The organism is Symploca atlantica LB2515 (assembly GCF_052546295.1).
Genome location: NZ_JBQWMT010000001.1, coordinates 4,125,554 through 4,356,239, shown reverse-complemented (window position 1 = coordinate 4,356,239; position 230,686 = coordinate 4,125,554). Strand labels below are relative to the sequence as shown.

The following is a 230,686-nucleotide window of genomic DNA, read 5'->3' as shown; positions in this document are numbered from 1 at the left end:
GTTGGGTGAAAAAGAAACCTGCCAGCACATTCTCTACATTCAAAGCTTTGGCATAGTCCCGCAGCGTAATGATCAACGGCAATCGGGGGCGTTGCGTACCCCGTTCTTTGGCTTCCTGATACCGCTTCAAGGCAACCCAGGCATAGTGAAAGGCAAACCACGTTTTACCCGTGCCGAATTCACCCAGCACAGAGATATGTTCCTTGGCTGAATCATCCAGCCAGCGATCGCAATACCCATCAATCCAATCATCTCGTTCATCATAGCGGCTGACCGTGATGCGTTGTTTCGTTACCGGATCGAGTTCCTCTTTGGTACAAGCCAGCGGTACATATTGGTTGGCAACCCCGCGCCTCTGGATTTCTGCCTCCAGCCACTCGATATAGCCGCTAAAATCAGCATCCAGATCCACCAGTTCATCAAAGGTGTAACAGTCTAGATGCCTGCTTTCAGGCTTTTCTACCTCATCCCGCGCTGCCCGACTAATCCGCCGTGCCGTTATCAGCCAGCCCTCATCGGCTTGTTGGACTTCAACGGCTTGCCGCAGCGCCATGACATCCCGCAAACCCGCTTCTCCTTCAATGCCGCGCACGAGAATGCGATCAAATCGATTGCGCCGTACTGGGATATTGATAATCCATTCAAAATAATCGTCTTCCCAGACTTCATACTTCTCAAAGCGATACCCTAATGTCTCAAACCAACCCCGCATTTGTTGAGCCAGAGCAAACACTCTACATTGCTTGGCAACACTAGCTTCAGAAGCTGGGAGTGTCAGTAAATCCTGCTCAACCAACCGTGCCATCTCGGTGCGTATGCCTTCCAGAGTGGGCAGGCGGTTCAGTCGCTCCTGCATCATACCAATCTGTCGATGCAGGGATTGGAGGCGCTGATTGGTCAGTACTTCCGCCGGGGTGCGCGTCCGCTTGGCAATCTCCATAAAGACGGCAGCAAACTCGTAAAACTCCCGACGCGCACTCATGCCCGACGCTTGCAGTTCATCTCCTAAAACATGTCCAGCTAGGAATTCTTCTCCTTCTTTGAGTAGGATGGCTGGATTGTTCCGATCCAGTGCTTTACGAAAAATCTGCTGAATCTCAGACTGGCGGAAAATTTCTAGAACGGGTTTGGGTTTGCCAATTCCGTACTCCACCAGGGCGTACTGATAGACTGCTGTAAAATCAGCAGGTGGATGATCTGGATCTAAGTTCAGCTTCTTGAGCAGTTTAATGACTATCTCATTGCGCTGAAGTTTGTCCTTAGCGATCGCAGTTCCAAACCCCAGAATGGCATCAACCAATCCACCCAGCTCAATCACAGTATGGCTCCTCTAGTCCGGCGTTCCCACCTTGCGCTTAATGCCATTATCCAGGCTCTTTCAATAGCCTGCAAATGCATAATTGCAGTGCGCTTCTGGTAATTTAGTAACCAAACGATAGCTTAAACAGCTTAAACAATTGTGGACTGGCCTTCGATTTCGGTAATTATCCCCACTTATGGACGGGAAGAAACATTGCGAGATACACTCGAAGATGTACTCAAGCAAGACTATCCTGCCTTTGAAATATTGGTGGTTGATCAAACTCCGCTCCACACAACTCAAATTCAAGCATATTTAGAGGGGCTAGTTCAAACTCATCGTATTAGCTGGTTTCGCCTTCAATGGGCTAGTTTACCGGGAGCGCGCAATTATGGGGTGCGGCGTGCTTCAGGGGAAATTATTCTGTTTATCGATGACGATGTTCAAATACCAGTTGGTTATCTAACAGCTCATGCTCGTAACTATCAAGAAAACGCTGCCATTGGAGCAGTTGCAGGACGAGTTTTTGATCGGATGAAACTGGCAGAAAAAAAGGTAATCGGAGATTCCTCTCCACTTCCCAGCTACACAGTAGAGTATTTGCCTCCGGAAGCCATGGATCCTGGTATTGCTTGGTACTATATTGACTTGGTACATACAGTAAAACCGCAGCGCGTCATCTCGGCTAGAGGCTGCAATATGTCATTTCGCCGCGAAATATTCAGCCAACATGGACTGCAATTTGATGAACGATTTCAAGGTAGTGCCGTACGAGAGGAATCAGATTTTTGCCTGCGATTACGCAGTACTGGTTACCAGATTTGGTATGACCCAGACGCCTATTTAGTGCATCTAGGCGAAGAAACTGGTGGCTGTCATGATATAAGTACGCGATCGCTTAAGTACCAACTAACCTTCTATCACAATCACTTCTGGATGGGCTTAAAAAACCTAACTCCTTTTGAGCAGCTACGCCTGTATCTTCGTCTATTTGATTGCCACGTTTTGGGTCATCCTCCTTGCAATAAAAGTGGCTCCCCAGTCAAAATTATCAGTCGTGCCTTTTTCTATAGCCTGGGCTTTTTTCAAGCACTTGTCACATGGCTTAAGTCCAATTGGGATGATGGTCAAATATACAGTCGGTTGGACAAATCAAGCCAGAGTTAAAGGTCTTAATTGGAATGTCGCTGACTTAAGAAGTAAACCCTTGAGTAGCTCTCACCTTGCGGCGGGGGCGTGGGGGATCGCAACGCCCCCACTGGGGGGTTTGGGGGGAAACCACCCAAGCAGGGTTTTTCTCAATGACAACTATTTTCACTTAAGTCAGTGCCATTCGTCTTAATTGCCAATCCACAACCCTGATCAGGATGAGAATTTTAGTTGCCAGCCATACTTATATTGTTGACCTCAACTGTGAGAAACTAAGAGCTTTAGCTCGCTTAGAATCCGATATAGAAGTGACTGTGGTTGTGCCACGTTACTGGCGTCCCGGTGGCGTCCAAAACAAGCTAATGGAAACTCAGCCGCATCAGGAAGGTTCCTTTCGGGTAGTGCCAATCTCCAACTTTAGTCAGAATAACCAAGGACTGCTCACCTTTGGTGCTGAGATTATTCCCCTGTTACGTCAATTGCGACCACAGATTATTCAAGTAGAACAAGGAGCTAAGGCATTAAGTTACGCCCAATTAATTACTCTCAATCGACTCTTGGGACTGAAGGCAAAAAATGTTTTTTTTACCTGGTGGAACTTACCTTACAACCTGAAATTCCCAGTATCTTGGCTAGAAGCTTATAACCTGCGCCACACTCACGGACTGATTGCTGGTAATCAAGATGGTGTGTCAGTACTGCGGCAGCATGGTTATCAAGGGTTAGTTAAAGTTATGCCCCAGTTAGGTGTAGATAAAAATCGCTTTTGTCCTCAACCACAGCCGGAATTAAAACGTCAGTTGGGAATTAAACCGGATGAGTTTGTTGTGGGATTTGTGGGACGATTTGTTGAAGAAAAAGGTTTACTAAATCTTGGTAAAGCTCTTGCCATTTTACAAGGGCGTCCTTGGAAGTGGCTGCTGCTAGGGCGTGGCCCCTTAGAGTCGGTATTGAGGGCAAAAGCTGTCGAGTGGGGCATCCAGGAGCAGATGATTTTTGTTGAAAGTGTACCCCACGAGGAGGTGCCGCGCTACATTAACTTGATGAATACTCTGGTGCTGCCTTCAGAAACAAACTATCAATTTAAGACCCTAACAGCTAGAGGTTGGAAAGAGCAGTTTGGTCATGTGTTGATTGAGGCAATGGCATCTCAAGTGCCAGTAATTGGTTCTGATTCTGGGGAAATTCCCCATGTGATTGCAGATGCTGGTTTGGTTTTTCCCGAAGGGGATGTAGCAGCTTTATGTAACTGCTTGGTGTCTTTGATGGAACAGCCTGAGTTAGCCAAGAAGCTGGCTGATTTGGGTTATCAAAGGGCAATGAGTCAATATACAAATCTGGCTTTAGCTAGGCAGCAATTGGATTTTTATCGGCAACTTTTGGGATGACAAGAATGCTCAAACCTTGTATGTGAAAGTTGACAAAAGTCTACAAAGTTTCTGGAATCAAGTTGAGGCGCACTGAAGGATGAAGGAAGTGCCACGCTAACCGTCAGACACATTTCCACCGCCTGAATATCACGCCTTAACAACTTTCATGAACCAACAACGCCACAGCCAAAGAGGTTATCACTGGGTAATCAACGCACTGTTAACCTGTCCCAATCAGAAAATAGAAATTTTGCGGGCTAACTGGGAGCTGATAGATGCAGGTTTTGTGCAGACGATAATGGAGGTAGCGATGCAGCGACAGCAGTGGGGTGACTGGAGTTCGGCTAATTGGTTACGAAATCTTGCCACTCAACTTGCTACAGGGATGGGTAGCTCTTTATCAAAAATACCCAAAGAATCTGAAGCTGATCGATTACTCTGGCAGGGGGAGCAACAATGTAAAGTCAGCCAGTTTAAGGCAGCATTTCAGTCTTACCAGCAGTCCCTAGTTCTCTACCGAGAAATAGGAAACCTACTAGGAGAAAGCGCAGCTCTAATAGGTTTAGGTATTGCTTACGACTTTTTTGGAGAATATCTGAAGGCGATTGATTGCTATGAGCAATCTTTAGACATTTTACGCAATATTGGCGGTAGTGTGGGGAAAGCGGGAGAAGGGACATGCTTGGGCAATCTTGGTAAGACTTACTCTTCCCTTGGAAAATACCACGAAGCCGTTGATTGCCAAAAAAAGTCATTAAAAATTGCACAAAAATTTAAAAATCACCATGCAGTAGCTACTGCTTTAGGAAATCTAGGTCATAACTTCTTCAGTTTAGGTCGATATGACAAGGCGATTGATTACCATCAGCAGCAACTTAAGCTAGTAAGAGAAATTATTCCTCGCCTCACTGAAGGAAAAGTCGATAATAATTTATTCTTAGGTTTACCTGAAGCAATCAATGACTTTAAGAAGGAAGAAATTAATGCTTTAGGAAGTCTGGGTCTTGTTTTTTACGCTATCGGACAAGAGAAGCAGGCGATGGATCATTATCAAGAATCTTTAGATATTGCACATAAGATTGAAGCCCGCTGTGAGGAAGCAAATAACTTAGCTAATATAGCTGCGGCTTATTGTAATTTTTCTGGTAAGTACGATGAGGCGATTAAGTACTTCAAGCAATCTCTGACTATTTACCAGGAACAGGAACTTGATAGCTTGTTTGGGAAAGCTTGTTCCCTGAGCGGTTTAGGTATGGTTTACAGAGCTAAAGGAAAATATAATCAGGCGCTAAAACATTATCAGCAAGCCCTGAGTATTGCAGAGCAGATTGGTACTCGTGCTTGGGAAGCTAACTATCTTGCCAATTTGGGCATGATTTGCAATTTACTAAGGCAGTACCCGCAGGCGATTGAATATGAACAGAAGGCTGTGACCATTGCTAAAGAGATTAGCGATCACCGAGAAGAGGGATTTACTCTGAATGAGTTAGGATTTGCTCTGCTTAACTATGGTTATGTAACACAAGCAGAAAATGCACTCCGTGATGCTATGGAGGTTAGAGAATCTCTTAGAGGCGGATTAAAAGATGCTCATAAAGTGTCACTGTTTGATACACAACTGGATACCTATAGCCTGTTGCAGCAAGCTCTTGCCCTACAACAGAAATTTGAAAATGCTCTGGAAATTGCTGAGCGTGGTCGTGCCCGTGCTTTTGCGGAGTTATTGTATGAGCGCGTATCTACTAATTTGGTAGGGGTAACTCATGACTTACCTGCCAAAGAGACTATTGATCCACCTAATCTTGAGGAAATTCAACAAATTGCCAAAGAGCAAAAAGCCACTATTGTTGAATATTCAATTATTAATTTAGACCACCTCTTTATTTGGGTCATCAAACCTACTGGTGAAATTACGTTTCACCCAGTCCACCTGCAACCCTTAAGGCAGGAACAAAACATCTCATTGTCAGACTTAGTTAGCCAATCTTGTGAATCCTTGGGTGTTAAAGAAGAGACACTACGCGGCGCTACACCCACAACCACCCAAGAGACTCTTCAACCCCTTAGATACATCAATGAACCCTTACGGCAACTGCATCAACTCCTAATAGAACCGATCGCAAACCTGCTCCCAACTGACCCCAACGCCCATGTTATCTTTATCCCCCAAGGAAGCCTATTCCTAGTTCCCTTCCCAGCACTGCAAGACGCTACGGGCAAATTCTTAATCGAACAACACACAATTCTGACTTCTCCCTCGATCCAAGTGCTGGAATTGACTCGAAAGCAACGACAACGGGTAGAAACGATTCATGAATTACCCCTACAAAGTCAGAATGCGTTAGTTGTAGGCAATCCAACAATGCCCACAATTCCCTTAATAGAACCGCCTCAACCATTAAACTCGCTACCTGGAGCCGAAGCAGAAGCTAATGCGATCGCATCTCTCCTCAACACCCAACCCATCATCGGCGAGAAAGCCACTAAAATCGATATCGTGCAACAGATGCCCAAAGCAAGACTGATTCATCTAGCAACACACGGGCTATTGGATGATATCAAGCAATTAGGTGTACCAGGTGCGATCGCATTAGCCCCCTCCGATAACGATAATGGCTTCCTCACGGCTGGCGAAATCCTAGAGATGAAACTCAATGCTGAACTGATCGTCCTGAGTGCCTGTAGTAGTGGTCAAGGCAAAATCACTGGCGATGGTGTAATCGGATTATCGCGTTCTTTATTTGCGGCTGGTGTTCCCAGTGTTATCGTCTCCCTTTGGTCTGTTGGGGATAAGTCAACCCAGTTTTTGATGACCGAGTTTTATCAAAATCTCCAGCATGGGATGACCAAAGCTCAATCCCTACGCCAAGCTATGCTTACAACAATGCAGCGATACCGCCGTCCCAAAAGTTGGGCTGCTTTTACTCTCATCGGGGAAGCCATCTGATATTTCTCACACGAGAAGCCACACCCTCTTTGCCAATTATCTCTAGAGTTTTACAATGACCTTCACCCCTGAAACTGCGCCGCCTGAAGTACTGATAGAAGCCTTTGTCGAGCTGTTATCAGATAAGTTTGTGTTTTCACCTGACTACGCCTTAGCCCTCAATGAACTGAGCGATAGCCTGTCAAATGACGCTAATGCGATCGCTCAACAGCTCAAAACTTGGTGTCAACAACGACCAGACATTATGGAGGCTTTAGAGGATGACCTAAACCAGAGAGGACAGTCTGGTTCTATTCCCTCTTCCGACAAACAGTATAAGGAATTGCTGCAAAACTCTATTCGGCAGAGTTTCCCCTCAGCTTCTTCACAGCAGTCTGGCTCCAATCCCTCAACAAAACAATCTGGCTCCAACCAATCAACCAATGACTGACTCTAAATCAGGGTGGTATTTGAAAGCCCCCTGCGTCACCCTCTATGCCTTTCATCTGCGTGACGAGATTTCCAAAGACCCCACACAAATTAATGCCAATCATCTGTGGGAAAAGTGTGTTGCATTAGGAGCAACAGATCAGCTCAACACTCCTGCACTTCGCTCCTTGCGGACACAACTACTCTGCTACGAGAAAGACGCCCCAGACGGCTACAATCCAGCGCTTGAAAAGGCAGACAATCTGCCCAATCTACCCTTGTTAAAGAAATCGCCTAGAACAGGTGAAGACCCCTTTTTGCGTTTCCCAGTAGTCACTGAACCTGGTACTCCTAACCTCAAAGGTGAAATTTATCCGCAAAGAATTCGCGATACCTATGCTGTAGATCTGACGCTACGTTACCTAGACACTGTAGAAATTGACTGCCTAAAGAACTTTAACCCAAAGAATTGCCTATTACCTAACAATATCCAAGCTTCCCTTGGTCAGACGCTGACCATTTTTGCCAACCCGACTTGTGGTATTGACGACTATGAAGCTATTGCTAATGAATGCGTTAAGGCTTTATTTCAAAATGCCAAGCCACCTTGCCTACAGTTAATCGCTTCCGGTCAACTCTTTGGCAGTCCCATGCTTGAATATGACACTAGTGAATATGACACTAGCAGCCTGAATCCACTTGAGCAATGTCATATCTTAGTGTGGCTACAGGGTCATCGAGTTTGGCCTAAGCGTCATCCCGATACTATGGCTCTCTCGGAGAAGGTCTATCACAACTTTTTGCAACTACTGTGTTGCCGCAGTAAAATCCTCTATGCCTATCATCAAGCTCGTCTGTGCAATCGTGAAGCGAGGAAGCTTTGTCGCGAGATAGAAAAGAGGGTCGAGGAATTTGGTCAGATGAAGGCCGAATCGGAAAATCCAGAGGAGCGAACAAAGCGTGTTGAGCAACTCAAGGCATGGCTGATCGAGATTCAGCAAACTGGATTCAAATACGCTCATCAATTGCGCGATATGGAAGACCACAAGACTGCGATCACTATCAACTCAGAAAACTATTGTTACTTGCTCAGCCAAATTCGCTACTACAGCCTACCAGAAGATGACTTAGATTTCCTAGAGAAATTTCTTAACCGCATCTGCAAGCACTTTCAAGAACAGATTCAAGTAGACTTGCGCTACCTCACCCCAACTCAAGCGCTATTCCAGCAGATGATTGACACGATTCGAGGTATTGTCGAGATTGAAGCTGAAGAACAAGCACAAATACGTGAGCAGCAGGACAAGGAACGCGATCGCAACCTACAAACTACAATTGCCGGAGTTGGTGCGGGTATCGGGTTTGCTGGACTTTTTGCTACATCATTTCCTTACCTCATCCCTCCAGATCCGAAAACTCCCAAAATTCCCATCCAACCACCTTTTACCTCTAGCTATCTCCATCCATTTATCCTCGTGTTGCTACTGAGTCTTTTTTGGGGTTTAGTCGGTGCAGGCATCGCAACGCTGGTCACAATGCGAATTTTGCCGCATAAAGATAAAAGAGCAAAACGTGAAGGCAGCACTCACAAGCAGCGTCTCAACTCTGGCATTACGGCGATTGTAGAACCACTGACAGGAGTACTGCAGAAAGCACAGTTTCCAACCAAACTACCAAGAAAATAGAATTGCTGAAAAGTTGAAGACAGCCGCGATCTGCGCTAAAAGTAGACTGCGCACTTCATCCCCACGCAAATACTTGACGATCACAAAATCTGAGCTGTGGTTAATTTTTCATTGAGAAGTGATCTATATTTTGTGATTGCCCTGTGACTAAACCCCTAAGAATTCTACAAATTATCCCCTCCATTTCCCTTGTTTATGGCGGCCCCAGCCAGATGGTTCAGGGTCTTTCCTCAGCTTTAGCCTCTCAAGGTATTGAAGTCACCATATTAACCACTGATAGTAATGGAGATGCTGGTCAACCACCGCTAGATGTTCCCCTCAATCAACCAGTAGAGCAAAATGGCTATCAGGTGCGATACTTTCACTGTTCTCCGTTTCGGCGTTATAAATTCTCTCTCGGTTTACTAGCCTGGTTATGGCAGTACGCCCCTGAATTTGATCTTGCCCATATTCATGCTTTGTTCTCCCCAGTGAGTACGGCGGCGGCGACTGTGGCACGATGGCGGGGGCTACCTTACTTGCTGCGTCCTCTAGGTACACTTGACCCAGCCGATTTGCTCAAGAAACGACAGCTCAAGCAAATTTATGGGAGACTGCTGGAGAGACCAAATTTGGCTGGGGCGGCGGGAATTCACTTCACCAGCGTTCAGGAGGCCAAGATTTCAGAACGTTTCGGAATTAAGACTAATGATCTGATCATCCCTCTCGGTGTGGAACAACCAGAAATAACCCCTCAAGGTTGGGCAAGGAAAGAGTTAGGTATTTCCCATGACCAGCCCCTGGTGTTATTTCTCTCCCGTATTGACCCGAAAAAGGGGCTCAATTTGCTGATTCCAGCCCTGGAAAGGCTATTAGCAGAAAAAATAACTTTTCACTTGGCGCTAGCGGGGGCTAATCCTCAAGATCCTGATTATCAAAAACAAATTGAGGAACAACTAAAAGTTTCGCCCCTCTCACCACGCACCACAATTACTGGCTTTGTTAACGGTGATTTGAAGGCGGCTTTGCTGCGAGATGCTGATTTGTTTGTTTTACCTTCCTACTACGAAAATTTTGGGATTTCAGTGGCAGAAGCAATGGTGGCTGGAACACCAGTAGTGATCTCTGACCAGGTACATATTTGGAAAGAAGTCAAGGCTGCTGAGGCGGGGTGGGTTAGTCCTTGTGAGGTGGATGCTTTGAGTGAAGTTTTGAAGGAAGCGCTTCAAGATGAGGGGGAACGTCTACGAAGGGGAGCAAATGCCGCCGCATATGCTTTGAGTAATTATAGTTGGAGTGCGATCGCGCAAAACATGATTCGGGTTTACCAACAACTTGCGCAGATTGAAGGTTGAATTTTAGAAGTTATTCAGGCAACCTTCAATCTGCAATATTTCAGATCCCAGCATGACCTAGCGCTAAGCCTGTGACCAGCATCCCCAGCACTAAAAAGGGTTGAGCACTGGCTTGATACTTGACGTCATTTTCCAGTGGGGCGCGCAGAAAGTACATGTCCTGGAAGGTAATTTGGGGAATGATCAACAAAATCAAGATTGTTGCGTAGAGGTTTTGGTGAATACTGATTAAATAACCAGCAATCCCTGCTTGAAATACATCAATCATCAATACGCAAATCCAGGCTGCTGCACCGACACCAAACATTACTGGTAGTGACTTTAAACCCAGTTGGCGATCGCCTTCGACACTTTTAAAGTCGTTGACTACGGCAATTCCCAACCCAGCCAAACTATAGAACAAGGTGAGAAGCGCAACTGTCCAATTCAGGTCGCCAAATAGAGCATGACCTGCCCACCAGGGAAGGGCAATATAGCTAGCACCTAGCGCATAGTTACCTAACCAGCCATTTTTTTTCAGTTTCAGGGGTGGTGCAGAATAGATATAAGAAAGGAAGGAACCGCCTAAGGCAAGACAGGTGATCATGGGAAATTCATGACCCGCCCAAACATCTAGAGTGTAGGCAACACCAATACCAGCAAAGAGCAACACCAGAATCTGAGTTACTACCTGGGGCACAGAAATAGCACCAGAAGGTATCGGTCGGTAAGGTTCGTTAATCGCGTCAATTTCGCGGTCGTAGAAGTCATTCAGGGTTTGAGTATAACCCGCCAGCAGTGGGCCCGAGAGCAACATACAGGTTGCTGCCTTGAGGATGTCCTCTAGCGTCCAGCTATAGCCGCCAGCAGACGCCGCGCCGCAAACAACACCCCAGATTAGCGGAATCCAGGTAATCGGTTTCATCAACTGGAGGCGAATTTTCCAAATTGAAGTTTCTCCAGGAGTAGCACCTTTCATGCCTAGCAGTTGCCTGGTTTTGCCACTGCGCTCCGTTAGGTTCTCATTAGTCATTGTTTAATGGGTTACAGGTCACAGGTACAGGTTACAGGGAAAGCCGATCATCTTCTGCCCGTTATCAAGCTAACGCTATAGCTTGGCTTCACATAAAACAACCTGCTTTCCCTGCCAACCTTCTATCTTCCAAACTTCAACTCTCTAACCTTCCAATCTAAAAAGATATTGTTAAATATCCATCTTGGAATTTAGCTCCTTTAACAGGTTGACCGCTCAACGAGGGGGGCAGCAGAACATTGCGCCGTTGATCGCCCGCTTCAATGGTGACTTCCGGACCGTACTGGGTTAGCTTCACCTGCTTTTTGTCAAAACTGGGTAAGAACAACCGCACCTGACGGTTTCCGGTGTCAATGCTAATGGGTCGAGGTGCTTGTACTGCCTGTTTGAAATCTGGCAGTGCGTCCATTAGGGGTTCCCAGTCACCAGGGGCTGATTGCTTGGGCAGCGCGCTGACTGCTAGAGGCACAAATTCAGCCGCTAAGGTGTCTATGACACTCGCCTGGTTGAGAATGACGCCGCCCACCGTGAGACCAATTTGCTGTGCACCGCCCCAGAGGTATTTAGCGGTAGCAATAGCTGCTGCATCCTCGTTGGTCACAAGATAAGATGCCACCCGGTTGGGGTCAGCGATCGCACTCTTGCCTTTGTCAAGTAATTGGTTTGCTTCGTTAGTGGGTTGTTGAGCCAAGTTATCACCAGTCCATGAAACATTGAGAATGGCACTGGTAACGGGTTGGATAAATGGTGATATTGCTTTGCCCAGGTCGGAATCAATAAATACCTGACGAAAACGGCGAAAATACCAGCTAAGGATTTCTGGCATTCCCAGCATCCTGAGGGTGGCTTGGTCGCCACTACCGTCATAGATAATGACGTCATACTTGCCGCTATTTTCGTACTCCCTAATCGCATTCAGCGCTAGGGCAGAGTCCATTCCCGGTAAAACGCCCAGTTCTTGACCGTAGACGTTTTTTAGGGTTGGAGATCTCAGGTATTGTGCTTCTAGCCTTTTAACGTCTTCCCAGCTACGTTCTAGGAGTAACGTAGTCTGTAATTGTACTGCTTGGAGGTTAGCGCCGATTTCTTGGGGATCTGGGCCGATGGATGCCCCCAATAGTATTTCCAAGGCTGGACCTGGGTCTTGTTCTACCAACAGCACTCTTTGACCAAAGCTTGATAGCTGTTTGGCCGCAGCGATCGCCACGGTAGTACGACCGGTGCCGCCTTTGCCCAAAAAAGTTAGGATTAGGGCCATTTTCTCGACTTTTGCCTCTCGCCTGTTGCTTATCGCCTCTATATCGCCTCTATTCTGAAGCTTTCAACTCATCTTCAAAAAACCAGGTGGCAGAGTTATCGTCAAACTGCACAATGACACCTACGCCGCTACCATCTGTCATTTTGAAGTCTTTAATCACACCAACTTTCCCCAGTTTACTCGCGATACCAGGGGATACCCGATCTCTGAGGCGGAAAACTTTTACTTTCTGACCGATCTCCATAAGAGCTTTTAATACTAGAATGAACCATTCCAAAGTTTAACGGAATCCGGCACCTAGAATCAGAAACTAGGATTTTGGGATTATTAGTGATCTGCTAGGCACTAAAAATAACTGTCATCAAGCTCTACCAAAATCTACAGACATCATGTATGATATGCCATTAAATCTGTTGACGCCTTTTGACCATTGCCATGACGTTATCAATTAAAGCTAGCTCAAAGTGGTCGCAAGCTAAGCGATACGGGGAGTTGCTAGAGGTCATGGTGGCTCGAAACTTGAAAGTGCGCTACCGAGGGTCATTTTTAGGGGTCTATTGGTCTTTATTGAATCCACTAATTACCACCGGTCTGTATACAGCAATCTTTGGCGCAGCTTTTGCAGCTTACTACGGTAACTCTGTAGTTAATTATGTTTTAGCATCCTTTACTGGGCTAGTTGTAGTCCATTTCTTTTCAGCTTCTACGTCCCAAGCCTTGAAAAGCATAGTGGATCACGGTTCACTGCTTAATAAAATTAGTTTGCCAGTAAGTATTTTCCCTGTGTCAATGGTTGCTGCCAATGTATTTCAGTTTGCCGTGGGTTCTTTTCCATTGCTAGTAATTGCCACTTTAGTTACTTCTAAGAGCTTACTCAACGTCGGGGCGTTACTATTGCCATTAATTTCCTTGATTCTGGTTTGTACAGGCATCGGCTTTATCGTCAGTGCCCTATATGTCTTTTTTAGAGATTTACCTTATTTTTATGAATTAGTTACATTTGTCTTTTGGATTAGCTGTCCGGTATTCTATCCGGCAGATATCGTGGCAGCAGAAATTAAGCCTTTTTTAGTTCTTAATCCCTTGTCATTGCCGATTGAAAGCCTTCGCCAGATTTCTTTATCCGGAATGACGCCGGATTTAAGTTTGATTGGCGGAGCTTTGTTGACTGGTATGCTGATTTTAACTATTGGGTGGACATGTTTCGGGTTTTGGAAACCTCACTTTATGGATTTACTTTAGTAAACCAAACGTGTCAGCTAGAGAATGATATTTGTCTTCATCAAAGTTAGCTCCAACGGGATTAGTGTTCAACTGTGACCAATGACCAATTGCCTACTCCGATAGAAGCGATTCGCCTAGAACAGGTTTCACTGTGGAGACGAACACAAGAAGAGTTTTCTTACAATCTCAAGACCACCTTACTGTCTTTACTGGAGGGAAAATACCGGAAACCCGTAAAGAAGTTAGTGTTAAACCAAATTGATTTAGTTGTAGAAGCTGGCGAGAAAGTAGGAATTATTGGAGCTAATGGTTCAGGAAAATCTACACTTTTAAAGGTTGTTTCTGGGATTTTGCAACCAACTAGAGGTTCGGTTAGAGTGCGGGGCAAGATTACGCCGATTATTGAGTTGGGAGCGGGGTTTGAACCAGAAATTTCAGTGATAGATAACCTAATACTCTACGGAGTTCTTTTAGGGTTTTCCAAATTACAAATGAAAGAAAGGGCACACTCAATCCTGATGTTTGCCGAACTTGAGGAATATGCGCTTGTGCCAGTCAAAGCTTTGTCTTCAGGTATGGTAGTGCGCTTGGGGTTTGCGATCGCTACTGAACTTCAAGCAGATATTCTGATTTTGGACGAGGTTTTGTCTGTCGGAGATGAGAGTTTTAAAAACAAGTGTAAGTCACGGATTGATAAATTTTGGCAGGCTAAGGGAACGGTTTTAATAGTTTCCCACGATTTAAAGTTTGTGCGGCAGTTTTGCCAGAAGGTTATCTGGATAGATCGGGGCAAAGTACAGTTGGTGGGTAATCCAGATGAAACTATAGATTGTTATTTGCGCTCCGTGGTTCAAGATTAGATTGACAAGTAGAGAAAAAAAAGCTGACAATCTTTGGGCGCGATATAGTGCGGACTAAATATATAGTAGGTTAAGGTTAAACCAACCTATTTATTCCAGGAGGAAACAGTCAGACCATAAAGTTAAGCTTTTGGTTAATTTGTTTCTGAGGTCAAGCCAGCTTCGCAGAAGTGTGGGAGTGTGTGAGTGAGTGGCATTGAGGTGAATGAGAGAATTGATTAGCAAGGCGAGCAAACGAAGATCCTGGCTACCTCTAGACGAACAGTGGTGGACTAAACTGGGTTTACTTCAAACCTTGGTACGCAGGGATCTGGAAGCACGATATAAAGGTTCGGTACTGGGTAATTTGTGGCCTTTGTTGAATCAGCTGTCGCAGTTGCTGATTTACACTTACGTCTTTTCCATTGTGCTGAATGTCAAGCTGAGCCTTAAGGGATTGCCGGCGGACGACAGCACGACTTTTGGACTATGGCTATTTGCTGGGTTGCTTCCCTGGATTGCCTTTACCAGTGGTTTAACACACTCAGCTAGTTCGGTGATCGGACAGCCAAATTTGGTCAAGAAAGTAGTTTTTCCCCTAGCTTTATTACCTCTAGTACCCGTTTTATCAGCCTTCATTGAAAGTATGTTGGGCTTGATGGCATTAATCGTTTTAGTTTCAGTGTTATTTCAGACTATTCATCTAACTTTGGCTCTTTTGCCACTAGTCTGGCTACCACAGTTGCTACTGACGGCTGGCTTGGGATATCTAGCATCGGGGTTGACGGTGTTTTTGCGGGATATCCCCCAGACTTTAGGGGTGGTTTTAAATCTTTGGTTTTATCTAACACCGGTTATTTACCCAGCGGATTTAATTCCCGAAGAGTTTCGCGGTTGGGTATTTTGGTTAAATCCGCCAGCAGCGATTGCAGAGGTTTATCGTGACTTAGTATTGGCGGGGAAAGTAAGCCACTGGGGAGAGTGGGGAGTAGCAATGCTAGTGTCTTTACTGGTATTTTGTGGTGGTTTGTCAGTTTATCAGCGTTTGCGTCCAGCATTTGCTGACGTACTGTAAGCTTTGATTGACTGCGGAATTTTTGGTGGTATTCCCAGCTAGTAGTGTGATGAGTGAGATAGCAATTTCGCTGAAAAACGTCTCTAAGTGCTTTAAGCGTTATGCTCACCCTGTAGATCGGCTCAAAGAGCTGTTACTGCCTGGGAAAAGTAGAGCAGAAGAGTTTTGGGCACTTCAGGATATTAATTTAGAAATTCCCAAAGGACAAACTCTGGGAATTATCGGGCGTAATGGTTCCGGTAAGAGTACCCTGCTGCAAATTATTGTTGGGACATTAACACCAACACAGGGAGAGGTTCAGGTAAATGGTCGAGTTTCAGCATTATTAGAACTTGGCAGTGGCTTTAATCCTGAGTTTACCGGGCGGCAGAATGTATTTTTCAATGGGCAGTTACTGGGGTTAAGTAATAGGGAAATTGAAGAAAAGTTTGACGATATTGCCAGCTTTGCTGATATCGGAGATTTCCTTGATCAGCCAGCAAAAACCTACTCTAGTGGCATGTTTGTCCGTTTAGCATTTGCTGTAGCAGTCAATGTTGAACCAGAGGTTCTGATTGTGGATGAGGCTCTGGCGGTGGGTGATTTTGTGTTTCAACATCGGTGTATGCGACGCATGCGCAATTTGATGGATTCAGGAGTAACGACGATATTTGTCTCCCACGATCCAGGATCTATTAAGACATTATGTAACCGTGCGGTAATGGTACACGATGGCAAGATTAGGGCTACCGGAGAGCCAAATCAGGTACTGATTACCTACATGAAAATGCTCACGGAACTGGAGTTGGGTATAGCAGAGGTTGAGACGGAGTTAGTGGTAAATCCTCCTATTAAAGAACAAGAAGAAGAGAAGATACCACAACCGCAAGCAGAGCAACCAGAAATTATCAAAGATCAACCCAGTCGTCGAGGTAGTAGCAAGGCATTAATTGAGAATGTAAAGCTACTCAGTCAATTGGGTGAAGATACTGGAGAAACTCCTATTCTGGGGTTTAACGAAGAAGTAACATTGGTAGTTGATTTACAAGTCTACGAACCGATGCAAGGATGTATCCTTGGTTTTTATGTTTGTGACAAGAATGGTAATGAAGTGATTGGTAGCAACACTATCGAAGAGAATTGTCCCATTGGAGCTTTAGAAGCAGGGGATAAATTACAAATTCAATTTGAATTTCGTTTGCCACTACGACCAGCTTCTTACAGTTTGACTGTAGCTGGTTCAGAAAATTACACGGCAATGACGTTTGATTGGATTGATAATGCTGTAGTTTTCCAAGTACTACCTCCCCATACAGGGAAGCGGGTTCATGCGTTGATAGATCAGCCGATGGTTGTTCAGGTATTTCAGCCGCCGTTGCCATTGATTAAGGCTAGTAGTACAAAAGAAAAAAGAAACAAACAATTAACTCATAAAACGATTGCTTATTTTTAAATCAAATTGCTTTGATTCCAGAATTGACTACAATCACGAAAAGAAGATTTGGTGAATTCCTAATGATGCAGAATACTAATAGTTTAGGTAGACAAATAGCTATCAACGAAGAAGTTGCGAGTTTAAGTGAAGTAATTGATGAATTTTCTCGAGTGTATTACCATACGCCAGTAATCAATGGCGAACCAGCATGGAAAAATACCTATTGGATGGGAATACCTGCATTAAAGTGTCCTTTAGATTTATGGCTTTATCAAGAAATTATTAACCTGCAAAAGCCTGATTTTATTGTTGAATGTGGAGTTGCTTTTGGTGGATCCACAGCTTTTCTGGCTAACATGTGTCAACTGGTAGGCAAAGGCGAGGTAATTGGTGTTGACATCGAGATAACAGAGCAAACTCTCCAAGCCCTGCAGCCCTATAAAAACATTAAATTAATTCAAGGCAATTCGGTTGATCCTGAGATATTTAAACAGGTTTTTGAGATTACTAATCAGGAAAACGTACTAGTTATTCTGGATTCAGATCACTCAGAAAAACATGTATATCAAGAATTGACCATTTACAGCAAGCTGATTCAATCTCAAGGATATTTAATTATTGAAGATACTAATATAAATGGTCATCCCGTTCTCTCCGATTTTGGTCCTGGCCCCATGGAAGCGGTAGAACAGTTTCTCAAAGATAATCCAGGATTCTACATAGAACAACAATGCCATAAATTTTTGACAACTTTTAATCCCAATGGTTATCTAAGACGCTCGTAAATGGAGATAATAAGAGTTGTATCTTGGTACTTTTATGATTATCACAACGCTTCTTAATTATTAAAATATGGATAGTAACTGGGAAAAAGATTATCCATCTCCTCAAGAGATAAGTGAAGAATCTCTGGATGAAAACAGCAGCCTCAAAAAGATGCTGCGCTTAGTAGGCTTAAACAAGCGAGTTATAGATTTTGGCTGCGCGACAGGTTACTTTGCTAAGTTACTTGTTAATAACGGATGTCAAGTAACAGGAGTAGAAGTAAATTCAGACGCAGGAAAGATTGCTGAAAAATATTGCGAGCAGGTAGTTATTGGTGATCTGGATTTCGTATCTCTTGGAGAAATTTTACCCCATCAAGCCTTTGACGTGGCGGTGTTTGGAGATGTACTGGAACACCTGCGCAATCCCTGGAAATTACTTGAAGAAGTCCAGAAGTTGCTCAAGCCAGAAGGATACGTGGTAGCTTCAATTCCTAATATAGCTCACGGTGCTATTCGCCTTGCTTTGCTGCAAGGTAGATTCGAGTACATGAAATTAGGAATTTTAGATGATACACATCTAAGATTTTTTACTCGCCAAAGCGTCGAAGAGTTATTTGAGCGTTCTGGGTATTTTGTAGATGTAATTGATCGGACAAAGCTGCCAGTTATTTCTGATTCTCCTTTAGTACCAGCTATTGATAAATATAAGGTAAATGACGAAATCCTTAAGCAGCTTCAACAGGAAGAAGAAGCAGAAACATTTCAATTTATTCTTAGGGCATATCCTTTATCTTTGACAGGTAAATATGCCGCTCTAAAAGAGAAGTATTGCCCGCTCATGAATGAATCGCAGCAATCCCAGGTACAACTACAACAAACCCAAGGGGAACTAGCCGACTCGCAAGCGCAACTGCAACAAACCCAAGGGGAACTAGTCAACTCGCAAGCGCAACTGCAACAAACCCAAGGGGAACTAGTCAACTCGCAAGCGCAACTGCAACAAACCCAAGGGGAACTAGCCGACTCGCAAGCGCAACTACAACAAACCCAAGGGGAACTAGCCGACTCGCAAGCGCAACTGCAACAAACCCAAGGGGAACTAGCCGACTCGCAAGCGCAACTGCAACAAACCCAAGGGGAACTAGCCGACTCGCAAGCGCAACTGCAACAAACCCAAGGGGAACTAGCCGACTCGCAAGCGCAACTGCAACAAACCCAAGGGGAACTAGTCAACTCGCAAGCGCAACTGCAACAAACCCAAGGGGAACTAGTCAACTCGCAAGCGCAACTGCAACAAACCCAAGGGGAACTAGTCAACTCGCAAGCGCAACTGCAACAAACCCAAGGGGAACTAGTCAACTCGCAAGCGCAACTGCAACAAACCCAAGGGGAACTTGCCAACTCGCAAGCACAACTACAACAAACCCAAGGGGAACTTGCTCACTCTCAGATGTGGATTACTGCCATAGAAAGCAGTAAGTTTTGGAAATTGCGAACAGCCTGGTTTCAACTAAGGCGGGTGTTTGGTTTACCAGAAGATGTCAGCTTACAACCTCGCCAGTTATTTTCAAGAGGAAAATATCTATTCGCCGTTTTAAGGGTTAGGGGGCTGCGGTATTCACTAGCTAAATTCCTTAATAAAACTTCCCAAAAACTTGATGCTCCTAAACTTCCCCTTGAAAGACTACCAGAAATTCCCCGAAGTGATGATGCAAACTATCAAAACTGGTTGGATAAAAACTATCCCAAAGAATCTGATCTGCAAAAGATGGCTCAAACGGCAGAGATATTTACTTACAAGCCTCTGATCAGCATTATCATGCCTGTATTCAATCCACCTGAGCATTTTCTTCGGGAAGCGATTGAGTCTGTTTTAAATCAGGTTTATCCCTATTGGGAGTTGTGCATCGCTGATGATGCCTCGACAAAGCCTTATGTGCGATCGGTATTAGAGGAGTATGCTTCAAGAGATGCTCGTATCAAAGTGGTTTTTAGAACCGAAAATGGTCATATTTCTTTGGCTTCTAACTCGGCTATAGAAGTAGCAACAGGCGAGTTTATTGCCTTACTAGATCATGATGATTTATTAACTCCAGATGCTTTGTATGAAGCAGCCTTGCTACTAAATCGGCATTCCAATGCCGACATGATTTATTCTGATGAAGACAAGGTTGATGAAAACAATAGACTTAGAGATCCATTCTTTAAACCAGATTGGTGTCCAGACTCATTCTTGTCTAGAATGTATACCTGTCATTTGGGAATTTATAGGCAATCGCTAGTTAATCAAATAGGCGGATTTAGAGTTGGTTACGAAGGAAGCCAGGATTATGATTTTGTTCTGAGATTAACTGAAAAAACTGAAAACATATTCCATATTCCTAAGGTTTTATATCACTGGCGCATCCATCCAGCCTCCACTGCTGCCAGCTTAAATAGCAAAAGCTACACAATCGATGCCGCCCAAAAAGCTATTGCAGAGGCACTTGAAAGAAGAGGAGAACCAGGTATAGTAGTTCCAGCTCCTGGAGTGACTGGTTATTACGTTGTTAGGTATCAGATTAGTACTAGCGATTTAGTCAGCATAATTATTCCTACTAAAAACTTAGGAAATGTCCTGGATAAATGTTTATTTTCTATTTTTGAAAAGACTAGCTACCCTAATTATGAAATTATTTTGATAGATAATGGCAGCACCGAGAAAGAAACTATTGAAATCATTAATAAATGGAAAACAAAAGAACCTAATAGATTTAAGTGCTACTCTCTAGATATTAATTTTAATTATTCAAAGCTTAATAATTTTGCCGTTAAACAAGCAAAGGGTAAATATCTTTTATTCTTAAACAATGATACAGAAGTAATAACACCTGATTGGATCGAAGCAATGGTCGAGCAGGCTCAGAGAAACTCTATTGGAGCTGTGGGAGTTTTACTGTTGTACCCTGATGATACAATTCAGCATGCTGGTGTGGTAGCAGGTGTTGGTGGTGTTGCAGGTCATAGCCATAAGTACTTTAAAGCAAACTCGCAAGGCTATTTTAGTCAAATTAACACTGTCAATAACTTCTCTGCCGTTACAGCAGCTTGTTTGATGTGCAGGCGCGATGTATTTGAAGAAGTTGGGGGTTTTGAGGAAGACTTAGCAGTTGCCTTTAACGATGTTGATTTTTGTTTCAAGTTGCTAGAAAAAGGTTATAGAAACATTTACTTGCCTCATGTCGTTCTGTATCATTATGAGTCTAAGAGCCGTGGCAGTGATGATACTGCTGGAAAGTTAGCTAGATTCATCAAAGAAATTGAATACATGCAAAATAAGTGGAAGAAAATTATTGCAAGTGACCCCTGTTATAATCATCATCTTACTCTTGAGCATGAGGACTATAGTATAAAAACAAAATAATCTTCAAAGCCGCTTTTTTTCAAATAACTAAAGTCTAGTAAGTGAAAAAAAACTTACTAGATTCCATCATGAGGAGATGTTACCTATAGCCAATCTTTAATTAGTTACCAGCAAGCTAGTCCATTTTCTTTCCATTTATTTATTCATAATTTACACATGCAAGATATAAGTGTGTTGCGTAGGCAAATTGCCAAGTATTATCTATCGGGTAAAGGTATCGAGATTGGTCCGCTACATTCACCTCTAGATGTGCCTAATAATGCAAAGGTTAGCTACGTAGATAGAATGTCAGTTGCTGATTTGAGGAAACAGTACCGGGAATTAGTCAACTACGAATTAGTGGAGATAGATATTATAGATGACGGAGAAACTCTTTCATCAATAGCCAATGAATCTATGGATTTTGTTATAGCAAATCACATGATTGAGCATTGCCAGGATCCTATTGGCACACTCAAAAGTTGGCTAAGAGTTTTAAAGAATGACGGCATTTTGTATATAGCTGTACCAGACAAGCGTTACACTTTTGACCAAGCTCGCCCTGTTACTTCTTTAGAACATCTGATTCGTGATCATACTGAAGGATCGGAATGGTCAATGTATTCTCATTTTGAAGAGTGGACTAGGTTAGTTAACAAAGTTCCTGAAGAACAGGTTGCTGCCTCTGTCCAACATCTCATTGATATTAATTACAGCATTCACTTTCATGTATGGACTCAGATAGAGTTCTTGGAATTCCTACTATGCTGCCGAAATAAATTGAACTTCACTTTCCAAATTGAACTGCTCCAAAAAAATTCTCTTGAATTTATTGTGATTTTAAGCAAATCATCTTGATCAATAAATTTGTCATCAAATTAAAATTGAAACTGCTACCATTAGAGGCGATGATTGGCAGCCATTATAGGCAGTTAACTTTATGAACGCAATATTAGAACAGTATATTAAATCGGCACCTAGTCCACAAAACGCAATTGACATATTTAAAGGAGAGTGGTCATCTAAGCTGCCTGAGTCTTTGTCAGAACTACAAGCTGGATATGCGCTACTATTTGAAGACCCACGTATTGATTGGTTAGCAACTCAGATAGGAGGTTTTGAAGGTAAAACTGTACTAGAACTCGGTTCTCTGGAAGGCGGTCATACTTACATGGTTGAGCGCTTAGGTGCCGAAACAGTTGTCTCTATAGAAGCTAATACCCGCGCTTATCTCAAGTGTTTAATAGTTAAAGAACTACTGGAACTCAAGAAAGTGCGTTTTCTGTGCGGGGACTTTGTAGAATATCTACGAACTAACCAGAGCAAGTTTGACGTTTGTATTGCTAGTGGTGTGCTTTATCACATGGTTAACCCCGCCGAGTTGATAGCACTAGCATCCCGAACCTCCCCTCAGCTTTTTATTTGGACTCACTACTATGATCATGAGATTATCTCTAGTAACCCAAGTCTAGCCCATAGATCATCGGAGGGTTTACTGACGGACTATAAAGGATTCAAGCATACACTCTATCGACAAGAATATGAGGCAGCGCTCAATTGGATGGGATTCTGCGGCGGTCACGAGGCTTACAGCAATTGGCTAAGTCGTGAAGATGTTCTGGTTTGCCTTAATTATTTTGGCTTTAGTAAGATAAACATCAATTTTGATCAACCTAATCATCCTAACGGACCGAGCTTCGCAGTAACGGCATTTCGGGACTGATAAGTCTCCTTGTAAGACTAGGTAATTGTGAAACTGTATATTAATACCAATAATCGATATGCTTGTTTGGAAAAAAAATAGCGCTCATGTTAAGAACTTAATGACAGCCACTGTGGCAGGTGCCTTAGTTGCCTGCAATCCTGGTGCCGAAAAAAGCCAGGTGATTACGACCCCCCCAACTTCGGTCAGTCCAACTCCTACTCAAACAACCGATGCACCAGCTACTAGCGTGCCGACTAAGGTTACCATTCCCGGAGTCCCAGATATTGGAGAAGTTAGATTCAAACCCCTAAATGAGATTACTGCTCCACATGGTTTTCTTGGTACTGTCAACGGCTCTGCGGAACTTAGCCATAATAATATATCTAAAACGCAGCCTGTAGAGCTAACGGGTTGGGCAATTTTACCTGACAAGGTCAAGCCAGGAGATATGGTTTTCATAACCTATGGAGAGAATAATTCTCTACTGGCGGCCACTCCTGTTAACGTTGAGCGACCAGATGTTGTCGAAGCTTTAGGTAATCCAGCGTACCTCAAATCTGGCTGGGTAACTAATTTTGACCCTTCTGCCTTGCCTACAGATAAGGTGGCTCTTAAAGCCTGGGTTTATGACGCGACTAGTCAGGAAGCTACTCTGTTGAGTAATACCCATGAAATCGCTTTTGTCAACTGAAGTAGAAAATGTCCAGCTTGGTAGGTAGTATCAATTGATACTACCTACCAATGATTAAACCGTCTGTGCAATAGAACCTATTTTGGGTGTCAGACAAAACCATTATTGTATCCTTTTGGCATGAAACCGGATTGAGCAAAAGTTGGTTTTTTCTGCGGGAAATCGATGAGACTCTTAAGATCTCAACTCGCCGTACATCGACAAGAGGTAATAGAAGCAATCTGATAAATTTTATGAAAAATTGGTTAATTTGGACTGCTGTTCTATTCACTCTTTTGAGTTGGTGGCTCCTTTTACCTACTGTAAATTCTCTCAATATACCAATTAGTAAAACTCATGGCATCATTTCCAAAGTAGTGATTCAAGGAAGAAGCCCTCTGACAGATGTGGCTATGTATCTTATGTTGCTACTTTCACCTAGCTTGGCAATTTTATTTTGGGATTTTTTAAATACTAAAAAAAGGTTTTTAAACAGTAAAAAAAGAAGGATTGCCTCCGTATCTGTCGTTTTAAAGCAATTGATTTTGAAGATTGTAGGCAGCAAAAAAATGCTACCTATTTCCTTATTACTAATTGTTACTTGCTGGATACTTAACGTAACACAGCCAATTCTATCTCCCCACCTGCCTCAAGATAGTTTTCACTACGGCGAAAAAGTTGGATTATCAGAAACTTTTCTGCAAAATCCTGAGGCATTTTTTGATAAGGCTTATGTATTGATTCATGGCTTTGGTCTTAATGTGATGCCTGGAGTCATCGGTTTTTGGGCCGGAGGTTACGAAAAAGACATTGCTTATTCGATTTTGGTGTTTTATATCCAGTCAATTACCCCTATATTTTTTTCATTTTTGATTTTATTAGAAATATCTGCTTACATATCGGCAGTTAGTAAATGGAAGATTTTTATCATTTTATGTCTGCTTTATTTTCCGTGTCACGGAGTAGTCTTCGGTCTTATAGATAGAGATGCTGTTTTTTTAATACAAGCCTTCTTAGCTATTCGCTGGGTTCGTTTACTGACGGAAATGGCAAAACAAAATGATGCCAATTCTGTAAATAAAGAGTTAGCAATATATCCAATATTACTGGGTTTCTTGATTCCTATCAGTATTTTGTATGTTTATGATAGAAGTTTATATTCTATAGCTATTTTTGTGAGTTTGATTTTCTTCATATATCTAACACAAAATATTAGATTTTTTTGGCGAAGTTCCTTTTTAGCTTTAATATCAATAGTTTTTACTAGTGGTTTTCTATCCCTAGTATTTGGCTGGAATTATATAACAGTATCTATTGGACAGATAAGGTATTGGTCAAAGGTTGCCGGGTTATTTACTTCACTACCTTATCCTCAAATCAATATTTCCCTAGTGGCACCAATTAATTGGTTACCTATTTTTCTCCAAACTTTAACCTTTACTATTTTGTGTATAGATTTCCGCATCAAACAATATAGCTATAGTCAAAAAATCAAAGCTTTTTTCCTAGAGCATAGTATTACCATTTTTATGCTTTTATGTGCAGTATTTTACATGCGTATTGCCTTGGGAAGAAGCGATATTGGACACTTGATATCCCCAGGTTTTTTTGCGGTTTTTGCCTTTGTTTCTCTTATAGGTCACTACCTAACCAAGAAAGATTTGGCTATAACCTCATGGAAGAATACTTTGATAATAACTTTACTTTTTGCCTGTCTTTTTAACCTAAGTTTCTTAACAACGGCTACTGATATCTTTATGCTTGCTCGATATCCTCAAGTAGTAAATTATCTAATTAAACAAAATAGTACAGCTTTAATAAATCCCAGTTATCAAGAAGCTGCTAATCAGCTTTTAAGCAATGAGATGAAAGAGCAATCGTGTTTTTACACGCTGACATCCGAAGGCATGTGGTACAGAATATTTTCGCTGAAACCTTGTTCTAAATACTGGTATCTGATATATTCGACCACTAAGGAAAGTCAACAAGAACTGATCGAGGAACTAAAAGAGTCAAAACCTAAAATAATACTCTATTCAAATCAATCGTTAGGTAACGGAATAGATGGAGTGAAAAAAGAAGTATCACACTTACTAGTTCATCAATATATTTGGCAAAACTATCTTCCTTATAAGTACCTTGGTGGTAATTGGTTCTGGATTCGCCGCGAGAAAGAAATGGAGATATCCGAGCTGTTAATGACACTTACTGGCAGTGTAGCTGTAACTGGTCACTTTGATGTTCTATCTACTCTAGATACTAACCAAGGTCTTGATATCGTAGCCTCTGGTTGGACTCTGCTTCCAGAGAATCAAAAACCTCACGAAAATGCTATCCTACTTACTTATAATTTAGTCTCATCGCCTGACAAATTGATACCCCTGGCTTTAGGGTCAGCTTCTGATTATCGATATGACGTAGCAACTGCCTTAAATAAGGTAGAGGCTTTGCAAACAGGATGGAATATTTCTTTCAATAAGCTAAATATTCCCGCTGACACTGTAAAAATTAGAGCCTGGGCTTACAATTCAATCGATCAAAAATTTCATGAAATTCCTTCGGCGATTCCCGATAAGTTTCTTGAAGGTGTAAAACCTACATTTTCTGAAAATTTTAGCTAACTAATTTGATATACTCAAGACAATTAATTGGATGAGCGATCTACGCCAGATTTGGAATTAACTGAATAAACAGTAAACAGTAAAAGCTAATGGAAGTTTCCCTAGTTTTCATAACTAAAAACGAAGAAGTAGGCCTGCTGGAACTTTTACCGCAAATTGATTTAAGTATATTTAATCAAATATATGCTATTGATGCTCACTCTCGAGATGGCACAAGTGCAATATTTGAACACCATGGTATTCCAGTGATTAAGCAATCCATTCCTGGCTTGGGAGGCGCAACATTAGAAGCGAGAGATCACTGTAAAACAGATGCTATGATCTTTTTTCATCCAGATGGGAATGAGAACCATAAAGATTTACCAAAATTTATTGAATATCTTAATCTTGGTTACGAATTGGTTATCGCCTCAAGGATGATTGCTGGTAGCTACAACGAAGACGATAATAAACTTCTGAAGTTGCGTAAATGGGCTAACTTGGGTTTTGCCTTAATTGCTAATACAGCTTTCGGTAGTCGCAAATGTCGTGTAACAGATGTTGTTCAGGGCTTTCGTGCTATTTCTTGTGATGCTTTTGACCGTCTTCGTCTCGATCAAACCAACTGCACTATCGACTACCAAATGGTAATTAGAGCTCTCAAAGCGAGACTAAGAATAGCAGAGTTTCCTACAATTGAAGGTCATCGAATTGCTGGAGCTACTAATTTTGCCTCTATTCCTACCGGTATCGCTGAAGTGAAGATGTTACTTCGCGAATTTAGGATAGGCAAATCCTTTCTAAGATAAGCTAACGCCTAAACGCTCCAAATCATGCAACCAAGCCTCAAACAAAGCCACGTCTTCTTGCTTGACAAAATTATGAACTAATAGGTATTTCATAATCCCGGCAAACTCACCAGATTTCTTGCTATATTCCTCAAGGAGTGTTATCAGTTCCTCAGTTCTGGTATATAGCTCTATTTCTTCACCAAAATCCTTCAATAGGTTATGGTAATTTCGTTCTTGGTAGACACTGGAATTACAGAACAATACACCCTGCCCTTTTTGATGGAGAAAATGCTGAGCAAGGTAGCCTCTCAAAATATCAGTTACCCGACTGAACACATAAGCTGGCAAGAACATATACTGAAATGCTTCATGATACCAAAGAGTATTTTGAGAGTTAAAAGGGCAGTAACTTCCAGGAGCTAAAAATAGGGGAGAACGTTCAGCAAATTTGACTTGTTTGCCAATAGTTAGCCGATAAATTGCATCTACATCTGGATCTAAGTCAGCAAGTCCCTGTTGGACAGGAGCAGATACATGTTTAGTGACTAGATTCATTTCCGCTGCTTGGTTGTTAATGGCTGTCAAAGGAAATCCTCTTGGCCATACATGGGCATTACAGAAGTAGGAATAAATATTGAAAAACCTTTGCTCGCGATTCACATAAGTTTCGGTTTTGAGAGCAGGCGGATAAAATTCAGGCCATGAGCTATAGGGAATGTTGTCGTCATCAGTTTCATAAAGCAAATCAGCACCATGCATGATTGCGTAGAGATAGCCTATATTTTTTCTCGCATAGTGATTCCAGGGCAAAAGTTTTACAGTTTCAAAGGGTAGAGACTTCTGTTCATCTACTGTCAAAAGTTTGACATTTTCTAACTGCCAGTCTTGAGGCGTCTTTAAGTCAGCAACTACAATTACTTGCCACCCTTCAATTGCACTGAACTTCTTAATAGCTTCAGTAGGATAATTAATAGAGGTGATTACAATGAACTTACCTGCCATATCTATTTGGTTACGTTATTAAGCAATGCGATAGCACGAACAGCACCTGTGTCTGCCCTGAGATGAATTATTCCCCAAGCCTGCTCAAGATACGGCAGAATCTACCCCCAAGTCAACAGCAACCGGATCAGTATTGCCCTCCCGAAGAGAGTCCGGCACTCAGAATTTCCTCCTCCTTTAAAGCATGTAGCCCTCTATAGCGCTGCGTTCATGCCAAAATCCTGTCTTTTGGGGAACTTCCCCCCTTCCCCTGGCGACAATCATGATAAAGAGTGTTACAAGACCTTAAACTTGAAATCAGGGAATTGAAACAGAAAAGGAAAGCTCTCATCCTCTATGACCTGATCCGAGTACAGGGTCATTTCACAACGCGCTAACGTGGTATACACTAATCAAGCCATTGTCAATAGCGTAATTGGACAACATGCCCAGCTGACTGTCGCCCCTATGCTGCCTCCAGCCCTAAGGCTTAGAATTGGGGATGATTGTCACATCGAACTGATGTGATTTACCTACTTACTGTCAATTACTATTCAACCTCTCTGATTGCTCAATTAATCCGCTCAATTCCAGCTAGTTTGGATATTCCTTATCAAATTCTGGTTGTCAATAACTCTCCGGATGACTGGGCACTTGCCAAACTTCATGCCAAATCCCTCCAAATTCTAGAAGCCAAGACTAACCTAGGCTTTGCCAAAGCCTGTAATCTAGGACTTGAGTGGATTTATAATCAAGACCCCAAGGCCATAGTCTGGATTATTAATCCCGATACTTACCTTCCAGAAAACACTCTGGAAAAGGTTCCAATTTTTTTTGAAACCTATCCAGAATTGTCTCTGCTTGGCACCTGCATCTACACACCCAACAGTGACATCTGGTTCGCTGGTGGTCAGTTTATTCCTCACCTTGGTGCTATCGTTTGCACTAACTCCATTTCTCCCCACCTAGAAAAAGCATATGCTACTTGCGACTGGGTGAGCGGATGCAGTCTTCTAATTAACCTACGTCACTTTGAAACTTGCCCCTATTTCGACCCTGACTACTTTCTCTATTACGAAGACTTCGATTTCTGTCGTCGCTATGCTAACGAGGGTCATCAAATTGCCATCACCAATCGACTAGCTATAGTTCACCAACCATCCTCAATTACAGACCGCAACATTACTAAAAAATTACAGCATTGCACCTATAGCTACTTACTTACTTTAGAAAGATATACCAACAAACATGTGTTCTTCCTACGATTCCTCCGCCTCACTCTCCACGCGATTACTTTACTGTTACTCAAACCCCAAGCTGCCTTTGGTAAGCTAATTGGCATATCAACCTACCTTTTCAGCAGAGTCAGGTGGTATAGCCGATAGTAAATACCTCGCGTATATTAAACATACTAAAGTTGTTAACTTTGCGAAAACCGAACAAAAATCTGGGTATTTAGTAAGATTGTCATGTCTTGACATCCTCCCTTAGTAAGAAACTGTAGAATTATAACCTTGCCATTGGCAGATTCTTCCTGAGTCCACTTACCTTAACCTGTTGCCAGATTAAGACAGAAGGGGTTCTCTACTCAGGGATTTTAATCACTTCTGTGGTTCATTACCTACCTTATGGTAGATTCAAAACCTAAATTGTTCTATTTTCTACGCTTATTGATTGAAGATTTGAGCCGAGATCTGCCTTGATTTTTGACGGAAACTTTCTGTTAACTGCAACCTCAAAAAAACTAACTGATAACTCAGCTTAAGACCATCCATGTTAAAAATTGTGGTTGATGCGACCCCCATATCAACCAAGCCAAGTGGTATCGGCTTTTATGTTACTAGTCTGATTGCTTCTCTGTACAATTTACAATCCCAAGAAAATTTTCAGTTAGGGATTGCTTATCAACCAGGCTTCAAAAACTGGTTACTCGGCAACTTAGACTTTCCTCACTCGATTAACCAATATTCCGATCTACATATGCTACCTATCCCTGTTAGGCTTTCTAATTGCCTAATGGAGAATTTGCCAAATTTATTCAACCTTTATCTAGAAAAATATTTAGAATTTCCTGACGTGATCCATGGAACAAACTACAGTGTTTATCCAGCCCAAAAAAGCCTGCGGGTTATGACAATCCATGACCTAACTTTTATTAAATATCCCCAATACACAGATTCAGTTGTTAAAGCTTACTCAAACCGTGTTAAAAAATGTTTGCAGTGGGCTAATCTGGTTGTAACCGTCTCAGAAAGCTCCAAAAAAGATATCATTAATTATCTACATGTAGAACCAGAGTTTGTTCACGTCACTCCTCTAGCAAGTCGCTACCATCACAGTGAATTGAAGTTGCAATTGTCTAAAAAAGAGCAAAAAAGCATTAACTATGATTTCTCTCAACCCTACATTCTGTTTGTGAGTACCATCGAACCCAGAAAAAACCTTAATAATTTGATTATCACCTTTAATTACTTAAAGGAAAAATATAAAATTGACCATAATCTCCTGTTAATTGGTCAAAAAGGTTGGCATCATCAACCCATATTTGCCGCAATTGAAGATTCGCCCTGGAAACACCAGATACATCACCTAGGTTATTTATCTGATAAACTTGTCAGGCTGTTCTACTCAAAAGCTGATGTATTTGTCTATCCTTCTCACTATGAAGGATTTGGCTTGCCAGTCTTAGAAGCAATGACACTAGGTACTCCCGTCGTCACTTCCAACACTTCCTCATTACCAGAAGTTGCAGGAGATGCAGCTATCTTCGTGGATCCCAAGGAACCGATTCAGATAGCAGAGGCAATTTTGAAAGTAATTAGTGACTCTCAAATGCGTCGCCAACTGATTCAAAAGGGTAAAGAAAGAGCTAAGTTATTTTCTTGGCAAAAAACTGCTCTAGAAACCATAAAAGCCTATAAGTCCCTTCTCTAATGAGCATTCTTGATCACCATTCATCTAACGAGCTGCTCGTTAACCTGTCTTTTTCTATCACCAAACCAACGGGGCTGATGAACTATGCTAGCAACTTATCGCCTCACCTACAGCCCTTAGACCCCACCTTACTAACGCCGCAGACTATTGCCCATACTAAATGCTATTTAGTTCCCTCTAACTTAAACCCAGACCACGGCACAAAAGGTAATCTCCGCCGCCTACTTTGGACTCAGTTGCAATTGCCGCGCCTCTACAAAAAATTGCGATCGCGCCTCATTTTTTCTCCTGTTCCCGAAGCCCCCATTTATCGGGGTTGTCGCTATATCGTGATGTGTCACGACCTCATCCCCTTGCGTTTTCCCATGCTACCGCCGAACCTGAGGCGCTACTGCCGCTACTACGTTCCCCAGGTTCTCGCCGGGGCCGAGCACATTATTTGTAACTCCACTGCTACAGCTAGAGACATCACCGACTTTTTCCAGATCCCCGCAGCCAAAATTACACCTATTCATCTTGCTTACGACGCTAAACATTTTCGCTTTCTAGACTTACCCAATCGGTTAACTACAGGCGATCGCCCCTACTTTCTCTACCTGGGACGCCACGATCCCTACAAGAACCTACACCGACTAGTAGATGCTTTTGCTTCCCTCCCTAACTGTCGTGACTACGAACTATGGCTAGCAGGGCCCTCAGACGGACGCTACACTCCACCCCTTCAGGAAAAAGTAGCTCAACTAGGTCTAACTCAACAGGTAAAATTCCTCGATTATGTCCCCTATGAGCAACTGCCGATCATTATCAATCAAGCGATCGCTCTTGTTTTTCCCAGCCTCTGGGAAGGCTTTGGATTTCCTATACTAGAAGCAATGGCTTGTGGCATTCCTGTTATTACTTCCAACCTCTCCTCTTTACCGGAAGTCACAGGTGAAGCGGCCCTTCTTATCAATCCCTACAACGGCAACGAAATCACCGCAGCCATGCAAGCTGTAGTCACTGACTCAGCCTTAGCAGCACGCCTGAGAACCCTTTCCCTCAAACAAGCTAGCCAATTTAGTTGGGTAAAAACCGGACAAGATACTGTCGAAGTTCTGAAACGATTTTTGTAGTTTGTTGTTAGTTATTTTTAGCAGCGATAACGCAACTTAGTAATCAACTAGTTTGTCAAGCAGACTTTCCGGAGATAGCCAGGAAAAATTAATATCTCGACGTTGAAGTAGAATTTAAGTTATAAAAGAAAGGAACGGAATTTTTTGAATAAAGTTGCTGAAAGCTGTCAATAGATAGCAAAAAAACAGTCATTATCAGCAACTTTGCCTAAAATAAGCTTTCCCGCTCGAATTCCCCTGCTCTACCGGGGCTATACCTCCCAACTCAATAGAACTAACAAAATTAGGCTGGATGATTATCAGAAACTGTCTTCGATAATCTCAGTAGATCTAGATCTAGCAATCCTAGAGGAATTGTGATTACTGCATATTTTATCTCTTGTCTATCTTAGGAAGAGCCTAATTTTTTCCTGTATGTTAATTGCTATTAATGCTGAGCTAAATACTAACAATTATCACCTAGATAATTAACTTGCTGCCTGCGATTACTCTTGACATATTGCTCGACAAAAGACCTAATTATTATTAAATATCTAGTCAACCATGAAAAAGCTTAGCCTGATAGTCTATCTATCCTTTTTTCTGCTGCTTTTGGGAGGATGTTCTCCTTCAAAATCTAAGTCAAAATACGTCCCACCGCCAGAATTCCAGCCTGGAACCTACGAAGAATTGGACTATCAGGTTTACACTCCCAAAAACCTTGAACCAGGAAAGAAATATCCTTTGGTCTTAAGTCTCCACGGCAGTTGTTCAGAGTGTACTGATAACGTCAGACATTTAGAAGATCCAATTACCACCGTTTGGCATAACTACGACAAAGATACCCAAACAGAGCCTACCTTCATTTTGGCTCCTGAAGCCGCAAGTACTGGTTGGTGGGATAAAAGAGATAGAATTTACGAAATAATCAACCAACTGATAGCTAATAATCCTATTGATAAAGAACGCATCTATATTGTCGGTTTTTCCATGGGCGCAGCCGGAACTTGGAACTACATAGAGAATCCGCCGAATCTTCCCCCTTACGATCAATACGACTTCAGTTTCGCTGCGGCTACAATCATTGCTGATGACGGTAGAAGAGCTAACCCGGAAAAGATTAAAAACCTTCCCATCTGGGCAGGTGTAGGTCTTGAGGATGACCTTGAGAGTACCAAAATGCGACCCCTGATATCCAAAATTAGAGCTGCCAACGGCGATAACCGAGGCCCCTTGACCTATGTAACGGGCGTTAACCCACGTTTTTCCGAGTTTCCCGGCGCGATTCACCCGGCGGCGATGCAAGCAATGGTCTCTCAACCCGACTATTTAAGCTGGATGTACTCGAAAGTTAATGACGGCAATAATTACCCAATAGTAAAATTTACCTCTCCTGATTACGGTACAGTTATTCCTGCTACTCAGTCTGAGGTAACAGTAACTGTTGATGCCCAAGATAGCGATGGAACAATTGAGAAAGTTGATTTCTATGTAGATAGCACTTTATATTCCACCGTTAAAACCGAACCCTATAAGGCAAATTTTGATTCACTTGCGGCAGGAGACCACAAAATCGAGGCTACCGCAACTGATAACGGAGGTAAAAAAAGTACTGCGACTCTCGATGTTAGCATCAAGACTAACCCTTAACTAACCTATAACTAACCTAGAGAGTACTTATACTAGAGTTGTCATCAAGAGTCTTATTCTCCAAGATGAGTAACTAAAAACCGTTATAATAAAGGGTTGGATTTTTTAGAACCCCGTCAATTCAGGGAATACGATTATGGTCTTGCCCATTGTTGCTATTATTGGACGCCCAAACGTGGGCAAATCGACCATTGTCAATCGTTTGTCAAGCGCAACTGATGCCATCGTCCACGATGAGCCAGGAGTGACACGCGATCGCACCTACCGTCAGGCCTTCTGGCAAGACCGCGACTACTTAGTTGTAGATACGGGCGGTCTGATCTTTAATGACGACACTGAGTTCTTGCCCCTAATTCGGGAACAGGTAATGGCAGCATTAGCAGAGGCTAGTGTAGCCGTATTAGTAGTAGATGGTCAAACTGGCCCAATGCCTGCTGATCAAGAGATTGCAGATTGGTTACGTCAACACCCTGTCCCAGTGCTCCTCGCCGTCAATAAATGTGAATCTCCACAGCAGGGGATCATCCAGGCATCACAGTTTTGGGAACTCGGCTTAGGAGAACCTTTCCCTGTTTCCGGTATCCATGGGAGTGGTACTGGGGAACTACTAGACCAGCTAATTACCTATTTACCCGGTGTTGATACGCTCACAGACGTCCCAGAGACAAGAGTCGCCATTGTCGGACGTCCTAACGTAGGCAAATCTAGCTTATTAAATGCCCTAACTGGCGAAAATCGCTCAATTGTTAGTTCTATTTCCGGCACCACCCGCGACGCTATTGACATGCTGGTGGAGCGACCGGGTGACCCAGAAAAAGGTATTGAGAGTAAAAACTATCGCCTAATCGATACCGCTGGTATTCGCAAAAAGAAAAGCGTAGAGTATGGTCCAGAATTCTTTGGCATTAACCGTGCCTTTAAAGCAATTCGCCGCTCAGATGTGGTTCTACTAGTGATTGATGCCCTGGATGGAGTCACAGAGCAAGACCAAAAACTAGCAGGACGGATTGCCGAGGAAGGTCGTGCTGCTGTGATTGTAGTCAACAAGTGGGATGCCATAGAAAAAGATTCTAATACTATCTACGAGTATCAAAAAACTATTCAAGACCGACTCTATTTCGTCGAATGGGCACAAATGATTTTTGTTAGTGCCCTAACTGGTCAAAGGGCAGAAAAGATTCTCGATTTGGTTGATGCTGCTGCCTTTGAACATCAGCGTCGAGTTACTACCTCTGTAATCAATGAGGTGCTACAAGAAGCTGTTAGCTGGCACTCTCCCCCGACTAATCGACAAGGACGTCAAGGCAAAATCTACTATGGCACTCAAGTGACTAGTCAGCCACCGACAATTGCCCTATTTGTCAACGAGCCCAAACGTTTTAACGACAATTACCGTCGCTACATCGAGCGTCAATTCCGCCAACAGTTGGGTTTTACAGGAACACCCGTGCGCCTGCTCTGGCGTGGCAAAAAATCTCGCGATCTCGACGATGCCCAGATCAATACCAATCGAGCCACTCGCGTTTAATTTTTTAATTTTCTGATGGATTTACTGCGATCGCTACCCATAGGGCTTTATCTAGAACAACCAGTAACTTGGCTACATCACTTAGACTCTAGAGTAAAGTTAGCTTGGCTGATGAGCTTTCTACTTGCTCCTTTGTTAGCCAATCCTTACTGGCGTCTGGCACTAGTTCTATTGCTGATTTTGATTACCCTTACTGCCGCTATACCCCTGCGTGTCTGGCGACAACAAATGGGTTGGTTGCTAATGCTCAGTTTTTTTGTCCTAATTGTGGCAACTTTTGCTCCTGATGGACTCAAAGTAGACCACCAGCCGCGACTCCCAGCTAATGGACTAACTTTTGCAGAACCATCACCAATTTCAGAAACTCCAGCGACAGAGTCACCTCGTCTTGGCGATCTTCCCCAGCCAACTAGCTATAAATACGTCTTATATAACTTAGATCAAGGGTTCCTAAGACTAACGGTTACTCGCCGCTCTTTGGATCTGGCTATTCGTCTGAGCACCTTGATTTTCACTCTGATTTATAGTACTAACTTGTACTTACTCACAACAGCACCAGAAGAAATTACAGCGGGTTTAGAAAGCTTGATGCGACCCTTGCGGCGTTTCAACTTACCTGTAACTGAAATCGTTCTTACCCTAACCCTTTCTTTGCGTTTTATTCCTCTAGTACTGGAGGAAGTACAGAATTTGATTCGTTCGATCAGTACCCGTGCCATTAACTGGAGAAAGCTCGGTATTCGCAATAGCCTTCAGGTTTGGTTAACAGTCGCCCAACGCCTGCTAGAAAATCTTTTATTACGAGCCGAGCAAATTGCCAAGGCAATGACTGTCAGAGGCTTTACTAGTCCCAATGAGCATCGAGTGCAGTGGCACCAGCTACGCCTGCGTTGGTGGGATTGGGCCGCAGTAGGGAGCTTAATCATCTTCTGGGGATTACGGCTGGGTTGGGGGGGTATGGTCTAGTTGTGCGTTGACCCTAAATACTGGTACTTTTTCCTTAGTTCTCTGTCCCGAATGAATGCCTCAGAGCCATAACTTACAGCCATGGCGTTGGCGATCGCTACCCCTGGAAAATCGCACAGGTTCCGAGGTTTTTGAGAGCCTCTTTCGTAATACCAATACCATTGCTACCCTACTAGAAAGCCCATACCCAACACCTCAAGACCAACCGCAATTGGCTCAATACTCCATCTGTGCTGGGATGCCCCGTATTTGGCGAGGACAGCCTCAGAGTTGGACGCCGCCAGTGGGAAAAATCTTGCCATTCCTACGTCACCTGCTCTCACGCAGTGTAAGCGTACAGGAGGAAAATTACCTTTTACCACCCCAGTTGCCCTTCACCGGCGGCTGGTTGGGTTGGCTAGGCTACGATCTTGCCTGGGAGATTGAGCAGTTGCCTCGCACCAAAGCTGACACCTTACCTTTTCCCGTTGCCTTCTGGTATGAACCCGCTGCTTTTGCTGTGTTGGATCACTCTCAACAAACACTTTGGTTAGCTGCTACAGAGGAAGCTGAACTTGACCAGCTACATCGACGCCTAGAGGAATCATCTCCCTCTGCTTACTCCCCAATTAAGTTGAAGCTTGAAAGTAGGGAAGAAAACACTTCTAACCTGAAACCTTTAACCTTTTCTTTACTGACTGCTCAAGCTGATTACGAAGCGGCAGTTGTGCGAGCCAAGAAATACATCCAGGCAGGTGATATCTTTCAAGCCAATCTTTCTCTGAGGTTTGAGGCGGCGACATCAGCTGATGCCTGGTCTATTTATCGCGCTTTGCAGTGTATCAATCCTTCTCCCTTTGCTAGCTATTGGCAGACGCCTTGGGGCTTTGTGATCAGCTGTTCTCCCGAAAGACTAGTAAACTTACAAGGGCGACAGGCACAAACGCGACCAATTGCCGGAACACGGACACGCGGGGCGAACCCTATTATTGACCAGCAGTTGGAGCAAGAATTAATTGCTGATGCTAAAGAGAGAGCTGAACATATTATGCTCGTAGATTTAGAGCGCAATGACCTAGGGCGAGTTTGTCAGTGGGGATCGGTAAAAGTTAACGAACTATTGGGGATTGAGCGCTATAGCCACGTGATGCATCTCGTGAGCAACGTTAGTGGCACCCTACGCCCTGAGTGCGGTGCCACCGAACTAATTCGGGCTCTGTTCCCTGGTGGCACAATCACTGGTTGTCCTAAAGTGCGCTGCCTGGAAATTATTGAAGAACTCGAAGCCGTGCGCCGCAACTTATTCTATGGCTCCTGTGGCTACCTTGACCAACGTGGCAACCTGGACTTAAATATACTGATTCGCACTCTCCTGTTTACCAGTAAAAGAAGAACATCGAAAAATAAAGAGCAACCAATCAACGCAACTAAAGACCCAGACCCCTCATTACTCAATATTGTTTGCGGTCAAGTTGGGGCTGGCATTGTTGCCGAGAGTGACCCACATCAAGAATGGCAGGAGTCTCTCTATAAAGCTCAGGCTCAGTTAGAAGCATTGAAGGTTTTCAATTTATGAATTTTCTTAATCAAAAATTACTCAGTTTCTTCTTCAGACCAATTTGTAGTCTTTCTATGCAGACTTGTACAGTTCCTAATTACCGAATCGATCTATCATCGATCATCTGCATAGCTTTAACTGGAGTCACCGCTTCCGTAAGCCAAGTAAGTTTTCCCAATCCCCCCACCAGGGTTGGGTATTTGTAGTAAGGATGTTGATGAACGGCGAAACTTACCTAAATCACCCAACATTTGGTCTGTTGTTTCGAGTTTGCATGCTTGAAGAGGGCCAAGAATTGTTCACCACCCTCTACGCTCAGCGCCTATTCTTTTTGGTGACAACGAATTCTCATGGTTTAAGCTTTGAACCAATTAGTCGTTCGGATGCCCGCCATTCGGTAGAAAGTCGCCTCCGTCAGCTCCGTCGCATTGGTTCATCCCAAGACTTTGAGCAACTTCAGCTTATCCATAAGCAAACTTTTCAATGAGTGGCCTGATTGCAGAACGTATTGCCAAAATTCGCCGGCAGCTACCCCCACAGGTTAGGCTGATGGCTGTCACCAAACAGGTGACAGTAGAAGCCATACGAGAGGCTTACGCAGCTGGCGTTCGTGATTTCGGTGAAAGCCGTATTCAAGAGGCCCAAGCCAAATTAGTCCATTTGCAGGATTTACCAGATATCAAATGGCATTTGATTGGGCATCTACAGGGCAACAAAGCCAAAAAAGGCTTAGAGTTATTTCAGTGGGTTCACTCTTGCGACAGTCTTAAGTTAGCTCTGCGGTTAGATCGCCTTGCTGCTGAAATGTCTTTGCAACCGCAAATCTGCCTCCAGGTCAAAATCATTCCAGATCCTGATAAATACGGTTGGACTGTACCAGAACTGCTGGCGGATTTAGCAAAACTTGATCAGTGTGACACAATAAAAATTCGAGGGTTGATGACTATTCTGCCGCTCGGATTATCCCAAGATGAAAGTCTGGCAGTCTTTGAGGGTACTCGCGAACTAGCTTTAGCAATCAAGCAGCAAAACTGGTCAAATATTAAGATGGAAGAGCTTTCAATGGGCATGTCAGCGGATTATCATCTTGCCGTGCAAGCCGGTGCCACTATGGTGAGGTTAGGGCATGTTATCTTTGGTGAACGAAGTACTTAGCTAAGGAAAACAGCAATTAGTATAGAGCCAACAGACTCTATCATGGGTATTGTCGCCAAAAAAATTGCTTGGCATTGTTCGCGGTGTTTTGGGTACGACTACCTACTTTCGAGAGGCTGATGTATACTTTTGACTTAATTTTGAGTTTGAGAGACGCCAGCGGTGAAAAATTTTAGTTCCACGCGCAGGAAGCCTTGCTCTATCAAACAAACGAGCGATAGTAATATTTCCCAGGCAAGAAGGCTCCTCGCCAAAGGAAGCCCCCACTCTATACCTAATAGGATTGGAGTTGAGGGACTACCACCTAGCCAAGCAGTAAGTAATTATTTTCCTGTTGTTTTTGGGCGAGAAAGTATCCGCTGAACAATGCTGCCTTAAAAACCGCTAACTATTGGTTTTTGGTCTCAAACTTAAGTTGTAACCGAGAGCGAGCTACTATGAACAACATTTTTACTAAGCTAAGAGACTTTGTTGGTCTCAATGAACCTGTGGAATACGAATACGATTACGACGAGATGGATGGAGACGCTTATCAAAATCTCTATCAACAAGAGCAGCCGGTACAAGCGCCCCCAGAGGAAGAACGCCCCATGAGACGGCGTGCTAGAGAACGGGCAGCTGTGGGAACAGAAACAGGAGTGGGACCAACTGCGATGAATAATGTAATTGGGATGCCTGGAACTGCCAATGGACTTTCAGAAGTAGCGGTGATTGAGCCGCGTTCTTTTGAAGAAATGCCCCAGGTGATTCAGGCTCTGCGAGAACGCAAGTCGGTTGTCTTGAACTTGACAATTATGGATCCAGATCAAGCACAGCGAGCTGTTGACTTCGTTGCCGGTGGCACTTACGCTATCGATGGTCATCAGGAAAGAATTGGTGAGAGTATTTTCTTGTTTACGCCAAGTTGTGTTCAAGTCAGCACCCAGTCCGGTGTGGTTAATGAAGCACCTTCTGGAGTAATGCGTGATGTCCGTCCAGCGGCTCCCGCCCCAGCTTGGGCATCTGAACAGGAGAGGATGGCTCAGTAAAACTTGAGATCGAGATTTTAGATGGGGTTTAGTATCCTCCATCGACATCTTTACGTCTAAATTTATCAATAGAAGAGGGGGCTGGGGTGTCTGTTAAGCTTGGCTTAATTGGCGGTGGAGTAATGGCAGAAGCGATTATATCTCGCCTAATTGCTCGGCAGCTTTATCTGCCGGATCAAGTGCTGGTGAGTGAGCCGCAAACACCCCGGCGTGAGTTCCTCGTAGAAAAATACGGTATTAAGGTGACATCAGATAACCGAACGGCAGCAGCGGCATCTGATGTCTTGTTATTGGCGATTAAGCCCCAAGTATTTGAGGCAGTAGTAACAGAGCTAGCAGCAGGTTCCGGGAACAACGGTCAAGCTAAAAAGCAGCTACCACTCGTGATTTCGATTTTGGCTGGTGTGTCCTTGAGTCAGTTGCAAGCAGCTTTTGCTGGTCAACCAGTGATTCGGGCTATGCCTAATACGCCAGCAACAGTGGGGGCCGGCATCACGGCAATCGCAGCGGGGATCGCTGTCGAGCCAAGTCACATAGAGCTGGCAAGAGCTATCTTTGGAGCCGTAGGCGAAGTAGTCGAGGTGCCGGAGTCTTTGATGGATGCCGTAACGGGTCTTTCTGGTTCAGGCCCTGCCTATGTGGCAGTCATGATTGAAGCCCTGGCGGATGGTGGCGTCGCTGCCGGACTACCAAGAGCGATTTCTTCTCAGTTGGCACTCTCTACAGTGCTAGGAACTGCTCAGCTATTGCAATCTTCTCAACTACACCCTGCCCAGCTCAAAGACCGCGTTACCAGTCCAGGTGGCACGACTATTGCAGGAATCACACACCTGGAGGGTGCCGGGTTCCGCTCAGCTATCATTGGGGCAGTACAAGCGGCTTACCGACGTTCCCAAGAGTTGGGGAAATGATCGGTAAATTTGTCTAGCTGGCAAGGGTAATCGGCAAATCTTGCAGGCAATTAATTGCTTTGAACCTCTTGAGGTAGCTGTTGACCTAGTTTAGGCTCAGTACCAGCAATTAGGCGCTGAATATTGCTACGGTGGCGTAAGATGACATACAACCCTGCTATACCCGCAAATAGCTGATAAGGCAGTGGTTGACCCAAAATAATCACCAGAAAACTTACTGCGATCGCCGCAGCGATTGAAGCCAGAGAGACGATACGGGAGAGCGACAGTACTAAGGCGAATACTCCTAAAGTTATTAAACCCATAGGCATTGACATAGCTAGTAATATTCCCAAACCAGTAGCAGCAGATTTACCACCAGAAAAGTTAATCCAGATTGATTTACTGTGACCTAGTACTGCCGCTAATCCTGATAAAGCTGCTAGCCAAGGTTGCCAGTCAGCAGGTATTACAGATGTCCCAGGTACGAAATAAAATCCGTAGACAAGAGTAATCGCCCCTACTCCCTTAAGAGCATCAATCAGTAAAACCGTCAGTGCTGGCCCTTTGCCTAATGTTCTCAAAACGTTAGTGGCACCAATTGAACCAGAGCCGTGTTGGCGAATATCGATTCCTGTGAGCAAGCGTCCCGCTAGATAACCCGTGGGAATCGACCCCAGTAAATAAGCTGTGATTAACAGTAACCCACTTAAAGTCAACTCAAGCACCATTTTTCTTCACTCCTATAGTCTTTAGCGATTAGCTTAAGTGGCTGGTGGGTTTTCTTGCTTGAGGGTTGACTTGCCAATTCCCACCAGTAATCTCTGGCTAATAACCAATATCTCCAATACCTATTTAATACTGGTAAGGAGACATCTGCTGCGGATCAGGAGCAAAAGCCAACCAGAGCGGAAATTGCAACACTGATAAATTAACCTGGTCTTCTGTCTCATCAATAATAATTAATGGCAGTTGCCTCTGAACAATCAAGCGATCAGCTTTTTGCACCAGAGCCGGCGCTTCCTCGAACAAGACAACACCCCTTTCCGGGCCAAAATCACTGCGAGATATGCCCAGACAGTCTTGTAATCCTCGACGCCACTCTCCTAGCCTTTCGGGTGTATTAGCCAAGACAAGAGTACGCAAGCGCTCATCGTAAAGAGTGCGGGCTACAGAAATTGCAGCCGAGGCAATTAAAATATTTTGTAGGCGGCTGCCCATGGTTCGTATCGCTCCGCGACCACCTTGAGAGAAAAACCAATTGGAGACTCGCTCGGCGTGGATTGGCTCAAAGGTACGACGCAGTTGCCAAGGCGGGCCATAATAATCAGGCAGGGTTCGATATTGATCAAGGATATTGCTAATTTGCCTTGCTTGTTCTTGAAATCCTTGTTCAGCAAACTGGGGTGTGGTTCTATTTTTTGGGCTTAGGGATTCTTCTATAAATTGCTGAGATGGTTCAAATTGCCGAGATGGTTCTGGTGAAGCTACTAGATCTAGCTGCTCTGCTGTGGTCACTAGATCTTCTAAACTACCCACCAAATAATCTTTAAAGCCCTGCACGCGAATCGCTAGCTCTTGGGAAACTCCGGCAAAAGTGGTTCGCATTTCTGCCCGAATACGTTCCCGGCGGCGTTCGAGTTGTTCAACAGAAATTTGTAGTGCTTGTTTACGTTGCTCTAACTCAGTCAATCCTTCTTGAACGAGGCGTCCCATTGTGGCTTGGGTTTGCGCCAATTGCTCATTGAGCAATTGGGAGTGAGTTTCTTGGAGAGCGTTAATTCTTCCTCTTAACTCTCTTTCTTGGCGTTCTAAATCTGCCACATTTTTCTCCAGCTCAGCAATGTTAGCTGGAGCATCTGTAGATTGTTTAGGTTGATAGATAGTACTTTTTTTCTCTGTATCGTCCAATTGTGAGTCTGAAACGCTTTTTTTGGCAGAGTTCGATTGCAGCTGTAGTGGTTTGCTATTAGCCACGGCCCAACCTTCATCTGGCTGAGCCACTGCTTGTTCTTTAGCAGGAAGTTCCTCTGAATCATCAGACATGTGAACCACTAAGTCTTGCTTCGGCTGTTGTTCGTCTGAGTCCTCAATAGCTGGCTCTTGTGCTGGGGTTTGGGGTTCGTCTGAATTCATCTAACAACTAACAATTAACAACTAACAATTTCTAGAAAGTACTTTACTTCTAACAACCGATTCAAATCCTGGTACAGCGTTGTTCCAGACAAGTTTTTAGCATCTTAGGATCAAACAGAATCGGCAAAAAGTGGATACTCTTGACTTCTTTGAAATAGAACAAAATGGGCACTGGCGTCCAAAAAATTCGCCAATTAAGCCAGTCTTGATAAGCAAAGCTACGGATAAGTTTCTCAGAGCGGTAAAGTTCTAACGCTGTTTCACTAAATTGCAAGCGAATCGTTGCAGCTTGGAACAAAAGGAAAAGTCCCAGAAAGGCGATCGCTAAACCCACCCATTTTTGCACAAGCAACATTAGCACCCCGGCAAAGAGCAACACCACAGGGATGGTGTAACTAGGTGAGAGTTCAATGGTTGGTCCCGATGTAGAAGAAGCAGCAGAAGTCACTCAGCTTAAATCCTGAAATCATAAATAGTCAACTTATGATTCCATTCTAAGGCGTCTCTACCTCACGACCATTTCTGCTCAACAGGAGAGATATTCTGGTTGCCCTCAACAAAATCCATCACCTCAGAGCGTCAAACTGCCAGTACCTCTAAACATCAGCCAAGACAAGAAAAAGTCGCTAATAAAGATTGCCAACAAAGCGGTGACAACAGCAGTAGTAGTAGATTGACCCACACCTTTTGCCCCCCCAGTTGTGGTTAGTCCCCAGCTACAACCAATCACAGCAATTAAGACTCCAAAAACCAGACCTTTAATCGCAGCGGCGCATAAGTCCCAAGCTCCTAAAAATCTCCGAGCAGAATTTAGAAAAACAGACTGGGGAATATTATAAAGACTCACCGCCAGCAGCATACCTCCAGACAAGCCGACAATAATCGCCAGAATTGTCAAAAGCGGCAGCATTAGAGAGCAAGCAATAATACGAGGAGTGACGAGGTAATCAATGGGGTCAGTTTTGAGCATATACAATGCGTCAATTTGCTCTGATACTCGCATTGTGCCAATTTCAGCAGCAAACGCTGAACCTACTCGTCCCGCTAAAACTACCGCAGTGAGAACGGGTGCGAGTTCACGGCTTAATGCTAGCGCCAGTACTCCTCCCACGGCATCAATAGCACCAAAGTTGAGGAACTCTCGTGCTGTTTGAATTGTAAACACCATACCGATAACAGCAGCAGTGAGCATAGCAATCATCAGTGATTCTGGCCCAACTGTTGCCATTTGCTCAAGGGTGTTGCGCCGATGGATTTTGCCTTTGATCAGATGAAACATCACTTGCCCAGCCAAGAAAATGGCTGCCAACAGGCGCTCAAGCCACAACCTGAGGCTGGAACCAGCAGTCAGATCATTCATACCCTATTCCTTAGTCCTAAAAAGGTTGAAAATTGCTTAGTTCCAGCTTTGACCTTCAATCTAACAACCTTCCACTCTTTGGCTGATTATCTTATTTGCTATCATTCGATTCCACTCGAAAGCGTTCAACAGAAGTCAGCAAATCTCGCGCCACGCCCACAAGGTTTTGTAGCGATCCGGAGACCCTCTGGGCTTCCTGGGAGGTTTCTTGGGCAGTCAACTCCACCGATTGCATTACTTGAGCGACGGCTTGAGAAGTTTGTGTTTGCTCAACCGTATCAGCGGCAATGGAACGCACTAGGGCGTCAATGCGATTGGAAACCTGAACGATGTCTTCCAGAGCTCCCTTTGCCTGTTCTGCCCGTTTTGTGCCTTCAATTACCTGCTGAGTGCCTTCCTCCATGGCTGTCATTACTGAACCGGTTTCGCTCTGGATTTGCAAGACGATTTGTTCAATTTCCTTGAGTGCTTTCGCTGAGCGGTCTGCTAGCTGTCGCACCTCATCGGCTACAATAGCAAAGCCTCTACCAGCTTCTCCGGCTCTTGCCGCCTCAATACTGGCATTGAGCGCCAATAAATTGGTTCGGGAAGCCACAGAAGAAATTACGGCAACAATCTTGGAAATCTCCTGGGATGATTCAGCGAGTCGCTTGACTTTGCGAGTGGTCTCTGCGACAGTTTCGCGAATTTGCAAAATCCCTGCTACGGTACGTTCTACAGCTTCACCGCCTTTGAGGGCAGTTGCCGATGCTGAGCGAGCTACAGACTCTGCTTCTCCCGCACTTTCAGCCACCCGTTGAATCAAGTCAGTCATCACTTGCACTGAGTTAAGGGTAACTGCCAATTCTTCTGCTTGCCGTAAGGCATCTGAAGACAAGCTACGGGCAAACAACTCACTATCGGTAGAACTCCTAGTGACTTGGCGTGCAGCCTGTTTGACCTGCTGCACGATTTCCCGCAGGTTTTGAATTGTTAGGTTAAAGGAATCGGCGACTGCTCCTAAAACATCAGCAGTGACTTCTGCTTGCACAGTTAGGTCACCCCGTGCTGCTCCTTCAACGTCATCTAGCAACCGAATCACCTGGCGTTGCAAATCTTCTTTAGCTTGCTCTTGCTCTTGTGCCTTGCGTTGCGCTTCACTGGTCGTGGTCAGGATGACGCGTGCCATCTGGTTGAAACTTGCTGCGAGTTCACCGAATTCACCCTGGGAATAAATTGTGGCGCTAGCATTAAGATTCCCCTGAGAGACTGCATCAAACTGAGTTTGGAGATCTTGAGTTGTTTGTTGGATTTGCTTAGTTGTGATTCTACTCAGGAACAGGGTAGTGCCAAAGCTAGAAAAACCGGCAGCTAAAGCCATAATCCAGCCAGTATTGCGCAGATTATTTATGACTGCGGGTCGATCCTCTTTTGCCGTACTTGCTGCTAAGAAACTGACAATCGCCACGGCTACAGCGGAAACGACCCCAGCAGCAATAGCAGTAATCCATTGTTTTTGCTTGAGAGAGGCATTTTTAAACGGAGCTAGTGTACCTTGCTCAACGCTGACTAGTGGTTCACTATCGGTTTCTTTCGGTTTGTTAAATACAGGGATTGGTTCTGAGGTGCCGCCGAGGCTAAACATCTCGTCATCACCAATCGCCATAGTGTCGCCATTATCCTCTCTTACTCCGCTAGCAGTCGCTCCAGTTACCGCTGCGCTATCAACATCGTATTCATCAAAATTATCGTTTGAGGTATCTTCTTGGCTGCTAAGAGAGAAATCAGGAATTGAATCTAAATCATCGTCAAATACCTCGACATTAAAATTATCGAGGAAACTACCTTCCCTGGTACTTCTATCCTCTTCAATTTCCGAAAAAGTATCTTCTTGTGATTGAGCGTCCTCTTCCAGTGAAAAGGAATCATCCCCAAAGGCTTGATCAAGTTTATCGAAGTCGATGTAATCTTGGGAACTGAATCCGTTGTCATCCTGGGTCAAGTCAAAGTTCTGCTCGTCCTGAAGTTGTTCAGTTGGGGTAAAGTCCTCATTTTCTTCAACTTCTCTGTCTCTAAGGTTACCGAAATCATTCCCATAGTTAGTTTCGGCATAATCTCTGGATGTATAAGCATCTTCCTCAGCAGAGTTAGACTCTAAGGGATTCTCAAACTCTCCTGAATCCATCAACAGTGTTGTTTCTTCAAAACCAGAGTAGCTTGGGTTGTTTTGCTCACTCCCGCTCTCATTGTTTTGGGGAAGATCCTCTACCTGCTCCTCCGGTGCCCAGTCTGTATCAAAAGGGAATTCCTCCTCAAACGGCTCTGAGAGGTCTTCACTAGTTTCTCTTTGCTCTGTTACACTCCCGGGAGGCATGAACAAAGCCTCACTAGTATCTTCTTGAGGAGTTTCAAAAACGAATTCCTCTGGCGAGTTTTCTAAATCAACATCATCAAAAGTGTTTGTCTCTAGCTCAGACTCACCAGCGTCTCTGGACAAAGTCTCTGACTCGTCATCGTCGCTTTCTAGATCAGCAAAAAAGGCAAAGGGATCTTGAGCTGCAGGGGAACTTGGCTGAACAAGACCATTAATCTGAGGCTCTTCGACTGTGTCACCCTGCTCAATCACTGAGTTTCCTGAGGGATGACTAGTGTCTGCGAAATCATCAACCTCAGTCTCATGAAGATTCAGACCGTTTAAGTCAAAATCATCTAGTTCATCGCTAGTATCCCATCCTTGCCAGTTTTCAAAATGATTGGGTGACTCATCTAAGTCAGTCGTACTAGCAAAAGTCTGATCAACAGAGGACTCCGCTGCTTCCTCTGCCAAGTTATCGTCTTCTGTTTCATCAAAATTTAGGCTTTTTAAATCAAAATCTTCTGACCCATCAGTAGCATCCCACTCTTGCCAATTTTCAAAATTATTGGGTGCTTCACTCAATTGTTCGGCTTGATCTAACCTTTGCTCGCTCTGAGAAAAATCTTCAGATGATACCTCTTCTTCGGGGGAATTTTCTCCCTCTGACCACTGATTCGCGTATTCTAAACCGTTATTAGCATAATCGACAAAATCGGGTTCAGCAGTTAGGTTAAGCACCAACTCGTACTCTTCCCGTGCCACTCTGTACTGCTGTAGACCATAGCAGTAGATGTGACCTCGCAGCAGATGCACACTGGGGTTATCCGGAAAATCCTTAGCCAACCGGTCTATAGTTCCGGCTGCCTCTTGGTAATTGCCTTGTAAATAGGCCCTTTCGGCTTTTCCATATTCCTGGGCGTAATCAGTACTTGATGCCATTTGCCTCCTCCTGCTGGCAGAAAGAAACAGGAAAAAGGAAAGTACTTTGCCTTTTACCTTTTGCCTTTTACTGCCTTTTTCCTTTTACTTGTACCTTATCTTCACGCTGCCCACCGTGCGGAGCGTAGAATTGCCACATGATCTAGTAGACGCAAAAATTGACCAGACTCTTCGTCTAACAACCACTCACCCTGTAAAAATGGTGCCATACTATCTGGAACATTGGTCGGCATTTGTAACTGCTCGGCGTCAAGCCAGTCCATGCCAACAATTCGGTCAATCGCCAACCCTAGCATTGTGTCTTGATCTTCGATAGCAATAATGTTAATTTCCTGTCGGTCTGTATTCAACATTGTTACATCACCAAGAAACTGACCGAGATCTGATACCCAAATAACACGCCCTCGGATATTGAGTGTACCCAACAACAACGGAGAAGCATTGGGAATGGCAGTGATCATATCTGGTGACTGAGAGATTACCTCTTTGATACCAGTAGCTGGTAGGGCAAATTCGTTACCCGAAGGTACATAAAACCGCAAGTGTAATTCGCCTTCAGGACTTTCGAGTTCCTGAAATTCCGGAGTCCCGTTTTGACCAATGCCAGTTAGAAAGTCCGAATTACCAACCATTCCCTTAAATACCTATACACTTAGGCTCTGAGCAGCTGTTTAACCGTCCCAATCAGTTCTGTTGGTTGAAAGGGCTTCGCAATATAAGCATCAGCACCCTGTTTCATACCCCAGTAGCGATCAAATTCTTCACCTTTTGAAGAACACATAACCACTGGTACATTCTGAGTTTTGGGATCGGCTTTAAGACGGCGGCAGACCTCGTAACCATTCATTCGAGGCATAACAATATCCAAGACCACGACATCAGGGCGAGAGCGAAGAATATGTTCTAAAGCTTCTACCCCATCGCTGGCAACAGTGACCGTCAACCCACTGCCTTTGAGGAGGTCTGAAATCATTTGCCGTTGTGCGAGGCTGTCTTCTACAACTAGAACTGTACTCATAACTCCCTAACTGACGACGCTGGGATCGGGATGGATCCAATTTATGATCCTGGGCTTCCTGCTGAAAACTAGTAATAATTCAAGTATCCCTCATCATCCCTTTAATCACTACATGACATCCTCGTATGTCATGTAAATATGATCGTTTAGCTGAAATAAGGTTTTCTTTGGGGGATCTATTCAGCATTCAGCTCACGCCGAGGCTGATTTAGTCAGATCAATATTCCCTACTTCCTGCTCTAATGCCTTAGACCGGAGATTTTCATTGTGATCACTCTCAAGATCGCCAAGACCCACGTAAAACTCCAGTAGCATCAGCAGCTCGTTAGCTCCAAATGGTTTGGTCAGATAGTCTGTCGAACCTACCATTCGAGCTCTAACCCTGTCAATAAAGCCATCTTTGCCTGTTAACATGATGATTGGAGTCTGTCGAAAAGCAGTAGACTGTCGTAGCATACCGCAAAGCTCGTAACCATCAAGTTTGGGCATCGCTAGGTCACACAAGATAAGATCAGGTTGCACTTGAAAGATCAGCGTCAGAGCTTTTAGAGGATCCTGTATCGCTCTAATTTGATAGCCCTTAGCTTGCAGCATAGACTCTATAGTTTTTCCCAAGGTCAGATCATCATCAATGCAAACTATTAAAGGAGTTTTTTTGACCTCCTTGACTTGCCCTGACTTTCGAGGAATTGGCGTTTTTGGTTTCGTGTTTACTAGCAATTGGATTGAACCCTGTTGCACATAGGGATAAATTGCCTTAGCTACCGTTAGGAGATCTCGATTCAGATATCGGGCAATCTGCCGCAAGGAAGTTTTACCATCAGCCCAGTAAGCCAAAGTCTTCAGTACATTTTGTGGAAGATTAGCACGTAACTGAAGCTCATCAGCAATGATTGGGCAGTGATTAGGAGATTGAATATGAGGATTGAACTGCTTCCACTCCTGCACCTGCTTCATGATTGTAGTTACCAATGGAGCAATCTCTAGAGTCGTTAGCTGCGGTGCTAACGCCGGACCAAGATCAAAAACAAAGTAACCATTGTGGAGGCTAAACAGATCAAATAACGTTTCGTACACCATACTTTTCAGGATGCTACGCCCTTGGGCTGGTGTTATGATATGCTTCTCAAGCAAGGCCCAAAGATAGCCGTATTCGGGTGCATTAGTAGAGGCAATTGAGGGAGATTCTAGTTCTTCTAGAGCAGCATTGGCTTTGTAGTGGTGTAAGTAATCGTGTAGACGGGACAAGCTACTATCGCCGTTGCCAGCATAGGCAATTTGCCCATTCAGAAAGAAAACGAACCAACAAGAGCCAGCGCTTCGCGGTTTAGCTTCCTGACAGGGAAGATAAAATGAGTTGAAGTAAGTATTACTAGACTTATTTCTCCACGATCTTTGGCGTACCATTCCTGAGGTTCCTCGGGATTCACCTCTGTTGCTAGCATCACTTCCAGTGTCGCTAGACTGAGAACTATAGGCTTCAACTAACAATTCTCCTGTTCGCTGACCTAGCTCAATTAGTTGCAGAATACTGCGGATATCAATTTCATTCAACGTTCCCTGCATGTAAAGAAAATTAGCTCCTAAAAAAAACTTTTGCTCAATCTGAAAAGTTTGGTATTCGTATTGATTTTCAGAATGTTTGTTTAATGGCATCCCTCGTAAAAACTTGGATAGTTTCCGGAAAGAAAACCTGGGCAGCTCAAATCAAGAGTAAAGATATTCTTCAAAGACTTTTATTAAGCCTCACAAGGAGAATGGCTTTCTCCTCTGCGATAAATTCAAACTTCTTCCCCAAGTTTGAGGACTAAGAGGTTAGCATTAAAGATGGTGGCTTTTGGCTCAATCAAGATAATGGTATGGCACCGCACAACCAATAGTGGCGGTTAGGGGAGGTTCCCTCCACCGTTGCTACTATCTCTAGCTAGGGTTAGTTGGCACAAGGAAGGTTAGTATCAATTAAGAAATTGTGATTTTAAGAGACTTACAATTAATTGTAATGATTGCTAAGTTGTCAAGACAGAGTAGCTTAGTTAAAAATAGAGTTACTCTCTAGGGATTTTAGCAATGTGGTCTTCCTCGAGCGGATTTATTGAAACAAACTAAACTATAGACTATAGCTAAGTTGGTTGAACCAAGGATAGGGCAAGAGACAAGTTAAAGAGGACCATCAGTGTGCTGTATCTAGCAGAAGTACAAAAACCAAAAGCTTCATTTCTGGGCGGCGGTAAGGCTGAGCTGAAGCTACTAGCTTGTCAGCGGAGCGACCAGAGTTGGACTGCTGAGCGTGGCGATGAACTGATTCCCGCCGAGGAAGCTAACAGTTTCAATGATGGTGCCTTAGTAATCGTCAACGTTGTCAACCGCTCGATTAAGGGAGAAGTGGAGCCAGCAGGAAGTCGCTTGCCCAAAATCTTGCAAAATTTCTCTAGACTGCTGGAAAAATCCAAAAACCAAGAAGAAGAAATCGAACAGTGGAAGCAATCTTTGACTTTCCAAAGTCAAGAGATGAACCGCCGTGAGATGGAAATGGAGCAAAGGCTTGAAGAAATCCGTGCTCAGGAAGAAGAACTCACTCAGCTAGAGCAGCAACGCCAAGAACTAGAAAAAGTTGGCGAAGAAACGGCTAATCTCAAACAAGAATTTGAGCGTAAATCTCAAGAGATTGAGGGAGCATGGGAACAACTTAGAGGTGAGCAGCGACGCTTCGAGGAACTCCAAGCGGAAGTTAACTATTCAACTGGTTTAGATCAAGAGCAAGCCACTGCAATCCAAGAATTGTTAGATAGCCTCTCAAGTGCAGTTGCACCCACAGAAGCAGTCAGGGAACAGATCACTTCAGGCTTTGAAATGGTCAATGCCCAGCAGTTAGTTCTAGAAGAACACTGGCAAAAACTCGAGCAACAGCAAACAGAAGCGACTCAGCTAGAGGCAGAAGTTGACCGACAAAGTCAAGAACTCCAAAACCGCAAGCAGGAGTGGCAACAATTGCAGACTGCTTTAGAACAAGCAAAAACTGACTGGAGGGTACAGCAGAATGTTCTAGAAACTAAGCAGTCCTCAGCTGAGATGTTAAGTTTACAACTACAGACTCAGGAGAGTCTCTATCAGGAGCTTGCCCGCCTAGCTACGACATCCGCTGATGTCAAGATTAGCCAGGAGGTCGACATCGATGCTTTGGAAAAGATGCCTCTAGGAGAGCTAGAGGAAACGATCAAGAATTTGCAGCAGGACTGGGAAAAGGACGTGCGTTTTGTCAATGACCAGGAAGAAGAGCTGACCTCGCAGAACCAGACTATAGAAGAAATACAAGACAAGATTAACTCTGCTAGCGAGTATGATCGCATCAGACTAGAAGCCGAACTAGCTGAAGAGCAAGATTGTTACCAAATGCTCGACAGAACCCTAGTAGGGCAACGCCGGAAGTTGCGCGAGCGAGAAGAGATTTTTAATCAGCATCAGCGCGTTTTGCGTCGCAGACAAGGAATAATCGAAAACAGCGGTTCAGATAGTCAAAAAATCGACTTGGGCCCAATCCTCAGCGATCTAGAAGCACAAAAACAGCAACAGCAAGAAGAACTCCAGAAACTGGAAAGCCAGATCGAACAGATGCAGCTAGGCATCAGTGAAGCCCAAGAAATGATGCAGCATCAAGCTAATGAACAAGAAACTAAGCTGGCCGAACTAAAGAACCTGGAGGAAAGCTGGCTGTCCAATAGGGTATCTGTAGCTCAACTTTGGAGTAAAGTTAATCTTTACCAAGAGATACTACAATCAACGCAAGATGGCATTCATGAAATGCGGCAGAAGCTGGAAACAATTGCCGACGCCTTGAATCAAATTCAGGAGGTAGGTGACTATCAACTGCAAATGCTTGCTCAGATGCGGCAAACAGTAAGCGGCTTAATGCAATCGCCAGAACTAGCGACATCTTGAGAGGCTTCAAGCTAAGGGCATCGAGCCTCTTAACTCAGCTATGACCTTTAAACTTTAAGCCGTAGAGTTATCCAGTTGCCCTCAACGACGGCTACCGCACCTCCAGGAAAGGAAGAAGTTTGGGAGCGGTTAGGAGCAGTGATTAAGGCAATCATCGCTTCAATTTGCTCAAAGCTAGGAGCTGATTGCTGTACAGTGACAAGGAACTGTCTGATAACCCGGCGTTGCAAAGCTAGGGATGCCTGCTGCAACACACAACGATTGAGTCGTAAGTAAGAACCGTTAATCGGCATTATATTTGTTTCTAGTTCGTCATCATTAACTTGCACAACAGCCTGCTGTTGGAGTTGGCGAGCCGCAGTTTCCAGATATTCTACATCTGCCCGCAGAAGCTCTGCTGTTTGGGAGAGAGCTGTCTCAACCTGGGGATTGAAATGGCTTTGTAAGTAGGGCAAGAGTTCTTGGCGGATGCGGTTCCGAGCATACTTGAGGTCTTGATTATAGGGATCCTGCCAAATCGACAACTGTTGCTGTTGGCAGAATTGAAGTGTCTCTGCACGAGAGATCTCCAACAGAGGACGAACTAACTTAATTGAGGACACCAAAAGGCGTTGCCAACTAAGAGCACCCAACCCATCAGCACCTGAACCCCGCATCAAATTAAAAAGAAGGGTTTCTGCGCGATCGCTTTTGGTGTGACCTGTAACAATGTTTTGGTAGCCCTGAACTCCTGCAACCTCGCTCAACACCTGATAGCGCCATTGCCGCGCTTTCGCTTCACTAGGGTTAACCTCAGTTGCTGTTAGCAAATAAAAGGGAATCTCCCAGCTTTGAGCAATTTGTTGCACATGTGCAGCCAGTCCCACATCCTTTGGCCAACGGTGATCACAATGAGCGATTGCTAATTGCCATCTCCACTTTGGCTGTAAGTCTAGCAGTAGCTTCGCTAAGCACAGAGAATCTTGACCACCAGATACCGCCACTAAAACACTTTCGTTTTGCTCCAATAGTCGCCTTTGCCGTAGTGTTTTATGGAGCCTTGCATGCAGAGATGTCCAACTAGAACGGTTAGACATTACTAAACTAAGCTAATTATTTTGCCGATTCACTTCATTCAAGTCTTGCCAGACATCATTAAGCAGCGGATCAGCATCTTCTGCTTCGTTATCAAAATTAGAAGAAATGTCATTAAAGTCGAAATCCTGGTCACTATCAGCAGAAATGTCGCCAAAATCCATTTCCTCGTCGCTCTCTTGAGGCATTTCACCAAAATCCCCCAATTCTTCATCCCCTGCGTCTGGTTCTCCGAAAAATTCTAGATCCTGCTCGATGCTTTCCTCTACTCCTTCTAAATCAAATTCTTCATCTAGATCTGTTGAAGTTTGATTAAGATCGAAGTCGTAATCAGCAGTCGTTACATCTTCTTGCTCCATCTCGACAGAGAATTCTGTCGCTGGTTCTGCTGAATATAGTTGCTCATCAAATGCTGTTGCACCTACAGCCCCTAAGTCTAATTCATCCTCCTCGTTCTCATCACCAAGGGAAACTTCCGAAAAATCGAGCTCGTCTGAACTCTCCGCTACTGGTGTTGCCTCAAAGTTCTCGGCAAAACCTTGCTCTAGAGACTCCTCTTGATCTTCAAACTCCTGCGGACAAAATTCCAAGTTAATTCTTACCTTGCCCTTTTGCCAGCCTTGGGAATTAAATCTTAATACCTCACAAGGGATACCATCTTTACTAAACCAGGCATTCTTGTCTTGATTCCATCCAGCTATCCCATATTCCAGCTGGGTTCTGATCGCTTCGGCAAATTCGCCAACCCGAAAAGTGCGATGTCCGATCAAAATTTCCGCAGATTCATTAACTGAGAGAACTTCGCCAATAGACAGCGGCTCGAACTGATTATCCACGCTGATTGTCCCCAATTAAGCTTATAGTTTTTACTTCGTTTGATTAACCAATGTGGGTTAATAGCTGGCATCTTTTAAGGTGTACTCCAGCCAAAAGCAGTTCCCTGAGAAAGTTTGAGTACTTAGAAAAACCAGCCGTAGGAGTGTAATCCTTTACCCAAGAGATTCACCCCAAGATAGCAAATCCAGACTACTACAAATCCTGTTGATGCCAGAATTGCTGGTCGGCGTCCTTGCCAACCACGAGTAATGCGAGCATGAAGATAGGCGGCAAAAACTAGCCAGGTAATTAATGCCCAGGTTTCTTTAGGATCCCAACTCCAATAGGAACCCCAGGCTTCGTTTGCCCAAACAGCACCAGCAATAATCCCAATCGTGAGTAGGGGGAAACCTAAACCAATCACGCGATAGCTAATATTATCGAGGGTATCAGCAAGGCTCAGGCGCTGGGGTGAGAGAGTGGGTGCTGTACCCAAAGATTCCACAGGCAATGTCTTGGGGGTTATTAAATCAAGAACCGCCGTATTACCGGAACTGTTGCTCTGGTTCAGACTAACCACTGTTGAAGGATTATCAACTGTTAGTTGTGGTTCAATCTCGGATTGCTGATCATTGCGTTTTAGCAAGTAACGAGAGTTTTCTGTCGAATTATTCCTGCTGCGATAACCACCAGTGCCGACAGAACTGCCCTTTAGTTCGATATGTTGACCACGAGTCACGACTAAAAAGGCGATCGCTAGTAGTGAGCCGACCATCAGTGCTGCATAACTAACCATCATGACACTGACATGCATCATCAACCAATTAGATTTCAAAGCTGGCACTAAAGGTTCACTCAACTGCATCTCTGATGGCAGTGTCAGGGCAGCAAAAGCACTAATCCCCATAGCTACAGGTGCTGTAACAACGCCCACTAAACGGCTGTGGCTCATGTTTTCCGCAATCAGATGAACGGTGGTAATGCCCCAGGTTAGAAAGAAGAGAGATTCATAGAGGTTACTGATGGGAAAGTAGCCTGCCTCTAGCCATCGGGCTCCTAGCAAAGCAGCGACGCACAGGTTAGCAATTGCCATACCTGCGGTTCCTAATGCTGGCAGATAGGGAGCAGTAGGAAAAGCCGCTCCTACCCAGTAAATTAACATTGTCAAAAAGAGAACCAGGAAAGAAATATTATCCAATCCGTTCTCAAGTACAACTAGATCCATTGCAGTGTTCCCTCTACAGAGTTTTGGAAGATTAAACGCAGCGCCAATATTATCCTATCGATTCGAGTGCTTCTCTTGCTTAACTCGAATTTCCTACAACAAAGTTAAGTCTTTTTTCTGATTAACTTACGGAATTAATTGCCCAAATCTTCAGCACTAGGCAATTACAGACGAAAAAAGCGATTATTGTTTTCTCAGTAACGGCTAATCATCCCTAAATCTTTGCCACACAACTAGGTTACTCAGGTGATGCTGGCGGCGGTGTCTGAGGTTTTTCGTCTTCAGCCGCAGGGCTGAGAGTAGGCTTGGGGCTAGGTTTATTGTCTTCAGCCGCAGGGCTTACAGTAGACTCAGGACTAGGAGAGGGATTAATTGGGTTAGTTGTCTTTAGCTGCACAAATAGCTCGAAGCGAGTACTACGTTCATCGTTAGTAGCACTCGTCAAGCCAATGGCGCGAATCGCTTTTGCCAACATCTGTTGTTGTGGGGGCAGTTGTGGCAGATTTAGATTGGAGTTGTTGATGGTACGCTCAACATCAAGAAAAAGCTGACCATTATTTGGATCAGGTTTAGTAGGTACGGCTTTTTGGAACAGGGGAGTTTGGGGTAAGATAGCTTGTGGCTGGGGAATGAGAACACTAGTGATCGGCGCACCTAGTGTCAAAAAAGCAACTTTATCTTCTAACCAGCCATGGCTAGCACTCAAGCCCCCTAGGGGAGATTCCCAACGAACAACAGATTGATCGTTAAGTTTGGTTTCTTCCACCAAAAATTGATAACGATTTGCCACTGCTTGATCAAGCTTTTGAAGAGATTTTTCTGCACGGGAGCGATTGCTTGCTTGAACCATCAATACTACACCAGCTCCCAAGGGAGACGAGGGTTGGTTTTCCGGAAGTGCGATCGCCTCTTCTTTAGATGCTGGAATCAAAGCAACAACAAACTCACCTCCCATCCAAGGCAGTAAATCTTCTTCCAAATCTAAACCTAAAGTTGTCTTCAAACCACCACTGAGAACTTCTGGTTGAATTGGTTTGAGTGGATTCGATTCTGCTCCTTGGGCATAATCTTGCCACAAACGCGATAAGTTATTCCCGGAGAGCATCAATAGAGTATTAGCTGGTAGGGTTCTAGGTAAATTGCTAGCCTTGTTGTCTAACCGATACTTTTTCGTGCTGTTGGGTTTGAGCCAGGAAATTGAATTAAACAGCATGCCTTCCGGTTCTAAGGTTATCTTTGTTAAGATTCCCTGGCTTGGTTGCTGGGCGGCAATTTCCTCGGCAGAAAACTCTCGCCTAGAATTAACTGCTGCTGCCTCTAAGATAGCTGGCATATTCAAATACACCTGAGCAAAGGGCTGGGCTACATCAATTTTACTTACTGCCTTGGTGTAACCGGGCGTTGCGGCAATGGAGGGACTACCTTGGTAGGTATCAATCACGTAATCAGTTATTTTGGCGTTTTTAGTAACTACTAAAAAATCCTTGACTACTGCTACTGAGTAATTCTGGGAGTTATTATTTTGAGTTTCCAGAATTCTAATTCCTTTATAGGCTCTCTCAACTAATGGCTTCTCAGGGCGAGACTTTGCTTTAGCTAATAGCTGCTTTGCCTCAACTGGGTTTTTCATGGGTAGTATCATGAGATCTGGAATCCAGGATCTCTTTGGTAGCAGGGATTCAGCGTCTTCTGGTGTCGTCAAAGCAGCAGAGGGTAAATAAGCAATCATCACGGCTTCGCCTAACCACGGTTTGATGTCTTCTTGGTAGTTGTAGCCGTTGGCTTTGAGGAGTTGTTCTTGCAGAGATTTTAGCTGTTTGTCCAAAGCAGCTTTAGTTTCTCGTGTACCATACTGACGCACCTGCTGCCATTGTGCTGCATCTGTAGATATTGACGCTGTTACTAGGGCGTTTTGAGGAACCAACTGGGTACTCACCACAGTATCCCCCTGGAAAAGATGCCTTTGTAATAGCAACCAGTAGACGGCTAATCCACCACTAACCAGCAAGACAACTGCTCCCAAGGTTAGCAGCCGGTAAGATTTTTTTTTCTCAAGCATGGATTTTGCAAGGGGTAGAGCGGCTGTTTTCAACATCTCGTAACGCTTGAGAGATGAGGCAAAGCTTCGCCAGATACTAGCTTACTATTGCGACATGGCAATTGCTTTGTCTGTAGGAGATATTTTATGGTAAAGCGTATCTCTTTGTTGAGCGGGACGCCCTAAAGAGTTGATAGCTTCGCGCAAGGTTGCCACTTCCATGGCAGTACCGCCTTGAGCACCAGCCATTGTGGTGATATGCTCCTCCATTAAGGTGCCACCGAGATCATTACAACCCCAGAGAAGAGCTTGTGTCGCTCCGTCAATGCCTAGTTTCACCCAACTAGGTTGGTGATGGGGAATCCAGTTACCTAGGAAAATGCGAGTTACTGCTGTTAGCAAGAGGGCATCTGCGAGCACGGGTTGATCATAGCCAACACGACTGCGTAGCGGCTTGGGTGCTTCTTGTCCGACAAAAGGCAGCAGAATAAATTCAGTGATCCAGCCGGAGTATCCTTGGTTACGGGCAGTTTGTTGCAGCGATCGCAATTTTGCCAAATGCCCTATCTGCTGTTTAGCTGTTTCAATATGACCAGAGAGCATTGTACTGGTAGTCGGCATCCCTAGTTGATGTGCCGTTCCCACAATCTCTAACCAGGTTGCGGTATTCGTCTTTTCTGGACAAAGGATACGCCGCACGTCGTCGTCCAAAATTTCTGCCGCTGTTCCTGGCATTGAACCAACGCCTGCATCTCTCAGCGCCGCGATTACGTAGGCGTAACTAAGTCCATCCTGTTTAGCAATAAACTCTATTTCTTGGGGAGAAAAAGCATGCAGATGTAATTGAGGAAATTCTTCTTTGATTATTTTTACTAACTTTAGATAATAGGCTAGGGAAGTACCGTTGATTTTGGCCTCAGGATTAAGTCCCCCCTGCATGCAAATTTCTGTTGCGTCTTTGCTCACAGCATCCGCTGCCTTTTCCTGGATTTGCCCCCATTCCAGCCAATAGGCACCATCTTTGCCAGCATCACGACGAAAGGCACAAAAGCTACAGTGCTGCTCGCAAATATTGGTGTAGTTGATATTGCGGTTAATTACATAGGTAACAAGATCACCAACTTGTTGGTAGCGCAGTTGGTTGGCAGTTTCTCGGATTGCGGCAATAGCAGCAGTATCTCTTTGCTCTAAGAGAACAACTCCCTCTTCTGGAGATAAGTCTGCGCCAGCCAGGGCACGGTTAAGAATAGCATCAACAATCTTAGTGGTCACTTCAGTCTCAAGAACGGGTTACTACTGACGGTTTCAGCTAATTAACTCTTATCTTGATGTTACAGTATGACCGCCAGCCCCGCGATCGCATATTGTCATGGAGCATCAATTTGGCAACAAGCTGCTCAACCTTGGCGCATATCGCTTGTGTCTGATTATTCTTTCTAGAAAAGCCGGATAATTCTTTTCACGCCAAAGATTTTTCCTTGCTGTCTAAAGTAGATAAAGCTCATTTTTTTTGCTAATAATTGCAGTAGCTATTATCTCTTGCGGCAGTTTTCCGGTTGATTGATGTCTCGGCTCAATCGCAAACTTGGCAAACTTATTTAACTTAGAGGGAGAAATCTATTTTGATTTGAGTGGTTATTGAGAACAATTACTATGTTCTAGATAAATAAAATGTTATGTAGTTTCTAGTTTTGCTTGCAACAACTCTAAGTAGGAAATCGGAATCGTAATTGGCCAAAGCAAAGCTGCAACGAGGGCAACGATAGTAGATAAGAGTTTTTGTTTTTTAGATAAATTACACTCCTTATGGGAAAAGTTTAATAAAACTGCAAAGAAATTAAGAGAGATTACTGCGTATACAGTGATTAAGCAATAGTTCATTGGCGAGCCGGATAATTTTTCAACTTTTCTTTGATTAGTTTCTCCTGTTTTCTCTGTTTTTCAATCAAGCCGAGGTAAAGAAAGCCAGATTAAATGTAAAAATGCTGTAAATGTTACAGACAAACTAGGATTTATAGAAACTAAAGTTACTAAAAACTAGAATCCTGTTAACGTTTTAGCCAATTACCTGCTATGCCTAAACCCTTAGTTAAAGTTACAGTTAAGCTGTTCGCTGCCTACCAAGAAGCCTATAGGGTGCCAGAGCTCACTCTAGAATTTCCTACAGGAACGTCAGTCTTAGAAGTACAAGAGCTTTTAATTAAGGAACACCCAGAACTTGAACCATGGCGCAACCTTACTCGCTTTGGTGTTAATCTCCAGTTTGCCCAGCCAGACACGATCCTTTGTCAAGGTGACGAAGTGGTGTTAATTCCGCCAGTCAGTGGTGGATAGTGTCTTCGCGACCACAGTTATCTCGCTATACCTGTTGAGTCCTCAAAACATACCCGACAAAAAAAGTCGGGTATGTTTGACCGATTTTTTGAGGTCGTGCTAACATCAGGCGAATGTTGAGAGATGAGATCCATGAGCCAGCCAACCGCACTCCAGACATCAGGGAAAACAGCTACTTTCGAGAAGCTTAAGTGTAGAGAATGTGGCACTGAATATGAACTTCAGGCAAAACACATTTGTGAAGACGTTTGCTTCGGACCTTTAGAAGTTAGCTACAACTACGACGCCTTGAGAAGTTCAGTCACCCGTGAAAGCATCGAGGCGGGCCCTAACTCGATTTGGCGTTATCGTCCTTTCCTACCTGTCTTAACAGATAATCCCATCGATGTGGGTACAGGTATGACACCCCTGGTGAAATCTAATCGGTTGGCACGACGCCTGGGTCTAAAAAATCTCTACATTAAGAATGATGCGGTTAACATGCCTACCCTAAGCTTCAAAGATAGGGTGGTTTCAGTTGCTCTTACCAGAGCAAAAGAGTTAGGCTTCTCTACCGTGTCTTGCGCTAGTACAGGGAACTTGGCAAACTCTACAGCGGCAATCGCTGCCTATGCTGGTTTAGATTGCTGTGTGTTTATTCCCGCTGACCTGGAAGCTGGTAAAGTTCTGGGTACTCTAATATATAATCCCACGCTAATGGCAGTTAAAGGCAATTATGATCAGGTGAATCGCCTTTGCTGTGAAGTTGCCAATTCCCACGGCTGGGGATTTGTCAATATTAACTTACGCCCCTACTACTCCGAAGGCTCGAAAACTCTTGGCTTTGAAGTGGCAGAACAACTTGGTTGGCAACTACCGGATCACATTGTCGCGCCACTAGCATCGGGTTCCCTGTTCACTAAAATCTATAAGGGCTTCCAAGAATTCGTCAAAGTTGGTCTCGTCGAAGATAAAAACGTCCGCTTCAGTGGTGCACAGGCTGAAGGTTGTTCACCCATTGCTCAAGCTTTCCGAGAAGGACGCGACTTCGTGACTCCAGTTAAACCCAACACTATTGCTAAGTCTATCGCTATTGGTAACCCAGCTGATGGGATTTATGCCCTGGAAGTGGCGAGAAAAACTAACGGCAACATTGAATCAGTAAATGATGCAGAAATTATTGAAGGCATCAAGCTGCTAGCAGAAACCGAAGGTATCTTTACAGAAACCGCTGGCGGTACTACTGTCGCTGTTCTTAAGAAATTAGTAGAAGCTGGAAAAATTGATCCAGAAGAAACTACTGTTGTTTATATTACTGGCAACGGTTTGAAGACCCAAGAAGCAGTCCAAGGCTACATCGGTGAACCACTGGTGATTGAGCCAAAGCTGGATAGTTTTGAGCAGGCATTGGAAAGAGCACGTACCCTTGACCGTCTCGAATGGCAACAAGTCCTGGTTTAATAAATGATGTTTAGTCGTCTCTTGGCAATTAAGTACTAGGCGCTAAACTCCAACCTTGAAGCTTCTAATGAGTAATTGATTATGGCAGTCAAAGTTTTAGTTCCTACTGCATTGCAAAAATTTACCGAGAATCAGGCAACAATCGAATGTAATGGCAGCAATGTTGCTGAACTGTTCGACTCCCTAGAAAGTAGCTGTCCTGGAATTAAGGTACGCCTCTGTGATGAAGAGGGCAAGCCACGTCGCTTTTTAAACTTCTACGTCAACAGTGAAGACATCCGCTTTCTAGAAGGTGTCAATACAATACTTAAAGATGGAGATGAAGTGAGCATCGTGCCAGCAGTCGCTGGTGGCTAGGCAGACGAAGCTCCAAAATTAGAGGACTCTCCAGCTATAGTGAGAAATCCCTTGGTATCAACCGTTACCTCAGGAAGACTAGTATAGCGCTCGGTTAAACTCTTCCCGGTAAGATAGACAAAGACAACATCAAAGCGCTTGTCCAGATATTACAGATAAGTACTGACCCTAAGCTATGGCAGAAGAAACAAGTTCCAATCAAAACCCCGAAGCCGCAGAAAAAAAACCTGCTAATAAAGCCGCAGCAGATAAACCCGCTGCCAAAGCAGCAAAAGCTAAAAAAGAAAAGCCACCAGCAGTGGAAGACAAACCCTTTAGTGAATTTGTCCAACAAGACTATCTGCCAGCTTTAAAAACTGCTTTTACTGAGCAAGGAATTGACGAGGTAGATTTATCCTTTGTTAAGGAGAAAATACCGATTGCTGGCCTGAGTCAAGGTAGCGATTGCTGGCAAGTAGTAGGTAGCTGGCAAAATGGCAGTCGCCAATTCAGCATTTATTTTCCGGATCAAGATATCGCTAAGCAGAAAGCCTTCTCCTGTGGCAAAAATGGTGCTAAACCCAGTACCTTAGAATCCTTCATGATTGATGAGCGTAAGGTGACGCTGGACTTACTGGTGTTTTACACTATTCAGCGGCTCAACGCCCAAAAATGGCTGGCGTGGAATTGAGAACTCAATACCCGTCAATAGCTACTCAAGGAATGAAACAAAACTTTATTGCACTTTGTAACTCTTAACCTCAAGGGTATCTTTGATTAACGTATACCTTGGTAAACTCAGAGTTAACTCCACTATGGGCGCGGGTTGAGCAACCTCAAAATCGCCACAATAACAAATTCAGATATAGTAAGCGAGACAAAGAGCGACAATGACATGGTAGATACCCTGAACAAACCTGGCTTTGAAGAGATACGACCAGGTGTAAAAGTCCCAGCCAAGGAAACCATTCTGACGCCCCGGTTCTATACCACTGATTTTGAAGAAATGGCGCAGATGGATATCTCGCCTAATCGGGAAGAGTTAGAAGCCATACTAGAAGAGTTTCGCACTGACTACAATCGCCATCACTTTGTCCGGGATGCCGAATTTGAACAGTCCTGGGATCATATTGATGGGGAAACACGCCAGTTATTTATTGAGTTTCTTGAGCGTTCCTGTACAGCAGAATTTTCTGGGTTCTTGCTCTACAAAGAATTGGGGCGCAAGTTAAAGAACAAAAACCCGCTGTTGGCAGAGTGCTTCACACTGATGTCCCGTGATGAAGCGCGGCATGCAGGGTTCCTGAATAAGGCGATGTCAGATTTTAATATGTCGCTGGACTTGGGATTCCTCACCAAGAACCATAAATACACCTTCTTTAAGCCAAAATTCATCTTCTACGCCACTTATTTATCGGAGAAGATCGGCTACTGGCGGTATATCACTATTTATCGACATTTAGAAGCTCATCCCGAAGACAGGATTTATCCAATTTTCCGGTTCTTTGAAAACTGGTGTCAGGATGAAAACCGTCATGGTGATTTCTTTGATGCGATGATGAAGGCACAGCCCCAGTTTTTAAATGACTGGAGAGCAAAGCTATGGTGTCGGTTCTTCTTACTGTCGGTATTCGCGACAATGTATCTCAATGACATCCAACGTGCTGATTTCTATGCAGCAATTGGTTTAAATGCTCGCGATTACGATAAATATGTGATTGAGAAGACTAATGAAACTTCAGCACGGGTGTTTCCCATAGTTCTGGATGTAGAAAATCCGGAGTTCTACGAACGCCTAGAAGTATGTATCGGGAATAATGAAAAATTAACCGCGATCGTCAACTCCAATCAACCAAAATTCCTGCAATTATTCCAGAAACTGCCCTATTACCTCTCAAATGGTTGGCAACTTCTGCGGTTGTACCTAATGAAACCGATTGAAGCCGCCTCACAGCAAGGTGTTGCTCACTAAAGTTTCTCTCCGCTAACTTTCAATTTTGGCGGTTCTGCAAAATGCAGAACCGCTTTTTTTCTGGAACTAAAATCTCTAGAGCGCACTAGGTTCTGTTAATTTTTACTTTGCGAATAAATGCAAGCTCTTAAGCTTTTAAAAAAGTTGGGACTAAATTACCTAAATATAGCAATTTTGGGGATAAGTACGAGCTTAGTGACTGCTAATGTGGCTTGGAGTAAAACATCATTAATTAACTTTACCGATATAACAGAAAAGCCACGACTCCAGGCTCAATCCACTCCGATAACATCGCCTGAAAATTCGGCGGAAATAACCGACAATCCAGCAGCTCAGGAGTTAGATTTAAGCCCAGAAATTATCGAAGGCAGCCCCATTTTACAGCGCTGGCAAGAAGAAGTACCAAATATTCTACAAGACATTGGCAATGATCCCAGTTTTCCTACTCGGTTGCGTGTTGGTTACTCGCAGTTTCCCTCAAATGATCAAGTAGGGGGATTTAATATAGGTGTGGAAGATGTATTTCTTGGTCACACTGGTTTGACTGTGAGTAGCGATTACCAAGCTTCTTTTAATCAGAAACGTGAGACTTTGGCAATAGACTTGCGTTACTATTTGCGTCCCTTGGGTAGCTATATTAATGTGGCACCAGTAGTTGGCTACCGACATCTAAAAACTAACGAATACTCAACCGACGGATTAAACCTTGGCGTGCGCTTATTGTTTGCTTTGTCCCGTACTGGTGCCGCAAGTGCTTCTTTAACTCAATCTTTTGTCTCTCCTGGTAGCAGCGAAGAAGTCGGTATCACGACGCTTTCTTTTGGCTACGCCATGACTCCCCATTTACGCCTATCTACGGATATTCAAAAACAGAATTCTCAGGAAGAAAAAGATAGTCAGGTGGGGATTATTTTAGAGTGGATGCCTTAAATTGAGCCTTTGAAATGTTTGTCCGCATTTTCCAGATGGCTGATTTTGTCCAAAGAAACTAAATCTTCCGCATTAAATAGAAAACGTAGCCAAAACTTTCACCATAGCGATCGCAAATGTCAATCTCCCGCTCAGTTTCCTCAATAACTTGAACCATAGCTGATGTCGAGCGACTTTGACGACGCAACATTGCCACTCGCTCTTTGAGAGGGTGCAGGTATTCATCCCACCAAGCGTTCTGTGGCAAGATGAAGTGATAGAAAAATTCGTAACCAGCTTCCGTCGCCCGTAGTATGTTCCCCTCTACTGTGGTCATAGTCGGGTAACTTTTTAACTGGAGTTTAGAACTAGTTAACTCACTACAGCTAGTCTAAACTCCAGGTGGACGGCCAGTATAACTATCTAAAAGTCTGTATTTTCCCAACTTTTAGACGGTTACCTCATCAGTAATACCCACATCGAAACCCCAAGAGAGATTTTCAAGAGGACAACCCAGCCGTTAAATCTTGGGAGGTAACAGACATACTCTGGTTACCGGCGAAGATGTTATCCAGCGATTCTCCTTCAAATTTGCCGTACATACTGGCTAGAGCGCCAGTAAGACCAGTGTTATAGTCGAGGGCTACTTCGTTAGAAATAAAGTCGCTGCGGTCATCGTTGTAGGCATGATCGTTTGCTGCGGAAGGACCTCCTACAAGAGCGCCGTAAAGAATGTGGAGGTTGTCATTGGGATCACTAATGTTATTGGTACCAGAAGCACCGCGATGGTGAGGATTCTGAGGGAAGTTATCGCCGAAGCCAACCATGTAGCTAAAGTTATTGGGATTATCGCCTAGGATATAGTCAACTTGCTCTTGAGCAAAGTCTGTGTAACGACCACCAGGATCATTAACTGTGTCACCGTAGATGCTTGCCAAAAAGGCTGTGTTAGCACTGTAGCGGAGAGAACCCCACTGGTCTAGCCATGCCAACCCACCAGCTGTTTTAGTAATACCGGAGCCACTCTCATCTGTCCAGTGGTCGAGCCAGTCTTCAACGTCGTTGCGGTACTTGTCTTTGCCAGTTTCCTGAGCGAGTAAAATAGCGCCACCATGAGATTTATCATCCCACGATTGAGTCCATCCCTGATTAATGCCCTGGTAATAACTTTCAGCTTTATTGAGGTACTTGTTATCGCCTGTCGCCTTGTGAAGCCAAGTAGCTGCCCAGACCAGTTCATCGTTGTAACCACTCCAAGAGTTGTAGTACTGGGCAGCATCAGGAATTGAGTCAGAGTACTTGCCACGATAGGTGTCAGCAAACTCGAAGAGATCTTCGGCGTTATCGAGTAAAAGATCGGCATAGGCAGTATCAGTGCTTCGGAAGGCAACAGAAGCAGCAGCTAGCGCAGCAGCAGACTCACCAGCTAAATCAGAACCTGGGTTTTGACGGTCAATTTTGAAGGCGGGCCGCGCCATCTTCATTTCTTCAGCAGATCCCCAGTAAGAATGGTCGATATTTCCTTGTCCAACCTGTCCCCAGAATTCTTTAGTGCCTTTACTGTCCGTAACGTGGGCTTTGAGGAGGTAATCAGTACCCCATTTAATGGCATCTAAAGCCTCATCAAGTTGACCGCTTTGCCGATAAGCGTCGCCATATTGAACTACACCCCAGCCAAGCATTGTCATTGCTGACGCCATGGGGAAGCCAAACTTAACGTGGTCACCTGCGTCGTAGTAGCCACCAGTGAGGTTAATACCCACATCGGCACCATCATTGAGGGCAGAATCACCACGCCATGCCACCCGATTGTCATCGGGTAATTTGCCGGAACGTTGGGCTTCATAAAATAAGAAGGACTTTTGCAGTGCTTCGCCGTAGTTGAAATCGGCATATTCTGGTTGTGAGTTACTCTTGTCGTTGTCGAGGATGGTTACAACGCCTTGATTGTCGCTGATAGTCGCGTTAGTCGGTTTAGACAGGTTAATTTTGAAACTTTCCTGACCCTCATCCAGGGTGTCACCAGCGATCGCAAGGGTAATAGTTTGAGATGTTTCACCCGGCTCGAAGGTGAGGGTGCCAGATTTAGCAGTATAGTCTGAGTCCGCTTGGGCACTGCCATCGGTGGTATTGTATTTAACCGTTATCGTCTGGTCGCTAGCTTCTGAGAGATTAACAGTAGCTACTTGGTTAGTGGTGTTACTATCTCCTTCGTTAAAGCTAATATCCTCAATAGATAATTGAGGTAGTATCGACGACGATTTGTCATCGTTAGTAATGGTGCCCACGCCTTGAAAATCAGCAATTGAGGCTTGGCTAGGGTTACTTAGCTCAAGGAAAAAGCTTTCGTCTGCCTCAGGAGTGGTATCGCCAATAACGCTGACGAAGACTGTCTTTTGAGTTTCACCAGGTGCAAAGCTAAGCTCACCAGTAGCAGATTTATAATCTTTGCCAGCAATCGCTGTATCGTCCACTGTGGCGTATTTGACCTTCACTGTCTCGTCACTGGCTGCGGAGAGTTTAACGTCGAAGCTAGCCAGAGTGTTGCCAGTGTCGCCTTCTGCCAAAGCTACGTCGTCGATTGAGAGCTTTGGTAGCAGTGTCGGCGTACCAAGAGGCTCTCCATTGAGAACATAGTTACTTGGCTGTCGGGAAGTTACGTTGCCGGCGGTAGAGGTGAAACCAAAGGAGGTTTTAGCACCAGTGGGAATGGTACTATTCCAGCTAGCATGTCGTATGGTATACTTGCTTCCAACCTTACTGACAATCTCAGCGTTCCAAATATTGGTGATTTCATGGGGGAACTCAAACTCCAGTACCCAATTCTTTAAGTTTCCTTCACCAGTGTTAGCAATGGAGATATCAGCGTTAAAACCGTCCCCCCAATCGTTGGAGACGGCAAAATCTAGAGAAAAATTATCCATCATCTAGCCCTTATCTGCGATTGCTTACGCGAAAAATCCAGTTAAGGTAGACGTTTCTTATCCCTGTTATAAATACAATCTATTTCCTTCTCGTTGTAAGTCGCCTGTACCCTAGGGTAGTCTAGGTATTAATTTTGCTAGCTCTTAGGGTAGAGTTTTTCTCCTCAATTATTAGGTGGAAAGGCAACGGTCTCTAGTCCGAAAGAGAGTAAGCCTGCGTTGAGTTTCCCTTAAAGATGCGATCCATTGTTCCCTCTACCCGCGCCTTTGCCTTCTGGTATAAGGTTGGTCAGTCAAAGTTAGATTATGTTAGAGCTTTTACTGCGATCGCTTACCCCTAGGCAACCGCAGCACTACCATTGAGATCGGATATCTCAAACTATTTCTGTAGATTTAAGCGCCATATTCATGAATATTTGTTGGGAGTTTTGTTCTGGCTCGTTAGATCCAGGACGCCGCTGAATATAGCTGCCATCGGCTTGAAGTTCCCAGGCTTGGCGATTATCTGCTAGCATAATGCCCAACATTTCTTTAAGGTTTGTGGCAAGGCTAGGATCTTTGATCGAAGTGACTGCCTCAACCCGCCGATCCAAATTACGACCCATCCAGTCTGCACTACCAATAAATATTTCCTCCTCTCCATTGTTGTGGAAGTGAAAAACCCGGGAGTGTTCCAGATAGCGACCGATGATACTGATCACGCGAATATTTTCACTCACACCTTGGACTCCTGGTCGTAAGCAGCAAATCCCACGCACAATCAGGTCAATTTGTACCCCAACTTGAGAAGCTTGGTATAGAGTCTTGATAATTTGTGGATCAACTAGTGCATTCATTTTGGCGATAATGCGACCGGCGTTACCGTTTTGACAGTGTTCCATCTCGCGCTGAATCAAAGCAACTATGCGATTGCGCAAATTGACCGGGGCTACCAAAAGATTTTTGTAAAATTGTTGCCGGGAGTAACCTGTTAGGTAGTTAAACAAACCAGTTAAATCAGCACCCACATCTTCTGCACAGCTCAAGATACCTAGGTCTGTATACAGTTTTGCTGTTTTGTGATTATAGTTTCCTGTGCCAATGTGGACATAGCGGCGCAGATAGTTATTCTCCTGACGCACGACCAAAGTTACCTTGGTATGCGTCTTCAGTCCAACCATGCCATAAACTACATGCACACCGGATTTTTCTAGCTTGCGCGCCCAGAGGATATTGTTCTCTTCGTCAAAGCGAGCTTTGAGTTCTACTAAGACTGTAACCTGCTTTTCTCTCTCTGCTGCTGCGATCAGAGCTTTGATAATCGGGGAATCGTCCGCAGTGCGGTAGAGCGTCATTTTAATTGCCAGTACATCCGGATCATGGGCAGCCTGAGTAATGAACTGTTGTACCGAGGCTGTGAAAGAATGGTAGGGGTGATGTAACATCAAATCTCCCTGGCGAATGACTGAGAAAAAATCTTCTTGATTTCTTTGGGAAGAATTTCTGTCGATCAACTTGCTTACTCTGAGCAAGCGTGGAGGGATAACAGGAATGCAAGGTGGATCTTTGAGTTCTGGTAGAGGTAATGTCATAAAAAACATTAAGTCCTTTAAGCTCAGTAGTCCTTCCACCTCATAAATATCACTACTTTCCAGTCCCATTTCTTGAATAAGAACTTTTCGCACCGCAGCAGGAGTAGAAGATTCAACTTCTATTCGGACTACAGAACCCCCTAGACGACGTTTGCGTAGTTCCTGTTCAATTGCCAGCATTAAGTCGTCAGCTTCGTCTTCCTGTACTTCGAGATCTGCGTCTCGCGTAATCCTGAATACGTGGTATTCCTGAATATCCATTCCTGGAAACAAAAACTCCAGATGATGGGCAATTACCTGTTCTATGGGTATCCCTGTCCAAATACTCAAGCCTCCGTTTTGATTGAGGTGTAATTCTCGGGGGAAACTGAGAAACCGAGTTAAATTATTGGGTACTTTTACACGAGCAAGCCGCTTTTCTCCCGTATCTGGATTTTTGACTATCACGGCCAGATTGAGCCTGAGGTTAGAGATATAAGGAAATGGATGACTTGGATCAATTGCTAAAGGTGTCAGGACTGGAAAAATTTTTTCCTGAAAATAGCTTCTTAGATAAGAGCGCTGTTCCTCGTTGAGATCCTTATAGTTAAGAATATGAATGCCTTTGGCTGTCAACTGGGGACGCAGTTTCTGCTCAAAATGATCGTGCTGCTGGACTACCATGGGCCGAAGGCGCTGGATGAGGGCATCTAACTGTTCTTGGGGACTACGTCCATCTGGCGTTAAATTACTGACTTGAGCTCCTATCTGTTCTTTGAGCGCTGCTACCCGAACCATGAAATATTCATCTAAGTTGGAACTAAAAATTGCGATGAATTTCAGACGCTCTAGAAGGGGAGTTCTCGTATCTACTCCCTCATGGAGTACCCGATTATTGAACTCTAACCAACTCAGCTCTCGGTTAAAATAATATTGCGGATCACTCAAGTTTGTTTCGGGAGCAGCTTTCTTTACTTTTGGCATGGTTTCAGTATTGATAGAGATTAAAATTCTTTCCAGAGATACTCGAAATTAGAAGATTTATTGAGAAAATTTCTAGCTATCAAAAGAGCTGTTGGCAACCGAATGTTTATCAAAAAATTAAGCAAGGGTTAACGTTTTTAATAAAAAAATCCTGAATGTCTGGATTTTTTCAGTAATGACTAATTTGAGCAATAGAAAAACTCATTTAAGATTTTAATGGATAATTGAGACAATTCTTTTTTGGCAGCAAAAAGAAGCAAATAGCTAGTTAAAATTGTTATGTGAATAACTATTACCAGAGCTGGGCAGCTGGCGGCGAAGTTTTATCTAAAAATCGCTTTTAATAAATAAATGCGTTTATAGTTGTATCATTAGTATGATAATATAATTGAACTTGTTTGCAGCTAATTAGCTCAGACTGAAGACAAGTTCAACAACAATCAAAGCTTACTCTCAACTAGTAATTTTCTATATGATTACTAGATTTAGCATCAATTTTCCTTGCTTTTTTTATTAGTTAAAAAGATCTAACTTGAAGTTGAAACTTACTAAATATAGAATATAATTTTGCTGATACTTTTAACTGTAAAATCTTCGTTCACAACAGTTGCTGGATACGGTGGAAGTCTTGTTTGATTTCTGCCCAAAGGGAACGGTTTTGGGGGTCGGTTTTCAGAGCTTTTTTCAGATAAATCTTGGCTTTGTCCAGTTGTCGCTCTTCCAGCAGCTGTTTTCCCCGTTGCTGATAAATAATTGCCTGCCACTGATGTACTTCTGGATCTTGGGGAATACGTTGTGCTAGGGCTTCTACTAGGACGATTGCTCTGGCAAACCGCCGTTCTTTTAATAGTTTCTGTAAATTTTGATAGGAACTCCATTTCAACTGTTGTTCAAGTTCTGAAAGGGGAGGATGAAATTGAACAGTGGGTCGTTTCCGAATGACTTTCTTGGTTGGTGGGGACTGTTGGGACACCGCCGTTTCGGCAGTTTCACTGACGACATTAGCCTTTCGGCATGAAGTGGAAATCTCATCAGTGCCAGTAGAACTGTTAATGGCACTGATGAGAAACTTGTAAGCTTCAGTTAGCTCAATAAATTTAGCCTGGGCAAATCTATCTCCTGAGTTAACATCAGGATGAAACTGCATTGCCAGACGTCGGTAAGACGCCTTGACTTCGGCCATAGAGGCTCCACACTTTAAACTTAACAAGCGATAACAATCCGCCGCATTCATTGGCAAAAAGAATCCCCTGGCGTTGTATTTGCCCTAAAGGTGCGCCTTGCAGTTTAAGCCTTTGGTGCACTAACTAGTGCGATGCCACGGGAAGTGTTAAAGATGGGTTTTTTCTAGGAAGACTTATCTTCGATAACTCGGTCAATTAGTCCATATTCCTGGGCTTCGTGAGCTGACATGAAAAAGTCACGATCCATGTCTTTTTCTATCTTCTCAATTGACTTACCTGTGTTGTTGGCGTAAATTGCATTGAGCTGATGACGGATACGTATAATTTCTCTAGCTTCAATCTCAATATCTGAAGCTTGGCCGCGTGTGCCACCAGAGGGTTGGTGAATCATAATTCGCGAGTGAGGCAAAGCTACTCGTTTCCCTTTTTTACCAGCGGCAAGCAGGAAAGAACCCATAGAGGCAGCTAGACCGACGCAGATGGTTACAACATCAGACTTGATATGCTGCATGGTGTCATAAATTGCCATGCCAGCGGTTACTGAACCACCTGGAGAGTTGATATAAAGATAAATATCTTTGCTGTTATCTTCCGAATCCAGATAAAGCATCACGGCAATTATCTGGTTCGCAATTTCATCATCAACTTCTTTGCCCAAGAAAATAATCCGTTCCCGATAGAGACGGTTATAGATGTCAATCCACTCAGTATACTGAGAACCTGGCATCTGGTAGGGAACTTTGGGGACGCCAATTGGCATAATTCGCTCCGAATTACATTAGAGATCGATGGTTAAAACGCTGGAAAATCAGCGTTTGATAGGAGAAAAATAGTTTTAAGATACACTGGCAGGAAGTGGTGCTGGTAGCTCTGAAGGCTCCAGTACGCGGTCGATCAAACCATACTCTTTGGCCTGTAGGGGCGTCAGATACAAAAACCGATCCATGTCCTTGGCAATCTTCTCTGGTTTTTGACCAGTGTTGCGGGCCAAGATATCGATCATGGTTGCTTTATTTGCCAACACTTCCTTGGCGCGAATTTGAATATCCGTCGCCTGACCACGAGCGTAACTCTTGGGTTGATGTAGGACAATTGAGGCATTAGGCAAGCTTGCCCTAGAACCTTTAGTTCCCACAGCAAGCAACATCGCTGACATGCCCATCGCTGTACCAAGGCAGATGGTTTGGATCGGCGGCTTGATATAGTTAATTGTGTCACAGATGGCAAAAGCTTCGGTTTCAAAGCCTACAGGTTCGCCACTGTAACTAGAGGTGCCAGTAGAATTGATGTAAATTCTAATGGGCTTTTCGGGGTCTGCGTACTGCAAAAAAAGCAGTTGAGCAATAATTAGTTCCGTTACCGCTGGCACCAAGGGCATACCCAAATAAATGATCCGCTCATTCAGCAGCAGTGAGGGTAAGTCTGGCGGCGGTGTCCGGTAGGAGGTATTCCCGTAGTAGGGAGATTGAACTGCCTGAAAGGGTAATTTCATGGTGTACAGGGCGGCAATAATGGCGCTATCTCTAATACATAGTAGCGTGCTTGTGAACTTGTCTGAGGCACTTCTTTGGCGTATTTCTACGACCTTGAGGACTACTTACCGTATTTAAGATAAATCTGTAATGCTAACGTAGATTTGTTGCCTAGAAAATCCCAGGGTCTTTTGGCCTGAGAGTCTCAAGAGATGAAAGTTGCTTTGCATCCTGCTTTGAATGATGCTCATGTTGATGCCAATCAACCTAGCAGTCAGCGTCAGCTATCGATGGCGATTTCAGCGGTCGCTACTGCGCAAGAGCGATCTGTGCCCCTCAATCTATGTCTAATTCTCGACCACAGTGGCTCCATGTATGGACGCCCTCTGGAAACAGTGAAGAAGGCCGCAGTACGTCTTGTGGAAAGGCTCAAAGAAGGCGATCGCATCTGTGTGGTTGCCTTTGATCACAGAGCCAAAGTTATTGTACCCAATCAAGCGATTGAAAATATAGATAATGTCAAAAAACAGATCCAAAGACTCTCGGCAGATGGTGGTACAGCCATTGACCAAGGTCTCAAGCTAGGAATTGAAGAAGTAGCCAAGGGTAAACAAGAAACCGTATCTCAAGTATTATTGCTTACAGATGGCGAGAATGAACACGGCGATAATCAGCGCTGTCTAAAATTAGCAAAATTGGCAACTGAGTATAATCTGACGCTCAATACCCTGGGATTTGGGGATAAATGGAACCAGGATATTTTAGAAAAAATTGCCGATATTGGCAGTGGTACTCTTTCCTATATTGAGCAACCAGAGCAAGCAGTGCAGGAATTTGGCCGTTTGTTTAACCGCATTCAATCTGTAGGATTGACCAATGCCTACGTGCAAATTTCTCTGATGCCTAAAGTGCGGTTAGCCGAACTAAAACCAATCGCCCAAGTTGCTCCCGATACAATTGAGTTACCCGTGCAACCACAAGGTGACAAATTTTTGGTGCGTCTGGGAGACTTGATGACAGATGCTCAACGAGTACTCCTTGCCAACCTTTACATTGGTCAACTGCCAGAGGGTCGTCAAGCGATCGCTAAACTACAAGTGAGTTACGATGACCCAGGTATGGGCAAAGAAGGGTTACTTTCAGAACCCATACTAGTGGAAGCAGATGTTCAGAGAGTGTATCAACCCTCTATTAACCCAGGCGTGCAAAAGTCGATCTTAGCCTTGGCAAAATACCGGCAGACTCAAATTGCTGAAGCCAAGTTGCAACAGGGCGATCGTGCTGGAGCTGCTACAATGCTGCAAACTGCTGCTAAAACCGCCATTCAAATGGGGGACACAGGAGGTGCTACAATCCTGCAAAATAGCGCTACTCGTTTGCAATCTGGAGAGCAACTTTCAGAAGCTGAGCGCAAAAAGACCCGCATTGTCTCTAAGACAATATTGCAGGATTGAGTAATAGCAATTGGAGGTCGGGAAACAAAAATTTGGACATTTCCCAAGCAGATTTTCTTATTTCCCAGACTCAGGTTACAGTACAAAAGAGAACCGGCGCCAACGACAGTTGGCACCGGTCTCATAATTGGCGAAAAATTGAACAACCCATAACCTTAGGCAACCACAGACGTTTGAGGTCGGGCGAAAATCATCCGTCCCGCAGAAGTTTGCAAAGCGGAGGTCACCACTACTCGTAGTTGATCTCCGATGTGCTTATTCCCTTCCTCAACAACTACCATTGTCCCATCATCGAGGTAGCCAACTCCTTGAGTAGGTTCTTTACCCTCTTTAAGAATTTTTAGGTCAATGCTGTCGCCAGCTAGATAGATAGGACGCACTGCCTGGGCTAAATCGTTGATATTGAGAACTGGCACCTTCTGCAAATTAGCAACCTTATTCAAGTTGTAATCATTGGTTAGTAGAGTGCCATTAATTTCTTGGGTGAAACGAACCAATTTGGCGTCTACTGTTTGAATTTCCTCATAATCTGCGGGATGAATTATCAAGCGTTCTGGATAGGCATCTTGCATCCGGTTCAAAATGTCGAGTCCACGACGGCCCCTGATGCGCTTTTGGTCATTGGCAGCATCAGCTAGCTGCTGTAACTCTTGCAAAACGAACTGCGACACGAGAATTTGACCCTCGATAAAACCAGTATCTAGCAGTTTTTCAATGCGACCATCAATTATGCAACTGGTATCTAAAACCTTACTAGCCGCTTGCTTGAGTGTACCTTCGGCCACCAAGATTGTTTCCAGGCTGTTGGGATTAATTAGCCGTAAGAAAGTACGACCGTGGGTATCCGCCAAACTTACGCCCAGAAAAGAGAACATAACACTGCCTAAAATGGCTGTTAAGGGCTTAATGAAGGCAAACTGAGAAGGAATCGGCAGCAAGAAAATTGGCGCTAGCATCAAGTTAGCTAACAGTAGACCAACCACCAAGCCAACTGCTCTGGTTAAGATTACCTCAATTGGTGTTTGACGAACTCGTGCTTCCACCCGACGGTAGGTGACCTGTACAGTCAACCCGATGGCAAAGCCAACAATGGCAGCAAAGCTAGCCGTAATCCAACGCACAGCTTCCAAGTTAGTGATCTGTTGTTGTACATCGGTAGGCAGTAGTTCAACACTGTCGTGTCCTATCCCTGCCGCTGCTAGGATGAATATAAGAATAATGACAAAATCGAGCATAGTTCCGACCTAGGTAGTTCGTGTGGTAATTCCCTAAGGAATTTAATAGACAAAAAAGCAATATTCAGCGATTAGATTCATTATATCTTTCATCTCATTTTGTTTTCTTAGACCCCTAAATTTAGACTATTAGAGTAATTGTTAGTTTTTCCGTCTAGCCAGGGATAATTTTAATTAATTAGCTGGCTTGGCAATCATGAAGGTATATCTTATATCCTTCTTTAGGGATAAATGGTAATCACTAACCAGCTGAAACTAGTATCTATGTAGCAGTAAAGGACGGAAAATACTCCATTTAATTGACACTTATTAATTAAGTATTAAGGATTAGCTGAAAATTTATGAGTCACAGGGCAAGAAGAAAGTGTTAAGTTGCTCACATCAATCTGAGAAAAGTGATGGCTCTGTAACCCCCAGTTCTGCATATGTTCATATTCCTTTCTGTAGACGGCGATGTTACTACTGTGACTTCCCTATTTCTGTAGTGGGAGATCGCGCAACTGGCAGCACTTCAGGCACAATTGAGCAATACGTCGAGATCTTATGTCTAGAAATAGACAATATACCAGCATTAGGAAGCCGATTAAAAACTGTTTTTTTTGGTGGTGGGACACCTTCACTGCTGGCGGTGGAACAGCTAGAGCGTATCCTAGACAAACTCAGCCAGCGCTTCGGTATTGCTGCCGATGCTGAAATTTCTCTAGAAATAGACCCTGGAACCTTTAATCGGCAACAGCTTCAGGGATACCAGAAAGCGGGAGTAAATCGAGTTAGCTTGGGAGTTCAAGCTTTCCAGAATGAATTGTTGAACATTTGTGGACGGTCACACAAGTATGAAGATATTTTGGCGGCTGTAGCAATGGTGCGCCAAGTAGAGATTCCCGATTTCAGCCTAGATTTGATTTCAGGACTGCCTACGCAAACATTGGAGCAATGGTATTCGTCCCTAGAGGCTGCCGTCAACCTGCAACCAACTCACCTTTCCTGTTATGACTTGGTAATCGAGCCAGTAACCGCTTTTGGCCGACAGTATGCTCCCGGTGTCAAACCCTTACCTACAGATGAGACTACTGCCACAATGTATCGTGTCGCACAGCAAGTCCTCACCAGTGCGGGTTATGAACATTACGAAATTTCTAACTATGCTTTACCCGGTCACCAGTGCCTTCATAATCGAGTTTATTGGGAAAATCTGCCCTACTACGGTTTTGGCATGGGAGCAGCGAGTTATGTTCAAGGATATCGATTCACGCGACCACGCACTAGGCGAGAGTATTTTGCCTGGGTGCAACAACTGATTGAGACTGGTAATGTCTTCGATTGTCTACCAATGAACAAAACTGAAGTTTTGTTAGAAACCTTGATGCTAGGATTACGCTTGGCAGAAGGTTTAAGCCTCTCCACTTTGCTCGAGGAATTCAAAGAGGTGGCTCTAGAACAGATTTGGACAAGTTTAGAGCCCCATTACCGCCAAGGCTGGGTGGAAGTGCTGGGAACTTCTGGGCAATTAGTGGATTTGCAAAATGCTCAAACACTACCTGAGACTGGAAGGTTAAGGCTGACTGACCCCGAAGGATTCTTGTTTTCCAATACAGTTTTGGCTGATTTATTTAGTCAGCTAAGTTAGAACCTAGTGGATTGTAATTCAAAAAGCTTTGATTAAGGATCCGGAAAAATATATCCTTGTTTGGTAAGAAGTCTTAGTAAGAAGTAGCGAGTTTATGCAAAGTTGTTAGCTTACTGAATTAGACTTTCTGCCTTCAATGACGTAGCGATAACAGAGCAACCATACTGCTACGTCATGGTCAAGAAACATCTAATTTAACGGACGGCTGACCATATAAATGCACAGAGATAAACTGTGTTATTCTTTGTGACTTTCTCAACTTATCGAAGCTCTACTTGTCCTAGTTTTATCGTGACAACTGTGGCGACGGAACTCTAAAATAGGTTATTTTGGCTATATGGACCTGCAAGCGGTCAGATTTAAGCGGGTTGCTTTCTGCCCTGGTCATCTGCGAGGGCTGACCTTTTGGGGCAATAAAGCCATTGTGGACTTGCTGAAGCCAAGAGCAAGTATCGAAATTTCACCTATGGCTTCTGAAATCTTCTACCTTGTTGAGAAGCCCTATCCAGTCATATTTAATTTGGCAGCATTTGTTCATCAACTTTTGCTCTAACTACTTTTCTTTGATTCTTTGTGGCTTAACCTCTTTTTCTAAGTGAAGCCGACTAGTTGTCGGTGAGCTTAGCAAGTTCAGTTGGTCACAGCTTGTCCCCTACTGGGGTTAGCCTTTGTAGAAACATCTATTCAGGAACTGAACTAAAAGAAGCCTTCTTGAGTTTCAGTGATTATTCGGCATCTATATCAAAACAGGCGCATTTACCTAGAACTGTCTGTAGTGATGAAGATCCAACATGAAAAATACTAATAGTACTCAAGTGTACGCTAATACTCTTAAGCCAGAGAACTCATTGGCTCAGGGTCATCAGCAGGTCAAGCAGCAGCGAGAAGGTGCAGGCATGCTGGTAGTGATTGACCCCAAAGTAGAAGCTTACCAAATGCTAGCGGCAGGGGTTAAACAAGGGGCAAATGTCCTCATCCTTGACCATAACCAGGATGGTGTAGAGCAAATTACCCAAGCTCTGACACTTTATCCTAACCCCGCTAGTTTACATATTATCTGCCACGGTGCTCCAGGAACACTTCATTTGGGAAAAACTCCCTTAAATCTGGCAAACTTGGAGCGCTATAGCCAGCAACTACAAGAGTGGGGAGTTGCTGAAATTTTCCTCTATGCCTGTAATTTGGCAGCAGTTGAAGCACTCGCCAGTTCTAACCCCTTCCTAGAACGTCTTCACCAGTTGACACGTGCCAATATTGCCGCCTCAGCCCACCGGGTTGGAAATGCACTCAAAGGCGGCCAGTGGCACTTGGAATACCAAGTTGGTAAAGTTTCCAGCGGAACGGCGTTTGTGCCAGAACTGATGCAGGCTTACCCTAGTGTGTTTCCCATCATCTTCGGTCCAAGCTCACTCACCACTAGCGAAGATGGAAATACCCAAAGCTTTGCAATAGTTCTATCTGAAGTACCCACTTCTACTGTCGTTGTTCTTATCAATAATGGTGATCCCTCAGAAGGCACAGTTAGCCAAAACTTCCTTTTATTTGACCCTTCTAACTGGAATGTGCCGCAGCTTGTTACCGTTACTGGAGTAGACGATACCATCGATGATGGTGATATTACTTATAACATCAACATACAATCTATCAGTGCTGATCTAAACTTCAACGGTTCAGAAGTTATTGAGGTAACTAACCTAGATAATGACCTACCGCCCAACCTCTCGATTGATGACGTCACAGTAGACGAAGCCGCAGGTACTGCCACTTTTACCGTTACTCTTGACCAAGCTAGTGGACAGGATGTCACCGTAGATTTTGCCACTAATCCTGGCACTGCCCTTGATGGTGAGGACTATACAGGAAGTAATGGCACTCTCAATATTGCCGCCGGCGAAACGACAGCTCAAATCACGGTGGATATCACTGATGATGCCATCGATGAACTGGATGAAACCTTCACAGTGCAGTTGAGTAATGCCGTCAATGCCACCATTGATGATGCTGAAGGCGTGGCTACGATTACCGATAATGACCTACCGCCCAACCTCTCGATTGATGACGTCACAGTAGACGAAGCCGCAGGTACTGCCACTTTTACCGTTACTCTTGACCAAGCTAGTGGACAGGATGTCACCGTAGATTTTGCCACTAATCCTGGCACTGCCCTTGATGGTGAGGACTATACAGGAAGTAATGGCACTCTCAATATTGCCGCCGGCGAAACGACAGCTCAAATCACGGTGGATATCACTGATGATGCCATCGATGAACTGGATGAAACCTTCACAGTGCAGTTGAGTAATGCCGTCAATGCCACCATTGATGATGCTGAAGGCGTGGCTACGATTACCGATAATGACCTACCGCCCAACCTCTCGATTGATGACGTCACAGTAGACGAAGCCGCAGGTACTGCCACTTTTACCGTTACTCTTGACCAAGCTAGTGGACAGGATGTCACCGTAGATTTTGCCACTAATCCTGGCACTGCCCTTGATGGTGAGGACTATACAGGAAGTAATGGCACTCTCAATATTGCCGCCGGCGAAACGACAGCTCAAATCACGGTGGATATCACTGATGATGCCATCGATGAACTGGATGAAACCTTCACAGTGCAGTTGAGTAATGCCGTCAATGCCACCATTGATGATGCTGAAGGCGTGGCTACGATTACCGATAATGACCTACCGCCCAACCTCTCGATTGATGACGTCACAGTAGACGAAGCCGCAGGTACTGCCACTTTTACCGTTACTCTTGACCAAGCTAGTGGACAGGATGTCACCGTAGATTTTGCCACTAATCCTGGCACTGCCCTTGATGGTGAGGACTATACAGGAAGTAATGGCACTCTCAATATTGCCGCCGGCGAAACGACAGCTCAAATCACGGTGGATATCACTGATGATGCCATCGATGAACTGGATGAAACCTTCACAGTGCAGTTGAGTAATGCCGTCAATGCCACCATTGATGATGCTGAAGGCGTGGCTACGATTACCGATAATGACCTACCGCCCAACCTCTCGATTGATGACGTCACAGTAGACGAAGCCGCAGGTACTGCCACTTTTACCGTTACTCTTGACCAAGCTAGTGGACAGGATGTCACCGTAGATTTTGCCACTAATCCTGGCACTGCCCTTGATGGTGAGGACTATACAGGAAGTAATGGCACTCTCAATATTGCCGCCGGCGAAACGACAGCTCAAATCACGGTGGATATCACTGATGATGCCATCGATGAACTGGATGAAACCTTCACAGTGCAGTTGAGTAATGCCGTCAATGCCACCATTGATGATGCTGAAGGCGTGGCTACGATTACCGATAATGACCTACCGCCCAACCTCTCGATTGATGACGTCACAGTAGACGAAGCCGCAGGTACTGCCACTTTTACCGTTACTCTTGACCAAGCTAGTGGACAGGATGTCACCGTAGATTTTGCCACTAATCCTGGCACTGCCCTTGATGGTGAGGACTATACAGGAAGTAATGGCACTCTCAATATTGCCGCCGGCGAAACGACAGCTCAAATCACGGTGGATATCACTGATGATGCCATCGATGAACTGGATGAAACCTTCACAGTGCAGTTGAGTAATGCCGTCAATGCCACCATTGATGATGCTGAAGGCGTGGCTACGATTACCGATAATGACCTACCGCCCAACCTCTCGATTGATGACGTCACAGTAGACGAAGCCGCAGGTACTGCCACTTTTACCGTTACTCTTGACCAAGCTAGTGGACAGGATGTCACCGTAGATTTTGCCACTAATCCTGGCACTGCCCTTGATGGTGAGGACTATACAGGAAGTAATGGCACTCTCAATATTGCCGCCGGCGAAACGACAGCTCAAATCACGGTGGATATCACTGATGATGCCATCGATGAACTGGATGAAACCTTCACAGTGCAGTTGAGTAATGCCGTCAATGCCACCATTGATGATGCTGAAGGCGTGGCTACGATTACCGATAATGACCTACCGCCCAACCTCTCGATTGATGACGTCACAGTAGACGAAGCCGCAGGTACTGCCACTTTTACCGTTACTCTTGACCAAGCTAGTGGACAGGATGTCACCGTAGATTTTGCCACTAATCCTGGCACTGCCCTTGATGGTGAGGACTATACAGGAAGTAATGGCACTCTCAATATTGCCGCCGGCGAAACGACAGCTCAAATCACGGTGGATATCACTGATGATGCCATCGATGAACTGGATGAAACCTTCACAGTGCAGTTGAGTAATGCCGTCAATGCCACCATTGATGATGCTGAAGGCGTGGCTACGATTACCGATAATGACCTACCGCCCAACCTCTCGATTGATGACGTCACAGTAGACGAAGCCGCAGGTACTGCCACTTTTACCGTTACTCTTGACCAAGCTAGTGGACAGGATGTCACCGTAGATTTTGCCACTAATCCTGGCACTGCCCTTGATGGTGAGGACTATACAGGAAGTAATGGCACTCTCAATATTGCCGCCGGCGAAACGACAGCTCAAATCACGGTGGATATCACTGATGATGCCATCGATGAACTGGATGAAACCTTCACAGTGCAGTTGAGTAATGCCGTCAATGCCACCATTGATGATGCTGAAGGCGTGGCTACGATTACCGATAATGACCTACCGCCCAACCTCTCGATTGATGACGTCACAGTAGACGAAGCCGCAGGTACTGCCACTTTTACCGTTACTCTTGACCAAGCTAGTGGACAGGATGTCACCGTAGATTTTGCCACTAATCCTGGCACTGCCCTTGATGGTGAGGACTATACAGGAAGTAATGGCACTCTCAATATTGCCGCCGGCGAAACGACAGCTCAAATCACGGTGGATATCACTGATGATGCCATCGATGAACTGGATGAAACCTTCACAGTGCAGTTGAGTAATGCCGTCAATGCCACCATTGATGATGCTGAAGGCGTGGCTACGATTACCGATAATGACCTACCGCCCAACCTCTCGATTGATGACGTCACAGTAGACGAAGCCGCAGGTACTGCCACTTTTACCGTTACTCTTGACCAAGCTAGTGGACAGGATGTCACCGTAGATTTTGCCACTAATCCTGGCACTGCCCTTGATGGTGAGGACTATACAGGAAGTAATGGCACTCTCAATATTGCCGCCGGCGAAACGACAGCTCAAATCACGGTGGATATCACTGATGATGCCATCGATGAACTGGATGAAACCTTCACAGTGCAGTTGAGTAATGCCGTCAATGCCACCATTGATGATGCTGAAGGCGTGGCTACGATTACCGATAATGACCTACCGCCCAACCTCTCGATTGATGACGTCACAGTAGACGAAGCCGCAGGTACTGCCACTTTTACCGTTACTCTTGACCAAGCTAGTGGACAGGATGTCACCGTAGATTTTGCCACTAATCCTGGCACTGCCCTTGATGGTGAGGACTATACAGGAAGTAATGGCACTCTCAATATTGCCGCCGGCGAAACGACAGCTCAAATCACGGTGGATATCACTGATGATGCCATCGATGAACTGGATGAAACCTTCACAGTGCAGTTGAGTAATGCCGTCAATGCCACCATTGATGATGCTGAAGGCGTGGCTACGATTACCGATAATGACCTACCGCCCAACCTCTCGATTGATGACGTCACAGTAGACGAAGCCGCAGGTACTGCCACTTTTACCGTTACTCTTGACCAAGCTAGTGGACAGGATGTCACCGTAGATTTTGCCACTAATCCTGGCACTGCCCTTGATGGTGAGGACTATACAGGAAGTAATGGCACTCTCAATATTGCCGCCGGCGAAACGACAGCTCAAATCACGGTGGATATCACTGATGATGCCATCGATGAACTGGATGAAACCTTCACAGTGCAGTTGAGTAATGCCGTCAATGCCACCATTGATGATGCTGAAGGCGTGGCTACGATTACCGATAATGATACTGCTGGCATCAGCGTAGTTCCGACAACCGAACTTGTAACTACGGAAGCTGGAGGCACAGCTTCTTTTGGTGTAGTGCTTAACAGCCAACCCACTTCTCCAGTCGCTTTGATCCTGAACAGCGATGATCCTACAGAGGGTAATATTTCTACCAATGCTCTCATTTTCGACAATAGTAACTGGAATTTGCCCCAGATTGTCACTGTTACGGGCGTAGATGACGACATTGCTGACGGTGATATTGCTTACAATATTGTCACTAGTGCGATCAGTGCTGATGCTAACTACAATCAGCTTAATGTAGATGACGTTGCTCTGACTAACATCGACGATGATCAAGCTCCTTTTACTTTAAATAAGACCCCAGACGATATTCTTTCCATCGAAGGCGGCTCTGGTCAAGCCCAACTCTCTTTTACGCTTGATTCCAGCAGTGGCATTTTTGTCAATGAGGTTGGGGTGTTTATTACCGATGACCAAGGAAGGGTCAACGGTATTTCTCCGGAATCACCAGAATATCTGGAAACTGTTCTTAACCAAAGTCAAGTCATTTTCTCCGGACTCTCTCCCTATGAGAAGACTGGTCCGAGTCAGTGGAGTCCTGTTGGTCCATGGACTAATGAGCCTCTTACTCGCCAGTTAGGCTTTGATACTGGCGTTAGCCTAGGATTTTATCTGGTGCAAAATAGCACCACTGATACTCTTGTAATTGGTAATCCACTGACAGGGAAAACCCCGGCGAATGTTTTCTTTACTAATGCTTCTGCTAATCCAGATGGTTTAGACCATTTACAGGCGTCCCAGAATGATGCTAGTAGTTTCACCCTCAACTGGGAAGACCGTCTTGATTTCGACTTCAATGATCTAGTGATGACCGTCAGCATCACTGAGACTCCTCCTCCAATAGGAACAGGACTTCAAGGAGAGATTCAGGGAGAACTCATCGATTTACGCAATGAACCAACCGGCTTGCTGTCAGCTGATTTTGTGGTTAACGGCACAGCTGAATTTGATAATAACTTTGGTTTTTATGCCGTTGATGACCTCAGTGGTAGCATTGGTGGTATTGCTATCAGTAACCCTCTTTATGCAGAAACAGCTATCAGTAATCGGGTTGACCGAACAGAAGGGCTGCCTGGTGGTAGCTTGTGGGCTCCTTACTTGATCGCAAACGGTACCGAGGAGGAATTCTTGGCGACGAATCCAAACAATCAGCAGGGTCAACTTCCCCAAGCCTATTTCTCTTACCTCGGGGCTAATCCCGATCGTGCTGACCACATTGTCCGGCTCGCTGACAATACCTTTGGTTTTGAGGATAGGTCTGACTTTGACTACAACGATTTGATCTTGCAAGTTAATTTCACCTAAGTAGCCATTAATCCCTAGCCGTTATATCCACAAGAGCTAGGAGACTTATCTAGTGTAGGAACAGGTTATTGCTCTGTTCCTACACTAGTTTGAATAGCTCTCGCTCTGTCTGTAAAGGATTAGCTAGGATTAACGTCACAGTTCCGGAGCAACTAGAAGCAGATTTGTATCACATATATACATTTCTCGCCACTATCCCACTTCCCCCATGATTAAGTATTATTGGATGAACCAGGCACCTGGGCATGGACTCGTTAAGTTGATGGAGCAAGATGAGATTGAGGCATTAGGCGCTTCTCTACGCAAGATTGATCAAAGGCTATTGACCCAAGACAAGGATGAAGGTACTACTAGAATCTGGTACCAGGGAGGAGAGCCTTACTTTGATGTGTTTGTCGAACTACATCATGGCAAAATTTGTTGGTTTCAGTTCACTTTGCGCGGTAAATCGATTTCTTGGAATCCACGGGCTTCTAGCTGGCAAACTGGCAGAACCAATGAATTGGGCACAGAGGATATTAATTTCTATCCTGCGAGTAAATTAATTGAAGGCGATAGACAAACCGATAATGCTTTTCTTGAATTAGCATACTCAATCCTCCAAACCAGATCTGGGGAAGAAATCTTTGACCAGGTTCTGGCGCTGTTTGATGCTCAAGATTAATTACAGAAGTTGGTGTCGTTTTTAGTAGAGCTTTCCCTGGGGAAATTTATTGCCTGAATTTTTCAACGTATCATTGACTCATAATAAGGAAGGTGCTCTATGGCTGGTATTAAAGTTGGTTCAGATTTGTGGATCAGCGAGTACATTACGCCCTGGGATATTTACGTTCACGGTGTAACCAAAGTTCTGGCTTACAAAAAAACTGCTTACCAGGAAATGTATATTGTCGAAACTGGTACTTATGGCAAAGGACTAGTTTTGGATGGAAAGTGGCAATCTTGTACTGGCGATGAGTTCATCTACCACGAAGCACTAGTACACCCAGCTATGATTTGTCATGGCTCCCCCCGGAATGTACTAGTTTTAGGAGGCGGTGAGGGTGCTACAGTTAGAGAAATTCTGCGCTGGAAAACGGTTGAGCAAGTGATGATGGTGGATATTGACGGTGAAGTTGTAGAGGCTTGCCGCGAACACCTGCCAGAGATGCACCAAAATGCTTTTGATGACCCACGCACTAATTTAGTAATTGGTGATGCTCTAAAAGTCTTAGATACAACTGAAAAAAAATGGGATATTGTCATCTCAGACCTATCTGATCCGATTGAAGAGGGGCCATCTTTTCAACTATTTACCAAAGAATATTTTGAGAAAGTTCAAAGGGTTTTGGCACCGGGAGGATACTTTGTCTTGCAAGCAGGGCCAGTTGCGCCAGCTGAATTAAAACTTCATGCTCGTTTGGTACGCACCGTGGGCGCAGTTTTTCCCAACGTTCATTCCTACGCTGCTCACACCCCTACTTACGCTTCACCCTGGGGATTCGCTATTGGCTCAGCAGAGGCGATCGCTACCAGACCAGATCCAGAAACTACTGACCAGATACTGCAAGAAAAAACAACTGGTGGCTTGCGATTATTAGACGGTATCGCTCTATTGGGAATGCTTCAAACTCCTGCTTATATTCGTCGAGCAATCGCCGCAGAAACCCAGGTTTATTCACTCCAAGAACCACCTAAGTTTTTTGGCAAAGGCACCCTCGGACAAGAAGCTTAAAGTTCAGGTTTTTTGCCAGTAGCCTCCGTGGGATTTTTCCCTAGTCAATGAATTTTATAACAGATTAATTATTGACACTCCCACGGCTACAAAAGCACAAGATTCTTGCTTCATCCAGCAAGGCGTAAACCTTTGCTGCCCTATTCACTTTTCTGACGCTTTCCATAACTTATGCTTGAGCAAGTTGTTAGTTTCGGTGTGCTGGAAAAGATGTGAATTTTTGTTGTTTTAAGTAAAAATTTATTTGCGAAATGTAAAAAATAATATCACTTTAGACCATCTCCTAGCGTAAAATTGCCAGTGTAAAGTTAAATTTGGCGTTAAGACCAATTTGACTAACTTCGCTACTACCCCTACTCTGAAATAATGCTGCACCAAATTGGTGTGTGTCAGCGTTTCCGGTGTATGAACTTAGCCTATCGCTATTCAGCTAGCGTTTGCAGAAGCAACTTGACTGGCAGGGGAGCAGTATAGCCTACAGACAGGGACACAGGAGGAAACTTTCGACAAAGAGTAACCTTACCTGTTGCGGTAGTGCTTGAGGCGAAACTACCACCAGGCTAAGCAAACGCTAACATAGGGAGATTGCTCATGCAGACCATGGGGTTACCCCTTCAGTCATTAGTTCTAGATTTAGAAGCAGCTATCGACCCTTACCATTTGAGTGTATCGCCAGATACCCCACTGGTTGATGTTTTAGCCTTGATGAGTAGATTTCGCAGTTGTAGGCTGCCTATTGATGATCTAGAAACACAAAGCAATCCAGTAAGCGTTGCTAGAGAAGAGATAGAGTGGGCATCCTCAGAAGCGGAGAGGATTGGCGGTTTTACCGATGTTACTGCTGAGTGTGTCCTAGTAATGGAACAATCACGGCTAGTTGGCGTGTTCACAGAACGAGACATCGTCAGATTAACAGCCGAGGGTATTCCTTTGGGAAAGTTAAAAATTGGCGAAATTGTGCGGCAACCAGCCATTACTCTCAAGCAATCTCAGGCTCATGATATTTTCACCGCTCTAGGACTGTTACGTCAACATGGAATTCACTACCTACCAATAGTAGACGAACAAGAACAACCGATCGGGTTGGTTACTCACGAAAGTATTCGCAGAGTGCTGCAGCCAGTGAATCTCTTGACATTGCTGCGGCATGTGAAAGATATTATGACTACCGAGGTAATTCACGCCCCAGTGACTTCTTCGGTGCTACAGCTAGCAGAATTAATGACTCAACATCAAGTGAGCTGTGTAGTCATTACTGAAGCCTCAACACTAGAAGCTTCTAAAGAGTCAAATAATCGATCCACCGGAAACGGCTTTGTTGAAGAAAATTCTCAAAATTTACCTGTAGTCCCAGTCGGGATTGTCACAGAGCGAGACATCGTGCAATTTCAAGCAATGGAGCTGGATTTGTCGCGAATGCTAGCAAAAGATGTGATGAGTACACCATTATTCTCTCTGCATCCCTCAGATTCTTTGTGGCATGCTCATCAAGAGATGCAGCGCTATCATGTCAGACGCCTCATTGTTATTGGTAGCCACGGTGAATTGATAGGCATTGTTTCCCAAACTAGCCTGCTGCAAGTACTAAATCCGGCAGATATGTATGGTGTCATTGAAATATTGCAGCAGGTAGTAGAAAAGCAAACGTCTCGATTAAAAAAAACCAATGAGCGGCTGCGTCACGAAATTGCTGAACGCCAGCGAGCAGAGTTAGCACTGTTGAAGGCACACGAACAACTGAAAGTTAGAGTAGAGGAAAGAACAGCTCAACTGACAAAAGCCAATGCGCAGCTCAAACAGGATATTCTAAAACGGAAAACAGTGGAAGCCGCACTGCGGCAAAGTGAAGTCAAGTTGAGAAGGCGAGCTACTCAACTGAAATTGGCTCTCAAAGAATTACGCTCTTACCAAGCTAAGTTAATCCAGACCGAAAAAATGTCTTCTTTGGGTCAATTGGTGGCTGGTATTGCTCACGAAATCAATAATCCTATTAATTTCGTTTACGGTAATCTGACCTATGCCAGTCAGTACATGCAGGACATCATGGAGCTGCTGCATATTTACGAAGAGAACTCCTCTTCCCACTCTCAACTAGAAATACAAGAAAAAGCCAAAGAGATTGACCTAGATTTTATCAAAAAAGACCTGGCAAAACTCTTCAGTTCTATGAAGTTGGGTACAGACCGCATCCGTGATCTAGTGGTGTCATTACGGAACTTCTCGCGCCTCGACGAAGCCGAAATGAAATGTGTAAATCTTCACGAGGGACTGGATAATACTCTGCTAATTTTGCATAATCAGCTAAAGGCTACAGCTGGTCGCTCGGAAATAGTAGTCAAAAAAGAGTACGGTAATTTGCCAGTAGTGGAGTGCTACGCAGGGCAACTCAACCAGGTGTTTATGAATCTTCTGAGTAATGCGATCGACGCCTTAGAAGAGTCAAGGAGGCAGTCTTCGTCACTAAGCGCTGAAAATTCACAGCTCCCAGGAGAACCACCTACAATTATCATCAGCACTGGACTCAAGGAAATAAGGCGTCAAGGAAATACGGGAACGCCCTTACCCTTGAGTTCTCAGGCTATTATTCGTATTACAGACAATGGTACTGGCATAACTAAAGCCGTACTACAGCGACTCTTTGATCCCTTCTTTACTACAAAACCTGTGGGAAAAGGTACTGGTTTAGGTTTGTCAATCAGCTATCAGATCGTGGTAGAAAAGCATGGTGGAAACATTCATTGTCTTTCCACGTCAGGACAAGGAACTGAATTTGTAGTTGAGATTCCGATTAGCCAACAAAATCAATCGACTGGATTAGCCACAGCCTGAAATCTTAGACCGGACGATGGCATGTTAACCAGATGACAAGTTCTTCTCATCGCTCGTACACTTTTAAGAGTAGGTAACAATTGCAACTCAAGGAAGCACACTAGTGCTAGCAGCTGATCTCATACCGAGAAAGAGTCTATATTTCTCACCTGAACTATTTACTCTGTCGAAGTGATGGGCATTTGCTTGCCACAATTAGTTGATCTAGTTGATCGCAATCTTACTCAACAAAGGGTGCACGGTTAATCCCAAGCATTTTTCAGTAGAGTGGAAATAGTAACCTGCAAAAACTATTTTTGAGTTTACAAGGCCATGAGTTTATCCCTGAAACAGTTGACTGTTTATCTAACTTTACTGGGCCTGGGCGGTGGTGCAGGGGTGCTAGGTAGTCGCTATCTCATGGCAGAGAAGCAGGTGGCAAGACCTACTGAGGCAATTTCGGCTGTACTACAACCCTTTTCAGCTCAGCGGTCAAAGCGTCCTCCAGAAGAAAACCTTAACTTCATTGCTGAGGCTGTAGAGCAAGTGGGACCAGCCGTAGTGAGAATTGATGCGGCGAGGCAGGTATCACAAGAGGAAATTCCAGAACCTTTCAAAAACCCCTTCTTCCGGCGCTTCTTTGGAGACGAAATACCAATACCAAAACAAAGGGTTGAGCGAGGCACCGGCTCAGGATTTATTCTTAGCTCAGATGGACAGGTGATTACCAATGCCCATGTAGTAGATGGTAGTGACCAAGTTAAAGTTACGCTCAAAGATGGTCGGACATTTGATGGTCGAGTCATCGGTAAAGATCCTGTTACCGATGTGGCTGTAATTAAGATTGAAGCTCAGGGCTTACCCACTGTACGCCTAGGAAAAGCTCAAAATTTGATACCAGGGGAGTGGGCGATTGCCATTGGTAATCCCCTCGGTTTGGATAATACAGTGACTGTTGGTATTATCAGTGCATTAGATCGATCTAGTTCTCAGGTAGGCGTCCCAGAAAAGCGAGTAAGTTTTATCCAGACTGATGCTGCTATCAATCCGGGCAATTCTGGAGGACCGCTGTTAAACGCCAAGGGCGAAGTCATTGGAATTAATACGGCTATTCGCGCTAATGCTCAGGGGTTAGGCTTCGCGATACCCATTGAAACCGCAGAACGAATTGCTAATGAACTCTTCAGTAAAGGTAAAGTTGAACACCCTTACCTGGGAATTCAGATGGTGACACTGACACCAGAAAAGAAACAACAAATTAATGAGGAAAAATTTACTGACTTTAAAGTCAAGGAAGACAAGGGTGTCTTAGTGGTGGCGGTTCTGAAGAACTCTCCGGCACAGCAGGCAGGTTTCCAACCCGGAGACATTATCACCAAAGTTAGTAATAAACAAGTTAAGGATGCTGCTGAAGTACAAGCACGCGTTGAAGCCAGTCGGGTTGGTGCCGATTTAAAAGTCGAAGTAACCCGTCAGGGCAAAACAGAAACACTGGTGGTGCAACCACAGGCTTTCCCAACGGAGAAGTTGCCATAGTTAGTAATCAAAAGACTAAACCCCACCCTTAAAGCGGCGGGGTAGGGTCATTAATTCATCTGAGTGGTAAGTAGGAGCTAAGGAAGTTCACCAATAATTTTCTTCCAGCTCCTAACTTAGTTTCTATTTGGGTTCTGAGAACTCAGCGTCGATTACGTCATCAGCACCGGAACTGCTACTAGCTGAATCAGAATCTGCTGCGCCAGCACCAGGTTCACCACCGGGAGCGCCAGCCTCTGGGGCGCCGCCGCTTTGTTGGTAAAGGTTAGCACTCACACTGTAAAGAGCCTGTTGTAACTCAGGAGTCAAGGTTTTAATCCGCTCATCATCTTCTTGAGCCACAGCATCCCGCAAGTCCTTGATTAGACCTTCAATCTTGGTCTTATCATCCCCTGGAACTTTATCTCCCAGTTCAGTGATTTGCTTCTCTGCTTGGTAAGATAACGAGTCTGCCTGATTTTTGCGGTCGATTTTCTCACGACGCTCTTTATCAGTACTAGCATTGGCTTCAGCTTCCTTAACCATGCGATCCACTTCAGTATCAGGTAAGGTTGAAGCGCCAGTAATACTAATAGACTGCTCTTTACCAGTGCCTTTGTCCTTAGCTGTGACGCTGAGGATGCCATTGGCATCGATATCGAAAGTAACTTCAATTTGAGGAACGCCACGAGGAGCTGGTGGAATACCATCCAAACGGAAAGTACCGAGACTCTTGTTGTCAGTAGACATCTCACGCTCACCTTGCAGAACGTGGATTTCTACATTAGTCTGACCATCAACTGCCGTTGAGAAGGTTTCCGACTTTTTAGTAGGAACAGTAGTGTTGCGGGTAATGATCTTGGTCATCACACCACCGAGAGTTTCCACACCTAGAGATAGTGGGGTGACATCAAGCAGCAGAATATCCTTCACTTCACCAGCAAGGACACCAGCTTGAATAGCAGCACCAACAGCTACTACCTCATCTGGGTTAACTCCTTGGTTAGGATCCTTACCCAACACCCGCTTGACGATCTCTTGTACTGCGGGAATCCGGGTGGAACCACCAACTAAAACAACTTCGTCAATGCTGCTCTTATCAAGTTTGGCGTCGCGCAATGAATTCTCAACAGGTATGCGGCAACGATCAATCAAGTCGGAGCAGATTTCTTCAAACTTAGCCCGTGTTAACGTCGTATCCAGGTGCTTGGGACCTTCCTGGGTAGCAGTGATAAAGGGTAGGTTGATCTCAGCTTGAGTGACGCTAGAGAGCTCAATCTTGGCTTTTTCAGCGGCCTCTGTCAGGCGTTGCAGAGCTTGCTTATCTTTGCGTAGCTCAATACCTTCTGTTTTTTGAAATTCTGCGGCTAAGTAATCAACAATTTTCTTATCGAAGTCGTCACCACCGAGGTGAGTATCACCAGAGGTTGCTAAAACTTCAAAAACACCGTCGCCAACTTCCAGAATGGATACGTCGAAAGTACCACCACCCAAGTCAAACACCAGAATGGTTTCGTTGCTCTTCTTGTCTAGACCGTAAGCCAGAGAAGCAGCGGTTGGTTCGTTGATGATCCGCAATACTTCAATACCGGCAATTTTACCAGCATCTTTGGTAGCTTGACGTTGGGAGTCATTGAAGTAAGCAGGAACAGTAATAACTGCTTGAGTAACGGTTTCGCCGAGGTACTTGCTAGCGTCATCGACTAACTTACGCAGTACCTGAGCAGAGATTTCTTCAGGCGCGAATTGCTTACTTTGAGCAGGGCTGTCTAGCCTAACATTATCGCCAACTTTAAGGACTTTGTAAGAAACTTCTGTAGCTTCATTGGTAATTTCGCTATATCTGCGCCCAAGAAAGCGTTTGACTGAGTAGAAGGTGTTTTCGGGATTCATCACCGCCTGACGCTTGGCGATTTGACCAACTAAACGGTCGCCATTTTTTGCATAGGCTACAACTGAAGGTGTTGTCCTAAAACCTTCTGCGTTAGCAATAACGGTAGGCTTACCGCCTTCCATTACTGCTACACATGAGTTAGTTGTGCCTAAGTCAATTCCAACAACTTTTGCCATAAGTATTCCAGGTTCGCTTAACTACAAATATTGACTGGATATGGGAGACTCAAATTTGAGCAAAGGGTTTAACCAGCAGCTTGTTAACAGCTTCTCTTGCCATTGAACTTCCTACCAATCTCTATACTGATTGTGGTTTGCCTGTCTCATGAAGGGGGGGTTCCCGAACCTGAGATGGGACGGTTATAGGTCAAATCGCTCTTGCTACTCTTTCTCCCATGAAGTGCAGCTGGCAGATCACTACTGCTGATTTGATTGCTTTCATTGTGTCTAATGTAGAAAAATACCGGGCTTTTGGGATGGGGGTGAACCGTAAATAATTAGTTGTGTTTGCCGCCTTTAAGCCTTAAAAGCAGTAATTAGCCCACCTTTTTGGGGCGAAAATGCCTCAGTGCGAAGTAAAGTGCCTTGATTTTGCCGTCAATCGCTTACTTGGGTTCTAAGGTTTCTGGCAGATCCCCAACTGATGAATTCCATTTATTGAGCAATTAGGATTTCAACAAAGAAGTCCGAGAGCTGGGTTGTCTTTGTGGGAAACCCCTAATTTAGTAATTTAAGCGATCGCAAATTTCCAGAATAATATATCTTCCGGGATGAAAGATTTTCAGGGTGAAGGTTAAACTATGTCAACCTGTTACCCCGCTCCCAGCGCTCCCAGCCATGGCCGTCATTACCATCCGCGAACAGCAGCAAAGAGATAGCGTATTTAACGCTACCCTGAGTTTTGATGGACGGGTTAATTATCCCATCACGATTACTGACCCGTTTACGCCCAAGGAAGAAGAGAAGTTAGAGTGGTATTTTGAAGAGTGGTTGGTGTTTCCTCAACTAGGGACAGTGCAGGCAGCGCGAGCAGCGGCATCTGTCAAGGATTATGGGGAAAAGTTATTTGAGCAGGTTTTTAAGAGTAATTTTGATGCCTATAGCGAGTATCGGCAACTACGGGGGAATTTAGCTCAACTACAGATTGAGATAGAGAGTCAAACGCCGGAGTTTCAGGCATTGCATTGGGAGGCGTTGCGTGATCCAGATTTGCCGCGTCCTTTGGCGGTGGATTGTGTTGTGCTGCGGAAGCGGGTGCAACCTGTTCCGGTGCAGGCGAATGTGCAGCGGTTTCCGGTAATTAATTTGTTAGTGGTAACAGCACGACCAAATGAGGAGGCAGATGTTGGTTATCGCACTATTTCTCGTCCCTTGATTGAAGCCATTGAAACGGCAAGGTTACGGGTGAATGTGGAGTTACTGCGTCCGGGTACTTATCAGGCGTTATCCCAGCATTTGGATGAAAAGGGGGCAGGTTACTATCACATTATCCATTTTGATGCTCATGGGGCATTGATGGAGTATGAAGAGATACAGAAAGGGGTGGAAGGGAAGCGGTATCTGTTTCAGGCACGTTATGGGCGGGAGGATATTCAGCCGTATCAGGGGGTGAAGGCGTTTCTGTTTTTGGAGGGAGAAAGGAAGAGGAAAGCTGACCCTGTAGAAGCTTCGGAGTTGGCGGGGTTGTTGACGGGGAAGGGGATTCCGGTTTGTGTGTTGAATGCTTGTCAGTCGGGGAAGCAGGTGAAGGGGGACACGGAGACGCGGGGACAATTATCCTTGGATGACTCTCGCGAAACCAGTCTTGGTAGTCGGCTGATGGGGGCTGGGATGCAGATGGTGGTGGCGATGGGGTATTCTGTCACGGTTACTGCTGCATCGTTATTAATGGAGACGGTATATAAACAGTTATTTGCCGAGAAGGGAATTAGTGAGGCGCTGCGGTTGGGACGGAAGGAACTGTATAACCGCAAGGGACGTAGGGCTTATTATAACCAAACTATTGATTTAGAAGATTGGCTGTTGCCTGTGGTGTATTGCAATCAGCAGGTGAAGCTGAATTTGCGGGAGTTTACACCCCAGGAGGAGGAGGCTTATTTTGCATCTCGACAGCAGCAGTATCGCTTTACTCCACCGACTTACGGGTTTGTGGGGCGAGATTTGGAGATTCTCAAGATTGAGAAGGCGCTGCTGCGGCACAATGTCCTGTTGTTGCAGGGGATGGGGGGAACGGGGAAAACTACTCTGCTTAATTATCTCCGGGAGTGGTGGCAGACGACTAAGTTTGCCCAGGAAATATTTTATTTTGGTTATGACCAGAAGGCGTGGACGTTAAAGCAAATTTTACACGGGATTGGTAAGCAGGTTTATGACCGTTTTGAGTTGAGTCGCTTTCAGGCGATGAGTCAGGCGGCGCAGGTGCAGAAGTTGGTGGAGAAGCTGAAGGCGGAACCCCATATCCTGATTTTGGATAATTTGGAGTCGGTGACGGGGAAGCGTTTGGCGATTAAGAATACTCTATCTAAGAATAAGCGGCAAGAAATTCAGGAGTTTTTAACTCAATTAGTCGGTGGTAAAACGCGGGTGGTGTTGGGTTCCCGCAGTGGGGAAGATTGGTTGCAAGGGACATTTCGGGAGAATGTTTATCCTTTGCAAGGGTTGGATAAAGAGGCGCGTTCGGTATTAGCTGAGAAAATATTAGAACGGTATCTGGCAGCTTCGGAGATTCCCAAGATACGGCAGGATGAGAATTTTGGGCGGTTGATGAAGTTGTTGGCGGGGTATCCCCTGGCAATGGAGGTGGTGTTGGCGAATCTCAAGCAGCAATCACCGGGGGAGATTTTGCAGGGGTTGGAGAAGGCGGATATTGCTTTAGATTCGGGGAGTGGGGATAAGACGGAGAGTATTGTCCAGTGTGTGGAGTATTCTCACCGGAATTTGTCGGTGGAGGCGCAGCAGTTGTTGTTGTGTTTGGCACCGTTTAGTGGGTTTATTAATCGGATTGGTATTCCGAATTATATTAAGGAGTTGCGGAAGTTAGAGCCGTTTCGGGATTATCGGTTTGATAAGTTTGATGGGGCGATTCAGGAGGCGATTAATTGGGGGTTGTTGTCGCCTCTTAACCTCTCCACCGACTCACCTCCCCAGCAAGATTCACCTCTGTTAACGATTCAGCCTGTTTTTCCTTACTTTTTGCAGACGAAGCTGAATGAGTTGGATGATGCCACTCGTGAAGCGTTGCGGGAGGGGTTTAAGAATCACTATTTAGGTTTAGCGGCTGCTTATCGGCAGTGGATGGAATCGAAAGAGGCTCAAGAACGGCAATTGGGTGTTTTCTTCTGCCGACTGGAGTATGAAAATCTCTACAATGGTCTGCAAATTTGTTTGGAGAAGCGGGAGAGTGTAGCTATCTTCTTTTGCTTGTTTCAATACTTCTTGCTAATTGAAGATATCCAGAGCAACCTAAAACTTTCAGAATTTGTCTGCCAAGCGCAAAAGGCTTATCCCTCTGAACTTCGCATAGGTGAAATCAGCAGGGAAATTGCCATGGCACTCGGTAGGCTGGCTTCCTGTTATCTAGAAATCAAAGATTACCAGCAAGCGAGAGCATCTTATAAGAAAGTTATCGAACTCACTCAACAACTTAGGGGTGTAGACGAGAAGCAGAAGCAGTCATTATTCGCCAGCGCTCACCACAACTTGGGAATCGTTGCCCAACGGTTGAGAGATTATCAACAGGCAAAGGCTTACTATACTCAGGCTCTCGATATCTATATCGAATCTGGCACACGATACGAGCAAGCAAAAACCTACCACCAGTTGGGAAGAGTTACCGAAGAGTTGAGAGATTATCAACAGGCACAGACTTACTATCAACAGGCTCTGAATATCAAAATCGAATTTGGCGATCGCTACAGCCAAGCGACTACCTACCACCAGTTGGGAATGGTTGCCCAAGAATTACGAGAGTGGGAACAGGCAAAAGCTTACTATACTCAAGCTCTCGATATCAAAATCGAATTTAGCGATCGCTACCATCAAGCTAGCACCTACGGAAAATTAGGATTGCTGGCAGAAGCGCAGGAAAACTATGCAGAGGCAAGGGCAAATTTGCAGACAGCTTTGGAGATATGGGTTGAGTATCAGGATGAATATGGGGCTAGCGTTGCACAGGAAGCCTTAGAACGACTGCCCGATGATTCTGTTAATCAGGATTAATGGTTGATGTAGGGTATTGTCGGCTGCAAATCATAGTCAGATTGAGTAAAGCAAAGTTAGTGTAGCGACTGTCTTGATTGTCAAGTGTGATCGCTACCCAAAACTCAGATACTCCTCGAAAGAGCGATTAGCGCGATCGCGCCACTGCCAAAAGCGATCGCACTATTGGCACTGTTGAATTTACGCAAAATCACAATATTCTGCGAAACTAGAGCAAAACGGACTTGATATAACGGCGAACAAATCACCCGTTCAATCGCGGGGTATGCGTCGGGGGGATTGGTCAGTCGTAGATGGTTCCGTGTATTCGCAAAAAATATTAAGTCCTATTTTAAGAATGTATAACACAATAACAGTAGCGATCGCTGGGTCGAGGGGAAATCCCGCCATCCCTACCAAATAAACAATCAACCCCGTCAGTAGAGGAGTACTACCAGGATTCTTGCTATATTCCTGAATTTTGGTGCGGAAGCTATCATCTCCACACGCTTCTTGGCGTAGATTTTTCAGCGTTACTTGCCACAGAGATTTACCTTCCGCCATCTGTGGTAGCGTGCCGTACTTTTCAGTACATAGCTGGTTAAATGAGGCTTCAAACCAGCCTTCTTGTGCTGCTAGAGTAGCTAAGGCTTGCTGTGCTGGTTCATACTCCTGCAAAATCTCTCGCAGGCCATAGATTTCTGGACTAGTTAATTGAGTAGTCATACTAAACCTCTCTAGTGAGTATGCCACCTCAAAATACCTTAATTTAGCACTGCCATCTCCCTAGACTTGATCACCTCAGCTGCTTTCTTCATTGCCTTAGTTGCTTTCTTCATTGCCTTAGCTGCTAATGTATAGCCGCCATCAGCACCATCAACAAAATGAACGTGACAACCATGAGTATCTTGGACGTAACAAGTAATTAAAGCGCGATCGGAAGTATGTAATCCATAGACTAGCAAACCCTGCTGATGCTTTCTTTCCAAGAAACTTACCAATCTCTCTCTTTGCTCAGAATTGCTGGTGAGGATCATGTTCAGTGTGTCACTGAATTTCCGATAATCAGTGGCACTCATTACTTCTCGTCTATCTTCAACACATTTTAAGACCATCCATTTAATATTGAACTTGTCCCAAACGAGGGCAATTAAATTTTTCAGTTTTAGCTGGTGCAGTAATAGTTTTCGCCGTAACCAGCTTCTGGCATGATGCTGAAGCTTTAGCGCTGAAGTCAAGTCTTTATCATGAAATGTCAACTTTAAATTTTCCCAAAAAACTGGATGGAATCTATCTTCTTTGCCATAGATTTTTTGGATTTGGTCTAACACTTGTTGATAAATTTGAGAAGATTTTTCTCCATCTTCTGCGGCTGCTTTCACAATCAAGCTGTCGATTTCTCCGTGTTGGCTGCGAATATCCTGCCAGGGACAACACACCCCAGAGAAATTTGCAGCTTTGGGAGAAACGCCTAAATCACTTATGACATAGTGCTTTGCAGTGTCAGGGTTTTTAATTAAAGAAGTTGCGTAACTAACACCACCGCCGGAAAAGACCGCTTGCTGATAATTACCCAGTGCCTTAAACTTAGCTACTTTGACTTCATAACCAGCGGAAGTCACTTCTCTCACAGGCACTACTCCTACCCTTAAATCCAAACCAAAATTTTGCTTTGCCAAATTTCTGGTGGCTAGTAACGCTTGAGAAGTTGTTGGTAAGAGTGAGGGAGGGATGAGAATTGAAGCGCCATCACCACCGAAGATAAAAGGAATTTTAACACTACCAGCAGCGTTAACTACGGCACCAATTGAACAAGCACCGAGTAAATTAACCTCTTTATATCGTCCTGCTTCGATCGCTTTTGTGGAGTCAACCACATCAGTTACAAGAATATACCAGTCCTGGGGTGCGGGGACAAAATATTGATAGTTAGTCACCTCAAAGAAGTTTTCTAACACTGGCAATTCTAAGTAGAAATTTTCGGTGGACATGTTCCTCTAAATCCTTAAAAATTTGAGTTTCCTGTGTCATCGCTAGAAGCACCCTGAATGTCTGACTTGTTGTAGGCGTTTGTGCCGTTAACCTTGTCGGTAAGCTTTGCTCAAAAATTGACTCTGCTGAGAAGGGATAAAAGAAACTCTTCTACCCTGATGATGGCTAAACTTCTTTAACAAATCTTTACAATTTACATGTTACATGATGTACAAGATGTTTTGAAAATGAATCTAACTAAAGTCATAAAAAGTGATTTTAGACACATTTTTTGATTTATTGAAACAATGCGATAAGGCTCATAAAAGAGACAATTTAGTCAAATTAACCAGAAAAACTCAGCTTTAGACAAATAATCGATGTTTACTACAAGTCATTGTCGGTAATGCTTAGCTCAGATTTACCGTAGCGAGGAGAGGGTGTATTTAGCGATTAGCAGATATGTCAGTCAGGTTTTACTACCAGCAGAGAATTTTTAGGCTGAATATGGTCTTCTTTGTCGCAGGTTTTACTACTAGCAGAGAATTTTTACGGCGAATATGGTGCTCTTTCCGGAAAGTTTTCGATTTAGTTTAAAATTTCTTTTTCATGAGGCAGTAAGACAATAGAAAATGGAACATTGAAGTTTATACATCAATATCTGGTTTATAGCCTAAATTAAGCATTCCTTCGCTTTGCTCAAGGCATGCCCTCTCCTTTCAGAGATGCTACGCGAATCAAAAAAGTGAAGAGACAAGTTTCCACTAACCATTTACCCGCACAGCGACAATTATCAAGATGCAGATTACTAAGTGTCTCCATACAGCAGTCCTTGTTTCTGAGTTAGAAACAGCAGAGCATTTCTATGGCAAGATCTTGGGATTACCAAAAGTAGAGCGATCGCTAAATTTTCCTGGTGTCTGGTATCAGCTGGGCGAATTTCAGATACACCTAATAGTTAACCCCAATGCCACAAGAGAACTCGTAAACTCACAGAAATGGGGTCGTAATCCTCATATTGCTTTTGGTGTAAGCAACCTGGATGAGGCAAAGAAGCGTCTGCAAGCTTATGGGCAAAGCTTCCAATTGAGTGCATCGGGTCGGGCTGCTTTGTTCACCCAAGACCCAGATGCTAACGTGGTTGAAATCAGCCAAATTTAATTACTTCAGTAGTTTCAATGGAACATGAAATATCTAACATCGACGATTAGGAACAGAAATTGAGCGCCACTCACTTAAGTAGCAGTCATCAGAACGACTGAAAATAATTTCTACCTTGTCCCCCCTTGTCTCTTTGTCCCTACGTCTCCGTGCTACCTGTCCCCTGTCCTTAAATGCAAATTATTGCCTACCTTTACAGTGACCCTCTGCTCGAATCCCCACCAGAGCAAGCAGTTTGGGGTGCAGAGGTGGATCGGGTCTACCAAGACTTAGGAGGGCGTCAGCAGTGGCAGCAGCTTCTGGTTGACTGCCAAGTTCAACCAGTTGATTACTTCTTAATTCGGCGTTTGGAGGAACTAGGGGACTCGCTAGAGGAAGTAAGCGATCGCCTTACTCAAATAGAAGAAATGGGTATCCTGATCATTGCCACAGAGCAATCCTATAGTTCTTCTCACGCGACTGATACTGAAGGGACGGCAATTCGGGCAAATTTATTCAAATTGCTAGCAGAAATTAATAATAGCCAGTGTAGCCGCCGCATTCGTCAAGGACATGCCCGTAATCGCCTCAAAGCAATACCTCCCCCAGGTAAAGCCCCTTATGGCTATCGGCGCGGCAAGGACCGTTATATTATTGATCGCTCGACAGCACCAGTAGTTAAGGATTTTTTTGAACGATTTTTAATTTACGGTTCCCTGCGCGGTGCAGTTCGGTATCTAGAGAAAAAGTACAGCAAAAAAATTTCGGTTTCTACAGGGCGTCGTTGGCTTACTAACCCCGTCTATCGAGGCAACCTCGGCTACCAAAATGGTGAGGTGATCTCAGATACCCATAGCCCCATTATTAATAGGGAAGAAGCGGCACAAATCGACCGACTGCTGCGTCGTAACCGACGACTACCCCCCCGTACTGCCAGTGCATCTCGTTCTCTAGCTGGTCTAGTGGTTTGTGCAGAGTGTCAATCTCACACGAGTGTTACTAGTGTCACCAGACATCGCCAAGATAAGGAATATCTCTACCTACGTCCGATTAACTGCCCTCGGCGTCCCAAGTGCCGCGCCCTCTCCTACGAAACAGTATTAGAGCGAATAATTCAAAGTATTTGTCAGCAATTACCCCGTGCTGTTGCTGGGCTAAATTCCCCTAATCTCGATAGCGTTAAACAATCCCTCAGCAATCAGATTACCCACAAGCAAGATATCTTAACTGAGGTTAAATCTCTAACCTGTCGCGGCGTGCTGGATACAGAAACCGCTGACTTAAGGGCTTACAAACTCCGTGCAGAAATTTCCCAACTGCAAGGGCAGTTGGCTACCCTACCACCAGTTAATTTACAAGCGCTCGCCCAGACTGTATCCATTTCTCAATTTTGGCGTGATTTATCGGAATCAGAGCGTCGGTTCTACTTTCGAGAGTTCCTTCGACAAGTTGAAATAACTCGCCAGGAAGAAGATTGGCAGCTACAGTTGGTGTTTATTTTTTAAAAGACTTAATTTTTCAGTAGTAAGTAGTAAAGTTCCCCCGTTCCCCCAATCACTCCCGCGCGATCTCCTGCTTTGGGCCCAGTTCCCATAAAGATATCAACGCGACCCGGCCCTCGGATCGCACTACCAGTATCTTGGTCAAGTACGTAGCGACTCACTATCTGAGACTCTAGCTGACCAGTGGCATTCGCATAAGGGATTCTGGTCTTAATCAGTGCTAAGGCTCCAGGAGGCATCAGAGACTTATCAGTGGCAATCGAGCGCTCAGCCGTAACTGGCACATTGAGGCTACCAGTCGCTGGTGCTCCATTGGTTTCTTTGAAGAAAACAAAGCTTTGATTGCGAGGCAAATACTGATCAAGCTGGGTAGGCCAAGCACGAAAATAATCAATGAGAACTGGTAGAGTTAGCCCTTCTTGCGGCAATTTACCATCCTTGATCAGTTCTCGCCCTACGCTGGTGTAAGGATAATTAGTTTTGCCTGCGTAGCCAATACTCACCAAGCTACCATCGGGCATCTGTAGTCGGGCGGAACCTTGGATATGAACCAAAAAAGCCTCAAAGCGATCGCGCAACCAGAATAGTTCTCGCCCTTGCAAGGGACTGTTTTTCCCTAGACCATCTTTCCCTTCCAACTCAGCGCGGCTAGGCTGAGGATTCTGCCACTGCTGAAAGTCAGTAGGCATGCGGTAGAGAGGATAGCGGTACTGGTCGCTTGGCGTCCGACTGGCGGCATAAATTGGCTCGAAGTACCCCGTGAACAAAACTGTTCCCTGATTATCTCTGCCGACGGACTTATAAAAAATAAACTCGCGATTAACAGCCGCTTGTAATTCAGCAGGCGAACTGGAATTAATCAGTAGTTGACGGAAACGGGTAAGGGAGCGAAGGACACGATCACGGTTGATCCCCGATACTGGATAGTTTTGGTAAGCGGCGGTGGCTTTGGGTGTCTGAAGATAACGCAAGCTGTGATCTATAGAAGCTAAGAGTGCCTGTCGGTCTCCTACCTGACCCCATAACTGTTGATCAAGCCCCAATAAATTTGGAGTTACCTGACCAGTATCCCTATTGACTGGTCGTAGGGGTACTTCGGCGAGAACCGAACCACTAATTGTCAAAAGAGCGATCCCTAAACTTAGGGAAAGCCAAGTTATTGTCTTTCTCATCTGTCTTCGGCATTCCTGGATTGAACACAGTGCTACAGTAGTTGATTGCTCTGGGGGCGTACAAATCTCTCCAAATAATCTTGGCAGTAATGAGCAAACACTTGTGTAAATCTCTTGTTTATCTGTGGTTTTATGCTTCGTAGCACTGTAGCACTATTGAGATCTTTGCTAAAAGCGCTCGACGCTCCCACCAAAAATAGGTTCCACCCGAATCGCCGTAACGCTAGAGGGACGCACTACCATGTACTCACCCTGGATGTTTTTTATCGGCACGCTGATGAAGTCTTGAGAGGTAGCTTTTGGCATTAGTTCACCGCTGTACCACTTTTGGAATTCTTGAATTGTCGCAAAACGTACTTCTTCTCTATGACCGCTTGACAAAAAGAGGTGTACAGCGTATTCATCTGGGGTTCTTGGCATGGAAAATTATCCTCTATTTCTCCAGACCATTATCAGCGACTACAAGGTGGAAAATCACCTCCCCTGCCAGCAAATCCTGGCATTTAATCAATTCAAGAGAATAATTTGAACCGTTCTAGCGAAGTTTCTATTAGGGAAGGCAGAATTTGCTGTAGTCCTTCTGCTTGATCAAACAAAACCTCCTGGTAGGAGGGTAAGTCAAAGGGGAACTGTCCTGAGATGTCTTTTCTTGCCATTTTGGCTAGCAGAATTTGTTCTGTGGGCTTGACACTCAAGGCATAGCCAATTTCTATGCAGACATTGGGACTGGGGATCAGTAGGGGAGTCTCTTCTTTTGGCATCAGAGTCACTGGTGTGCCATCGGCAATAAACAGCAAACTTTTACGAATTTTTCGCATTTGATTACTGCTTAGGCGCATCGGATCGCCAGCTTTTCGCAGAGATTCTTCTAAGACTAGAGGTAGACGAGATCGCTGGTTGAAAGCTTCTATGGTGCGAGATAGGATATCGCGCAAAGCTTCACTAGAGGTCTCGTATTCGGTTTGGTGGCTCAAAAAAATTGTGGGATCGAGTTTTGCCATTACTTCTTGTTTGGCAAAGTAAATCTCGTGAGAGATCAAATCAATGTTGGCAATCGCGTAGCCGCCACTGCCTTCAATGTAAAATTCTACTGTTTCCCCTTCTAGATAGCGCCGGAACCAGGCTGAGTTTTTGACATCTTGGCTTTCGTCCAAAAAGTCTGCTCTCAAACCGGACTTGAGCAAGCTGTTTTTGCTCAAACGTAGGTCATGAGGTCTTTTCTCCAGCTCTTTAATCGGTTCATATTGCTGGAGATACCACGCTTTTAGGGCAATTATTGCCATGATGTCTTACAGACGCACAGTTTCCCGATGCCTGAAGCTAAATTTCTCGTTTGGAAATTCTAGCAATAAGCGGTGATATCTTCACCACATTCATCTGCTAAAAAACAAAGAGCTCGAAAGCGTAGCGCCACTACTTCCTCATAGAGAGGGTTGAGCTTGCACAGTGGTGGAATGTAGAACAGGGTACGACCCAATAATTTGATCTCACGCTCGAAGGGACACTGGGCGGGGATCAATTTACAAATGATGCGTGCCCGCTTGGGATCATCAACTTCAACTCGGTTAAGCCGCTGCTTTGTTATTTGAAGAAGGTTAAATTTCCTTGGGGTTTTGAAAAGTTTAGTTGAGTTTCTTTTCACCCAACTTGAAAGAACTAACTTATGTATGATAGGCTCTGATACATTCATAATCCCTCACCTGTTTTCGTTTTCGTAGAAAAAGAAATAGATAGCCTGTAACTTACCTACAATTGCTCGCCCGCCTGCTCCGGATTGGTTGAGGCTGGTTTTCCTGAAAGTTGCCATTTTCTGCTGGCAGCTCCACTTCTGCTTGGATAAGCTACTTTTGGTACTTCTTACAGGTTTCTCCTTCTCTAGGTTCTGTCCCCTTAGCAATTTTGTTTGTTAGGGGCTTATTCGCTGCCCTCAAGAGCAGCTGATCTTAAAAGAGGATTAATGAGGTATAAAAGCCAGCATCAACGATGCTTAGTCAGTCAAAAAAACGAATCTATTTATGGTAAAAGTGCGAACCTAGTTTTATTGATTGGCTAGCAACTTATAGCGTTGCTGCCGGAAACAACTCAGCTTAGATCTGAGAAGCTCTACTAGAATTTAACCGATTTGTCACTGGGTTTTACTAGCAACACTTATCAGGATAACTGATCAACGTTATTAGGATAACTGATTAAGTGACGAACGACACAAAAAAAAAGACTGCTTCTAACAACGGAAGGTTTCCCGATGTTATCAGTCAGTCTTGACCTAGCTTTCTAAAAATCTCAAGCCCCTAGCAGAGGATACTTAAACTTCAGGAAGCTACCTTCGCCGCAGTTGAGCGCCGGCGTCTGCCTGTTGTTTTAGTGGGTTGTTCTTCAGGGCGTTGCAGCAAGAAGACTACCAGGGGACGACTTTGAAGTTCCCGTCTGGCTAAACGATCAAGATCTCGTTCTATTTCCCCTTGCAAGCCTACCCAATCAACATCAATTTGCTCATCACCCCCAGACGACTTAGCAAATTCTGTCCAGCGTTCGCTTAATGTCCTTTCAATCCTTTTGTTCACTAACTGTTGCAGCAGTGATTTTTCGACTGTTGAGGCGACACCCCGCAGGTGGATTTCTGGTTTAGCAAGCAGTTTGCCATCCCAGCCAAGAGCAGCTGCTACGGTCATTACGCCATCACCTGCCAGTTGTTGTCTTTCCCGGAGTACTTTGTGATGAACAACACCAGTACGGTCAACTAGCTCAATACCAGATGTTACTTGGGAACTAATCCTGATCTTATCTTCGGTTAATTCCACCACATCCCCGTTATCGGTAATCACCATATTTTCAGCCGGGATACCCATCGCTTGAGCCATCTTTGCGTGTTGAACCAGCATGCGATGCTCTCCGTGGACTGGCATGAAAAATTTCGGTTTGGTCAAAGCCAGCATTAGTTTTTGGTCTTCCTGTGCACCGTGCCCGGAAACGTGGATTCCTTTATCACGTCCATAGACAACGTTGGCACCCTGCTTCATCAATCGGTCAATTGTATTGACGACAGCAATAGTATTTCCTGGAATAGGATTAGCCGAGAATACGACTGTATCGCCTTCTCGGATCTTAATTTGACGGTGTTCACCGTTGGAAATGCGGGTGATTGCTGCTAGTGGTTCACCTTGAGAACCCGTTGTCAGGATTAGTACCTTCTCTGGCGGTAGACTGTTGGCAGTATGCAACGGTTCAAACATGCTATCCGGGCATTTAATGTAACCGAGATTGCGTGCATGGGCAATGACATTCAGCATTGAGCGACCAACTACAGACACAACCCGGTTATTTTTTTGCGCTATGTCCAGGATCATATTCAGTCGATGAACTGATGAGGCGAAAGTGGTGACCAACACTCTTCCTGGGGATGTCGAGATAACACGATCAAGATTGGGATAAACAGAGCGTTCTGACGGTGTGTGTCCGGGAACTTCGGCGTTGGTAGAATCACTTAGTAGACAAAGCACGCCTTTTTCTCCGTGTTCCGCCAACCTTTGGAAATCAAAGAATTCGCCATCAACTGGTGTGTGGTCAACTTTAAAGTCGCCTGTGTGGATAATTACACCAATTGGTGTGTGGATCGCAACAGTAAAGCTATCAGCAATCGAGTGAGTATTACGAATAAATTCAGCAACAAAATAAGAACCAATTCGCACCATTTCACGGGGGCCAACGGTTTTCAAGCAAGTGCGGTCAGTAACACCAGCTTCTTCTAGTTTGCCTTGCAATAGTGCCATGGCCAGACGAGGACCATAAATTACGGGAATGTCAAACTGTTTCAGGTGATAAGGAATACCGCCGATATGATCTTCGTGACCGTGGGTAACGATCATACCCTTGATTTTGTGTCGATTTTCTCGTAGGTAGGTCATATCGGGCAAGACAATATTGACCCCATGCATTTCATCGGTGGGAAAAGCAATTCCTGCATCTAGGAGAATGATTTCATCGTTGAACTCAAAGACACAGGTGTTTTTACCAATTTCGTGAAGTCCACCGAGGGGAAGGATTTTTACAGAAGGTGCTGATTTTTTCTTGATCATTTGATGTATTTCTCTTTGAGATTTTGTTGGTTAGGTCTTACAAACTTCGGTCAGTTATAGGAGGTAAGTAGAATGCACTAAATATCCTTACAAAAAGCCTTAAGCTGTGACTAAGTTAATCAAAAAACTTCCCACAATTGCTCCTCTTAAACCGGTAATTATTCCGGTATCAGCAGCGGGGAGGAATTTAAGATAAAAAATTGTGCTTCTTTATTTGGTCTATTTTCTAACTGTTAGCACATTAGATAACTAATAGGCTCAAATATGTGTAATTTGTTAGTCCTCAGAAGTGATTCATAAGATACGAAATTCTGTACTAATATCTAGGTCTAATTGGAATTAGAGAAACTTTCCTTTAAAGAAAGTTCAACTAAAACATCCTCTAACTCTTTTTTTAACTCGCTTGGCAGATCGCATAATGGCGAGCGAGGGGAGCCAACATCCCAACCTTGCAGTTTCAGTGCTGCTTTGATAGGGATGGGATTAGTGGTAGAAAACAGAACTTTAAATAGAGGGAAAAGCCTGAGGTGAACTTCTGTGGCTACTTTGGCTTGACCGGCTTCAAAGGCACGAATCATCTGTTGCAGCTCTTTGCCGACTAGGTGGCTGGCAACACTGACTACACCAGCGCCTCCAACTGCCAACATGGCTATAGTAAAAGAGTCATCTCCAGAGTATAAGACAAACTCAGGTGGCGTTAGTAGCCGAGTTTGGCTTACCTGGTCTAAGTTTCCACTCGCTTCTTTGATTGCCACAATGTTGGGAATTTCTGCTAAGCGAGCCGTCGTGCTTGGCAGTAAATTTTGACCAGTACGACTAGGTACATTGTAGAGCATCAAGGGAAAATCAGGACTCGATTGTGCGATCGCTTGGAAATGTAGATATAGTCCCGATTGGGGTGGCTTATTGTAATAAGGAACGACTTGTAATGATCCATCTAAACCCAGTTTAGCAGCTTTTTGAGTAGCAATGATTGCTTCCTCTGTGGAATTAGAACCAGTACCAGCGATCACCTTGGCTTTGCCTGCTACTGCTTTTTGCACTACCTGATATAACTGATACTCTTCATCCCAACTCAGAGTAGGAGATTCCCCCGTAGTTCCACAAACCACAAGGGTATCAGTGCCGTTTTCAGCCAAATGGGCTGCTAGCTGCTCTGCTAGATCGTAATTCACGCTGCCATCTTCTCTAAACGGCGTGATCATTGCCGTTAGCACACGTCCAAAATTGACCACCCTTTTTTACTTCCTCCTTGGCATTTTTTGTATCTTGCCGGTTATTTTAATAAGAAACCATTGCTTTTGCTGGTTGCAACCAGTTTTTAGCTACCAACAACTCCGCAATTTGTACAGCGTTCAAGGCTGCTCCCTTGCGAATCTGGTCTCCACTCAACCACAGTTCTAAACCGCAGGGGTGAGAAAGATCTTGACGAATTCTTCCTACCAATACTTCATCACTACCAGAAGCATCTATGGGCATAGGAAAATAATTAGCTTTCCAGTCTTCGACAATGCGCACTCCTGGGGTATTGGCTAAAGCTTCTTTTGCCTGCTGTACTGGCATCGGTTTCGCAAACTCTAGATTAATTGCCTCTGAGTGGGCCCGCAGTACAGGAACCCTGACACAGGTGGCGGATACTCGCAATTGAGGAGTGTTAAAAATCTTACGAGTTTCGTTGACCATCTTCATTTCTTCCTCGCAGTATCCTTGGTCATTCAAGGGAGAGTTATGGGGGAAAAGGTTAAAAGCTAAAGGATAAGGAAAGCTTTCTGTTGGTGGCTCTTCACCCTGTAGAATAGCCCTTGCTTGCGCCTTAACTTCCTCCATTGCTCTCATCCCAGCACCGCTAGCTGACTGATATGTAGCTACCACAATTCTTTGCACAGGCTGCAATTGATGCAGCGGCCATACTGCCATTGCCATCAGAATTGTCGTGCAGTTAGGATTGGCAATGATACCTTGATGAGTTGCTGCTGCTCCTGGATTGACTTCAGGAATCACCAGAGGTACTTGGGGATTCAGGCGAAAGGCACTGGAGTTGTCAATCACCACGGCCCCCTTTGCCACTGCTTTGGCTGCCCATTCCTTTGATATCGTTCCTCCGGCAGATGCCAAGACTAAATCCACGCCATCAAAAGAATTTTCTCCCACGACTTCTACTGGCTTCTTTTCACCTCGGAATGAAACTATGCGCCCCGCAGAACGGGACGAGGCTAGAAACTTGATATCAGCTATAGGAAAGTTACGAGTTTGCAGTAATTCGAGCAACTCTGTGCCTACTGCACCCGTTGCGCCTAAAATAGCAACGCTAACCTGAGAAGACAAAGGCATTTCCTCCACTTACTCAAAAAAATAGAGTTTCTTAATAATGACTTGTTGGAACCTTTAAGATAAGAGCGGTTAAATATTCTTAAGTTTGATTTTTTACTAACTTTGGTTTCTGTAGCGCACCTGCTCAAGTATGCATTCCCATTAAGTTAATAATTATTACCTATCTTAAAACTGTCATTTAGTTTTTGCACTGCCGTGCGCTGTGTAATCAGGACGCTCCGCTTAAACTACAAGCTTAAACTATATTAGAGAGTCAATCTCAAACTCAGCGCGTTGACCAAGCTCCGCGCCCCCTGTACTATCATTTAGATACGTAAACCAGAGGAACAGGCTAGCCAATGTTTTCCCAGGCATTAGGGAAAAGGTGCTAGATGTTTACTAGTTGCAAGTCTAGCTTACCACGTTTATAAAACATAGGCTGTAGGTAATCTATGAGTTTTCGGCTCCGTTTCTCGCTAGAGCGGTTGTTGACTAAAAACGGACAATTTTCGTGACGGAAGCGGTAAACCCCACCCCGCTTCCTCTAGGCTCACCAAGGAGACAGGGTATTAAGCAGGTAAAACAAGCATGAAAGTCACTCAGGAACAGCTCCCCTCTAGCCAGATCGGCCTGGAAATTGAAATTACTGCCGAAACGACCAAAAAGGCCTACGAAAAGGTCGTGCAAAACCTTTCTCGCTCTGCCAATATTCCTGGGTTCCGCAAAGGAAAAGTGCCGCGTCAGATTTTGCTACAGCGTATTGGCACCCAAAAAATTAAAGAAGCTGCTATCGAAGATTTGGTTCAAGATGGTCTCAAACAAGCGATCGAGCAAGAAAAAATTGAAACCCTAGGAAACTACAAACTACTCTCTTCATTCGAGGAGTTGCTGACTCAGTTTCAGCCAGGAGAACCGCTGATTTTCTCTGCCTCGGTTGATGCTCCACCAGTAGTAAATTTAGGGGATTACAGTGGCTTAAGTATTAAAGCTGAAGAAACTCAGCCTGAACCTGAAGCTGTAGATGATTTCTTAGAACAGCGTCGTCTTCAGCAAGCAACTCTCATTCCTGTGGAATCACGCCCTGCACAAATGGGAGATGTGGCAGTGGTAGATTATTCAGGTCAGTTTGCCGAAACTGTTGAGGGAGAAGAGGCAAAGCCAATCCCTAATGGTGAGGCAAATGACTTTCAAATTGAACTAGGAGAAGGAAGATTTATTAAAGAGATCATTGAAGGAATTGTGGGCATGAGTCCAGAGGAAACCAAAGAAGTGCCTGTAGAGTTTCCTGAAGACTACGCCAGAGAAGATTTGGCAGGTAAGACAGCAGTTTTCACCGTTACTCTTAAAGAAATCAAAGAAAAAGAGCTACCAGAATTAGATAATGATTTCGCTCAAGAAATCAGTGACATGGAAACTCTTGAAGAACTGCGCGAATCTTTAGCCAAGCAATTTAGCGAGAAAGCTGAGCAGGAAACAAACGCAAGTAAAGAGCAAGCACTACTAGAGGCACTCCTCGAAAAAGTGGAAATTGATCTTCCCGAAACCATGATTGAACGGGAAGTCGAGCAAATTTTGACCCAGACAGCTATTCAGCTAGGAAACTCAGGGATAGATGTGCGGCAGCTATTTAACGCCGAAACAGTACCGCAGTTGCGAGAGCGATCACGCCCCGATGCCATTGCCCGCCTCAAGCAATCTTTGGCTCTTGAAGAAATTGTCAAGCGTGAATCTCTCACTGTTGAACCAGAAGCTATTGAAAATAAAGTTAAAGAGTTGATGGAGCAGTTTGCTGGGCAAGATGTGGATCTTCAAAGAGTTCAGGATTTCGTCGAGTCTGATTTGCTGAAAGAGAAAGCTCTAAAATGGCTTGAAGAACATGCCACAGTTGAATTAGTTCCCAAAGGCTCCCTGGAAAAAGAAGCAACAGAAGCTGAAGAAATTCAGGCAGAAGCAATCACCACCCAGGATACAGATCAAGACGAAGCTGACCAAACAATAGATGTTACAGCTGAAACCTCCACCGAGCAATGAGCTGATACCTCCATGCCCTACTAACGCCACGGATGGCATACCTAGCCCTGCCATCCATCGGCTAGATCTTAGCTAAATAAACCCAGATCGGGCGCGATTCACATTGAAGAGCATGCTGTCTCGCGCCTTTTTCTTAATAACAGCGCAAACTAGTTCTTCTGCAAGTTAAGGCATAATAATCATTAACATAATCGCTAAATTTATTTGAATATCGCTGTATTAAGCGGCAAAATCTGAAAAAAATGTAAAAGTGCTAACGGTTTAAGTTGATTGAGAACTAAGTTACCTTAGTAATTGAGGTTACTTAGTTCGCTACTTGATAGTCCTGACTAGTCCTTTGTTCAACATACTTATCAGTTTAAGTAACTACCTGTAAGCTAATAACCAAGAAAAACACTACTTGTTTTCTATATTCGCTAGACTAAAAGCGTGCTAAATATAACTTTGAGGATGTCTCAGCCACAGAGAGATTTAGCTTAACAAAGCTCTCTGTGATGATCTAGACAGTACCACTGCTAAATAAACTACGATGCCTTCAGTTTCCTTATGCTGCAATCCCAGTTCCCTGATTATCAATTAACCAGCTTGAATACCCGGTCGATTTACTCTGGCAATCCCAGCAATATCGTCCCCATGGTGGTAGAGCAGTCCGGTGTAGGAGAACGGGCGTTTGACATCTACTCGCGGCTGTTGCGGGAGCGCATTGTTTTTTTGGGTACACAAGTAGATGACGCCGTAGCAGACTCTATTGTTGCTCAAATGCTTTACTTAGAAGCTGAAGATCCAGAAAAAGATATTCAGTTATATATCAACTCTCCAGGGGGTTCGGTAACAGCAGGCATGGCAATTTACGACACCATGCAGCAGATTAGCCCAGATGTTGTTACGATATGCTTTGGTTTAGCGGCTAGCATGGGAGCATTTCTACTAACAAGTGGAGCTACTGGCAAGCGGATGGCACTACCTAATTCTCGGATTATGATTCACCAGCCTCTTGGCGGTGCTCAGGGACAAGCGGTAGACATTGAGATTCAAGCCAAAGAAATTCTATATCACAAGCAGCAACTCAATGAGCTGATGGCCTATCATACAGGTCGGTCATTGGAGAAAATTACAGAGGATACTGAGCGCGACTTCTTCATGTCGGCGGCTCAAGCCAAAGACTATGGTCTAATTGACCAAGTGATCTGTCGGCAAAACCTTCCCAGCTCAGAAGCTGCTGCTACTCCTAATTAATATAAGAGGCTTCTTATGTCTAAATACGACTCACATCTAAAATGTTCGTTTTGCGGCAAGTCTCAAGAACAGGTACGCAAGTTAATTGCCGGGCCGGGAGTCTACATCTGCGACGAGTGCGTTGACTTGTGTAACGAAATTTTAGATGAAGAGTTACTTGATTCGGGCTCTCCGGCTCCCCAGCCAGTACCTCGTTCGGAACCCCCCCAGAAGCGTCGCACTCGCGCTGAAGGAATATGTTTGAATCAGATGCCTAAACCGAGAGAACTCAAAAAGCATCTTGACGAGCATGTAATTGGTCAGGACGAGGCAAAAAAAGTTCTCTCAGTAGCAGTTTACAACCACTACAAGCGCCTAAGTTTTTTACAGTCTAAGAATCAGAACAAGCCAGCCGCAGAAGAATTAGTAGAGTTACAAAAGTCCAACATCCTGCTAATTGGTCCGACAGGTTGTGGTAAAACGCTTTTGGCTCAGACCTTGGCTCAGGTATTAGAAGTGCCCTTTGCCGTGGCAGACGCTACAACGCTGACAGAAGCTGGCTATGTAGGGGAAGATGTCGAGAATATCTTATTGAGATTACTACAAGTAGCTGATTTTGATGTGGAGGAAGCCCAGCAAGGCATCATCTATATCGATGAGATTGACAAAGTAGCGCGCAAGAGCGAAAACCCCTCAATTACCAGGGATGTTTCCGGCGAAGGTGTTCAGCAAGCCTTGCTCAAGATGTTGGAAGGAACAGTTGCCAATGTGCCACCTCAAGGCGGACGCAAGCATCCTTACCAAGACTGTATTCAAATTGACACCAGCAACATATTGTTTATTTGCGGCGGTGCCTTTGTTGGTCTCGATAAGGTAGTAGAGCAGCGCATTGGTAAGCGGTCAATAGGCTTTATTCAACCGGGAGAAGGTCAAACTAAAGAAAAGCGAGCAGCAGACTTACTGCGATACTTAGAGCCGGATGATTTGGTAAAATTCGGCATGATTCCAGAGTTCATTGGTCGTGTGCCAATGGTAGCAGTAGTAGAACCACTGGATGAGAAAACACTAGTCGCCATTTTAACGGAACCCCGCAATGCACTGGTGAAGCAGTATCAGAAGCTGCTAAAAATGGACAACGTGCAGCTTGAGTTTAAAGTAGAAGCAATTCGAGCAATCGCCCAAGAAGCCTATCGCCGTAAAACTGGTGCTAGGGCGTTAAGAGGCATTGTCGAAGAATTAATGTTAGACATCATGTATGAGTTGCCCTCCCGTAAGGACGTCACTCGCTGCACAGTTACGCGAGAGATGGTAGAGAAGCGCTCAACAGCAGAACTGCTGATGCATCCTTCCTCTCTACCGAAGCCAGAATCAGCTTAGTTGCTAATGTCACTAAGTTGAAGGTTGGAAGTTTGAATAGGGAAATTGATGGTTTTCTAGAGTTAAAAGTTATCGGGTTTAAAGTTGAAGGTTAGTTAGAGGAAACTTACAGCGAGTAACTCCAATTAACCTGCAACTTGTAATCTTTGATAGGCAAAGGACGAAAAATGCCTTACATTCAAGTTCGGGGTGTTGACCACTACTACGAATGGATTAAAAGACCAAAAACAGCCGAGAATCGACCTGTAATGGTTTTCATCCATGGTTGGGGTGGCTCTGCACGCTATTGGGAAAGCACAGCACAGGCTCTCTCAGAAGCGTTTGACTGTTTGCTGTACGATTTACGAGGGTTTGGTCGCTCACGGTTACCGCCAGAACCGATAGAGCCAATTACCTATGAAATGGAAGACTATGCTGAAGACTTGGCAGTATTGCTAGACGCCCTAAAACTAAATCGCGTCTGTATCAATGCCCATTCTTTAGGAGCATCAGCTGCGGCGATGTTTCTCAATCGTTATGCAGAGCGAGTTGAACGAGCAATTTTGACCTGTAGCGGTGCTTTTGAATACGAGGAGAAATCCTTTGCCGCTTTCCATAAAATCGGTGGCTATGTTGTTAAGTTACGTCCTAGCTGGTTAGGGGCGATTCCCTTTGCTGATAAGTTATTCATGAAGCGATTCTTGTACCGTCCCCTGCCTGCTACTGTTAGTCGTGCTTTTTTAGAGGACTACTTATTAGCAGATTACGAAGCAGCTTTGGGTACGATGTTAACGGCTGTTAGTAAATATGCAGCCGAGGTGATGCCTCAGGAGTTCGCTCAGCTTAGCGTACCTACCCTTTTAGTGTCCGGGGAATATGATAGGATTATTCCTGCGCAAATGGGGCGCACAGCAGCGCAACTTAGCGAAAAAATTGAGTATTTTGAAGTACCTAGTGCAGCTCACTTCCCGATGCTAGAAGCACCAGCAATTTATCTAGAAAGGGTGCGGGAGTTTTTGGGCGTTAATTACCCTATTCAAGCGTAAAAAACTAAAATTCAGAACGAAAATAATAATGAAGAAACCCCCAGATGGTAACATCCAGGGGGTTGATCAGGGTGCATCTACTACTTTCTTATTCCAGTGCCTAACACGAACCCTCCGGGTAGGTTTTGCAAAAACTTGATAGTTGTTGCAGTTTTCTACTTGTGAAGTCGCTCTCTAGAGTGGAAAATGTGGGAACCAGTGAGTAGGGACATTGCTTTTGAGGCGACTACTTTCGCCTTCTTGAGGAGGTGCTTTTATGCTTTTAAATTACTTCATAGGCTAACAGCCTCTTCCCTGCTGCCTCCTGCCTTATCTCAACGATAAATATTAAGCCAACCTACTTACCCTAAACCCAATTCGCGTTTGAGCAAATTAATCGACTTGTCGCCAATATAATTCCCACTGAGTACTATCTTGGGAGGACGAATTAAATCTTCTCTGGCAGCTTGAATTGCCTCTTGCACAATTGGATAACTTGTTTGATCACCGCAAATAACTGTTTGGGCAGAGCGAACTAGAGCATTCAGCTTATAAGTGTCTATAACCTGGGCTGTCATCAGTAGTAGCTCATCACCCCGCAAACTGTGGATAATAATTTCTACTATCTGTAAAATACCAGAACTAAGACTCACCACTCCTAGACAGCTATTTTTGGGGAGACTTTTAACCAACTGAATTTCTTTAGCGTAGTCGTAGATATCTAGGGGAATGACACGAACAGATTTAGGTGCCGCAATTTCCTCAGCTTTTCTAATAAAATAGCGGCTAGTCACTACTGTGGCAGAATTGGTTTGAGCCAGGGCTTCTGAGAGTTCCTCCATCGGCACTAACTGCACAGGGATTTTTAGGGAATGCTCTAGTTCGTGCACCATTAACTTACCAGCCCCCAAATCACGATTCTCAACTGTGACTAATACCCGCGCACTACAGCGCAAACGCCAGTCAATTTCTGCCAAGAAAAGTTCTCTAGCCTCGCTGAGGGAGCAACCTTGCCCTAGTAGTTCGTCGAGACTCTGTTGCACAACTTTGTAAGCTTCGGGGTATTCATCAAGGATCGGAGATTGACGTTTCGTGCCGCCTTCATGACCCTGTGCCTTGACATAAATCCCTGACCCTGCCAAAGATTCTACCAACCCCGTTTCTTCAAGCTGCCGATAAACCTTGCTAATCGTATTGCGGTGCAAACCAGTCTCCATTGCTAACTGGCGAGTACTGGGCAGTTTTTCTCCAGGGGGGTATTGCCGGGAAGCGATCGCAAACTGAATTTGGTCAAATAACTGCTTGGATGCAGGGATTTCACTGTCTTGCTGAATATGATACTTTACCATCACAGAGTCTCCACAGCACTCCGGTAAGCTAATAAAAGGGGAATTTCCACCATAGGTACATTAATAATCAATATTTTCTCTCATTATTAAATTTATCTTGACTAGACATTGATTTCCTAGGTAAATCGCTAACTAAAACATCGACATCTTACCAACAGGCATCATAACCGATGTTAATCATGAGAGTGTAATGATTTATCCACGCTGCCCTTTCGCCGAAATTCTCTCGACGGAGAACATCTCATTTACGTAGAACTACCCTGAACCACTAGAGTTAAGTTGAGGATTCCGGATTCTACCCCAGACTTTTGGCAAAATAAGATGAGTTACCTGAACCACTCAGAGCCACGTAGTAAAAGTTAGACAAGACAGCACGCTTTTGACGACCACTTATGTAAATTTTTGCCCTATATTACTATTATATTTCGCTTCTGAGTAGACTTAAGTTAAAAACTCGTTTACTGTTTACTAGTTAGAGTTATTTGGAGAAACTGCAGAAAAAATCGACGCGATTCTATCAGATATTTTATTCTAAAAATAGGCAGTTAGCAAGCTATTGACTAGGTAATTGAAAACAAAGTAATGCGTCAATTAATTGAATATAATTGCATAATTTTTTCGCGATTAGCCCTACCTGTTGTTGCATTTGTAGTAGTCATTTTCTGAGTTTATGGTCTAAACCAAGAACCAAAAAATAATCAACAATAAGCAAAAATAGTTAGATAGAACTCTGGATCTGCGAAAATAATTGAGGTATTTTAGAGTTAAAAGTCGAAGTATTATTTGCCGCCTAATTCTGGAGTAAATTATCGCAATTATAAAATTAAGTTAACTTCAAAAGAGTGCAACAAAATCTTCAAAATTAATCATGGCAAATAGAAAGATTTCTACCAATTTCGTCAAAGTAACTAATAATTCTGTGGAAATTCCAGCTTATCTGGCAATGCCATTAGGTGAGGGGCCTTTTCCAGGAGTAGTTGTATTGCAAGAAATTTTTGGAGTGAACTCTCATATCCGGGATGTCACAGAAAGGTTTGCCAAAGAAGGCTATATAGCAATCGCACCGGCACTATATCAACGCCAAGCCCCTGGCTTTGAAACGGGTTACACTGCTGAGGACATTAAAATAGGCAGGCAGTATAAAGAGCAAACCAAAGCTTCCGAACTACTCAGTGATATCCAAGCAGCAATCAATTACCTGAAAAGTGAAACGCCGTTACAAGATGACACTGTGGGTTGTATTGGTTTCTGTTTTGGCGGTCATGTTGCCTATTTAGCCGCTACCCTACCAGAGATTAAAGCCACAGCTTCCTTTTATGGCGCTGGTATTACCACGATGACTCCGGGGGGTGGTGAGCCAACTGTGAGTAGAACATCAGAGATTAGTGGTACGATTTATGGCTTCTTCGGCAAGGAAGACGTCAGCATTCCCCAAGCACAGGTAGACGAGATTGAAGCTACCCTCGAAAAACACCAAATCAAGCACCACATCTTTAGTTACGATGGAGCTGAGCACGGTTTCTTTTGTGACCAACGCGCTAGCTACAATCAGACTGCGGCAACTGATGCCTGGGAGAAAGTAAAGCAGCTATTTCACAAAGAACTCTCCCCTGTGTCTTAAAGCTTCGTCCCGCACCTCTTTTTGTGAGCGGGTAGTTAGCTCTTTTTTCAAGTGATTAATTGTCATGAATTCAGAATCAACTAGTTCTCAAACAAGCAAAGTGTCCTTTTCTATGGACGATTTTGCTAAAGCCCTGGAACAACACGACTACGAGTTTCAAAAGGGGCAAGTAGTACGCGGCAAGGTTTATAGGTACGAAAGCGATGGCGCGTATATTGACATTGGCGGCAAGTCTCTAGCTTATGTTCCGTTTCAGGAAGTTTCCTTGCAAACGACAGGGGATTTAGCTGAACTACTGCCTCTGCAAGGGGAAATGGATTTTCTCATTGTTCGGGAGCAAGACGCTGAGGGTCAGATAACGCTTTCGCGGCGTCAACTGGAAATTAAGCGCGTTTGGGATGAGTTGGTAGAAATACAAGATGATAATAAATCATTGCAAGTGCGCGTTTCCGGCGTGAATAAGGGCGGTGTTACCGTAGATTGGCAGGGTTTACGGGGGTTCGTGCCGCGATCGCATTTAAGTCAGCGAAATGACTTAGAATCTTTGGTCGGTCACAGCTTGACGGTAACTATTCTAGAAGCTGACCGCGATCGCGACAAGTTAGTGCTTTCCCAGCGGCAAGCCAGCCGTGCTGAGAGTTTCAGCCAACTAGAGCTAGGTCAACTAGTAGAAGGCAGCGTTGTTTCTATTAAGCCCTTTGGTGTCTTTATTGATTTTGGTGGTAGCACCGGCTTACTGCATATTAAGCAAGTGAGCCAAAACTTCATTCAGGATCTCTCAAAAATGTTCGAGATGGGTCAGCCGATTAAGGCAATGATTGTTAACTTAGATGAAGGGCAGGGGCGAATTTCTCTCTCTACCAGGGTTTTAGAAAATTATCCAGGAGAAATGGTGGAGAAGATGGCTGAGGTAATGGCTAGTGCCGAAGCGCGTTCAGAACGTGCTCGAACTAAAGTATTGCAACAGTAGTAACTGCACCACTGCCACATTTACTGGTAAGAAAATCTGATATCGAGCATCGCACAGGAGAAATTATATCTGATGACTCAAGAAGATGGATCACTGCGAACTCTTACTGTAGATATTGGTGGCAGTGGTGTTAAGGTAATGGTCTTGGATGAAACTGGCAATCCCTTAACAGAACGCTGCCGCGTCAAAACACCCCAACCTCCCACCCCGGAACTCGTGACTGACGCGATTGTTCAGTTAGCAGCACTGCAAGGTGATTTTGAGCGTGTATCGGTGGGATTTCCCGGTGTAGTACACGCTGGTGTGACTCATACAGCAGTAAATTTAGATCCCGGTTGGCACGGGTTTGATTTAGCCACCGTACTTTCTGAACGTGTCGGAAAGCCAGTACGTGTGGCAAATGATGCCGATGTGCAGGGATTGGGAACAATTTCTGGTCAGGGGGTGGAAATGGTAATTACCCTGGGTACAGGCTTTGGCACTTCTTTGTTTGTCGATGGAAAAATGGTGCCAAATTTAGAAATAGCCCACCATAATTTTCGCAAAGGTGAGACCTACGAAGAACAGTTAGGGCGTGCAGCACTGAAAAAAGAGGGCAAAAAAACCTGGAACCGTCGTTTAGAAAAAGCGATCGCTTCTCTTGAGCATGCCTTTAATTACGATTGTCTTTATATCAGCGGTGGTGAGGTTTCAAATATCAGCTTTGAGTTACCAACCAATGTCAAAATTGTGAATAACGTCAATGGCTTGTTGGGTGGTATTGCTTTGTGGCGAGATTAGTAAATGGAAAATGGTTAATTGAGCTGTAAAGTTCAAATTTCTATTTTCTATCGACTTTGAGCAAACCAGCGGCGGATTAACTCTACCTGGAAGCGGTAGCCGTCGCCTACTCGCTCGATTAATTGGCGTCTAGAAAGTAAATTAAGAACAGTATTTAAGTTATCAGGAAATAGGGGTAATAGAGCTTTCCTTTTGACCATCACTTCTTCCCCCTGTGCTGCCAAGAAACGCAGTATTTCTAACCCAGCATAATTGACTTGATTGAGCTCGATATCGACAAAAAAAAAGCTACCACTACTTTTTTTTTGTTAATTGAAACTAAAAATACTATTGTTAATGCCTTAGAAGATTTGCCTCAACTACTGACCTACGACTATAAAAAGTTAGAATCATAATCAGGCATTTGGGGACTTAGCACCAACGGGATGAATTATCAGTTTGCCTATATTCAATCAGGTAGTCAGCCCACTTATCAATTATTTCCGGAACTAAGCTTAATTCGACCTGAGCAGTCCATCGAATTGTTGCAAGTTTTAAAAGCAATTTGCAAATTACACTACTCTTAGGTGGGAAAAAATATTAACTTTGAGAAGTTTTTTTTTGCAAAAAAAAGCAAAGTATTCCTATACAAATATCCAGAATATAGCTGTAAATTATAGTGCGAATACTTTGCCCCGAAAAAGATCACCTAAAATTAATCTTCTCTCTCGCCAATATCGCGCTTCAAGGGTCGCTTATGGGTGAAACTAAAAGTATCTCCACTCTCAATCACCCGTCGCATTTCTTCATACATAGGATAGTCACCAACCCCACTGATACTTGCCCAACCTCGTGACCTAGTTAAAGCAACAAATAGCTGGTTACGTAGACTCACCTCACTCTCATTTCTGGCAACATTATCAAAGCCAACTACGTAAACCATATCTGCTTCATTTCCCTTGGCACGAGGCACGCGAGATATGGTTATTCCATCTTCCATCCAAAAACGATCATGATCAATATGTGGCCACTGGGGTTTGAGTTCATTCAATTCTAAAGCAGTAGGAATATAAATATCAATTCCTTGCTCTATTAAGAAACTAGCTACCTGATTTTCTAACTCCATTGCCTCGTAAGTTGAGCCTAAAATAATCACCAAAATTTCACGACTAGGCTTGAGCTCATCATGATAAAGGTTATGCATAACCTTCTCGGATAAAGCCGTCATTTCTTCTTGACGGGAGCCATAAGTTTCAAACTCTAATACTGGTTCTCCCCATAACTCAGGTACAGGATTTGGAGAGTTTTCTGAAGGTCGATGGAGAGTGATTTGTTGACCAGGAATAAACTTACCTGTGACTTCATAACCAATTCTTTCCCAATCTGGCTTTCTGGTAATTCCTGTCAGCATACCCTCTGGACGTAGCAGTCCCATTCCAATCGCATGAGCCGCTGTGAGAATTGGGCCAGGGGTGCGATAGCAGCGCAGCATCACTTCTGATTTTTTAATCCCACCATTGTATTGCGAACCCTGGGATAATAATCCATTGAGATTTTCGCCAAATAACTCTTTTGCTGTCGGAATTTTCAGTGTATCAAGACTTTGGGCTTCATCATAAGCCCAAATTAAGCGTCTTTGCTCTGGTTGTTCTGGTTCAACTGGTCGTAAGGCTTGATACGCCATCCAATAAATTGCTTGTTTGTCTTGATACTTTAGGTCATCTTCAGATACTAAATCTTGTCCTTCGTCAATTAAAATTGCATCAAAGGTTGGTTCAATTTTGATTTCTTCAGACAGTCGTTTACAAATTTCAGCTAATGCTCTGTTCGGCTGTTTTTGAGTTGTGTCTCTCGCTGACTTTGCTTTAGTGCCATTCAACTTACAAATTGTGCCATATAAACCGGCCTGCTCCTGAGATCCCCAAGCATGAAGCACTCGTAGCTTGCGATTATGCTGGTGGTCATACTGGATATCGCCATTACTGAAACGACGTAACCAACGATCCACTAGTCCAATAATCATGTCATATAGTGCACGACTGAAGAACACCAAAGCAATATCCCAATCTGGGTGTTTCAAGTGCATATGGGCGGCTTTCTGGCACAGCAACACAGTTTTTCCTGACCCCGCAATGCCTCGCAGTCGTTGAAAACCAGGGGGAATTTCCTTGCCAATGTGTTCCTGCTGCAAATCCAATTCATAGAGATGCTCAGAGCAAGTTGCCACAATCTCAGCACGCATCTTACCATTAGTAGAAACTAGGGTACGGGGAGAGCGGCGCAGAACAGGGGTGCCACTAATTACCGCCTTAAGTAACTTCCACTGTTCATCATTTAGATCTTCCCCAGGAACGACAGGCGCGGCTTGTTGAATACACTCAAAAAAACCAACCTTACCCAACTGGTCTTGAAAGATAATTGGCGGACAACTAGGTAATTGATCAAAACCCTTCTGTTGCCATTGTTCTTGAGTAATCAGGGGTAAAGCAACCATTGCTCTGCCAGTGACTTGACGCCAAATTAGTTTTTCACGATCGCAGTATGCTATCAGTACCCGCAGTTGACGTTCAGCCTGTTCATAAGGATTACCTTCATTAGCGTAAAAGTTTTGGAACTGCCACAAATGACCATCAACCGCCACAATTTGGTCAAAAGTAACAGACTTTACCTCGATTACAATTAAACTGAGTTCTCTATCTACAATAAGAATGTCAGGCTCCTTACGAATCTCTCCCACCTTAGAGAAAATAGGGTAGCGCCAATAGGCAATACAGTTGTGATCTGAAAAGGCGTTCTTGGTGGCATCCCACACCTTTTGCTCACCTGATGCTCCACTTTCTCCAATTGCCTCAGTAGTGATAAACTTGCGACCCTGATCTATTTCGATAGCTAACATGTAGATTTACTCTCTCTAGTACAAGCAACCGCTTAAAGCAGCACTAGATATAGAGTTCCCCAATCGTCAGCTCAAATCACAGAATGCGGAATTTTTTTGTTAGGTTATATCTAAAACTAACTCAAAATCTGATCAATCATCCGGTTAGCTTGCGAACTATAACCACCACCAAACAAATTAAAGTGGTTCAAAATGTGATATAGATTGTAAAGAGTTTTGCGCCGCTGGTAACCTTCATCCAAAGGCCACGCTTCGTTATAGCCGCGATAGAAAGCAGCAGGAAATCCACCGAATAATTCCGTCATTGCCAGATCAACTTCGCGATCGCCAACATAAGTTGCAGGATCTAAAATGACAGGTTCTCCTGATGTCGTAACTGCCGCATTTCCTCCCCATAAATCACCGTGTACCAGAGAAGGTTGAGGTTGATGATCCAGCAGTTTTGGTGCTAGGGTCAGTAATTTATCTTGCTGAGAAAAATGCCCTCCATGACGCCGCGCTAGTTGGAACTGATAGCCTAAACGGTGTTCAGTAAAAAATTCTGCCCAATTACTATTCCAGGTGTTAATTTGTGGTGTCGAACCAATTGTGTTGTTTTGGTTCCAACCAAACTTTCCCTCAGCTTCTTGGGGAAGTTTTGCCCGATGCATTGCTGCTAGCTGACGCCCCATTTCCTCAGAAACTTGAGTATTTTTGCTACCACCCAATTCCAGCCATTCTAAGACAATGTAAGCAGAATCAGCAGCCGTACCCAGGCAAATCGGTTTTGGCACCAGAATTGTTTTAGTTGCAAACATTTGCTTTAAGCCAAGTGCTTCAGCCTCAAACATCTGCACTTGAGATGCTTGGCTGAGTTTGACAAAGTAAGTACAAGTATCGCCAATTAAGGCATAGCTTTGATTAATACAGCCACCACCTACAGACCGGCGATGATTAATCTCAAATGCTTGACCAGTTACTTGGCTAATCTGGTTAGTAATTTCTGTCCACATTTTTGATTTTAGATTATTAGATAGTCGGTAGTTTCCAGCAGGTTGCAATTAGTATTCACCCTACCAGAGTAGGGCAGAGTCCTGAGTCTCTCTACCCCCCCCTATCTTCCTCTCTCTAAACCTAAGCTGGTTTGACGGTAACAATGCCATAAGCATCCGGAGATAAATACTCTACAGCCGCTTTCTGGAGTTGATCGGCATTGATAGACTGAATACGAGCCGGGTAGCCTAGTGCTGGAGCTAAATCACCTAATTGTGAATAATAATAGCCGTATAAACTCGTGCGATCGCTGGGTTTCTCATTGCCAAAAATAAACCGATTTGCAACTTGTGTACGAATACGAGCAATATCAGTTTCTGCGATTATTTCTGTTTGCAACTTGCTGATATGTTGTCTAATTGCCTCTTCTACCTCTGCCAAGTTCTCTGCTGGCAATTGCGCAGAAATATAAAACAAACCCTGAAGTTTCTGTGTCATATTACTAACCCCAATATGACTAACAAGTTGTCTCTCTTCTCGCAAATCTCGTACCAGCCGAGACATACGACCATGACCTAAAATACCTGCCAGAACATCTAGTGTGTAGGTTTTTTCTAACTGTGTCATCCCTGGCACGCGCCAAATCATGACCAGCCGTGACTGCTGTAAGGTTTCATCCACGTATTCCTGGCGAACAACTCCGGGAAAAGCCGGTTCAGGCTCAGATGTAGGCAAAGGTGAGGGTTGAGAGTTTAGGGATTGATGGCGTTCCTCAGTTAACCGAGTAAAACCGTCGGCCACAATTTCAATCAATTCTTCAACCGGCAAATTTCCTACGGCGACTGCTGTCATTGAGTTAGGTTGATAGCAGTTGGCGTGAAAATCACGCATTTGCTGGGGTCGGAGTTGTTCAATCACCGAGGCTGGCCCGAGTACCTGTCGTCGGTAAGGCAGCTTCTCAAAAGCTGTCTCAATCGCCCTTCTAAAGGTGCGGCGGTTGGGGTTATCGTCTGAGCGGCGAATTTCTTCTAGAACTACCAAACGTTCATGCTCAAAGTCATCATCAGGAATACTGGGGTTAAGCACTACATCTAGTTGCAATGGTGCAAGTTGAGCAAAATCTTGGGGAGCCGTCGTGATGTAGTAGTGGGTGTAATCTTGGCTAGTGGCGGCATTAGTCACCGCACCCCGCTCTTCAATTAGCTGCTCAAACTCGCCTCTTTTTATCCGTGGCGTTCCCTTAAAGACCATATGCTCTAGAAAGTGAGCCATACCGTTGATCTCATCGGGTTCAACAGCAGAACCGACGTTAGTCCAAACATTAAGGCTGACAGCTTCGACAGGCATCTGCTCTGCCACGATGGTTAGACCATTAGGAAGCTTCTTAATGGTCGGGGAGTTGAGAGTCAAATTTTTGAGCAGAGTTGAAGTCATTATTGATTTGCTTTGATGCTATTACTCTCTATCTTACTGGGAGAAGGTTTATGATAAGTAATGTTAAGATAACAGCACTTCATCAATGTTGAGTGGTAGAAGCGGTAGCGACAAGTTTCGGATAGTTGTGATTGGGGCGGGAATTGGTGGTTTAACTGCTGGCGCGCTATTGGCTTGTCGCGGTTATCGCGTCTTGGTGCTTGACCAAGCCCTAGTACCTGGAGGATGTGCTTCTACCTTTAAGCGTCGTGGATTTACCTTCGATGTTGGTGCTACCCAGGTAGCTGGTTTAGAACCGGGTGGCATTCACCGGCGGATTTTTGACGAGTTAGAGATTGACTTACCAGCAGCAACGCCCTGTGACCCGGCTTGTGCCGTATTTCTTCCTGGCGAGACAGAACCAATTAATATCTGGCGTGACCCAGAAAAATGGAAAAAAGAACGACAAAGGCAGTTCCCAGGTAGTGAACCTTTCTGGCAATTGATGACCACCTTGTTCAATGCTAGTTGGAAATTTCAAGCTCGTGACCCAGTATTACCACCTCGTAGTTTATGGGATATGTGGCAACTAACCTCGGCGGTTCGTCCCGATACCTTGATTACCCTGCCCTTTACCTTCACGACAGTAGGGGATGCTTTACGCAGATATGGACTTTATGAGAATCAGCGGCTGAGAACTTTTTTGGATTTACAACTCAAGCTTTATTCCCAGGTAGATGCTGATCAGACAGCATTGCTGTACGCAGCCACAGCACTAGGTGTTTCCCAGGAACCGCAAGGGTTATTTCATCTCCAGGGTAGTATGCAAGCACTAAGCGATCGCTTGGTGGCAGCCCTGGAAAAATATGGTGGTAAGCTACTAATGCGCCACACAGTCGAACAAATAGAAGTCTCAGACGGTAAAGCCAGCAGTATTAGGATTCGCAACCAGAAAACGGGCGCAGTTTGGACAGAATCGGCTGATCAAGTAGTTGCCAATGTCACCGTACAAAACCTCGTGAAGCTCTTAGGAGAGGCAGCAACCGCAGGTTATCAGCGTCGGGTGTCCAAATTACCACCAGCATCAGGTGCCTTTGTTATCTATCTGGGTGTTGACCAAAGTGCTATTCCCCAGGCTTGTCCACCCCATCTCCAGTTTCTCTATGATTACTCTGGTCCCATCGGAGAGAATAACTCTTTATTTGTCTCAGTTAGTAAGCCAGGAGATGGACGCGCACCAGAGGGTAAAGCCACAATCACCGCTTCTTCCTTTACCGACGCCGCAAAGTGGTGGCAGGGTTCTGGAGAAGATTACGATACATTAAAGCAGCAGTATAGCCAAGAAGCGATCGCTCGTCTCGCTGACTATTTTTACTTAAAACCGGAGACGATTATCCACCAAGAAGCAGCTACTCCCCGCACCTTCGCCCACTACACAGGACGTGAGCAGGGTATTGTGGGTGGAATTGGTCAAAGAGTGGCAACATTTGGGCCGTTCGGGTTTGCCACTCGCACACCTGTTAAATCCCTTTGGCTGGTGGGAGATTCCACTCATCCGGGGGAAGGTACTGCTGGAGTTAGTTACTCTGCCCTTACAGCAGTGCGACAGATTGAGGCATCGGTGAAATAAGTAATAAGCATGCCCTTGAGCGGAGCGAAGGGTAATAAGTAATAAGCATGCCCTTGAGCGGAGCGAAGGGTAATAAGTAATAAGCAATAAGTAATAAGTAATAATACTCGGCATTTTTCTGAATCATCCGGCGAGTAGAGACATGACACGTCGTGTCTCTAGACATTGACCCAAAACCGATTAACTATTACTGTTCTCCGCCACCTAACTCATTTTGCCAAGAAAATTTAAATTATTGTATAAATTGCCCTCCAAAACCCCCTAACCCATTCCTCCGTTATCTAACAATAGGTAATAGCGGTGACGTTTGTGTTATTGTCATGGGAGCGGAGACTAAGCAATGTATGTGTATCGCACCTCTCAGTTCAGCGATAAAGCAGAGCGGTATGGTGTCCAACCTCGAATTGATGACCTGTGTGCTGAACTGGAGACTCAGAGAGTTGATCAGGTGCAGGCACATTTTGAAAGAGTCTATCCTTACTTAAAGCGCCGTATCCTTAACCGGCGAATCATTGCCCACATTCTCAGGATTGATGATCAGCCAGTGCTGTGTCTTCTCGATATCTTTAAGCGGGGAGATAAAGACTACGAACAGTTTCTTGAAGCCCCCCTTGAGTATGGCAGAACGCATTTCGAGCCTCAAATAGATGAGCAACAAGTTCGAGGCTGGCTTAGTCAGAAAACAATCGAGCAACCTACCACTAAAAAACTTCCGGAACTACCAACTAATCTGCTTCCTTGGTTGGAACCCCCTGGTTGGACAATGGAAATGGCTACGGAAGACTGGGTGATCTATGAAAGCGAAGAATGGGTTAGGCGATTCCGCGAACCTGCTATTCAAGAAGCCTGGGACACTTATTACCAAATTATTCTAGGTATTAGAACTAAAACTAGTCCAGGGTCGGATTTTCCTGATTGGTCAAATGTCAGGCTATGCGAGGCAAACAATCGTTATATACTCTATAGCGAACCGAACACCGCCGATGACACAGTTGGGGGAGTTTTGTTTTTACTGGCTCCTTTTGAACACGAACCATCGGAAGAAGAGATTAGCCAGGTAGGCTACCGAACAGGCTTGTTTGATGACTCCGAGACGACCGACATCTTAGCACGGCAATTAAGTTTGTCTGAGTTAACACCTTTCGCTCGACGTTCTTATCCGGCTTATCTGTTGGCCGATGAGGAAAGTTGGTTAGCGATTGAGCGAGGTGAAGAAGTAAATCTGGCTCTTTCGACGGAAGAAGAGCAAATTCTTCAATCAGTTTCCGCTTCAGCACCGAGTCATGGCTCTTTACCATTATTTATTAATGGGCGAGCGGGTAGCGGCAAGTCCACCATGCTACTTTATTTGTTTGCCGACTACTGCCACAGAAAATACTACAACAAGCAGGGAGAAAGCCGACAAAAGTCTCTTCCCGGTGAACCTTTATTTCTGACCTATAATGAGCGCTTGCTAGAAGTTGCCAGAGATGGTGTTAATCGGCTGCTATCATCTCATCACCGTTTTGTCGCTCAAAGGAACCAAAGGGAGGATGTGTACACTATTAATCACAACTTCCAACCTTTTAGCAAGTTTCTCTTGGGCTTATTGCCAGCCAGAGAACGTGATCGCTTCGTCCAGTCGAAATACATTTCTTTCCATCGCTTCAAACAACTTTATCAAGGACATAATTTTTCTGATTCCTTGGCAAAAGTTGTACTAAGACTGCCGCAAAAAAGGCGCTATTCACCAGAAACTTGTTGGCATGTAATCCGCACTTTTATTAAAGGGTATGGACTAGAAGATTACATGACTCCCGAAGACTATCAGGAGGAAGTGCCGCGCAAAGAACGCACAATTGACCTTGAGAAGTTCCAAGGTATTTATGAAACTATTTGGGAACGCTGGTATAAGCGTCTCACTCAAGAACAAGGTTATTGGGATGACCAGGATCTAATAGCTAGAGTTCTCAAATTTAAATACTATAGTCCTTCGTTTTCTGCCATTTTCTGCGATGAAGCCCAAGACTTTACCCGGTTGGAGCTTCAGTTAATTATGCGGCTGTCTATTTTTTCTCAATATCATCTAGGATATCAGCCAATTTATAACCTGCCCTTTGCCTTTGCTGGAGACCCATTACAAACCTTGAACCCAACAGGATTCCGTTGGTCTAACCTACAAGCTGCATTTGATGCAGAAGTGGTTAAGGCACTAGATCCCACAGAGCAACTTCAGCTAGAGATTAACTTTCAAGAACTAGCATTTAACTATCGCTCTAGTCCCCAAATTGTTCAAGTCAATAATTTAATTCAGTTATGGCGTCATGTGCTATTTAATATTCATGAACTAAAACCACAAACACCATGGCAACGAGGTAATTTTCCTGAACCTCAAAAGTTTATTATTAACCAGAACATTACCAGAGAAGATCTAAAAAATTATCTAAGGCAAACAATCATTATTGTGCCTTGTGAAGAGGGTGAAGAAGCAGCCTATACAAAAAATGATCAGGTACTTTCAGAGATTTTTTCCCAGAATTCTGATTCAGAAAAAAATCATCAAGATACGTTTGTACCCAAGAATATTTTGAGTGCCATTGCTGCCAAAGGATTAGAATTCAAAAAAGTTATTCTCTATAAGTTTGGTGAAGAATGCCACCAAAGCGTCTGGAATCTTAAAAACCAACCTACAGACCAAAGAGTCAAGATCGAATACTTTTTTAATAAGCTTTACGTTGCTGCTAGTAGAGCCACAGAACGTTTATTTGTTGTGGACTCGGAAACAGGAGATAGGCAACTGTGGCAACATGCCAGTGATGAAGCACTCTTATATGCTATGCGGCAGCATGCTACCAATCGAGAACTTTGGGAGGAGAATGTTCGCACTATCAGTCTGGGAATAGCCAAAAATGCTCAGGATATGTGCGACGATGAACCGCAACTAATTGCCACCGAGTTAGAAAAGAAGGGATTAAGTTCAGAAAATCCTGGTTTACTTAGACGTGCCAGACAGTTTTACCTTGATATTGGTGAAATCAATCAAGCTGGCTTTTGTGAAGCTTGGATACTCAAAATTGAAGGGTTTTTCAGGGAAGCTGGAAACCGCTTTCTGGATTTAGGTAAATTGGATGAGGCCTGGCAGTGTTTCTGGCAGGGAATATGCTGGCCAGAGTTAGTTGATTGGTACAAAGAAAACTCAGAAACACAGTTAGTTAATCAAGCAAATAAGACTATAGGGTATCAACTGGCAATTTTTATGGTTGCTGAATCAAGTAATCTGGAAGCTATCAGTAATTTCACTTCTTTTATTCTTGATAATTTGCCAACAAGTCAGTCTAAAACTCAACTTGCTCAAAAGGCTTGCCTTGATTCAATACAGTTTTATGCAGCAGCGGCTCCCCAAGAGCAATGGACAACAGCTATCAAAGAATATGGGAAACGCCTTGAGGGACTGCTAGAAATTAGAGAGGTCAAACGAGAAGAATGGCAAAGGTTTGGACAGGCACTTAATGCTTTAAGTTTAGCTGGTTACCAAGGCTTTAATCATCTGATAGCTAAGTGCTTCTACCGAGCTGAAAACTATGAGCAGGCGGTACGTATTTGGGAAGATTGCGGTAACACTAAGAGTAAAGAGTATTACCGAGCAAAAGCCTTAATATTAGGTCTCTCGCAGGCTTTAAAGTATTGGTGGCACCAAGGGGAAACTCAGACTATTCTCGCCGAGTGGGAGCAAGCAGGAAAACCACGGGATCGCAACTGGCTTGAGTACGTCGCGCCTGCCTTGGAAAAGCAACATCAGTACCAGCAGGCTTTTGTTGTCTATATTTGGTTAGATCAACTGAATAAGGTTAAAGAATGTTTTGAGAATGCCTGTCAGGGAACACCAAACATCAAGATATTGACTGTTTTTTTGCAATATCTTTATCGACACAAGTACTTTGGTGAGGCTATAGAAGTAATTGGCAAGTATTTTACTAAAACCATCGGATCCGAACATCAAAAATTAGATTTGAAGTTTTACATTATTAATCAATTATCTGGTTCAGAATTAACACCAGATACTCTCACAAAAGAGGAGCGCTTAGACCATGAAAGATTCCTTAAAGAACAAGTTTTTTCAAACTCTAACTGGCGTCAGTATCTATCAGTGCAGCAAGTAGGAATTACCTGGGAAAAACTTGGTTCATTGACAGAAGCTCTAGAATTTTACGAGGGATTTGTTGCTTCTGATGAGCAGGAGTTGTGTCAATGGTCACGAGAGCGTTGGCTTGCTGTTAAGAAGAAACAGGCGAATTCTGCTAGAAAGCAAGGTCAAGTCAGCCAAGCGTCAAAATTTTACTCAGAATTACTGGCGAAAGCTCACATCTGGTCAATTAATCAGCAATATGTGACCCTTGACCCCCCGCCAGTTTCTCACGAGCGCCCAATACATCAAAACCGAAAAGATTCCGTCAAGGTTTCTGCCGGTATTACTTCAGCAGTTGATCAACAATCATCGAGGCTTAATAAACCTATAATTAGAGGATTGCCACAAGGAACCAAGATCGAACAGCTAGAGTATGGTGTGATTCGATTCGGGGTTCGTCACTTAGCTATTAAGGTCATGATACAGGCTCAGCAGATTCTGATTACTGATGTTCTCAGTAATCGAGAAGTTCGTTTAGACTGGTCAAAATTTCAAGTCAATTTGGGAAATGCCACAGTAGAAGCCGTTGGTAGTAAACAGTTATCTTTCACTGTGACCACAAGTGGCTACAGTGGCAAGTTAATTATCGGTGATAAAAAGCACCAACTAGAAATATATATTCAGGGCTTGTCCGGCAAAATCCAACTGGAAGTTTAACCGTCTTTCTGGCTAATCTTTCTTAAATAATACGACTAGGGAATTGGCTTTTTGGAAGATGGTCCTAAAATCAGAGGTGTTGGCTGTAATAGTGCCTGCCACGAGCGGATTTGTCCTTGAGCTTCTTCATAAGGCGCAGTGCCCGAGGGAATCATCTTAGCAATCGCAATCGCACCAGCAACATCAAAAGACGACCTCTCTTGTGCCATCGCCAAAATTTGATAGCCCCAGCGATTGACTAACGTCGGTACTTCTGAGCGTGCTGTCGCTGAGGTTGGTACTTGCCTTGCTGCCACAATTGCATCTCGCAGCGCTTCTGGCGTTCCGGGATTAGCTGTTCGGTAGGCTACCTGCAAACGCTGTTGACCAGCGATTTCCGTCTCCCAGTTTCTAACATTTTGTTGCGCTTCGCTATAAAGCGCCCTTCCTGATTGAATTTTTTTGGCGGCAGCAATCGCCCCTGATAAATCACCTCTGTTAGCTAGAGTACGTGCTTGGTCAAGATAAGGCTGGTCTTGCTGCCGCTCCATAGAGCTTCTCCACCGCCTGATGTTTTCTTGTGATTCCTGGTAAAGAACGCGCCCTTGAGTAATATTATTAGCTTCTTGAATAGCTGCTCGCAAAGCTTCAGCATTACCAGCACTGGCAAGTTGTACGGCACGGTCAAGATAAGGCTGGTCTTCTAGCTCTTGAATAGATCTCTCCCAGTCATTAATTTTCTGTTGTGCTTCTTGGGAAAGTGCTCTACCAGGAGGAATACGGCTAGCTTCGTCAACGGCTTCTTGCAAAGAAGCTACACCGCCGAAACTAGCCAGTTGTGTCGCACGTTCGAGGTAAGGACGGTCTTCTATAGTCTCAGCTTGCTTACTCCAGCGTTGGATTTCTTGGCGAGCTTCCTGATAGCGAGGATTACCCTGGGGAATCTGCCGTGCTTCGGTAACTGCCATCCTCAAATCGCTGGTCAGACCTGAATCAGCAAAGGTTCGCGCCCGTTCTAGCTTGGCAACATCTTCAACCTCTCGCTGCCAACGGCTGATTAATTGCTGCCCTTCCTTATACAGAGGACGGTTTGGTTCTAGTCTTTCTAGGGAAGCGAGGGCTGCTTCTATATCCCAACTTGTTCCTGATTCAGCGCGAGATAAAGCACGTCCAATTTCGAGCAAATCGGCTTGTACTGCCGCCAGTTTAAGATTGGTGGGCAATTTATTGGCAATTTCCAGGACGCCAGTACCGTCAAATTTCTCAATCCGGTTCTTCGCCAATTCCACTAGCTTGTTGCCAGACTCGGCAATTAAATTTTGAGCTTCTTTATAGGCATAACTTTCTGGCTTGATTTGCTCTGCCTGCTTAATTGCTTCTAAGATTTTTTCGACATTGCCACTTTTGCTAAGCTTATAGGCTTGGTCTAGCTGCTCACTATCTTTACGGGCAATCCCAATCAAATCAGAGAGTTGCTCATACTTTGTGGTTGCCCAGTACTTATTGTCGATATTGGTCAGTGCTACTGCTTCTCGAAAAGCTTGGTTCCAGTTAGACTGTCTCAGTTCTTGCTCAGTTTTCTGGTAAATTGCTTCTGCCTGTGACCAGATGAACTGCCAACGCTCAACTTGCTTATCTACAAGATTGTAGGCAGGGACTCCGTCTGGAATCTTCCTGGCAATCTTGACCGCGTCCTTGAGTTTGCCTTCTTGGAACTGCTGTTCACCGATTTTTAAGATATCGAGAGACCACTCTTCGATATGACGGTTAATTTCTGGACGCAAGGGGTGGTCATCTGGCAAGCTGTCAACTAGATCTAGCGCTTCTAGTAAGTCTTCTGATGTCTGCTTGGAAGCTGCCAATTGCCCGCAGTAGAGACGCAGGGAAGCGGAAGCCGTTGGCCAAAATATTTTGGGGCAGTTGGGGACTGCTGGCAACTTTAATAACAAGCCCGCTGCCACAATTCCCAAGCCACTGGAAGCCAATAAGACTATGGCTCCCCAGAATTGCCAACTACTGGGATTAAAGAGTCGCTTTAGTTCCCGATTAGGTTGCTGGGGCGGAGTGGAGGTAACTGTTGGTGTAGCCAAATTTCGAGTATCCAAATTTGCAGTTTTTAGGGATGGGCCTTGTGAGCGTGAAGCATGGGAAGATTGAGGAGGATTTGGCACTCCTGACGCCCAACTATCTGAGGGATGTTGAGGAATGCGCTCACTTTTTTCGTTTTGCCAATCATTAAGCCGACCTAGCCTTGAAGACTTCGAGTCAGGCCAACGCTCAGGAATATCTCTATGTCTGGTCATAACTCAACTCACACCACCACACGCTACACCTAGTTCAGCATGCTTTATAGCATTGTCAGTAGTTGAGATCCTACCCTCCCTAGACAGAAAAAGCTACATACTATCTTAATGAGTCTCAGTATACCTATACGAATTGCCAAAGCTTAGCTGGTGGCAACCGCCCTTATTAGTGAGGTAAATCCACTAGCGAGGGCGGTTGTCTCGCTTTAAAGCGTCTTCGTCTTTGCCGAGCTACGCTCACTATGCTAGCCTGAGGCTTCTGTGTTGCATAGCTTCTCACACAAGGGAACAGGAGTAAACTTTGCCTTGTTAAACTGATGGGGCTTTCAATTGGGACTTTTACAAAAATTTAAGTCTTCTAGTTCCGATTATGCTTGCAGCTCCTCAATTAGTTGAGCAAGTTGATTACTACTGGCATTATAAACTTCCCCGCAGAAGTGGCAGGTTGCTTCTGCTCCATCATCTTTTTCAATCATGTCCTGTATTTCTGCTTGACCCAGTAACTTCAATGCACCCAGAACGCGATCCAAAGAACAGCCGCAGTGGAAGTGTACCATCTGGACTTCTGGAAGAATAACTAAGCCCATATCTCCCAGCAACTGTTCAAAAATGTCTGGTAATGTTTTGCCCGCCTGCAACAGAGGTGTAAACCCTGACAGCTTATCAACCCTGGCTTCTAGGATTTCTACTAAAGTTGGCTCAGATGCTGCTTTGGGCATAACTTGTATCAAGATGCCTCCAGATGCCTGAACCCCCTTTTCTCCAACAAATACACCGACAACCAAAGCCGAGGGTGTTTGTTCAGAAGTTACCAGGTAGTTAGTGATGTCATCACCAATTTCGCCGGAAACGAGCTCAACGGTACTTGAGTAGGGATAGCCATATCCTACGTCTCGGATTACGTAGAGATAACCTTCTTGACCAACTGCACCACCAACATCTAGTTTGCCCAAACTATTGGGGGGCAGTTCAATAGCTGGGTTGTCTACATAACCCCTGACAGTGCCATCTAATCTGGCATCGACTAGAATTCCACCGAGGGGACCGTTGCCATTGACACGAATGTTGACCCTTGAGCCTTCCCGCTTCATACTAGAAGCCAGCAATAGACCAGAGGACATGGTGCGACCTAGGGCAGCAGTTGCCACATAAGAGAGAGCATGACGCTGCCGAGCTTCTTCTGTAAGGCGCGTAGTAATGACACCGACGGCTCTAATGCCCCCATCTGCCGCTGTAGCTCGAATTAATTGATCAGCCATGAAGTAACCTTACACTTCTTAACATACTCTCTGTTTATTCTAAATCTGGCAGCTAATGTTATTGTTAAGCTGCTTGATGACAGTGAGTAGAAAGCGGTCAATCAATTACCAAGTAGGAGTTTGTGTCTTAAGAATGATGCGAGGTGCTCAGTAGTCGGCAGTATTAAGTAGAAGCGTAATTTTCTCTTACACAAAGGTTAACCGCCTAATGAGCTGCCAAAGCAGTCTCGTCAATATATTAAAATAAATCTTGAATATTATCCGATAATATGCTAGGAACCTTTCAGCAAAGTCAACTTCGTATTGAAATAGAAGCTACCCAGATTGCCATACGTGACAGTTTGTTGCAATCTGGAAAGCTGCGTCATTGGTTGTGGCCCCAACGCCTCCCAGCAGGATTACCAGAACAACTTCATCAAGGACTGACCTTTGTTTCTTGGACTGGACCGGTAGCAATTCAACATCAGGTAGAAGTGGCTCAGCCCAACTGTTTGCGAATGCTACTAAGTCAAGGTATTGATGGCTATCACGAATGGTACTGGGGAGAAGGCTGGGTACAGTCTCGCTTAGAAGGGGTATCTCTACTGCCCTTAAATTTAGGTCAAACCTTGAGTTTGCTGCGGCTGCGTCAATTTATCTGCTCAGATTCTCTGAAGGTAAAGGTTGTTAGCTAAATTGTCCTGAAGTCCCCCCAACTTGCTTGTCTTAAGTTGGGGCTTCCCAATAACTCATATTGCATAAATTTTTTTATAAACAGGAAACAATCAGAAATAGCCAGGTAAATAAATTTGAAGCTTTCTCATCTAAATCTTGCTGTAAATTAGCCGTAATTTTTTTTGGGTTTTATCCTTAACTTCATAGAGCTTTAGTGCAATAATTACTTGTCTTACCTGCCTAGATAAACAAAGGCAAAGTTGTTAAACTTCAGTATTTACCAACAAAATTGTTTTCTAAAGCCTAAAATAAACAATACTTTTGTTGTAAAAAGCCTGATTTTTCTTGAAGTGACTTAGATACAATAAGCAATATTCTTTTGTTAAAAATTTAAATATTCTCATTTAAATAACCTTGGTGATGAGTGACATCAAAGCCTACAATAAACTTGAGAGTTATTCAGGGCGCTTTTTTTGTGGAAACTCTTAAGGAGCTACAATGATGTCTACAAATACGTACAAGAAAGTTGCTATTACTGCTGTAGCGAGAATTCAGGATAATCCTAATCGCCAAACTAACTTTATTTCTGCTGCATCTGATATATTTTTCAATTCCTTGTTAGTCTTATCTTTTATAAAGTCAGGAATATTTTTCTGTTGCCAAAGGGAGTAAGGGAACTTGCCCTAAGTAGACCGAAGTCTCATCTACTATTTCTGAACTCTCAGCTTCTCAAAACTTGTACTTTATCAGATTGAATGTTATGTAGAGGTGTCTATTGAGCCTGTATCTCTACTAATCTGATTACATATTCCCTATTCTATTATTGGTCAATCTTCTATTTTGGGTAACTTGGTTCCTCTCTCTTTTTAAGAGATGGGGGTTTTCATTAATGCTCTTTTTCCCAAGTAGACATTTTCCTTGTGATTATGGTAATCGCCTATTTGGGGTACTATTTTCTCAAATTATTGCTCAATATTTTTCTAAATTATCTCAGCTTATAAACAACTTTTTTATTGTATTAATCACAGCTATAATTAGCGGAATTTGTGGAAACAACTTGATGAAAATTTAACATTTTCCTGGTAGATTTTATTGGTCTTAAGAGTTATAGTTATTCTTGTAAATCAATCAAAGATTGTTCAAAGAATGATTTGTAAGGAGAAAAAAAATGTACCAACTTATTCTCAGGAAATTTGCTGTTGTTCTTGTTTTAACTAGTGTTATTTTTAATTTCATTATTCCAGTAAATTCTAGTACCGCTGCTACTGATCCAGATAATTATAACGTTGCTGCACTGGAGCAAAAGTCTAACTTTGGGCCCAGGATGATCTGTAATGTCTATCCCAGAGTGTGCAAAGGAAAACGTTAGATAACAGTAGCCAAAGTCCTCACGCACTACCTAGGTAAGAAGCCTCTAGATAGGCAGTTTACCTGAACAAAATTTTTAGCCGCATTGAAAAGTTGTAAATCATCATCTTTAGCTTTGATTCCTAGCACCTATTGACCCCTCTTAAAGGAGGGAAGTTAAGCCAAAACTTTTGTAGTCGAAGGGGTTAGAGTTGCTAAAGAACACCACAAACTTCTGCAATATGCAGGAAAAAACTATCGAGAATGTATTTCATATCTTAATTCTCGATGCCTAGTAGATTAAGACCGAGTGCTGAGAGTACTCGGTCTTATTGTAAGTTATAGATTGACTCTACATTAATCAAGCGGTCGCTACTAGGGAACCTCACTGACTAGATAAAAGCACTTCTTAATTAAAAAAATATCTTGCCCTAGAAGCTAAACTTAGTTCGCACCGTGCCAATTAAAAGATCGTTATTATTGCTGTTATGGTCGGGTGCCGTTAACCAAATCACCCCAGGCGTAATTGCGATATTATCTGTTAGTTGGTATTGGTAAAATGCCTCTATATGCAATGATGTGCTTGCATCTTCAATACCCAGGCTTTGGAGACGATTGTTGCTTCCCGTTATCTTCGGTTCCATACCCACAATAATGCCTGCCAAGTTACCAGTTTTGCCCAAATCAGGAAATGCTAGGGTTATAGCCCAGTTCCAGATACTAGCATCTCCCTGATTAATAACACGCGCATCTGTATAACCCGCCCAGCCGCCCAGAACAAAGCCGGGGTTAACTTGGTAGAAAGCCTGGATAGCAAAGGAATTACTCAGAGATGGTAATTCTCCTAAATTGGCACTGTTACTTCCAGTTTGTAAGTAGCTGTTATAAGCGTGAACATAAGTCAAACCAACCCCTACTTGCTCACTGGGTTGGAAAACTACCTGAGCTAGTGCACCATAGGAACCATCAAATAGACCAGCACCCGGTGTAGGATTACCCGCATCACCAGCTAAGTAACCAAGACTTACTGCCCATTGGTCACTCAAAGTTTGCCGGATACCAATACCAGCACCCTCGACTAGGTAGTAAATGGGAGCACGAGTGGCAAAACGAGAGAGGGCACCACTGGCACCGTCACCATCTAGGTAGGGGTTGAGGGTATCGGCAAAGTTATCAGCACTGCCAGCATTAGCCGCAACGACAATTTTGGTGCGACTACCCATAGGGAAACTGTACAGCAGAGCATCAATTTCAAGATCGTTTTCAGTGTCACCAGTGAAAGCTAGTTCACCTTCAGGGGTGAGAGTGCGGCTTTCCAGAGAGTCCAATCCCTCTGCTTGCAGTCGAGTCACCAGGGAATCTCGACCAGTAAAGCTAGTTTTTAAATTAAGGCGTGTCCGATGACCAAAGTTGATCGCACGATCAATGTTCTCCCCTGTCGCGTCTTCGCCGGTAGCAATACCAGCAAGCCCAAAAATTATTTCTCCATCTAGTTTAGTCGTGGTGGAAAATTGAGTAAGTTCCAATTCCGCAGTACGAGCCGTCAAAGCGTCAAGATCACCCCGTGCTAAAGCTAGTTCCAGAAGAAATTCATCTTTTAATTTTTGTAAGACAGCTAAGTCTTCTTGGCTGACGAGATCTGAATTTCTGCGTATGAGCGACTCAATCACAGTAAAAGCACGTTCTAGACCAGCAGCAAACTCGTATCTGGTAAGGGGGCGATTGCCCCGAAAAGTACTATCTTGATAACCTAAAAGGACACCATATCTTTCTATAAGCGATCGCAGTGCTTCGTAAGCCCAGTCGCTAGGTTGAACATCCCTTAACTGTGAAACATTGTTTACCTGAGCAAAGGCATCACTATATTGATTAATTTGCCCTAAAAGAGTCGATGTTGACTTAGCAGAAGCTTCGGTTAAAACCTGAATATTCTCTAGATCTGGAGACGGTAGTTGGTAGTCTGGCTTTTGCTGCTCAATCCCTTGTTCTGTCAAGGTTTGCTTACCTTGTTCTGGCACAATCATCCCAGTTCCTTGCTCTTCGATTGCCCAGGCGCTACTAGACAACAGCAGAAACACTACCAGATTAGCGGGGCTAATCAGCAGAGAATTCCGCCAAATTTGGCATATTTCCACTTTTATTCCTCACACCATTCACTCTCTTTTCATATTGTTAATCTTTGCACTACTAAGATGCCAAGAGTATCAAGAAAATTTAGTTTGATTGACATTGCACAATTAGGAAACAGGGGGGGCAAGAGGGACAAGAATCGCCAAAAACTTCCTGTTATCCTGTAACTAGGCAATGTCGGTACGCTGGGGGCATGTATCTTCGATGCCTGCCTTTGTCTGATAGTAAAAAGCCTATCGACAATATCCTGGTGGAATCAAGATGCCGATAGACTCCTAGTTCAGATTAATCTAAGACTAGTGGACTTCTTCAAGAACTGGATAGTCTGTATAACCCTTCTCATTACCGCCATAGAAAGTAGAGCGGTCATAATCGTTTAACTCAGCATCTAGGGCGAAGCGCTTGGGTAAATCTGGATTTGCCAAAAACAGCCTGCCATAAGCTACTAAATCTGCATCACCATCTGCTAATACTGCCTCTCCTGTCTCACGGGTGTAGCCGCCAGCAGTAATTAAGGTGCTTTTAAAGATCGGACGAAAGAAATGTACTCCTAAACCACTGCCATCGTCTTCAACTGTTTTGTTGCCTTGAATCCTCGGCTCAACGATGTGCAGATAGGCGAGATTAAATGGATTGAGAGCCCCGGCTACGTAGCCGAACAATGCTTCCGGATTGGAGTCATGCATGCTCATGAACGTGCTGGCAGGTGAGAGGCGTACTCCCACTCGATCTCCACCCCAAACACTGACAACGGCTTCAACGACTTTCAGTAGGAGGCGGGCACGGTTTTCAATGGAACCTCCATACTCATCGGTACGCTGGTTTGAGCCATCTTGAAGGAATTCATCCAGCAAATAACCGTTCGCGCTGTGAATTTCCACGCCATCAAATCCCGCAGCTAAAGCATTTTTTGCCCCTTGACGATATTGTTCAATAATTCCAGGAATTTCTTGAGTTTCCAAGGCACGGGGTATGACAAAAGGCTGCTCACCTTCGTAGGTAGAGGCCATTCCTTGAGGTGCGATTGCACTAGGGGCAACGGGAAGTGCTCCTTGCGGTTGCAGCGATGGATGAGAAACTCGCCCAACATGCCAAAGTTGTAGAAAGATACGTCCTCCACTCTGATGTACAGCTTCTGTGATTAACTGCCATCCGGCTATTTGTTCTGGCGAGTGAATACCGGGAGTACTTGGATAGCCAACACCTTGGGGTGAGACTTGAGTTGCTTCGGTAATAATCAGGCCTGCTGAAGCTCGTTGTTGATAGTAAGTTGCATTCATTGGACCGGGAACGTTGCCAGAACCAGCACGATTACGAGTTAATGGTGCCATCACCAGCCGATTAGGAAGGGTATAGGGACCAAGCTGAATTGGAGATAGTAAATTGAGATTACTCGGCATTGATTTGTGCTCCTTAATTTGTACTTCAGAGAAACTTTGTAGTGAATTTATCCACAAAAAAATAGCCAGAAAGGTATTTGAAGTAGACCAGTCTACTACTTCAGGAAAAACGTGTCTTTCCGGTTTTTCAGACTGACAAATTAACCTTTGAGTACATATCCAAAGGTAATATTCATAAAGGCTGTGAGCGGGGCAATACTTTTGGTAATTTTCATTTGTAGAATGGCTCCTTCCCACGCATTCAAGCAGTATTCTGCTAATTCCGGGACATCGAAACTTGACGAAATCTCACCAGCTTCCTGAGCCTGTTTTAAACACTCTGCAAAGCGTTGACGCCATCGTGCAAAAATCTTTTGGAGTCTCGAACGAAATATTTCGTTTTGATCAGCTAGTTCTTGACCTAAATTACCTAGAAGGCAACCCTCCCGGCATTGCAAAGAGCCAAACTCTTCGCATTTAGCCTCAAAATAGTGCCTCAGGCGAGTTAAGGGGGTTAAGGCTTCGTTCCCCAGGTATTGCTCTAAGAACTGGTCATGAGCTATTGCCTCGTTTTCAATAATCTGAAGTCCGAAGTCTTCTTTGCTGTTGAAGTAGTGGTAGAACGAACCTTTAGGTACTCCAGTTGATTGCAGGATCTCTTTGATTCCGGTGTGGTTATAACCTTTCTCCCGGATAATACAAGTGCCTGCTTTCAAAAGTGCCGTTTTTGTATCGCTCCTATTCATAGCTTTTATATTAGACCAGTCGTCTAGAAAAAGTCAACCCACAACTGCCATCATTGAGCTTCGTAAGTATTTCCTCTGCTTGGCGTGTTATTCATAACTAACTCTTCTCAATCAAAAAGTGTGTTGCTACTAATAAATGTAAAGCTATTAGCCTCAAATGCCTTCTGTCTTTCGGAGGTAAAAGAATTACCAAAAACGATTCAAAACTCTACCCTCAGAAGGGAGATAAGTAGTGTTTTCTACTGAATGCTTAGTTAAATCTGCGAATTTTAGCTTAGCAAACTATTAATTTGACTTTGCAGTTTTTCTCGCAGACTTTGGGCTTCTCGGTAAGCCATTGTTCTTAGCTCACTTGAGCCAATTTTAGCCTCTCCTTCTTGCTCTATTTCTGTCCCAAGCTCGTAAACAGGATCAATATAATAGTGGAGTCGAGTTCTCATCGCCCAAACACCCATTGAAGGGAACAAAGCAAAAACAACCATCCCTAAGGATAGTGGGAAGAAAGGCATGCTGATTAGTCTGGCCAGTTGCGGTAAATTTTTAGCCCAAGGATGCAAAAACTCATTGCCAAGGCAAATTACTGGCAGAATGGGAATATGGTAGCGATCGCTTAAGCGAATAAAACTCGGATGAAAGGCTTGCAGATGATAGCGCTGTGACCAACCTTTGCAGGGGCCACGTAAACCTTCAGGCGCGTACAGCAGCACAGTTTTGTGGGCAACTGCTGCTTCAAAATCATCAGCTTCGGCCCGCACACCGCCCAAAGCTTGTGACCATCCAGAGGGTAGCCACCACCTCATCCAGGGATGCTCAAATAAAGAAACCCCAGCTAATGGTTGCACCACCCATTCTTTTGTCTTACCTAAAAGATAAGCCAACCCCAAAAAGTCCCAAGGAAAAGACATTCCCGCGTGGTTCATCGCCACAATTAATGGTTCATGGGCTGGCAAATTTTCAATTTGGTGTAACTCAGCCCGAAAGTAATGTTCCACAATTGGCGCAAGTACCTCATCTCTAAAAGCTTGTTGATAATCTAGCTCAAACTCAGCTTCTTGTTTACCTGGAAAACGACAGCCGAGACGTAACCAGCGCAATAACAATGCTAGGTAAAATCCCCCTGGAATTAGAAACAATCCATACTCAAACCAATTCCAGCCATCTGCATCTAAATGATACTTTTGCCAGTGGCGATTGAATAAAATTAACCACCCAGGAGGATACCAGAGGCAAAACCAATCAAACCAGGTAAATTGATAGGAGCCAATAGAGGATTGCTGCATTCAGTAAGATGATTACTGCTATATTGATCAATCTTAAGGTGAAATCCTTTTAGCTATAAGTGATTGATTGATTTTTTATACCAATCATTCCCAAGATTCCCTCGCAAGATAGGGGTACTGTGCCTTGCTCAGATCTACCTTGGGTGACAAAGATAGCTATTCGTGATGCTAGATAGGCATAAGTTATGCAGACCAAGTTAGATTCTACTTCCCCGACACCAGAAATAAAAGACATTGCTGCCAATTTTCGTTTAGTAGGCTTGCTAGGCTTCTGGGTACAGCTAGGACTTGGCGTTGTTTCTTTCCTTTGTTTACTGTTTGCATGGTCTGGTCGTAACTTCAGCGAAGAAACCCATCAAGGTATGGGGGTTAGTATCTTTTTTGCCGTCTGCGGAGTGATTGCCCTGGGAATTAGTATTTATTTTGCTTGGCGTTACACTCGTATTGCTAAAAGTTTAGGAAATTCTAATCCTGGTCTGCGTCCCTCGAAATCTGACACAATTGCACTGTTGCGGCTGGGATTAATTACAACTTTCGCGGGAATTTTCTTAAATCTCTTGGGGGCGGGAGCAAGCCTCGGAGTACAAGTGGCAAAAGCAGTCTCCCAACCACCGGGAGTAGCAATTACTGACCCAGATATGATTATTCGAGCGCTGGATGTTTTTGTTTCGGTAGCCAATGTTGATGGCATTGCTGCTCACTTTGTCGGTGCTATTTGCTCACTATGGCTGCTAGAACGGGTTAATCAGCACTAAGTAAATAGCACAAAAAGATTAACAATCCAGATCCTTGACTTCTTTTTTAGAACTTGGATGGTTATGCATGAATTTGATTTAGAAGTCGGGTATCTACCGAAAGTCTAGGTTACTCATATTTACACCACTTCCGAGAGGCGCAGACCGCCGATATTTTGGCATTCAAAGGTAGCATAGTTATTCGGGTGACGCTTGACTAGCTCAATGATTTGCCCTGCCGAGTTCTGGAGAAACCATTGACATAAGGAATCACCAGAGAAAGGAAACTTGGACATCGGCTCAAAGCCTTTTTTTCTCCAAAACCAAGCTGTAGTTTGCACATCCTCAACACGAATCGCCACATGATGTACAGCAGCCTTGCCTCTTTCCTCAATGAAGCGGCTTTTTTGGTCGCCAGTTGAATGAGGTGCGTCTATAACCACTAGTCCGCCTGACGGCATCAAAATGGTCATTAAATGCATCCATAAATCGGCGTTAATTTGGTAAGTATCGGCACAAAATTCTTGAGGAAAAAGTCCTAGTCCCTCAATGATTTGACCACCAAATTTGCCTAGAGTTTTAGCGTACTTCTTGAGCAATCGGGGGCTAGGAAGCGTCATCACGAAGTGATCTAGTCGTACTTGTTCACCATAAAGATTCGTCCTAAAAGACCAATTAGCCAGAAATTCAGGCTGATTAAATTCTGCCTTGAATTCTAGTAAGCCGTTTTTTTCCGAGAAAGGAGACTCTAAGTTTAAGTGCCAATCTTGATCGGACTTTCCTATTGCTAGCTGCGATATTTTCATATTGATCTCTCAAAAATCTAATCTGTCTTCTTCCCAAAGAGCGATAACCCTAGTACTTTTCTGCTACTGGAAGCTTGGTTTAGCGCTAATAACCTATCTGAAAAGCGTTAATGAAGTTTAAACCACCGATGTAGACAAGGTGGGGTCTGCTGCAACCTAAACAAATGAGTACCGAATGTATAGTCTGTAATCAGAGTACTTTTTGGATCGGTTTCCAGTAAGCTTTCTCTATTAAAGCAAATTTTGTGAACTTTTGTAAAGTAGTGCTGAGTTAACGGGACTTAAACGAAAATAAAGAGTTAATAAAGGTATAATTTAGGCATGGCAGCCATTTGACATTAGAGTGTAAGACAGGAAAGAGACAACCCCCGCCGCCATGCCTCCTTGCTTCGATAGATGGTGCAAACGCTTTGATGATGTCTGGAGACATCAAGCGCAAAAAAGGGAGTTTAGGAACTATATTGGGGGATTATTAGGGGAAAGTGAAGGAAAAAACCTGTCTCAAATGGCGGATAACGCGGTGGGAGTGACTTACCACCGATTACATCATTTTTTAACGGAAGCCCCCTGGAATGCTCAACAGGTAAATGAGCGGCGTCTACTGGTGATGAATCAGTGTAGCCCAACCCGAATAAGTAGAGGATTCACGTTAATTGTAGATGACTCAGGACATAGGAAAAGTGGCAATTTCACGGCGGGAGTAGGACGACAGTACATTGGAGAAATCGGGAAGACAGACAACGGAATAGTAGTGGTAACAACTCATCTATATGATGGGAAAAAAAGCCTACCGTTAGATATAGAGTTATCTCAACACGCTAGTTCTTTAGCTGAAGGAAAAAAAGATATTGAATTCCAGAAAAAGCCGGAGTTAGGCTTAGCATTAATTGACCGCAGCATGAACAGAGGATATCGACCGGGTATCGTATTAATTGATGCTGGGTATGGAAATAACACAACGTTTTTGCTGGAACTGGAAAAAAGGAAACTCAAGTATATAGGAGGATTAGCCAAAAACCGTAAGGTGATAATTGAAATAGGGATAAGTCAACGAGAAGAGATTCGCCTAGATAAGTTAGCCGAATCCTTGTCGCCAAAAGATTTTACCCCTGTTCAAATCAATCTAGATAAACTGAAAACCGTTTGGGTGGCTCCTGTAGAAGTTGAACTCTCACAGCTTGAAGGAAAGAGAACAATTGCTATCGTCATGAATGCCTCAACCTTCGACCAAGCTAGTGATGTTGACTATTTTATTACCAATGTTGAATCAACAAAAGCCACAGCCGATTGGATAGTAACTACCTACTCTCAAAGAAATTGGGTAGAAGTTTTCTATCGGGAAGCCAAAGGCTGGTTGGGTTTATCTGAATATCAAGTCAGAGATTATAGAAGCCTGATAAGACATTTCATGCTTGTGTTTTGTGCCTATACATTTATTTTATGGCACACTTTAACCGGAGGATTAAGACGGCGTTGGGCATCGAAACCTTTAAACACCTTTACTGAAGCATTAGAGGCGTTTCGGACAGCGATGTCTTTCCGTTTTATGGAGTGGTTGAACCACAATCGGGACGTATTCTTTGCTCACAAAGCTGCTTTGGGCTTTGTTTGGGCTTGAAATCTGTCTAAGTCCCATTAATCAACAAGGCTTATTCAAGCAAATCGGGTTGTTGACGGACAATCATCTCGTAGAGTGGCTGAAAGCTAAACCATCCGGCATCTTGGGACCCTACCTGAGTTTGTGCTAGACGAGCATTTTCTGGTTCGATCAACACGGGCGTACCAGCAGCCTCTGCCATTAGCTGTACCTGACAAGAACGATCCATGGTAATAAACCACCAAGCAGCTTCATCGACGGAGTGACCAACTGTCAGCAGTCCGTGGTTGCATAGGATCAGAGCTTTTTTATCACCCAGGGTTTTAGCAATGCGATCGCCTTCTTCAAGTGTGAGAACTAAACCCGTGTAATTGTCGAACAGACCATGGTCTTCGTAAAAGCTACAGGCGTCTTGGGTTAAGGGATCGAGGAGACGGCTAAGACTCGACCAGCTTTTGCCATAGATGGAGTGGGCATGGGCAGCGGTCACAATATCGGGGCGAGCGGCATGGATTGTAGAATGGATAGCAAATGCAGCTTGATTGACGGGCTGGTTGCCCTCGACTACCTCACCTTGTTCGTTGACTAGAATCAGGTCACTGACCCGGATCAGACTGAAATGCATCCCGAAAGGATTAACCCAAAAATGATCCAAACGTTCGGGATCACGGGCAGTAATGTGACCGGCAATACCCTCATCAAACCCGAAGTGAGCAAAGAGGCGGAATGCAGCCGCTAAGCGTTGTTGGCGATGGAGGCGTTCTTCTGCGATTGACGCAAATATTGGTGGTTGGGGAATGTTAAGTCTCAATGTGTATCTTTCCCAGAATAGCTTGTTGACATTTTCTTTCTGCTACTTCGTAAAAGAGCAGTTATTTTGACTACTATTGAAAGTATTTTTTGGCAAAATATTGCTATCGCAACGGATTTTTAATGTATACTGACTAAATTATTTTGCTAATTCAAGGCATACTTTTTCCGGCTATGGTTGGCACCTACTTGGGAAATAATTTAAGAAAATAAGTACTAATTAAGGAGCAAAAGCCCTTGATCATAGCTTAATTTTTCTACATTTAGTACCTGACAATTAATCTTCATTTTGACTCAGAGACTACCATCGCTTAATCATAGCTTTTTCATTTTTATTGGTAATCATAACAGCAAATAGAGTGGAGGTTCAGCGTGGGCTTTCCTTGACTCTTGACTGGTGTGGCATTTACTAGAGGAACAACAACTGTGACCCAAGAAGAGCGAGAAGAACGACCCATCGGTGTGGATTTATTTGCCGGTGCAGGAGGCATGACTTTAGGTTTTGAACAAGCTGGATTTGATGTGCTGGCCTCTGTCGAAATGGATCCAATTCATTGTGCCACCCACGAATTTAACTTTCCCTTCTGGTCTATTCTTTGTAAGGATGTTAGCCAGACAACAGGGGAGGAAATCAGAAACCTGTCTTTAATTGGAAATCGTGATATTGACGTGGTATTTGGCGGCCCTCCCTGCCAAGGGTTTTCAGTAATTGGCAAGCGCAACTTAGATGACCCTCGTAACTCTCTGATTTTTCAATTTATGCGTTTGGTTTTAGAGCTAAAACCAAAGTTTTTTGTGATGGAGAATGTCAAAGGACTGACGACAGGAAAACATCAACAATTCCTGCAACAAATTATTAGTGAATTTAAGCTTAAAGACTACGAAGTAGAAGAGAACTACCAAGTACTTAATGCTGCTAATTATGGGGTGCCGCAAAGTCGTAAAAGATTATTTATTCTGGGCTGTCGGAAGGATTTTTCCTTACCTAAATATCCTCAGCCGATTACAAAATCAGCTAAGTCAAATCTGTTAAAGAAACCTGAAGTGTCTCCTCTGGCTATCGGTCCCACAGTTTGGGATGCCATTAAAGACATACCTGAAGTAGAAAAGTATTCACACTTGTGGTTAAAAGACTCAGTTGTAGCGCCTTACGGCAAACCGAGTGATTATGCTAGGCAACTGCGTGCTCTTTGTTCTCTAGAGGATGACTACTCTTATCAGCGCGAGTACGATCCCAGGATCATCACTTCCAGCCTACGAACCAAGCATTCCCCAGAATCTGTGAAGAAGTTTGCCGCCACCTTACCGGGTAAGATAGAGCCAACAAGCCGCTTTCTCAAGCTTCACCCTGAAGGTGTCTGCAACACTCTTAGGGCAGGAACTTCTAGTTCTAGAGGCGCTTTCACTTCCCCCAGACCAATTCACCCATTTACCCCAAGATGTATTACTGTACGTGAAGCCGCACGACTGCACTCCTACCCAGATTGGTTCCGATTTCATGTAACTAAGTGGCATGGATTTCGTCAAGTTGGTAATTCAGTGCCGCCACTGCTTGCCAAGGCAGTTGCAGCAGCAATTAGGGACTCTTTAGGTGTAGTTCCGTCTCAGCCTCAAGTGAGACAACAGCTAGGAGGGGAAAAGTTACTTGAGATCAAAATGTCAGAGGCCCGGCGATATTACAACGTTGATCAGTCTCAACAACTAGAGTAAACTCCCAGCTAATCTTAGTTGTGCAATTTACCTTGAATGTCGTTGAACCTAATCAAGATATCAGGGACTAGTTTGTCTTCTGGATTACCTTGGGTAATCTTGCGGATGGTTCGATTAGTCAGCAGGTAGTAACTGCCGATTTTTTCGTGAAAGTCTCTGACGTCTAACTTTTCTAGTACTTCACCTGTCTGAGGATCGCGGAAGCTTGTCTGGAAATGAGTTACTACATAACCTTCTGGATTTTTGGCAATGCCTAAAGTGTCCACCGTGACAGCGACATCTCCCAACAGGCGATTGACTTGAGTAATCACTTGATCTTTTACCTTGTATTGAGATTTACTCTTATCTGCTACCTCTCGAATCTTCAATGCCCCAGACTCATCAGTGCCTTCCAATTCAAAGCTGTTAGGGTCATGCCTTTGCTCAAAGGGGATCCGGCGACGATGGATCACTTCCATCTTGAGTTGATTGGCTATTAACTGCCGTACATCTTCCCTATCGATATTAAGGACTTCAACACTGAGGTCTGGTTCAACACGGATTATCCCTTGGTCAAGTTCCCCCTGCTCATTAATCGACACCTCAGCCGAATAGCCGGGAAACTTTTCATCCCAGGTATAGCGATTTTCGTAGGCTTCCTTAAAGGCAGCGCTAGCAGAGACGGCAGCAATTTGGCTGGAACTAGTTTGGGGAATCAACTGTGCTTGAGCAGTATTAGGCAATCCCAGTGTCAAGCTAGTAATTATCAAGAGGAAACTGATACCACAAAGCAAAATTCGGCGTTTTATTGGTTGTCTGATCACGGAAGCTAGACAATTACTACGATTACTACTGTAGTCAAATCTTGATGCGATACGGAGCGCTTGCAGCACCGAGCGCAATATGTTAGTAAAAGAAAGCTTTATCACCTTACATTATCGCTTGAAACCGCGCTCTAGCTACTGGCAACTGCTGCCTTACCTCCGCCCTCACTGGAAAACCATTACTCAGGCATTGGCTTGCACTTCAGGAGTCACGGTGTTCTGGCCACTTCAGGCAGCACTGGCTGGTCAGATTGCCAAGTTTATTGGACAGGGCAATATGACAGCACTGGCTCAGTTGTCGGGAGGCCTTGCCCTAGTTTTTCTCGTCCAGAAAATCTTGATGTATGGTCAGGATTCCTTGATGGCAAAAGCTGCTCTCGCTATTGCCTTCGACTTGCGAAAGCAGGTATATACCCATATCCAACACCTCAATCTAACCTATTTTGAGACTGCTAAGACAGGGGACTTAACCTACCGTCTCACCGAAGATATTGACCGGGTTGGGGAAGTAGTCAATAAAGTCTTCCACGATTTTGTCCCCTGTGTCTTGCAGTTAATTGTCGTGTTGGGTTACATGATTTACCTCAATTGGCAGCTAACCTTAGCAACACTAATCACGGCACCACTGATGGGCATTTTGATTGGCTGGTTTGGCGAGGAAATGCTCAAGTTCTCGCGCCGCAGTCAAAATCGCGTATCCGATTTATCGGCTTTACTTACCGAAGTATTCAGTGGGATTCGCCTGGTACAAGCTTTCGCCGCCCAAGAATACGAAATTGAACGCTTTGCCGTCGTCGCAGAACATAACCGTCGTGCTAAGTATGCGGCTGAACACCTCAAGGCAATTCAGTTTCCCGTAGTCGGATTTATGTATGCGATGAGCGTGTTACTGTTGCTGTTCTTAGGCGGTTGGCAAATTTCTACAGGCAACCTGACGGGAGCAGAATTTGTCAGCTATCTCGCTGGTGTGGGACTGATGATTGACCCAATCGCTCACATTACCACCAACTACAATGATTTTAAACAGGGCGAGGCATCGGTAGACCGGATTTTTGAGCTGTTTGCTATCGCACCAACTGTTGTGGAAAAACCGGGTGCGATTAACCTGAACCCGGTTACTGGCAAAGTGGAATATCACCAGGTTAGTTTTGCCTATCACTCTGGAATGCCTGTACTCAAAAAATTGAGTTTGTTAGCTATGCCAGGAGAAGTGATTGCCCTAGTTGGGACATCTGGTGCGGGAAAAACAACTCTAGTCAATTTACTTCCCCGCTTCTATGACTCTCAAGAAGGGGAAATTCTCATTGACGGCGTTAATATTCGAGAAGTTACCTTGAATAGTCTGCGGCGTCAAATTGGCATTGTTCCTCAGGAAATGACTTTATTTTCTGGCACAATTGCTCAAAATATCGCCTTTGGTAGACATGAATTTGACCTGAAAGAAGTCCAGACAGCAGCAGAGATTGCTAATGCTCACGAGTTCATTGAGAAGCTATCCCAGGGCTATCATACTTGGGTAGGAGAACGAGGCGTTAATTTATCGGGAGGGCAAAGACAAAGAATTGCGATTGCTCGTGCTGTCTTCCTCAACCCCAGTATCTTAATTCTTGACGAAGCCACCTCTGCCTTAGATTCAGAATCGGAAGCCTTGGTGCAAGAAGCCTTAGAACGAGTGATGAAAGAGCGTACTGTGTTTATTATTGCCCACCGACTGACAACCGTGCGCCGTGCTCATCGCATTCTTGTTTTAGAACAAGGGCAAATAGTTGAATCAGGAATTCACGAGGAACTCTTAAGGCAAGGTGGCCGTTATTCCCAATTCTGTGCTCAGCAATTTAATTGAATTCGTGATTTAGTCATCCCGAAAAGCTGGATCATTTTCCAGTCGAGATCTAGATCTTACTCTTGGGCGAGATTGCGGTTTACTAGCTTGAGATGGTTGGGTATCTCTAAAGCCCAATAGAAAAGCAGAACTAGCAAAATATCTAGTCCACGAACGCATTTTAAAATTTTGCTGCCACTGAGAACGAGAAACAGTTGAACGCAGCAAAGGGACTACCTGGCCCTGATGTTCGCCTAAGATAATTAGATTAACCTCTGTTGCTTTTGGGTTTGCTGTAAATTCTTGATCTATCGAGTTTTTAGCAAAATTTTCGGCGTACTGTACTAGATTCTCAAACGATTGAATGCCATTAGAGTTGATCAGAAAATTTCGTTCAATTCTTTCAGCTAAGGCTGCGCTGGGCAATATTATTAAGTTCAATAATACCAAAATAGCGCACACAATGGGGCGATAACAACTCATTTCCTTGGCAGTTTTCTGTTTAGCTTTATGAAGCTAACAGTCACAGGTTAAATTAGTAGTAAGAAAAAGTTAATTGCCAGCTAGTTCGTAGAAAATTGTCTGGATTATATAACAATATTTTTGACTTTTGAGCAAAAATATAAGACTAATTAATAGTTATCGCAAGACAAAAATTATTGCCTTAACTCAGCCAATAAAATAACTTAAGCTGAGTATTTATGAGTCTATTTTCTTAATCAATAGTCTTGCTCTAGCAATCCTCAATAGGATGTGAACACCTTCCCCCTGTCTGCCTTGGAATGAAAATCAAATAGGATGACTATATTCGGTTCAATTATTTAGCGGCGGGTATACCGATGCTTGACCCCAAGGGGAAAATACTCAGGATCACCGACTGAAGCTAATTCCACTTGCGGCCGTTGGTATTCGGTAGGAACGTAGTTGGCAAATTCGCTGTTGAGTCGCAGTAGTTGGGCAAGAATAGAAGATGCGATCGCATCTTTCTTTTCCTCACTGCTTTCAACTCCAGGCGCTAATTCCACGACAACGGCTAAACAGCGATTTTTGTCGGCATCTTCCTTAACTTGAAGCACAAACTTACCAGTAACCCAATCTTTAATTATCGGCTGCTCTAACCCGACGGTCACATTTTCAGGATAAATATTGGCACCAAAGTAGGAGACGGTAAAATGAGAGCGTCCAAAGACATAGACAAACGGCAAAGCGTGAATACCTCTATGACCTTGTTGTTGTAGCTGTGCCCTTGGGTAAAACCCTTCTTCTGTCAGGAATTCGAGCATTGCTTCGTAAGAAATTAGTCCCCCATGATCCGAGATATGATACCGCACCAACGGGATAGCATTATCCCCAGAAAACAGCAATGTACCGTCCTCAACCTCGAAGAAGCGGCTTAGGGGGTCATATTGAACTAAAGTGGGTAAACGCGATTCACCAAACAGACGGCGAGCAGTATCTGGGTGTTGTGCCAAATAACGACGAATGCAGATACTCAGAGGAGTTTCATTGCCCAACACACCAGCATCAGCAGTGCCATACAGTGAGGCGGAGTCATAGCAGGGATGGTTCGAGCCGACGCGACTACCAACCAGAGTACGCCACTCTTCACTAAAAACCTCTCCGGCCATTACCAGCTTAATCTGATACTGCGGCCAATTGACACCTTCAGCAATACCACTATCAATAACATCCTTAAGAAACGGTGGATAGCCCAGCAATACCACCTGCTGAAAGCTTGGCCCCAGTTCTTTGACTACTCGTAAGATTTCCTCTTTTTTATTACCAGGGGTGATCACGGTAACCGGATAACCTTTACTAGCTAGATAACGGCAGCAGTTAGCGGTGTAAATGCCACCAACCCAAGTTCCCAGGCTAAAGCAGACTACGGCGAGTGTGGACTTACTATCGGCAGAGAAACTATCGTGGAATATCTGCTCGAAGCGGGTAGCAATCTGAAGTTCATCTACCAAAAAGCGTGGCCAGAATGTGGGTTTGCCAGTGGAACCAGAGGAAACGGCAATCATGTCGCATTTTTCCAGGTTTCCGTTGCGACACAACTCAGAGAGTGAATGAAGTAGCAGATAGTTACTTTTGGTAATCAGGGGAAGTTTCTGGAAATCTGGGAAAGTTTTAATCGAAGCTGGAGCAATGCCGTGTTCTTGCAAAAAAGCTTGGTAGGCTGGAACTGTAGTAGCAACTGAGTCAAACAGCTCTAAGGCAGCAGTTTCTGGGGGAACTTGCTGATGCCTTTGCAGTCGAGTTTCAAAGGGCGTAGTCAAGAAGTCTTGGAATGCTCTTGCGGCACGTTGGCGCTGTTCTTCTTGCATTACTGTGTAGTCGTTTGCCTATTTACTGAGTAAGCTAGATTTTGACCATCAACAGTATATTCTTTTTGAGAAAAACAGTGAATCTTTCAGAGTTCTGAAATCCCAAAATTCTTGGTAGCAAAAAGGGTGGTTGAAGCTGGCTCTATCCTCTATTTTTCCGGGAATGCGAGTAACCTGGATGGATAGATCTATATGCAGGTAGTAGATTCCCCGGATTGAAGCCTCTCTCGTCTGCGCAAAGAACCAGAAAAGCCTCGACAGTTGCTTCTACTTCCTCTATCTGGAGCAACTGGATATCTTGGTGAGACCAACTCCGATTGTGTAGCTCTTTAGTGTGTGCTGACCTAGAAGCCCTGCCCTTTGTGGGTTCAAGACAAATAACTAACCAACAACAACCAAAAACCAGAAATAAATTTTGATATGAGCCAAGGAATCCAGCCGGGGCTAACTTTAGGTGGTCGCTATCGCGTTGTTCGTCAATTGGGACATGGTGGCTTTGGACGTGCTTATGTAGCTCAAGACCTTAACCGTTTTAATGAACTTTGCGTTTTAAAGGAATTTGCCCCTCAAGTTCAGGGTACCTACGCCTTGCAAAAAACGGAAGAGCTATTTGAGCGGGAAGCTGGGGTTCTCTATCAGCTACAACACCCTCAAATACCTAGGTTCCGAGAAATTTTCCGGGTAATGCGCCAAGAAAAAGGATTCCTCTTTTTGGTGCAAGACTTTGTGGAGGGACAAACCTACTACGCCATACTTGAGCAAAGAAAGCGTCAGGGGTTAGGGTTTAGCGAAGCAGAAGTAACTCAACTGATGCTCCACCTTCTGCCGGTTTTGCAGTATATCCACTCCCTGGGTGTAATTCATCGTGACATTGCTCCCGATAATCTAATGTTGCGTAGTACCGACGGTTTGCCAGTGCTGATTGATTTCGGTGGCGTTAAGCAAGTAGCGGCAACCGTAGCATCCCAGTTCCTGGGAGCAGCCAATTCTGGGGGAATCTCTAGCAGTGCAACTTGTTTAGGTAAGGTAGGCTATGCCCCTCAAGAACAAATGCTCAGGGGAATCGTCTCTCCCAATAGCGATTTATATGCGTTAGCGGTCACGGCTTTGGTCTTGATTACCGGTAGGGAACCACAGCAGCTGATGGATCCGCAAACTCTAAGGTGGAACTGGCGGCAACAGAGCAACCTCAGCATTAATTTGAGGAGCGTACTAGATAAAATGCTCCAGCCAATACCAGGTGAGCGCTATCAAAGCGCTAGTGAAGTATTGCAGTCCCTTCTTGGCTCTCCTGCACCGACTGCCTACCAGACTACACCACAGCCTTTACCTGAGATTGAGGCTACTCTACCCATAGTTCCTTCACCTGTTAACCAGCCTTCTCCCCCAACTGCCGAGGTGCCATTATCTTCTTCCGGAGGTAATCGTTCGCCCGGTTTGTTAGGAAAACTCCTGCTCTTGGTAATCTCCATCGCCGCTGTCGGTAGTCTCAGCTTCTGGGTTACCAGTATGTGGATTCATGCCCGTATGGAATCCGGAGACAAGGATAAGTCACTCAACGTTGATAATCCTCTTGTTCCAGCTCCAGATGAGGTTGAAACACCTCCCCCACCGCAGTTTTCTCCAGAGGAACAACAGCGGAAACAAACACTGCGGCAGCAACGTACTAGTTTAGGTGTTGCCTACCGTTTCTATGTTGATTTAGTGGATGAGGAGTTTTGGAGTAAGTACCCTAATCAAAGAGGGCGGCCCTTGAGTGTTGAGCCAGGGGATGCGCAGTTGAGAGAAGAATGGGATGCCATTGCTGCTGAACAGTTAGAAAAATTGGAAGAGTCTGATCTAAGTTCAGCGTCACGGCAGCTATTGGGAAGCTACAAATCAGTTGACCTCAATCGCTGGAAAAATGAAGCTAACAAATTACATGTCAGTAGCCGTGCTCTTTACGACCTGGCAGATGCCAAATTTTTGGAGCGTTTCCCAGAGGAGCAGGGTAAAAAGTTTATTGACAAGCCGATTGGTCAGGTTTGGCAAGCCTTTGTTGCAGATATGCTCATGGCGTTGCAATCTAGAGAGACTCTAGAACAAATTGTCTTTGAACAAGGAGCCGTTAGCCAAGAAGTAAGCGGGACTCTGCAACCAGGAGAGGGAAAAGTCTTCATTGCCCAACTTTCTGCGGGTCAGCTGATGAATGTCAAGCTGCAAACTGCTCGGAGAGCTTTGTTTTCCATCTATGGACCGACTCGGGGAACAACTTTACTAGAAGACTCTCGCGATCGCACTTGGTCAGGAGAGCTACCAGAATCCGGTTTCTATGAGCTTGTGTTAGTTTCCAAGGTATCTGAGCCAATTAATTATCAACTTGACCTCACAGTGGAAAATCAGGAGTCGTCTGAATCACCGGCTGATGAATCGACTGAGCCCGGAGATCTCCAGTAGTATTCAATCAATCTGCTTGAATACCCCAGCTTAGATAATTATTATAATTTTATAGACAATATTTTTATTAATTGAGAATTGCTCATTTTGGGGTTTGATTTGAGGGAAGCTTGATTATCGAAAAATTGTATGAAATTTAATCTAGTTACGAGCATAATTAAGACTATTACTAGTCAGGTAAATAGTTCAAGTCAGCTTGTTAATTGCCTGGGCAAAGTTTTTATTATTGCCCACCAAGAATCAACAGAATTACTAGAAGAGTACTTAACTCAAGAAGGTTTTGCCTGGGAAGTACTCAGACAGGAAGAACGAGCAGAATTTAAGAATCTATCTAGCAGTTATCTCTGTCTACTGAATCATCAAAAAGCCTGGGAAAAAGCCTCATCTGAGAGTAAACCAACGCTGATTGTGGAAGCAGATTTCGTGCCTGTACAGGGATTAGGAAAGCTACCCTTGCCTTTTGATGCTACTGGGAGCGATGTTGGCATTTCTTGGTTATACACCTGCGCTGCTCAACTTTACACTGTTTCAAAAGATGGCTATGCTCAAGGATTTTCCACGGCTATGGTTGCTTATATTCTGACTAATCAAAGTGCCAATTCTTTATTAGAGTATGCTAAATTAATCCAAGAGAAATGGGAGCCGACTGATTACTTAGCTTGGGACTCAGATATCGATGCTTTCTTACTAGCTAAAAAACTCAAGAACTACATCCCCTTTCGCAACTATGGCGAACATGGTGGACAACCGAATCCTGAGCATCAGCAAAACGGACTGAGTAAAACTCACAGGGCTGATGTACTCTATGGCAGGCTTGCCTTCTTACCTCTCTATGCTTCAGTAGTAAAACATAGCCAACTTAAACTATTCTGCGTAAGACTTCAGGCCCGCCTTAAAGGAATTGCTCGTTTGCTAACTGGACGCTTTCTTCGTCTACCTGTTCTCAAAGGTTCCAGTTTTCCTGTAAGGCTGCTCATTTTTGCCGTTACTAGACACTTTTTTGCGATACTTTGAAAATTACTAATCTCAGCATAGACCTCTTGCCAAGTAAGTTTTAGTTAAGTAACTAAGCTTTACTAAAAGGCAAGAGGCCTATATTTCACTTAGAAAGAATTTTAGTTAGCAATAGTTATTGATCAAGAACTATCGACTCTCTTCTATCCTAGCTAAAATCTCGTAACATCTTTTTAATTTCTAAAGTGTGCAGTTCCTCCTGACCAATTTTGGTGCGGGCAAACTCTTCTAGATAAATGCTGGCATTTTCCACTACAGAGAGTAAGTCTTTATACATTTCCAAAGCTTTTCTCTCATGGTGGAGGCTTTCTGTGAGAAGATCCTTGACAAAATGCTGGTGGGTTTCTTCAATAGGACTAACAGATTGGCTAGGATGAGCTTCTAAACCGACAATAATTTCTCCTGCCTCCTGAGCGTGGAGCAGAGACTCGTTAGCCTGCGCTTTGAAAAAATCCACAATGGGAATTCGGTAGGGACCAGTTACCATCAAAGCGTAGTGGGTGTAACGCACAACACCAGCTAGCTCATATTGCACTATGGCGTTGAGGATGTCGGTGGTTTTTTTCAGGTCAAGATCTTTGAGCATTTTAAACTTATCTCTAGGTAGATGTAGGCAGCAATTAATAGGTTAAACCTGAAAAGACTTTAACAATTAATCTACCGACTAAGCGTTGCCAAGGAACATTTTTCGATAATTCCTGACATTTGGACAAGTTTCCCTAACAAGCTTATAGCAGAAAGAAAGAATCATTGCTGAGTTCAAAGCCTTGTTACACTCAAAACAATTGAGAACTCAACTCTCTCTCTACTGGCGCATCTTCTAGCCTACAGTAGGGACGACTGTAACTTAGAGGTGATTCTAAAGAATGTTCAGCGAGGAAGTCAGGAGCATTCATTGCTGCCTCCGTTGTGCCGTCGTAAACAACCTGACCTTGACTCAAAACCACCGTGCGATCGCAAAGTTCTAAAGCTAAGTCTAGGTCATGAGTGGCAATGAGTTGCGTAAGTTTTAAGCTTTGCAGTAGCTCGATTAACTGACGACGGGAATGGGGGTCTAACTGAGCCGAAGGTTCATCGAAGACTAACACCTGCGGGTTCATTGCTAAAACACCTGCAATCGCAATCCGTTTCTTTTCTCCCCCTGATAAGTTCTCGGTATTCCTTTGCCCGTAGTAATCTGGATCCATGTTTACTGCTGCCATCGCTCCACAGACTCGTTCCCTCAGAGCCTCACCTTGCAAACCCAGATTAATTGGACCAAAGGCAACATCATCCCAAACCGTGGGCATAAAGAGCTGGTTATCAGGATTCTGAAATACTAAACCCACAAAATTGCGAATCTCTCGTAAATTTTTCGAGGTTACAGACCATTCTCCAATCCTCACGGTTCCCTCTTGGGGCATGATGATCCCATTGAGGTGTAACTGTAAGGTAGATTTTCCTGAACCATTAGCTCCGATCAATGCTACCCGCTCATTGGCTTCTATAGAGAGGTTAATCTCCCTTAACGCCTGAATACCATCGGGATAGCTATAGCTAAGGTTTTCAATTTTGATGGGATTATGGTGCATGGAGATTTTGGATTGTAAATTTTGGATGTTGAATGAGGCATATCTGCATATCTAAAGAACAAACCTCAACCTTCCTAGCTACTATTGGCGTAAATAAATTACCTGCCCTAGCAGCACCCAAATTGTAGTTAAACTCAAGGCTAAAATGTCTCTGCGTCCGCCTTGAGGTACTTTCTCTGCCAAGGGTACTCCTTGGTAACCCCTGGCCTGCATTGCTTGATATACTCGCTCTCCTCGCTCATAAGTGCGAATAAATAGCGATCCCATCATGTTGCCAATTACCTGGCGTTGCCAGTGATTGCTACCACTAAAGTTGCGAGAGGCTGCTGCTTTGCGCATCGCCTGAAACTCGCCAATTAAGACACCAATATAGCGATACATGGAGGCGAGAATTGCCACCAACAACGGTGGAACCCGCAACCCAACTAAGGCATTCAGTAGTGCTGGAAATGACGTGGTGAGAGTTAGCACATTGAGCATCAGCAGGGAGAGCAAAGCCTTGAAAGTAACGCTACCTAAAACAGTTAATCCCACTGTCGTAATCTGTAGCAAACCCCAAGACCAGATTACCCTGCCGCCTTCCCGAAACAAAGTCCCCAGGAGAACCACACTGATAAAAGCGAATTCCACTGCGATGCGCTTGAGCAACACTGGTAGAGTTACTCGGCTTAGCAGAACAACGCCAAACACACCCACGCCATAGATTGCCCAAGTCCACCAACGTCCATTCGGTGTCAAAGCGATCGCAAACACGAACAGCAGTATACACAACAGCCGAGTACGGGGTGCTAAGGCTTGCCAAGGAGTTACTTTTTTGCTGTCAATGTCTAGACGAAACGCCCCGATATGCAGTAGCATCCACTCAATTTCCTTTTCTATTGCAGTGGCTCGTCTGTCTGTTCTGAGGAGACAGAGGCATCCTGATTTGGCGCGGAAGCATGAGAACCTTTAATAACGAGTTTGCCAATTGCCAATGCTAAACCAAAAGTTGCTAATGTTCCTACTAAACCAGCCAAAGGAGTCGCGACAGCTTCTGGTACACCTTTAAGGGCATACTCATCAAAAACTTGAGCAAAAGGCAATTTGTCTGCTGGTGCGTCTTCAACTGCCCTGTCTTCAAACTGCAAATCTTGTGAGACGCGGTCTAAACCATCAGGATCTGAACTAGCGAAGGGAGAGAGGAAAATGGCAATCAGTAGTGCTGTCCCTAAACCAGCAATCACAAAGGCAGAGTTGCGAGATCGCGAAAGGTTATTATTACTCATAAACGTTTCCATCTCCATCTATTTAGACACACCCTTTAACGCCCTGCAAACTGACGAGAGCCAGATGAATTCCTTTTGCGGGGGGGATCGTAAAGTAAATCAGGTCGATTCCGCCAGACAAAACTCACGGCTGCCAAAGTAATCAGTGCTTCTCCAATACCAATCAGCAAATGCCAAAACGCCATTGCGGATAAGGCTACTGCAAAAGGTACAGTTCCTGATAATGCCAGTTGTGCTGCGCATACAATTGAGGCGACAAAGACACTTGTCCAAGCAGCGACTACTGTACCAATTGCCATTCCTCGCCAACTATCACGACTGATAACATAGCGAATTGTGCGGTAGAGGTAATAACCGCCAAAGGTGCCAATCAGCCCCATATTAGTGATATTGGCTCCTAGCACTGTCAAGCCACCATCTTGGAAGACGGCTGCTTGAACGATGAATACAACTACCATCACTAGTGAACCTGCCCATGGTCCCAATAAAATACCAGCTAATGTTCCCCCCAGAAGGTGACCGGAAGTGCCGCCGGGAATGGGGAAATTGATCATTTGTGCAGCAAAAATAAATGCGGCACAAACCCCCATTAGGGGTACGGCTCGTTCTTGGTATTCGTCTTGCACTCGACTTAAGCAAAGTGCAATGAGACCAATGGCGATTATCCAACAGACTAGACTAATCGGTAGATTTAAGAAGCCATCCGGGATATGCAAAGCCAAATGTGGCTGTACCATCCCTTGCTGCAAACTGTAGGACAGGATATTCGACAGCTCAACTGTAACCATTCTCAAAAGTTTTCTTTGCCAACCCAATTATTTGTAAGCATAAACCATCTCATAGAAGCTGTCTTAACCAAAAAATGCAATGCGAGGGGGGGGCATAACGCAGGCTTTCTCTAGGGGATGACTTCTTGTAAACGACTGGTCGAGTATAGAATTCATGAACCGGAGCGATACAAGAACGGCATTTACAAACTCCCACACCTACTTTGATGTGTGGGTAGTTTATGATAGCTATAACCTTGGCACCGATGAGTATGGAGGTTCCGTTGAAACCCTTGCCCGTCTCCTGCTGGAAAAAGTATTAGAGATTGCCGTTTCTGCACTATCTGACCTTCCCTCTAAGCTTTAAAGTTTTTCAGCCCAAAGTAAAATTAAAAGAAAGAGATAAATGTCTAACCAGAATAGAATTAGCCTCAAAAATTATTTAAGAATTAATTGATTGTAGTTTCTGTGTGGAATTAGTATTAGCTGATAGTGTGCAATACACTGCCGCTTTGCTTTTTGCCGGAATTAATTTGCTGCCGGAAAGCGGCAATTTGTAGGTCGAAAGCAGCTCATTTATTAGAATATTAGACAAATATAAATTACCATAATTTATAGCAATCAGAAGTAATCATGGAGTGTAGATAGCAGCCTAGCAGAGGGTTAGAGTGAAGAAGTGGCATCAATTTGAAATGAGTTTACCAGTAGCTGAACCTCGTAAAACCCTAGATGTTATTTCTCAATGGGGAGGCTCTTGCCATTCTTGTCCACCGCCACCGATGTGTTTTTCTGAGCCAGCTATCTTATCTAATTTAAGCCCCAAGCTCAAGAATTTTTCGGTTATTTAGTTAATACTTATTGAAGATATTAGATCAATAGCTCTCCTGACCAATCTATTACTCCTAAACGCTACAGTAATTTTTGTGGTTGTAGGTAAATCTGTCCGGAATCAAACAGATAATCTTTGAATGTTATCTTCTATAACGAGCTAATTTGACTAGATTCCTGTTAAATAGCTGGCTTTTTGTAACAACTTACTTACATAATACAGCTAAGTTTGGTATAGTAGCTAGCCCTTAACAAGCAGGAGAATCTATCAAGCTTAGCTGCTTAAAATGAGCGGCGCGAACATCATCAATTTATATACAACACAAGGCAAGGTAAACTTTTCATGGCAAATATTTTTTCTCGCCGTATCTTAGCTCGTAAAATACGTGAAGAGGCAGCAGAAATTGCTTTTTTGCGTCCTCATCCAGAACATTTGAATAATGGTGCAGAAGTTGCTTATCCCAACTTTATTGCGAACCATACTAAAGGATTACCCCATAATGACTTGGGTGAAGTTGAGCCAGCAGCATATAAAGCTCTGCTCAAAGCTTTGTGCAGTGGTAAATCAGAAGACTTTGAGAACATTCCACGGGGTTGTGATAATACTCCAGCACCACAATTACCTCAAGAATGCCGACCCAATCAATCAGAAATTGGTTGTCGCCGATTTGTCAATCCGCAAGCTGGTCTAACCTTTGAACTAGAAGGCCCAGATGCTCAGTCACTAGCGATTCCTCCTGCGCCGCGTATTGATGGCCCAGAAAACTCCTGTGAAGCCATAGAAATCTACTGGATGGCACTGTTGCGGGATATTAATTTCACAGACTTTTCTAGAGATGGCTTGGTTGCTAGAGCCACCGAAGAATTATCAAATTGCTCTGCTTTTTTTGGTCCCAAAGAAAGGGGGAAAGTAACAGCTAATACTCTGTTTCGAGGCAATGCATCAGGGAATTTAGTTGGCCCTTATATCTCCCAGTTTCTGTTAAGAGAAATTAAATACGGTGTACAAACTATTTCTCAACGGCAGAGAACGACAGTCTCTAATAAAGACTTTTTGACCAATTACCAATGCTGGCTAGCTGTGCAAAACGGCTTTGATTTAAGTGGTCAGGATCAGTTTGATTCGGTTCCTCGTTATATCCGTAATCTGCGAGATTTAGCTACTTATGTTCATTTTGATGCTCTCTATCAAGCTTACTTGAACGCTTGCTTTATCTTGCTGGACATGAAGGCTGCCTTTGATGTGGGTAATCCTTATCTATTTTCCCGCAATCAGGATGGATTTGGCACGTTTGGTGGGCCACACATTCTTAGCCTTGTGACAGAGGTAGCCACCAGAGCACTCAAGGCAGTCTGGTATCAAAAATGGTTTGTGCATCGGCGACTGCGGCCCGAAGCCTTCGGCGGACTGGTTCATAACCATTTAACTGATCAGGCAAAATACCCCATCGATCCGGAGATTCTCAATTCCGAGGCTGTCAGGCTAGTCTTTAACAAATATGGTACTTACCTACTGCCCCAGGCATTTCCTGAAGGTTCGCCGATGCACCCCGCCTACGGTGCAGGACACGCTACAGTTGCTGGCGCTTGTGTAACTGTCCTCAAGGCCTTTTTTGATGAGTCGTTTGTGATTACTAACCCAGTGGTGTCTAATGCTGATGGCACTCAACTTTCGCCTTATATTCCTTCTAGTGGACCGAATACAGAAATCTTAACGGTAGGTGGTGAACTCAATAAGCTGGCAGCTAATATTGCGATTGGGCGTAATGGGGCTGGTGTTCACTGGCGTACTGATTATTCAGAGGCAGTAAAATTAGGGGAAGCGATCGCGATTGGTATTTTGCAAGAACACAAGCTTACCTACAACGAAGACCACTGCTTCACTCTCACTAAGTTTGACGGCACTGGTATCAAAATTTAGTTCTGCTGATTCTTAACGGTTTCAAGGGTGTCGGGATTGAGTATCCTGACACCCTGCTTATCGGCTGTTTACGCTTAGTTAGAGTACATCCAGCTTCCACATTAGATGTGTCTTACCAAAGGTAAATCGCGATAAACCCAGTAAACTCAGCTTCTTATAGGGAAATTGCCTCGGAAACTCCCTGACTAATACCAACTAGTTCACTGGAAGCAAAACCAGTTTCTCCGGAAATTGAAGATTGAAGTAAATCTTGTATCTTCACTGGTGTGTCTGTACCAAACTGCATCAACTCTATATTGACTGCAAAATTAGAGCCGTCTGGGCCGTCAATACTTACTCCACCGTCTTCAGAGGTGAAGGTGTAATCTGCTTGATTACCTGAAAATACCAAAGTATCCATCCCAGCGCCACCATTAATTACATGGTCACCGACCTGACCTACCAGTATGTCATCGTTGGCGCTACCAAGTAGTAGATCATCTTGATGGCTATTAGTTTGGTGACTATCTGTTAGTTGGTCGTTGAAGGTTTTTTTGACACCCTTTACTGAGCCGATGCTGGTGTAATTTAGCTTTTTAAGTACAGCATCATCAAGAGGTCCCCCCTCTATTTGACCGTTATAAACACCAAGACGAGGTGCTTTTCCCAGGACAGAACCCAACGTTGCTTCTTTCCAGCTATCATCAATAGTCACGGCATAGTCAATCTCCTTAACTTCGCCAGTGGCTCGGTCAGAAATCAGATCTTCAATGATGATAAATCTCGTTCCGTCTTTGTCGGTGTAGTAACCCTTCGAGAGAAGATTATTCAGACCTTTGTGAAACTCAAATCTAGCAGTATCAAGACCACTAGGGTATGGTATTCTGCCGATGCTGTCGGTTTTAGTACCGCTGATTACCGCTTTGCGATCGCTTTGAGCTGGGTCAAGGATGAAGTCAGCTTTAGAGTCGAGTTCTAGTTTCAGAGTTCCTGGTTTCAAATCGGCGCTAGTCAGAATTTTATCTGTCTTGGCATCAAAATTGTTGATGTCTTTTTTATTGTTAGCTAGCTTCGTATCAATTAGTACGTAGCTCCAGTCGTTAAGTTTGCCGAGGGTGTTAGTCTTGCGGAAGTTGATACCAGTCTTAAAGCCTTCAATGTGAGCATTATTGATCACCATGTCCTCGGCATTTTGCGCTAAGTGAGCGCCGATATCAGGGCTAGATTCCGAGCCAATCAAGGTGATGTCTTTAAAGGTGTATTTACTGGTGTACTGAACTTCAAAGCCGTCGCTGACTTCCCAGGCTTTTAGTCCATCAATCACGCTGCGTACGTCGTGTCCCTGTTTCTGATTAGCCTTGATAACTTCAAGTCCCTTACCAGAGGCTAAAACTTCGTTATCGTGAAAGTCTTGAATTTCAGGCTTACCGGCATCAACGGTGGAATTGTAGTGGGCGATTTCGGGGTGAGCAAGGTTTTTACTCGGAATATCCTTTTGATCTACGCCACGCAGCAGATAAGTAATGCCTGCGTTGCGCTGACCCGCAGCGATGTTGTTTTCGTTAGCTACTAGTCGTCCCTGAAACCAGAATCCACTGCCGTTGTGGGCAATGTCATGATTGTTGACTCTGGAACCATCCTTAGAAATTGACAGGATTCCTTCAGACTTAATGGCAATATTGTTTTCCCAGGCACCAATTTCGTTGCCAGTTTCAGAGACAAAGGCGGATCCAAAGACATCATAAGCCGCATTATCGTTGAGGATGGCATTGCTGTCATGCTGAACAAATCCCCAACCGGGCGAGCCCCAAACCGCATTGCCGATAGCAATAGCTGGTTGACCACTAATATCATCTGCACCAGTGCGGTGGAAGTGTACAGCATAGCGACCTCGGACGTTGGTGCTTTTGCCAGAAATCGGATCGCCGTTTCCATCAAGGATGCGCTTGCCATTGCCATCGAGTCGAAAATCGTCCAAGGGTTTCGACTTGTCGGTGCGACCCAACTCAAAGAACTCGGCATAGCGGACGTCAACGTCGTCAGAGTGCATGAACATCACGTGACCACGCTGATTAGCCGGTAGCGATTCAAAGTTCTCTGTCTCAAAAACTACGTTGCGGCTGTAGTTGGCGACGTAGGCTTTCAAATCGTCTTTTGGTGTGTCGTGATTGTACTTAAGCGATCGATCTACCGTGATCTTATTGCCATTAATCTTGACAATTTCTAGTTCTTCATCTTGCGTACCTTGCCAAACTAGACGCTGACCATTCCATTTGTCTGCAACGTAATGCGTACCCGTGAGGACTAGTGAATCGCCGACTTTCCAGTTAGTTGGCTTCTCGGCGAGAATTAGTTCTTTATCGCCAGCCATCGGGTCTTTGGCTAGCTTGAGATGCGATGCCTTTTCTTGACCGTGGATTTCAATAGCACCATGGGAGATGATGCCACGGCTTAATTGTTCTGGGTCCCATTTAAGGTCAATTGGACCGTTATCGGCAATGATAATACGGGTGGTTTTGTCTCCTTGAATCGGGTTTGCCTCAGTACCAATGGTTAATGTTCCACTTGGCGCGACGACGAACGTATCTACGACCATCATCGTATTTTTGTCATCGGCAAACTCTAGCTGACCGTCTACCCGTAGAGTTTCCAAGCGCGCCTTACTTTCCCTGTCGTAAGTCACTTCGTGATTTTCTCCAATCACGACCTTTGCGCCATCACCAGGAACTTTACCATTTTGCCAAATCTTGGGATCAAACCAAGAGCCATCTTTGACCGCTACATGAGTAGCCTTGGCATCGGGAACCAAATCCAGTAATGCTAGATGTTCCTTCTGCTTTTTGGGGTCGCCTGGGTGAGGATGGTGTGTTGATGTGGGGGTATTAATTTGCGTATCCATGGTTAAACTCCTACTGGTATTTGCCTGCAACAAAAATTCAGTCGTCTTGTAAAAGACTGAGTAGAAGACCCTTTAACACCAACTGTTTTACAACGCAGCTTTTGCTATTAAACAATTAGTTTTTGTCTTAAAATAAGCAACAAAAACAATGCAACTTACTGCGTTTTTTTAGTAAAAAATTCAAAACCTTCACTAGGATAGCCTTGGCAAATGCATTGATTTCTAAGTTAATTGATGATTGATTTGGGCATTGCCACCCTAGTTGCAAGAAGACTTGTTTTCCCTTTGCTAGTCTTCTTATTACCACTTATAAAGTATTTTTCTAGATTTGTCATCAAACTTGGGTGTACTTTGTAAATACTCATTTATGAATCGAATAAAATTAAATTTACAATCTTAAATAAAAAAGCAAATTAAATCTTCTTTGTTGATTTTGTTGCTTAATCTCTAGTTGATTTTAGTAATTCGCTAAATGGATTATGAGAAATTTTTGATAAGCTCTTCATCATTTAAATTTTACTGTCAAAAATTCTAAAATCATTATGGGGTCAACATCGTGGTCGTTAACTCTATCCAGTTTTCATGGATGACAGCTTAATCTATAACTGCTTTCGTGTGAGAAAAAATCATATTTCGATAGTTGTTTAGTAAACAAAGAATTAGCACTTAGAAAACAAAAAAAGGTGAACGTATTACACGACTTCACCTAGATTAGATAATTATTTACTTTTAGCGGCACTTGGGAACCAATGGTTCCCAAATTGAAGTTATCAATGCCCTAGTTACGATGCCATATAGTGACACCACCTGACTTATCAATCAGAGTAATACCTTGCGCCTGGAGTTGGTCACGAATGCGATCGCTTTCTGCATAGTTTTTCGCTTTCCTCGCCTGGACACGCTGTTCAATCAGCGCCTCAATTTCAGCATCACTTAAACCAGTCGCAGATTTCTCAGTTGCTTCTTCGAGTTGTGCTTGCAAACCTAACACCTGAGTCAATTCAAGCAGAGTGTGCCATTGTTTCTCTAACTCTTGAGAAGGTATCTTCGTTGTCCCCTCATGCACCAAAAGATTCCCCTCTCGGCGTAACTCCTTAGCAATTTCAAACAAGACGGCTAAACCACCTGCAAAATTAAAGTCTTCGTCCACCGCATCCTGAAAACGCTGCACTAGGGGAGTAGAGAGTTGGGAAGAATTCTGCCAACCCAATTGCTCACCATATTGATAACCAAACAGCAACCCTTCCCTTAGGGTGTGCCAACCATTAGTAGCGGCTGCGATGGCATCATCAGTAAAATCAAGGGGCTTGCGGTATTGAGCTTGGAGTACAAAGAGACGCACAGCCATAGGGTCAACTGGCTGATCCAGAAGTTCACGAATCGTGATAAAGTTGCCCAAAGACTTAGACATCTTCTCACCACCAACTTTCACCATGCCAGTATGCAGCCAGTAAAGAGCTAGCGGCTGACCAGTTACGGCTTCTGATTGAGCAATTTCATTCTCATGGTGAGGAAAAATTAAATCAGATCCACCTGTATGGATATCAATTGTTTCCCCTAGCTTTTCCCGGATCATTGCCGAGCACTCAATATGCCAGCCAGGCCGCCCCGGCCCCCAAGGCGATTCCCAAGAAGGTTCCCCTGGCTTAGAGGCTTTCCACAGAGCAAAATCAAACGGGTCTTTCTTTTTCGACTCTTCTGAGGCGTCTAAGTCCACTCGTCCACTAGCTCCCGCTTGCAAATCTTCTAACTTACGTTTTGAGAGCTTGCCGTACTCTGTAAAGTGGCGTACTGGATAGTAGACATCACCGCCGGCTGGGTAGGCGTAGTCTTTCTGTTCTAAATCGTAAATCAGCCGCTTAATGCCATCAAGGGCGTGAGTAGCACGGGGATAGGAGTCAGCTTGCTTAACTCCCAAACGTTCCATATCCTCAAAATATGCCTGAATAAAACGCTCGGAGACACTTTCCATCGATGTCCCCTCTTGCCGTGCTCGGTTGAGAATCTTATCGTCAATATCGGTAAAATTCTGCACGTAGCTTACTTCATAACCACGCCATTGCAGATACCGACGGGCAGTATCCCAGATAATGCAAGTTCTGGCATGACCCAAATGGCAATAGTCATATGGCGTAATGCCGCAGCAATACATCCGCACCTCGCCAGTCTTTACTGGCTTAAAAGGTTCTTTGCGACCGGTGAGGGTGTTGTAAAGTGTTAGGGTCATAAAACAGAATGGGGAATAATAGCTCCCTTAATTGTGCAATGTCAAGGGTGACCGCAAAAGGGAAAGTAGGGAGTTCGCTCTTTTGAGTCGTTAGGGAGATCAAATTTTTAGTTTAATTTAACAAATCACACTCTCTGCGCTGCCCTTTATCATTAGTATTATTAGCTACCTTCTAATGCTGGTGTCACCAGCACAATAACCCTATTCTCCTATATTCTGAGGTTCTCCATAACTACTTATGCAATCAGTATCTACTCAGTCTTCAGCCGCCAACAGCATAGATGCTCCCAAGCTTGGCTTGCCAGTTACGATCATTACAGGTTTCTTGGGCAGTGGAAAAACCACTCTCCTCAATCATATTTTGAGTAACCAAGAAGGACTCAAGACCGCAGTTCTCGTCAATGAATTTGGTGAAATCGGGATTGATAACGAGTTGATTGTGACCACCGAAGATGACATGGTGGCACTGAGTAATGGCTGCGTCTGTTGCACAATTAATGATGATTTGATTAAGGCTGTTTACAAGGTCTTAGAACGCGAGGACAAGGTGGATTACCTGGTGGTAGAAACCACAGGTCTTGCTGATCCACTACCAGTAGCCCTGTCTTTCCTTAGCACCGAACTGCGGGACATGACTCGTCTCGATTCTATTATCACTATGGTAGATTCAGAAAATTTCAGCCTGGATCTCTTCAACAGTGAGGCAGCTTATAGCCAAATTGCATATGGCGATATTATTCTGCTCAACAAGGTAGACCTGGTTGATGAAGCCGATGTAGACGCCCTCGAAATTAAGATTCGAGACATTAAAAAAGACGCAAGAATTTTGAGAACCACTAAATCCCAGGTGTCTTTGCCTTTGGTTCTCAGTGTTGGTTTATTTGAGTCTGACCAATATTTTGAGACAGTTGATTCTGAGCATGAGCATGGCCACGATGAACATCACCATCATGACCACGACCATGACCACGATCACGAACATCACCATCATGACCACGACCATGACCATGCTCATCATTCCCATCATCTAGAAAATGACGGATTTACCTCGCTTTCTTTCCAAGCTGAAAAGCCTTTGAACATTAGAAAGTTTCAGTACTTCCTAGATAATCAACTGCCTGCAAGTGTGTTTCGTGCCAAAGGAATTCTCTGGTTTAGCGAGAGTCCTGATCGCCATATTTTCCACCTCAGCGGCAAACGTTTCTCTATTGAAGATGATGATTGGAAAGGTGAACCCAAAACTCAACTCGTGCTAATTGGTCAGAATTTAGATCATGATCAATTACAGAAGCAACTGGAAAATTGCATTTGTCTACCTTCTACTGCTCGTGGTAAGGGATTTGGAAAATAAAAATTGGCAATGGAAAATTGTTAATTGTTCCTAGCAATTTTCCATTTTCCATTAGCAATTTAACAACTATGCGCGTTGTCATCCAGCGAGTTAAATTCTCTCAAGTTGTGGTTAATAGTCAGGTCGTCGGTAAAATTGGTCAAGGATTGAATTTACTGGTAGGTATTGCCGATACCGATACTGAAGCCGAACTTGATTGGATGGCACGTAAGTGCCTAGAATTGCGGCTATTTCCCAACCCTGAGAGTAGCACTGATCGTTGGCAGAAATCAGTGCAGGAGATTGGGGGTGAATTACTGGTAGTCAGTCAGTTTACCCTCTACGGTGATTGTCGCAAAGGACGCCGCCCCTCTTTCACTCGCTCAGCAGCTCCAGAACCAGCACAACAGCTATATCAACAGTTTGTTAAGAAGTTGCATCAAAGTGGTTTGAGGGTGGAAACTGGTGAGTTCGGTGCGATGATGGAAGTCTCAATTGAAAATGACGGGCCAGTAACCTTATTACTGGAGAGGGATCATGATTAGTTGGCTGGGAAATTGACTTTAAAAGATTCTACTTACTGTTTAGTTGAGCTTTGAGCTAATTGTTTACCTTGGTTTTCAGCTCATGTTTCTTAGCTAAATGCCAATTTTCTAGCTGCTCTATAGATATTGATTTAGTGGCAACATTCAACTCAAGACCACGCGGTAATAACCTTGGATCAGTCGTGAAAACGCCACAGTCTAAAAGTTCTTCGGGTATTTCCCAAAATTGACTTAACTTTTGTTTCAAAGAAATAACTTGCTCGAAGACTTTATTTCTTTGACTATTCCTTGTATTTCTTGCTGTCTTCCCTCCTATTCTCGTATTAATAAACTTGGTTTCAATCAAAAACAGCGTATCTTTCTCTGTAGTGTAAATAAAATCACACTTGCCGAAATGGGTATTGCCTAAGCCATCGGGAGATTGCTCAAAAAGCACAACGTCAATGCAGGAAGGGAAAAATTTATCGCTATTAAAAAACAAAAATGCTTGCAATAAAAGTTCTCTTTCACTACTTATTTGGCAAATAGCCTGCTCAAAAAAATCTCTAAAGTTTGTACAGCTTTGGCGCGTTTTGTCACAGAATTCAATAAATTGAGTGATACCTCTATCAGTCATAAATTTCATCCCCACCCTACCGGAATCTCAAACTGTTTTTGATAGGAATAATTGAGCTTGATTTTTAGATTTTATTCACACTTTCCTCTAGCAAATTCAAGATTTGGGTTAGCCATTCTCTGACATCTTCTTCGTTTTCAAAATGACGATTTGCGTAGTCTGCAACTTTTTGCCATGGAAAGGAAGAAGAGTGCAATGCAGTTCGTCCTTCAGTAAGGATAGTGCGATGCCAATTAACCAACTCTGGAGTCGGGCAATTGTGTACTACCTGTTGATCACTTTTACCTTCTAAATCTGCATCAGCAAATTCAGCCGCCAAAAAGCTATAAAGATTTTCGTAAGCAGAGTTTAAGGGCATTGTGCTCAATTTTTAGATTAATTTGGATAAGAAGTTAGCAGCAGACATTTTCCTCCTCCGGTTGCCGTTAAGACAGCGCGTAACTGTTGAGCATTTTTAACATTATTTAAACTAGGGGGACGCCGAGCCACTCGGCCAATAACCTGATGCGCGTTATAGTCAACCACTTGCTTTTGTCCAACGGCGGCACTACTGGCCCATTGATTCAGCTTAGGGGCATTAGCTGTAAGAGCGGCTTCGAGATGAGTACTCGCTGTTGTTAAATTAGGATAGGTGCTGGCAGCCCCAATTTTTGGCTCCTTTTTTAATCGCTCAACTAGCTCTTGGTCGCTCTTACCCACATGGCGCTCAATTGTATGACCCCCCGCCTGTTCTTGTTGTTGCAACCAGTCATTGGAAAAACTAGCGGGAATACAGGGAGTAGATGCTGACTGACTTACTCCAACTCCAACACAGGAAGTAGCCGAGAACATCAACGGCAAGCTTGCCAATAGTTTAGCTATCATCCCTAAGCTTGGCTTCATTGGCAGTTTTTCCTCGACTTTAAAGGCTAAGTCAACACTAAAACGACAAACCTAGCCTTTTTCCTTGTCCTGGTCAAACTTGCCTTCAAGGGGTTCGCAAAAATTATTGACGCCCTCGTTAACTACATACATTAGTACTGGTGTCGCCAAAATTTCTGGCAAAAGAGGTGTCTGAGCTAAATATTTAATTACGCTGGCGTAGGAGTCGTTAAGTAAGTCTTCCCGAAATTCAGGCTGACAAATAACCGCCCGACATTTCCTGGCCAAAGAATCTAGCCACTCAGCATTGTTAAGCTGTGGTTGCTGCCCAGCGCGGATTGCCATCGCAATCGCTGCGTCTTCTAAATCGCCCTCACAATCTTCAATAACGTCGAGAGCTTGCATTGCTTCAGGATAATCGGATAAATCAGAGCGAAACTTAGCAATTTGCTGAGAACTGATTATAGTCATAGAGTATTTCTTGCCCTTGGCTCAGCAGCGGAGACAAATAAGCTGCTACCACTATTTTGCCAGAGGGCAATGACCGGTGTCTTGACCGGTAGTACAATAATTAGGCAACTAATTCCGAGCGTTGCTGATTGACTATTACTGCCGGAGTTTCAACCGGAACTTTTTGGGGCTGCGGATGTACCGCTTTTTCTAGTACTTGAATCTCAATATTAAGGGCAATTAGATAAGAACCCGTATCTTCTCCCACTACCTGGGTGATTAAACTTTCCAGGTTTGGGTGTTCGGCTGTAATGGGATCTCGCAAGATGCACCGATCCCACTGGTGTTTAGCCGTGGGATTAAGAGTGAGGATGTAGTGCTTCTTCATAGGGAAAAACCTTGAATTTTCGAGAGTGCTACGTTGTTTCCGGACGGACAAGCAGTTTATGGGTAACCACAGTGAGTATTTCTGCCCGAACCCAAAAAGTATTGGTCAGGCAGTATTTTATGACTTGTCCATGGAATTGAGATTATTTTTACGGGGTTGAGACTTTCGCTGGCTGGAAAAGCCTACCCTCCTATTATAGTACATAAGTACTATTGAAGCTTATTCCCGATGACCATTGGCTAAGGACTTGATTACTGGAGGCTGATTAAACCAAATCTCCTGCCGAGATAAAGAAATCGCAATTTCTGCTTCGTCGAATGCTACTTTGATACGTCGGCGAAACTCTCGTGAGACATCCCATTGCTTCAATGGCTGGGTTTTAATCCACACTCGAATAATAAAGCCGTTCTGCCCAAAACCATCAACACCCAACAGCAGCGGTGGCTCTAGGATTTGGTTGCGCCAGAGCTGATCTTTGCTCATCTGCTGGGCAACTTGGTCAACCAAGTACAATGCCTTGTCTACATCAGTCTGATAAGCAACGGGAATACTTAAGTCTGCCCTTGACCAGTGATTGGAGAGATTACCAACTATCCTAACCTCGCTGTTAGGGATCGTGATCAGCCGTCCCTCTTCATTACGCAACTGAGTAATCCGCAGATTCATATTTTCGACAAAACCACCCACATCTCCGACAACAATGACATCGCCGACACCGTACTGGTCTTCCCAAATAATAAAAAAGCCGTTAATGAAATCTTTAATCAAGTTTTGAGAAGCCAGGGAGAGGGCAACACCAATAATTCCCGCACCGGCGAGCAAAGGACCGACATCAACACCAATAACAGTCAGGGCGACGACGAAGCCAATACCAATCCAGGCAATGGTAACAACACTTTTGGTTACACTAGTAATAGTTGTAACCCGCAGTTGCAAACGACGATCAGCCTGTGGAGTTTGTAAGTAATTACTAGCAAGAGCTGAGTTAAATCGATCTATGAGAGCATAGCTCAGACGAACAGCTAAGTAGGTACCCAAGCTGACGATGACCACTCGCAAAGGAATCCGTATACTAGTAACAATTAAAACCTGTGCAATTCGAGTGTAGGGAAATAAACTCAAGATAAATAAGCTTCCCCCTGTCAAAATTCCCACTTGAGCCAGTTGCAGAAGTCGGTGCTGGACTTCCGTGAGATTCCACTGTTGACCTTCGGTAAGGCGGGTTGATATCGGTCGAGAGTCGGGAGAATCTGTTGCAGGGGCTAGCTGCTCTTTGGAAATCTTTAATCGGCGTTCCCAACGGCAGATTGCTAAGCTGGCTAAGAGCATAGCCACAGCAGTTCCTGCTGCTATCCCCCCTTGACGTACCAAAAACTTATCTTGCCGCTCCCATTTCGCTTTTTCCAGCGCTCTTTGTAATCGCCGTCGGAGCGTCAGAGCTGCATTTTGGGGGTTTTCTTCACCGATTCTACTAGCATCTTGCTCTGTAACGGTCAGGAGGCGTTGTCCGTTGACATAAATCACTGGTAAGCGATTTTCTTCTTGAATTTCCACTTTTACTTCTGACGTTTCTGCCTGGAAGTATTGGTGGCTAATGCTGGCCAAATTCTCCTGAATTTCTCGCCGACGTGCTGGTAAGGCAGGTTTTTGAGCTGTAACTTCAAAAATGCAGCGACCATCCAACCGGACGCAGCTAGAAGCCACGGTGCTTTCTGAGAGCTGATTTAGCAAGCTGCTTGTTTGCTGTTTCAACTCTGGCAGGAAAGGTAACTGAGCCTGAACGGGATAGGTAAACCAGCCCATTACTACCACAGATCCTACTTGCAGCGACGCGATCGCTTTTAGTCTAATTGGCCAAGTTTTGGATCGCATTGGCTTTCTCTCCTGGTACGTACTGTTCAATATAGATCAACAGCTTTCAAAGCCATTTAAGCACTTCTACTTATGTTAATGATCCCCCCAAAGGCTAACAACAACTTTGATACTAGCTGTGGTTTGAAGAATTGTCAGCGGACAGGAGGTAGGAGAGAAAGTAAGAAGTAATAAATAAGAAGTGTTTTTGCCGATAACTACAACTCCTGGTTCCTCTAAAAGCGTGGGATTGCTTAGCTGGTGGACAACTCTGACTTGAGGTGAATGTCGATAAAGAGGCTACCGTCTCGGCGTTTGACTAGTGTGGCACTAGTTGGCTTTTGACCCTTAAGTTTTCCTATTTGGTAATTGCTCAAGTGAATCGAAAATCTTTCTCTGCCACCAACTAAGGTGAGGCTGATGGTTCGGTCTTTTTCTCGGAAAGAGAAAATCCGGGCATCGTAGTCTACGCTAGTAGGCTGGAATTCTTTAACTGTTCTATTGTCTCTCTTTGCCGTCTTACGGTCGGCAGCAACTCGGTTAATCGCCCTGATAGCTAAATTGGCTGATAGATTGAACTGCTGGCGAATATCCTGATAAATCAAGGTCTGAATGCGAACATTGTTAGTTATCTTGGAGTCAATTGTTTCATTGATATAGTTGCAAGCATCAGAGAACGCCTGGAATGTAGCCTCTAGTTTTAAGGCTTGCTCTCTAGTTGGTTGAAGCTTACAACTTATATTCAGTGATTTCTGCATACAAAAATTATATCACTACAATGATACAAAATTTGTATAAAGTTTCTCTAAAGATTTCGCTAAGCTCAATTAAAATCCTGATACTAAAACTGTTGAGTGTCGCTAAAGTTCAGAGCCTGCCTAGAGTGAATTTAATTTAACTGAACTATAGCGACCTTCTAAGTAGCAAGGCTAAAGTGGTTAAGGCTAATCTGGTGAACATCTCACCTTTGACATATATAGAGAAACAAAATTAATGATTGCGACCCCTGCCGAGATTAAACACGAAGTCAAAGATATCTCTCTTGCGCCCCAAGGAAAACAAAGGATTGAATGGGCAGGACGGGAAATGCCTGTTTTAGGGCAGATTCGAGACCGATTTGCCCAAGAAAAGCCGTTGGCGGGAATCCGGTTAATTGCTTGCTGTCACGTTACCACCGAAACCGCTCATTTAGCGATCGCCCTCAAGGCTGGTGGTGCAGACGCTATTTTGATTGCCAGTAATCCTCTGTCCACTCAAGATGACGTTGCTGCCAGTTTGGTGGCAGATTATGGCATTCCCGTATTTGCCATCAAAGGGGAAGATAATGACACTTACCACCGCCACGTTGAAATTGCTCTTGACCACAAACCCAACATCATTATTGATGATGGCAGTGATGTAACAGCAACTCTAGTACAACACCGCCAAAACCAACTCAGCGACATCATTGGTACTACCGAAGAGACAACCACCGGAATTGTTCGTTTACGGGCAATGTTCAATGATGGAGTCTTAAGCTTCCCAGCAATTAACGTCAACGACGCTGATACCAAGCACTTCTTTGACAACCGCTACGGCACTGGTCAATCCACTCTCGACGGCGTTATCCGCGCTACTAACGTGCTGCTAGCCGGTAAAAACGTGGTTGTAGCTGGTTACGGCTGGTGTGGCAAGGGCGTAGCGATGCGGGCGCGAGGCCTGGGAGCTAATGTCATTGTTACTGAAATTGACCCCACCAAAGCGATTGAAGCGGTTATGGATGGCTTCCGGGTGATGCCCATGAATGAAGCAGCACCTCAGGGTGACTTGTTTGTCACTGTTACCGGTAACAAGCACGTCATTCGTCAAGAGCATTTCCAAGCCATGAAAGATGGCGCGATGGTTTGCAACTCTGGTCACTTTGATATTGAAATTGACCTTAAGACGTTGGGAACAATGGCCAAGGAAGTCCGGCAGGTGCGCAACTTCACCCAAGAGTACCGTCTCTCTAATGGTAAATCTGTGGTGGTACTGGGCGAAGGGCGTCTGATTAACTTGGCAGCGGCAGAAGGACACCCCAGCGCTGTGATGGATATGAGCTTTGCTAACCAGGCTTTGGCTTGCGAATACCTAGTGAAGAACAAGGGCAAACTAGAACCAGGTTTGCACTCAATTCCTGTTGACGTGGACAAAGAAATTGCGCGACTGAAATTGCAGGCAATGGGTATCTTCATTGATAGCCTGACGCCAGAGCAAATTGAGTACACGAACTCTTGGACTGCGGGAACCTAAAAACTCTAAGGGTGGGCAGGTATGCCCACCCTTTTGGCAATTTAAGGAGAATACTAACTTATTCTCAAAGACCAATAGCGGTTTTTCAATGCATAAGGAAGACTGGGAACTCTAGGTCAGACTCCGGAAATTGCCAACTTTATAGTGAAGATTGAAATAGCCTAATTCTAACTGCCAATCAAACCTGCTAGAGTTGAGCAAATTTACTATTCACTAGGAACTTAGTTCAGCTAAATTTATGCTAAAACGGGCCTATCATTGGGTAACGGCTTGGAGTGAAACTCCCTATGGAAGTTGGGCACTCTTTTTTTTAGCCTTTGCTGAGTCCTCTTGCTTTCCCATTCCGCCAGATGTATTGTTGCTAGCTTTATGTGTCGGTCAACCGGCTGCGGCGTTTAGCTTTGCCACGATTTGCACTATCGGCTCAGTCTTCGGCGGAATAGCTGGCTATAGTATCGGTTTCTTTGCTTTCGAGGCGATTGGCAAACCACTACTGCATACTTATGATCCTCATCAAGAGGTGTTTAAGCAAATTCAGAATTTGTACGACACTTGGGGATTTTGGGGTGTACTAGTCGCCGCGATTACACCCATTCCTTACAAAGTATTTACCATCGCTTCAGGGGTGTTTAAGTTTAATTTTGTCCAATTCATGCTCGCATCTATTATTGGACGGAGTTTCCGATTTTTCCTAGTGAGTGGATTAATCTTTTGGGGTGGAGAGCCTCTCAAGTTGTGGATTGAAAAATATTTTGATTGGTTAGCTTGGGGATTTTTGGCAGCAATAATTCTCGGCTTGATAATTTTAAGGTTATTTTAACTAAGATGGCTAAACTCTCTCTAGAACTACAGCGCTATTTTTTTGAAGAAGAAAGACAGTCTCACGTCAAGTTGGCAGATATCCTCGCACTAGCGGGGGAGCGACTGTTTGGTTTTTTGTTCGTAGTTCTCTCCCTCCCTTCAGCTTTGCCAGTTCCCGCCCCTGGTTATTCTATTCCCTTTGCGATTGTAATTTTTTTGTTGGCTGTACAGCTAATCTGTGGAGCTAAACGCCCTTGGCTGCCTCAGGGCATGATGAATGGGAAAATGAAACTGGAAACTGTGCAGGGTTTTATCAAGGCAGGAATTCCCTGGTTGCAAAAAATAGAAGCGATCGCTCGTCCTCGGTTAAGCTACATCTGTACTAGTCTACCGGGTCGCGTTATCCTGGGCTGTGTCATCGCGCTGATGTCAATTTCGATGATGATTCCGATTCCGGGGACAAACACCATACCAGCAATGGGCATTTTCATCACCAGCTTTGGTTTATTAGAGGATGATGGCGCGATTAGCCTTGGAGGTTTGTTTGTTTCTGTCGTTGGTGCGTCGGTTTCGATCGGGATTGTTTTCTTTGGTGTCAGTATTTTGAGCCAACTTAAAGATTGGATACTAAGCTTATTGGGCTGATATTGACAATCTCGCTGCACAGGCAAATGGTTAATGGAAAATCGAAAATAGATGCTATTAGCGGAATACTGGTGTAGAACCTCAATGGTTCGACTCCGCTAAGTATTGACGCTGAGTGAGTCGAAGTGTCAATTTTCGATTTTCCATTTGCTAGACTCCATCAACAGGAGTATTTTCTCAGACACTCAGGCTGGTTAACTGCTTAGCTTTGATTTCACCATTGCTTGAATCTTTTGGCCCTCGGCTCTACCCTTAAGCTGTTGTATTGCTGACCCCATCACCTTACCCATATCCTTTATAGATGTAGCCTCAGTTTGGGCAATAACCTCGTCAATGATAGCGCTTATCTCCTCTTCCGACAGTTGCTGAGGCAAGTACTCCTCAATAATGGCTAACTCTTGGGCTTCTTGTTCGGCTAAGTCATTGCGTCCTGCTTGACTATACTGTTCGATAGCCTCTCGACGTTGCTTAGCCTGCTGTGCCAACAATTCGATTTCTTCAGTGTCCGTAAGACTATCTCGCCCCTGAGGACGCAGACTTACTTCTTTTTCCAACAAGACCTTTTTGATGCTGCGAACCGTTTCTAGGCGAATTTTATCTTTAGCCTTCATGGCAGTTTTGATGTCTTCTGAGATGCGATCCTTCAGACTCATCGATTTTAAAACTCCTTATACTCTGTATCGGCGTTTCTGCCTCTACATATTTATTTGTCTATTTAAATTCTAGAGGTTGATTTTTGCTAGAGACTCCCATGAGCAATCAGCTAATTTAGCTAATTAACACTCGATGGTGGGTGACTCAGGAGTGAGAGCAACCGATTATGCAATTTAAATACACATCATCTTAAATTCGCAATTTGCAGTGTAGTGCGACTATCTGAGTCAGTACTAATACCTAATTTAAGTACCTGATAGCCTATATAGCGCTTCTCGAATGGTAAAGGTTTGTCTAAATTTCCAATTTTCTTCTCTTTCGCTTATTTCCTCTTCCCTAAAACCAGGAAGTTTGTAGCTTACCCCATCAAAAATGGCTACAACTATTTTTGTACTAAATGATTCATAAAAAAATAACTGTTAGTAATAACGATTAATGTCGATATTCTAGTTATTTTATTTGCAGCAGACCCAGCAAAGAAACTATTTGTTTTTCACAATTCGTTTGGGTTTTTATAAATAAGAATAGTTATTATTAAAGTTTTGCTTTCACAGGTAATAAGTAATAAGACTTAGGTGCAGCAATTAATCAAGAATTTTGTCACTTATTAGCACAACTTTATCTTATTTAAGCTAAAAATTTTGTAAAAAAACTCTTGTCACTATCAAAGCCCACCTGTTTTCTCTCTGTACGATGAAGCGTTTTTTTTACTGAAGCTCACTTTTGAGAAATTTAATTTTTTCTCTTAAACCCTTTCAGTACAAGGGTTACAAAGAATAATATCAAGAAAAAAGAGTAACAAAGAAGAAAGTTTTGTTTGTAGCGACAAAGAATTAAAGAGTAGTTTTACGGAATTTTACTAATAGTTAAGTTAATTACTTAATATGTATAAAAATCAACAAAACAGCACTCAAAACAAAGTCTTTTAAACTAAAAATTAAGAAAAAAAATTCTGCTAGATAGGCTACAAAAACGAAAGAAAGAAAACATATATGATTTGATTGTCTGAATAAGACGATAGATAAAACTAATCGGGTACTAACTAAAACAAAACCAACGATGGCAGACAAAATAGCAAGAAGCCACCATTGGAACCTCGGTGCACAAAGTAGAGGCCAACAAGCCAAAGGACTATTCGGTGGACGGAAATACCTACATCTTCATCATGAAAATATAGGTGTGTCGATTATGCATGGTCATACTCCTAGCCTCTATGTTTCCGATTCAAACAAAAATTGGGGCTACCACCTTGGTAAGCATGGAAATAGAGAAGGTGAGCCTTGAGCCATCTTCTGTGCAGTAAACCATTAGGTCTTTTGTGCTTAATTAGCCAGAAATAATTTGTTACACGTTAATAAGTTTACAAACGCTTGTCTTACCAACAGTATTTCCTCATGAAATGCTTGTGTAAGCAGATTAATGAACTCTAAACCCATCTAAACCCATAAGAAAAAGTAAAGAAGTGGGTGAAGACAGTTTTGGAAGTCATGTTATTCCTTACTTCTGCGGAAGTAAAGTTATTAGCCATGACTGTTATTAACTTTTTTTGCAAAATTCTGAATCAAGGCTCATAACCTCGCTAGATGGTCTGTAGTTTCTTGTTTAATCACTTGTTAATTGCAGATTTGTTGAGGAACCGATATGCATTTAATTTTGAAAAAATAAAGACAAAATTAAATGCATAAATTGACACAAAAACTTCAAAAACAAAACTCTAGCATTATTAATTAATGCTCCGAGTTACAAACATCATCAGTTAACTCTCAATTACCTAAAGGAAAGAAAATGAAATCGCAACACAAACAACTAACAGAAGAATTAATCTCTATTAATAACAGTGGTTTGTGGCAAGAAGTTACCGAACAAGATGCAGAAAAACTAGTCGGTGGTGGTATAGCTGTTCCTGGTCTTCGAGGTTTCCAACAATCGAATAATCGATATAGTACTAATTATCAGAGTATGGAAGGCTTTGGGCGTTACCAAGGATATCAAGCTAGTAAGATGGGTTCCTACGGTTCAACTGGGGACTTCCGTAAGTCAATGTAAACCACAGAGAAAGTAGGCTAACGTTAAGAGTCATTTTCTCTTTATAAAGTTGATGCAATTCATCTCACTTTTTCTACACATGAGATGAATTGCCTCTACTTTCAACACTCAATTTCCTACAGCAATTAGTAGGAATAGTTTGTGCAATTTGATAACAAAAATATTCAATAATTATGGAGAGATTAATGTTCGGCGACAACCAAGCATTGTGGGAAGAAATTGCAGAAAATCAGGCAGAGAAAATCAGCGGTGGTCGCGTGATCAGGATTGATAACACTGATAGGCATAAAACCGACTTTAAAAATCCTTACCAAACAGTCAAACAAGGAAATTTGTCTTCCACAGTATATATTCCACACCACAGGAATGCTGGTATGCAGGTCATACAACGTTAAATTTCAAATCGTTCGCAACCTTACCAGAGAAAAACTACCAATCATGGAAAACTATCCAATGCTGATCTAAGAGTCATTACACCTATAAAATTCTGGCAATTCATCTCACTTTTTCTACACATGAGATGAATTGCCTGGACTCTCAGTACTTAATTTGTTATGGCAAGCAATTAAATTTTACTGATTAAATAGCCTGGATTATTTAGTTTTAAAGTTTCGCACTTTTATTGATATGAAAATAACAACTATAAGCAATTTTTGGCAAGAAATCTCAGCAGAACAAGCTGAGACTATTGTCGGCGGTGCAGGAATGAAATACGATGTAAGTAGATCTCACCAATCCCATAGAGGAGCTGGTAGCCGACGCCGTAAATATAGACAGGGAAATGAAAGATGGCATAGGGAGTATAGTTCAAATTACGTGGAACAAGGAATGGGACATAATCCTTTAGATCCTGATGATCCACTGACATTTGGTCAATACGATCAAGGTGCTGAAGATCCCCGTTCTGTTCTGTTTTATTAGAACAATTAAACTTTTATCCTGATAATCTAGAAAGTCTTTGCCCTAATTATGATGATTAGTTTAGACATTATCAACAGGATTTAAAAGCCTCAGTGGCTGTTATTTAAGGTAAGCTTGTATCGACTACCTTTCACAACAGGCACAGGTATTGTGGTATGTGAAAGGTAATTGATGAGCCACAAATTTATTACTACCGAACTTATTGACAAAGCTAGAGAAGTAGCTGAAAAAACAGCTTGGGATGCTGTGAGCAATGCCTTTGCAGATAGAGACTATATTAAATACTGCCGCTATCCGATTTTTTGCTAAGGTCGGCAAATTTCGCAAGCAAACTGATATGCTAATCATTGACTGCTAACTTGCTCTAATTGTCATTGAAATTAAATCAGTAAGTATTGATCAGATTCTGACAACCAGTGGTCATCCCCGGAAATTGCCAAACTGCTACGCCGCTAGCAGTAATTCCTATGAGCAAGCAGATGATTAACTATTTGCTTGGAACGATTCCTCGGTCACTGGGTTTTGATTTCCTCCAGTTGCATGACCAAAGTATATAACCGAGTAGTTGACCAAATAATAGTACATTTGGGCTATCGAACCCAGCAAGCCATGGGTCTAAATTATTGGTGTAATGCAAATACCAGAGCTTTGCTGCGCCTCGCGATAGACTATTGACAAGCGGTTTGATGGAAAAATATGTCTAAGCAGCGCGTCAATAATTTTTTATCCAACCTGGCGCTGATTGTCGCCACAGGCTTGTTGCTGGTGCTGCTATGGCAACTGCGGAGTTTGCTACTCATACTGATGATTGCAGTAGTGCTGGCGGCCACTTTAGCGCCAACTATCGATGCTGCTGAAAAGCTAGGAGTACCACGCTGGCTAGCAGTTGTTCTAGTATATTTGGGCTTACTTGCTGGTTTAATTGGGGTAGGTGTCTTAATTGGTCCAACGGTGGCTGAGCAAATTCAGCGCCTGTTTCGCAGGTTACCAGCTTACTTAGAGGTTTTAGAATCGGTGGTGGATGATTGGGCAATGCGCCTAGGCATCACTGAACCATTTATTAGTCAGCTATTTGATACTCAGACTCTGACAAATTGGGCAATTCGTTCTAGCCAGCAGCTAGTAGTACGCTCTTATGGAGTAACACGGGGTATCCTCGGCGTTGCTATTAGCCTAGTTTTGGTGATTTTCTTTTCCGGCTACATGCTTTCTGGTTCCCGGAGACTAATTAAGGGATTTGTGAGTTTATTTCCTAAACCCTGGGATGAACGTTTGGCGGCGCAAGTGAAGCCGATGAGTAAGCGAATGGGAGGTTACATTCAGGGACGAGTGGTGGTTTCTGGAATTTTAGCCATGGCAATTACCGTTGGTTTAGGATTTCTAGGACTTTCAGAGTTTGCTCTTGGCTTAGGAGTGATTGCTGGTGCAACTAACTTGATTCCCTTTTTAGGGCCAGTTTTGGGGGCAATTCCGGCTTTAATAGTGGCAATTGCTCAAGGAGGATGGAGTTTCTTGTGGGTTTTACTGTTATTCGTAGTTATCCAGAATGTAGAAACCTACGTTCTTGATCCCTTACTAGTTGGTCCCCAGGTGAGAGTTCATCCTTTTTATCAGTTATCAGCAGTGATTGGCGGTACTCAAGTTTTGGGAATTATTGGTGCTTTAATTGTGCCTCCCTGGGTCGCTGGTGCTGCTGTTTTGCTAGAAAATCTTTACTTAAAACCAAAAGCGCTAGCAGAACAACAAACAACTGCGATCGCTTCTGTCTCAACAGAGGAAGAAAAAGCAGCCAATACCCTTTCAATTAAGCGCTAGTCTTGTCAGAATAGTCGTTGTTAGTAACTCTAGGCAATAGCTGAGAGTCTGGGTAATTAGTGTGAGGATTACTAGTACTCCATCTGGTACTTAATATTTATCTATGAATCCCTTTTTTTCTCGCTTCAAATCTTTCCTGATTAAAATTGCCCAGATTGTTTTTGTGGTGTTTGCCGTCGGTAGTCTTGTATCAACTTCACTCAATATAACGACACCCCCAAAACTCACCGCACCCGTGATCCTCGATGGACGTCCACTATTTGAAGTGAGTCAGTCTCGATACAGTGCTCAAAAACGAGCAAATGATGCCAATCGTGTCCTCAAAGAAGAAATTCTAACCAGTGAGCCACCTATAAGAGTAGAGATTGATCAGGGCAAAGATCTGCCGGTAATTTTGGTCGATGGTAAATATTTGCTTTCTGTTACTTCCTCTGATGCTCCAGCCGGTTTAACCGTTGAAGAGCAAGCCCAAAATTGGGCAGAACAGTTACGACAAGCTATCGCCCAGGCGCAGCGCGAGCGTACTGGAGCATATCTGAGCCGAGCAGCACTAATTACTATTGGCTACCTCTTGCTGGCATTTAGCGCTAGCTATGGACTAGAGTGGCTGTGGTATCGCTGGCTCGAACCGCTCTTATATCTGCGCTTGGTGTCTTCTCAGAATTTTCAAAATACCCACCAAAGGCGCAGTGCTGAAGTTGGAACAAAGATTCTTTTGACATTAGCTCGTGGGGTAATCTGGCTGCTGTCGCTGATTTTTATCTCTCGCCTGTTTCCCCAAACGCGGGAATTGAGCCGCAAGGTGAGTGAACTCTTACAAAGCAGTGCCAATCTTTTAAAAATTAGTTTAACTTCTGGGCTGGTTCCTTTAGGCGGCAAATCTTATTCTGTTCTAGATTTATTAATTTTAATTGGTCTATTTGTCAGTCTGGTATTTATAGCTAGAACCCTGAGGAGATTATTGCGATCACGGGTTTTGAGTTTAACAGGTTTGAATCGCTCTGCCCAAGAAACAATTTCCCAGATTGCTAACTATACCTTTATTTTCATCGGCACAATTGTTGTTTTACAGTTATGGGGACTAGACATCAGTTCTCTTGCTGTTTTTGCCAGTGTTTTGGGTGTTGGGATTGGCTTAGGTTTGCAGGGAATTGCTAAAGAATTTGTCAGTGGTTTGGTGCTGATTTTTGAGCGTCCAATTCAGATTGGGGATTTTGTTAATGTAGGGGATTTAATGGGAACGGTGGAGCGTATCGGGGTTCGGAGTACAGAAATTCGTACTCTTGATGATATCTCAATTATTATTCCCAATTCTCGCTTTCTGGAAGCAGAAGTTATTAATTGGACTCATCAAAGTCCAGTGTCGAGAATACAAGTACCTGTAGGTGTGGCTTATGGGTCAAATTTGAATGCGGTAAGAGCAGCTTTAATTGATGCGGCTAAAGAACATTCGGAAGTGCTTGCTCAACCTGCGCCCCAAGTGTTTTTTAAGGGTTTTGGTGATAGTTCCCTGGATTTTGATTTATTAGTTTGGATTGCTCAACCTTATAAGCAGTTCCGTATTAAGAGTGACCTCTATTTTCGCATTGAGACGATGTTACGCGATCGCGAAATAGAAATTCCTTTTCCTCAGCGAGATTTACATGTTCGTTCTGGCAATTTGCCTGTGGAAATTTCCCCTGAGCTTGTGGAGTCAATTTCTGTGTTATCTCAGAGTCTGGCTAAGTGGCTGGAAATACAGTCAAATATTAGCAGTCGAGATAGCGCGGCTAATGGTAAGCCAGATCAGGAGCAGTCGAGTAAGTATTGATAGTGTGACATACTCCCCTCCCAAATCAAAGATTATGGAAGGGGCTTCTAAAAGAGAGAGAGTTGAACCCAGTCTCCATCTAGAGGTTCGCGCTTCTCAGGCTGGGTATTCCCTAAGCCTCCGCACGCAGCGCCAGTTGCTCAACTTGGGGAGACCCCAAGACCGCACTGGCTTGGCAAGATGAGTCCCACCTCGCTTAATGCCCGGGTCAAGATGTTGCGACTCGCATTTTCGTCACGGTATAAGACACAGTTGCACTTCGGGCATTGGTGAGTGCGAACAGATAAAGTCTTAGGGACATTCGTGCCACAGCCAGAGCATTTTTGAGAAGTACCATGAGGATTTACTTTAACAACTCGGACACCGCATTTTACTGCCACTGCCTCCAAGATGTTGATAAATTGTCCCCAGGCTGCATCCAAAATTGATTTAGCAAGTTTAGTTCTGGCTAAGCCTCGAATATTTAAATCTTCGACGGCAATTAAGTCATACTTCCTAACCAGTTGGTGAGCAATTCGATAGTGAAAATCCTGTCGTTGTCTCCTGATATGTTGATGAATTCTAGCAATGAAGTTTTGCTGTGATTCATGACGATTACTGCCTTTTTGCTTACGACTGAGCTTTTTTTGTTGTCTAGCTAAATGTTTTTGAGCTTTGCGGTAATACTGGGGGATAGCGACAGTTTCACCATCGGAAGTCGTTAAAAACTTGTTAAGCCCAACATCGACACCAGTAGCAGTTTTAACTGTATCTAAAGGTTTAGTGGTTGGCACTGTCTCGTCTTCTATGCTGATTGAGCAGTACCAACCGTCAGCCTTCTTGACTATTGTGCAAGTCTTAAGACTAAACCCTTCCGGTATTTGACGATGTACGACAACAGGAATCTCGCCAATCCTGGAGAGCTTCAGTAGATATCTCCGGAATATAAACAGAGCGTGGGATAATAGCGACAAATGCAAAAAGTCAATCGCTCGTACGGAGTGTTATGGGTGCAATTTTAGAAGCCATCGAAAATAACCCCAAGGAGATTAAGCGCTTGCTTGGCATCGACCAAGAGCAATTTCGACAACTGATAGCTAAAACCGAGTTGCTGCATAAACAGAAGCAGGAGGAAATTGAGATAAAGAAGCTTCGAGTCAATAAAAAAGGGGGCGGAAAAAAACCTAAGTTATCTCAAAAAGAGCAAATTCTCTTGACTTTAATATACTTACGACATTCCCCAACATTTCAGTTGCTAGGTATCCAGTTTGGAGTCAGCGAAACTACGGCGAATGATATCTTCCACTATTGGCTACCAATCATCAGTGAAGCTCTCCCACCAACATTGATAGAACAAGTAAAAAAGTGCGAGGGAGATTATGAATGGTTACAGGAACTTTTAAGTGAACTCCAGCTAATAGTAGATACTTCAGAACAAGTTAGAGAGAGACCTGGAGGCTACCTAGAGCCAAAACAGTTCTACTCAGGGAAGAAGAAAACTCATACCATGAAAAATCAATTTATTGTCTTGCCAGATGGAAAGGATATCGTAGATATTCTCCCCGGAGTACCAGGACCTAAAAGCGACATAAATTTGTTGAGAGAACGCTTTCGACAATTTGCCCCTAAGCAAAAATTTGGTGGAGACAAAGCCTATCAAGGAGAGGCACAGGTGACAACTCCATGCAAAAAACCTAAAGGTGGACAGTTAACTGATGAACAAAAACAACAGAATAGAGAGTTTTCTCAACAGCGAATTTTTGTAGAACACGTTATTCGTCTTATCAAAATATTTAACGTAGCCCGCGAGAGATTCCGTTTGAATTGTCTTAATTACAAGCCAGTAATCCTGGCTATTTGCGGATTAGTCAGACTCCGAATTAAGGCTTTAATTCTATCCTGTTAAAGTTCAGGTAGTAAAGGTGTTAAATGAGTTAATGGGGTGGCTATTTACAGAACAGAATTTAACAGCAACTACCTAAAAGCCTGATTTTGACGTTAAAACTGACTGGGTTGGCAGGTCTCGTTTAATCCTGGAAAAGCCAGTACCAGACGGGCATTGGGAGTTTTCGGAGATGTCTAGTACTCCATTGTTAAGGTTGGCTCCAGCTTTCGGGCAATTAATTCGAGGAAAGGTAAAAGACCTTAGCTGATCAGCCTTCTTAAACTTAGGTCGTCCGCCACGTTTCCCTGCCTTGTCTGGTTTTAGCCACCGTCCCCAAGCTGCGTCTAAACGCTTCAGGTTCTGTTGCTGAACATCATGATAAATACTCCGGTACTCAGGAAAAAGTTCTTTGGTTTGCTTGAGCAGACCTGCCTGGAAGTTGTAGTTAGGAAATCTTTCGGGTATTTGCCCTATTGGTTCACTAACGAGAGAACACCTATTTACCTGGGAACGAGTGCGTCGCAGATAATCATACCTTTGTCCTAGCGACCAATTCCAGTGCCGACGCAGCCTTTCCAACCAAAAGAGCATGGTCGCTTCTTGGCCTGGTGTTGGCTTGATTCGGTACTGGTAAATAATTATCATTAACCAAACATATCATGCTTACCCCTATGTGCAAAACCCTAAGCGGCGGAACTGTTTATGACCTTACAATACACTTAGTCCTAGTAACCAAGTACCGCTACAAAGCAATAAACCGTCCCATGCTGGAACGGCTTAAGGTTATTTTTCAAGATACTTGTTTGAAGTGGGAGTGTGAACTTGTTGAATTTAGCGGGGAATCCGACCATGTACACTTAGTGGTTGGCTATCACCCTAAAATATCCCTTGATAAGTTTGTGGGCAATCTCAAGACTGTTTCTAGTCGCTTAATTAGGAAAGAGTTCACTGATCACGTTGAGAGACAAGGCTGCAAGACTGTCTCTGACCAATGCCTTTCAATTACTCTTAATCCCTATCAGGGATTGAAATAAGAAGCGGAAGACTTTAAGCGTTTTTTGGTTCGCTTTCAATTACTCTTAATCCCTATCAGGGATTGAAATCTCATTTGTCCATAAGGTCGAGTAGAAGCTGATAGCTTTCAATTACTCTTAATCCCTATCAGGGATTGAAATCAGATGATTGAGCACCCACCCTGACCAAAAATTCTTTCAATTACTCTTAATCCCTATCAGGGATTGAAATAATGACTCAGGCTCATATCAGGAATTTATCTTCCTTTCAATTACTCTTAATCCCTATCAGGGATTGAAATAATGTGACCAAAGAGGATAGGATAGCTGGAAACACTTTCAATTACTCTTAATCCCTATCAGGGATTGAAATTAAGAGATATACTAACACTTGCCCCACTGCATGTTTCCAGACTTTCAATTACTCTTAATCCCTATCAGGGATTGAAATCTCGGCTGCTGTGCCAGCAAGGAAAAAATTGGGCCTTTCAATTACTCTTAATCCCTCTCAGGGATTGAAATCTTTAAGGCGCTGGGAAGTGGAGCGAGTAAGACTTTCAATTACTCTTAATCCCTATCAGGGATTGAAATTTCAGCCAAACGCCTTAATACTCCACCTGGAGGGTTTCCTACTTTCAATTACTCTTAATCCCTATCAGGGATTGAAATTCATGGTGCTGCCAGCCGCTCTTTAGCGGTTTCTCTTTCAATTACTCTTAATCCCTATCAGGGATTGAAATGGTGCGCCTTTTGCGCTTGACCCGGTGGGCGTACAGCTCTATACTTTCAATTACTCTTAATCCCTATCAGGGATTGAAATTCTACGGGATTATCCTCGTAATCGCACGAAATAAACTTTCAATTACTCTTAATCCCTATCAGGGATTGAAATATCAATGCTTACCTTTTTATCGAGTAGCGCGGCTAGGTACTTTCAATTACTCTTAATCCCTATCAGGGATTGAAATACATCCTAGCATTACTCAGCCGAAATGGCCTCAAGCTTTCAATTACTCTTAATCCCTATCAGGGATTGAAATATGAGGGATCTCAATAAAGACGGGCTAAGGACGCGCTTTCAATTACTCTTAATCCCTATCAGGGATTGAAATCCAAGTAGCCAAGGACAAGCCTTCTCAAATTGTGCTACTTTCAATTACTCTTAATCCCTATCAGGGATTGAAATTTTTTTGCTTTCCTTCAATTATCAAAGCGATCGCCTCTTTCAATTACTCTTAATCCCTATCAGGGATTGAAATATTATCAGACTTACTAAGATTAGAGGGATTTAATACCTTTCAATTACTCTTAATCCCTATCAGGGATTGAAATTTTTTATTAAATATCTTGACATCTAATAAAAACCCTTTCAATTACTCTTAATCCCTATCAGGGATTGAAATTTAAAGGCAGCAGTGCTGACTTTAGCAATAGAGGTCTTTCAATTACTCTTAATCCCTATCAGGGATTGAAATATCTTCTTTGTCAAAAGCGTCTACTTGAACTGACTTTCAATTACTCTTAATCCCTATCAGGGATTGAAATATTTAAGAAGGATTTTTGCTGCCTACCCCTCAACTTTCAATTACTCTTAATCCCTATCAGGGATTGAAATGAGCCAGAACCCACTAACCCAACCCCAAACCCAGCTTTCAATTACTCTTAATCCCTATCAGGGATTGAAATTTACTTTGAGAGAGGTAACACTGCATGGTGGATTGGTGGGAACTTTCAATTACTCTTAATCCCTATCAGGGATTGAAATGTGAGCAATGAACCAGTGCCCACAAAGATCCTTTCTCGACTTTCAATTACTCTTAATCCCTATTGGGACTTAGACAGATTTCAAGCCCAAACAAAGCCCAAAGCAGCTTTGTGAGCAAAGAATACGTCCCGATTGTGGTTCAACCACTCCATAAAACGGAAAGACATCGCTGTCCGAAACGCCTCTAATGCTTCAGTAAAGGTGTTTAAAGGTTTCGATGCCCAACGCCGTCTTAATCCTCCGGTTAAAGTGTGCCATAAAATAAATGTATAGGCACAAAACACAAGCATGAAATGTCTTATCAGGCTTCTATAATCTCTGACTTGATATTCAGATAAACCCAACCAGCCTTTGGCTTCCCGATAGAAAACTTCTACCCAATTTCTTTGAGAGTAGGTAGTTACTATCCAATCGGCTGTGGCTTTTGTTGATTCAACATTGGTAATAAAATAGTCAACATCACTAGCTTGGTCGAAGGTTGAGGCATTCATGACGATAGCAATTGTTCTCTTTCCTTCAAGCTGTGAGAGTTCAACTTCTACAGGAGCCACCCAAACGGTTTTCAGTTTATCTAGATTGATTTGAACAGGGGTAAAATCTTTTGGCGACAAGGATTCGGCTAACTTATCTAGGCGAATCTCTTCTCGTTGACTTATCCCTATTTCAATTATCACCTTACGGTTTTTGGCTAATCCTCCTATATACTTGAGTTTCCTTTTTTCCAGTTCCAGCAAAAACGTTGTGTTATTTCCATACCCAGCATCAATTAATACGATACCCGGTCGATATCCTCTGTTCATGCTGCGGTCAATTAATGCTAAGCCTAACTCCGGCTTTTTCTGGAATTCAATATCTTTTTTTCCTTCAGCTAAAGAACTAGCGTGTTGAGATAACTCTATATCTAACGGTAGGCTTTTTTTCCCATCATATAGATGAGTTGTTACCACTACTATTCCGTTGTCTGTCTTCCCGATTTCTCCAATGTACTGTCGTCCTACTCCCGCCGTGAAATTGCCACTTTTCCTATGTCCTGAGTCATCTACAATTAACGTGAATCCTCTACTTATTCGGGTTGGGCTACACTGATTCATCACCAGTAGACGCCGCTCATTTACCTGTTGAGCATTCCAGGGGGCTTCCGTTAAAAAATGATGTAATCGGTGGTAAGTCACTCCCACCGCGTTATCCGCCATTTGAGACAGGTTTTTTCCTTCACTTTCCCCTAATAATCCCCCAATATAGTTCCTAAACTCCCTTTTTTGCGCTTGATGTCTCCAGACATCATCAAAGCGTTTGCACCATCTATCGAAGCAAGGAGGCATGGCGGCGGGGGTTGTCTCTTTCATGTCTTACACTCTAATGTCAAATGGCTGCCATGCCTAAATTATACCTTTATTAACTCTTTATTTTCGTTTAAGTCCCGCTATCAGGGATTGAAATCCGGCGGCAAACCCCAACCACTAATGGGGCGGGCTTTCAATTACTCTTAATCCCTATCAGGGATTGAAATTAGAGCCTATGTTCCAACTAGTCTCCATAACCTTCTTTCAATTACTCTTAATCCCTATCAGGGATTGAAATGCTTACTTTGATTTGGCTAAATACCTATCATTCATCTTTCAATTACTCTTAATCCCTATCAGGGATTGAAATAGGCGAATTCAGTAGAAACCAGGAAGCGCGGTTTCTTTCAATTACTCTTAATCCCTATCAGGGATTGAAATACTCTGCTGGTTGACCTGAGAAAACCAGGTTAGGGCAGCAATACTTTCAATTACTCTTAATCCCTATCAGGGATTGAAATTTCTTAGGAATGAGCTTTTCCCTAAGCCTTGATCCTTTCAATTACTCTTAATCCCTATCAGGGATTGAAATATTTTGTGATTGCCTATGAAGTGATCGAGGTTCCCTTTCAATTACTCTTAATCCCTCTCAGGGATTGAAATACCAAAGGCAGTCGAAACTGCTTTTTTTGCGAAAACTTTCAATTACTCTTAATCCCTATCAGGGATTGAAATCAGTCGACCCAGTAACTAGAATTAATCATTTCCTTTCTCCTTTCAATTACTCTTAATCCCTATCAGGGATTGAAATTGTGCGGAGCCGCTCTGCATAAGCGGCTCGCACTGTTTCTTCTTTCAATTACTCTTAATCCCTATCAGGGATTGAAATCTATTGCTTTTTGCTTCACTGAAAGAATTGATAGCAAAACAAAACCTTTCAATTACTCTTAATCCCTATCAGGGATTGAAATTTCGATCGCGAAGTATTTAGGCTGTATTTGCTCGACTTTCAATTACTCTTAATCCCTATCAGGGATTGAAATCGTGCCACCAGGCCCGATTAATTCCAGATAGCATCTTTCAATTACTCTTAATCCCTATCAGGGATTGAAATATCCCACTTCTCATCAGAGAGGCTGGGGATGGGAATCTTTCAATTACTCTTAATCCCTATCAGGGATTGAAATATTATACTGATAGCTTCTCTCTAGTGGATAAAAGAAGACTTTCAATTACTCTTAATCCCTATCAGGGATTGAAACAATTCCAGTCCCAAATGGAAGCTCGGTTTTCTCCTTTCAATTACTCTTAATCCCTATCAGGGATTGAAACTTCCACTCTTCACCTCAAAATAAAGACTGCTGCCTTTCAATTACTCTTAATCCCTATCAGGGATTGAAACATTTGAAATAGCTTGGCGGTACTAAGTAAGCTACCCTTTCAATTACTCTTAATCCCTATCAGGGATTGAAACGGCAAATCCCTCCGACCAAGCTTATCTGCATTGACTTTCAATTACTCTTAATCCCTATCAGGGATTGAAACCTTTCACCTTGAGGTCTACTGTGTTGATATCTCCCTTTCAATTACTCTTAATCCCTATCAGGGATTGAAACTCAAAGATGCCAGTGGCTCAACGGATAACCTAGTCTTTCAATTACTCTTAATCCCTATCAGGGATTGAAACCATTGAGATTTTTTTTAGTTTCGGGTAACTGCCGCTTTCAATTACTCTTAATCCCTATCAGGGATTGAAACTGCCGGTAAGAATAGCTAAAGGACCAATTTTGATAGCTGCTGCCCTCCTTTCAATTACTCTTAATCCCTATCAGGGATTGAAACAAGTTATTCAGCGCAAACATCATAGATACAGATGCTTTCAATTACTCTTAATCCCTATCAGGGATTGAAACTTATTAATTCAAATTTAATCTCCTCGCAGCAACTTTCAATTACTCTTAATCCCTATCAGGGATTGAAACTAACCTCAGAAATTGGGCGATAAGCGGCTACTGGCTTTCAATTACTCTTAATCCCTATCAGGGATTGAAACGGTAGTTAACTCAGTGGCTTCCTCTGGTAGTGCTGGTCTTTCAATTACTCTTAACGGGACTTAAACGAAAATAAAGAGTTAATAAAGGTATAATTTAGGCATGGCAGCCATTTGACATTAGAGTGTAAGACAGGAAAGAGACAACCCCCGCCGCCATGCCTCCTTGCTTCGATAGATGGTGCAAACGCTTTGATGATGTCTGGAGACATCAAGCGCAAAAAAGGGAGTTTAGGAACTATATTGGGGGATTATTAGGGGAAAGTGAAGGAAAAAACCTGTCTCAAATGGCGGATAACGCGGTGGGAGTGACTTACCACCGATTACATCATTTTTTAACGGAAGCCCCCTGGAATGCTCAACAGGTAAATGAGCGGCGTCTACTGGTGATGAATCAGTGTAGCCCAACCCGAATAAGTAGAGGATTCACGTTAATTGTAGATGACTCAGGACATAGGAAAAGTGGCAATTTCACGGCGGGAGTAGGACGACAGTACATTGGAGAAATCGGGAAGACAGACAACGGAATAGTAGTGGTAACAACTCATCTATATGATGGGAAAAAAAGCCTACCGTTAGATATAGAGTTATCTCAACACGCTAGTTCTTTAGCTGAAGGAAAAAAAGATATTGAATTCCAGAAAAAGCCGGAGTTAGGCTTAGCATTAATTGACCGCAGCATGAACAGAGGATATCGACCGGGTATCGTATTAATTGATGCTGGGTATGGAAATAACACAACGTTTTTGCTGGAACTGGAAAAAAGGAAACTCAAGTATATAGGAGGATTAGCCAAAAACCGTAAGGTGATAATTGAAATAGGGATAAGTCAACGAGAAGAGATTCGCCTAGATAAGTTAGCCGAATCCTTGTCGCCAAAAGATTTTACCCCTGTTCAAATCAATCTAGATAAACTGAAAACCGTTTGGGTGGCTCCTGTAGAAGTTGAACTCTCACAGCTTGAAGGAAAGAGAACAATTGCTATCGTCATGAATGCCTCAACCTTCGACCAAGCTAGTGATGTTGACTATTTTATTACCAATGTTGAATCAACAAAAGCCACAGCCGATTGGATAGTAACTACCTACTCTCAAAGAAATTGGGTAGAAGTTTTCTATCGGGAAGCCAAAGGCTGGTTGGGTTTATCTGAATATCAAGTCAGAGATTATAGAAGCCTGATAAGACATTTCATGCTTGTGTTTTGTGCCTATACATTTATTTTATGGCACACTTTAACCGGAGGATTAAGACGGCGTTGGGCATCGAAACCTTTAAACACCTTTACTGAAGCATTAGAGGCGTTTCGGACAGCGATGTCTTTCCGTTTTATGGAGTGGTTGAACCACAATCGGGACGTATTCTTTGCTCACAAAGCTGCTTTGGGCTTTGTTTGGGCTTGAAATCTGTCTAAGTCCCATTAATCCCTATCAGGGATTGAAACTGACTCAATGACCACATTTGAGCTTCAGCAAGCTCTTTCAATTACTCTTAATCCCTATCAGGGATTGAAACGGCTGATATGGGCGGCGGCTAGTAATTCTTTTTCCTTTCAATTACTCTTAATCCCTATCAGGGATTGAAACGACATAGTACAGGCACATTCAGCCCTATAAACTTTCAATTACTCTTAATCCCTATCAGGGATTGAAACTTTATATCCTTCTCTCTGTACTAGAAGTAAAAGAGCTTTCAATTACTCTTAATCCCTATCAGGGATTGAAACGGCAAGAACTCCGCCGGGTGCTTGGTGATCAATAAACTTTCAATTACTCTTAATCCCTATCAGGGATTGAAACAGCAAGCTGCTTACGAGGGGATAACAGTAGCGGCTTTCAATTACTCTTAATCCCTATCAGGGATTGAAACGTGATTTAGCCCACTCATCGAGAAAGCCGGGAACCTCTCTTTCAATTACTCTTAATCCCTATCAGGGATTGAAACAAGTACACCCTTTATAGAGCTGTGCTCAGGGAAATTACGGTCTTTCAATTACTCTTAATCCCTATCAGGGATTGAAACCATACGATGAAACATCCAGAGTTGTGGCGCAAGACTTTCAATTACTCTTAATCCCTATCAGGGATTGAAACCTGCGAGATTCTGTGTTCGCTTATCGCTTTCTCCTTTCAATTACTCTTAATCCCTATCAGGGATTGAAACTAGCGATGGGTGGTGATAGGGGATTAGAATCTTGCCTCCTTTCAATTACTCTTAATCCCTATCAGGGATTGAAACTTTATCTGAAGTTTGAGCCATGGTGTCATCGAAACTTTCAATTACTCTTAATCCCTATCAGGGATTGAAACAAGCTGCCCGCTGGGGTACATGCCCTCGATGCCGATTCTTTCAATTACTCTTAATCCCTATCAGGGATTGAAACTGAAACTCCGAAGTCCTAGCCGCGCTATTCCAGTTGTCTTTCAATTACTCTTAATCCCTATCAGGGATTGAAACAAATCTACCGTGATTCTAAGTGGCTGAAACTAAGCTTTCAATTACTCTTAATCCCTATCAGGGATTGAAACTCTTAATCTCATTTGCAAATCCGCTTCAGAAGCTTTCAATTACTCTTAATCCCTATCAGGGATTGAAACCCCCTTCTACACGTACCAAATATATGCACCCGTCTTTCAATTACTCTTAATCCCTATCAGGGATTGAAACTTTGCAATTTTAGCGAAAATATTCATGAGTTTTGCTTTCAATTACTCTTAATCCCTATCAGGGATTGAAATAGGAGTATTTAATAACCTGTAAGAAAAATATTTACTTTCAAAGCATACTAACCCAACCAAGTCATAATATCCTTAGCAATCTTCCTTTGCCGTGACTTAGTTGAAAGTAAACCCGATAATAAACGACGCAAAACCCAGCTACGAATAGTCGGCAAAAACAAAATTAAGAGGCGTTTAAAACCCACCTGCAAGAACCACGACATGGGTACTGCTGCCAAAAACATCCAGGGATTTTCAATAATCTCCTGCCAGTTAGGAATCATACTTCCTACTACAACCAGCAAAGATAGCACCCAAGAAAGCAGATTTAACTTAAGGAAAGCTCCCATACGAAGCCTACCCAAAAGTTGATCAATCAGCCAGTAATGAGCACTAGCAAGCTGACGACAAAAATCAGCATTCTCTAAACACTCGTCCTTAATTTGGTGAATTATATCTCCATCAAGAGCAACAAAACTCCGCATCAGTGCCGTTTGGGAAACCTGGTCATTATAGTAGGTTAAAAATATCAATCCAGACTGTAAGCGATTTTCACAACCAACGAGAGCGTAATAACGGAAATCTGCTAACAATTGGCGAGAAATTTCCAAACTGCGATCGCCATTTTGTGCTTGTTGAATTTCTTGAAGAGCTTCTTGATCTAAGTAAAAATGAACACCATGAAACAGTACAAGAAAGCGACTAACTCTTTCTTGATCAACCTTGATGTACCGCTCTAAATTCAAACCGTCTTGAGAATAAGCTTTTTGAGAGTGCTTTTGGTAAAAATGACGCCCCACAGCAGTAACACCCTATTTGTGCCCTTATTTATCTGACGAATTCCAAGGTAATATACCCTGAAAAGAACGACTATTCAACGATGCCTGCACCAAATTTATAATAAACTGCAACAGCCCCCGCCATTGTCTTTCGCCAGAAGTAACACCCTCTCTATGAAGCTGTAAAATCATCTCTCGATGAGGATGGTCAAAAATTTCTTGAGAGTAACGATTGATCACATCACCATCTAATTGAACTATCGTCTGAGCATAGATAATATCAGTCTTCACCGCCTTTTGAATAACTTCTGTTGGCACAAACTCTGGTTGCTCCGACTGCTTCTTGTGCAGTGCTTTATTGCGATGATCTAATGCTGCTTTTAGTTCACTCATTTTACGCAAACTGCGTAAAAAATGGCAGTTATTCAAAAGTTTTTTTGCCCTGAGAATTTCCTCTGGGTTAGTAGGTCGAATTGGGTCTGGCAATCGCGTTTGAATCTCACCCATTTCTACTGTGGAATCAGTGAGAATTTGGTTATCGTTACTAACAGCATTAAGAACGTTTGGATCATAAAATTCTGAGGTGGGGTCACTCAGCATCAATGTATACTCTAGTTCCAAATTTTTGCGTAAACCCATATATTGATCACAAAGAGACTGGTGAACTTTCTCTTGCTCCAAGTATGCAGTTGATACTGAATAAATATCTCGGTAGGCTTCCCAGGCAATAAACTTTTCTCCAGTAATTTGCTCGACAATCATTGTGTTGACTTCTAGTGCCGTGATGTCGATTAAGACATCTCCCAAAGATTGGACAAAGTCCCTAAAACTTTGCCCCACATTAGAAATAACGGGTTTACTATCAAGATTGACGATCTCAGTAGCTTCTGTTCTCTTGCGGTTTTGTATAGTCACAGCCATCAACCCTCTTGTTGTTCATTATTCTGCTTAGGAAAGAGACCTGAAGACGACGGGGGTGGTGGTGGCTGTCTTCGTTGCTCAGCAGCCTTGGCTGAAGTATCCGAGTCATTCTCAGGCGAAGCCAGTAAGTCTTTTTTTTGAGTAGAAGCTTTGCTTTCAGACTCCTCAACAGAAGGTTCATTTCCCTCTGAAGACCTCAAGAACGTCTCCCCCTGGCTGGAAGGATTACTCTCATCATTTATTGCTGAATCTGTTTGAATCTGCTGTGATTGAGACGATTCAATACTAGCTTCTAGATCTGCATCCAGATCCAGGTTATCTGAAGAGGGGAGAAATTCTTCATTATCAAAATCATCCCAGTCTTCATCACCTGCCAAATCCGGTGCCAAATTATCAAAACTTGTTTCTGCGGTAAGGGTTTCGGATTCTTCAAAGAAGTAATCCCACTCATCATCTTCTAGATTTAATGATGACTCGTTAACTACTTCTGCATCCACCGGAGGATCTGGTTCTTCAACTAACCAGTCTTCCCAATCATCCTCATCTTCTTCGTGGAGAAACTCTACCGGTGAGGGAGTGCTGGATTGGGGTTGTTGGTTACCTGCTATAGCTAATGGAACTGAGTCTTCCCAGTCCTCATCTTCCTCCAACTCAGAACTCTCTAACCTTGATTGTGACTCAAAGTACAAAGACTCTAGCAAATCTGAGACGCCATCATCCCACTCATCCTGATCCTGCTCAGTTTCCCAATCTACGGCTTCTGAACTATCTGCCGTTGTTGCTCCCAAAGAGGCGTCTGTAACTGATGGCGGCGGTAACCCTGGAGTAACGTAATCTTCAAAAACCGTTTTTGTATCAGCGACAGTATCAGCAGGCGTTACCTCTGGAAGTTCCCTGACAGATTCAGTGACAGTTGGTTCCTGGGTGGGTGGCGATAGCTGCTCTTTAACCTCAACTTTCTCAGGCTCAATAACTAGAGTAGTCGGTGTTTGGCCACGCATTTCCAGCCAAACCTCGAAAATCCTTTGCAAACTTTCAAGGTTTTCCTGAATAATCCTAGTACCTTGAGTCACCTGATCAAGATGAAATTCTCTAAGTTCCCTATAGGGGCTATTGCCTAAAAACTGGTCACCGATCTCGTTTTCAATATCTCCGTCAAGAGTATTGATGTGAGTGTATAGGCGATGACCGGGTTTTACCTGCTCTAGTTTACCTGCCTCGGTAGCATCCGCACCTGAAGATACCCACGTAGTAACTCGCAAATTAACCGCTTCACTCAGTGCTAAGGCAAAGGCTGCTGCAATGTTACCTTCCTGAAGCTGTTTTCTGAAGTCGTCGCTGAGCGCCATAAGATTATTTCCACTAAATTCGGGCGGTTCGCAGACAAAAAAGGTGCAAAAATTTTCGGACTTCCTTCAACTTTATTTTTAGGGCAAATTGTCTTGGCTAGACGGAGGAAGCACCGGATTCCCACTCTCAAGTTGACGTGACTCCTGGGGTAACTGATTCATGGTTTTAGTCAGGACACTGAAAAGCTGTTGCAAGTTTTCCAGATTTTGTTGGATAATCTGACGTCCTTCTTGAACCTGATCCAGATGAAATTGCCGCAGTTCAGTGTAAAGACCATTACCAATGAACTGAGAGCCAATTTCGTTTTCAATGTCACCATCTACGATATTAAGACGAGTACGCATTCGGCAATCGGCATGGGGTTGTTCTGCCTCAGCTGAAGTCTGAGCGTAGGATTTATTTGAAGACACCCAGGTAGTAATTTCTAGCTCAATGGCTTCGCTCAACGCTAAAGTCAGGGCATCAACAATCTTTCCTGCCTTGAGTTTCTCTTTGAAGTCGTCGCTTATTGACATAAGAATAAGATTTCCCAAAGCTTTTGCAGTTAGCTCAAGATTAGACCAGAAGTGTTCTGCATGTAGCAAACACCAACCCAAACTTAACAAATTTCTGAACCATACTAGAGTAGCTCTTCATACTGAGTTGTGCTCTAATGTAGTGGTTACGGGAGATGAGGGGGGTAAGGGAGACCAGGGAGACAAGGAAGCAAGGGGCAGAAAGTAATATCCACAAATATCCACGTTAGCGTTAGCTGTAGGCAGGCGTGGCTTAGTGAGTCAGTTGATCTGTAGAAGCTGACCTAACTTTTGATCTGTAGAAGCTGACCTAACTTAGCATCTAACGGGACTTAAACGAAAATAAAGAGTTAATAAAGGTATAATTTAGGCATGGCAGCCATTTGACATTAGAGTGTAAGACAGGAAAGAGACAACCCCCGCCGCCATGCCTCCTTGCTTCGATAGATGGTGCAAACGCTTTGATGATGTCTGGAGACATCAAGCGCAAAAAAGGGAGTTTAGGAACTATATTGGGGGATTATTAGGGGAAAGTGAAGGAAAAAACCTGTCTCAAATGGCGGATAACGCGGTGGGAGTGACTTACCACCGATTACATCATTTTTTAACGGAAGCCCCCTGGAATGCTCAACAGGTAAATGAGCGGCGTCTACTGGTGATGAATCAGTGTAGCCCAACCCGAATAAGTAGAGGATTCACGTTAATTGTAGATGACTCAGGACATAGGAAAAGTGGCAATTTCACGGCGGGAGTAGGACGACAGTACATTGGAGAAATCGGGAAGACAGACAACGGAATAGTAGTGGTAACAACTCATCTATATGATGGGAAAAAAAGCCTACCGTTAGATATAGAGTTATCTCAACACGCTAGTTCTTTAGCTGAAGGAAAAAAAGATATTGAATTCCAGAAAAAGCCGGAGTTAGGCTTAGCATTAATTGACCGCAGCATGAACAGAGGATATCGACCGGGTATCGTATTAATTGATGCTGGGTATGGAAATAACACAACGTTTTTGCTGGAACTGGAAAAAAGGAAACTCAAGTATATAGGAGGATTAGCCAAAAACCGTAAGGTGATAATTGAAATAGGGATAAGTCAACGAGAAGAGATTCGCCTAGATAAGTTAGCCGAATCCTTGTCGCCAAAAGATTTTACCCCTGTTCAAATCAATCTAGATAAACTGAAAACCGTTTGGGTGGCTCCTGTAGAAGTTGAACTCTCACAGCTTGAAGGAAAGAGAACAATTGCTATCGTCATGAATGCCTCAACCTTCGACCAAGCTAGTGATGTTGACTATTTTATTACCAATGTTGAATCAACAAAAGCCACAGCCGATTGGATAGTAACTACCTACTCTCAAAGAAATTGGGTAGAAGTTTTCTATCGGGAAGCCAAAGGCTGGTTGGGTTTATCTGAATATCAAGTCAGAGATTATAGAAGCCTGATAAGACATTTCATGCTTGTGTTTTGTGCCTATACATTTATTTTATGGCACACTTTAACCGGAGGATTAAGACGGCGTTGGGCATCGAAACCTTTAAACACCTTTACTGAAGCATTAGAGGCGTTTCGGACAGCGATGTCTTTCCGTTTTATGGAGTGGTTGAACCACAATCGGGACGTATTCTTTGCTCACAAAGCTGCTTTGGGCTTTGTTTGGGCTTGAAATCTGTCTAAGTCCCATTAATAACAACCTGCAACTTTTAACCTTTGACCTGACCTTGCCAAAAGTCAGTAGCATCATATCCTAGTTCTCCCAGCATCTGACGCAAGAGTGGCATACTCAGACCAATGACGTTACTGTGACAACCTTCGATTTTTTCTATAAAAAGTCCTCCAAAACCTTCTAGAGCAAAACAACCAGCACATTTGAGGGGTTCACCAGTGGCAACGTAGGCGACGATTTCGTGATCGCTTACATCGGCAAAGTGAACTCGCGTAACACCGCACGCCACTAGGGTTTTGTCCTCAGATAAGTCCATTAAGGCATGACCTGTGTAGAGAATACCTACACTACCTCGCATTTGTTGCCAACGCGCGATCGCTTCTTGTTCACTAGCTGGTTTCCCTTGAATCTCTCCTGCTGTCAATAGAACTGAATCACAGCCCAAAACTAGGGCATTGCTAAATTTCCCAGCAACCGTCTCGGCTTTGCGCTGAGCCAGAGTTTGCACTAAATCGAGGGGCTCGCTTAGCTGCACTTGAGATTCATCGAAGTTACTTTGACAAACCACTGGATCGATCCCAGCATTTTGCAACAAACGTTTACGAGCTGGAGAAGCAGAGGCTAATACAAAAGTTGGCATACTTTGGTCAGTTAGAGATTTAGCCACGGACTTGCGTTTTTTTGGAGATTTGGTAAATTAATAATTCAGTGTTATGCTACCCTTTTTGCGGCTTTTTTAGAGCAAAACTAAGCAATATTTGGCTAAAAGCTGAGTGTTTTTCTGAAATTTACTGCCATTTTTCGGGCTGTGTCGGTTGGAGAAAAAACTGTTAGACCACAAAGCTTTTAAGCCAGATCACCCCCACAATGGTTCATAATTCCACAATCCGTTTTCCCTTGGCTGATGTCAGTATCAGAATCTGAAGTGTTCTGCTAAGATTTCCCTGCTCAGGAGTATAAATTAATGACAACTCAAGTTTTATTGCTGCCGCTTTTATCTGCTTTTCTCTTGTTTGGTGGATATCCAGGAACGCAGCTAGCTCAAAGCGAGCAACCAGCTCAGTTAGAACAATTGCAGTGGCAGGAATTTTCCGATACTCAGGGAGGTTTCACTGTCATGATGCCAGAGAAGCCGACACAGAAAACGCAAAGCCAGAAGGATGGCCCTACGTCAATTGATATCCATACTTTTACAGTATCTCCCCAGAGTAATGCTATAACCTACTCAGTTTCCTATTCTGACGTTCCTAGCGGAATTGAGCAGTTTCCACCTCAGTTAGTTCTAGACAGTATAGGTTTGGGTTTAGCCCGTGATCAAAACATCCGACTACTAGGTGAGCAAGATATCAGCCTGGGTAACTATCCTGGCAAAGAGTTTAAGCTAGAAATATCCCAAAAAGTAATTCTCAGGCACAGGGCATATTTAGTAGACAAACGCCTTTACCAACTAACAGCAGAAGCTCCTGTGGAAACAGAAGAGATGTTATCTGAGGATATCGAAAGGTTTATGAATTCCTTCGAGCTACTTTAGACAGGAGAAACTCTTCAAAATCCCAAACTAAAGGTTCGCCACAAGCAACAACAGCTAAGAGTACGTTGCTTTAATAAACTGTAAAAGACTGAACTACTTGCTCAAACAGATTGTGGGCTTTTTTCCAGCGTCTTTCGGTGCTGGAAGCATTCAGAGTATATAATTTGCCATGCTTGAGAGCCACACTGGCAATATTGTGGCGTTTTTGCTCAGGTAGTTTGACACTGTACTCCAGAAGGTAGTAGATATTATCACCCGATTCGCGGGCTTCAGCGTTGACTAGCTCTGCTTGACGACCAGAATCAGGAGGTGCGATCGCATTTTTTTGTAGTTGGTAACCTACTTCTCCAGGCGTTCCTAAATCAGCAAGGGTTTGATCTTCTGGGACGGGACTAATCACAACACTGATATTTTCTGTCCGCTCGATCAAGTCATGAAAGACAACATCCGGACCATCATTTACTTGGACTGGTAGCCAGCCGCTAGGATACAAAAACTCATAGCCATCAACGCTATCTACATAGCTTTGTAATCCGCTTACTCCAACAGTGCAGCTATACAAACCCAGGCTCAATACTAGTACCAGTAAGGCGGCAATTTTTTTGAGCATGTCTTCTTTCCCTTTATACAAGCTGTCCCATTTTCTCATGGGCAGTGCCCGCTTAGCGCTGGGTAGTTAGTTTACCAGAGGAAACTCTTTCTCATAAATAACGACTAGTAACAAGCAACTACAAGCAAGGCTTGTCCATAATTTGGGGAATATTTACCCAAGTAGTAGCTTGCTTGAGATCTCTTGTATTTCAGAGCATTCTATTATATACAGGGCAAGGGTTTTTCAATACTGCCTCGGAGGAAACACCATGAACCAGACTTATCGAAATTTAGCCATTTTGGGATTCGCCACGGTACTGGTTGGATTTACCTCAAGTGTCTCTGCTCAACAGACGCCGAGTCAACCAACACCGAATCCAGAGACGCCGAGTCAACCAACACCGAATCCACAGACACCCAGTAGTCAACCAACGCCTCAACCACCATCAGAGACTCAACAGATGAGTGCGGTGGAATTTTACAACCGAGGGGTAGATAAAATAGATTCTGGTGATTATCAAGGAGCGATCGCCGATTTTAATCAAGCCTTAAAACTCAATCCCTCTGATGCTGACACCTACTACAATCTAGGCTATGTACATCACACCCTAGGTAATTATCAAAAAGCGGTTGATAATTACAGCGAAGCTATCGAGCGTAACCCTGAATTTGATCAAGCCTACAGTAACCGAGGTTATGCCTATTACATTTTAAAAAATTACCAACAAGCAATCTCTGATGCCACCAAAGCAATCGCGCTCAATTCCTCAAATGACACAGCTTATGTTAGCCGAGGTAATGCTCGCGATGAACTCGGAGAGCATCAGGAAGCATTAGCAGATTATGAAAAGGCGCTTTCTATCAATCCCAATAGCGCTAGAGCTTACTATAACCGTGGCTTAACTCAGAATAGAATAGAGGAGCATCAAGCCGCTCTCAAAGACTATACTGAAGCGATTCGGATTCAGCCGACTTTCGCAGAGTCCTTCTACAATCGAGGTCTTACTTACTTCAAGTTAGACAATAAAGCTCAAGCCTTAGAAGATTTGCAGAAAGCCGCTCAATTGTTTAAAGAACAGGGCAGGACAGAGAACTACCAGACTGCCATCAAGGCAGTGGAAACTATTAAAGAGTAAGTATACTCCCAAGGCGCACTGGTACTTCCCTGCCGTTGGCTACTCCAAGAAAAATTAGGGATAGCTAGTCCCGGAAACTCCTATTTTTTCCAGGCTATACCTTAAATGTTCAGCCAACCTTAGATGCTGAGTAGGCAACGAAAATTAAGCCGCTAACGAGTACCAGCGCAGCAACACCGTACACCAGATAGCTGATTTTTTGCTGCTTCGTCGGAGGTTCTGCTACATAGGTTTTTGTGTCCGGAGCAAAATTATTTAAACGTCCGCCTTCTTCTTTGATAAATGGCATGAATGAAAACCTTTGATTTCTTATTCAAGATCAGATGTTACATATATTTTGTTGAATAAACTTCGGTTTTTGAAACAAATCTTTACAAAAATTTACTTTTTCGGGAGTGTTCTCCAAGCCTTCCTAGTAGATTCTCAGGTGAGTTTTCTTCAGAGGTAAGCAAACTTCACCGCCGTGAAGTGTTCCCCCTTCCTAATCCCTGATTTACACACAAGACAGGGAAATTTTGTTGCGGAAGGGGGTTGGACACACAATATTTATTTTGTGCAGTTGCTTAGAGAGTTCGATCTAGAGCACGCTCCCCTCCCCAGCGAGTCACGATTTGATCGTCGTATTCATCAGCTATCTGCAATACTGCCATCACTGATGCTTCCAGTTCCTCTGGGTCGCAGCTAGAGCCAACGATAGTATGTTCAAAGAGAACATCTCCCTCCGTGTTAAGCGAAAATGCCCCAAAGAGCATCTCGGCATTTTTTTGCAGCAGGAAATTCTGTAATTCTGGAGTTATTGCTGCGCCTGTCACTACGTGGGAGCGAGTATTAATAATCGCATCGTTACCCCAGGGGTAAATCCGCACTTCTACCCAAGCTGAACCCAAAAACAGACCAAAGCCTGGTAAATCTAGCTTTTCCCAGGGAAACTTGCTGAATAAATCATCCATCCAGCCAGCGACTTTGTTATAGCAATCTTGCTGCGCTTGTGTCTGAAATTCCATCTTAAGTTGTACACCACATAACTTAGGCACCTTAAATAATTCCAGAAATGGGGAGCAGTTGAGTCACTAACTTTGGTACTTAGGAAACTCTGAGGCTTTTTGGATTAGGATTTGGTGAAAATGGGAGCATAATCAAGTGGAAAATACTAATTGGTTCGATCTAGTGGCTGGTGGATTGGCAATTATCATCCTGATCGGCGGTCTACTGATGCTATTTAAAGGAATATCAGCATTTGAAGACAAAGATAAATAGCACCCATGCCAACCAACAAGACTAATCGACCTATCTACTACCAAGGGAATCTATCGATCAACTGCGATAAATAAAAAGATTTGTTAGAGAGCGATCACTTTTGGGGTTAGTCTACTACTTCGTAGCTGTTCCTCTGATGCTATCGCTCAAGAGGAACAGTGACAAGAGCATAATCGAGTAGCGGACACTAGAGAAAAATCTCTGTACTAAGCGTGCTGAAATTTCTTGGTATTCCTTAAATTGCTAATCGACTGCTCAGGAAATCTTTTAGGTATAAATACACCTTTGCTTAGTGGGACTTAGACAGATTTCAAGCCCAAACAAAGCCCAAAGCAGCTTTGTGAGCAAAGAATACGTCCCGATTGTGGTTCAACCACTCCATAAAACGGAAAGACATCGCTGTCCGAAACGCCTCTAATGCTTCAGTAAAGGTGTTTAAAGGTTTCGATGCCCAACGCCGTCTTAATCCTCCGGTTAAAGTGTGCCATAAAATAAATGTATAGGCACAAAACACAAGCATGAAATGTCTTATCAGGCTTCTATAATCTCTGACTTGATATTCAGATAAACCCAACCAGCCTTTGGCTTCCCGATAGAAAACTTCTACCCAATTTCTTTGAGAGTAGGTAGTTACTATCCAATCGGCTGTGGCTTTTGTTGATTCAACATTGGTAATAAAATAGTCAACATCACTAGCTTGGTCGAAGGTTGAGGCATTCATGACGATAGCAATTGTTCTCTTTCCTTCAAGCTGTGAGAGTTCAACTTCTACAGGAGCCACCCAAACGGTTTTCAGTTTATCTAGATTGATTTGAACAGGGGTAAAATCTTTTGGCGACAAGGATTCGGCTAACTTATCTAGGCGAATCTCTTCTCGTTGACTTATCCCTATTTCAATTATCACCTTACGGTTTTTGGCTAATCCTCCTATATACTTGAGTTTCCTTTTTTCCAGTTCCAGCAAAAACGTTGTGTTATTTCCATACCCAGCATCAATTAATACGATACCCGGTCGATATCCTCTGTTCATGCTGCGGTCAATTAATGCTAAGCCTAACTCCGGCTTTTTCTGGAATTCAATATCTTTTTTTCCTTCAGCTAAAGAACTAGCGTGTTGAGATAACTCTATATCTAACGGTAGGCTTTTTTTCCCATCATATAGATGAGTTGTTACCACTACTATTCCGTTGTCTGTCTTCCCGATTTCTCCAATGTACTGTCGTCCTACTCCCGCCGTGAAATTGCCACTTTTCCTATGTCCTGAGTCATCTACAATTAACGTGAATCCTCTACTTATTCGGGTTGGGCTACACTGATTCATCACCAGTAGACGCCGCTCATTTACCTGTTGAGCATTCCAGGGGGCTTCCGTTAAAAAATGATGTAATCGGTGGTAAGTCACTCCCACCGCGTTATCCGCCATTTGAGACAGGTTTTTTCCTTCACTTTCCCCTAATAATCCCCCAATATAGTTCCTAAACTCCCTTTTTTGCGCTTGATGTCTCCAGACATCATCAAAGCGTTTGCACCATCTATCGAAGCAAGGAGGCATGGCGGCGGGGGTTGTCTCTTTCCTGTCTTACACTCTAATGTCAAATGGCTGCCATGCCTAAATTATACCTTTATTAACTCTTTATTTTCGTTTAAGTCCCGTTAGATGCTAAGTACAGACAATTACAATTTCATCAACTCATCACAAAAGGTTTACCGCAGCTATACCTAAAAGCTCTCCAGAGAAATCATAATGTTTGTAGAAGATTAAATTTAACCAACTATACAGAAACCTCAGCTACCTTATTCGTAAGCTCTAAGAAAAACCCTCAGCCTCGTGCTGGGGGTTTTTCAGATTGAGCATTAGAGGAAGAACAACGGATATTGGTGAGCAAATTTTGGTAGATGCGATCGCACATCTAATTTCTTGGGCAAGATACCCGATTTCGTCGGTATGTTCTAATTTTGCTTCTGCAAAATTGGCTCAATCTCTTTCCTGAATGCCAACCACGCCGCCTCAGCTTCTGGATTAGAGACTGCTCCTTTTTGCATCACAATAACACCTTCTTGAAAACCGGTAATACCGTAATTGCCACTGCTAGTTATTTCGTCAATTACGGCAGTCATTGCCTGTAAATTCCCCCGATCCTCATCGAAGGCGACTTGATACTGCTGCAATTGCCACAAATCTGTAACTATGTAATCTACATTGACTACCTGCTGTTGATCATTGCGTAACTGCAATGCTGGGAAGCGGATAATTTCCCGGCGTCCAGAAAGATGGGGTATCAGATAGGTACTAGCGGCTACACTGGCATTTGGGGGAATTTGAGCCAGTAATGACCTAATTGACCCGACACGCGGCCATTGCTCACTCAAGGAAACATGTACCCAAGGGGAAAAAGAATCGGGGATGAGGAAGTAAAATGTCCGATTGGGATTAGAGGTGAAGGTAAACAACAGAGAAAGACACAAGCAAATCGTCCAGAATCTCCGAAACGGCCGAGAAAGGTGTTTCGGTTGGGGATGAAGAGAAGACTCCCCTAATCCATTACCTTCCGTTGGTTGCCGAAGTACTCCCGACTTAAAATTAGCTATCCAAAACCTAAAATCACTTTTCCCTGACCACCAAAGAATTACCCCATAAAATAACCCCGGTACTACAGTCATGGCGTAGCGAATATTAATTGCTAGTACCGACATTCCCTTACCTAAAAAAAGCTTGAGAAGAGGAAAGCCAGCAATCATCCAAGAAGCTGGCGCAACTGCTGGCACAAAAGCCAAAGGTAACCATTGACCCAACAAGTATTTAATTGTGCCAAAAAAAGGTGTAAACAGTTCCACCAGCAAACGCCAGGGATTACTGATCATCCCCCAAATAATTTCTAAGGTAGAAGCCTCTTCTCCCTGGGCATATTGACCAAACCGCTCCATCATAAACCGCTGGGAAATATCTTGGGAAAATAGCGGCATGATCAGATTGGTCAGCAGGATCATATAACTAAAGCTAAGGGTGCATACAGCCAAGCCAGCACGAGGATAACGTTGACTCACGACCATGTAGAACCCCACGCCAAACAGACCAACACCAGAGTCTTCCCGTACTGCAAGAATTAGCACAGCTAGTAGCCAAAACAACCACCACCAGCGTTTTTCCATCGCTAGCAGTAGTCCAAAGACCAATAGAGGAGTCTGGCAAATGTCGTGGAAGTTGGATAATGTAGGACCAATGACAGCATTAGCGCAGTAGAAGCTAACGGTAATCATGGCTGCGGCAAAAGGTTCAAGATGCTCTCTTGCTAGAATATATAAAACTAAACCAGCCGCAGTGACGAGAGTAACCTGTAAAACTGTCAGAGTTGCTGGTGAGGGAAATAGAGCATACAACGGTAGCCAGAGTAATAAAGCTGGGGTGAAGTGCTGGCCTAGCCGATGGTAAGATACTTCTGGAACTTCGCCATTGTGGACAACATTAGTAGAGAGTTGAGAAGACAGAGAACTCTCGAAGAAACGACCGTGAATGCCGTTCCAGAAGACTTGATTAAAAATGCCTTGGTCGTAGGAAGAATAAAAGGTGTAATGTCGATTTAGCGTGAGCATTAAGGTGAGTAAAAAAAAGATGATCGCGGTGGCGATGACTAGTCTTATTCCTGGGATTTTTCGTAATCTTAACAACATTACTCACTCACGCTTTTGCACAGTTCTTTAGCTGCGACCTGCTATCAGGTCAGTTACAATGCCATGTCATACTTACTTGATTATTAAATATATAACCTCAGGTAAAGCCGGGGAGATATGGGCGATAAATGATGAACTAGGGTGATAACGGCTGGTTAAACTTGATTGACCTTGGGTAGAGTCTGTTCCCTTATCCCTAAATTCGGGCATATTGATAACTATTATCAGTACAGTTTTTGCAATTTAAGTATTTTATTAGAAAATAAAGCAAACACTGCTGATATAATAAAAAATTTTTCAGGCACCCCCTAACCAAATTATTAGATACTTTAGAGTGTGTAGAGAAAAATAAAATACAGTAACAATTCCAAAAACAATTGGGTATGCATATCAGTGAAATCACTCATCCAAATCAGCTGCACGGTCTATCGATTCGTCAGCTTGAGCAAATTGCCCGCCAAATTCGGGAAAGACATCTCGAAACCGTAGCTAGAAGTGGAGGTCACCTCGGTCCTGGGTTAGGTGTTGTGGAACTAACACTAGGTTTATATCAAACTCTCGATTTGGATCGCGACAAGGTCACCTGGGATGTGGGACACCAAGCATATCCCCACAAGATGATTACAGGCCGATACGACCAATTCTATACACTGCGGCAAAAGGATGGTGTTGCTGGTTATTTAAAGCGCTGTGAGAGCAAGTTTGATCACTTTGGCGCAGGTCATGCTTCTACTAGTATTTCTGCGGCTTTGGGCATGGCCCTGGCCCGAGATCTCAAGGGGGAAAACTTCAAAGTAGCAGCGGTAATTGGTGATGGTGCCCTAACTGGTGGTATGGCATTGGAAGCAATTAACCATGCTGGACATTTGCCCCACACCAATCTGGTAGTGGTGCTCAACGACAACGAAATGTCGATTTCCCCGAACGTTGGTGCAATTTCCCGTTCTTTAAATAAAGTACGGCTAAGTGGACCAGTACAGTTCCTGGCAGATAACTTAGAGGAACAGTTCAAGCAACTTCCCTTTTTTGGCGATGCTTTATCTCCAGAATTACAGCGAGTTAAAGAGGGTATGAAGCGTTTGGCAGTACCGAAAGTAGGGGCGGTATTAGAGGAACTCGGCTTCACCTATATGGGACCAGTGGATGGTCATAACCTAGAAGACTTGATTTCTACCTTCAAAGCGGCACACAAGCAGGACGGCCCAGTGCTAGTGCATGTAGTGACGACGAAGGGCAAAGGATACGAAATCGCTGAACAAGACAGAGTTGGCTACCATGCCCAAAATCCCTTTGACCTAGCTACTGGTAAAGCTGTACCCGCCAGCAAACCCAAACCTCCCGGCTACTCCAAAGTTTTTGCCCACACCCTGGTAAAACTGGCTGAGAACAATCCTAAAATTGTCGGGATTACGGCGGCAATGGCTACTGGAACGGGCTTGAATAAACTGCAAGAAAAACTGCCCAAACAATACATTGATGTGGGTATTGCGGAACAGCACGCCGTTACCCTGGCTGCTGGCTTGGCTTGCGAAGGTATGCGTCCGGTGACGACGATTTACTCTACCTTCTTACAACGGGCCTATGACCAGGTAATTCATGACGTTTGTATTCAAAAGCTACCAGTATTCTTCTGTCTAGACCGCGCGGGGATTGTTGGTGCTGATGGCCCAACTCACCAAGGGATGTACGATATTGCTTATCTACGCTGTATCCCTAACATGGTGGTCATGGCTCCCAAAGATGAAGCCGAATTACAACGTATGGTGGTTACTGGTATTGACTATACTGATGGTCCAATTGCCATGCGCTACCCACGGGGTAACGGTTACGGCGTACCTCTGATGGAGGAAGGCTGGGAATCATTGCCCATCGGAAAAGCCGAAATCCTCCGCAGTGGTGAAGATGTCTTGATCTTAGGCTATGGCTCAATGGTCTACCCTGCTCTGCAAACTGCTGAAATTCTCAGTGAGCATGGCATTCAAGCAACTGTAATTAATGCCCGTTTTGTCAAGCCTCTGGATACAGAGTTAATCTTGCCCCTAGCACAGCGCATTGGTCGGGTTGTAACCTTAGAAGAAGGTTGCCTGATGGGTGGCTTTGGTTCCGCTGTTATCGAAGCACTAATGGATAATAATATCCTGGTGCCCGTGAAGCGTATTGGTGTGCCGGATAAATTAGTAGACCACGCTAAGCCAGACGAGTCTAAGGCAGACTTAGGTCTAACTAGTCCCCAAATGGCTCAACAGGTACGAGACGCATTCTTCAGCAAACAACCATCTGCTGTTGGGTCGTAGTTTTGGTTTGGTTTCTTAGTCTAATTGCTTGGTAAGATAATTCCTCAAGGTTGACACAGATGGGATACCTGTATCAATCTTGGGGATACCATTCACCGCGATTTCTCTGCTGTCTTTTGAACAATTAGCGCGGCAGTCCCCATTCCGCTTCGCTGAGAATGGGGAAGGATAGCGCGTCAGGGGCTCTGTTGATTCTGGATATATTTTTTGAGAGTTTCAATAGGCGCACCTCCACAGGAGGCAACATAATAAGAATTAGACCAAAAGGAAACTTTACCCCAGTAATGTTGTTGTACCTCTTCGGGAAATTCTTTCTTGAGCATCCTTGCCGTGGAACTTTTTAGACTGCCAGCAACAGCAGAGATTGAGTTTTTAGGATGGAAGTCCAACAAAATATGTACATGATCAGGTTCCCCATTAAACTCGATTAATTCGCAGAACATTTTATTTGCCACTTGCTTGACCATCTCTTGCAAACGGTCAAGCATTTTTGCGGTAAGTACTTTACGTCGATAGTGAGTGACAAACACAAAGTGTAGTCGCACACTAAAGATACTATGAGAGCCTTTCCTGGCCTGCATCTTGACAGGGTGTACCCGTTAAACTACACTCGTCAGCATACCAGACAAGTCAAGCAAGGCGATGGCGACTAAGCGCATTACTTTTAGACTTTATCCCACAAAAGAAGTAGCTAATAAGATGCATTCTTGGCGCCAGCTTCACTGTGCTTTATACAATGCTTGTGTTGAGCATCGTAGAACTTCTTATCAAAGGTTCAATAAGTCGGTTGGTTACTACGACCAACAGGATTGTTTGCCTGAATTTAAGAAGTGTTGGATAGAGTACAAAGAGCTTGGTAGTCACGCATTGCAAGATACCGTTAAACGTGTTGATTTCGCTTTCCGGAGGTTTTTTAAGCTCAAGTCAGGATATCCAAGGTTTAAAGCTAGTCGTCGTTATAAAGGCTGGACTTATCCTTGTAAGTCAGGGTGGAGTGCCTGTACCAATGGCAAAAATGGTTATCTAAAAATATCTAACCTTGGCAAGCTCAAAATGCGTGGTCAAGCAAGAGATTGGGGTACACCAAAAACTTGCACAATCCTGTTTAAACAAGGCAAGTGGTACGCTTCAATCACTGTTGATTGTGTTCCGACAAGATATCAAACAGGTACTGGAGCTATCGGTTTGGACTTCGGGACTCATCATGCTATTGCTGATTCTAATGGTGGTTTGGTAAACAACCCTCGATTTGTTAAAGTAGCTCAAGCAAAAATCAACAAGATAGCCAAGACTAGTCGCCGCAAGCGTTCACCTAACTTCAAAAAGAAAGTTAAGGCTTCACGACGTTGGAAGAAGACAAATAAAGCTATAGCCAAAATACAGGCTAAGGTAGCAAGACAAAGACAAGATTGGCAACACAAAGTCTCTACACAAATAGCAAGCGGTAATAGCCTGGTAGCGACGGAAAAGCTCAATCTTAAAGGGATGACTCGCAAGGCAAAAGCAGGAAGTAAAAGAAGGCGGCAAAAATCAGGACTTAATCGGTCTTTGCTTGATGTTGGTATTGGGAACCTCAAAGATTTAATCAAGTATAAAGTCTCCGAGGCTGGAGGTTTTTATATTGAGGTTCCTACTCAAAAAGTTAAGCCTTCTCAAACCTGTCCCAATTGCGGTCATCAAAGAAAGAAAACATTAGCAGAACGAGTACATCATTGCGAAAAATGCAACTATCAATGTGATCGTGATATCGCGGCAGCAATGGTTATGCTTCAATATGCAAGGGGGCAGGAACTGTCCTCTTCAGGCGTAGATGAGTCCACCTCTGTTGATTGCGGAAGCTTTAAGCAAGTTGCTCAAGTGAAGCGTCAGAAACGTACAGCTCAGCAATAGCGGCTGTACGTAGTTCATATTACTAGTGACGTAACAAGGTTTCACTGTAACTAGTTGACTCATTTGCTGCCCGTTCCAGTTCTGGTTCAACCTTAGTCAGATGCTCCTCTAAAATGGCAAGATTACGGATATTAGATTTATAAAAAGCGTCAAATAAGTCGCCGGCTAGGGGAACAGTGCCGACAACGGCTTCTAAAGCTACGTTGAGGATCATTTTCTTTAAGTCTTGTCCAGGCAGTCCTAACTGAGTAGCTAAGAAGATGATGTAAGCTGAAAAGCCTGTACTGACGAGATCACCAGCACCGGGAATTAGACCAATAATCGGATCTAAGCCAATGCGGAATCCAAGACCTGGTATTCGTATAGCTGTATCCATCAGGCGGCTGAGCCTGCGGATGCGTTTCAGGGTTTTGAGTTTTTGAGTTTTGTCCATAATTAATTAGGGTGACATTTCCCAGAGTTAGCTGTCTTGTATCCTCGGAAGTATAGTTGTGGCTATAGAGGAGAGGTGAAGACACTGCGTTCTTGAGGACAGGTTCAATTACCCGGCACAAGCAAGCACAGCCAGATAAGCCCTTGCCAATCTGACTTAAAAAAAACTAGCTTGCATCTCTTTGATACAAATCTCTAGTCTCTAGTTTTGTCTTTTGACCTAGAAGATAATTTTTGGCTAATCATTTGACTGTAAATATCAGCAATTTTTTTTGCTTTGTTGTTCCATTCAAATTCTTGAGCTCTTTCGATAGATTTAACTGACACTTTTTCTCGTAGTTCTCCATCTTCTACCAAAACTTGGATTTTCTGGGTTAATTCCTGCGTCAGATATTCTCTCGAAAGAGGTTCGATTTTAAAACCCGTTTCCTCAGTTACATATTCGCCGATACCGCCATTGTTAGCCACAATACAGGGTAGCCCACAAGCCATCGCCTCTAAGACAACTGCCCCACCAAACTCTCTGATAGAGGGAAAGCAAAAAATATCAGATTTACGGTAATACTCAAGTGTTTCTTGCTGGGTCACCCAACCCACCAAATTTACTACTTTTTCTAAACCAAGTTCTTGTGTTCTTTTTTGAAGATTCTCTTTCTCTGAACCGTCACCAACTATTGTTAATTGAATTTTATTTTTGATACTTTCATCCAATTGATTAACAGCTTCGATGACGAGATCAGGACATTTATAAGGAACTAATCTGCCTACAAATAGTAAATTAACTTTGTTGCCATGACTGCTGCTTGTTGCCTCTGTTAAAAAATCCTGGGATATTCCATTCTCATAGAACAGCTCGATCCGATGAGCCGGAATTATAAACAAGTCTTTTAACATATTTAAAGTATAGGTAGAGCCTGCTAAAATCTTGTCTGCTTTCTTATAAGTAGCCACATAGCCTGGGATTAAGTATCGACCAATAACCCTCAAGAAATTTAAATGAGCATATTCTTTTTTTGCTGTTTCTTGAAAGCCTTCTGGGAAAGGGACGCCACCGTTAACTGGACCGAAAAGGAAAGGGGTTTGCTTACATGCCTCAACTACCTTAACAGGATATCTTGGCATCATCGGAGTCAGTGCATGCACCAAATCATAATCTCCATTCAGTATTTGTCTTCGGAACTTTTTATAAACCTGACAATTAAATTCTTCGTAAAGAGGGTAGCTTAATGCATGGAATAAAGGCCAGTTAACTGTCCCGTTTCTGGAAGTAACTTTCTCTAAAAATGAATAATACTTCTTGCTTAAAACACTCTCAAAAATATAAACAATTTTTTGATGTTCTTTTCTCCTGTCAAGGGCTTCTTTATTTCGCTCGTGGGTAACAAGAGTTACATCAACAAGTTGGCTAATTGCTTCAAAGTATTTGTAACCTTCTAGTGGTACAGATGACCACTCAGGATTACACTGTTCTATTATCAGTAATATTTTTGATTGTTTAATTGCCATTACTTTAACCCCATATTCGAGTTGGTTTTATTTGGATAAGCTGCTCGATATTTAGATGGGATACCTAAATTTTCTCAGAGGGAATAGGAAAAATGGTTTGCCGAGCCTTACCCTCTCCTCAAAGGAAACGCTACGCGGAAAGCGGAGCATGACTAAAGGGTGAACGATCAAAGCGAAGGGATGAACGTAGGGCAGACGGGCAACCGAGAATACCCAATTTAAATGCGCATCAGCTTAAATACTTCTGTAGATGCGATCGATTACGGACATTTTCTCAGTAAAGCTGGTCAGTATACGGTTCGATAGAGAACAGGGGCAAAGACTCTAATAGCAACTTGAGCAACTTGCTCTCAAAGAGAGTAGATATCCTAGATGGCGAGACACCGGAAACGAGGGAAAAATAAGCACTACATCCTGGCTGTAATTTAGTGAAAGCAGTAACGAAAAATCAAGAGTTCTAAGGTGGCCTCGAACTCAGGTAAAAAATGCCAAAATTTGTCCCGTGTTTTTAGTGCAAAATATAAGTTAAGTTTTTATTAAAATAACTAGAATAATGACTTCTCCTTCTACTCAGGTTTATCCCGTTATCTGGAACGAAGACCGGGTTTTACTGATTGACCAAACCAAATTGCCCACCGAGTACAGAGTTGTGGGAATTAGCCGCTCTGATGATATGGCACGGGCAATTAAAACAATGATTGTCCGAGGAGCACCAGCCATTGGCGTAGCGGCAGCTTACGGAATGTACCTCGGTGCAAGAGAGATTCAGACAGAAGACCGCGACGTTTTTTTAAACCAACTGGAAAAGGTTGCCCAGTTACTGCGACAAACTCGTCCTACCGCAGTAAATTTATTTTGGGCTATCGGGCGAATGCTCAATACTGCCTACGAAAACCTTGGTTCAGTAGAGCAGCTCAAAGAATCTTTACTAACGACGGCCCAAGCAATTCAAATTGAAGATTTACAAACTTGTCAGGCAATTGGCGACCAAGGTTTGTCAGTATTGCCGACAACTCCAGAAAATTTATGCATTTTGACCTATTGCAATGCTGGAGCCCTAGCAACCGCAGGATACGGTACTGCATTGGGTGTTGTACGCTCTGCATGGCGAGAAAAGCGACTCGCCAGAGTTTACGCTTCAGAAACCCGTCCCCGGATGCAGGGTGCTAAGTTAACTGCCTGGGAATGTGTGCAAGAAGAAATACCAGTAACCTTGATTACTGATAATATGGCAGCTCACTGCATGAAACAGGGAATGATTGATGCCGTGATCGTCGGTGCTGACAGAATTACGGCGAATGGGGATGCTGCTAACAAAATTGGCACTTATAGTTTGGCACTAGTTGCTAAGGCTCATGATATTCCTTTCTTTGTGGCGGCTCCCATGTCCACGATAGATTTTAAGCTTGCTACTGGTCAAGGAATTCCGATTGAAGAGCGCCACCCCTCAGAAATTTATCAAGTAGGAGAGACGGTTGTCTGTCCACCAGGAGTGGAGTTTTATAACCCTGCTTTTGATGTCACCCCTGCTGATTTAATTACAGCGATTATTACTGAGCGGGGAGCAGTCGCGCCGAGTGAGTTGCAACAGTTACAACTCAAGACATCTAATTGGGGATAAATCTTCTCGAAATGGCTAGCGACAAACTAAGATTAATCCGAGTTTGTCGCACTGAACTAGTAATTTTGTCAAGTCATATTTTTGAATTGGAATTCTACTTTATCGAAGACTTAACTGATAAGCCTCTAGATTGAGTGCTGACTTCGTATCATTTAATCTGGCGATCGCTAAATCCATCTCTCGATTTGGCAGACAACGATTCAAAATGGTATCTAGGACAACCTTGAAAGCAGGTTCCAGGGATTGGCTTTTTGTCAGATGGTCTTCACTAGATATATCATGGTCAAACGATAAGTAATCTGATTTTTGATACTCCTCCTGCTGACCTCGCTTGACGCTAAGTCCTGCCCAAATTCTTGACTCCTCTAGACGGGCTAGTGCTTCTTTGGTTCGGGCATCCAGAGGATGAGAGCGCAAAATTAAATCCAATAATTGAATAAACTCAAACTCAATTTTGAGGATTTTATCGATTTCGTTTTGGGTTGGCTGTGTGTAGCGGGAGATACGTTCGCGAAGTGCTTGAGCTTCTGGAGATAGATGTGACATAAGCAGGGTACTCAAAGAATTTTATAGCCTGAAAAGTTTTCCATTAGCACCCCTGTTAAATGAGAGTTTATCAAAAACTCTGTTTGAATCAGCACCCCTATTAAATCAAAGTTTACTACACTAATTTTGGTCAGCGCTGAGCCAACCGGGGAGGACGTCCCCTTAAACCTGTCATTAATTGGAGAGCATAAGTCTTGAGAGGACGCAGCCGCCCCAAGATCCATAAACCTAAACGGCGAGTCGCGACTAAAGGCAACCAGTTATTAGAAAACATCCGATCCAAGAAATCAGTAAAACCCAAAATTGCCAGATTCTCTCGCTTGCGCCAGTTTTCGTAGCGTTTGAGTACGCCTACATTGCCAATATCTTCACCGCGTAGCTGTGCTTCTTGGATCACTTGGGCGAGGGCTGCGGCATCCCGAATACCCATATTTAATCCTTGACCACCGACGGGATGGCAACAGTGGGCCGCATCTCCAATCAGTGCTAGTCTTGATTGAGCATAGCGGTCGCTTTGCATTAACTGCACTGGAAATACTAGACGCTGACTATCTAACTCGATACGTCCCAGCAGACCGCCTGTGCGGTACTCTAGTAACGCCAAAAATTCTTTTTCTTCTAAATCCTTTAAAGCTTGGGCTTCTGCGTGAGGCGCTGTCCAGACTACCTGACAGCGGTTGTCTGGTAAGGGCAAAACTCCCATCGGGCCACTGGGCCAGAAGCGCTCAAAGGCAGTATTGTTATGGGATTTTTCCGGTTTAATTCTTGCTGTTACGCAAGATTGCCAGTATTTCCAGCCATGAGTACCAATACCAGCAGCAGTACGAATTTGCGATCGCGCCCCATCCGCAGCAACAACTAGGCGTGTCCGTATCTGGCGATAAGTATCTGCTACCTTCACCTTGATTTGTGCGCCAGATGCTTGGTATGCCACCTCTACCACTTCCGCAGGGCACAACCAACTGATGTTGGGAGCATCTGCCAAAAACTCTTGTAAGGATGTTAGTACCGGGCGGTGTTCTCCTACGTAGCCGAGAGCATCAGTACCAACATCGGTAGGGCGGAAGTTGACAACGCCTGCATAGTCAGCATCTGAAAGGCGAATTTGCTGATATGTCGTAATCTGAGGCAATATCTTATCCCAAACGCCAATTCCTTCAAGAATGCGCCCAGAAAGGATAGAAAGCGCGTAAGCTTGCCGTCTTTGCACCGCCACAGACTGAGGCTGTGCTTCAATTAACACCACACTTAAGTCGGAGTTTTTCAAAGCACAGGCGAGTGTTGCTCCAGCAATGCTACCGCCGACAATTGCTAGGTCGTAATCAAAGCCCAGAGGAGTTGCTGGGGGGGTTTTAGTTAGCTGTTGCAGCACCATTTTTGAGAGATTGCGTCACAAATGATAAGAAAGTTTACTCTTTTTGTATTGTGACGCGAACTGCTGTGGGGATCAAGTTGGCATAGTGACATTACTGTTTTTCTTAGCTTTTCCGGAGGCAAGGGGGAAGTGGAAAATAGGAAATGGAAAATTGAGCTGTAAACACTAAGTAAAGTAGGTGAGCCTAATTATTTGTAGGATGAGTTAGTGAAGTGTAACCCATACTGGTGTTGAGTTTCCTGCTAACCCAAGGGAATCTTCCAGCCCCCTAAATCCTCCAAAGTTGGAGGACTTTGAGTCCGGACTCCGCCAAAATTGGGGGCTGGGGGGCTAAATACAGTATTTGCGAGTTGGAAAGAAGGGCTGAGGAGAGGTTTTTTAACTAATAGAAATCTGCCGAATCAGCATACTGACAAATTCACCGGGATTGCCTGTAGGTTGCAAGGGACTCCATGCTCTCACTTCGGCAAACCGCAGGCGATACAGGGTGTGAGTGATCGCTTTCATCGCTACAAAACCGAACTTATTAATATTGGGTGTTCTGCCTGAGATCACTTCTCGCCAATGCTGTCACACAAATGCCGATCATCTTTTAATTTTGGGTTAGTCTTCAAGTAGCCATGCAACCAACTACAACTCCACTTCAGCAAGTCATTAGAATTTAAATTCCAAAGCATGACAATGCCACTGGTCCTGCTGGCTAAGACAAGCGTGTCGCCATCAGAGCTGAAACGGATACCATAGCCTGAATCTCCCCCTGCTTTCAGCGTACTTAGTAGGAGGCCATCTCGACTCCAAAGTTTTACGGTTCCTCCAGCAGCGGCAATCATATTGCCATCAGGGCTGAAAATAAGGCTAATATTTGCTATCTCATCTATATTGATACCAGACAGCGTATTGAGGAAGTTGCCTTCTTTGTCCCATAATTTGGCATCTTTGTTGAAATTACCAGAGTCTATAGAATGCACTGGAAAATCAGTAATAATCCTCTTGCTATCGGGACTGAACCTGATGTAGCTGTTTTTTCCTTCAAGAGTCTTGATGAGAGAACCATCTCGACGCCAAAGTTTCACTGTCTTGTCATCCCAATGTTCAGTAGCAATTATAGTACCATCGGGGCTGAAGCTGATCCTCTCGACTGCACTACTATTTTGGATCGAAGTTTTGAGCAAATTACCGTCTCGATTCCAAAATTTGACGGTGCCATCAGCGCTGCTCGTAGCAAGCGTAGTACTATCAGGGCTAAAACTAGCATTGAGTATTTTATCGCTATGCCCTTCTAAGACTTTGATCAAGGAACCATCTCGACTCCACAGCGTGATTGTGTTCCCACTGCTGAAGGCAATTCTCTGACTATCAGGACTAAAGAAGATATCATTACCATCCCCTTCTAAAGTTTTGAGCCAGGAACCATCTCGACTCCACAGCGTGATTGTGTTCCCATTGCTGAAGACAATCATCTGGCTATCAGGGATAAGTTTAATCCAAGGGCTACCTGCTTCCAAGTCAAAGGTTTTAATTAACTCGCCATTATGATTCCAAAACTTAATAACATTTGAAGAACCATTAGAACTAGGACCACGAGAGATAATTAACTGACCGTCAGGGCTAAATTGGGTGTCAATAGCACTATGCTTAAAGCCAGTCTCTATTGTATTGAGTAAGGTGCCGTCTCGATGCCACACTTTGATAGTGCTTCCAGAAGAGGAAACAATTTTGTTGCCATCAGGACTGAATCTAATGCTCGATACCGAACCTTCATGCCCTGCCAATGTTTTGAGTAAGGTGCCATCTAAACCCCAAAGTTTAATAGTGAAGTCCGTTGGGGGATTTTCATACACAACATTAGAAGGAACCAATAAAAAATTGCTGGAGGCAATCATGTTGCCATCAGGACTAAAAGTCACATTCCCAGCCTCTTTTATCGTCTTGAGTAATGTAATATCGCTTAAAGTTTCCAGCCGACGCAAAAATACGATGGTGCCATCATCATCATCTGAACCAACAGCAAGCATAGTGCTATCGGGGCTAAAGCTGATATTTTCAATCCGAAAATCATACTTGAGGGTATTGAGTAAAGTACCCTCTCGATCCCAAAGTTTAATCTTATTATTATAATTCCCAGTAACAGCAGCAATCACAGTACCATCAGGGCTAAAACTGAGGTGTCCAACCCTCTCATTAATATTACGTATTTCTCTGAGTAAGATGCCCTCTTGACTCCAGACTTTAATTGTGTGCTGCTCATCGTAGTTGATAGTAGTGTTGATAGTAGTGGCAATTTCGGTGCCATCGGGACCAAGACTAACGTTAATCAACCACCCATTGAACTCTAAAATCTTAAGTAAAATACCATCTTGATTCCACAGTTTAAGTTTACTCTTGTTATTGTCATTATTATAGTTAACTGTGTAAATTATCTTGCCATCAGCACTAAAATTCACATTACCAGGTTCTTCTAGCTGCTTGATTAACGAGCCATCGTGTCTCCACAGTTTGATAATCTGGCTGTCCCCACTTCCTGTAATGGTAACAATCCGATTACCTTTAGGGCTAAGGTTACCTTTAGGGCCAAGGCTGGTTAGGTTATAGCGGAATTGATCAGGTGAATACTCACCAAGTTTTATGGTCTTGAGTAACTTACCATCTTGATGCCACAGTTGGACAGTATTGTTATGTCTGTTGGTGGAAATTATGCTGCCATCATGACTAATACGGACAGTATCATCTGGCTCCTGCTCAGTTTCTAGGGTTGTTAGTAAATCCCCATCTCGACTCCACAGTTTAATCGCGTCATCACCAGCAGAGACGATCCTACTGCTATCAGAGCCAAAACTGATATCCTTGACTTCAAAAGTATGCCCTTTGAACCGATTAACCTCTCCGAAACCAGACGATTTTGGTAGAGGAGAGTTAATAAACGAATTGAAGCCATTCAATTCATAAACAGCCTGCCGCAAAGCACCAAGTGCCTGACTCTGGACTCCCATCTGTTCTCGTTTTTCCTGTTTGACTCGTTTCACGGCTTTGACAGCAGCTACCAAAGCATCAAGCGGCTGATCATTTGCCCCAGCAGCTATAGATGCTTGGGCTAGGGCATTGACTGTTTGTTTATCCGCCTCTATTTTTTGCTTCTCTGCCATCTGCCACTGAAATCCAGAAAAAATAGCTAAAACCGTAACCCCCACTACAGCAGCAACTGAAACCGCAACAATCTTGCGAGCCTGCTTCAGTTCTCGCTGTCTACGTTCTTCATCTTGGTGTATGAGTTGCTCTCGCAACGCTACACCCGATTCAATAAATGTTTTCTGTAAATTCGTTACCGAAGGCTGTTTTTTGCTTTGCTCAGTCTCTTTCAACCAAGCCTCAGCCACCGCCAACTCACTCCCCCGCAACAGCAAATCAGCACTTTTATCCTTCTCCTGCCATTCAATCGCCCGCTGCGACCATTTACTATGACTATGGACATGTTCCCTGTCCGTATCAAGGGTTCTCACCAACTGGTTGAAATTAGCATTGAAATCTCTCTGATTCTGATTAAAATCAATCCACTGCACCTTCGCTAATTCCGGATGCAAATTTGCCGTATTTACTTCCCGATGCAGCACCGTCACCAAGCGCTTATTTAAGCTGGCTGCATACTCCACCTCATCCCCACAGTAAGGGGAAGCCACAGAACGAGGTGAGAGAATAAACAAAAAGTTATCACAGGCTTTAATTCCCCGATTAATCTCTTGCTGAAAATCACTCCCTGAGGCAATACTTTCCTGGTCAAACCAAGTCGTTTTACCCTGCATCTGTAGGGCATCATTCAGCTTTCTGGCTAAATCAGAGTCTGCACGGGAATAGGAAATAAATACATCTAGGGACTCTAATGGCGGTTGTCGCAGACTTTCGGCAATAAATTCTTCCTGTAACTGGGTAGGTGGATGCTGTGTTCTTTTCTGTGCTACCTTCAACCAAATTTCAGCACTGCGCAGGTTATACCCCCGTAGCAGAATACTAGGATTATCGTGCTGCCTTTCCCACTTCAGCGCTTTGGTTAGTAAAACCTTATGCTCGTTATAATAGGCTTCATCCTGATGCAGAATCCTCAATAACTCACTTTCATCAAGTAAGTAATCTTCTTCTTTTGAATTATCCGTCAGGTCAATATACTGCAAATCCCGCAACTCATTCGGTATCTGTTTCGATGAAGTTTCCCGCACCAACACAGGTATAATCCGCTTATTGAGGGATAGGGCATAATTTAATTCCCGCTGAGTAAAATCCGACTTTACCGAATCAGGGGAAAGCAAATAAACCAAATTATCTGCCTGTTCAATTCCCCGCCTAATCGCCGCCTCGAAGTCTTCCCCGGTTTTAATATCAGTTTTATTCGTCCAAACGGTAATACTTTCTCGCCGCAAACTCCTACAAATCTTCTCCATTGTCCCCCTGTCCTCATTGGCATAGGAGATAATTACCTGAGTCATCAAGTTATTAGCATTCTTGATGCTTTCAGTGATGTACTCGCAATGCAAATCATTAGGAAGACACGGGGATTGCTCATCTTTGAAGCGTCTTTTTAACCAAGCTTCTGCTTGTTGTTTATCATCCCCAACTAGCAAATAGTTCGTTTGTCTTTGATGCCTCTCCCACTCCAAAGCCTTGGCTAAAAACTGGGTATGCTGCTTCACATAATCAGCATGACGCTTGAATAATTCAATTAAACCCGCCAAAGACTGTTCAAAATCATCAATTCCCTCTCGAAAATACACCCAATTAATCTTGCTAATTGTCGGGTGCATATTCTGGAAAGCGGAATGCTTCCCTTGTGCTGTGTACGCTTCCCACTCTTCGTCAGTACCATGAGGAAATCTCTGCTGCCAGGTTTCCCGACTAATTTGCTCAACGTGCAATAAAGGAATAATCCGTTTATTACGCTTAATTGCTAGCTCGATTTCTTTACCACAATAGGGAGAATTAACAGAGTGTGGCGCAATAATAAATAAGAAATTATCAGCTTTCTCAATGCCATCATCAATTTGATTTTGGTAATCGACCCCAAGGGGAATATCATTGAAGTCAAACCAAACCTTTAACTCTTGTTCGAGTAAGCGAGTCTGAAGTTTTGTAGCAAATGCTTTACTATCTGCACGTCCGTAGGAGATGAAGGCATCAAATAAATTGGGCATTTTCAGGCAGCTGTACAGAAGGAAGGACAAGGGGTCACGAGCCTCAGTTGAGGTTATCCAATAATCTGCCTTGAAAGAGAGGAAACGTCAATAAGACTACGCAGGGACGCAAAGATGTGGAGAGATCCCACCCTATAATTGGCGGTTGAAACCGCAGCTACATAACCGAAACCCGCCTTCGCGGGTTAGAGAAACATGAGAGCAAATTTTACGCAGTTGTATCTCCATTGTGTTTGGGCAACTTGGGATAGATTGCCTTTGATTACGCCAGATATTCAGGAAGCCATCTATGGATCGATCATTAGGCAGTGCCATCGGTTAGGAGGTACAGTAATTGCGATTGGTGGCATAGAGGAACATGTACATTTATTGACAGGAATTCCACCGACTTTAAGCGTGTCTGAGCTAATCAAAAATGTTAAGGGTAGTTCCTCTCATTTAATTACTCATAAAATTAAGCCTGATGAATTCTTCAAATGGCAAGGCAGTTATGGAGCTTTTACCGTTAGCCATAATGATATTTGTGGTGTGGCTAACTATGTCAAGAATCAAGCATTTCACCATCAAAGTAAATCGATATGTTCTGATTGGGAATTGCCTACTGGGTAGCTTGGTAGTGGAAATCGTTGCTATACAAATTTAACTTGGCGATCAAAATCGCAGCTAGACAAACCAAAACCTCCTTTGCGGGATTCAACTCCCTTAATATTTCCTCAGTCCGTGAAGACGGACTTGGTTTTTGTAGACGCGAATTCCATTCGCCAGGTATCTAGGCGGCTGGGCTTTGGGATGCTCCCCAAACGGTGAAGGTTAGAGAGGAAACTGGGCTAAGAGGTCTTTGCCATCAATAATAGTAGTAGTAAACATGAAATTGCGGTTTGCTCGGTAGCGTGGGTCTGACTTAATCATCGCCATGAAATCGCGATGCCCCTGTTTCGTCCTGCCTACCTGACAGCCAGCACTCCAGCGTCCTATATCTGACTTCGGGTTGTCACCTCCCCAGTGTTGGTTAATGCCAAACAGACCTGTATCCATTGAATCTTTAGCATCCCGCGTGCCTGACCGATTGAAATCACGATGAACAGTGACCGTACCGCATTGCACGAGGGCTTCATGTTTATTTAAGTGCATTCCTACCCGCCATGCGGTGTATTGCCCAAAGGCGATCATTGCCGCGCCTTTGGGGTTCATGGGCGTGTATGTATAATATTTACCTGGCTGTGTTGTGGCGTCCCAACAGCCAATTATTTCCGGCTTGCCGTCTTGGAACTCAATAACAGTGCGCAGGTCGTTCCAGACATTGAGAGCATTGTCATTGAGTGTTCCGTCCGGGTTCATGCCCTCGATGTAGATGATATTTTTGTGTCCAGGTTCTTTGTCAATTTTGTAGCTCTTCTTCTGGCAGTAGGCAACGACTTTCTCGGCTAGAGTCTTCGGCTTGGTCGGGACAGCCGCAATCTGGGAGCCTTCAACTTGGAGATGACCGCCATAGACGAACCAAACGCGGTGATCTTGAACTGAAGTCTTCAGCGTAACTCGGACGTGCTGAGCATCTGCGATCGCAACTTCAACTACTGGCAACCTCGTCCCAGCTTGGACACTGGCTTTTTCAGCTACTGGCAGTTTGTGTGAGGGCAACGAGCAGCTTTTAAACACTGTATCAGAGGTCACTTCCAGATTAAACTCCCCCTGCTCAGTCTGCTCATCTTTGAGTCCTAAAGCTTGCAGAAAGTAGAGAATTGCCGCACAACCTGGAGTCGCATCAATGCCCTTAGTGTGATTAGTCCCAGCCCAAACAAACGATGTAATAAATTCCTGACCATCTCGACCCTGAAAGCCGTTATAGGCATCGAAGGCAAAGAGGCGAGCACTAAGTGTTGCTGGTATCTGTTCCCCCTGAATCGCACTCAGCTTGCGTGTGACTTGCCTCCAGAACTGGTCAGGTTCCTCGAATTCCATACTTGCATGTAAAATTCCCGCCCAGTACCAAGGTAGGTTGGGGTAGTGCCACTCGATCTTTTCATAAAAGCCGCGCTCATAACACAGCTTCTCAGCAATCTTCTCTAGATCTGGCAAAAGATTGGACTGCACCTTGCAGCTTTGCCACAGATCCATGTATGTTTTCAACCTTTCCGTAATCGATACAGTGCTGGCCATTTCTGTGACTATTCTTTGATAACTGTTGTCGAACTCTTAAGCCAAATCCTGTGAGTTTGCTGTGTGCAGGTTCCAGTCAATTACCTCTTGATTTGTACCCCTCTGATAGCTTGCACTTTGATTTTTTACCTCTTCTATACGCTGACAGAGGCTGTAGAGTACTCCTGGATCGCGGACAATTTCAGCAAGGATACGAGCTTCACTGAAGTCTTTGATATCGGTTCTCAAATCACGCAAGACCAGTTCAGCTAGCTCAGGACTTATTTTCATTTCCAATGAGACGCTGATGGCAATATCTTCTTCAATTTTGTCTACTTCTATAGAGTAGGTTTTACTATTACGAATCATTAATTTTGTTTCCTAAGCTAGAACTTGGTAATATCTATTAGCGATCGCAGCAATGTGGTCGGCTTTGTCTAAGCCGTTGATGATACGGCGGGCATTGCGAAAGTCTCGGCTGTTGCTTGAGATGTAGTCAGATAGCTTCTTCCCGGTAAATACGCCGTCTCGCATCCCCATGACCAGGATTTTGGCAGCGATCGCTTGGTCGGCAGCTTTTTCTGGATTGCTCACTAGGTCAATACCTAATCTTTCAGACCACTTCTTATAATTGGTTCTGCCAGTAACTTGGCAGAAGCCACGACCTTTAAATCTTGGCCCGTCTCCAGGCTGGGTGTTTCCTAAGTCTCTTCGGCCGTTGTATCTTGCCAAGTATTTGTCACCTCCTAGCTCATTCATATACTGTCCTAGGTGTGACTCCAGTTCAGTCGTGGCGAAAATATAGGCAATGTGTGCAGGGTCAGTGACTCCACACTCGGCACAGCCTTGTAAAATTAGGGGAACTGACTTTTCAGCATAGGACTTTAAATTGGCTGGTACTACGCTCAGAACGGCGGCTACCTTAGCTGGGTCTGCTTGGTTTGCTTTAGCGCTGGTTGTAGTCAATGTTGCTCCTGATAATACCTCGGCTGTACTGGTTGTCCCTAGAGGATTATTTTCAATCCTAGCCAGAATTTCTTTAGCGCTGAGGTACTGTACTGAATCGGGATTCAGGCTGGTGCTATCGTGGTCTTCTTCGTAATCTTGCCAATTGAAGGCTACAGTATTTAAGTCGGTTAGCTGGTCTGAGTCTTCTGCTGCCTGTTCTGTTAGTTCTTCGCTCCGAGAATCAGCCGAGTACTCTTGTTCCCACTGCTGCCTTTCGGCTTCCATACGCTGCTTCTCGGCTTCTAATTCCTGAAGTTGCGCTTCATATTGTGCCTGGAGTTGCAATTGCTCGTTGAGCTTTTCCAGGGCAAGTTCGGTATTCTGTGCGGCTGTTTCTTTGGTTTCTTTCTTGCTTTCCTCTTGTCTGTCTTGCAGCTGGGAAATAAAGCCCTGTACGTCTTGCTGAATATACTGTTCAACGCGTTGAGCAAAGATAGCGTAAGCCTCGGAGTGGGTATCAAATTGATGATAAGGGCCAGTCATTTGCAAGAACTGCCACCCCTCAATTTTCAAGCCTTCAGCAGTATTGCGATAGTTGCGGTACTTCTCACCATGAGCGAAGAATTCTTCAAGCGCAGCAGAAACCGCCACCGCCTGACTTAAACCCAAAGCTGACCAGCCGACCATGTCCTGCCATTTCTTGTTACCATTCTCAAAACCGATTAGTGCCGGAACAATTACCCCGCCAACGATGGTAATCATTCTGAGAAAGTAATGGCGATTGCGTTCTCTGGTAGCTCGTCCTTCTAACCACAGTACTTGATCCAGCCAGCGATTTTTGAGAAAATCTTTGCGCAAGTCTGACAAGTCGAGTCGGTCGATCAATCCACCAAGAGTCTGTTTAAGATATTGACGGTAGTCGTTTTTTTTTCCCATGGCTTAATGTTCCCCTTTTAATAATTTTAGTTTTAAGTAATGCTTGACTTTTGATGAGAGCTGTCTACAAGCAGTTACTTTAAGACTTCATTCACGAAAATTAATACACTTATATAAGTAGCGAGCATTTTGTTACTTCTTAATATCGTCGCAAAGCTGCTTATCACTCTCCGGGGCGTTGTACTTCAGATAATCCTTTGCCCAAGCACAGGCATCCTGCATGAGTAAATCTACGGAGTAGCGGCAGGCTGTTTCTTTTGTTGCTCCGTTGCCTGCAACCAGTTCTGAGCAATTAAAAACTCACTCCCCCGCAACAGCAAATCAGCACTTTTATCCTTCTCCTGCCATTCAATCGCCCGCTGCGACCATTTACTATGACTATGGACATGTTCCCTGTCCGTATCAAGGGTTCTCACCAACTGGTTGAAATTAGCATTGAAATCTCTCTGATTCTGATTAAAATCAATCCACTGCACCTTCGCTAATTCCGGATGCAAATTTGCCGTATTTACTTCCCGATGCAGCACCGTCACCAAGCGCTTATTTAAGCTGGCTGCATACTCCACCTCATCCCCACAGTAAGGGGAAGCCACAGAACGAGGTGAGAGAATAAACAAAAAGTTATCACAGGCTTTAATTCCCCGATTAATCTCTTGCTGAAAATCACTCCCTGAGGCAATACTTTCCTGGTCAAACCAAGTCGTTTTACCCTGCATCTGTAGGGCATCATTCAGCTTTCTGGCTAAATCAGAGTCTGCACGGGAATAGGAAATAAATACATCTAGGGACTCTAATGGCGGTTGTCGCAGACTTTCGGCAATAAATTCTTCCTGTAACTGGGTAGGTGGATGCTGTGTTCTTTTCTGTGCTACCTTCAACCAAATTTCAGCACTGCGCAGGTTATACCCCCGTAGCAGAATACTAGGATTATCGTGCTGCCTTTCCCACTTCAGCGCTTTGGTTAGTAAAACCTTATGCTCGTTATAATAGGCTTCATCCTGATGCAGAATCCTCAATAACTCACTTTCATCAAGTAAGTAATCTTCTTCTTTTGAATTATCCGTCAGGTCAATATACTGCAAATCCCGCAACTCATTCGGTATCTGTTTCGATGAAGTTTCCCGCACCAACACAGGTATAATCCGCTTATTGAGGGATAGGGCATAATTTAATTCCCGCTGAGTAAAATCCGACTTTACCGAATCAGGGGAAAGCAAATAAACCAAATTATCTGCCTGTTCAATTCCCCGCCTAATCGCCGCCTCGAAGTCTTCCCCGGTTTTAATATCAGTTTTATTCGTCCAAACGGTAATACTTTCTCGCCGCAAACTCCTACAAATCTTCTCCATTGTCCCCCTGTCCTCATTGGCATAGGAGATAATTACCTGAGTCATCAAGTTATTAGCATTCTTGATGCTTTCAGTGATGTACTCGCAATGCAAATCATTAGGAAGACACGGGGATTGCTCATCTTTGAAGCGTCTTTTTAACCAAGCTTCTGCTTGTTGTTTATCATCCCCAACTAGCAAATAGTTCGTTTGTCTTTGATGCCTCTCCCACTCCAAAGCCTTGGCTAAAAACTGGGTATGCTGCTTCACATAATCAGCATGACGCTTGAATAATTCAATTAAACCCGCCAAAGACTGTTCAAAATCATCAATTCCCTCTCGAAAATACACCCAATTAATCTTGCTAATTGTCGGGTGCATATTCTGGAAAGCGGAATGCTTCCCTTGTGCTGTGTACGCTTCCCACTCTTCGTCAGTACCATGAGGAAATCTCTGCTGCCAGGTTTCCCGACTAATTTGCTCAACGTGCAATAAAGGAATAATCCGTTTATTACGCTTAATTGCTAGCTCGATTTCTTTACCACAATAGGGAGAATTAACAGAGTGTGGCGCAATAATAAATAAGAAATTATCAGCTTTCTCAATGCCATCATCAATTTGATTTTGGTAATCGACCCCAAGGGGAATATCATTGAAGTCAAACCAAACCTTTAACTCTTGTTCGAGTAAGCGAGTCTGAAGTTTTGTAGCAAATGCTTTACTATCTGCACGTCCGTAGGAGATGAAGGCATCAAATAAATTGGGCATTTTCAGGCAGCTGCACAGAAAGGAAGGGTCAGGGGTCTCAGCCTTGGGTCAGACTATACAATAATCTGCCTTGAGAGAGATGAAACGTCAAGGAAAATGTTATTATGTGAGTCCTGCTATTTTTGAGTTCCGATCCCGTCGCAGAGGGTGCGATCGCTCTGTGCAACCATTTTGTATGATTGCGTAAATGTTCCCGATCAGTATCGAGTGTCCTCACCAATTGTTTAAAATTATCGTTAAAGTCCCGCTCATTGTGATTAAAATCAATCCACTGCACTTTGTCTAACGCTGGATGTAAATCTGCCGTGTTTACCTCTCGATGTAGCACCGTCACAAAGCGCTTATTTAACTCCGCTGCATACTCTACTTCATCCTTCTTGATACTTTCGGTGATGTATTCGCAATGCAAATCGTTAGGAACACAAGGGGGTTGCTCGTATTTAAAGCGTCGCTTCAACCAAGATTGTGACTGTTGTTTCTCTTCCCCAATTAATAAATAGCTAGTTCTTTTTTGGTGCCGTTCCCACTCCAGAGCTTTAATTAAAAATTGAGTATGCTGTTTGACATAATCAGTTTGATGGTTAAGGGTATTAATTAGTTGGGCAAAAGACGCTTCAAAATCATCAATATCTTCTTGGAAATAGATCCAGTTAAGTTTACGAATAGTCGGATGAATCTTGTCCCGATCTGATTTGATATGCACCAAAGGGATAATACGTTTGTTGTATTTAAGAGCCAGTTCAATCTCTTTTAAGCAATAAACCGAATTAACCGCATGAGGTGCAACGATAAAAATGAAGTTATGCGTTCTCTCAATGCCATCATCAATCTGTTGTTGCCAGTCTACCGCAGGGGGAATGTCGTTCTGGTCAAACCAGACTTTTAAACCAAGTGCTGTTAACCTTTGATGTAGCTTCGTAGCAAAAGCTTTACTATCTGCTCGCCCGTAAGAGATGAAGACATCGAAAAACGTTGTCATGATGAAGCACTCACAGAAAACCAAGGATCAAGCCTATCCCTAATTTGTGCTACAAGAATTGCCTGCCGTTTTACGCAAAAGACAATCGCCTTAACATTTGTTGACATCCCTGCGTTTAGGGGTGCCTATCTACTTAACACTACCAATAAAGACACTCAGGTTCCAGAAAGAAAGCAACGAACATTTCTAATTAATGCCATTACACACAGCCTGATCCTCCTCGGGAGCATTATTATTTAAATAATCCCCAATCCAGTTACAACCCCTAGAGAGGAGATTATCTAATCCTCCCACTTGCCATAATTTAATTGTGCCGTCTTCTCCAGCAGTAGCTAAAGTACTACCATCAACATTAAAACTGGTACTACTAACCCTGCCT

175 protein-coding genes, 3 pseudogenes and 3 CRISPR repeat arrays (2 of these 181 cut by a window edge) are annotated in these 230,686 nt (G+C 43.8%); of the genes and pseudogenes, 85 read left to right on the top strand and 93 right to left on the bottom strand.

The genetic code is table 11. The features are described 5' to 3' along the window. Window positions 1–1,318, bottom strand: partial view of an NACHT and WD40 repeat domain-containing protein gene (locus ACT7WV_RS18115; RefSeq protein ID WP_445104222.1) — the beginning only. 3,161 nt of this gene lie to the left of the window's left edge; the window shows 1,318 of its 4,479 coding nt (coding positions 1–1,318); its start codon is at window positions 1,316–1,318; the stop codon falls past the left edge of the window. A 141-nt stretch (window positions 1,319–1,459) separates the two neighbouring features. Here ACT7WV_RS18115 and hpsN point away from each other — a divergent pair, with 141 nt between their 5' ends. The 6 genes from hpsN (at window position 1,460) to hpsP (ending at window position 10,193) form a co-directional block, all read left to right on the top strand. Continuing rightward, window positions 1,460–2,467, top strand: a complete 1,008-nt coding sequence (gene hpsN / locus ACT7WV_RS18110) for a hormogonium polysaccharide biosynthesis glycosyltransferase HpsN (RefSeq protein WP_445104221.1) — start codon at window positions 1,460–1,462, stop codon at window positions 2,465–2,467. A 200-nt stretch (window positions 2,468–2,667) separates the two neighbouring features. Then, window positions 2,668–3,837, top strand: coding sequence for a hormogonium polysaccharide biosynthesis glycosyltransferase HpsO (hpsO, locus tag ACT7WV_RS18105; protein ID WP_445104220.1), 1,170 nt, complete (start codon window positions 2,668–2,670; stop codon window positions 3,835–3,837). 148 nt (window positions 3,838–3,985) lie between these two features. Next, on the top strand, window positions 3,986–6,766 hold the full coding sequence (locus ACT7WV_RS18100) for a CHAT domain-containing protein (protein ID WP_445104219.1): 2,781 nt from the start codon (window positions 3,986–3,988) through the stop codon (window positions 6,764–6,766). Between the two features lie 55 nt (window positions 6,767–6,821). Next, complete coding sequence (locus tag ACT7WV_RS18095) at window positions 6,822–7,196, top strand: hypothetical protein (protein WP_445104218.1); 375 nt, start codon at window positions 6,822–6,824, stop codon at window positions 7,194–7,196. Continuing rightward, complete coding sequence (locus ACT7WV_RS18090; RefSeq protein WP_445104217.1) at window positions 7,189–8,859, top strand: hypothetical protein; 1,671 nt, start codon at window positions 7,189–7,191, stop codon at window positions 8,857–8,859. Before ACT7WV_RS18095 ends, ACT7WV_RS18090 begins: the two co-directional genes overlap by 8 nt. A gap of 143 nt (window positions 8,860–9,002) precedes the next feature. After that, entirely contained in the window at window positions 9,003–10,193 is a 1,191-nt protein-coding gene (gene hpsP, locus ACT7WV_RS18085) for a hormogonium polysaccharide biosynthesis glycosyltransferase HpsP (RefSeq protein ID WP_445104216.1), read from the top strand. 40 nt (window positions 10,194–10,233) lie between these two features. Here the strand turns inward: hpsP and chlG are convergent, their stop codons facing one another. The 3 genes from chlG to petP form a co-directional block, all read right to left on the bottom strand. Beyond that, the gene (gene chlG / locus ACT7WV_RS18080) at window positions 10,234–11,205 is read right to left on the bottom strand and encodes a chlorophyll synthase ChlG (RefSeq protein WP_445104215.1); all 972 of its coding nucleotides are present in this window, start codon (window positions 11,203–11,205) and stop codon (window positions 10,234–10,236) included. Between the two features lie 157 nt (window positions 11,206–11,362). Next, window positions 11,363–12,463 carry a Get3/ArsA fold putative tail anchor-mediating ATPase NosAFP gene (locus ACT7WV_RS18075; RefSeq protein ID WP_445104214.1) on the bottom strand — a complete coding sequence of 367 codons (1,101 nt, stop codon included), beginning with the start codon at window positions 12,461–12,463 and terminating at the stop codon, window positions 11,363–11,365. 49 nt (window positions 12,464–12,512) lie between these two features. Beyond that, window positions 12,513–12,707 (bottom strand): cytochrome b6f subunit PetP, encoded by a 195-nt coding sequence (petP, locus tag ACT7WV_RS18070; protein WP_445105682.1) that lies wholly within the window; start codon window positions 12,705–12,707, stop codon window positions 12,513–12,515. Between the two features lie 191 nt (window positions 12,708–12,898). Between petP and ACT7WV_RS18065 the strand changes: the two genes are divergently transcribed. The 11 genes from ACT7WV_RS18065 (at window position 12,899) to ACT7WV_RS18015 (ending at window position 26,948) form a co-directional block, all read left to right on the top strand. Continuing rightward, on the top strand, window positions 12,899–13,705 hold the full coding sequence (locus ACT7WV_RS18065) for an ABC transporter permease (RefSeq protein ID WP_445104213.1): 807 nt from the start codon (window positions 12,899–12,901) through the stop codon (window positions 13,703–13,705). A 101-nt stretch (window positions 13,706–13,806) separates the two neighbouring features. Then, a complete protein-coding gene (locus ACT7WV_RS18060) occupies window positions 13,807–14,547 on the top strand; it encodes an ABC transporter ATP-binding protein (RefSeq protein WP_463424271.1) in 741 nt (246 codons plus the stop codon). A gap of 205 nt (window positions 14,548–14,752) precedes the next feature. Further along, entirely contained in the window at window positions 14,753–15,601 is an 849-nt protein-coding gene (locus ACT7WV_RS18055; RefSeq protein ID WP_445104211.1) for an ABC transporter permease, read from the top strand. A 49-nt stretch (window positions 15,602–15,650) separates the two neighbouring features. Then, window positions 15,651–17,033 carry an ABC transporter ATP-binding protein gene (locus tag ACT7WV_RS18050; protein WP_445104210.1) on the top strand — a complete coding sequence of 461 codons (1,383 nt, stop codon included), beginning with the start codon at window positions 15,651–15,653 and terminating at the stop codon, window positions 17,031–17,033. A gap of 62 nt (window positions 17,034–17,095) precedes the next feature. Further along, window positions 17,096–17,800, top strand: a complete 705-nt coding sequence (locus ACT7WV_RS18045; RefSeq protein WP_445104209.1) for a CmcI family methyltransferase — start codon at window positions 17,096–17,098, stop codon at window positions 17,798–17,800. Window positions 17,801–17,867: 67 nt separating this feature from the next. Continuing rightward, window positions 17,868–21,185: a glycosyltransferase gene (locus tag ACT7WV_RS18040; RefSeq protein ID WP_445104208.1), complete on the top strand. Its 3,318-nt coding sequence runs from the start codon at window positions 17,868–17,870 to the stop codon at window positions 21,183–21,185. A gap of 156 nt (window positions 21,186–21,341) precedes the next feature. Next, entirely contained in the window at window positions 21,342–22,022 is a 681-nt protein-coding gene (locus tag ACT7WV_RS18035; RefSeq protein ID WP_445104207.1) for a methyltransferase domain-containing protein, read from the top strand. A gap of 82 nt (window positions 22,023–22,104) precedes the next feature. Further along, complete coding sequence (locus ACT7WV_RS18030) at window positions 22,105–22,887, top strand: class I SAM-dependent methyltransferase (protein WP_445104206.1); 783 nt, start codon at window positions 22,105–22,107, stop codon at window positions 22,885–22,887. A gap of 58 nt (window positions 22,888–22,945) precedes the next feature. After that, entirely contained in the window at window positions 22,946–23,560 is a 615-nt protein-coding gene (locus ACT7WV_RS18025) for a hypothetical protein (protein WP_445104205.1), read from the top strand. Between the two features lie 86 nt (window positions 23,561–23,646). Then, the gene (locus tag ACT7WV_RS18020; RefSeq protein WP_445104204.1) at window positions 23,647–26,160 is read left to right on the top strand and encodes a hypothetical protein; all 2,514 of its coding nucleotides are present in this window, start codon (window positions 23,647–23,649) and stop codon (window positions 26,158–26,160) included. Window positions 26,161–26,249: 89 nt separating this feature from the next. Next, on the top strand, window positions 26,250–26,948 hold the full coding sequence (locus tag ACT7WV_RS18015) for a glycosyltransferase (protein ID WP_445104203.1): 699 nt from the start codon (window positions 26,250–26,252) through the stop codon (window positions 26,946–26,948). Here the strand turns inward: ACT7WV_RS18015 and ACT7WV_RS18010 are convergent. Beyond that, the gene (locus ACT7WV_RS18010) at window positions 26,940–27,932 is read right to left on the bottom strand and encodes an STELLO glycosyltransferase family protein (RefSeq protein WP_445104202.1); all 993 of its coding nucleotides are present in this window, start codon (window positions 27,930–27,932) and stop codon (window positions 26,940–26,942) included. The two genes, ACT7WV_RS18015 and ACT7WV_RS18010, sit on opposite strands and share 9 nt — an antisense overlap. A gap of 503 nt (window positions 27,933–28,435) precedes the next feature. Here ACT7WV_RS18010 and ACT7WV_RS18005 point away from each other — a divergent pair. The 11 genes from ACT7WV_RS18005 (at window position 28,436) to proC (ending at window position 40,711) form a co-directional block, all read left to right on the top strand. Beyond that, window positions 28,436–29,296 carry a glycosyltransferase family 2 protein gene (locus ACT7WV_RS18005; RefSeq protein WP_445104201.1) on the top strand — a complete coding sequence of 287 codons (861 nt, stop codon included), beginning with the start codon at window positions 28,436–28,438 and terminating at the stop codon, window positions 29,294–29,296. Window positions 29,297–29,684: 388 nt separating this feature from the next. Next, window positions 29,685–30,845, top strand: a complete 1,161-nt coding sequence (locus ACT7WV_RS18000; RefSeq protein ID WP_445104200.1) for a glycosyltransferase family 4 protein — start codon at window positions 29,685–29,687, stop codon at window positions 30,843–30,845. A 77-nt stretch (window positions 30,846–30,922) separates the two neighbouring features. Continuing rightward, on the top strand, window positions 30,923–31,957 hold the full coding sequence (locus ACT7WV_RS17995; protein WP_445104199.1) for a glycosyltransferase family 4 protein: 1,035 nt from the start codon (window positions 30,923–30,925) through the stop codon (window positions 31,955–31,957). A gap of 543 nt (window positions 31,958–32,500) precedes the next feature. Next, entirely contained in the window at window positions 32,501–33,586 is a 1,086-nt protein-coding gene (locus ACT7WV_RS17990) for an Ig-like domain-containing protein (protein WP_445104198.1), read from the top strand. 136 nt (window positions 33,587–33,722) lie between these two features. After that, entirely contained in the window at window positions 33,723–35,114 is a 1,392-nt protein-coding gene (der, locus tag ACT7WV_RS17985; protein WP_445104197.1) for a ribosome biogenesis GTPase Der, read from the top strand. A gap of 15 nt (window positions 35,115–35,129) precedes the next feature. Next, entirely contained in the window at window positions 35,130–36,080 is a 951-nt protein-coding gene (locus tag ACT7WV_RS17980; protein ID WP_445104196.1) for an energy-coupling factor transporter transmembrane component T family protein, read from the top strand. Between the two features lie 55 nt (window positions 36,081–36,135). After that, the gene (locus ACT7WV_RS17975; protein WP_445104195.1) at window positions 36,136–37,635 is read left to right on the top strand and encodes an anthranilate synthase component I; all 1,500 of its coding nucleotides are present in this window, start codon (window positions 36,136–36,138) and stop codon (window positions 37,633–37,635) included. Window positions 37,636–37,834: 199 nt separating this feature from the next. Further along, window positions 37,835–38,104, top strand: a complete 270-nt coding sequence (gene pipX, locus ACT7WV_RS17970; protein ID WP_445104194.1) for a transcriptional coactivator PipX — start codon at window positions 37,835–37,837, stop codon at window positions 38,102–38,104. Then, window positions 38,101–38,772: a YggS family pyridoxal phosphate-dependent enzyme gene (locus ACT7WV_RS17965; protein ID WP_445104193.1), complete on the top strand. Its 672-nt coding sequence runs from the start codon at window positions 38,101–38,103 to the stop codon at window positions 38,770–38,772. The genes pipX and ACT7WV_RS17965 overlap by 4 nt, the downstream gene beginning before the upstream one ends. A gap of 437 nt (window positions 38,773–39,209) precedes the next feature. Beyond that, window positions 39,210–39,800 (top strand): cell division protein SepF, encoded by a 591-nt coding sequence (locus ACT7WV_RS17960; protein ID WP_445104192.1) that lies wholly within the window; start codon window positions 39,210–39,212, stop codon window positions 39,798–39,800. 86 nt (window positions 39,801–39,886) lie between these two features. Continuing rightward, complete coding sequence (gene proC / locus ACT7WV_RS17955) at window positions 39,887–40,711, top strand: pyrroline-5-carboxylate reductase (RefSeq protein WP_463424183.1); 825 nt, start codon at window positions 39,887–39,889, stop codon at window positions 40,709–40,711. A 50-nt stretch (window positions 40,712–40,761) separates the two neighbouring features. On the opposite strand, the gene plsY is transcribed toward proC, so the two are convergent. From plsY to ACT7WV_RS17915, 8 genes are all read right to left on the bottom strand, one after another. Next, window positions 40,762–41,421: a glycerol-3-phosphate 1-O-acyltransferase PlsY gene (gene plsY / locus ACT7WV_RS17950; RefSeq protein WP_445104191.1), complete on the bottom strand. Its 660-nt coding sequence runs from the start codon at window positions 41,419–41,421 to the stop codon at window positions 40,762–40,764. Window positions 41,422–41,545: 124 nt separating this feature from the next. Then, window positions 41,546–42,826, bottom strand: coding sequence for a DUF3086 domain-containing protein (locus ACT7WV_RS17945; RefSeq protein WP_445104190.1), 1,281 nt, complete (start codon window positions 42,824–42,826; stop codon window positions 41,546–41,548). Window positions 42,827–42,887: 61 nt separating this feature from the next. After that, window positions 42,888–43,274 carry a DUF3119 family protein gene (locus ACT7WV_RS17940; protein WP_445104189.1) on the bottom strand — a complete coding sequence of 129 codons (387 nt, stop codon included), beginning with the start codon at window positions 43,272–43,274 and terminating at the stop codon, window positions 42,888–42,890. A gap of 123 nt (window positions 43,275–43,397) precedes the next feature. After that, window positions 43,398–44,186, bottom strand: coding sequence for an MlaE family lipid ABC transporter permease subunit (locus tag ACT7WV_RS17935; RefSeq protein ID WP_445104188.1), 789 nt, complete (start codon window positions 44,184–44,186; stop codon window positions 43,398–43,400). Between the two features lie 91 nt (window positions 44,187–44,277). Then, the gene (locus ACT7WV_RS17930; RefSeq protein ID WP_445104187.1) at window positions 44,278–47,460 is read right to left on the bottom strand and encodes a methyl-accepting chemotaxis protein; all 3,183 of its coding nucleotides are present in this window, start codon (window positions 47,458–47,460) and stop codon (window positions 44,278–44,280) included. Window positions 47,461–47,561: 101 nt separating this feature from the next. Further along, window positions 47,562–48,092 carry a chemotaxis protein CheW gene (locus ACT7WV_RS17925; RefSeq protein WP_445104186.1) on the bottom strand — a complete coding sequence of 177 codons (531 nt, stop codon included), beginning with the start codon at window positions 48,090–48,092 and terminating at the stop codon, window positions 47,562–47,564. A 20-nt stretch (window positions 48,093–48,112) separates the two neighbouring features. Continuing rightward, window positions 48,113–48,478: a response regulator transcription factor gene (locus tag ACT7WV_RS17920; RefSeq protein ID WP_445104185.1), complete on the bottom strand. Its 366-nt coding sequence runs from the start codon at window positions 48,476–48,478 to the stop codon at window positions 48,113–48,115. A 192-nt stretch (window positions 48,479–48,670) separates the two neighbouring features. After that, the gene (locus tag ACT7WV_RS17915; protein WP_445105680.1) at window positions 48,671–50,044 is read right to left on the bottom strand and encodes a response regulator; all 1,374 of its coding nucleotides are present in this window, start codon (window positions 50,042–50,044) and stop codon (window positions 48,671–48,673) included. A gap of 609 nt (window positions 50,045–50,653) precedes the next feature. Here ACT7WV_RS17915 and hmpF point away from each other — a divergent pair. Beyond that, window positions 50,654–52,414: a pilus motility taxis protein HmpF gene (gene hmpF / locus ACT7WV_RS17910; RefSeq protein WP_445104184.1), complete on the top strand. Its 1,761-nt coding sequence runs from the start codon at window positions 50,654–50,656 to the stop codon at window positions 52,412–52,414. Window positions 52,415–52,461: 47 nt separating this feature from the next. Here the strand turns inward: hmpF and tilS are convergent, their stop codons facing one another. From tilS to ACT7WV_RS17880, 6 genes are all read right to left on the bottom strand, one after another. Beyond that, entirely contained in the window at window positions 52,462–53,490 is a 1,029-nt protein-coding gene (gene tilS / locus ACT7WV_RS17905; RefSeq protein ID WP_445104183.1) for a tRNA lysidine(34) synthetase TilS, read from the bottom strand. A 12-nt stretch (window positions 53,491–53,502) separates the two neighbouring features. Further along, window positions 53,503–54,324, bottom strand: a complete 822-nt coding sequence (locus ACT7WV_RS17900; RefSeq protein ID WP_445104182.1) for a KGK domain-containing protein — start codon at window positions 54,322–54,324, stop codon at window positions 53,503–53,505. A 122-nt stretch (window positions 54,325–54,446) separates the two neighbouring features. Beyond that, entirely contained in the window at window positions 54,447–55,529 is a 1,083-nt protein-coding gene (gene ccsB, locus ACT7WV_RS17895; RefSeq protein ID WP_445104181.1) for a c-type cytochrome biogenesis protein CcsB, read from the bottom strand. Window positions 55,530–55,767: 238 nt separating this feature from the next. Further along, window positions 55,768–57,588: a DUF3352 domain-containing protein gene (locus tag ACT7WV_RS17890; RefSeq protein WP_445104180.1), complete on the bottom strand. Its 1,821-nt coding sequence runs from the start codon at window positions 57,586–57,588 to the stop codon at window positions 55,768–55,770. A gap of 84 nt (window positions 57,589–57,672) precedes the next feature. Next, a complete protein-coding gene (gene cofH / locus ACT7WV_RS17885) occupies window positions 57,673–58,839 on the bottom strand; it encodes a 7,8-didemethyl-8-hydroxy-5-deazariboflavin synthase subunit CofH (RefSeq protein WP_445104179.1) in 1,167 nt (388 codons plus the stop codon). Between the two features lie 402 nt (window positions 58,840–59,241). Then, the gene (locus tag ACT7WV_RS17880) at window positions 59,242–59,448 is read right to left on the bottom strand and encodes a hypothetical protein (protein ID WP_445104178.1); all 207 of its coding nucleotides are present in this window, start codon (window positions 59,446–59,448) and stop codon (window positions 59,242–59,244) included. A 192-nt stretch (window positions 59,449–59,640) separates the two neighbouring features. Between ACT7WV_RS17880 and ACT7WV_RS17875 the strand changes: the two genes are divergently transcribed. The 6 genes from ACT7WV_RS17875 (at window position 59,641) to ACT7WV_RS17850 (ending at window position 64,579) form a co-directional block, all read left to right on the top strand. Beyond that, window positions 59,641–59,901: a MoaD/ThiS family protein gene (locus ACT7WV_RS17875; protein ID WP_445104177.1), complete on the top strand. Its 261-nt coding sequence runs from the start codon at window positions 59,641–59,643 to the stop codon at window positions 59,899–59,901. Between the two features lie 132 nt (window positions 59,902–60,033). Then, on the top strand, window positions 60,034–61,341 hold the full coding sequence (gene thrC, locus ACT7WV_RS17870; RefSeq protein ID WP_445104176.1) for a threonine synthase: 1,308 nt from the start codon (window positions 60,034–60,036) through the stop codon (window positions 61,339–61,341). An 81-nt stretch (window positions 61,342–61,422) separates the two neighbouring features. Next, the gene (locus tag ACT7WV_RS17865) at window positions 61,423–61,698 is read left to right on the top strand and encodes a MoaD/ThiS family protein (RefSeq protein WP_445104175.1); all 276 of its coding nucleotides are present in this window, start codon (window positions 61,423–61,425) and stop codon (window positions 61,696–61,698) included. A 175-nt stretch (window positions 61,699–61,873) separates the two neighbouring features. Then, on the top strand, window positions 61,874–62,368 hold the full coding sequence (locus tag ACT7WV_RS17860) for a DUF2996 domain-containing protein (protein ID WP_445104174.1): 495 nt from the start codon (window positions 61,874–61,876) through the stop codon (window positions 62,366–62,368). Window positions 62,369–62,572: 204 nt separating this feature from the next. Next, window positions 62,573–63,649 (top strand): magnesium-protoporphyrin IX monomethyl ester (oxidative) cyclase, encoded by a 1,077-nt coding sequence (acsF, locus tag ACT7WV_RS17855; protein ID WP_445104173.1) that lies wholly within the window; start codon window positions 62,573–62,575, stop codon window positions 63,647–63,649. Window positions 63,650–63,844: 195 nt separating this feature from the next. Further along, complete coding sequence (locus ACT7WV_RS17850; RefSeq protein WP_445104172.1) at window positions 63,845–64,579, top strand: hypothetical protein; 735 nt, start codon at window positions 63,845–63,847, stop codon at window positions 64,577–64,579. A 58-nt stretch (window positions 64,580–64,637) separates the two neighbouring features. Here the strand turns inward: ACT7WV_RS17850 and ACT7WV_RS17845 are convergent, their stop codons facing one another. The 6 genes from ACT7WV_RS17845 to ACT7WV_RS17820 form a co-directional block, all read right to left on the bottom strand. Next, on the bottom strand, window positions 64,638–64,895 hold the full coding sequence (locus ACT7WV_RS17845) for a hypothetical protein (protein ID WP_445104171.1): 258 nt from the start codon (window positions 64,893–64,895) through the stop codon (window positions 64,638–64,640). Between the two features lie 163 nt (window positions 64,896–65,058). Further along, window positions 65,059–67,485 carry a glycoside hydrolase family 9 protein gene (locus tag ACT7WV_RS17840; protein ID WP_445104170.1) on the bottom strand — a complete coding sequence of 809 codons (2,427 nt, stop codon included), beginning with the start codon at window positions 67,483–67,485 and terminating at the stop codon, window positions 65,059–65,061. A 371-nt stretch (window positions 67,486–67,856) separates the two neighbouring features. Beyond that, complete coding sequence (ppk1, locus tag ACT7WV_RS17835) at window positions 67,857–70,016, bottom strand: polyphosphate kinase 1 (RefSeq protein WP_445104169.1); 2,160 nt, start codon at window positions 70,014–70,016, stop codon at window positions 67,857–67,859. 598 nt (window positions 70,017–70,614) lie between these two features. Then, window positions 70,615–71,250 carry a J domain-containing protein gene (locus tag ACT7WV_RS17830; protein WP_463424182.1) on the bottom strand — a complete coding sequence of 212 codons (636 nt, stop codon included), beginning with the start codon at window positions 71,248–71,250 and terminating at the stop codon, window positions 70,615–70,617. Window positions 71,251–71,363: 113 nt separating this feature from the next. Next, on the bottom strand, window positions 71,364–71,960 hold the full coding sequence (locus ACT7WV_RS17825; RefSeq protein ID WP_445104167.1) for an ATP-dependent Clp protease proteolytic subunit: 597 nt from the start codon (window positions 71,958–71,960) through the stop codon (window positions 71,364–71,366). Between the two features lie 75 nt (window positions 71,961–72,035). Continuing rightward, window positions 72,036–72,692 carry an ATP-dependent Clp protease proteolytic subunit gene (locus tag ACT7WV_RS17820; RefSeq protein WP_445104166.1) on the bottom strand — a complete coding sequence of 219 codons (657 nt, stop codon included), beginning with the start codon at window positions 72,690–72,692 and terminating at the stop codon, window positions 72,036–72,038. A 192-nt stretch (window positions 72,693–72,884) separates the two neighbouring features. Here ACT7WV_RS17820 and ACT7WV_RS17815 point away from each other — a divergent pair, with 192 nt between their 5' ends. Beyond that, window positions 72,885–74,126 (top strand): vWA domain-containing protein, encoded by a 1,242-nt coding sequence (locus ACT7WV_RS17815; RefSeq protein ID WP_445104165.1) that lies wholly within the window; start codon window positions 72,885–72,887, stop codon window positions 74,124–74,126. 155 nt (window positions 74,127–74,281) lie between these two features. On the opposite strand, the gene ACT7WV_RS17810 is transcribed toward ACT7WV_RS17815, so the two are convergent. Then, a complete protein-coding gene (locus tag ACT7WV_RS17810; RefSeq protein ID WP_445104164.1) occupies window positions 74,282–75,361 on the bottom strand; it encodes a PIN/TRAM domain-containing protein in 1,080 nt (359 codons plus the stop codon). Window positions 75,362–75,725: 364 nt separating this feature from the next. Between ACT7WV_RS17810 and hemW the strand changes: the two genes are divergently transcribed. From hemW to ACT7WV_RS17775, 7 genes are all read left to right on the top strand, one after another. Next, a complete protein-coding gene (gene hemW / locus ACT7WV_RS17805; RefSeq protein ID WP_445104163.1) occupies window positions 75,726–76,988 on the top strand; it encodes a radical SAM family heme chaperone HemW in 1,263 nt (420 codons plus the stop codon). A gap of 298 nt (window positions 76,989–77,286) precedes the next feature. After that, window positions 77,287–77,541 (top strand): DUF4915 domain-containing protein, encoded by a 255-nt coding sequence (locus ACT7WV_RS17800; RefSeq protein ID WP_445105679.1) that lies wholly within the window; start codon window positions 77,287–77,289, stop codon window positions 77,539–77,541. A 238-nt stretch (window positions 77,542–77,779) separates the two neighbouring features. After that, the gene (locus ACT7WV_RS17795) at window positions 77,780–84,313 is read left to right on the top strand and encodes a Calx-beta domain-containing protein (RefSeq protein ID WP_445104162.1); all 6,534 of its coding nucleotides are present in this window, start codon (window positions 77,780–77,782) and stop codon (window positions 84,311–84,313) included. 208 nt (window positions 84,314–84,521) lie between these two features. Next, on the top strand, window positions 84,522–84,977 hold the full coding sequence (locus tag ACT7WV_RS17790) for a hypothetical protein (RefSeq protein WP_445104161.1): 456 nt from the start codon (window positions 84,522–84,524) through the stop codon (window positions 84,975–84,977). A gap of 99 nt (window positions 84,978–85,076) precedes the next feature. Further along, complete coding sequence (locus ACT7WV_RS17785; protein ID WP_445104160.1) at window positions 85,077–86,027, top strand: fused MFS/spermidine synthase; 951 nt, start codon at window positions 85,077–85,079, stop codon at window positions 86,025–86,027. Window positions 86,028–86,618: 591 nt separating this feature from the next. Beyond that, window positions 86,619–88,856 carry a CBS domain-containing protein gene (locus ACT7WV_RS17780; protein WP_445104159.1) on the top strand — a complete coding sequence of 746 codons (2,238 nt, stop codon included), beginning with the start codon at window positions 86,619–86,621 and terminating at the stop codon, window positions 88,854–88,856. Between the two features lie 312 nt (window positions 88,857–89,168). Continuing rightward, a complete protein-coding gene (locus ACT7WV_RS17775; protein WP_445104158.1) occupies window positions 89,169–90,371 on the top strand; it encodes an HhoA/HhoB/HtrA family serine endopeptidase in 1,203 nt (400 codons plus the stop codon). Between the two features lie 123 nt (window positions 90,372–90,494). On the opposite strand, the gene dnaK is transcribed toward ACT7WV_RS17775, so the two are convergent. Then, on the bottom strand, window positions 90,495–92,420 hold the full coding sequence (gene dnaK / locus ACT7WV_RS17770; protein ID WP_445104157.1) for a molecular chaperone DnaK: 1,926 nt from the start codon (window positions 92,418–92,420) through the stop codon (window positions 90,495–90,497). Between the two features lie 660 nt (window positions 92,421–93,080). On the opposite strand from dnaK, the gene ACT7WV_RS17765 reads away from it, so the two are divergent. Then, a complete protein-coding gene (locus ACT7WV_RS17765; RefSeq protein ID WP_463424270.1) occupies window positions 93,081–96,461 on the top strand; it encodes a tetratricopeptide repeat protein in 3,381 nt (1,126 codons plus the stop codon). A 252-nt stretch (window positions 96,462–96,713) separates the two neighbouring features. Here the strand turns inward: ACT7WV_RS17765 and ACT7WV_RS17760 are convergent, their stop codons facing one another. Further along, window positions 96,714–97,166, bottom strand: a complete 453-nt coding sequence (locus ACT7WV_RS17760; protein WP_445104155.1) for a hypothetical protein — start codon at window positions 97,164–97,166, stop codon at window positions 96,714–96,716. A gap of 38 nt (window positions 97,167–97,204) precedes the next feature. Beyond that, window positions 97,205–98,431, bottom strand: a complete 1,227-nt coding sequence (locus ACT7WV_RS17755; RefSeq protein WP_445104154.1) for a DUF3095 domain-containing protein — start codon at window positions 98,429–98,431, stop codon at window positions 97,205–97,207. 778 nt (window positions 98,432–99,209) lie between these two features. Here ACT7WV_RS17755 and ACT7WV_RS17750 point away from each other — a divergent pair. Together ACT7WV_RS17750 and ACT7WV_RS17745 are read left to right on the top strand one after the other, a co-directional pair. Next, the gene (locus ACT7WV_RS17750) at window positions 99,210–99,572 is read left to right on the top strand and encodes a VOC family protein (protein WP_445104153.1); all 363 of its coding nucleotides are present in this window, start codon (window positions 99,210–99,212) and stop codon (window positions 99,570–99,572) included. Between the two features lie 173 nt (window positions 99,573–99,745). Continuing rightward, window positions 99,746–101,056, top strand: coding sequence for a recombinase family protein (locus tag ACT7WV_RS17745; protein WP_445104152.1), 1,311 nt, complete (start codon window positions 99,746–99,748; stop codon window positions 101,054–101,056). Window positions 101,057–101,061: 5 nt separating this feature from the next. Here ACT7WV_RS17745 and mltA read toward each other — a convergent pair whose 3' ends face one another. The 7 genes from mltA to ACT7WV_RS17710 all read right to left on the bottom strand — a co-directional run bounded on the left by mltA (window position 101,062) and on the right by ACT7WV_RS17710 (window position 108,629). Beyond that, the gene (gene mltA, locus ACT7WV_RS17740; RefSeq protein ID WP_445104151.1) at window positions 101,062–102,225 is read right to left on the bottom strand and encodes a murein transglycosylase A; all 1,164 of its coding nucleotides are present in this window, start codon (window positions 102,223–102,225) and stop codon (window positions 101,062–101,064) included. A 168-nt stretch (window positions 102,226–102,393) separates the two neighbouring features. Next, window positions 102,394–102,645, bottom strand: coding sequence for a hypothetical protein (locus ACT7WV_RS17735; RefSeq protein ID WP_445104150.1), 252 nt, complete (start codon window positions 102,643–102,645; stop codon window positions 102,394–102,396). A gap of 92 nt (window positions 102,646–102,737) precedes the next feature. Further along, a complete protein-coding gene (locus tag ACT7WV_RS17730) occupies window positions 102,738–103,508 on the bottom strand; it encodes a hypothetical protein (protein WP_445104149.1) in 771 nt (256 codons plus the stop codon). 59 nt (window positions 103,509–103,567) lie between these two features. After that, a complete protein-coding gene (locus ACT7WV_RS17725; protein ID WP_445104148.1) occupies window positions 103,568–103,915 on the bottom strand; it encodes a Mo-dependent nitrogenase C-terminal domain-containing protein in 348 nt (115 codons plus the stop codon). Between the two features lie 619 nt (window positions 103,916–104,534). Further along, the gene (locus ACT7WV_RS17720; protein ID WP_445104147.1) at window positions 104,535–106,298 is read right to left on the bottom strand and encodes a ribonuclease J; all 1,764 of its coding nucleotides are present in this window, start codon (window positions 106,296–106,298) and stop codon (window positions 104,535–104,537) included. A gap of 329 nt (window positions 106,299–106,627) precedes the next feature. Continuing rightward, window positions 106,628–107,533, bottom strand: coding sequence for a 4-hydroxy-tetrahydrodipicolinate synthase (dapA, locus tag ACT7WV_RS17715; protein WP_445104146.1), 906 nt, complete (start codon window positions 107,531–107,533; stop codon window positions 106,628–106,630). 46 nt (window positions 107,534–107,579) lie between these two features. After that, the gene (locus ACT7WV_RS17710; RefSeq protein WP_445104145.1) at window positions 107,580–108,629 is read right to left on the bottom strand and encodes an aspartate-semialdehyde dehydrogenase; all 1,050 of its coding nucleotides are present in this window, start codon (window positions 108,627–108,629) and stop codon (window positions 107,580–107,582) included. A gap of 567 nt (window positions 108,630–109,196) precedes the next feature. Between ACT7WV_RS17710 and tig the strand changes: the two genes are divergently transcribed. The 4 genes from tig (at window position 109,197) to ACT7WV_RS17690 (ending at window position 114,256) form a co-directional block, all read left to right on the top strand. Then, window positions 109,197–110,639 carry a trigger factor gene (tig, locus tag ACT7WV_RS17705; protein WP_445104144.1) on the top strand — a complete coding sequence of 481 codons (1,443 nt, stop codon included), beginning with the start codon at window positions 109,197–109,199 and terminating at the stop codon, window positions 110,637–110,639. A 546-nt stretch (window positions 110,640–111,185) separates the two neighbouring features. Continuing rightward, window positions 111,186–111,875 carry an ATP-dependent Clp endopeptidase proteolytic subunit ClpP gene (gene clpP / locus ACT7WV_RS17700; protein ID WP_445104143.1) on the top strand — a complete coding sequence of 230 codons (690 nt, stop codon included), beginning with the start codon at window positions 111,186–111,188 and terminating at the stop codon, window positions 111,873–111,875. A 15-nt stretch (window positions 111,876–111,890) separates the two neighbouring features. Next, window positions 111,891–113,231 (top strand): ATP-dependent protease ATP-binding subunit ClpX, encoded by a 1,341-nt coding sequence (gene clpX, locus ACT7WV_RS17695; RefSeq protein ID WP_445104142.1) that lies wholly within the window; start codon window positions 111,891–111,893, stop codon window positions 113,229–113,231. A 167-nt stretch (window positions 113,232–113,398) separates the two neighbouring features. Beyond that, window positions 113,399–114,256 carry an alpha/beta fold hydrolase gene (locus ACT7WV_RS17690; protein WP_445104141.1) on the top strand — a complete coding sequence of 286 codons (858 nt, stop codon included), beginning with the start codon at window positions 113,399–113,401 and terminating at the stop codon, window positions 114,254–114,256. A 341-nt stretch (window positions 114,257–114,597) separates the two neighbouring features. Here ACT7WV_RS17690 and ACT7WV_RS17685 read toward each other — a convergent pair whose 3' ends face one another. Next, window positions 114,598–115,584 (bottom strand): GntR family transcriptional regulator, encoded by a 987-nt coding sequence (locus tag ACT7WV_RS17685; protein ID WP_445104140.1) that lies wholly within the window; start codon window positions 115,582–115,584, stop codon window positions 114,598–114,600. An 868-nt stretch (window positions 115,585–116,452) separates the two neighbouring features. On the opposite strand from ACT7WV_RS17685, the gene ACT7WV_RS17680 reads away from it, so the two are divergent. From ACT7WV_RS17680 to ACT7WV_RS17670, 3 genes are all read left to right on the top strand, one after another. Next, complete coding sequence (locus tag ACT7WV_RS17680) at window positions 116,453–117,205, top strand: dienelactone hydrolase family protein (RefSeq protein ID WP_445104139.1); 753 nt, start codon at window positions 116,453–116,455, stop codon at window positions 117,203–117,205. Between the two features lie 64 nt (window positions 117,206–117,269). After that, a complete protein-coding gene (locus ACT7WV_RS17675; protein WP_445104138.1) occupies window positions 117,270–118,175 on the top strand; it encodes a S1 RNA-binding domain-containing protein in 906 nt (301 codons plus the stop codon). Between the two features lie 72 nt (window positions 118,176–118,247). After that, the gene (locus tag ACT7WV_RS17670; protein ID WP_445104137.1) at window positions 118,248–118,955 is read left to right on the top strand and encodes an ROK family protein; all 708 of its coding nucleotides are present in this window, start codon (window positions 118,248–118,250) and stop codon (window positions 118,953–118,955) included. Between the two features lie 47 nt (window positions 118,956–119,002). Here ACT7WV_RS17670 and ACT7WV_RS17665 read toward each other — a convergent pair whose 3' ends face one another. The 4 genes from ACT7WV_RS17665 to ACT7WV_RS17650 form a co-directional block, all read right to left on the bottom strand. Continuing rightward, a complete protein-coding gene (locus tag ACT7WV_RS17665) occupies window positions 119,003–119,155 on the bottom strand; it encodes a hypothetical protein (RefSeq protein WP_445104136.1) in 153 nt (50 codons plus the stop codon). Between the two features lie 494 nt (window positions 119,156–119,649). Beyond that, window positions 119,650–121,830: a DEAD/DEAH box helicase gene (locus ACT7WV_RS17660; RefSeq protein WP_445104135.1), complete on the bottom strand. Its 2,181-nt coding sequence runs from the start codon at window positions 121,828–121,830 to the stop codon at window positions 119,650–119,652. Between the two features lie 116 nt (window positions 121,831–121,946). After that, the gene (locus ACT7WV_RS17655) at window positions 121,947–122,822 is read right to left on the bottom strand and encodes a fructosamine kinase family protein (protein ID WP_445104134.1); all 876 of its coding nucleotides are present in this window, start codon (window positions 122,820–122,822) and stop codon (window positions 121,947–121,949) included. A gap of 121 nt (window positions 122,823–122,943) precedes the next feature. Beyond that, on the bottom strand, window positions 122,944–124,236 hold the full coding sequence (locus ACT7WV_RS17650; RefSeq protein WP_445104133.1) for a M16 family metallopeptidase: 1,293 nt from the start codon (window positions 124,234–124,236) through the stop codon (window positions 122,944–122,946). Window positions 124,237–124,321: 85 nt separating this feature from the next. Here ACT7WV_RS17650 and crtD point away from each other — a divergent pair, with 85 nt between their 5' ends. Together crtD and ACT7WV_RS17640 are read left to right on the top strand one after the other, a co-directional pair. Continuing rightward, the gene (gene crtD / locus ACT7WV_RS17645) at window positions 124,322–125,845 is read left to right on the top strand and encodes a C-3',4' desaturase CrtD (protein ID WP_445104132.1); all 1,524 of its coding nucleotides are present in this window, start codon (window positions 124,322–124,324) and stop codon (window positions 125,843–125,845) included. A 340-nt stretch (window positions 125,846–126,185) separates the two neighbouring features. Continuing rightward, window positions 126,186–130,667, top strand: coding sequence for a DEAD/DEAH box helicase (locus tag ACT7WV_RS17640; protein ID WP_445104131.1), 4,482 nt, complete (start codon window positions 126,186–126,188; stop codon window positions 130,665–130,667). 35 nt (window positions 130,668–130,702) lie between these two features. Here the strand turns inward: ACT7WV_RS17640 and ACT7WV_RS17635 are convergent, their stop codons facing one another. Both ACT7WV_RS17635 and hslO read right to left on the bottom strand, forming a co-directional pair. Then, window positions 130,703–132,949, bottom strand: coding sequence for a hypothetical protein (locus ACT7WV_RS17635; protein WP_445104130.1), 2,247 nt, complete (start codon window positions 132,947–132,949; stop codon window positions 130,703–130,705). Window positions 132,950–133,317: 368 nt separating this feature from the next. Then, window positions 133,318–134,208: an Hsp33 family molecular chaperone HslO gene (gene hslO / locus ACT7WV_RS17630; RefSeq protein ID WP_445104129.1), complete on the bottom strand. Its 891-nt coding sequence runs from the start codon at window positions 134,206–134,208 to the stop codon at window positions 133,318–133,320. A gap of 269 nt (window positions 134,209–134,477) precedes the next feature. On the opposite strand from hslO, the gene ACT7WV_RS17625 reads away from it, so the two are divergent. Beyond that, entirely contained in the window at window positions 134,478–134,882 is a 405-nt protein-coding gene (locus ACT7WV_RS17625; protein WP_445104128.1) for a hypothetical protein, read from the top strand. Window positions 134,883–136,640: 1,758 nt separating this feature from the next. Here the strand turns inward: ACT7WV_RS17625 and ACT7WV_RS17620 are convergent. The 4 genes from ACT7WV_RS17620 to ACT7WV_RS17605 all read right to left on the bottom strand — a co-directional run bounded on the left by ACT7WV_RS17620 (window position 136,641) and on the right by ACT7WV_RS17605 (window position 141,744). Continuing rightward, a complete protein-coding gene (locus ACT7WV_RS17620; RefSeq protein ID WP_463424269.1) occupies window positions 136,641–138,338 on the bottom strand; it encodes an iron uptake porin in 1,698 nt (565 codons plus the stop codon). Between the two features lie 297 nt (window positions 138,339–138,635). Next, the gene (locus tag ACT7WV_RS17615; RefSeq protein WP_445104126.1) at window positions 138,636–139,739 is read right to left on the bottom strand and encodes an alkene reductase; all 1,104 of its coding nucleotides are present in this window, start codon (window positions 139,737–139,739) and stop codon (window positions 138,636–138,638) included. A 140-nt stretch (window positions 139,740–139,879) separates the two neighbouring features. Further along, the gene (locus tag ACT7WV_RS17610; RefSeq protein ID WP_445104125.1) at window positions 139,880–140,464 is read right to left on the bottom strand and encodes a TetR/AcrR family transcriptional regulator; all 585 of its coding nucleotides are present in this window, start codon (window positions 140,462–140,464) and stop codon (window positions 139,880–139,882) included. Between the two features lie 269 nt (window positions 140,465–140,733). Beyond that, complete coding sequence (locus tag ACT7WV_RS17605) at window positions 140,734–141,744, bottom strand: 1-acyl-sn-glycerol-3-phosphate acyltransferase (protein ID WP_445104124.1); 1,011 nt, start codon at window positions 141,742–141,744, stop codon at window positions 140,734–140,736. Between the two features lie 185 nt (window positions 141,745–141,929). Between ACT7WV_RS17605 and ACT7WV_RS17600 the strand changes: the two genes are divergently transcribed. After that, window positions 141,930–142,499: a DUF3611 family protein gene (locus ACT7WV_RS17600; RefSeq protein ID WP_445104123.1), complete on the top strand. Its 570-nt coding sequence runs from the start codon at window positions 141,930–141,932 to the stop codon at window positions 142,497–142,499. Between the two features lie 119 nt (window positions 142,500–142,618). Here ACT7WV_RS17600 and ACT7WV_RS17595 read toward each other — a convergent pair whose 3' ends face one another. Next, window positions 142,619–143,284, bottom strand: coding sequence for a VOC family protein (locus ACT7WV_RS17595; RefSeq protein ID WP_445104122.1), 666 nt, complete (start codon window positions 143,282–143,284; stop codon window positions 142,619–142,621). Window positions 143,285–143,660: 376 nt separating this feature from the next. Between ACT7WV_RS17595 and ACT7WV_RS17590 the strand changes: the two genes are divergently transcribed. Next, the gene (locus ACT7WV_RS17590) at window positions 143,661–144,902 is read left to right on the top strand and encodes an IS701 family transposase (RefSeq protein ID WP_445101212.1); all 1,242 of its coding nucleotides are present in this window, start codon (window positions 143,661–143,663) and stop codon (window positions 144,900–144,902) included. A 31-nt stretch (window positions 144,903–144,933) separates the two neighbouring features. On the opposite strand, the gene ACT7WV_RS17585 is transcribed toward ACT7WV_RS17590, so the two are convergent. Next, entirely contained in the window at window positions 144,934–145,692 is a 759-nt protein-coding gene (locus ACT7WV_RS17585; RefSeq protein ID WP_445104121.1) for a class II aldolase/adducin family protein, read from the bottom strand. Between the two features lie 425 nt (window positions 145,693–146,117). Between ACT7WV_RS17585 and ACT7WV_RS17580 the strand changes: the two genes are divergently transcribed. Beyond that, window positions 146,118–147,401 carry a DNA cytosine methyltransferase gene (locus tag ACT7WV_RS17580; protein ID WP_445104120.1) on the top strand — a complete coding sequence of 428 codons (1,284 nt, stop codon included), beginning with the start codon at window positions 146,118–146,120 and terminating at the stop codon, window positions 147,399–147,401. A gap of 14 nt (window positions 147,402–147,415) precedes the next feature. Here ACT7WV_RS17580 and ACT7WV_RS17575 read toward each other — a convergent pair whose 3' ends face one another. After that, complete coding sequence (locus ACT7WV_RS17575; RefSeq protein WP_445104119.1) at window positions 147,416–148,204, bottom strand: DUF3386 family protein; 789 nt, start codon at window positions 148,202–148,204, stop codon at window positions 147,416–147,418. Window positions 148,205–148,283: 79 nt separating this feature from the next. Here ACT7WV_RS17575 and ACT7WV_RS17570 point away from each other — a divergent pair, with 79 nt between their 5' ends. Further along, the gene (locus tag ACT7WV_RS17570; RefSeq protein WP_445104118.1) at window positions 148,284–150,047 is read left to right on the top strand and encodes an ABC transporter ATP-binding protein; all 1,764 of its coding nucleotides are present in this window, start codon (window positions 148,284–148,286) and stop codon (window positions 150,045–150,047) included. Between the two features lie 9 nt (window positions 150,048–150,056). Here the strand turns inward: ACT7WV_RS17570 and ACT7WV_RS17565 are convergent, their stop codons facing one another. Both ACT7WV_RS17565 and ACT7WV_RS17560 read right to left on the bottom strand, forming a co-directional pair. Continuing rightward, window positions 150,057–150,452, bottom strand: a complete 396-nt coding sequence (locus ACT7WV_RS17565; protein ID WP_445104117.1) for a DUF4211 domain-containing protein — start codon at window positions 150,450–150,452, stop codon at window positions 150,057–150,059. Window positions 150,453–150,847: 395 nt separating this feature from the next. Next, a complete protein-coding gene (locus ACT7WV_RS17560) occupies window positions 150,848–152,353 on the bottom strand; it encodes a phenylacetate--CoA ligase family protein (RefSeq protein WP_445104116.1) in 1,506 nt (501 codons plus the stop codon). 420 nt (window positions 152,354–152,773) lie between these two features. On the opposite strand from ACT7WV_RS17560, the gene ACT7WV_RS17555 reads away from it, so the two are divergent. Together ACT7WV_RS17555 and ACT7WV_RS17550 are read left to right on the top strand one after the other, a co-directional pair. Beyond that, window positions 152,774–154,789, top strand: a complete 2,016-nt coding sequence (locus tag ACT7WV_RS17555; protein ID WP_445104115.1) for a protein kinase domain-containing protein — start codon at window positions 152,774–152,776, stop codon at window positions 154,787–154,789. A gap of 129 nt (window positions 154,790–154,918) precedes the next feature. Then, the gene (locus tag ACT7WV_RS17550) at window positions 154,919–155,803 is read left to right on the top strand and encodes an LPS biosynthesis glycosyltransferase (RefSeq protein WP_445104114.1); all 885 of its coding nucleotides are present in this window, start codon (window positions 154,919–154,921) and stop codon (window positions 155,801–155,803) included. Between the two features lie 148 nt (window positions 155,804–155,951). Here ACT7WV_RS17550 and ACT7WV_RS17545 read toward each other — a convergent pair whose 3' ends face one another. The 5 genes from ACT7WV_RS17545 to ACT7WV_RS17525 form a co-directional block, all read right to left on the bottom strand. Further along, a complete protein-coding gene (locus tag ACT7WV_RS17545; protein WP_445104113.1) occupies window positions 155,952–156,389 on the bottom strand; it encodes a ferritin-like domain-containing protein in 438 nt (145 codons plus the stop codon). 190 nt (window positions 156,390–156,579) lie between these two features. After that, window positions 156,580–157,374, bottom strand: coding sequence for an energy-coupling factor ABC transporter ATP-binding protein (locus ACT7WV_RS17540; protein ID WP_445104112.1), 795 nt, complete (start codon window positions 157,372–157,374; stop codon window positions 156,580–156,582). Between the two features lie 81 nt (window positions 157,375–157,455). Then, on the bottom strand, window positions 157,456–158,232 hold the full coding sequence (gene cbiQ / locus ACT7WV_RS17535; protein ID WP_445104111.1) for a cobalt ECF transporter T component CbiQ: 777 nt from the start codon (window positions 158,230–158,232) through the stop codon (window positions 157,456–157,458). Window positions 158,233–158,249: 17 nt separating this feature from the next. Then, complete coding sequence (locus ACT7WV_RS17530; RefSeq protein WP_445104110.1) at window positions 158,250–158,639, bottom strand: PDGLE domain-containing protein; 390 nt, start codon at window positions 158,637–158,639, stop codon at window positions 158,250–158,252. A gap of 35 nt (window positions 158,640–158,674) precedes the next feature. Beyond that, the gene (locus tag ACT7WV_RS17525) at window positions 158,675–159,427 is read right to left on the bottom strand and encodes an energy-coupling factor ABC transporter permease (protein ID WP_445104109.1); all 753 of its coding nucleotides are present in this window, start codon (window positions 159,425–159,427) and stop codon (window positions 158,675–158,677) included. Window positions 159,428–159,581: 154 nt separating this feature from the next. Between ACT7WV_RS17525 and ACT7WV_RS17520 the strand changes: the two genes are divergently transcribed. Both ACT7WV_RS17520 and ACT7WV_RS17515 read left to right on the top strand, forming a co-directional pair. Then, window positions 159,582–159,773, top strand: coding sequence for a hypothetical protein (locus ACT7WV_RS17520; RefSeq protein ID WP_445104108.1), 192 nt, complete (start codon window positions 159,582–159,584; stop codon window positions 159,771–159,773). Window positions 159,774–160,577: 804 nt separating this feature from the next. Beyond that, a complete protein-coding gene (locus ACT7WV_RS17515; RefSeq protein WP_445104107.1) occupies window positions 160,578–162,155 on the top strand; it encodes a vanadium-dependent haloperoxidase in 1,578 nt (525 codons plus the stop codon). A 154-nt stretch (window positions 162,156–162,309) separates the two neighbouring features. On the opposite strand, the gene ACT7WV_RS17510 is transcribed toward ACT7WV_RS17515, so the two are convergent. Together ACT7WV_RS17510 and cysS are read right to left on the bottom strand one after the other, a co-directional pair. Next, complete coding sequence (locus tag ACT7WV_RS17510; protein ID WP_445104106.1) at window positions 162,310–165,033, bottom strand: G8 domain-containing protein; 2,724 nt, start codon at window positions 165,031–165,033, stop codon at window positions 162,310–162,312. Window positions 165,034–165,811: 778 nt separating this feature from the next. Continuing rightward, on the bottom strand, window positions 165,812–167,260 hold the full coding sequence (gene cysS, locus ACT7WV_RS17505) for a cysteine--tRNA ligase (RefSeq protein ID WP_445104105.1): 1,449 nt from the start codon (window positions 167,258–167,260) through the stop codon (window positions 165,812–165,814). Window positions 167,261–167,498: 238 nt separating this feature from the next. On the opposite strand from cysS, the gene ACT7WV_RS17500 reads away from it, so the two are divergent. Continuing rightward, window positions 167,499–168,611, top strand: a complete 1,113-nt coding sequence (locus tag ACT7WV_RS17500; protein ID WP_445104104.1) for a CobW family GTP-binding protein — start codon at window positions 167,499–167,501, stop codon at window positions 168,609–168,611. 68 nt (window positions 168,612–168,679) lie between these two features. Continuing rightward, window positions 168,680–169,135, top strand: coding sequence for a D-aminoacyl-tRNA deacylase (gene dtd, locus ACT7WV_RS17495; RefSeq protein ID WP_445104103.1), 456 nt, complete (start codon window positions 168,680–168,682; stop codon window positions 169,133–169,135). Window positions 169,136–169,190: 55 nt separating this feature from the next. On the opposite strand, the gene ACT7WV_RS17490 is transcribed toward dtd, so the two are convergent. From ACT7WV_RS17490 to ACT7WV_RS17460, 7 genes are all read right to left on the bottom strand, one after another. Next, a complete protein-coding gene (locus ACT7WV_RS17490; RefSeq protein WP_445104102.1) occupies window positions 169,191–169,760 on the bottom strand; it encodes a hypothetical protein in 570 nt (189 codons plus the stop codon). Between the two features lie 55 nt (window positions 169,761–169,815). Further along, window positions 169,816–170,109 (bottom strand): hypothetical protein, encoded by a 294-nt coding sequence (locus tag ACT7WV_RS17485; protein WP_445104101.1) that lies wholly within the window; start codon window positions 170,107–170,109, stop codon window positions 169,816–169,818. A gap of 17 nt (window positions 170,110–170,126) precedes the next feature. Next, window positions 170,127–170,633, bottom strand: a complete 507-nt coding sequence (locus tag ACT7WV_RS17480; RefSeq protein WP_445104100.1) for an RNase A-like domain-containing protein — start codon at window positions 170,631–170,633, stop codon at window positions 170,127–170,129. A gap of 51 nt (window positions 170,634–170,684) precedes the next feature. Next, on the bottom strand, window positions 170,685–171,083 hold the full coding sequence (locus ACT7WV_RS17475; protein ID WP_445104099.1) for a hypothetical protein: 399 nt from the start codon (window positions 171,081–171,083) through the stop codon (window positions 170,685–170,687). A gap of 100 nt (window positions 171,084–171,183) precedes the next feature. Continuing rightward, window positions 171,184–171,450: a hypothetical protein gene (locus ACT7WV_RS17470; RefSeq protein WP_445104098.1), complete on the bottom strand. Its 267-nt coding sequence runs from the start codon at window positions 171,448–171,450 to the stop codon at window positions 171,184–171,186. A gap of 219 nt (window positions 171,451–171,669) precedes the next feature. Next, complete coding sequence (locus ACT7WV_RS17465; protein ID WP_445104097.1) at window positions 171,670–173,322, bottom strand: mechanosensitive ion channel family protein; 1,653 nt, start codon at window positions 173,320–173,322, stop codon at window positions 171,670–171,672. A gap of 233 nt (window positions 173,323–173,555) precedes the next feature. Continuing rightward, window positions 173,556–174,059, bottom strand: coding sequence for a hypothetical protein (locus ACT7WV_RS17460; RefSeq protein ID WP_445104096.1), 504 nt, complete (start codon window positions 174,057–174,059; stop codon window positions 173,556–173,558). A gap of 235 nt (window positions 174,060–174,294) precedes the next feature. On the opposite strand from ACT7WV_RS17460, the gene ahcY reads away from it, so the two are divergent. The 3 genes from ahcY (at window position 174,295) to ACT7WV_RS17445 (ending at window position 177,018) form a co-directional block, all read left to right on the top strand. Beyond that, window positions 174,295–175,572, top strand: coding sequence for an adenosylhomocysteinase (gene ahcY, locus ACT7WV_RS17455; protein WP_445104095.1), 1,278 nt, complete (start codon window positions 174,295–174,297; stop codon window positions 175,570–175,572). Between the two features lie 238 nt (window positions 175,573–175,810). Then, window positions 175,811–176,392: a YqaA family protein gene (locus ACT7WV_RS17450; protein WP_445104094.1), complete on the top strand. Its 582-nt coding sequence runs from the start codon at window positions 175,811–175,813 to the stop codon at window positions 176,390–176,392. Window positions 176,393–176,397: 5 nt separating this feature from the next. Next, window positions 176,398–177,018 (top strand): exopolysaccharide biosynthesis protein, encoded by a 621-nt coding sequence (locus ACT7WV_RS17445; protein WP_445104093.1) that lies wholly within the window; start codon window positions 176,398–176,400, stop codon window positions 177,016–177,018. A 194-nt stretch (window positions 177,019–177,212) separates the two neighbouring features. Here ACT7WV_RS17445 and ACT7WV_RS17440 read toward each other — a convergent pair whose 3' ends face one another. Beyond that, window positions 177,213–177,671 (bottom strand): GatB/YqeY domain-containing protein, encoded by a 459-nt coding sequence (locus tag ACT7WV_RS17440; RefSeq protein WP_445104092.1) that lies wholly within the window; start codon window positions 177,669–177,671, stop codon window positions 177,213–177,215. Between the two features lie 1,786 nt (window positions 177,672–179,457). Here ACT7WV_RS17440 and ACT7WV_RS17435 point away from each other — a divergent pair. From ACT7WV_RS17435 to ACT7WV_RS17410, 6 genes are all read left to right on the top strand, one after another. Then, on the top strand, window positions 179,458–179,718 hold the full coding sequence (locus tag ACT7WV_RS17435; RefSeq protein WP_445104091.1) for a hypothetical protein: 261 nt from the start codon (window positions 179,458–179,460) through the stop codon (window positions 179,716–179,718). A gap of 173 nt (window positions 179,719–179,891) precedes the next feature. Further along, on the top strand, window positions 179,892–180,113 hold the full coding sequence (locus ACT7WV_RS17430) for a hypothetical protein (protein ID WP_445104090.1): 222 nt from the start codon (window positions 179,892–179,894) through the stop codon (window positions 180,111–180,113). A 232-nt stretch (window positions 180,114–180,345) separates the two neighbouring features. Then, the gene (locus ACT7WV_RS17425) at window positions 180,346–180,639 is read left to right on the top strand and encodes a hypothetical protein (protein ID WP_445104089.1); all 294 of its coding nucleotides are present in this window, start codon (window positions 180,346–180,348) and stop codon (window positions 180,637–180,639) included. 171 nt (window positions 180,640–180,810) lie between these two features. Further along, window positions 180,811–180,948, top strand: a complete 138-nt coding sequence (locus tag ACT7WV_RS17420) for a hypothetical protein (protein WP_445104088.1) — start codon at window positions 180,811–180,813, stop codon at window positions 180,946–180,948. Window positions 180,949–181,335: 387 nt separating this feature from the next. Then, window positions 181,336–182,454, top strand: coding sequence for an AI-2E family transporter (locus ACT7WV_RS17415; protein WP_445104087.1), 1,119 nt, complete (start codon window positions 181,336–181,338; stop codon window positions 182,452–182,454). A 103-nt stretch (window positions 182,455–182,557) separates the two neighbouring features. Next, a complete protein-coding gene (locus ACT7WV_RS17410) occupies window positions 182,558–184,264 on the top strand; it encodes a mechanosensitive ion channel family protein (RefSeq protein WP_445104086.1) in 1,707 nt (568 codons plus the stop codon). 140 nt (window positions 184,265–184,404) lie between these two features. On the opposite strand, the gene ACT7WV_RS17405 is transcribed toward ACT7WV_RS17410, so the two are convergent. After that, entirely contained in the window at window positions 184,405–185,217 is an 813-nt protein-coding gene (locus ACT7WV_RS17405) for an RNA-guided endonuclease InsQ/TnpB family protein (RefSeq protein ID WP_445105678.1), read from the bottom strand. A 32-nt stretch (window positions 185,218–185,249) separates the two neighbouring features. Between ACT7WV_RS17405 and ACT7WV_RS17400 the strand changes: the two genes are divergently transcribed. Then, a complete protein-coding gene (locus ACT7WV_RS17400; protein WP_445104085.1) occupies window positions 185,250–186,149 on the top strand; it encodes a transposase family protein in 900 nt (299 codons plus the stop codon). A gap of 72 nt (window positions 186,150–186,221) precedes the next feature. Here ACT7WV_RS17400 and ACT7WV_RS17395 read toward each other — a convergent pair whose 3' ends face one another. Further along, window positions 186,222–186,773 carry a helix-turn-helix domain-containing protein gene (locus ACT7WV_RS17395; protein WP_445104084.1) on the bottom strand — a complete coding sequence of 184 codons (552 nt, stop codon included), beginning with the start codon at window positions 186,771–186,773 and terminating at the stop codon, window positions 186,222–186,224. A 14-nt stretch (window positions 186,774–186,787) separates the two neighbouring features. Here ACT7WV_RS17395 and tnpA (ACT7WV_RS17390) point away from each other — a divergent pair. Further along, window positions 186,788–187,081: pseudogene (gene tnpA, locus ACT7WV_RS17390) on the top strand (IS200/IS605 family transposase); the annotation flags it as partial. A 42-nt stretch (window positions 187,082–187,123) separates the two neighbouring features. Beyond that, window positions 187,124–188,906: a CRISPR direct-repeat array (repeat unit 37 nt; unit sequence CTTTCAATTACTCTTAATCCCTATCAGGGATTGAAAT). 80 nt (window positions 188,907–188,986) lie between these two features. Here tnpA (ACT7WV_RS17390) and ACT7WV_RS17385 read toward each other — a convergent pair. Further along, window positions 188,987–190,252: an IS701 family transposase gene (locus ACT7WV_RS17385; RefSeq protein WP_445101297.1), complete on the bottom strand. Its 1,266-nt coding sequence runs from the start codon at window positions 190,250–190,252 to the stop codon at window positions 188,987–188,989. A 127-nt stretch (window positions 190,253–190,379) separates the two neighbouring features. Then, window positions 190,380–192,242: a CRISPR direct-repeat array (repeat unit 37 nt; unit sequence CTTTCAATTACTCTTAATCCCTATCAGGGATTGAAAT). A 155-nt stretch (window positions 192,243–192,397) separates the two neighbouring features. Here ACT7WV_RS17385 and ACT7WV_RS17380 point away from each other — a divergent pair. Continuing rightward, window positions 192,398–193,639 (top strand): IS701 family transposase, encoded by a 1,242-nt coding sequence (locus tag ACT7WV_RS17380; RefSeq protein WP_445101212.1) that lies wholly within the window; start codon window positions 192,398–192,400, stop codon window positions 193,637–193,639. 75 nt (window positions 193,640–193,714) lie between these two features. Then, window positions 193,715–194,974: a CRISPR direct-repeat array (repeat unit 37 nt; unit sequence CTTTCAATTACTCTTAATCCCTATCAGGGATTGAAAC). A gap of 47 nt (window positions 194,975–195,021) precedes the next feature. Here ACT7WV_RS17380 and ACT7WV_RS17375 read toward each other — a convergent pair. The 4 genes from ACT7WV_RS17375 to ACT7WV_RS17360 form a co-directional block, all read right to left on the bottom strand. Further along, window positions 195,022–195,753, bottom strand: coding sequence for a hypothetical protein (locus ACT7WV_RS17375; protein ID WP_445104083.1), 732 nt, complete (start codon window positions 195,751–195,753; stop codon window positions 195,022–195,024). Window positions 195,754–195,777: 24 nt separating this feature from the next. Next, window positions 195,778–196,653 (bottom strand): hypothetical protein, encoded by an 876-nt coding sequence (locus tag ACT7WV_RS17370; protein WP_463424181.1) that lies wholly within the window; start codon window positions 196,651–196,653, stop codon window positions 195,778–195,780. Continuing rightward, window positions 196,653–198,002: a hypothetical protein gene (locus ACT7WV_RS17365; RefSeq protein WP_445104081.1), complete on the bottom strand. Its 1,350-nt coding sequence runs from the start codon at window positions 198,000–198,002 to the stop codon at window positions 196,653–196,655. Before ACT7WV_RS17365 ends, ACT7WV_RS17370 begins: the two co-directional genes overlap by 1 nt. Before the next feature lie 78 nt (window positions 198,003–198,080). After that, window positions 198,081–198,518, bottom strand: a complete 438-nt coding sequence (locus ACT7WV_RS17360; RefSeq protein ID WP_445104080.1) for a hypothetical protein — start codon at window positions 198,516–198,518, stop codon at window positions 198,081–198,083. A 427-nt stretch (window positions 198,519–198,945) separates the two neighbouring features. On the opposite strand from ACT7WV_RS17360, the gene ACT7WV_RS17355 reads away from it, so the two are divergent. Beyond that, window positions 198,946–200,187, top strand: a complete 1,242-nt coding sequence (locus tag ACT7WV_RS17355) for an IS701 family transposase (RefSeq protein ID WP_445101212.1) — start codon at window positions 198,946–198,948, stop codon at window positions 200,185–200,187. 37 nt (window positions 200,188–200,224) lie between these two features. Here the strand turns inward: ACT7WV_RS17355 and ACT7WV_RS17350 are convergent, their stop codons facing one another. Then, entirely contained in the window at window positions 200,225–200,827 is a 603-nt protein-coding gene (locus ACT7WV_RS17350) for a nucleoside triphosphate pyrophosphatase (RefSeq protein WP_445104079.1), read from the bottom strand. 324 nt (window positions 200,828–201,151) lie between these two features. On the opposite strand from ACT7WV_RS17350, the gene ACT7WV_RS17345 reads away from it, so the two are divergent. After that, entirely contained in the window at window positions 201,152–201,718 is a 567-nt protein-coding gene (locus ACT7WV_RS17345; protein ID WP_445104078.1) for a hypothetical protein, read from the top strand. A gap of 70 nt (window positions 201,719–201,788) precedes the next feature. Here ACT7WV_RS17345 and psbP read toward each other — a convergent pair whose 3' ends face one another. After that, complete coding sequence (psbP, locus tag ACT7WV_RS17340; protein WP_445104077.1) at window positions 201,789–202,328, bottom strand: photosystem II reaction center PsbP; 540 nt, start codon at window positions 202,326–202,328, stop codon at window positions 201,789–201,791. Between the two features lie 250 nt (window positions 202,329–202,578). On the opposite strand from psbP, the gene ACT7WV_RS17335 reads away from it, so the two are divergent. Next, on the top strand, window positions 202,579–203,445 hold the full coding sequence (locus tag ACT7WV_RS17335) for a tetratricopeptide repeat protein (protein WP_445104076.1): 867 nt from the start codon (window positions 202,579–202,581) through the stop codon (window positions 203,443–203,445). 109 nt (window positions 203,446–203,554) lie between these two features. On the opposite strand, the gene psb34 is transcribed toward ACT7WV_RS17335, so the two are convergent. The 4 genes from psb34 to ACT7WV_RS17315 form a co-directional block, all read right to left on the bottom strand. Beyond that, on the bottom strand, window positions 203,555–203,734 hold the full coding sequence (gene psb34 / locus ACT7WV_RS17330) for a photosystem II assembly protein Psb34 (protein WP_445104075.1): 180 nt from the start codon (window positions 203,732–203,734) through the stop codon (window positions 203,555–203,557). Window positions 203,735–204,008: 274 nt separating this feature from the next. Then, entirely contained in the window at window positions 204,009–204,449 is a 441-nt protein-coding gene (locus ACT7WV_RS17325; protein ID WP_463424268.1) for a T3SS (YopN, CesT) and YbjN peptide-binding chaperone 1, read from the bottom strand. A gap of 563 nt (window positions 204,450–205,012) precedes the next feature. Beyond that, window positions 205,013–206,254, bottom strand: a complete 1,242-nt coding sequence (locus tag ACT7WV_RS17320; protein ID WP_445101212.1) for an IS701 family transposase — start codon at window positions 206,252–206,254, stop codon at window positions 205,013–205,015. A 398-nt stretch (window positions 206,255–206,652) separates the two neighbouring features. Then, a complete protein-coding gene (locus ACT7WV_RS17315) occupies window positions 206,653–208,371 on the bottom strand; it encodes a DUF2079 domain-containing protein (protein WP_445104073.1) in 1,719 nt (572 codons plus the stop codon). A gap of 383 nt (window positions 208,372–208,754) precedes the next feature. Between ACT7WV_RS17315 and dxs the strand changes: the two genes are divergently transcribed. Further along, window positions 208,755–210,665, top strand: coding sequence for a 1-deoxy-D-xylulose-5-phosphate synthase (gene dxs / locus ACT7WV_RS17310; RefSeq protein WP_445104072.1), 1,911 nt, complete (start codon window positions 208,755–208,757; stop codon window positions 210,663–210,665). A gap of 176 nt (window positions 210,666–210,841) precedes the next feature. Here the strand turns inward: dxs and tnpA (ACT7WV_RS17305) are convergent, their stop codons facing one another. Next, window positions 210,842–211,246, bottom strand: coding sequence for an IS200/IS605 family transposase (gene tnpA / locus ACT7WV_RS17305; protein ID WP_445103581.1), 405 nt, complete (start codon window positions 211,244–211,246; stop codon window positions 210,842–210,844). Window positions 211,247–211,307: 61 nt separating this feature from the next. Here tnpA (ACT7WV_RS17305) and ACT7WV_RS17300 point away from each other — a divergent pair, with 61 nt between their 5' ends. Further along, window positions 211,308–212,555 (top strand): RNA-guided endonuclease InsQ/TnpB family protein, encoded by a 1,248-nt coding sequence (locus ACT7WV_RS17300; protein WP_445103582.1) that lies wholly within the window; start codon window positions 211,308–211,310, stop codon window positions 212,553–212,555. Window positions 212,556–212,577: 22 nt separating this feature from the next. Here the strand turns inward: ACT7WV_RS17300 and ACT7WV_RS17295 are convergent, their stop codons facing one another. Together ACT7WV_RS17295 and ACT7WV_RS17290 are read right to left on the bottom strand one after the other, a co-directional pair. Continuing rightward, window positions 212,578–212,988 (bottom strand): DUF4112 domain-containing protein, encoded by a 411-nt coding sequence (locus ACT7WV_RS17295; protein WP_445104071.1) that lies wholly within the window; start codon window positions 212,986–212,988, stop codon window positions 212,578–212,580. A gap of 194 nt (window positions 212,989–213,182) precedes the next feature. After that, window positions 213,183–214,493, bottom strand: coding sequence for a glycosyltransferase family 4 protein (locus ACT7WV_RS17290; protein WP_445104070.1), 1,311 nt, complete (start codon window positions 214,491–214,493; stop codon window positions 213,183–213,185). Window positions 214,494–215,046: 553 nt separating this feature from the next. Here ACT7WV_RS17290 and mtnA point away from each other — a divergent pair. Then, complete coding sequence (mtnA, locus tag ACT7WV_RS17285; RefSeq protein ID WP_445104069.1) at window positions 215,047–216,114, top strand: S-methyl-5-thioribose-1-phosphate isomerase; 1,068 nt, start codon at window positions 215,047–215,049, stop codon at window positions 216,112–216,114. A gap of 99 nt (window positions 216,115–216,213) precedes the next feature. Here the strand turns inward: mtnA and ACT7WV_RS17280 are convergent, their stop codons facing one another. From ACT7WV_RS17280 to ACT7WV_RS17265, 4 genes are all read right to left on the bottom strand, one after another. Further along, window positions 216,214–216,660: a hypothetical protein gene (locus tag ACT7WV_RS17280; RefSeq protein ID WP_445104068.1), complete on the bottom strand. Its 447-nt coding sequence runs from the start codon at window positions 216,658–216,660 to the stop codon at window positions 216,214–216,216. Window positions 216,661–216,790: 130 nt separating this feature from the next. Continuing rightward, window positions 216,791–218,035 (bottom strand): FAD-dependent hydroxylase, encoded by a 1,245-nt coding sequence (locus ACT7WV_RS17275; protein ID WP_445104067.1) that lies wholly within the window; start codon window positions 218,033–218,035, stop codon window positions 216,791–216,793. A 378-nt stretch (window positions 218,036–218,413) separates the two neighbouring features. Then, window positions 218,414–218,542, bottom strand: coding sequence for a hypothetical protein (locus tag ACT7WV_RS17270; RefSeq protein ID WP_445104066.1), 129 nt, complete (start codon window positions 218,540–218,542; stop codon window positions 218,414–218,416). A gap of 44 nt (window positions 218,543–218,586) precedes the next feature. Further along, window positions 218,587–223,212: a toll/interleukin-1 receptor domain-containing protein gene (locus ACT7WV_RS17265; RefSeq protein ID WP_445104065.1), complete on the bottom strand. Its 4,626-nt coding sequence runs from the start codon at window positions 223,210–223,212 to the stop codon at window positions 218,587–218,589. A 195-nt stretch (window positions 223,213–223,407) separates the two neighbouring features. Here ACT7WV_RS17265 and tnpA (ACT7WV_RS17260) point away from each other — a divergent pair, with 195 nt between their 5' ends. Then, the gene (gene tnpA / locus ACT7WV_RS17260; RefSeq protein ID WP_445104064.1) at window positions 223,408–223,821 is read left to right on the top strand and encodes an IS200/IS605 family transposase; all 414 of its coding nucleotides are present in this window, start codon (window positions 223,408–223,410) and stop codon (window positions 223,819–223,821) included. A gap of 201 nt (window positions 223,822–224,022) precedes the next feature. Here the strand turns inward: tnpA (ACT7WV_RS17260) and ACT7WV_RS17255 are convergent, their stop codons facing one another. From ACT7WV_RS17255 to ACT7WV_RS17230, 6 genes and pseudogenes are all read right to left on the bottom strand, one after another. Continuing rightward, a complete protein-coding gene (locus ACT7WV_RS17255) occupies window positions 224,023–225,369 on the bottom strand; it encodes a hypothetical protein (protein WP_445104063.1) in 1,347 nt (448 codons plus the stop codon). 36 nt (window positions 225,370–225,405) lie between these two features. Continuing rightward, a complete protein-coding gene (locus ACT7WV_RS17250; protein ID WP_445104062.1) occupies window positions 225,406–225,717 on the bottom strand; it encodes a hypothetical protein in 312 nt (103 codons plus the stop codon). A 12-nt stretch (window positions 225,718–225,729) separates the two neighbouring features. Beyond that, window positions 225,730–227,232, bottom strand: coding sequence for a DUF4231 domain-containing protein (locus ACT7WV_RS17245; RefSeq protein ID WP_445104061.1), 1,503 nt, complete (start codon window positions 227,230–227,232; stop codon window positions 225,730–225,732). Window positions 227,233–227,468: 236 nt separating this feature from the next. Then, a pseudogene (locus ACT7WV_RS17240) lies at window positions 227,469–229,328 on the bottom strand (toll/interleukin-1 receptor domain-containing protein); the annotation flags it as partial. 376 nt (window positions 229,329–229,704) lie between these two features. Next, window positions 229,705–230,307 (bottom strand): annotated as a pseudogene (locus tag ACT7WV_RS25890) (toll/interleukin-1 receptor domain-containing protein); the annotation flags it as partial. Between the two features lie 186 nt (window positions 230,308–230,493). After that, window positions 230,494–230,686 carry the 3' end of a toll/interleukin-1 receptor domain-containing protein gene (locus tag ACT7WV_RS17230; protein WP_445104058.1) on the bottom strand. 3,698 nt of this gene lie beyond the right edge of the window, so the window shows 193 of its 3,891 coding nt (coding positions 3,699–3,891); its start codon lies beyond the right edge, outside the window; its stop codon occupies window positions 230,494–230,496.

What these genes read in the sequence shown, in the direction of transcription:
- ACT7WV_RS17350 (WP_445104079.1), bottom strand. Translation starts at nt 200,827, where the DNA reads ATGCCAACTTTTGTATTAGCCTCTGCTTCTCCAGCTCGTAAACGTTTG.
- tnpA (WP_445103581.1), bottom strand. Translation starts at nt 211,246, where the DNA reads ATGCAGGCCAGGAAAGGCTCTCATAGTATCTTTAGTGTGCGACTACAC.
- ACT7WV_RS18055 (WP_445104211.1), top strand. Translation starts at nt 14,753, where the DNA reads ATGAGAGAATTGATTAGCAAGGCGAGCAAACGAAGATCCTGGCTACCT.
- ACT7WV_RS17290 (WP_445104070.1), bottom strand. Translation starts at nt 214,493, where the DNA reads ATGGCAATTAAACAATCAAAAATATTACTGATAATAGAACAGTGTAAT.
- ACT7WV_RS17555 (WP_445104115.1), top strand. Translation starts at nt 152,774, where the DNA reads ATGAGCCAAGGAATCCAGCCGGGGCTAACTTTAGGTGGTCGCTATCGC.
- ACT7WV_RS17635 (WP_445104130.1), bottom strand. Translation starts at nt 132,949, where the DNA reads ATGACCAGACATAGAGATATTCCTGAGCGTTGGCCTGACTCGAAGTCT.
- ACT7WV_RS17735 (WP_445104150.1), bottom strand. Translation starts at nt 102,645, where the DNA reads ATGCCAAGAACCCCAGATGAATACGCTGTACACCTCTTTTTGTCAAGC.
- ACT7WV_RS17515 (WP_445104107.1), top strand. Translation starts at nt 160,578, where the DNA reads ATGGCAAATATTTTTTCTCGCCGTATCTTAGCTCGTAAAATACGTGAA.
- ACT7WV_RS17710 (WP_445104145.1), bottom strand. Translation starts at nt 108,629, where the DNA reads ATGCCTTTGTCTTCTCAGGTTAGCGTTGCTATTTTAGGCGCAACGGGT.
- ACT7WV_RS17880 (WP_445104178.1), bottom strand. Translation starts at nt 59,448, where the DNA reads ATGAACTATTGCTTAATCACTGTATACGCAGTAATCTCTCTTAATTTC.
- ACT7WV_RS17690 (WP_445104141.1), top strand. Translation starts at nt 113,399, where the DNA reads ATGCCTTACATTCAAGTTCGGGGTGTTGACCACTACTACGAATGGATT.
- ACT7WV_RS17725 (WP_445104148.1), bottom strand. Translation starts at nt 103,915, where the DNA reads ATGAATGTATCAGAGCCTATCATACATAAGTTAGTTCTTTCAAGTTGG.
- ACT7WV_RS17315 (WP_445104073.1), bottom strand. Translation starts at nt 208,371, where the DNA reads ATGTTGTTAAGATTACGAAAAATCCCAGGAATAAGACTAGTCATCGCC.
- ACT7WV_RS17360 (WP_445104080.1), bottom strand. Translation starts at nt 198,518, where the DNA reads ATGTCAATAAGCGACGACTTCAAAGAGAAACTCAAGGCAGGAAAGATT.
- mtnA (WP_445104069.1), top strand. Translation starts at nt 215,047, where the DNA reads ATGACTTCTCCTTCTACTCAGGTTTATCCCGTTATCTGGAACGAAGAC.
- ACT7WV_RS17510 (WP_445104106.1), bottom strand. Translation starts at nt 165,033, where the DNA reads ATGGATACGCAAATTAATACCCCCACATCAACACACCATCCTCACCCA.
- ACT7WV_RS17685 (WP_445104140.1), bottom strand. Translation starts at nt 115,584, where the DNA reads ATGGTAAAGTATCATATTCAGCAAGACAGTGAAATCCCTGCATCCAAG.
- ACT7WV_RS17930 (WP_445104187.1), bottom strand. Translation starts at nt 47,460, where the DNA reads ATGGCATCAAGTACTGATTACGCCCAGGAATATGGAAAAGCCGAAAGG.
- ACT7WV_RS17785 (WP_445104160.1), top strand. Translation starts at nt 85,077, where the DNA reads ATGGCTGGTATTAAAGTTGGTTCAGATTTGTGGATCAGCGAGTACATT.
- cysS (WP_445104105.1), bottom strand. Translation starts at nt 167,260, where the DNA reads ATGACCCTAACACTTTACAACACCCTCACCGGTCGCAAAGAACCTTTT.
- ACT7WV_RS17410 (WP_445104086.1), top strand. Translation starts at nt 182,558, where the DNA reads ATGAATCCCTTTTTTTCTCGCTTCAAATCTTTCCTGATTAAAATTGCC.
- ACT7WV_RS17920 (WP_445104185.1), bottom strand. Translation starts at nt 48,478, where the DNA reads ATGAGTACAGTTCTAGTTGTAGAAGACAGCCTCGCACAACGGCAAATG.
- ACT7WV_RS17590 (WP_445101212.1), top strand. Translation starts at nt 143,661, where the DNA reads ATGCCTCCTTGCTTCGATAGATGGTGCAAACGCTTTGATGATGTCTGG.
- ACT7WV_RS18050 (WP_445104210.1), top strand. Translation starts at nt 15,651, where the DNA reads ATGAGTGAGATAGCAATTTCGCTGAAAAACGTCTCTAAGTGCTTTAAG.
- psb34 (WP_445104075.1), bottom strand. Translation starts at nt 203,734, where the DNA reads ATGCCATTTATCAAAGAAGAAGGCGGACGTTTAAATAATTTTGCTCCG.
- ACT7WV_RS17475 (WP_445104099.1), bottom strand. Translation starts at nt 171,083, where the DNA reads ATGACTATAATCAGTTCTCAGCAAATTGCTAAGTTTCGCTCTGATTTA.
- ACT7WV_RS17830 (WP_463424182.1), bottom strand. Translation starts at nt 71,250, where the DNA reads ATGAATGCGGCGGATTGTTATCGCTTGTTAAGTTTAAAGTGTGGAGCC.
- ACT7WV_RS17245 (WP_445104061.1), bottom strand. Translation starts at nt 227,232, where the DNA reads ATGGGAAAAAAAAACGACTACCGTCAATATCTTAAACAGACTCTTGGT.
- ACT7WV_RS18015 (WP_445104203.1), top strand. Translation starts at nt 26,250, where the DNA reads ATGGAAGTTTCCCTAGTTTTCATAACTAAAAACGAAGAAGTAGGCCTG.
- ACT7WV_RS17665 (WP_445104136.1), bottom strand. Translation starts at nt 119,155, where the DNA reads ATGGTCAAAAGGAAAGCTCTATTACCCCTATTTCCTGATAACTTAAAT.
- ACT7WV_RS17980 (WP_445104196.1), top strand. Translation starts at nt 35,130, where the DNA reads ATGGATTTACTGCGATCGCTACCCATAGGGCTTTATCTAGAACAACCA.
- chlG (WP_445104215.1), bottom strand. Translation starts at nt 11,205, where the DNA reads ATGACTAATGAGAACCTAACGGAGCGCAGTGGCAAAACCAGGCAACTG.
- ACT7WV_RS18025 (WP_445104205.1), top strand. Translation starts at nt 22,946, where the DNA reads ATGCTTGTTTGGAAAAAAAATAGCGCTCATGTTAAGAACTTAATGACA.
- ACT7WV_RS17480 (WP_445104100.1), bottom strand. Translation starts at nt 170,633, where the DNA reads ATGAAGCCAAGCTTAGGGATGATAGCTAAACTATTGGCAAGCTTGCCG.
- ACT7WV_RS17610 (WP_445104125.1), bottom strand. Translation starts at nt 140,464, where the DNA reads ATGAATAGGAGCGATACAAAAACGGCACTTTTGAAAGCAGGCACTTGT.
- ACT7WV_RS18045 (WP_445104209.1), top strand. Translation starts at nt 17,096, where the DNA reads ATGATGCAGAATACTAATAGTTTAGGTAGACAAATAGCTATCAACGAA.
- ACT7WV_RS17265 (WP_445104065.1), bottom strand. Translation starts at nt 223,212, where the DNA reads ATGCCCAATTTATTTGATGCCTTCATCTCCTACGGACGTGCAGATAGT.
- ACT7WV_RS17625 (WP_445104128.1), top strand. Translation starts at nt 134,478, where the DNA reads ATGCTAGGAACCTTTCAGCAAAGTCAACTTCGTATTGAAATAGAAGCT.
- ACT7WV_RS17345 (WP_445104078.1), top strand. Translation starts at nt 201,152, where the DNA reads ATGACAACTCAAGTTTTATTGCTGCCGCTTTTATCTGCTTTTCTCTTG.
- ACT7WV_RS17450 (WP_445104094.1), top strand. Translation starts at nt 175,811, where the DNA reads ATGCTAAAACGGGCCTATCATTGGGTAACGGCTTGGAGTGAAACTCCC.
- ACT7WV_RS17250 (WP_445104062.1), bottom strand. Translation starts at nt 225,717, where the DNA reads ATGATTCGTAATAGTAAAACCTACTCTATAGAAGTAGACAAAATTGAA.
- ACT7WV_RS17460 (WP_445104096.1), bottom strand. Translation starts at nt 174,059, where the DNA reads ATGCAGAAATCACTGAATATAAGTTGTAAGCTTCAACCAACTAGAGAG.
- ACT7WV_RS17595 (WP_445104122.1), bottom strand. Translation starts at nt 143,284, where the DNA reads ATGAAAATATCGCAGCTAGCAATAGGAAAGTCCGATCAAGATTGGCAC.
- ACT7WV_RS17255 (WP_445104063.1), bottom strand. Translation starts at nt 225,369, where the DNA reads ATGGCCAGCACTGTATCGATTACGGAAAGGTTGAAAACATACATGGAT.
- tig (WP_445104144.1), top strand. Translation starts at nt 109,197, where the DNA reads ATGAAAGTCACTCAGGAACAGCTCCCCTCTAGCCAGATCGGCCTGGAA.
- ACT7WV_RS18090 (WP_445104217.1), top strand. Translation starts at nt 7,189, where the DNA reads ATGACTGACTCTAAATCAGGGTGGTATTTGAAAGCCCCCTGCGTCACC.
- ACT7WV_RS17810 (WP_445104164.1), bottom strand. Translation starts at nt 75,361, where the DNA reads ATGCTCGATTTTGTCATTATTCTTATATTCATCCTAGCAGCGGCAGGG.
- ACT7WV_RS18040 (WP_445104208.1), top strand. Translation starts at nt 17,868, where the DNA reads ATGGATAGTAACTGGGAAAAAGATTATCCATCTCCTCAAGAGATAAGT.
- ACT7WV_RS17760 (WP_445104155.1), bottom strand. Translation starts at nt 97,166, where the DNA reads ATGACTACTCAATTAACTAGTCCAGAAATCTATGGCCTGCGAGAGATT.
- ACT7WV_RS17500 (WP_445104104.1), top strand. Translation starts at nt 167,499, where the DNA reads ATGCAATCAGTATCTACTCAGTCTTCAGCCGCCAACAGCATAGATGCT.
- der (WP_445104197.1), top strand. Translation starts at nt 33,723, where the DNA reads ATGGTCTTGCCCATTGTTGCTATTATTGGACGCCCAAACGTGGGCAAA.
- mltA (WP_445104151.1), bottom strand. Translation starts at nt 102,225, where the DNA reads ATGAGAAAGACAATAACTTGGCTTTCCCTAAGTTTAGGGATCGCTCTT.
- crtD (WP_445104132.1), top strand. Translation starts at nt 124,322, where the DNA reads ATGTTGAGTGGTAGAAGCGGTAGCGACAAGTTTCGGATAGTTGTGATT.
- ACT7WV_RS17845 (WP_445104171.1), bottom strand. Translation starts at nt 64,895, where the DNA reads ATGACCACAGTAGAGGGGAACATACTACGGGCGACGGAAGCTGGTTAC.
- ACT7WV_RS17275 (WP_445104067.1), bottom strand. Translation starts at nt 218,035, where the DNA reads ATGGTGCTGCAACAGCTAACTAAAACCCCCCCAGCAACTCCTCTGGGC.
- ACT7WV_RS17680 (WP_445104139.1), top strand. Translation starts at nt 116,453, where the DNA reads ATGGCAAATAGAAAGATTTCTACCAATTTCGTCAAAGTAACTAATAAT.
- ACT7WV_RS17365 (WP_445104081.1), bottom strand. Translation starts at nt 198,002, where the DNA reads ATGGCGCTCAGCGACGACTTCAGAAAACAGCTTCAGGAAGGTAACATT.
- clpX (WP_445104142.1), top strand. Translation starts at nt 111,891, where the DNA reads ATGTCTAAATACGACTCACATCTAAAATGTTCGTTTTGCGGCAAGTCT.
- ACT7WV_RS17815 (WP_445104165.1), top strand. Translation starts at nt 72,885, where the DNA reads ATGAAAGTTGCTTTGCATCCTGCTTTGAATGATGCTCATGTTGATGCC.
- ACT7WV_RS17720 (WP_445104147.1), bottom strand. Translation starts at nt 106,298, where the DNA reads ATGATCAAGAAAAAATCAGCACCTTCTGTAAAAATCCTTCCCCTCGGT.
- ACT7WV_RS17915 (WP_445105680.1), bottom strand. Translation starts at nt 50,044, where the DNA reads ATGCAGGGAACGTTGAATGAAATTGATATCCGCAGTATTCTGCAACTA.
- ACT7WV_RS17745 (WP_445104152.1), top strand. Translation starts at nt 99,746, where the DNA reads ATGCAAATTATTGCCTACCTTTACAGTGACCCTCTGCTCGAATCCCCA.
- ACT7WV_RS17545 (WP_445104113.1), bottom strand. Translation starts at nt 156,389, where the DNA reads ATGCTCAAAGATCTTGACCTGAAAAAAACCACCGACATCCTCAACGCC.
- ACT7WV_RS17780 (WP_445104159.1), top strand. Translation starts at nt 86,619, where the DNA reads ATGCAGACCATGGGGTTACCCCTTCAGTCATTAGTTCTAGATTTAGAA.
- ACT7WV_RS17380 (WP_445101212.1), top strand. Translation starts at nt 192,398, where the DNA reads ATGCCTCCTTGCTTCGATAGATGGTGCAAACGCTTTGATGATGTCTGG.
- ACT7WV_RS17320 (WP_445101212.1), bottom strand. Translation starts at nt 206,254, where the DNA reads ATGCCTCCTTGCTTCGATAGATGGTGCAAACGCTTTGATGATGTCTGG.
- ACT7WV_RS17945 (WP_445104190.1), bottom strand. Translation starts at nt 42,826, where the DNA reads ATGAATTCAGACGAACCCCAAACCCCAGCACAAGAGCCAGCTATTGAG.
- ACT7WV_RS17370 (WP_463424181.1), bottom strand. Translation starts at nt 196,653, where the DNA reads ATGGCTGTGACTATACAAAACCGCAAGAGAACAGAAGCTACTGAGATC.
- ACT7WV_RS17640 (WP_445104131.1), top strand. Translation starts at nt 126,186, where the DNA reads ATGTATGTGTATCGCACCTCTCAGTTCAGCGATAAAGCAGAGCGGTAT.
- ACT7WV_RS17820 (WP_445104166.1), bottom strand. Translation starts at nt 72,692, where the DNA reads ATGAAATTACCCTTTCAGGCAGTTCAATCTCCCTACTACGGGAATACC.
- ACT7WV_RS18095 (WP_445104218.1), top strand. Translation starts at nt 6,822, where the DNA reads ATGACCTTCACCCCTGAAACTGCGCCGCCTGAAGTACTGATAGAAGCC.
- ACT7WV_RS18000 (WP_445104200.1), top strand. Translation starts at nt 29,685, where the DNA reads ATGTTAAAAATTGTGGTTGATGCGACCCCCATATCAACCAAGCCAAGT.
- ACT7WV_RS17415 (WP_445104087.1), top strand. Translation starts at nt 181,336, where the DNA reads ATGTCTAAGCAGCGCGTCAATAATTTTTTATCCAACCTGGCGCTGATT.
- ACT7WV_RS18065 (WP_445104213.1), top strand. Translation starts at nt 12,899, where the DNA reads ATGACGTTATCAATTAAAGCTAGCTCAAAGTGGTCGCAAGCTAAGCGA.
- ACT7WV_RS17470 (WP_445104098.1), bottom strand. Translation starts at nt 171,450, where the DNA reads ATGAAGAAGCACTACATCCTCACTCTTAATCCCACGGCTAAACACCAG.
- dxs (WP_445104072.1), top strand. Translation starts at nt 208,755, where the DNA reads ATGCATATCAGTGAAATCACTCATCCAAATCAGCTGCACGGTCTATCG.
- cbiQ (WP_445104111.1), bottom strand. Translation starts at nt 158,232, where the DNA reads ATGCTACTGCATATCGGGGCGTTTCGTCTAGACATTGACAGCAAAAAA.
- ACT7WV_RS17875 (WP_445104177.1), top strand. Translation starts at nt 59,641, where the DNA reads ATGCCTAAACCCTTAGTTAAAGTTACAGTTAAGCTGTTCGCTGCCTAC.
- ACT7WV_RS17605 (WP_445104124.1), bottom strand. Translation starts at nt 141,744, where the DNA reads ATGCAGCAATCCTCTATTGGCTCCTATCAATTTACCTGGTTTGATTGG.
- ahcY (WP_445104095.1), top strand. Translation starts at nt 174,295, where the DNA reads ATGATTGCGACCCCTGCCGAGATTAAACACGAAGTCAAAGATATCTCT.
- plsY (WP_445104191.1), bottom strand. Translation starts at nt 41,421, where the DNA reads ATGGTGCTTGAGTTGACTTTAAGTGGGTTACTGTTAATCACAGCTTAT.
- ACT7WV_RS17660 (WP_445104135.1), bottom strand. Translation starts at nt 121,830, where the DNA reads ATGTTAGCTATCGAAATAGATCAGGGTCGCAAGTTTATCACTACTGAG.
- ACT7WV_RS17995 (WP_445104199.1), top strand. Translation starts at nt 30,923, where the DNA reads ATGAACTATGCTAGCAACTTATCGCCTCACCTACAGCCCTTAGACCCC.
- ACT7WV_RS17395 (WP_445104084.1), bottom strand. Translation starts at nt 186,773, where the DNA reads ATGATAATTATTTACCAGTACCGAATCAAGCCAACACCAGGCCAAGAA.
- ACT7WV_RS17560 (WP_445104116.1), bottom strand. Translation starts at nt 152,353, where the DNA reads ATGCAAGAAGAACAGCGCCAACGTGCCGCAAGAGCATTCCAAGACTTC.
- ACT7WV_RS17600 (WP_445104123.1), top strand. Translation starts at nt 141,930, where the DNA reads ATGCAGACCAAGTTAGATTCTACTTCCCCGACACCAGAAATAAAAGAC.
- clpP (WP_445104143.1), top strand. Translation starts at nt 111,186, where the DNA reads ATGCTGCAATCCCAGTTCCCTGATTATCAATTAACCAGCTTGAATACC.
- ACT7WV_RS17865 (WP_445104175.1), top strand. Translation starts at nt 61,423, where the DNA reads ATGGCAGTCAAAGTTTTAGTTCCTACTGCATTGCAAAAATTTACCGAG.
- ACT7WV_RS17525 (WP_445104109.1), bottom strand. Translation starts at nt 159,427, where the DNA reads ATGGTTACAGTTGAGCTGTCGAATATCCTGTCCTACAGTTTGCAGCAA.
- ACT7WV_RS17775 (WP_445104158.1), top strand. Translation starts at nt 89,169, where the DNA reads ATGAGTTTATCCCTGAAACAGTTGACTGTTTATCTAACTTTACTGGGC.
- ACT7WV_RS17335 (WP_445104076.1), top strand. Translation starts at nt 202,579, where the DNA reads ATGAACCAGACTTATCGAAATTTAGCCATTTTGGGATTCGCCACGGTA.
- ACT7WV_RS17270 (WP_445104066.1), bottom strand. Translation starts at nt 218,542, where the DNA reads ATGAAAGCGATCACTCACACCCTGTATCGCCTGCGGTTTGCCGAAGTG.
- ACT7WV_RS17530 (WP_445104110.1), bottom strand. Translation starts at nt 158,639, where the DNA reads ATGAGTAATAATAACCTTTCGCGATCTCGCAACTCTGCCTTTGTGATT.
- ACT7WV_RS17325 (WP_463424268.1), bottom strand. Translation starts at nt 204,449, where the DNA reads ATGGAATTTCAGACACAAGCGCAGCAAGATTGCTATAACAAAGTCGCT.
- ACT7WV_RS17790 (WP_445104161.1), top strand. Translation starts at nt 84,522, where the DNA reads ATGATTAAGTATTATTGGATGAACCAGGCACCTGGGCATGGACTCGTT.
- ACT7WV_RS17445 (WP_445104093.1), top strand. Translation starts at nt 176,398, where the DNA reads ATGGCTAAACTCTCTCTAGAACTACAGCGCTATTTTTTTGAAGAAGAA.
- ACT7WV_RS18010 (WP_445104202.1), bottom strand. Translation starts at nt 27,932, where the DNA reads ATGGCAGGTAAGTTCATTGTAATCACCTCTATTAATTATCCTACTGAA.
- ACT7WV_RS18030 (WP_445104206.1), top strand. Translation starts at nt 22,105, where the DNA reads ATGAACGCAATATTAGAACAGTATATTAAATCGGCACCTAGTCCACAA.
- acsF (WP_445104173.1), top strand. Translation starts at nt 62,573, where the DNA reads ATGGTAGATACCCTGAACAAACCTGGCTTTGAAGAGATACGACCAGGT.
- ACT7WV_RS17570 (WP_445104118.1), top strand. Translation starts at nt 148,284, where the DNA reads ATGTTAGTAAAAGAAAGCTTTATCACCTTACATTATCGCTTGAAACCG.
- ACT7WV_RS17420 (WP_445104088.1), top strand. Translation starts at nt 180,811, where the DNA reads ATGAGCCACAAATTTATTACTACCGAACTTATTGACAAAGCTAGAGAA.
- ACT7WV_RS17425 (WP_445104089.1), top strand. Translation starts at nt 180,346, where the DNA reads ATGAAAATAACAACTATAAGCAATTTTTGGCAAGAAATCTCAGCAGAA.
- ACT7WV_RS17295 (WP_445104071.1), bottom strand. Translation starts at nt 212,988, where the DNA reads ATGGACAAAACTCAAAAACTCAAAACCCTGAAACGCATCCGCAGGCTC.
- ACT7WV_RS17355 (WP_445101212.1), top strand. Translation starts at nt 198,946, where the DNA reads ATGCCTCCTTGCTTCGATAGATGGTGCAAACGCTTTGATGATGTCTGG.
- ACT7WV_RS18100 (WP_445104219.1), top strand. Translation starts at nt 3,986, where the DNA reads ATGAACCAACAACGCCACAGCCAAAGAGGTTATCACTGGGTAATCAAC.
- ACT7WV_RS18075 (WP_445104214.1), bottom strand. Translation starts at nt 12,463, where the DNA reads ATGGCCCTAATCCTAACTTTTTTGGGCAAAGGCGGCACCGGTCGTACT.
- ACT7WV_RS17750 (WP_445104153.1), top strand. Translation starts at nt 99,210, where the DNA reads ATGCAGATTACTAAGTGTCTCCATACAGCAGTCCTTGTTTCTGAGTTA.
- dnaK (WP_445104157.1), bottom strand. Translation starts at nt 92,420, where the DNA reads ATGGCAAAAGTTGTTGGAATTGACTTAGGCACAACTAACTCATGTGTA.
- ACT7WV_RS17615 (WP_445104126.1), bottom strand. Translation starts at nt 139,739, where the DNA reads ATGCCGAGTAATCTCAATTTACTATCTCCAATTCAGCTTGGTCCCTAT.
- ACT7WV_RS17490 (WP_445104102.1), bottom strand. Translation starts at nt 169,760, where the DNA reads ATGAAATTTATGACTGATAGAGGTATCACTCAATTTATTGAATTCTGT.
- petP (WP_445105682.1), bottom strand. Translation starts at nt 12,707, where the DNA reads ATGGAGATCGGTCAGAAAGTAAAAGTTTTCCGCCTCAGAGATCGGGTA.
- ACT7WV_RS17300 (WP_445103582.1), top strand. Translation starts at nt 211,308, where the DNA reads ATGGCGACTAAGCGCATTACTTTTAGACTTTATCCCACAAAAGAAGTA.
- ACT7WV_RS17465 (WP_445104097.1), bottom strand. Translation starts at nt 173,322, where the DNA reads ATGCGATCCAAAACTTGGCCAATTAGACTAAAAGCGATCGCGTCGCTG.
- ACT7WV_RS17860 (WP_445104174.1), top strand. Translation starts at nt 61,874, where the DNA reads ATGGCAGAAGAAACAAGTTCCAATCAAAACCCCGAAGCCGCAGAAAAA.
- ACT7WV_RS17670 (WP_445104137.1), top strand. Translation starts at nt 118,248, where the DNA reads ATGACTCAAGAAGATGGATCACTGCGAACTCTTACTGTAGATATTGGT.
- ACT7WV_RS17280 (WP_445104068.1), bottom strand. Translation starts at nt 216,660, where the DNA reads ATGTCACATCTATCTCCAGAAGCTCAAGCACTTCGCGAACGTATCTCC.
- ppk1 (WP_445104169.1), bottom strand. Translation starts at nt 70,016, where the DNA reads ATGCCAAAAGTAAAGAAAGCTGCTCCCGAAACAAACTTGAGTGATCCG.
- ACT7WV_RS17935 (WP_445104188.1), bottom strand. Translation starts at nt 44,186, where the DNA reads ATGAATGATCTGACTGCTGGTTCCAGCCTCAGGTTGTGGCTTGAGCGC.
- ACT7WV_RS17975 (WP_445104195.1), top strand. Translation starts at nt 36,136, where the DNA reads ATGCCTCAGAGCCATAACTTACAGCCATGGCGTTGGCGATCGCTACCC.
- tnpA (WP_445104064.1), top strand. Translation starts at nt 223,408, where the DNA reads ATGAGAGCAAATTTTACGCAGTTGTATCTCCATTGTGTTTGGGCAACT.
- ACT7WV_RS17650 (WP_445104133.1), bottom strand. Translation starts at nt 124,236, where the DNA reads ATGACTTCAACTCTGCTCAAAAATTTGACTCTCAACTCCCCGACCATT.
- ACT7WV_RS17540 (WP_445104112.1), bottom strand. Translation starts at nt 157,374, where the DNA reads ATGCACCATAATCCCATCAAAATTGAAAACCTTAGCTATAGCTATCCC.
- ACT7WV_RS17675 (WP_445104138.1), top strand. Translation starts at nt 117,270, where the DNA reads ATGAATTCAGAATCAACTAGTTCTCAAACAAGCAAAGTGTCCTTTTCT.
- ACT7WV_RS17430 (WP_445104090.1), top strand. Translation starts at nt 179,892, where the DNA reads ATGGAGAGATTAATGTTCGGCGACAACCAAGCATTGTGGGAAGAAATT.
- ACT7WV_RS17925 (WP_445104186.1), bottom strand. Translation starts at nt 48,092, where the DNA reads ATGGTTGGTAATTCGGACTTTCTAACTGGCATTGGTCAAAACGGGACT.
- ACT7WV_RS18035 (WP_445104207.1), top strand. Translation starts at nt 21,342, where the DNA reads ATGCAAGATATAAGTGTGTTGCGTAGGCAAATTGCCAAGTATTATCTA.
- hpsO (WP_445104220.1), top strand. Translation starts at nt 2,668, where the DNA reads ATGAGAATTTTAGTTGCCAGCCATACTTATATTGTTGACCTCAACTGT.
- psbP (WP_445104077.1), bottom strand. Translation starts at nt 202,328, where the DNA reads ATGCTCAAAAAAATTGCCGCCTTACTGGTACTAGTATTGAGCCTGGGT.
- ACT7WV_RS17825 (WP_445104167.1), bottom strand. Translation starts at nt 71,960, where the DNA reads ATGCCAATTGGCGTCCCCAAAGTTCCCTACCAGATGCCAGGTTCTCAG.
- ACT7WV_RS17890 (WP_445104180.1), bottom strand. Translation starts at nt 57,588, where the DNA reads ATGCTTGAGAAAAAAAAATCTTACCGGCTGCTAACCTTGGGAGCAGTT.
- ACT7WV_RS17520 (WP_445104108.1), top strand. Translation starts at nt 159,582, where the DNA reads ATGAACCGGAGCGATACAAGAACGGCATTTACAAACTCCCACACCTAC.
- ACT7WV_RS17765 (WP_463424270.1), top strand. Translation starts at nt 93,081, where the DNA reads ATGGCCGTCATTACCATCCGCGAACAGCAGCAAAGAGATAGCGTATTT.
- thrC (WP_445104176.1), top strand. Translation starts at nt 60,034, where the DNA reads ATGAGCCAGCCAACCGCACTCCAGACATCAGGGAAAACAGCTACTTTC.
- ACT7WV_RS17730 (WP_445104149.1), bottom strand. Translation starts at nt 103,508, where the DNA reads ATGGCAATAATTGCCCTAAAAGCGTGGTATCTCCAGCAATATGAACCG.
- ACT7WV_RS17400 (WP_445104085.1), top strand. Translation starts at nt 185,250, where the DNA reads ATGGGTGCAATTTTAGAAGCCATCGAAAATAACCCCAAGGAGATTAAG.
- ACT7WV_RS17840 (WP_445104170.1), bottom strand. Translation starts at nt 67,485, where the DNA reads ATGATGGATAATTTTTCTCTAGATTTTGCCGTCTCCAACGATTGGGGG.
- ACT7WV_RS17440 (WP_445104092.1), bottom strand. Translation starts at nt 177,671, where the DNA reads ATGAGTCTGAAGGATCGCATCTCAGAAGACATCAAAACTGCCATGAAG.
- tilS (WP_445104183.1), bottom strand. Translation starts at nt 53,490, where the DNA reads ATGTCTAACCGTTCTAGTTGGACATCTCTGCATGCAAGGCTCCATAAA.
- ccsB (WP_445104181.1), bottom strand. Translation starts at nt 55,529, where the DNA reads ATGGATCTAGTTGTACTTGAGAACGGATTGGATAATATTTCTTTCCTG.
- hslO (WP_445104129.1), bottom strand. Translation starts at nt 134,208, where the DNA reads ATGGCTGATCAATTAATTCGAGCTACAGCGGCAGATGGGGGCATTAGA.
- ACT7WV_RS17385 (WP_445101297.1), bottom strand. Translation starts at nt 190,252, where the DNA reads ATGAAAGAGACAACCCCCGCCGCCATGCCTCCTTGCTTCGATAGATGG.
- ACT7WV_RS17965 (WP_445104193.1), top strand. Translation starts at nt 38,101, where the DNA reads ATGAGTGGCCTGATTGCAGAACGTATTGCCAAAATTCGCCGGCAGCTA.
- ACT7WV_RS17960 (WP_445104192.1), top strand. Translation starts at nt 39,210, where the DNA reads ATGAACAACATTTTTACTAAGCTAAGAGACTTTGTTGGTCTCAATGAA.
- ACT7WV_RS17655 (WP_445104134.1), bottom strand. Translation starts at nt 122,822, where the DNA reads ATGTGGACAGAAATTACTAACCAGATTAGCCAAGTAACTGGTCAAGCA.
- ACT7WV_RS17550 (WP_445104114.1), top strand. Translation starts at nt 154,919, where the DNA reads ATGAAATTTAATCTAGTTACGAGCATAATTAAGACTATTACTAGTCAG.
- ACT7WV_RS17990 (WP_445104198.1), top strand. Translation starts at nt 32,501, where the DNA reads ATGAAAAAGCTTAGCCTGATAGTCTATCTATCCTTTTTTCTGCTGCTT.
- ACT7WV_RS17755 (WP_445104154.1), bottom strand. Translation starts at nt 98,431, where the DNA reads ATGTCCACCGAAAATTTCTACTTAGAATTGCCAGTGTTAGAAAACTTC.
- ACT7WV_RS17435 (WP_445104091.1), top strand. Translation starts at nt 179,458, where the DNA reads ATGAAATCGCAACACAAACAACTAACAGAAGAATTAATCTCTATTAAT.
- ACT7WV_RS17795 (WP_445104162.1), top strand. Translation starts at nt 77,780, where the DNA reads ATGAAAAATACTAATAGTACTCAAGTGTACGCTAATACTCTTAAGCCA.
- pipX (WP_445104194.1), top strand. Translation starts at nt 37,835, where the DNA reads ATGAACGGCGAAACTTACCTAAATCACCCAACATTTGGTCTGTTGTTT.
- dtd (WP_445104103.1), top strand. Translation starts at nt 168,680, where the DNA reads ATGCGCGTTGTCATCCAGCGAGTTAAATTCTCTCAAGTTGTGGTTAAT.
- ACT7WV_RS17485 (WP_445104101.1), bottom strand. Translation starts at nt 170,109, where the DNA reads ATGCCCTTAAACTCTGCTTACGAAAATCTTTATAGCTTTTTGGCGGCT.